This window comes from Streptomyces sp. NPDC056883 (genome assembly GCF_042788835.1).
GTDB lineage: Bacteria > Actinomycetota > Actinomycetes > Streptomycetales > Streptomycetaceae > Streptomyces > Streptomyces stoeckheimensis.
Genome location: NZ_JBHUBS010000006.1, coordinates 245,449 through 455,442 on the forward strand (window position 1 = coordinate 245,449; position 209,994 = coordinate 455,442).

General features: G+C 72.3%; 184 protein-coding genes, 1 tRNA gene, 1 pseudogene and 2 riboswitches. Of the genes and pseudogenes, 86 read left to right on the forward strand and 100 right to left on the reverse strand.

Annotated elements, in window-relative coordinates; genetic code table 11:
• Positions 1 to 200 precede the first annotated feature (200 nt).
• Together ACFRU2_RS18010 and ACFRU2_RS18015 are read left to right on the forward strand one after the other, a co-directional pair.
• Entirely contained in the window at positions 201 to 1,277 is a 1,077-nt protein-coding gene (locus ACFRU2_RS18010) for a hypothetical protein (RefSeq protein WP_382972978.1), read from the forward strand.
• A gap of 38 nt (positions 1,278 to 1,315) precedes the next feature.
• Positions 1,316 to 2,458: a hypothetical protein gene (locus tag ACFRU2_RS18015; protein ID WP_382972979.1), complete on the forward strand. Its 1,143-nt coding sequence runs from the start codon at positions 1,316 to 1,318 to the stop codon at positions 2,456 to 2,458.
• A 102-nt stretch (positions 2,459 to 2,560) separates the two neighbouring features.
• Here the strand turns inward: ACFRU2_RS18015 and ACFRU2_RS18020 are convergent, their stop codons facing one another.
• The 3 genes from ACFRU2_RS18020 to ACFRU2_RS18030 all read right to left on the reverse strand — a co-directional run bounded on the left by ACFRU2_RS18020 (position 2,561) and on the right by ACFRU2_RS18030 (position 5,433).
• On the reverse strand, positions 2,561 to 3,760 hold the full coding sequence (locus ACFRU2_RS18020) for an MBL fold metallo-hydrolase (RefSeq protein WP_382972981.1): 1,200 nt from the start codon (positions 3,758 to 3,760) through the stop codon (positions 2,561 to 2,563).
• A 136-nt stretch (positions 3,761 to 3,896) separates the two neighbouring features.
• The gene (locus tag ACFRU2_RS18025; RefSeq protein WP_382972983.1) at positions 3,897 to 4,772 is read right to left on the reverse strand and encodes an SGNH/GDSL hydrolase family protein; all 876 of its coding nucleotides are present in this window, start codon (positions 4,770 to 4,772) and stop codon (positions 3,897 to 3,899) included.
• Between the two features lie 115 nt (positions 4,773 to 4,887).
• Positions 4,888 to 5,433, reverse strand: coding sequence for a TetR/AcrR family transcriptional regulator (locus ACFRU2_RS18030; protein WP_382972985.1), 546 nt, complete (start codon positions 5,431 to 5,433; stop codon positions 4,888 to 4,890).
• 222 nt (positions 5,434 to 5,655) lie between these two features.
• Between ACFRU2_RS18030 and ACFRU2_RS18035 the strand changes: the two genes are divergently transcribed.
• From ACFRU2_RS18035 to lysA, 3 genes are all read left to right on the forward strand, one after another.
• Complete coding sequence (locus ACFRU2_RS18035; protein WP_382972986.1) at positions 5,656 to 7,392, forward strand: amidase; 1,737 nt, start codon at positions 5,656 to 5,658, stop codon at positions 7,390 to 7,392.
• A gap of 299 nt (positions 7,393 to 7,691) precedes the next feature.
• Positions 7,692 to 8,078 carry an SAV_915 family protein gene (locus tag ACFRU2_RS18040; RefSeq protein ID WP_382972988.1) on the forward strand — a complete coding sequence of 129 codons (387 nt, stop codon included), beginning with the start codon at positions 7,692 to 7,694 and terminating at the stop codon, positions 8,076 to 8,078.
• A gap of 13 nt (positions 8,079 to 8,091) precedes the next feature.
• Positions 8,092 to 9,426 (forward strand): diaminopimelate decarboxylase, encoded by a 1,335-nt coding sequence (lysA, locus tag ACFRU2_RS18045; RefSeq protein WP_382972990.1) that lies wholly within the window; start codon positions 8,092 to 8,094, stop codon positions 9,424 to 9,426.
• A 5-nt stretch (positions 9,427 to 9,431) separates the two neighbouring features.
• Here the strand turns inward: lysA and ACFRU2_RS18050 are convergent, their stop codons facing one another.
• The 3 genes from ACFRU2_RS18050 to ACFRU2_RS18060 form a co-directional block, all read right to left on the reverse strand.
• Positions 9,432 to 11,369: an APC family permease gene (locus ACFRU2_RS18050; RefSeq protein ID WP_382972992.1), complete on the reverse strand. Its 1,938-nt coding sequence runs from the start codon at positions 11,367 to 11,369 to the stop codon at positions 9,432 to 9,434.
• A gap of 110 nt (positions 11,370 to 11,479) precedes the next feature.
• On the reverse strand, positions 11,480 to 11,707 hold the full coding sequence (locus ACFRU2_RS18055; protein ID WP_382972994.1) for a hypothetical protein: 228 nt from the start codon (positions 11,705 to 11,707) through the stop codon (positions 11,480 to 11,482).
• Positions 11,680 to 12,693 (reverse strand): L,D-transpeptidase, encoded by a 1,014-nt coding sequence (locus tag ACFRU2_RS18060; protein WP_382972996.1) that lies wholly within the window; start codon positions 12,691 to 12,693, stop codon positions 11,680 to 11,682. The genes ACFRU2_RS18055 and ACFRU2_RS18060 overlap by 28 nt, the downstream gene beginning before the upstream one ends.
• Before the next feature lie 440 nt (positions 12,694 to 13,133).
• Between ACFRU2_RS18060 and ACFRU2_RS18065 the strand changes: the two genes are divergently transcribed.
• On the forward strand, positions 13,134 to 13,667 hold the full coding sequence (locus tag ACFRU2_RS18065) for a polymorphic toxin type 44 domain-containing protein (protein ID WP_382973303.1): 534 nt from the start codon (positions 13,134 to 13,136) through the stop codon (positions 13,665 to 13,667).
• Here ACFRU2_RS18065 and ACFRU2_RS18070 read toward each other — a convergent pair.
• Positions 13,604 to 14,752 carry a winged helix DNA-binding domain-containing protein gene (locus ACFRU2_RS18070; protein WP_382972998.1) on the reverse strand — a complete coding sequence of 383 codons (1,149 nt, stop codon included), beginning with the start codon at positions 14,750 to 14,752 and terminating at the stop codon, positions 13,604 to 13,606. The two genes, ACFRU2_RS18065 and ACFRU2_RS18070, sit on opposite strands and share 64 nt — an antisense overlap.
• 66 nt (positions 14,753 to 14,818) lie before the next feature.
• Positions 14,819 to 15,811, reverse strand: a complete 993-nt coding sequence (locus ACFRU2_RS18075; protein ID WP_382973000.1) for a peptidoglycan DD-metalloendopeptidase family protein — start codon at positions 15,809 to 15,811, stop codon at positions 14,819 to 14,821.
• A gap of 4 nt (positions 15,812 to 15,815) precedes the next feature.
• A riboswitch (cyclic di-AMP (ydaO/yuaA leader) is annotated at positions 15,816 to 16,010 on the reverse strand.
• 323 nt (positions 16,011 to 16,333) lie between these two features.
• Between ACFRU2_RS18075 and ACFRU2_RS18080 the strand changes: the two genes are divergently transcribed.
• Complete coding sequence (locus tag ACFRU2_RS18080; protein WP_382973002.1) at positions 16,334 to 17,155, forward strand: tyrosine-protein phosphatase; 822 nt, start codon at positions 16,334 to 16,336, stop codon at positions 17,153 to 17,155.
• A 39-nt stretch (positions 17,156 to 17,194) separates the two neighbouring features.
• On the opposite strand, the gene ACFRU2_RS18085 is transcribed toward ACFRU2_RS18080, so the two are convergent.
• The 15 genes from ACFRU2_RS18085 to ACFRU2_RS18155 all read right to left on the reverse strand — a co-directional run bounded on the left by ACFRU2_RS18085 (position 17,195) and on the right by ACFRU2_RS18155 (position 34,428).
• Complete coding sequence (locus ACFRU2_RS18085) at positions 17,195 to 18,577, reverse strand: aspartate aminotransferase family protein (protein WP_382973004.1); 1,383 nt, start codon at positions 18,575 to 18,577, stop codon at positions 17,195 to 17,197.
• The gene (hpnH, locus tag ACFRU2_RS18090; protein ID WP_382973006.1) at positions 18,574 to 19,608 is read right to left on the reverse strand and encodes an adenosyl-hopene transferase HpnH; all 1,035 of its coding nucleotides are present in this window, start codon (positions 19,606 to 19,608) and stop codon (positions 18,574 to 18,576) included. The genes ACFRU2_RS18085 and hpnH overlap by 4 nt, the downstream gene beginning before the upstream one ends.
• A 5-nt stretch (positions 19,609 to 19,613) precedes the next feature.
• Positions 19,614 to 20,297: a 1-hydroxy-2-methyl-2-butenyl 4-diphosphate reductase gene (locus ACFRU2_RS18095; RefSeq protein ID WP_382973009.1), complete on the reverse strand. Its 684-nt coding sequence runs from the start codon at positions 20,295 to 20,297 to the stop codon at positions 19,614 to 19,616.
• Positions 20,297 to 22,291: a squalene--hopene cyclase gene (gene shc, locus ACFRU2_RS18100; protein WP_382973010.1), complete on the reverse strand. Its 1,995-nt coding sequence runs from the start codon at positions 22,289 to 22,291 to the stop codon at positions 20,297 to 20,299. The genes ACFRU2_RS18095 and shc overlap by 1 nt, the downstream gene beginning before the upstream one ends.
• Before the next feature lie 125 nt (positions 22,292 to 22,416).
• Positions 22,417 to 23,511 (reverse strand): polyprenyl synthetase family protein, encoded by a 1,095-nt coding sequence (locus ACFRU2_RS18105; RefSeq protein WP_382973012.1) that lies wholly within the window; start codon positions 23,509 to 23,511, stop codon positions 22,417 to 22,419.
• A 59-nt stretch (positions 23,512 to 23,570) separates the two neighbouring features.
• Positions 23,571 to 24,944: a hydroxysqualene dehydroxylase HpnE gene (gene hpnE / locus ACFRU2_RS18110; protein WP_382973014.1), complete on the reverse strand. Its 1,374-nt coding sequence runs from the start codon at positions 24,942 to 24,944 to the stop codon at positions 23,571 to 23,573.
• Between the two features lie 91 nt (positions 24,945 to 25,035).
• Positions 25,036 to 26,034: a presqualene diphosphate synthase HpnD gene (gene hpnD / locus ACFRU2_RS18115; RefSeq protein ID WP_382973016.1), complete on the reverse strand. Its 999-nt coding sequence runs from the start codon at positions 26,032 to 26,034 to the stop codon at positions 25,036 to 25,038.
• On the reverse strand, positions 26,031 to 26,942 hold the full coding sequence (gene hpnC / locus ACFRU2_RS18120) for a squalene synthase HpnC (protein WP_382973305.1): 912 nt from the start codon (positions 26,940 to 26,942) through the stop codon (positions 26,031 to 26,033). Before hpnC ends, hpnD begins: the two co-directional genes overlap by 4 nt.
• Before the next feature lie 419 nt (positions 26,943 to 27,361).
• Complete coding sequence (locus tag ACFRU2_RS18125) at positions 27,362 to 28,138, reverse strand: ABC transporter ATP-binding protein (RefSeq protein ID WP_250740860.1); 777 nt, start codon at positions 28,136 to 28,138, stop codon at positions 27,362 to 27,364.
• Positions 28,131 to 29,060 (reverse strand): ABC transporter permease, encoded by a 930-nt coding sequence (locus ACFRU2_RS18130; protein WP_382973018.1) that lies wholly within the window; start codon positions 29,058 to 29,060, stop codon positions 28,131 to 28,133. The genes ACFRU2_RS18125 and ACFRU2_RS18130 overlap by 8 nt, the downstream gene beginning before the upstream one ends.
• Before the next feature lie 96 nt (positions 29,061 to 29,156).
• Positions 29,157 to 30,038 carry a glycosyltransferase gene (locus tag ACFRU2_RS18135; protein WP_382973307.1) on the reverse strand — a complete coding sequence of 294 codons (882 nt, stop codon included), beginning with the start codon at positions 30,036 to 30,038 and terminating at the stop codon, positions 29,157 to 29,159.
• Positions 30,039 to 30,073: 35 nt separating this feature from the next.
• Positions 30,074 to 30,853 (reverse strand): CDP-alcohol phosphatidyltransferase family protein, encoded by a 780-nt coding sequence (locus ACFRU2_RS18140; protein WP_250740857.1) that lies wholly within the window; start codon positions 30,851 to 30,853, stop codon positions 30,074 to 30,076.
• Positions 30,831 to 31,892 carry an iron-containing alcohol dehydrogenase family protein gene (locus ACFRU2_RS18145; protein ID WP_274550433.1) on the reverse strand — a complete coding sequence of 354 codons (1,062 nt, stop codon included), beginning with the start codon at positions 31,890 to 31,892 and terminating at the stop codon, positions 30,831 to 30,833. Before ACFRU2_RS18145 ends, ACFRU2_RS18140 begins: the two co-directional genes overlap by 23 nt.
• Positions 31,880 to 32,632, reverse strand: a complete 753-nt coding sequence (locus tag ACFRU2_RS18150; protein WP_382973020.1) for a sugar phosphate nucleotidyltransferase — start codon at positions 32,630 to 32,632, stop codon at positions 31,880 to 31,882. Before ACFRU2_RS18150 ends, ACFRU2_RS18145 begins: the two co-directional genes overlap by 13 nt.
• Complete coding sequence (locus ACFRU2_RS18155) at positions 32,629 to 34,428, reverse strand: DUF5941 domain-containing protein (protein WP_382973309.1); 1,800 nt, start codon at positions 34,426 to 34,428, stop codon at positions 32,629 to 32,631. The genes ACFRU2_RS18150 and ACFRU2_RS18155 overlap by 4 nt, the downstream gene beginning before the upstream one ends.
• Before the next feature lie 444 nt (positions 34,429 to 34,872).
• Here ACFRU2_RS18155 and ACFRU2_RS18160 point away from each other — a divergent pair, with 444 nt between their 5' ends.
• Positions 34,873 to 36,201, forward strand: coding sequence for a methyltransferase domain-containing protein (locus tag ACFRU2_RS18160; protein ID WP_382973022.1), 1,329 nt, complete (start codon positions 34,873 to 34,875; stop codon positions 36,199 to 36,201).
• A 161-nt stretch (positions 36,202 to 36,362) separates the two neighbouring features.
• Positions 36,363 to 36,962: an isopentenyl-diphosphate Delta-isomerase gene (gene idi / locus ACFRU2_RS18165; RefSeq protein ID WP_250740854.1), complete on the forward strand. Its 600-nt coding sequence runs from the start codon at positions 36,363 to 36,365 to the stop codon at positions 36,960 to 36,962.
• 5 nt (positions 36,963 to 36,967) lie between these two features.
• On the opposite strand, the gene ACFRU2_RS18170 is transcribed toward idi, so the two are convergent.
• Together ACFRU2_RS18170 and ACFRU2_RS18175 are read right to left on the reverse strand one after the other, a co-directional pair.
• Positions 36,968 to 37,522 (reverse strand): ATP-binding protein, encoded by a 555-nt coding sequence (locus tag ACFRU2_RS18170; protein ID WP_382973024.1) that lies wholly within the window; start codon positions 37,520 to 37,522, stop codon positions 36,968 to 36,970.
• Positions 37,523 to 37,616: 94 nt separating this feature from the next.
• The gene (locus tag ACFRU2_RS18175) at positions 37,617 to 38,309 is read right to left on the reverse strand and encodes an HdeD family acid-resistance protein (RefSeq protein WP_382973026.1); all 693 of its coding nucleotides are present in this window, start codon (positions 38,307 to 38,309) and stop codon (positions 37,617 to 37,619) included.
• Positions 38,310 to 38,434: 125 nt separating this feature from the next.
• Here ACFRU2_RS18175 and ACFRU2_RS18180 point away from each other — a divergent pair, with 125 nt between their 5' ends.
• A complete protein-coding gene (locus ACFRU2_RS18180; protein WP_382973028.1) occupies positions 38,435 to 39,184 on the forward strand; it encodes an enoyl-CoA hydratase/isomerase family protein in 750 nt (249 codons plus the stop codon).
• Here ACFRU2_RS18180 and ACFRU2_RS18185 read toward each other — a convergent pair.
• A complete protein-coding gene (locus tag ACFRU2_RS18185) occupies positions 39,159 to 39,797 on the reverse strand; it encodes a DJ-1/PfpI family protein (RefSeq protein ID WP_382973030.1) in 639 nt (212 codons plus the stop codon). The two genes, ACFRU2_RS18180 and ACFRU2_RS18185, sit on opposite strands and share 26 nt — an antisense overlap.
• 112 nt (positions 39,798 to 39,909) lie before the next feature.
• Positions 39,910 to 40,890: a GlxA family transcriptional regulator gene (locus ACFRU2_RS18190; RefSeq protein WP_382973032.1), complete on the reverse strand. Its 981-nt coding sequence runs from the start codon at positions 40,888 to 40,890 to the stop codon at positions 39,910 to 39,912.
• A 251-nt stretch (positions 40,891 to 41,141) separates the two neighbouring features.
• On the opposite strand from ACFRU2_RS18190, the gene ACFRU2_RS18195 reads away from it, so the two are divergent.
• The 3 genes from ACFRU2_RS18195 to ACFRU2_RS18205 all read left to right on the forward strand — a co-directional run bounded on the left by ACFRU2_RS18195 (position 41,142) and on the right by ACFRU2_RS18205 (position 44,560).
• Positions 41,142 to 42,359 carry an SLC13 family permease gene (locus ACFRU2_RS18195; RefSeq protein ID WP_382973034.1) on the forward strand — a complete coding sequence of 406 codons (1,218 nt, stop codon included), beginning with the start codon at positions 41,142 to 41,144 and terminating at the stop codon, positions 42,357 to 42,359.
• A 74-nt stretch (positions 42,360 to 42,433) separates the two neighbouring features.
• On the forward strand, positions 42,434 to 44,071 hold the full coding sequence (locus ACFRU2_RS18200; protein WP_382973036.1) for an ABC-F family ATP-binding cassette domain-containing protein: 1,638 nt from the start codon (positions 42,434 to 42,436) through the stop codon (positions 44,069 to 44,071).
• Between the two features lie 255 nt (positions 44,072 to 44,326).
• Complete coding sequence (locus tag ACFRU2_RS18205; RefSeq protein ID WP_382973038.1) at positions 44,327 to 44,560, forward strand: hypothetical protein; 234 nt, start codon at positions 44,327 to 44,329, stop codon at positions 44,558 to 44,560.
• Positions 44,561 to 44,647: 87 nt separating this feature from the next.
• On the opposite strand, the gene ACFRU2_RS18210 is transcribed toward ACFRU2_RS18205, so the two are convergent.
• The 6 genes from ACFRU2_RS18210 to ACFRU2_RS18235 form a co-directional block, all read right to left on the reverse strand.
• Positions 44,648 to 45,436 carry an SDR family NAD(P)-dependent oxidoreductase gene (locus ACFRU2_RS18210; protein WP_382973040.1) on the reverse strand — a complete coding sequence of 263 codons (789 nt, stop codon included), beginning with the start codon at positions 45,434 to 45,436 and terminating at the stop codon, positions 44,648 to 44,650.
• 65 nt (positions 45,437 to 45,501) lie between these two features.
• Entirely contained in the window at positions 45,502 to 46,683 is a 1,182-nt protein-coding gene (locus ACFRU2_RS18215) for an MAB_1171c family putative transporter (protein ID WP_382973042.1), read from the reverse strand.
• On the reverse strand, positions 46,673 to 47,218 hold the full coding sequence (locus tag ACFRU2_RS18220) for a hypothetical protein (RefSeq protein WP_382973044.1): 546 nt from the start codon (positions 47,216 to 47,218) through the stop codon (positions 46,673 to 46,675). The genes ACFRU2_RS18215 and ACFRU2_RS18220 overlap by 11 nt, the downstream gene beginning before the upstream one ends.
• Before the next feature lie 241 nt (positions 47,219 to 47,459).
• On the reverse strand, positions 47,460 to 49,961 hold the full coding sequence (locus ACFRU2_RS18225; protein ID WP_382973046.1) for a Tex family protein: 2,502 nt from the start codon (positions 49,959 to 49,961) through the stop codon (positions 47,460 to 47,462).
• Positions 49,962 to 50,077: 116 nt separating this feature from the next.
• A complete protein-coding gene (locus tag ACFRU2_RS18230) occupies positions 50,078 to 50,941 on the reverse strand; it encodes a hypothetical protein (protein WP_382973048.1) in 864 nt (287 codons plus the stop codon).
• 133 nt (positions 50,942 to 51,074) lie between these two features.
• Positions 51,075 to 51,653 (reverse strand): cysteine hydrolase family protein, encoded by a 579-nt coding sequence (locus tag ACFRU2_RS18235; protein WP_382973050.1) that lies wholly within the window; start codon positions 51,651 to 51,653, stop codon positions 51,075 to 51,077.
• Between the two features lie 297 nt (positions 51,654 to 51,950).
• On the opposite strand from ACFRU2_RS18235, the gene ACFRU2_RS18240 reads away from it, so the two are divergent.
• The gene (locus tag ACFRU2_RS18240) at positions 51,951 to 53,480 is read left to right on the forward strand and encodes a M1 family metallopeptidase (RefSeq protein WP_382973052.1); all 1,530 of its coding nucleotides are present in this window, start codon (positions 51,951 to 51,953) and stop codon (positions 53,478 to 53,480) included.
• Positions 53,481 to 53,514: 34 nt separating this feature from the next.
• On the opposite strand, the gene ACFRU2_RS18245 is transcribed toward ACFRU2_RS18240, so the two are convergent.
• A complete protein-coding gene (locus ACFRU2_RS18245; protein WP_382973054.1) occupies positions 53,515 to 54,375 on the reverse strand; it encodes an oxygenase MpaB family protein in 861 nt (286 codons plus the stop codon).
• A 215-nt stretch (positions 54,376 to 54,590) separates the two neighbouring features.
• Between ACFRU2_RS18245 and sph the strand changes: the two genes are divergently transcribed.
• A complete protein-coding gene (gene sph / locus ACFRU2_RS18250) occupies positions 54,591 to 55,580 on the forward strand; it encodes a sphingomyelin phosphodiesterase (protein ID WP_382973055.1) in 990 nt (329 codons plus the stop codon).
• Positions 55,581 to 55,667: 87 nt separating this feature from the next.
• Here sph and ACFRU2_RS18255 read toward each other — a convergent pair whose 3' ends face one another.
• The 4 genes from ACFRU2_RS18255 to ACFRU2_RS18270 form a co-directional block, all read right to left on the reverse strand.
• Positions 55,668 to 57,326, reverse strand: coding sequence for a bifunctional aspartate transaminase/aspartate 4-decarboxylase (locus tag ACFRU2_RS18255; RefSeq protein WP_382973057.1), 1,659 nt, complete (start codon positions 57,324 to 57,326; stop codon positions 55,668 to 55,670).
• Positions 57,327 to 57,389: 63 nt separating this feature from the next.
• On the reverse strand, positions 57,390 to 59,093 hold the full coding sequence (gene aspT, locus ACFRU2_RS18260) for an aspartate-alanine antiporter (protein ID WP_382973059.1): 1,704 nt from the start codon (positions 59,091 to 59,093) through the stop codon (positions 57,390 to 57,392).
• Positions 59,094 to 59,117: 24 nt separating this feature from the next.
• Entirely contained in the window at positions 59,118 to 60,797 is a 1,680-nt protein-coding gene (gene aspT, locus ACFRU2_RS18265; RefSeq protein ID WP_382973061.1) for an aspartate-alanine antiporter, read from the reverse strand.
• 120 nt (positions 60,798 to 60,917) lie between these two features.
• Positions 60,918 to 62,777, reverse strand: coding sequence for an AMP-dependent synthetase/ligase (locus ACFRU2_RS18270; RefSeq protein WP_382973063.1), 1,860 nt, complete (start codon positions 62,775 to 62,777; stop codon positions 60,918 to 60,920).
• Positions 62,778 to 62,874: 97 nt separating this feature from the next.
• On the opposite strand from ACFRU2_RS18270, the gene ACFRU2_RS18275 reads away from it, so the two are divergent.
• Entirely contained in the window at positions 62,875 to 63,651 is a 777-nt protein-coding gene (locus tag ACFRU2_RS18275) for a MerR family transcriptional regulator (protein WP_382973064.1), read from the forward strand.
• Positions 63,614 to 64,303, forward strand: coding sequence for a 1,4-alpha-glucan branching protein (locus ACFRU2_RS18280; RefSeq protein WP_382973066.1), 690 nt, complete (start codon positions 63,614 to 63,616; stop codon positions 64,301 to 64,303). The genes ACFRU2_RS18275 and ACFRU2_RS18280 overlap by 38 nt, the downstream gene beginning before the upstream one ends.
• Before the next feature lie 14 nt (positions 64,304 to 64,317).
• Here the strand turns inward: ACFRU2_RS18280 and ACFRU2_RS18285 are convergent, their stop codons facing one another.
• The 6 genes from ACFRU2_RS18285 to ACFRU2_RS18310 all read right to left on the reverse strand — a co-directional run bounded on the left by ACFRU2_RS18285 (position 64,318) and on the right by ACFRU2_RS18310 (position 71,743).
• Entirely contained in the window at positions 64,318 to 66,504 is a 2,187-nt protein-coding gene (locus tag ACFRU2_RS18285) for a 3-hydroxyacyl-CoA dehydrogenase NAD-binding domain-containing protein (RefSeq protein ID WP_382973068.1), read from the reverse strand.
• 52 nt (positions 66,505 to 66,556) lie between these two features.
• Positions 66,557 to 67,771, reverse strand: coding sequence for an acetyl-CoA C-acetyltransferase (locus ACFRU2_RS18290; protein WP_250740830.1), 1,215 nt, complete (start codon positions 67,769 to 67,771; stop codon positions 66,557 to 66,559).
• Positions 67,772 to 67,854: 83 nt separating this feature from the next.
• Complete coding sequence (locus ACFRU2_RS18295) at positions 67,855 to 68,997, reverse strand: acyl-CoA dehydrogenase family protein (protein ID WP_382973070.1); 1,143 nt, start codon at positions 68,995 to 68,997, stop codon at positions 67,855 to 67,857.
• A 12-nt stretch (positions 68,998 to 69,009) separates the two neighbouring features.
• Positions 69,010 to 70,035: an LLM class F420-dependent oxidoreductase gene (locus ACFRU2_RS18300; protein ID WP_382973072.1), complete on the reverse strand. Its 1,026-nt coding sequence runs from the start codon at positions 70,033 to 70,035 to the stop codon at positions 69,010 to 69,012.
• Positions 70,035 to 71,201 (reverse strand): CaiB/BaiF CoA transferase family protein, encoded by a 1,167-nt coding sequence (locus ACFRU2_RS18305; RefSeq protein ID WP_382973074.1) that lies wholly within the window; start codon positions 71,199 to 71,201, stop codon positions 70,035 to 70,037. Before ACFRU2_RS18305 ends, ACFRU2_RS18300 begins: the two co-directional genes overlap by 1 nt.
• A 104-nt stretch (positions 71,202 to 71,305) precedes the next feature.
• Positions 71,306 to 71,743, reverse strand: coding sequence for an MmcQ/YjbR family DNA-binding protein (locus tag ACFRU2_RS18310; protein ID WP_382973076.1), 438 nt, complete (start codon positions 71,741 to 71,743; stop codon positions 71,306 to 71,308).
• A 205-nt stretch (positions 71,744 to 71,948) separates the two neighbouring features.
• Between ACFRU2_RS18310 and ACFRU2_RS18315 the strand changes: the two genes are divergently transcribed.
• The 3 genes from ACFRU2_RS18315 to ACFRU2_RS18325 all read left to right on the forward strand — a co-directional run bounded on the left by ACFRU2_RS18315 (position 71,949) and on the right by ACFRU2_RS18325 (position 76,835).
• On the forward strand, positions 71,949 to 73,586 hold the full coding sequence (locus ACFRU2_RS18315; RefSeq protein WP_382973078.1) for a PKD domain-containing protein: 1,638 nt from the start codon (positions 71,949 to 71,951) through the stop codon (positions 73,584 to 73,586).
• Between the two features lie 273 nt (positions 73,587 to 73,859).
• Positions 73,860 to 75,485, forward strand: a complete 1,626-nt coding sequence (locus ACFRU2_RS18320; RefSeq protein ID WP_382973080.1) for a hypothetical protein — start codon at positions 73,860 to 73,862, stop codon at positions 75,483 to 75,485.
• 144 nt (positions 75,486 to 75,629) lie between these two features.
• On the forward strand, positions 75,630 to 76,835 hold the full coding sequence (locus ACFRU2_RS18325; RefSeq protein WP_382973082.1) for a saccharopine dehydrogenase family protein: 1,206 nt from the start codon (positions 75,630 to 75,632) through the stop codon (positions 76,833 to 76,835).
• Between the two features lie 10 nt (positions 76,836 to 76,845).
• On the opposite strand, the gene ACFRU2_RS18330 is transcribed toward ACFRU2_RS18325, so the two are convergent.
• Positions 76,846 to 77,526 carry an endonuclease V gene (locus ACFRU2_RS18330; RefSeq protein ID WP_382973084.1) on the reverse strand — a complete coding sequence of 227 codons (681 nt, stop codon included), beginning with the start codon at positions 77,524 to 77,526 and terminating at the stop codon, positions 76,846 to 76,848.
• Positions 77,527 to 77,552: 26 nt separating this feature from the next.
• Here ACFRU2_RS18330 and ACFRU2_RS18335 point away from each other — a divergent pair, with 26 nt between their 5' ends.
• The 3 genes from ACFRU2_RS18335 (at position 77,553) to ACFRU2_RS18345 (ending at position 80,387) form a co-directional block, all read left to right on the forward strand.
• Positions 77,553 to 77,852 carry a YciI family protein gene (locus ACFRU2_RS18335; RefSeq protein WP_382973086.1) on the forward strand — a complete coding sequence of 100 codons (300 nt, stop codon included), beginning with the start codon at positions 77,553 to 77,555 and terminating at the stop codon, positions 77,850 to 77,852.
• A gap of 282 nt (positions 77,853 to 78,134) precedes the next feature.
• The gene (locus ACFRU2_RS18340; RefSeq protein WP_250740819.1) at positions 78,135 to 78,551 is read left to right on the forward strand and encodes an SsgA family sporulation/cell division regulator; all 417 of its coding nucleotides are present in this window, start codon (positions 78,135 to 78,137) and stop codon (positions 78,549 to 78,551) included.
• Between the two features lie 195 nt (positions 78,552 to 78,746).
• Complete coding sequence (locus ACFRU2_RS18345; RefSeq protein ID WP_382973088.1) at positions 78,747 to 80,387, forward strand: ABC-F family ATP-binding cassette domain-containing protein; 1,641 nt, start codon at positions 78,747 to 78,749, stop codon at positions 80,385 to 80,387.
• Between the two features lie 38 nt (positions 80,388 to 80,425).
• Here ACFRU2_RS18345 and ACFRU2_RS18350 read toward each other — a convergent pair whose 3' ends face one another.
• Positions 80,426 to 80,893 (reverse strand): ATP-binding protein, encoded by a 468-nt coding sequence (locus ACFRU2_RS18350; RefSeq protein WP_382973090.1) that lies wholly within the window; start codon positions 80,891 to 80,893, stop codon positions 80,426 to 80,428.
• 213 nt (positions 80,894 to 81,106) lie between these two features.
• On the opposite strand from ACFRU2_RS18350, the gene ACFRU2_RS18355 reads away from it, so the two are divergent.
• The 6 genes from ACFRU2_RS18355 (at position 81,107) to ACFRU2_RS18380 (ending at position 85,708) form a co-directional block, all read left to right on the forward strand.
• Entirely contained in the window at positions 81,107 to 81,958 is an 852-nt protein-coding gene (locus ACFRU2_RS18355; protein WP_382973092.1) for a helix-turn-helix domain-containing protein, read from the forward strand.
• 67 nt (positions 81,959 to 82,025) lie between these two features.
• Positions 82,026 to 82,265, forward strand: a complete 240-nt coding sequence (locus tag ACFRU2_RS18360) for a hypothetical protein (RefSeq protein ID WP_382973094.1) — start codon at positions 82,026 to 82,028, stop codon at positions 82,263 to 82,265.
• A 166-nt stretch (positions 82,266 to 82,431) separates the two neighbouring features.
• Positions 82,432 to 83,403: an acyl-ACP desaturase gene (locus tag ACFRU2_RS18365; RefSeq protein ID WP_382973096.1), complete on the forward strand. Its 972-nt coding sequence runs from the start codon at positions 82,432 to 82,434 to the stop codon at positions 83,401 to 83,403.
• Positions 83,404 to 83,524: 121 nt separating this feature from the next.
• Entirely contained in the window at positions 83,525 to 83,836 is a 312-nt protein-coding gene (locus ACFRU2_RS18370; RefSeq protein WP_382973098.1) for a hypothetical protein, read from the forward strand.
• Complete coding sequence (locus ACFRU2_RS18375) at positions 83,829 to 84,989, forward strand: putative T7SS-secreted protein (RefSeq protein WP_382973100.1); 1,161 nt, start codon at positions 83,829 to 83,831, stop codon at positions 84,987 to 84,989. Before ACFRU2_RS18370 ends, ACFRU2_RS18375 begins: the two co-directional genes overlap by 8 nt.
• Positions 84,986 to 85,708, forward strand: coding sequence for a hypothetical protein (locus ACFRU2_RS18380; RefSeq protein ID WP_382973102.1), 723 nt, complete (start codon positions 84,986 to 84,988; stop codon positions 85,706 to 85,708). The genes ACFRU2_RS18375 and ACFRU2_RS18380 overlap by 4 nt, the downstream gene beginning before the upstream one ends.
• A 44-nt stretch (positions 85,709 to 85,752) precedes the next feature.
• Here ACFRU2_RS18380 and ACFRU2_RS18385 read toward each other — a convergent pair whose 3' ends face one another.
• Positions 85,753 to 86,007, reverse strand: a complete 255-nt coding sequence (locus tag ACFRU2_RS18385; RefSeq protein WP_382973104.1) for a WhiB family transcriptional regulator — start codon at positions 86,005 to 86,007, stop codon at positions 85,753 to 85,755.
• A 100-nt stretch (positions 86,008 to 86,107) separates the two neighbouring features.
• Here ACFRU2_RS18385 and ACFRU2_RS18390 point away from each other — a divergent pair, with 100 nt between their 5' ends.
• Complete coding sequence (locus ACFRU2_RS18390) at positions 86,108 to 86,842, forward strand: TetR/AcrR family transcriptional regulator (RefSeq protein WP_382973106.1); 735 nt, start codon at positions 86,108 to 86,110, stop codon at positions 86,840 to 86,842.
• Here the strand turns inward: ACFRU2_RS18390 and ACFRU2_RS18395 are convergent.
• Both ACFRU2_RS18395 and ACFRU2_RS18400 read right to left on the reverse strand, forming a co-directional pair.
• A complete protein-coding gene (locus ACFRU2_RS18395) occupies positions 86,805 to 88,316 on the reverse strand; it encodes a DHA2 family efflux MFS transporter permease subunit (protein ID WP_382973108.1) in 1,512 nt (503 codons plus the stop codon). The genes ACFRU2_RS18390 and ACFRU2_RS18395 overlap by 38 nt on opposite strands.
• Positions 88,313 to 89,206, reverse strand: a complete 894-nt coding sequence (locus tag ACFRU2_RS18400) for an alpha/beta fold hydrolase (RefSeq protein WP_382973110.1) — start codon at positions 89,204 to 89,206, stop codon at positions 88,313 to 88,315. Before ACFRU2_RS18400 ends, ACFRU2_RS18395 begins: the two co-directional genes overlap by 4 nt.
• Before the next feature lie 348 nt (positions 89,207 to 89,554).
• Here ACFRU2_RS18400 and ACFRU2_RS18405 point away from each other — a divergent pair, with 348 nt between their 5' ends.
• Positions 89,555 to 91,024 carry a S41 family peptidase gene (locus ACFRU2_RS18405; RefSeq protein ID WP_382973112.1) on the forward strand — a complete coding sequence of 490 codons (1,470 nt, stop codon included), beginning with the start codon at positions 89,555 to 89,557 and terminating at the stop codon, positions 91,022 to 91,024.
• 19 nt (positions 91,025 to 91,043) lie between these two features.
• Here the strand turns inward: ACFRU2_RS18405 and ligD are convergent, their stop codons facing one another.
• On the reverse strand, positions 91,044 to 92,063 hold the full coding sequence (gene ligD / locus ACFRU2_RS18410) for a non-homologous end-joining DNA ligase (protein ID WP_382973114.1): 1,020 nt from the start codon (positions 92,061 to 92,063) through the stop codon (positions 91,044 to 91,046).
• A gap of 75 nt (positions 92,064 to 92,138) precedes the next feature.
• Here ligD and ACFRU2_RS18415 point away from each other — a divergent pair, with 75 nt between their 5' ends.
• A complete protein-coding gene (locus tag ACFRU2_RS18415) occupies positions 92,139 to 93,209 on the forward strand; it encodes an ATP-dependent DNA ligase (protein ID WP_382973116.1) in 1,071 nt (356 codons plus the stop codon).
• Positions 93,210 to 93,349: 140 nt separating this feature from the next.
• Positions 93,350 to 93,553: a hypothetical protein gene (locus ACFRU2_RS18420; RefSeq protein ID WP_382973118.1), complete on the forward strand. Its 204-nt coding sequence runs from the start codon at positions 93,350 to 93,352 to the stop codon at positions 93,551 to 93,553.
• Positions 93,554 to 93,732: 179 nt separating this feature from the next.
• On the opposite strand, the gene ACFRU2_RS18425 is transcribed toward ACFRU2_RS18420, so the two are convergent.
• Positions 93,733 to 95,127 (reverse strand): NAD(P)/FAD-dependent oxidoreductase, encoded by a 1,395-nt coding sequence (locus tag ACFRU2_RS18425; protein WP_382973120.1) that lies wholly within the window; start codon positions 95,125 to 95,127, stop codon positions 93,733 to 93,735.
• 200 nt (positions 95,128 to 95,327) lie between these two features.
• Between ACFRU2_RS18425 and ACFRU2_RS18430 the strand changes: the two genes are divergently transcribed.
• Positions 95,328 to 95,873, forward strand: a complete 546-nt coding sequence (locus ACFRU2_RS18430) for an NUDIX domain-containing protein (RefSeq protein ID WP_382973122.1) — start codon at positions 95,328 to 95,330, stop codon at positions 95,871 to 95,873.
• A gap of 7 nt (positions 95,874 to 95,880) precedes the next feature.
• Here the strand turns inward: ACFRU2_RS18430 and ACFRU2_RS18435 are convergent, their stop codons facing one another.
• The 4 genes from ACFRU2_RS18435 to ACFRU2_RS18450 form a co-directional block, all read right to left on the reverse strand.
• The gene (locus ACFRU2_RS18435; RefSeq protein ID WP_382973124.1) at positions 95,881 to 96,543 is read right to left on the reverse strand and encodes a GPP34 family phosphoprotein; all 663 of its coding nucleotides are present in this window, start codon (positions 96,541 to 96,543) and stop codon (positions 95,881 to 95,883) included.
• A gap of 84 nt (positions 96,544 to 96,627) precedes the next feature.
• A complete protein-coding gene (locus tag ACFRU2_RS18440) occupies positions 96,628 to 98,724 on the reverse strand; it encodes an MDR family MFS transporter (RefSeq protein WP_382973126.1) in 2,097 nt (698 codons plus the stop codon).
• 93 nt (positions 98,725 to 98,817) lie between these two features.
• Complete coding sequence (locus tag ACFRU2_RS18445) at positions 98,818 to 100,167, reverse strand: 6-phospho-beta-glucosidase (RefSeq protein WP_382973128.1); 1,350 nt, start codon at positions 100,165 to 100,167, stop codon at positions 98,818 to 98,820.
• 64 nt (positions 100,168 to 100,231) lie between these two features.
• A complete protein-coding gene (locus ACFRU2_RS18450; RefSeq protein ID WP_382973130.1) occupies positions 100,232 to 101,221 on the reverse strand; it encodes a helix-turn-helix domain-containing protein in 990 nt (329 codons plus the stop codon).
• A 224-nt stretch (positions 101,222 to 101,445) separates the two neighbouring features.
• Between ACFRU2_RS18450 and ACFRU2_RS18455 the strand changes: the two genes are divergently transcribed.
• The 3 genes from ACFRU2_RS18455 (at position 101,446) to ACFRU2_RS18465 (ending at position 103,911) form a co-directional block, all read left to right on the forward strand.
• A complete protein-coding gene (locus ACFRU2_RS18455; protein ID WP_274550379.1) occupies positions 101,446 to 102,114 on the forward strand; it encodes a helix-turn-helix transcriptional regulator in 669 nt (222 codons plus the stop codon).
• Between the two features lie 64 nt (positions 102,115 to 102,178).
• Complete coding sequence (locus ACFRU2_RS18460) at positions 102,179 to 102,736, forward strand: toxin-antitoxin system, toxin component (RefSeq protein ID WP_382973132.1); 558 nt, start codon at positions 102,179 to 102,181, stop codon at positions 102,734 to 102,736.
• Positions 102,733 to 103,911 (forward strand): MAB_1171c family putative transporter, encoded by a 1,179-nt coding sequence (locus tag ACFRU2_RS18465; protein WP_382973134.1) that lies wholly within the window; start codon positions 102,733 to 102,735, stop codon positions 103,909 to 103,911. Before ACFRU2_RS18460 ends, ACFRU2_RS18465 begins: the two co-directional genes overlap by 4 nt.
• Positions 103,912 to 103,934: 23 nt before the next feature.
• Here ACFRU2_RS18465 and ACFRU2_RS18470 read toward each other — a convergent pair whose 3' ends face one another.
• Both ACFRU2_RS18470 and ACFRU2_RS18475 read right to left on the reverse strand, forming a co-directional pair.
• Complete coding sequence (locus ACFRU2_RS18470; protein WP_382973136.1) at positions 103,935 to 104,711, reverse strand: hypothetical protein; 777 nt, start codon at positions 104,709 to 104,711, stop codon at positions 103,935 to 103,937.
• Between the two features lie 49 nt (positions 104,712 to 104,760).
• Complete coding sequence (locus ACFRU2_RS18475; RefSeq protein ID WP_382973138.1) at positions 104,761 to 105,351, reverse strand: hypothetical protein; 591 nt, start codon at positions 105,349 to 105,351, stop codon at positions 104,761 to 104,763.
• Positions 105,352 to 105,734: 383 nt separating this feature from the next.
• Here ACFRU2_RS18475 and ACFRU2_RS18480 point away from each other — a divergent pair, with 383 nt between their 5' ends.
• A complete protein-coding gene (locus ACFRU2_RS18480) occupies positions 105,735 to 107,135 on the forward strand; it encodes a M20/M25/M40 family metallo-hydrolase (RefSeq protein WP_382973140.1) in 1,401 nt (466 codons plus the stop codon).
• A 32-nt stretch (positions 107,136 to 107,167) separates the two neighbouring features.
• Entirely contained in the window at positions 107,168 to 108,697 is a 1,530-nt protein-coding gene (locus ACFRU2_RS18485; protein WP_382973311.1) for a YfcC family protein, read from the forward strand.
• A gap of 120 nt (positions 108,698 to 108,817) precedes the next feature.
• On the opposite strand, the gene metG is transcribed toward ACFRU2_RS18485, so the two are convergent.
• Positions 108,818 to 110,533, reverse strand: a complete 1,716-nt coding sequence (gene metG, locus ACFRU2_RS18490; protein ID WP_382973142.1) for a methionine--tRNA ligase — start codon at positions 110,531 to 110,533, stop codon at positions 108,818 to 108,820.
• A gap of 258 nt (positions 110,534 to 110,791) precedes the next feature.
• Entirely contained in the window at positions 110,792 to 113,086 is a 2,295-nt protein-coding gene (locus tag ACFRU2_RS18495; RefSeq protein WP_382973144.1) for a hypothetical protein, read from the reverse strand.
• 313 nt (positions 113,087 to 113,399) lie between these two features.
• Here ACFRU2_RS18495 and ACFRU2_RS18500 point away from each other — a divergent pair, with 313 nt between their 5' ends.
• Positions 113,400 to 113,927 carry an RNA polymerase sigma factor gene (locus ACFRU2_RS18500; RefSeq protein ID WP_382973146.1) on the forward strand — a complete coding sequence of 176 codons (528 nt, stop codon included), beginning with the start codon at positions 113,400 to 113,402 and terminating at the stop codon, positions 113,925 to 113,927.
• A gap of 821 nt (positions 113,928 to 114,748) precedes the next feature.
• Positions 114,749 to 115,495: pseudogene (locus ACFRU2_RS18505) on the forward strand (IclR family transcriptional regulator C-terminal domain-containing protein); the annotation flags it as partial.
• Positions 115,496 to 115,928: 433 nt separating this feature from the next.
• Here the strand turns inward: ACFRU2_RS18505 and ACFRU2_RS18510 are convergent.
• Positions 115,929 to 117,683 carry a protein kinase gene (locus ACFRU2_RS18510; RefSeq protein ID WP_382973148.1) on the reverse strand — a complete coding sequence of 585 codons (1,755 nt, stop codon included), beginning with the start codon at positions 117,681 to 117,683 and terminating at the stop codon, positions 115,929 to 115,931.
• 199 nt (positions 117,684 to 117,882) lie between these two features.
• Here ACFRU2_RS18510 and ACFRU2_RS18515 point away from each other — a divergent pair, with 199 nt between their 5' ends.
• The 3 genes from ACFRU2_RS18515 to ACFRU2_RS18525 all read left to right on the forward strand — a co-directional run bounded on the left by ACFRU2_RS18515 (position 117,883) and on the right by ACFRU2_RS18525 (position 123,072).
• Positions 117,883 to 121,101, forward strand: coding sequence for an NACHT domain-containing protein (locus ACFRU2_RS18515; protein ID WP_382973150.1), 3,219 nt, complete (start codon positions 117,883 to 117,885; stop codon positions 121,099 to 121,101).
• Between the two features lie 61 nt (positions 121,102 to 121,162).
• Entirely contained in the window at positions 121,163 to 121,747 is a 585-nt protein-coding gene (locus ACFRU2_RS18520; RefSeq protein ID WP_382973152.1) for a TetR/AcrR family transcriptional regulator, read from the forward strand.
• Positions 121,748 to 121,896: 149 nt separating this feature from the next.
• Entirely contained in the window at positions 121,897 to 123,072 is a 1,176-nt protein-coding gene (locus tag ACFRU2_RS18525) for an agmatine/peptidylarginine deiminase (RefSeq protein ID WP_382973153.1), read from the forward strand.
• A gap of 43 nt (positions 123,073 to 123,115) precedes the next feature.
• Here the strand turns inward: ACFRU2_RS18525 and ACFRU2_RS18530 are convergent, their stop codons facing one another.
• Positions 123,116 to 123,721 carry a GNAT family N-acetyltransferase gene (locus tag ACFRU2_RS18530; RefSeq protein ID WP_382973155.1) on the reverse strand — a complete coding sequence of 202 codons (606 nt, stop codon included), beginning with the start codon at positions 123,719 to 123,721 and terminating at the stop codon, positions 123,116 to 123,118.
• A 10-nt stretch (positions 123,722 to 123,731) separates the two neighbouring features.
• On the reverse strand, positions 123,732 to 124,304 hold the full coding sequence (locus ACFRU2_RS18535) for a TetR/AcrR family transcriptional regulator (RefSeq protein WP_382973157.1): 573 nt from the start codon (positions 124,302 to 124,304) through the stop codon (positions 123,732 to 123,734).
• Between the two features lie 240 nt (positions 124,305 to 124,544).
• Here ACFRU2_RS18535 and ACFRU2_RS18540 point away from each other — a divergent pair, with 240 nt between their 5' ends.
• The 4 genes from ACFRU2_RS18540 (at position 124,545) to ACFRU2_RS18555 (ending at position 128,693) form a co-directional block, all read left to right on the forward strand.
• Positions 124,545 to 125,558 carry an agmatine/peptidylarginine deiminase gene (locus ACFRU2_RS18540; RefSeq protein ID WP_382973159.1) on the forward strand — a complete coding sequence of 338 codons (1,014 nt, stop codon included), beginning with the start codon at positions 124,545 to 124,547 and terminating at the stop codon, positions 125,556 to 125,558.
• 114 nt (positions 125,559 to 125,672) lie between these two features.
• Positions 125,673 to 127,328, forward strand: coding sequence for an ABC transporter substrate-binding protein (locus tag ACFRU2_RS18545; protein ID WP_382973161.1), 1,656 nt, complete (start codon positions 125,673 to 125,675; stop codon positions 127,326 to 127,328).
• The gene (locus tag ACFRU2_RS18550) at positions 127,325 to 127,459 is read left to right on the forward strand and encodes a hypothetical protein (RefSeq protein ID WP_382973163.1); all 135 of its coding nucleotides are present in this window, start codon (positions 127,325 to 127,327) and stop codon (positions 127,457 to 127,459) included. Before ACFRU2_RS18545 ends, ACFRU2_RS18550 begins: the two co-directional genes overlap by 4 nt.
• 91 nt (positions 127,460 to 127,550) lie before the next feature.
• Positions 127,551 to 128,693: an agmatine/peptidylarginine deiminase gene (locus tag ACFRU2_RS18555; RefSeq protein ID WP_382973165.1), complete on the forward strand. Its 1,143-nt coding sequence runs from the start codon at positions 127,551 to 127,553 to the stop codon at positions 128,691 to 128,693.
• Positions 128,694 to 128,744: 51 nt separating this feature from the next.
• Here the strand turns inward: ACFRU2_RS18555 and ACFRU2_RS18560 are convergent, their stop codons facing one another.
• Both ACFRU2_RS18560 and ACFRU2_RS18565 read right to left on the reverse strand, forming a co-directional pair.
• A complete protein-coding gene (locus ACFRU2_RS18560; protein WP_382973167.1) occupies positions 128,745 to 129,155 on the reverse strand; it encodes a DUF4440 domain-containing protein in 411 nt (136 codons plus the stop codon).
• Positions 129,156 to 129,278: 123 nt separating this feature from the next.
• Positions 129,279 to 129,366: transfer RNA gene (locus ACFRU2_RS18565), tRNA-Leu, on the reverse strand.
• 349 nt (positions 129,367 to 129,715) lie between these two features.
• Here ACFRU2_RS18565 and ACFRU2_RS18570 point away from each other — a divergent pair.
• Complete coding sequence (locus tag ACFRU2_RS18570) at positions 129,716 to 130,942, forward strand: low temperature requirement protein A (protein WP_382973169.1); 1,227 nt, start codon at positions 129,716 to 129,718, stop codon at positions 130,940 to 130,942.
• Here ACFRU2_RS18570 and ACFRU2_RS18575 read toward each other — a convergent pair.
• Positions 130,929 to 131,870 carry a beta-ketoacyl-ACP synthase III gene (locus tag ACFRU2_RS18575; protein WP_274550340.1) on the reverse strand — a complete coding sequence of 314 codons (942 nt, stop codon included), beginning with the start codon at positions 131,868 to 131,870 and terminating at the stop codon, positions 130,929 to 130,931. The two genes, ACFRU2_RS18570 and ACFRU2_RS18575, sit on opposite strands and share 14 nt — an antisense overlap.
• 215 nt (positions 131,871 to 132,085) lie before the next feature.
• Between ACFRU2_RS18575 and fdhD the strand changes: the two genes are divergently transcribed.
• Positions 132,086 to 132,919 carry a formate dehydrogenase accessory sulfurtransferase FdhD gene (gene fdhD, locus ACFRU2_RS18580; RefSeq protein WP_382973171.1) on the forward strand — a complete coding sequence of 278 codons (834 nt, stop codon included), beginning with the start codon at positions 132,086 to 132,088 and terminating at the stop codon, positions 132,917 to 132,919.
• A 99-nt stretch (positions 132,920 to 133,018) separates the two neighbouring features.
• Here fdhD and ACFRU2_RS18585 read toward each other — a convergent pair whose 3' ends face one another.
• From ACFRU2_RS18585 to ACFRU2_RS18595, 3 genes are all read right to left on the reverse strand, one after another.
• Complete coding sequence (locus ACFRU2_RS18585) at positions 133,019 to 133,288, reverse strand: hypothetical protein (RefSeq protein ID WP_382973173.1); 270 nt, start codon at positions 133,286 to 133,288, stop codon at positions 133,019 to 133,021.
• Positions 133,289 to 133,406: 118 nt separating this feature from the next.
• Entirely contained in the window at positions 133,407 to 133,838 is a 432-nt protein-coding gene (locus tag ACFRU2_RS18590; RefSeq protein ID WP_382973175.1) for a (2Fe-2S) ferredoxin domain-containing protein, read from the reverse strand.
• A 9-nt stretch (positions 133,839 to 133,847) separates the two neighbouring features.
• On the reverse strand, positions 133,848 to 134,918 hold the full coding sequence (locus ACFRU2_RS18595; protein ID WP_382973177.1) for a bile acid:sodium symporter family protein: 1,071 nt from the start codon (positions 134,916 to 134,918) through the stop codon (positions 133,848 to 133,850).
• A 154-nt stretch (positions 134,919 to 135,072) separates the two neighbouring features.
• On the opposite strand from ACFRU2_RS18595, the gene ACFRU2_RS18600 reads away from it, so the two are divergent.
• Entirely contained in the window at positions 135,073 to 135,924 is an 852-nt protein-coding gene (locus ACFRU2_RS18600) for a LysR substrate-binding domain-containing protein (RefSeq protein WP_382973178.1), read from the forward strand.
• A 17-nt stretch (positions 135,925 to 135,941) separates the two neighbouring features.
• On the opposite strand, the gene ACFRU2_RS18605 is transcribed toward ACFRU2_RS18600, so the two are convergent.
• A complete protein-coding gene (locus ACFRU2_RS18605) occupies positions 135,942 to 136,457 on the reverse strand; it encodes a DinB family protein (RefSeq protein WP_382973180.1) in 516 nt (171 codons plus the stop codon).
• Between the two features lie 226 nt (positions 136,458 to 136,683).
• Between ACFRU2_RS18605 and ACFRU2_RS18610 the strand changes: the two genes are divergently transcribed.
• From ACFRU2_RS18610 to ACFRU2_RS18640, 7 genes are all read left to right on the forward strand, one after another.
• Entirely contained in the window at positions 136,684 to 137,343 is a 660-nt protein-coding gene (locus ACFRU2_RS18610) for an NADPH-dependent F420 reductase (RefSeq protein ID WP_382973182.1), read from the forward strand.
• A 98-nt stretch (positions 137,344 to 137,441) separates the two neighbouring features.
• Positions 137,442 to 139,265 carry an AMP-dependent synthetase/ligase gene (locus ACFRU2_RS18615; RefSeq protein ID WP_382973184.1) on the forward strand — a complete coding sequence of 608 codons (1,824 nt, stop codon included), beginning with the start codon at positions 137,442 to 137,444 and terminating at the stop codon, positions 139,263 to 139,265.
• Between the two features lie 168 nt (positions 139,266 to 139,433).
• Positions 139,434 to 140,696 carry an ABC transporter substrate-binding protein gene (locus ACFRU2_RS18620; RefSeq protein WP_382973185.1) on the forward strand — a complete coding sequence of 421 codons (1,263 nt, stop codon included), beginning with the start codon at positions 139,434 to 139,436 and terminating at the stop codon, positions 140,694 to 140,696.
• Positions 140,697 to 140,712: 16 nt separating this feature from the next.
• A complete protein-coding gene (locus ACFRU2_RS18625) occupies positions 140,713 to 143,655 on the forward strand; it encodes an ATP-binding cassette domain-containing protein (RefSeq protein WP_382973187.1) in 2,943 nt (980 codons plus the stop codon).
• Complete coding sequence (locus ACFRU2_RS18630) at positions 143,652 to 144,431, forward strand: ABC transporter ATP-binding protein (protein WP_382973189.1); 780 nt, start codon at positions 143,652 to 143,654, stop codon at positions 144,429 to 144,431. Before ACFRU2_RS18625 ends, ACFRU2_RS18630 begins: the two co-directional genes overlap by 4 nt.
• Positions 144,432 to 144,590: 159 nt before the next feature.
• Positions 144,591 to 145,439, forward strand: a complete 849-nt coding sequence (locus ACFRU2_RS18635) for an aldo/keto reductase (protein WP_382973191.1) — start codon at positions 144,591 to 144,593, stop codon at positions 145,437 to 145,439.
• A gap of 7 nt (positions 145,440 to 145,446) precedes the next feature.
• A complete protein-coding gene (locus ACFRU2_RS18640; protein ID WP_382973193.1) occupies positions 145,447 to 145,887 on the forward strand; it encodes an RICIN domain-containing protein in 441 nt (146 codons plus the stop codon).
• A gap of 68 nt (positions 145,888 to 145,955) precedes the next feature.
• On the opposite strand, the gene ACFRU2_RS18645 is transcribed toward ACFRU2_RS18640, so the two are convergent.
• Together ACFRU2_RS18645 and ACFRU2_RS18650 are read right to left on the reverse strand one after the other, a co-directional pair.
• Complete coding sequence (locus ACFRU2_RS18645; RefSeq protein WP_382973314.1) at positions 145,956 to 146,696, reverse strand: class I SAM-dependent methyltransferase; 741 nt, start codon at positions 146,694 to 146,696, stop codon at positions 145,956 to 145,958.
• 41 nt (positions 146,697 to 146,737) lie between these two features.
• A complete protein-coding gene (locus tag ACFRU2_RS18650) occupies positions 146,738 to 147,043 on the reverse strand; it encodes a 4a-hydroxytetrahydrobiopterin dehydratase (protein ID WP_382973195.1) in 306 nt (101 codons plus the stop codon).
• Between the two features lie 215 nt (positions 147,044 to 147,258).
• Here ACFRU2_RS18650 and ACFRU2_RS18655 point away from each other — a divergent pair, with 215 nt between their 5' ends.
• On the forward strand, positions 147,259 to 149,064 hold the full coding sequence (locus ACFRU2_RS18655) for an FAD-dependent oxidoreductase (protein WP_382973197.1): 1,806 nt from the start codon (positions 147,259 to 147,261) through the stop codon (positions 149,062 to 149,064).
• A 37-nt stretch (positions 149,065 to 149,101) separates the two neighbouring features.
• Positions 149,102 to 149,923 (forward strand): helix-turn-helix domain-containing protein, encoded by an 822-nt coding sequence (locus ACFRU2_RS18660; RefSeq protein ID WP_382973199.1) that lies wholly within the window; start codon positions 149,102 to 149,104, stop codon positions 149,921 to 149,923.
• Between the two features lie 2 nt (positions 149,924 to 149,925).
• On the opposite strand, the gene ACFRU2_RS18665 is transcribed toward ACFRU2_RS18660, so the two are convergent.
• Positions 149,926 to 150,348 carry a hypothetical protein gene (locus ACFRU2_RS18665; RefSeq protein WP_382973201.1) on the reverse strand — a complete coding sequence of 141 codons (423 nt, stop codon included), beginning with the start codon at positions 150,346 to 150,348 and terminating at the stop codon, positions 149,926 to 149,928.
• Between the two features lie 292 nt (positions 150,349 to 150,640).
• On the opposite strand from ACFRU2_RS18665, the gene ACFRU2_RS18670 reads away from it, so the two are divergent.
• The 4 genes from ACFRU2_RS18670 to ACFRU2_RS18685 all read left to right on the forward strand — a co-directional run bounded on the left by ACFRU2_RS18670 (position 150,641) and on the right by ACFRU2_RS18685 (position 155,050).
• Positions 150,641 to 151,681, forward strand: coding sequence for a hypothetical protein (locus tag ACFRU2_RS18670; RefSeq protein ID WP_382973203.1), 1,041 nt, complete (start codon positions 150,641 to 150,643; stop codon positions 151,679 to 151,681).
• On the forward strand, positions 151,678 to 152,241 hold the full coding sequence (locus ACFRU2_RS18675) for a toxin-antitoxin system, toxin component (protein WP_382973205.1): 564 nt from the start codon (positions 151,678 to 151,680) through the stop codon (positions 152,239 to 152,241). The genes ACFRU2_RS18670 and ACFRU2_RS18675 overlap by 4 nt, the downstream gene beginning before the upstream one ends.
• Before the next feature lie 104 nt (positions 152,242 to 152,345).
• Positions 152,346 to 153,815, forward strand: a complete 1,470-nt coding sequence (locus ACFRU2_RS18680; protein WP_382973207.1) for an NAD(P)/FAD-dependent oxidoreductase — start codon at positions 152,346 to 152,348, stop codon at positions 153,813 to 153,815.
• Positions 153,812 to 155,050, forward strand: coding sequence for an MAB_1171c family putative transporter (locus ACFRU2_RS18685; RefSeq protein WP_382973209.1), 1,239 nt, complete (start codon positions 153,812 to 153,814; stop codon positions 155,048 to 155,050). The genes ACFRU2_RS18680 and ACFRU2_RS18685 overlap by 4 nt, the downstream gene beginning before the upstream one ends.
• 53 nt (positions 155,051 to 155,103) lie before the next feature.
• On the opposite strand, the gene ACFRU2_RS18690 is transcribed toward ACFRU2_RS18685, so the two are convergent.
• Together ACFRU2_RS18690 and ACFRU2_RS18695 are read right to left on the reverse strand one after the other, a co-directional pair.
• Positions 155,104 to 156,618 carry a peptide MFS transporter gene (locus ACFRU2_RS18690; protein WP_382973210.1) on the reverse strand — a complete coding sequence of 505 codons (1,515 nt, stop codon included), beginning with the start codon at positions 156,616 to 156,618 and terminating at the stop codon, positions 155,104 to 155,106.
• Positions 156,619 to 156,754: 136 nt separating this feature from the next.
• Positions 156,755 to 157,645 (reverse strand): bifunctional 5,10-methylenetetrahydrofolate dehydrogenase/5,10-methenyltetrahydrofolate cyclohydrolase, encoded by an 891-nt coding sequence (locus ACFRU2_RS18695; protein ID WP_250740668.1) that lies wholly within the window; start codon positions 157,643 to 157,645, stop codon positions 156,755 to 156,757.
• 28 nt (positions 157,646 to 157,673) lie between these two features.
• A riboswitch (ZMP/ZTP riboswitch) is annotated at positions 157,674 to 157,774 on the reverse strand.
• 90 nt (positions 157,775 to 157,864) lie between these two features.
• On the opposite strand from ACFRU2_RS18695, the gene ACFRU2_RS18700 reads away from it, so the two are divergent.
• Together ACFRU2_RS18700 and ACFRU2_RS18705 are read left to right on the forward strand one after the other, a co-directional pair.
• Complete coding sequence (locus ACFRU2_RS18700) at positions 157,865 to 158,626, forward strand: class I SAM-dependent methyltransferase (protein ID WP_382973212.1); 762 nt, start codon at positions 157,865 to 157,867, stop codon at positions 158,624 to 158,626.
• Between the two features lie 213 nt (positions 158,627 to 158,839).
• Positions 158,840 to 160,414 (forward strand): RNA polymerase sigma factor, encoded by a 1,575-nt coding sequence (locus ACFRU2_RS18705; RefSeq protein WP_382973214.1) that lies wholly within the window; start codon positions 158,840 to 158,842, stop codon positions 160,412 to 160,414.
• A 4-nt stretch (positions 160,415 to 160,418) separates the two neighbouring features.
• Here the strand turns inward: ACFRU2_RS18705 and ACFRU2_RS18710 are convergent, their stop codons facing one another.
• The 5 genes from ACFRU2_RS18710 to ACFRU2_RS18730 all read right to left on the reverse strand — a co-directional run bounded on the left by ACFRU2_RS18710 (position 160,419) and on the right by ACFRU2_RS18730 (position 166,613).
• Positions 160,419 to 162,230, reverse strand: coding sequence for a hypothetical protein (locus tag ACFRU2_RS18710; protein WP_382973216.1), 1,812 nt, complete (start codon positions 162,228 to 162,230; stop codon positions 160,419 to 160,421).
• Positions 162,227 to 163,288, reverse strand: coding sequence for an ATP-binding protein (locus ACFRU2_RS18715; protein WP_382973218.1), 1,062 nt, complete (start codon positions 163,286 to 163,288; stop codon positions 162,227 to 162,229). Before ACFRU2_RS18715 ends, ACFRU2_RS18710 begins: the two co-directional genes overlap by 4 nt.
• Before the next feature lie 142 nt (positions 163,289 to 163,430).
• The gene (locus tag ACFRU2_RS18720) at positions 163,431 to 163,880 is read right to left on the reverse strand and encodes an SRPBCC family protein (RefSeq protein ID WP_382973220.1); all 450 of its coding nucleotides are present in this window, start codon (positions 163,878 to 163,880) and stop codon (positions 163,431 to 163,433) included.
• Between the two features lie 108 nt (positions 163,881 to 163,988).
• Positions 163,989 to 166,079, reverse strand: coding sequence for a phage holin family protein (locus ACFRU2_RS18725; RefSeq protein WP_382973222.1), 2,091 nt, complete (start codon positions 166,077 to 166,079; stop codon positions 163,989 to 163,991).
• 129 nt (positions 166,080 to 166,208) lie between these two features.
• Positions 166,209 to 166,613: a hypothetical protein gene (locus tag ACFRU2_RS18730; RefSeq protein WP_382973224.1), complete on the reverse strand. Its 405-nt coding sequence runs from the start codon at positions 166,611 to 166,613 to the stop codon at positions 166,209 to 166,211.
• Between the two features lie 159 nt (positions 166,614 to 166,772).
• Between ACFRU2_RS18730 and ACFRU2_RS18735 the strand changes: the two genes are divergently transcribed.
• Positions 166,773 to 167,558 (forward strand): MBL fold metallo-hydrolase, encoded by a 786-nt coding sequence (locus ACFRU2_RS18735; protein ID WP_382973226.1) that lies wholly within the window; start codon positions 166,773 to 166,775, stop codon positions 167,556 to 167,558.
• 5 nt (positions 167,559 to 167,563) lie between these two features.
• The gene (locus ACFRU2_RS18740; RefSeq protein ID WP_382973316.1) at positions 167,564 to 168,181 is read left to right on the forward strand and encodes a DedA family protein; all 618 of its coding nucleotides are present in this window, start codon (positions 167,564 to 167,566) and stop codon (positions 168,179 to 168,181) included.
• Positions 168,182 to 168,401: 220 nt separating this feature from the next.
• Here the strand turns inward: ACFRU2_RS18740 and ACFRU2_RS18745 are convergent, their stop codons facing one another.
• The 3 genes from ACFRU2_RS18745 to ACFRU2_RS18755 form a co-directional block, all read right to left on the reverse strand.
• Positions 168,402 to 169,496 carry an MBL fold metallo-hydrolase gene (locus ACFRU2_RS18745; RefSeq protein WP_382973228.1) on the reverse strand — a complete coding sequence of 365 codons (1,095 nt, stop codon included), beginning with the start codon at positions 169,494 to 169,496 and terminating at the stop codon, positions 168,402 to 168,404.
• A 79-nt stretch (positions 169,497 to 169,575) separates the two neighbouring features.
• The gene (locus tag ACFRU2_RS18750; RefSeq protein ID WP_382973318.1) at positions 169,576 to 170,859 is read right to left on the reverse strand and encodes an aminotransferase class I/II-fold pyridoxal phosphate-dependent enzyme; all 1,284 of its coding nucleotides are present in this window, start codon (positions 170,857 to 170,859) and stop codon (positions 169,576 to 169,578) included.
• Positions 170,860 to 170,979: 120 nt separating this feature from the next.
• Positions 170,980 to 171,552, reverse strand: coding sequence for a TIGR03086 family metal-binding protein (locus ACFRU2_RS18755; protein ID WP_382973230.1), 573 nt, complete (start codon positions 171,550 to 171,552; stop codon positions 170,980 to 170,982).
• Between the two features lie 192 nt (positions 171,553 to 171,744).
• On the opposite strand from ACFRU2_RS18755, the gene ACFRU2_RS18760 reads away from it, so the two are divergent.
• The gene (locus ACFRU2_RS18760) at positions 171,745 to 172,590 is read left to right on the forward strand and encodes a class I SAM-dependent methyltransferase (protein ID WP_382973231.1); all 846 of its coding nucleotides are present in this window, start codon (positions 171,745 to 171,747) and stop codon (positions 172,588 to 172,590) included.
• Positions 172,591 to 172,608: 18 nt separating this feature from the next.
• On the opposite strand, the gene ACFRU2_RS18765 is transcribed toward ACFRU2_RS18760, so the two are convergent.
• Together ACFRU2_RS18765 and ACFRU2_RS18770 are read right to left on the reverse strand one after the other, a co-directional pair.
• On the reverse strand, positions 172,609 to 173,406 hold the full coding sequence (locus tag ACFRU2_RS18765; protein WP_382973233.1) for an SGNH/GDSL hydrolase family protein: 798 nt from the start codon (positions 173,404 to 173,406) through the stop codon (positions 172,609 to 172,611).
• Positions 173,393 to 173,962, reverse strand: coding sequence for a PadR family transcriptional regulator (locus ACFRU2_RS18770; RefSeq protein WP_382973235.1), 570 nt, complete (start codon positions 173,960 to 173,962; stop codon positions 173,393 to 173,395). The genes ACFRU2_RS18765 and ACFRU2_RS18770 overlap by 14 nt, the downstream gene beginning before the upstream one ends.
• A 118-nt stretch (positions 173,963 to 174,080) precedes the next feature.
• Between ACFRU2_RS18770 and ACFRU2_RS18775 the strand changes: the two genes are divergently transcribed.
• The 3 genes from ACFRU2_RS18775 to ACFRU2_RS18785 all read left to right on the forward strand — a co-directional run bounded on the left by ACFRU2_RS18775 (position 174,081) and on the right by ACFRU2_RS18785 (position 176,003).
• Positions 174,081 to 174,527: a nuclear transport factor 2 family protein gene (locus tag ACFRU2_RS18775; protein ID WP_382973237.1), complete on the forward strand. Its 447-nt coding sequence runs from the start codon at positions 174,081 to 174,083 to the stop codon at positions 174,525 to 174,527.
• A gap of 76 nt (positions 174,528 to 174,603) precedes the next feature.
• Complete coding sequence (locus tag ACFRU2_RS18780; RefSeq protein ID WP_382973239.1) at positions 174,604 to 175,401, forward strand: thymidylate synthase; 798 nt, start codon at positions 174,604 to 174,606, stop codon at positions 175,399 to 175,401.
• Positions 175,402 to 175,493: 92 nt separating this feature from the next.
• Positions 175,494 to 176,003, forward strand: a complete 510-nt coding sequence (locus ACFRU2_RS18785) for a dihydrofolate reductase (RefSeq protein ID WP_382973320.1) — start codon at positions 175,494 to 175,496, stop codon at positions 176,001 to 176,003.
• A gap of 14 nt (positions 176,004 to 176,017) precedes the next feature.
• On the opposite strand, the gene ACFRU2_RS18790 is transcribed toward ACFRU2_RS18785, so the two are convergent.
• From ACFRU2_RS18790 to ACFRU2_RS18815, 6 genes are all read right to left on the reverse strand, one after another.
• On the reverse strand, positions 176,018 to 178,594 hold the full coding sequence (locus tag ACFRU2_RS18790) for an ABC transporter permease (RefSeq protein ID WP_382973241.1): 2,577 nt from the start codon (positions 178,592 to 178,594) through the stop codon (positions 176,018 to 176,020).
• The gene (locus tag ACFRU2_RS18795; protein ID WP_382973243.1) at positions 178,591 to 179,400 is read right to left on the reverse strand and encodes an ABC transporter ATP-binding protein; all 810 of its coding nucleotides are present in this window, start codon (positions 179,398 to 179,400) and stop codon (positions 178,591 to 178,593) included. The genes ACFRU2_RS18790 and ACFRU2_RS18795 overlap by 4 nt, the downstream gene beginning before the upstream one ends.
• Positions 179,397 to 179,687 carry an SHOCT domain-containing protein gene (locus ACFRU2_RS18800; RefSeq protein WP_382973245.1) on the reverse strand — a complete coding sequence of 97 codons (291 nt, stop codon included), beginning with the start codon at positions 179,685 to 179,687 and terminating at the stop codon, positions 179,397 to 179,399. The genes ACFRU2_RS18795 and ACFRU2_RS18800 overlap by 4 nt, the downstream gene beginning before the upstream one ends.
• Before the next feature lie 156 nt (positions 179,688 to 179,843).
• Positions 179,844 to 180,518 (reverse strand): response regulator, encoded by a 675-nt coding sequence (locus tag ACFRU2_RS18805; RefSeq protein WP_382973247.1) that lies wholly within the window; start codon positions 180,516 to 180,518, stop codon positions 179,844 to 179,846.
• On the reverse strand, positions 180,515 to 181,723 hold the full coding sequence (locus tag ACFRU2_RS18810) for a sensor histidine kinase (protein ID WP_382973249.1): 1,209 nt from the start codon (positions 181,721 to 181,723) through the stop codon (positions 180,515 to 180,517). Before ACFRU2_RS18810 ends, ACFRU2_RS18805 begins: the two co-directional genes overlap by 4 nt.
• Positions 181,724 to 181,848: 125 nt before the next feature.
• Entirely contained in the window at positions 181,849 to 183,819 is a 1,971-nt protein-coding gene (locus ACFRU2_RS18815; protein ID WP_382973322.1) for a DUF5107 domain-containing protein, read from the reverse strand.
• 112 nt (positions 183,820 to 183,931) lie between these two features.
• Between ACFRU2_RS18815 and ACFRU2_RS18820 the strand changes: the two genes are divergently transcribed.
• On the forward strand, positions 183,932 to 184,483 hold the full coding sequence (locus ACFRU2_RS18820) for a DinB family protein (RefSeq protein ID WP_382973251.1): 552 nt from the start codon (positions 183,932 to 183,934) through the stop codon (positions 184,481 to 184,483).
• A 47-nt stretch (positions 184,484 to 184,530) separates the two neighbouring features.
• Here ACFRU2_RS18820 and ACFRU2_RS18825 read toward each other — a convergent pair whose 3' ends face one another.
• Positions 184,531 to 185,430 carry an arginase family protein gene (locus ACFRU2_RS18825; protein WP_254381023.1) on the reverse strand — a complete coding sequence of 300 codons (900 nt, stop codon included), beginning with the start codon at positions 185,428 to 185,430 and terminating at the stop codon, positions 184,531 to 184,533.
• A gap of 4 nt (positions 185,431 to 185,434) precedes the next feature.
• Entirely contained in the window at positions 185,435 to 186,058 is a 624-nt protein-coding gene (locus tag ACFRU2_RS18830; RefSeq protein ID WP_382973254.1) for a GNAT family N-acetyltransferase, read from the reverse strand.
• A 34-nt stretch (positions 186,059 to 186,092) separates the two neighbouring features.
• On the opposite strand from ACFRU2_RS18830, the gene ACFRU2_RS18835 reads away from it, so the two are divergent.
• Positions 186,093 to 186,866: a hypothetical protein gene (locus ACFRU2_RS18835; RefSeq protein ID WP_382973256.1), complete on the forward strand. Its 774-nt coding sequence runs from the start codon at positions 186,093 to 186,095 to the stop codon at positions 186,864 to 186,866.
• Positions 186,867 to 186,923: 57 nt separating this feature from the next.
• Here the strand turns inward: ACFRU2_RS18835 and ACFRU2_RS18840 are convergent, their stop codons facing one another.
• The 7 genes from ACFRU2_RS18840 to ACFRU2_RS18870 all read right to left on the reverse strand — a co-directional run bounded on the left by ACFRU2_RS18840 (position 186,924) and on the right by ACFRU2_RS18870 (position 194,207).
• The gene (locus ACFRU2_RS18840) at positions 186,924 to 187,157 is read right to left on the reverse strand and encodes a DUF1049 domain-containing protein (RefSeq protein WP_382973259.1); all 234 of its coding nucleotides are present in this window, start codon (positions 187,155 to 187,157) and stop codon (positions 186,924 to 186,926) included.
• A gap of 33 nt (positions 187,158 to 187,190) precedes the next feature.
• Positions 187,191 to 189,200 (reverse strand): prolyl oligopeptidase family serine peptidase, encoded by a 2,010-nt coding sequence (locus ACFRU2_RS18845; protein WP_382973261.1) that lies wholly within the window; start codon positions 189,198 to 189,200, stop codon positions 187,191 to 187,193.
• Positions 189,197 to 190,567: a M20/M25/M40 family metallo-hydrolase gene (locus tag ACFRU2_RS18850; protein ID WP_382973325.1), complete on the reverse strand. Its 1,371-nt coding sequence runs from the start codon at positions 190,565 to 190,567 to the stop codon at positions 189,197 to 189,199. The genes ACFRU2_RS18845 and ACFRU2_RS18850 overlap by 4 nt, the downstream gene beginning before the upstream one ends.
• A 1-nt stretch (position 190,568) precedes the next feature.
• Positions 190,569 to 191,402: a M55 family metallopeptidase gene (locus tag ACFRU2_RS18855; RefSeq protein ID WP_382973263.1), complete on the reverse strand. Its 834-nt coding sequence runs from the start codon at positions 191,400 to 191,402 to the stop codon at positions 190,569 to 190,571.
• A 105-nt stretch (positions 191,403 to 191,507) separates the two neighbouring features.
• The gene (locus ACFRU2_RS18860) at positions 191,508 to 192,782 is read right to left on the reverse strand and encodes a DUF6236 family protein (RefSeq protein ID WP_382973265.1); all 1,275 of its coding nucleotides are present in this window, start codon (positions 192,780 to 192,782) and stop codon (positions 191,508 to 191,510) included.
• A gap of 76 nt (positions 192,783 to 192,858) precedes the next feature.
• Positions 192,859 to 193,302: an SRPBCC family protein gene (locus ACFRU2_RS18865; protein ID WP_382973267.1), complete on the reverse strand. Its 444-nt coding sequence runs from the start codon at positions 193,300 to 193,302 to the stop codon at positions 192,859 to 192,861.
• 74 nt (positions 193,303 to 193,376) lie between these two features.
• Positions 193,377 to 194,207, reverse strand: a complete 831-nt coding sequence (locus ACFRU2_RS18870) for a hypothetical protein (protein WP_382973269.1) — start codon at positions 194,205 to 194,207, stop codon at positions 193,377 to 193,379.
• 109 nt (positions 194,208 to 194,316) lie between these two features.
• Here ACFRU2_RS18870 and ACFRU2_RS18875 point away from each other — a divergent pair, with 109 nt between their 5' ends.
• From ACFRU2_RS18875 to ACFRU2_RS18885, 3 genes are all read left to right on the forward strand, one after another.
• Positions 194,317 to 195,405 (forward strand): Rv2578c family radical SAM protein, encoded by a 1,089-nt coding sequence (locus ACFRU2_RS18875; protein WP_382973271.1) that lies wholly within the window; start codon positions 194,317 to 194,319, stop codon positions 195,403 to 195,405.
• Between the two features lie 159 nt (positions 195,406 to 195,564).
• The gene (locus ACFRU2_RS18880) at positions 195,565 to 197,148 is read left to right on the forward strand and encodes an alpha/beta hydrolase (RefSeq protein WP_382973327.1); all 1,584 of its coding nucleotides are present in this window, start codon (positions 195,565 to 195,567) and stop codon (positions 197,146 to 197,148) included.
• An 84-nt stretch (positions 197,149 to 197,232) separates the two neighbouring features.
• Complete coding sequence (locus ACFRU2_RS18885) at positions 197,233 to 197,742, forward strand: RidA family protein (RefSeq protein WP_382973274.1); 510 nt, start codon at positions 197,233 to 197,235, stop codon at positions 197,740 to 197,742.
• Here the strand turns inward: ACFRU2_RS18885 and ACFRU2_RS18890 are convergent.
• Complete coding sequence (locus ACFRU2_RS18890) at positions 197,735 to 198,304, reverse strand: adenylosuccinate lyase (RefSeq protein ID WP_351438992.1); 570 nt, start codon at positions 198,302 to 198,304, stop codon at positions 197,735 to 197,737. The two genes, ACFRU2_RS18885 and ACFRU2_RS18890, sit on opposite strands and share 8 nt — an antisense overlap.
• Before the next feature lie 429 nt (positions 198,305 to 198,733).
• On the opposite strand from ACFRU2_RS18890, the gene ACFRU2_RS18895 reads away from it, so the two are divergent.
• The 9 genes from ACFRU2_RS18895 (at position 198,734) to pssA (ending at position 209,810) form a co-directional block, all read left to right on the forward strand.
• Entirely contained in the window at positions 198,734 to 200,554 is a 1,821-nt protein-coding gene (locus ACFRU2_RS18895; protein WP_382973276.1) for a 3-hydroxyacyl-CoA dehydrogenase family protein, read from the forward strand.
• Between the two features lie 178 nt (positions 200,555 to 200,732).
• Positions 200,733 to 201,563, forward strand: a complete 831-nt coding sequence (locus tag ACFRU2_RS18900) for a TetR family transcriptional regulator (protein ID WP_382973278.1) — start codon at positions 200,733 to 200,735, stop codon at positions 201,561 to 201,563.
• Between the two features lie 389 nt (positions 201,564 to 201,952).
• Positions 201,953 to 203,290, forward strand: coding sequence for a crotonyl-CoA carboxylase/reductase (ccrA, locus tag ACFRU2_RS18905; protein ID WP_382973280.1), 1,338 nt, complete (start codon positions 201,953 to 201,955; stop codon positions 203,288 to 203,290).
• A 32-nt stretch (positions 203,291 to 203,322) separates the two neighbouring features.
• Positions 203,323 to 205,419: a protein meaA gene (locus ACFRU2_RS18910; protein ID WP_382973282.1), complete on the forward strand. Its 2,097-nt coding sequence runs from the start codon at positions 203,323 to 203,325 to the stop codon at positions 205,417 to 205,419.
• A complete protein-coding gene (locus ACFRU2_RS18915) occupies positions 205,416 to 206,390 on the forward strand; it encodes an HpcH/HpaI aldolase/citrate lyase family protein (RefSeq protein WP_382973284.1) in 975 nt (324 codons plus the stop codon). The genes ACFRU2_RS18910 and ACFRU2_RS18915 overlap by 4 nt, the downstream gene beginning before the upstream one ends.
• A 5-nt stretch (positions 206,391 to 206,395) precedes the next feature.
• Positions 206,396 to 206,908 carry a MaoC family dehydratase gene (locus ACFRU2_RS18920; protein ID WP_053681718.1) on the forward strand — a complete coding sequence of 171 codons (513 nt, stop codon included), beginning with the start codon at positions 206,396 to 206,398 and terminating at the stop codon, positions 206,906 to 206,908.
• A 4-nt stretch (positions 206,909 to 206,912) separates the two neighbouring features.
• On the forward strand, positions 206,913 to 208,118 hold the full coding sequence (locus ACFRU2_RS18925) for an acyl-CoA dehydrogenase family protein (protein ID WP_382973287.1): 1,206 nt from the start codon (positions 206,913 to 206,915) through the stop codon (positions 208,116 to 208,118).
• Between the two features lie 185 nt (positions 208,119 to 208,303).
• On the forward strand, positions 208,304 to 208,960 hold the full coding sequence (locus tag ACFRU2_RS18930) for a phosphatidylserine decarboxylase (protein WP_250740415.1): 657 nt from the start codon (positions 208,304 to 208,306) through the stop codon (positions 208,958 to 208,960).
• Positions 208,961 to 209,027: 67 nt separating this feature from the next.
• Positions 209,028 to 209,810, forward strand: coding sequence for a CDP-diacylglycerol--serine O-phosphatidyltransferase (gene pssA, locus ACFRU2_RS18935; protein WP_266912559.1), 783 nt, complete (start codon positions 209,028 to 209,030; stop codon positions 209,808 to 209,810).
• Positions 209,811 to 209,994: the final 184 nt, after the last annotated feature.

The following is a 209,994-nucleotide window of genomic DNA, read 5'->3' on the forward strand; positions in this document are numbered from 1 at the left end:
GATGCAGCCTCAAAGGACTGCTAGAGTCCGCATGCGCCGCTCACGCCAGAGCGGCGAAATGGCCGGTCCGTACCCCTGGTCTGCCCCTGAGCGGCGTACATCCGCGAGGCAGACAGCCGTGGTGATGCCGTGACAGCTCCGCACCGACGACGCCCGTGCGCACCGGCCCCGCCCATCGCCTATCCCATGGGGAGATCCACATGACCGCAGGACTTCCGCGCCGCCGCTTCGCCGCGGGCAGGGCGCTGCTCCTGGGCGCCGTACTGGCCCTGGCCGTACCGGGGTCCGCCTACGCCAACACCGTGGGCGTGACCGTGAAGACCCCCGGGGCCACCAGCGGCCCCTCCGCCTCCAGCTCCGAGATATCCACCCACGCCGACTGTTCGAGCGGCCTGATCTCCGGCGGCGGGATCAACCAGGCCCTCGGCACCGGGGCGGTGAACGGCAACCACGTCAACGGCACTTCGCCCAGCTCCAACGGCAGCGCCGAGTACCTCGGCTCCACCGGGGTCGTCGGAACCGACGTGACGCACTGGCTCGGCATCGGCGGAAGCGGGGGCCAGGTGAACTCCGGCTTCTCCAGCACCCCGTACGCGATGTGCTTCACCAGCAACCTGATCAACCACACCCAGGTCGTCATGAACAAGGTGAGCGCGCCCACCACGGGCTCGACGGTGGGCCTCGTCACGGCGACCTGCCCGGCCAACACCCGCCTGCTCGGCGGCGGGGCCCGTACGACCCCCGGCAACACCGGCTCCTTCAAGCCGATCGCGAGCTTCCCCACCTTCAACAACTCCGCCCACGGCTACGGCGCGAAGGCCGCGGCCGACGGGGAGACCAACCCGGACTCGTGGTCCGCCGTCGGGTGGGACAACAACAACAACGCCGCCAACCAGACCTTCGCCTACGCGATCTGCAGCGGGAACGGCATCAACGTCAGCGGGGTCACCGTGAAGGTCCGCTTCAGCGAGGTGAGCGGACCGACCGCCGGCAGCACGGGCCTGAAGGCCACGGTCACCTGCGGCGGCGGGGACGGGAAGCTGGTCAGCGGGGGCGCCGCCATGAGCGGGGGCAACGTCACCACCACCAACTTCACCGGACCGGCCTCGGGCGGCGACCACCTCAACGGCAGCTACCCCAGCGACTCGAGCGCCAACCCCGTGAGCGACGGGGCCACCACTGCGGCGTCCTGGACGGCCTTCACCCACACCGGTGGCGCGTCCTCACCGAACAGCAAGACCGACGTCTGGGCGCTCTGCGCCGACGACGGCGTCTGAGCAACCGGCGCCACCACCACCAGAAAGACGGAGAACCGATGAACGAGAAGTCCCTGCGCCGTTCCCTCCTGGCGAAGGCGCTGGTCCCCGGCGCCCTGATCGCCCTGGCGGTCCCGGAGATCGCCTACGCCGACGTCGCGGGCGTCACCGTGACGGTCCCCGAAGCCACCATGGGCCCCGAGACCACCTTCACCGGTGTCTCGTCCCGCGCCGACTGCGCCGACGGACTCGTCTCCGGCGGCGGGGTCAACCAGACGATCGGCACCGAGAGCACCCGCAACGGCAACCACGTGCTGGGCATGGCTCCCAGCCCCGACGGCCTCACCGAGTACACCGAAGCGCCCGGGGTGGTCGGCACCGACGTCAGGCACTGGCTCGCGTTCGGCGGCAGCGGGGGCAACGCCAGTCCCGCCTTCTCCACCACTGCGTACGCGGTCTGTCTCTCCACCCCGCGGATCAGGCACACCCAGGTCGTCATGAACCAGAAGGCGGGGCCCACCGCCCCGCAATCGTCCGAGGTGGTCGTGGCGACCTGTCCCGCCGGCACGATGCTGCTCGGCGGCGGTGTGCGCAACACTCCCGCCGGCGTCGGCAGCCTCAAGCCGATCGGCAGCTTCCCCACCTTCAACGACGCCGCGCACGACTTCGGCCGCAAGCCTGCTGCCGAGGGTGAGGTCAACCCCGACTCCTGGACCGCGGTCGGGGGGATCGGCGGCGGACACGGCAACAACGGCAACACGACCTTCGCCTACGCGATCTGCACCGGGGACCGCGTCAACGTCAGCGGCATGACCACGAAGGTCCACTTCCGCGAGGTGACCGGCCCGACGGGACCCGGTACCGGCCAGACGGCGACCGTCGGCTGCGCCGACGGCGACGGACAGGACCGGCGCGGGCGTGGCCGTCACGGAGAACAGGACGGCAAGAGCCTCCTGATCAGCGGCGGTGCCGCCGCCAGCGGAGGCGATGTGACCACGAAGGGCTTCACCAAGGCCGGCTCGGGCGGCACCCACCTCAACGGAAGCTTCCCCAGCGACTCCGACGGCAACCCGGTCGGCAACGGATCCACCACGGCCGCGTCCTGGACGGCCAACATCCACGCCGGGGGATCGCCCTCCCCGGACACCTACACGGACGTCTGGGCGCTCTGCCTGACCATGAACCGCGGCCACCAGCAGTAACTCCCCCGGCCCCGACGGCGCCCCTCACAACACCGCGGAGCGGCACCTCCCGACCAGGGAGGTCCCGCCCCGCTCACGTTCCGGGCCCACGGGCCTACGGGCCTAGGACCCCACCGCCTCCGGCTCCTCGTGCGTCACGGCTGCCGGCCTCCCGGTCACGGCGGGCCGGACCGCCGGGACCGGCGGGGGCGAGCCCGCGGCCACGAAGGGCCGCCACCACGGCGCGCTCGGCGCGTCGGCCGCACCCGGTTCGAACGGCTGCCCCGGCACCGGCAGGGCGATCGCCGCGCCGGCCCTTTCGGCGGCGGTCACCGTGCCCTCGCCCGGCTCGTCCCACGGGTGCGGGGCCAGGTTGAAGGTGCCCCAGTGGATCGGCAGCATCGTGCCGCGCACGGCGCCGCCCTGGAGGTCGAGGTGGGCGCGGATGCCCTCCTCGGGCGTCATGTGGATGTCGGTCCAGAACTCCGAGTACGCACCGATCTGGATCATCGTCGCGTCGAAGGGCCCGTGCTCCGCGCCGATCTCCTTGAAACCGGGGAAGTAGCCGGTGTCCCCGCTGTGGTAGATCCGGTGCTCGTCGCCCTTGACCACCCAGGAGGCCCACAGGGTGAACTGCTGGTTGCGCAGGCCGCGGCCGCAGAAGTGCTGGGCCGGGGTGGCGGTGAGCGAGAGTCCGGCGACCTTGGTGGTCTCGTTCCAGTCGAGCTCGCGCAGCCGGTCGGCCGGGACTCCCCAGCGCTCCAGGTGCGCGCCGACGCCCAGCGGGACGGCGAAGACCGTGTCCGTGCCGGCCAGGGCCTTGATCGTCGGCAGGTCGAGGTGGTCGTAGTGGTCGTGCGAGATCACCACCACGTCCACCTCGCCCAGCGAGGCCAGCGGTACGGGTACCGGGTGCAGGCGCTTGGGCCCGGCGAAGGGGAAGGGGGAGCACCGCTCGCCCCAGACCGGGTCGAAGAGGACCCGGCGCCCGTCGATCTCGGCGAGCACGCTGGAGTGCCCCATCCAGGTCAGTCGCAGGCCGCTGACCGGGGGCTTCGACAGCTCCGCGAGGGTCGTCGGGTAGACCGGGATGGGGGCGCCGGGGCTACGCCGGAGCCGCTGCTCCTTGTGGAAGTAGATCTTGGCGAACTCCGCCATCGACCCGGAGGGTCTGGTCCGGGTTCCGGCCGGGTTCTGGAACACTCCGTCGGCGAAGTTCGGCGAACGCCGGATCCGCTCCAGCCGGGCACCGGACGGGTCCGCGCCGAAGGCTTCGGGCCGCAGCGCGCGCAGCCGTGGACGCAAGGGTCGGGAGCCGGTCAAGGCGCCTCCAGTGTGGGGGGTGCGGGCAGGGCGTTCTGATGGTTACCACCATCCCAACGCGTGATACCCCCCAAGGATTCCGCTACGCGCCTGCGAACGCGCCCCGACCTCGCTCCCGCCCGCCCCCGCACCACCTCTACAGCGGCAGCAGGTCCGGCCGCTTCGCCTCCACGTGGTCCCCGGAGGACTCGCCGCGCAGCCGGCGGCCGATCCACGGTACGAGGTGCTCGCGCGCCCAGTGGATGTTGTCGCGGGTGGTGTCCACCGACCCGCGCGGCCGCATCGGCGGCCAGGGCTGGTCGGGATCGGCCGGCGTGTCGAGGCCGAGCACCTGGGCGGCGCGCAGGGCGACCCTGGTGTGCCCTTCGGGCGAGAGGTGGAGCCGGTCGTCGTCCCAGGCCCGCCGGTCCTGTACGGATTTCAGCGACCAGAGGTCGAGCACGGGGCACTCGTACCGGTCGGCGATCGACCGGACGTGCGCGCTGAACGTCGCGATCTTGCCCCGCATGTGCTTGAGGACGGGCACGTCGCGCGTGTCGAAGCCGGTGGTGATCACGACGAGGCCGACGGATCCGGTGAGGTCGCGCACGGCCGCCTCGTACCGTGCGGCCACGTCGTCCGGGTCGCTGCCGGGCCGGATGATGTCGTTGCCGCCCGCGCAGAAGGTCACCAGGTCCGGCGCGAGCTCCTTGGCCCGGGGAACCTGCTCGGCCACGATCTGGTCGAGCAGCCGGCCCCGTACGGCCAGGTTCGCGTAGCGGAACCCTCCGGAACTCCCGGAACCCCCCGGACCGGCGGACTCGCCGGAGTCACCCGCGTGCTCGTGCTGCTCCTCCCGCCGGTCGGCCAGGAGGACGGCCAGCCGGTCCGCCCAGCCGAGGAAGGTGTCCCCCGGTCCCGGGTCCCCCACGCCCTCGGTGAAGCTGTCCCCGAGCGCCGCGTACGAGCCAATGGTCTTGGTCTTGGATGTCGTCGTCGCTGCCACGGGAGCCCATACTTCACCGCGGATCATGACCTACGCGACCGTAGCCAGGGCCTCACGGACCGTGATCTTCACCACCCCGCGGTCGGGGAATACCGCGGACGGACCACGCAGACGGGACCGGGACCCCTCGCAGCGACCCGCCTCACCTGCGCAGTTCGCGTTCGAGGGCGGCCAGGGCGAACGCGTGTGCGGAGGTGTGCTGCCAGCGGGAGCGTCCGAACATCACGTCCTCGGAGATCCCGCTCAGCATGGCCACCGCCCGGATGGTGAACTCGGTGAGGTCGACGTCGGCGAAGTGCCCCAGGTCCCGGCCCTCGCGAAGGATGGCCTCCAGGCGCTCGTCCCAGCCGTCCAGCAGTGTGGTGAGGGTGTGGCGGCCCGCTTCGTCGTGGCGCTGGGCCAGTACCTGCGTCCACAGCGCGTAGCGCTCGTCGCCCTGGTGGCTGGGCAGGTAGAAGCGGACGAACAGGTCCAGCTTCTCGGCAGGGGAAGCGGCCTGGTCGGTGGCCTGCCGGAGCCGGGTCCAGAGGTCGGCTTGGCTCCACGCGAGGACTTCGAGCAGGAGCCGGTCCTTCTTGCCGAAGTGGTAGAGGATGTGCCCGGTGCTCATGCCGGCCCGCTCGGCGATGTCCGACATCCGCAGGGCCGCCGTCCCCTTCTCGGCGATGACGCTGATGGCGGCCCTCATCGCCCGTCCCCGCGCCTCGTCCCCACTGGGCTGACGCTTCCTGTCTGACGTCGGCATGAATCCACGCACCTCGGCTCGGGAATCTAGATTCCTAGTCTAAGAATCTAGATTTCTAGTCTAGACTGAAAATCTAGTCAGGCTGATCGGGTGTGACAGCCGTTCGTGCGCGCACCCCGACGGCAGGCGGCCCGCCTGTACGGCCCACCACCCGGGAGACACCTCATGACGCGCGGATTCGATGTCGTGGAGACCTGTATCGCCGACCTGCGCGCGGCGCTGGAGAAGGGCGAGACCACCTCGGTCGCACTGCTCGACGCCTACCTCGCGCGGATCGACGCCTACGACCGGCCCGGCACGGCCACGGCTCTCAACGCCATGGTCGTGATGAACCCGGACGCCCGGGCGGATGCGGAGGCTTCGGACGCACGCCGTGCGCGGGGCGAAACGCTCGGCCCGCTGGACGGCATCCCGTACACCGCGAAGGACAGCTACCTCGCCGAGGGACTGACCGCAGCTTCCGGATCCCCCGCCTTCGAGCACCTCGTCGCGCAGCGCGACGCCTTCGCGATCGAGCAGCTGCGCGCGGGCGGCGCCGTCCTCATCGGCCTGACCAACATGCCGCCGATGGCGAACGGCGGCATGCAGCGCGGTGTGTACGGGCGCGCCGAAAGCCCGTACAGCGCCGACTGGCTCACCAGCGCCTACGGCTCCGGCTCCTCCAACGGCTCCGGCACCGCGACGGCGGCGTCCTTCGGCGCGTTCGGCCTCGGCGAGGAGACCTGGTCCTCGGGCCGCGCCCCCGCTTCGAACAACGCCCTGTGCGCCTACACGCCCAGCCGCGGCGTGATCTCGGTCCGCGGCAACTGGCCGCTCGTACCGACCATGGACGTCGTCGTCCCGCACACCCGCACCATGGCCGACCTGCTCGAACTCCTCGACGTCATCGTGGCCGACGACCGGCACACGCGCGGCGACCTGTGGCGCGCACAGCCGTGGGTGGCGCTGCCCCCGGCGTCGCAGGTACGCCCCGCCTCCTACCCGGCCCTCGCTCCCGCCGACGCCGAGGCCGCCTCCGGCGCACTCACCGGCAAGCGCGTCGGCGTGCCCCGCATGTACATCAACGCCGACCCCGACGCCGGAACCAACCCCGACGGCGGCATCGGCGGCCAGACCGGGCAGCGCATCGAGACGCGCCCCTCGGTCATCGCCCTGTGGGAGGCCGCACGCCGCGATCTGGAGGCCGCCGGCGCCGAGGTGGTCGAGGTCGACTTCCCCGTCGTGACCAACTACGAGTCCGACCGCCCCGGTGCGCCCTCGCTGTTCACCCGCGGACTGGTCGGCCGCGACTACCTCACCTTCGAGATCGAAGACCTGTCCGCCTGGGCGTGGGACGACTTCCTGCGCGCCAACGGCGACCCGGAGCTCCCCAGCCTGGCCGAGGTCGACAGCTCCCGCATCTGGCCCAAGTCCCAGGGCGAACTGCCCGACCGCTACGACGGCTTCGACGACACGATCGGCGACTACCCGCGCTTCGTGCGCGAGCGCCCGTACGCCTCCCTCGCCGACATGCCGCACCTGGAGCAGGGGCTGCGCGGCCTTGAGGAGACGCGCCGGGTCGACCTGGAGCTGTGGATGGACGGACTGGGCCTGGATGCCGTGGTGTTCCCCGCGGTCGCCGACGTCGGCCCTGCCGACATGGACGTGTCCGAGGCGTCCGCCGACCTCGGCTGGCGCAACGGCGTCTGGGTCGCGAACGGCAACCTGGTTCCCCGTCACCTCGGCATCCCGACCGTGACCGTGCCGATGGGCGCCATGGCGGACACCGGCATGCCCGTCGGACTGACGTTCGCGGGCCGCGCCTACGACGACAACGCCCTGCTGACCCTCGCAGCGGCCTTCGAGCAGACCGGCACCCGGCGCACGCTGCCGCCCCGTACGCCGCGCCTGTCGGCGGAGTGATCTGACGGAGCCCTCCGTCCGGATCGCCCGAGCCGGTCGCGGAGGCGTGCAGCCCGTGGACCCGTGGTGGGGCCCTTCCCTTCAGAGGGAAGGGCCCCGCTTTGCGAGCCCGACGAGTCTGACGGCGCCCGGCCGCCCGCCGTCAGTGATCCGTATGGACTCGGCCGGTCGCCGTCAAGATCCCGTCAGGGGGTGACCACAGGTGCCGGGACGCGGGGATAGCTTCGATGCCGTGCCCCGGACCGCCTCCCCGCATCCGGGGCCTCACCTGCCACTCGTGGTTCCCCTGGGAGGGCCCCATGTGTTTGTTCCAGTACGAAGACGACCCGGAGCCTGAAGAACGGGTCCCGGCCGTGCTGCCGACCTTGTACGTACCGGCCCGGCCCGGTACCGAGCCGGTGGTGGTGCGCCTGTTCCGCACCCCGCTGGGGGCGCGTACCGCCGTCGGCTTCACCACTGCGGAGCGGCTGGCCGCCACCCTCGGCGCCGGGCAGTCCTGGATCCGGCTCTCCGAGGCCGCGCTCCGCTCGCTGGCCGAACCGCTCGGAGCCGCGCTGCTGACCGTCGACCCGACCCTCACCGCACCCGCGGTCGCTGCGGCAAGGGCGACCGACCCGGTCACAGCCCCTGCCCCTCCCCCTGCCCCCGTTCCGCAGGCGGGCGAGCCCACCATCCGGACAGCCTGAAGTGGGTCACGCCATGACCGTCACCACGCTCCGGGAAGCCAGGGACGGCGCCGATGACCTGTCCATATGGCCCGCCTCCACCACTCCGCTCCCGCACGGAGGCCTGGCCGTCGGCGGGGTGGCACTGACCGAGATCGCCGAGCGGTTCGACACCCCGGCCTACGTACTGGACGAGGGCGAGGTCCGGCAACGCTGCCGCGCCTACCGGGACGTCTTCCCGGGCGCCGAAGTCCTCTACGCGGCCAAGGCGTTCCTCTCCCGCGCGATGGTGCGCTGGGTCCGGGAGGAGGGCCTCGGCCTGGACGTCTGCTCCGCCGGAGAGCTGGAACTCGCCGTCACCGCGGGATTCCCGCCCGAGCGCATCGTGCTGCACGGCAATGCCAAGTCGCCCCGCGATCTGGAGGCGGCGCTACGGCTCGGCGTGGGGCGGATCGTCATCGACAGCGCGTCCGAGATCGCCCGGATCGCGGCCGGCGTGGGCCCCGGGGGGCATCAGAGGGTCATGGTGCGGGTGGTGCCGGGCGTCGCGGCCGGGGGCCACGACAAGATCCGCACCGGCACCGACGGCCAGAAGTTCGGCCTGTCCCTCACCGACGGGGACGCCCAGCACGCCGTCGCCAAGATCCTGGGCCAGCCCCAACTCGAACTGACCGGCCTGCACTGCCACATCGGCTCCCAGATCACCACCGTCGACGCCTACCTGGTGGCGGTGCGCCGCATGGTGCAGCTGATGGCCGACATCCGCGCGTCCCACGGCGTCGTCCTGCCCGAGCTGGACATGGGCGGCGGCCACGGCATCGCCTACCGGCCGGGCGAGCCCGCCCTCGACCTCGCCGCGCTGGCGCGCATGCTGCGTACCGAGCTCGCTGTCGGCTGCGCCACCGCAGGGATGAGCGTCCCCCGGCTCGTCATCGAGCCCGGCCGGGCCATCGCCGGGCCGGCCGGGGTCGCCTTGTACCGGGTGCTCGCCGTCAAGCACACCGGCGCGAAGCTCTTCGTCGCCGTGGACGGCGGCATGAGCGACAACCCGCGGCCCGCCCTCTACGGGGTGCGGTACGCGCCCCGGCTGGTGGGGCGCCGCTCCGCGGCCGGATCCCGTACCGTCACGGTCGTCGGCCGCCACTGCGAGGCGGGCGACATCCTCGCCGCCGATGCCGAACTGCCGGGCGACATCCACCCCGGCGACCTGCTCGCCGTCCCGGTGGCGGGCGCGTACCAGCTCTCCATGGCCTCCGGGTACAACATGGTCGGCCGCCCCCCGGTCATCGCGGTCCACGAGGGCACGGCCCGACTGCTGGTCCGGCGCGAGACGCTGGACGACTTCCGAAGCCGTGACGTCTCTACGTGAACGGGTCAGCCGGCGTGGACGTGCGGGCGGCGGGTCCGGTCGGGTTCGGCCTCGCGGATGACCTCCCGGGTGACGGGGGCGACTTCGCCCTGGCCGAAGAGGAAGAAGCGCAGGAAGTTGGCCATCGGGTTGCCCTCGGTCCACTCGAAGTAGATGTGCGGACGCTGGCCCGTCTCGTCCCGTACGTGGAGGAGGAAGGCGGCCAGGGCGTTGGGGATGCTGGAGCTCTCCAAGGTCAGGACCCGGTACCGGTCGTGGAGCACCTCTCCGCGCACCCGCATGCCGGATTCGAACTCGGAGGCGTCCAGGACGGTGACTTCGACGAACATCACGTCGTCGCCGGACGGGATGTCGTTGTCCGCGCGGATCTGCTCGACCTTCTCGCGGTACTCGGCCTTGTCGCGGTTGTCGGGCTCGTTGGCGATGAACCGGATCGTGCGGTTGGACGTATCGCGGATGAACCGCTGCGCCATGTCGTCCAATTCGACGTGGGTCACGCGCAGCTCGAAGACCCGGGCCAGGCGGGACAGCAGCGAGAGCGCCATGATGCCGCCGATGAAGCAGGCACCGATCTTCACGCCGTCGGGCCGCTCGACGACGTTCACGGCGGTGGTGTAGATGAAGACCGCCGAGATGACGCCGAAGCCGATGGTCCAGCCCCGCTCTCCCGCCCGGCGGGCGGCGATGGTCACGGCGACGGCGGCCGAAGTGATCAGGACGAGCACACCGGTGGCGTACGCACCGCCCTGGGCGTCCACGTCGGCATCGAAGATCCAGGTCACCAGGAACGCGACGAGGGTGAAGACGATGACCATCGGGCGCAGGGCCCGGGCCCACTGCGGTGCCATGCCGTAGCGGGGCAGGTAGCGCGGCATCAGGTTGAGCAGGCCGGCCATCGCGGAGGAGCCCGCGAACCACAGGATCAGGATCGTGGAGATGTCGTAGACCGTGCCGAAGGCCGATCCCAGGTGCTCGTGCGCGAGGTAGGCCAGCGCCCGTCCGTTGGCCTCGCCGCCCGGCTTGAACTCGTCGGCCGGGATCAGCAGGGTGGTGATGAAGCTGGAGCAGATCAGGAAGACGCTCATGATGATGGCCGCGGTCGTCAGCAGCTTCTTGGCCCCGCGGATCCGGCCGGCCGGCTCGGCCTCCGTGTCCTCGGGATCGCCCTTGACGTGCGGCATGACCGCCACACCGGTCTCGAATCCGGACAGGCCGAGCGCGAGCTTCGGGAACACGATGAGCGCGATGGCGATCATCATGAACGGGTTGCCGTGCTCGGTGGTCAGCGCGGTCGTCCAGTCGGTGACGACGTGCGGCTCGGTGACGACGTTCCACAGGCCGACGGCCACCACGACGACGTTCAGGCCCAGATAGGTGACCACCAGGACCACCGCCACGCCGATGGCCTCACTGAACCCCTTGAGGAACACGGCTCCCAGCAGCGCGATCATGATCAGGGTGATCAGCACTTCGTGGCCGTGGAGCGTGCTGGTGAGGTGCGGGTTCTCCACCAGGTGCGCGGTGGCGTCGGCCGCCGAGAGCGTGATGGTGATGAGGAAGTCGGTCGCCGCGAACCCGAGCAGGGTCAGGACGAACAGCTTGCCCTTCCAGAACGTCAGCAGTCGCTCCAGCATGGCGATGGAGCCCTCGCCGTGCGGGCTCTCCTCGGCCACCCGCCGGTACACGGGCAGCGCGCCGAAGAGGGTCAGGATCACCAGCACGATCGTCGCCAGCGGGGACAGCAGACCGGCCGCGAGCGCCGCGATGCCGGGTTGGTAGCCGAGGGTGGAGAAGTAGTCGAGACCCGTCAGGCACATGACCCGCCACCACGGCCGGCCGTGCGGCTGGGCCGCCGCTTCCTTGGCGGCGGGCGAACTGTCCTGTGCGGTCAAGCCTTCCAGCATCCACGCCCGCAGGCGTGACGTGCGGGCAGGGGTGGCCATCGTGAGGGGCTCCTGTCGTACGGCAACAATCAGCCATCGACGCCGACGGCTGAGCAAGCGTACGCAGCCTGATCACTTATGCCCGGAGTTGAGCCAATCCTGACGCGTCCTTAACGCGCCCCCTTCCGATGGAGCAGCGGACGCACTCCCGCGGCGACCGCCCGTTCGGCCTGCGACGCGTCGAGGCGGCAGCGCAGTCGGCAGATCGCGGCGCCGACGGTGGTGGCGCCCTCGCCGGGCGCGGAGGCGCGCCCGGCGCCGGAGTCGGTCTCGGCCTGACGTGAGGAGAGCGGGTCCTGTGGGCGGTGGGTCAGGAGGCCTTGCTCAGCTTCTTCCATTCGTCGTAGCCGATGCTCCAGTCGGCGTATCCGTTGCCGGGGCCGTCTGCGTTCTTGATGGCTTCCCGGCCCTTGATCGTGAGCAGGTCGCCGAGGATGGTGTTGTCGAAGACCCACTTCGCATCGGCCGGGGTCATGCCGATGCATCCGGCGCTGTGGTTGGTGTTGCCGACGTACTTCTGCGCCTCCGGAACCCCCTCGTGGAGGTAGGCGCCGGTGTCGGACACCCGCATGCCCCAGTTGACCACCACGTCGTAGTCCACCGGCCCGCCCACGGACGCGGAGGTCATGTGCACCTTGGGTTCCCGGGTCTTGAGGGCGTACGTGCCCAGCCGGGACTGGCGCCCCTTGACGGGCTGCCCGCCGGACATCGGAATGGACTTCACCACCTTGCCGTCACGCTCCACGATGAGCCGGTGGGTGTCGAGGTCGGCGGTCAGCTGCTGGTCTCGGCCGATCTTGAACGTGCGGTCCAGGTCCCTGTCGAAGTGCGCGCCGCCGGGGTCGACCGTGGTGAGCGTGCCCTTGACCGTGACGTCCGTACCGGGCTTCCAGGGGTCCCTGGGACGCCAGTCCAGGCGGTCGCGGCCCGAAGGCGTGGTCACCCAGCCCCAGGAACCCTCGGTCGGGGTGGACGCGGTGACCGTCAACGCCTTCTCCACCGCGGCCTTGTCCTTGACCGGCTTCTCGAACTCCAGGGACACCGGCTGACCGGTGCCCACCGTCTTCCCCGCCCCCGGAATCAGGTCGAAGTCCAGTACGGCTCCGGTGGTCACCTTCGGCGGAACAGCCTCCTTCGACGCCTCGGCGTGCACACCCGCCACGTCGGCGGACACCTTCGCGTCGTCCGCCCGACCCGCGTCCCCGCCGGAGCCGCAGGCCGTGAGGAGCAACAGCCCGGTGACGACGGCGAACAGCGGGGCCGCGGGGCGGCCACGACCGCGGGCGGAAGCTGCCGGGGTCGTCTGGGGGCGAACACGCATCATGGTGGACGGCTCTTCTCTGGAAGGGGCTGGTACAGGTACAGCTGTGAGGACGGCTGCCTGCGGACAGCCGGTTCTTATCTGCTGATGACCGTTGTGTGACAAACCGCAGGCCCGCCCCGTCGCGGACTCACGGCGCGGGCAGGCGGGTCACGTCGACGACGGGGGTGCGCACCTTTATGGGGGCGGGCTGCCGAACGTCTCTGTGTCGGCGAACGGCCAGGTCGCCGGCGGACGTGGACCTTTGAGGGCTGGGAGACGGCCTCCGGGCTGCTCCCGGGGCGTCTCGGCACCGAGAAAGCGTCCTTGCCCGGCGTGAGTACAGGTCCGCCCAGACGGAAGCGAAGGCGGCGACTGCCAAACTCCTGACGGATGCTCACGCCGGCTTCACCGAGCTGAAGAAGAAGGTCGAATGGGCGCGGGGTCCTGGACCGCGCACGTCGCTGCGGCGGTGCGGGCCGTGGACGAGTTCGACGAGGCCGTCAAGCAGGCCCTCGAAGCCGTGGTCATGGACGGGAACATCCTCGACGGCACCATCGGCGGCTTCAGTTCAAGGATGCCGAGAGCCGGATCTTCGAAGAGACGAAGCGGAACGCGAAGTCTTCTACGACATCTATTCCAATGTCCACTACGGCTACGTCGGCCGTGCGGCCGGCTTTGATGCGGACACCCTGATCAAGGGCGCCTCCCTCGGGGAATCACTCATCACCGGGGACGATGACCAGGGTGACCAGATCACGATGCGCATCGGCATCGAGCCGTACGACAAGTACGGCGACACCATGACCGAAGATCAGCTCCGCCAGGGAATCAACGACGCGATGGACAAGACGGAGCAAGCACGCAGGTCCCCAACGGCTACCGCGGGGTCGACGGCGGGACCGGGACCCCCCTCCGGTCCCGGCCCCGCGGTTCAGGCGAGCAGCCGGGTCTCGGCGCTCGGGAGTTTGGTCCACCAGTGGGCGTACCGCCGGTAGACCTCCGGTTCGCGGTCGGCCAGGAATGCCGTCAGCGCCCGGGCCTCGCCGGCGAGGTCTTCCCAGACCTCCTCCGGCAGGGGGTGGAAGGCGGTCGCCTCGATGCCGGTGGCGGCCGGGCGCCACACCCCGGCGACGCGGCCGTCGACCAGCAGGGTCGCCAGGGTGTCGCCGTTCATCCGTGCGACGAGCTTGCGGTACTCCGGCGGGACGACGCGGCTCCGGTCGGCGTAGGCCAGCAGCACGCTGTCCCACATGGCCATCAGCCGGGGCGGCGCGGGCGTGTCCTCCTCCGGGCGCGGTGCGCCCGGGACGTCGAACAGCTCCTCGCCGTCCGGACCCGTCAGCCGGTCGAGCCTTCCGGAGAGCTCCAGAGCGCGCAGCGCCTGGCGGATCCTGGCCCGCTGGACCAGGGAGAACTGCGCCACGTCCGCCACCGACGCCGGCCCGAACCCCTCCAGATAGCGCAGGACCAGCGCCCGCAAGGACTCCTCGGACGCCTCCGGGTCCGCCGGTACCGTGCGCGGCCGGCTCGGGGGCGCGACGTACGACGGACGTTCCCCGAACGACCACGGCGCGGCGGTGGGTGCGTGCAGCAGCGGCGCGTACTGGCGCAGCCCCCACCACGCTCCGGGCTGCGGCGCCGCCCCCAGCCGCTGTCCGAGCCAGGCCTCGCACTCGGCCGTCGTACGGGGCCGGTCGGCGAAGTCCAGCAGCTGCGGGACGAGCGCGTCGGCGTCCTCGGGCGTGAGCCCCGAGTCCGTGAAACGGGTCCCGAGCCGGGCGGCCCGTACGGACGGCTGGACGGCCTCCCGGAAGGGCGGGTAGTCCTCCGCGTGCACGGCGTGCAGGGTCAGCCGCATCAGCGTCGACTTGACGACCTCGCGCCCCGTGAAGGCGGCGTCGAGGTCGGCCGGGTCGAAACCGGCGAGTCGGTTCCACAGCGCGAGGTAGGGCGAGGCGGCGTGCTGCGCCTGCAGGGCGACCACCCGGCGGACCGCGTCACCGACGCCCATCGCCTCGCGCCGCAGCAGCAACTGCCGTGCGAGGGTGGAGCGGTTGAGCTCCCTTGCGCTGACCTTCATGCCACGACCGTCCCGTCCCCTGTCGGAACGGGCAGCCTAACCGGCACCTCCGACAACGCCCCGGATTCAGATGCTGACGCCCTTCGACCGGAGGTAGGCCAGCGGGTCGATGTCCGAGCCGTACGAGGGCCCGGTGCGGATCTCGAAGTGCAGGTGCGGGCCGGTCGAGTTGCCCGTGGAGCCGGAGAGGCCGATGCTCTGGCCGCCGGTGACGCTCTGGCCGGACGAGACGGACAGCTGGGAGAGGTGCGCGTACTGGCTGTACTTGCCGTCGGCGTGCCGGATGACGACCTCGTTGCCGTACGACCCGCTCCACCCGGCGGAGACCACGGTGCCGGCGCCGACCGCCTTGACGGTGGTGCCGCTGCTCGCGATGAAGTCGACCCCGGTGTGGTAGCCGCTGGACCACATGGAGCCGGCGGTCTTGTACGCGGTGGAGAAGCCGCCGCCGACCGGGGCGACGAAGCCGGTCGCGGTGGAGCCGGTCGAGGTGGAGCCGGTCTGCCGCTTGGCGGGCGCCTTGGGGGCGGGCGCCGCGGGCGCGGCGGCCTCATCGGAGGAATCCGATGAATCGCTGGAAATGGTGGAAGGAGCGGAGGAAGCGGAGGAAGCGGACTTCTTGGCCGGCTTCGGCGTTTCGGCCGCCGCGGCCGGAGCCGAGCCCTTCGCGCCGAGCGTGAGCCTGAGGCCCGGGTGGATCAGCGAGGGGTCCGTGCCGACGGCCTCGAGGTTGTCCGCGTAGAGCTGCTCCCAGCCACCGGTGAGGTGCTGACGCTCGGCGATCTTGGAGAGGTAGTCGCCCGGCACCACGGTGTAGACGGTCGGGGCGGCCTGCGCGGCGGCCGGCGCGGCCTGGAGCGCTGCCGGCACCTGCGCGGCCACCACCTGCGGGGCCTGGACCGGAGCGGCGGCGGGCGCCGCGGCCGGGACACCCGCGGCGTGGGCGCCGGTGGCGCCGAGCAGCGGAAGCGCGAGGGCCGCGCCACCGGTGCCCGCGGCGGCGAACCCGCGGGATATCGAGCGGGACTTGGGACGGCGGTGCTTACCCGTTCCGGACATGTCGAATTCCTCTCCGACGCCTGCGAGGTGAGCTGTCGGGTTCGGACTGGAGATGTCCGGCCGCCTCGTGCCGGTGAACAGCACATGTACGGCTTCACCCCGAGCTGTCCCGTTGTAAAGATCTCGACCGGAGATCCGGAACAGCGGCTTACCTGGTTCCCCCGCTCCTGCCACGCGCGTGAATAGTCGGGTGCGGTTTCCGGTCGGCGGCAGGATTAGGCGGTCCGTCCGGATCGATCGCGAACGTAATCGAGTACGACCGCACGGAACAAGTCATGAATTCACCAACAGAATCTTGAAGATGACGGGCCGCCGGAATTCCGGTCACCCTCCGTCCATTCCGCACCTTCAACAACCGCCCCCGCAAGGCAATTCGCCATTCGTGATCAGGCACTCACCGTCACCGTATGATCTGGCTCACGGGGGCGCGTCCGATCTCGCCTCTCGCTATGGCAAGTTGCCCGCAAGTAGCGTAATTCGGACACCGTCAACGACGACGAGACGACGACACGGAGGAGCCCGGTGACCCAGCCGATACCCCAGAGCCCCCACACCGATCCGGCGCCGCAGGAGCCGGCGCTGACCGGAGTGCGCAACTTCCGCGACGTGGGCGGGTTGCCGACCACGGACGGTCGACAGGTCAAGTCGGGACGACTGTTTCGAAGCGGACATCTGGCGCATGCCACCGAAAGCGACGCAGAGTTCCTCGGGTCGCTCGGACTGCACACCGTCTTCGACTTCCGCAACGGCGCCGATCACGCGCTGGAGGGTCCGGACGTGGAGCTGCCGGGGGTCCGCAACGTCAACATCCCGCTGTCGGATCCGGCCGACGGCAGCGAGTTCTGGAAGATGGTCCGGGGCGGGGAACTGGCGCAGCTCCGCGAGCTCCTGGGCGAGGGTAAGGCCGCCGCGCGGATGTCCCGTTCGTACCGGACGATGATCCGGACCCGTACCGCCGAGCACAGCCGGGTGGTGCACGCGCTCGCCGAGGACAGCGTCCCGGCCCTCATGCACTGCGCCGCCGGGAAGGACCGGGCCGGCCTGTCGATCGCCGTCACCCTGCTCGCGCTGGGCGTCGAGCGGGAGGCGATCGTCGCGGACTACCTGGAGTCGAACGCCCCGCACAACCGTTACCGGGTCCGCCGGGGCAGCGATGCGCCCGAGGCCCGCGCCCCCGAGGTGATGGAGCTGCTCGCCCCGCTCTTCGACGCCCGCGCCCCGTATCTGACCACGGCCTTCGACGCCATCGACGAGGAGTGGGGCGGCGTGGAGCGTTACCTCGCCGAGGGCCTCGGGCTCGCGCCCGAGACCCTCGGCAGGCTCCGCGACCGGCTGCTGGACTGACGCCCCACGAGGTGGGCCGCCGCCCGCCGGGCCGCCGGTTCAGCGGTTGGCGACGGCCTGCCTCACCAGCGTCCGGCCGAAGTCCCACATCAGCGCGCCGCCGCCGTGGGCCTCGTCCATGACCGCGCGGAAGGCGCCGACGAACCGGTCGACGTCCGCCTCGTCCACGATCAGCGGCGGGATCAGCTTGATCACTTCCAGGTGGTCGCCGGAGACCTGCGTGAGGATCCGGTGCTTCTGCAGCAGCGGCACCACGACCATCTGCGCGAACAGCCCCTTGCGCGCCGCCTGCAGCATGCTCCAGCGGCTCCGCAGGCCCAGCGAGGACGGCCGGCCGAACTCGATGCCGATCATCAGCCCGCGTCCCCGTACCTCGTGGAGCAGTTCGTACGTGTCCACGAGCGCGGCGAGCCGGCCGCGCAGCAGGTCGCCCATCGCGCGGGCGCGGGCCACCACCTGCTCGTCCTCCATGACGGACAGGACGGCGAGCCCGGCCGCCATCGCCTGCGCGTTGGAGCCGAAGCTGGCGGAGTGGACGAGCACCCGGTCCATGGAGGAGTAGACCTTCTTGAAGATCCAGTCCTTGCCCAGGGTCGCGCCGACGGGCACGTAGCCGCCGGAGAGGGCCTTGGCCACGCAGACCAGGTCCGGCTCGACCCCGGCCTCGTGCTGGTAGGCGTAGAAGTCGCCGGTCCGTCCGAGGCCGGTCTGCACCTCGTCCGCGATCAGCAGCGCCCCCCGCCGGTGCAGCGCCTCCTGCGCGGCGAGCAGGAATCCGGGCGGGGCGGCGAGCACCCCCTTGCCCTGGATCGGCTCCACGACGAGGGCCGCCACGTCCCCCTTCTTCAGCTCCCGCTCCAGCGCGGCCAGGTCCCCGAGCGCGATCCCGGTGTCCGGCAGCAGCGGCGCGAAGCCGTCGCGGAAGCCGGCCTCGCCGTTGACCGAGAGCGAGCCCGTCGTGAGCCCGTGGAAGGCGTGGTCGCAGTAGAGGATCCTGGGCCGCCCGGTGGCGTACCGGGCGAACTTCAGGGCGGTCTCCACCGCCTCCGTGCCGCTGTTGCCGAAGAAGACCCGGTCCAGGTGCGGACTGTGGGAGAGCAGCTTCTCGGCGAGCAGTCCGGGCAGCGGCTGGCAGTCGAAGCGGGTGAGGTCGGCGAGCTGGGCGTCCAGCACGTCGTGCAGGGCCTGCCTGACCACCGGGTGGTGGCGGCCCAGGCCCATCACCCCGAAGCCGGCCAGCATGTCCAGGTAGTCGTTGCCCTCGGCATCCCAGAAGTGGGCTCCCTCGGCCCGCACGTAGACCTTGTCGAAGCCGATGGTGTGCAGCATCCGCGGCAGCTGGTGGTTGAGGTGGCGGGCGTGCAGTTCGTACCGCTCGCCACCCCGCTCGGCCAGCAGGGCGCCGAGATCGAAGCCGGTCATGCCGACGCGTCCCGGTTCCCGCCCCCCACGGTCTCGCGGACCGCCCGCAGCGACTCCTTGAGCGAACCCATGGTGGCCAGGACGGCCGTGGGCTCGTACCCGCAGTGCGCCATGCAGTTCGCGCAGCGCGGGTCCTTCCCGCGGCCGTACTTGCTCCAGTCGGTCTCCTCGATCAGTTCCCGGTACGTGGGCACGTACCCGTCGCTCATCAGATAGCAGGGGCGCTGCCATCCGAAGAGCGAGTAATTCGGAATGGCCCAGGCGGTGCAGGGGAAATCGGCTTTGCCTTCCAGGAAGTCCAGGAAGAGCGGGGAGTGGTTGAGCCGCCAGCGCCGCCGGTTGCCTCCGGCGAAAGCCTTCTTGAAGAGCTCGCGGGTCTGTTCGACGCCGAGGAAGTGCTCCTGGTCGGGGGCCTTTTCGTAGGCGTAGGCCGGCGAGATCATCATCTCGTCCACCCGGAGATCGTCATTGAGGTAGTTGAGGACCTCGATGATGGTCTGCGGGGTGTCGGTGTTGAAGAACGTGGAGTTGGTCGTCACCCGGAATCCGCGGCGCTTCGCCTCCTTGATGGCCGCGACCGCCTCGTCGAAGACCCCTTCCTTCGCCACCGACTCGTCGTGGCGCTCGCGCAGTCCGTCGATGTGGACCGCGAAGGCGAAGTACGGGGAGGGCGTGAACTTCTCGATCTTCTTGCGGAGCAGCATGGCGTTGGTGCAGAGGAATACGTACTTCCGCTTGGCCACCAACTGGCGCACGATCTCGTCGATCTGCGGGTGCATCAAGGGCTCGCCGCCCGCGATGGACACCATGGGCGCGCCCGATTCCAGCACGGCGCCCACCGCCTGGGCCACGGGCATGCGCTGCTTGAGCACCCCGGCCGGGTGCTGGATCTTCCCGCACCCCTCGCAGGCCAGGTTGCAGGCGTAGAGCGGTTCCAGCTCGACGATCAGCGGGAACTTCTCACGCTTGCGGAGCTTCTGTTCGAGCAGGTACGTCCCGACCCTGATGGTCTGTCGCAGTGGCATGGCCATCTGGCTCACCTCCTGGGGAGCAGCAAAGAACGGTGCCATTCATAAAACGCGGGCAGTACGGCACGCAGTACGCGAAAGGCCGATATTCCCCCGCGAACGGTGCCGATGCGGACGAGCTCATGCTCCGGAGCGTCCACGATCACCCGGACGGCCGCAACCGGACGGTCCGCGCCCCCCGGGGCGCTGCCGTCCCGGGTCGCGGCCCAGAGGGTGGCGGCCGATTCCATGTCGACCCCGATGGCGCCGCCGGCGCGCAGCTGGGCGCGCTCCTGGCCCCGGACGACGTGGTCGGATCCGGTCAGTGCACCGAGGTGTACGGTCCGGCCGGGAACGGCCCGGGCCAGCGCCTCGGCGAGCAGGGCGGTACCCGCGCAGGCGACCGTGCCGCGCGGGTCCCGGGTCTCCTCGGCGACGATCAGATCGCCGGGGCTCATGCCGGGCAGCAGCCCGGCGCAGAATCCGGTGGCGAGCACGGCGGCGCCGTGCAGCTCCGGCTCGGCCAGCTTCCGGCCGACGGCGCGTTCGGCCGCGCGCGGGCCCATGCCGGTGCGCAGGACCTCGTACCGCTCGGGCGCGCCCCGCTCGCGGCCGCTGCGGTACGAGGTGCTGCGCAGGGCGGTCCGCTCGATGCGCAGGGCGCAGGCGATCAGCAGCGGCGGCGGGGCGGCCGCGGCGGGGCCGCCGGTCATCAGGCCTCCCCGGGCAGCGGGGCGGTGTGCGGGAGGGCGGCCGGATCCACGTACCGCCCGCCGGGGCCGAACGGTTCTCCGTAGAGATAGCGGCCGAGGGCGGTGAGCGGGAAGACCTGGCGGTACAGGTGGTAGTTGATGGAGAAGTCCCAGGGGAATCCGGTACCGGTGAAGTACGGCTCGTCCCAGGTGCCGTCGGGGCGCTGGGTGGAGACGAGGTGGCCGATCCCCCGCTGCACGGACGGCGCGTCGCGCTCCCCCGCCGACAGCAGGGCCATCAGCGCCCACGCCGTCTGCGAGGGGGTCGAGGCACCCTTCCCCGCCCAGGACGGGTCCTGGTAGGAGCGCTGGTCCTCGCCCCATCCCCCGTCCTCGTTCTGTACGGATTCCAGCCAGTCCACGGCCCGCCGGATCGCGGGGTGCGAGGGGGCGAAGCCCGCGGCGGTCAGCGCCGGTACCACCGACCCGGTGCCGTAGACGTAGTTGGTGCCCCAACGGCCGAACCAGCCGCCGTTCGGGTCCTGTTCGGCGAGGAGCCAGGCGATGCCGCGCCGGGTGCGCGCATCGCCCGCCCGGCCCTCGACGGCGAGCATTTCGACGACGTGGGCGGTGACGTCGGCCGAGGGCGGGTCGATGACCTCGCCGAAGTCGCAGAAGGGCAGCTTGTTGGGGTAGGGGCTGGTGTTGTCGGCGTCGAAGGCGCCCCAGGCGCCGTTCTTCGACTGCATGCCGAGGTTCCAGGACACGCCCCGGGCGATGGCACCTTCCACCCGTGCCGGGTCGGGGTGCTTGACGCGGCGCAGGGCGAGGACGACCTCGGCGGTGTCGTCGATGTCGGGGTAGTTGTCGTTGTGGAACTCGAACGCCCAGCCGCCCGGGGCCAGTCCGGGCCGGCGCACGGCCCAGTCCCCGCTGCGGACGACCTCCTCGCCGAGCATCCAGTCGGCGGCCTTGACCAGGGCGGGGTGGTCGGGGCGCAGGCCCGCGTCGGCCAGCGCGATGGCCGCCAGGCAGGTGTCCCACACCGGGGACTGGCAGGCTTCGATCATGCGGGCGCCGTCCGCCCGCCACACCGTGAACCGGTCGAGGGACTCCAGTCCGGCCCGCATCACCGGATGCCCGAGGTCGTATCCGAGCAGGTGCAGGGCGATGACGGAGTACACGGCGGGCGGCTGGATGCCGCCCCAGCAGCCGTCGTTCTCCTGCCGTTCCACGATCCAGCGGCCGGCGCTCGCCATGGCCGCCGCGCGCAGCCGGCGCGGGGCGAACCGGCGGTAGACGTGCAGGGCCTTGTCCATCCGCTGGAACGCGCCGTCCCAACTGGCCATCGACGCCAGCTTCCTGTCCGGGTACGGGGTCCGCGCGTCGGTGTGCAGCTCGTCCAGGGCGAAGGGGGCCGGGCGGACCGGCCGCAGGGCGGAGACCACGGTGAGGGGCACGATCGTCTGCCGGGCCCAGCAGCCGAAGTCATAGATGTTCAGCGGCACCCAGGGCGGCAGGAAGAGCAGTTCGGGCGGGAGTTCGGGCAGGTGGTCCCAGCTCCACCAGCCGAACAGCGCCAGCCAGATGCGGGTGAAGACGCGGGCTCCCGCGACTCCGCCGTGGGCCCGGATCCACGCCGAGGCGCGGGCCATGTGCGGGGCGCCCGGGTCGTCTCCGGCGAGGCGCAGGGCCACGTAGGCCTCGATGGTGGCGGACAGGTCGGAGGGGCCGCCGTGGAACGTGGCCCAGGTCCCGTCGTCCTGTTGCTCGCCGCGGATGAACAGGGCCGCGGCCCGGGTGGTGGCTTCGTCCCTGATGCCGAGGAACTGGCGCAGCAGCAGGTCCTCGGCGTCCATGGTGACGTTGGTCTCCAGGTCGCCCTTCCACCAGCCGGCCTCGTCCTGCCGCTCGAGCAGATCGCGGACGGCCCGCTCGATGGTCTCGCGGACGGTCCCGGTGTCGTCCGGGTCGGCGCCGCAGGCATGGGCGCCGCCGTCGGTCGTCGCAGTCATGGCTTCCCCTTTGCGTGCAGTGTCCTCTGCTGTCCTCCGCTGTACTGGGGGGCGCCGTCGGCCGGTACCGAGGTCAGGCAGTACCGGCCGGCGACTGGCGATTCATATGCGCGTACGGGTGGCGATCACCTCTTGCGCACGACGACGAAGTCGGCGAGCGCCACGAGCTGCTCGCGCACGCGCTGGTCCATGTCCACGTCGTCGAGGGCCTTGATGGCGATCTCGTACTGGCGGCGCGCCTCGTCGGCGGTCCACCGGCGGCCGCCGGCGGCCTCGATGAGCGCGGCGCGGGCCGCGAACTCCTCCTCCGAGAAGTTCTCGAAGTCGTTGCTCTTGGCGTCGGCGGCGAGCAGCTCGGTGAGTTCCTCGCTGGCCGGTCCGCCGGCGGCGAGGGCGGCGACGACGGGCAGCGACTTCTTGCGCTGGCGCAGGTCGCTCCAGGTCTGCTTGCCGGTGGACTCCGGGTCGCCCCAGATGCCGAGGAGGTCGTCGACGGCCTGGAAGGCCAGGCCGAGGTGGTAGCCGTACTCCTCCAGCTTGTCGGCCGTACGGTCGTCCGCGCCGCCGAGCACGGCGCCGATGGAGACCGCGCAGGCGAGCAGGGCACCGGTCTTGTTGCCCTCCATCTCCAGGCACTCTTCGACGGTGACGCTCTCGCGGTGCTCGTAGGAGATGTCCTGGGCCTGGCCGTCGATGAGCTTGCGGCTCGCGGTGGTCAGGCGGCGTGCCGCGCGGCCGGCCTCGACCGTGCCGAGCTCCAGCAGCACCTCGTTGGCCAGGGCGAACAGGGCGTCGCCGACCAGGATCGCGAGGGCGGGTCCGTGGACCTTCCACACCGTGTCGCGGTGGCGGCGCTGCTCGTCGCCGTCCATCAGGTCGTCGTGCAGCAGCGAGAAGTTGTGGACGAGTTCGACCGCGACGGCGCCGGGGATGCCGACCTCGGCGGCGGCGCCGGCGGCCTCCGCCGAGAGCAGGGCGAGGGCGGGGCGGACGGCTTTGCCGCCGTCGCCGTCCGCCGGGTTGCCGTAGGCGTCGATCCAGCCGAAGTGGTAGGCGGCGACGGTGTCCATGGGCGCGGCGAGCCGGTCCACGGCGGCGCGGAGCACGGGCGTCGAGAGCGTACGGCCTCGTTCGAGGAGCGCGAGCGTGTCCGCCTTCTCCCCGCCGGCCGGGCCCGCACTGGCGTCCGTGTTCTCGACGGCCGGATTCCCCGGGTTCACTGGCTCTCCTCTGGTTCCTGTACGTACTGCGGTGCGTGGTGCTGCGGTGCCGGTGGTGGTCATACCGCCTCCTGCAAGGGGTGTTCGCGGTGGCGGCCCAGCGGGACGAGCGCGGCGTGGGCCGCGGTCAGTCCGCTGCGGACGGCGCTCTCCATGGTCGCGGGCCAACCCGTCGCGGTCCACGCACCGGCGAGGTAAAGCCCCGGCGTGTCGGTCCGCGTGCCGGGACGCAGCCGTCCGACACCGGGGGTGGGTGCGAAGGTCGCGGTGCGCTCCCTGGTGACGAAGAAGTCGCGCACCTTGGCTCCGCGCGCGGCGGGCAGCAGCCGTTCCAGCTCGGGCAGGTACTTCGCGCGCAGGACCGAGACGGGCTCGTCGATGTCCTCGTGGGCGACGGACTGGGACAGGGCCAGGTACTGGCCGCCGTCGGGGAGTCCGGAGGAGTCGGTGCGGTCGAAGACCCACTGGACCGGGGAGCCGAGCGCCGCGAAGAAGGGCTGCTTGAGGACCTTGCGGTCGTACACGACGTGCACGTTGAGGATCGGCGCGGTGCCGATGTCGAGCAGCTTGTCGGGGTCGGCGAGCGCCCCGGCGGGCAGCAGTCCGTGCGCCTCGCGCTGCGGGACGGCGAGGACGACGGTGCCGGCGTCGAACGAGCCGCCCTCGGTGGTCACCCGCCAACCGTCTTCCGGGGTACGGGAGATGTCCGTGACCCGGGTGCGGAGCTCGGTGCGCACCCCGGCGGCGTCCAGGGCCTTGCGCGCGAGGGTGTCGTGCAGGTCGCCGAGCGGTACCCGGGCCCAGCCGATGTCGGCCGCGCCGTTCTCGGAGAGCAGGCCGGTCTTGAAGACCATGGCGGCCAGGCCCAGCGAGGACTGCCCGGCGGTGGCGTTGAGGGTGGCGATGCCGACGAGGTCCCACAGCGCCTCGATGGTGCGCGGGGACTGGCCGTACCGGCCGAGCCAGGTCGCGAAGTCCAGGCCGTCGAGCGCCGGGTCGGCGGGGTCGAGGCGGCGCAGCGCGAGGGCGGCGCGCCCGACGGAGGCCCGCTCGGCGAGCGAGAGGTGCGGGTAGCGGGCGAGGGAGGCGGCCAGGTGCAGCGGTACGGGCAGGGCGCTGCGGCGCAGCCGTCCGAGCCGGGGGCCGCCGGGGTGGGCGACGTCCAGGACGGGTACGTCGAGCCGGTCCTGCAGGGGCGCCAGGTCCGCGCCGTCGATGCGGTCGAGGAACCACCGGTAGGCGGTGCAGCAGCGCAGGTAGACGTGCTGGCCGTTGTCCACGGTCAGTTCCCCGCGCTTGAAGGAGAACGCCAGGCCGCCGAGGCGGGGCCGGCCCTCCAGCAGGGTCACCTGCAGGCCCGCGTCGGCGAGTTCCAGCGCGGTGGTGACGCCGGCGAGGCCGCCGCCGACGACCACGGCGTGCTGCGCGCTCATGCGTCCTCCTCCGTCGCTCCCACAGACGCCGCCGGGCGCAGCGGGGTTGCTCCCGTCCGCCCCGCCGGCACGGCTCGCCGGCCCGCCGTCATCAGAGCCGCCTCCTGGTGCTCTGGCGCGCGATGGTCCGCGCGTCCAGGCCGGAGAGGCCGCGGACGGCCACGTACGCCTTCTCGTGCGGCGGCAGCGAGACGCGGCCGCGGAGCACGGCCTCCGGCTCGCGCTCGATGCGGTCGAGCAGGCGCCGGTAGATGCCGGCCATGGCCGCGACGCAGGCGCCGCTGCGCCGGTCGAGCAGCGGCAGCAGCCGGTAGCCCTCCACGAACAGGGCGCGGGCGCGCCGGACTTCGTGGTGGACGAGGCCGGCGAAGTCGGCGCCGCTGGGCATCCGTTCGCTGCGGAAGCCGTCGGAGCAGCCGAACTTGGCGAGGTCCTCGGCGGGGAGGTAGGTGCGCCCGTTGCCCGCGTCCTCGCGAACGTCCCGCAGGATGTTGGTGAGTTGCAGGGCGAGGCCGAGGGTGTCGGCGTACTCGCCGGCCCGAGCCGCGTCGTGCGCGCCGGCCCCGTTGGCGGAGGCGGTGCCGAACACGCCGAGCGAGAGACGGCCGATGGCTCCGGCCACGCAGCGGCAGTAGACCTTGAGGTCGTCCCAGGTCTCGTACGTCTCGCCGCGGACGTCCATGAGGACTCCGTCGATGAGCTCGTCGAGCCCTTCGAGCGGGATCGGGAAGCGGCGCGAGGCGTGCGCGAGGGCGACCGCGACCGGGTCGGTGTCGTCCTCGTCGATCTCCTCGGCGCGGATCCGGCCGAGCAGGGTGCGGGTCTCCTCCAGCCGGGTCAGCTTGACCTCGTGCGGCAGCGTGCCGTCGCCGATGTCGTCGACCCGCCGGGAGAAGGCGTACAGCGCGGACATGGCCTGCCGCTTGTCTGCGGGCAGCAGGCGGATGCCGTAGGCGAAGTTGCGCGCCTGCGAGCCGGTGACGGCCTCGCAGTAGCTGTAGGCAGCCGAAACGGGTGCGGACATCGCTGTCGGCACGGACGGCGCGCCCGGTGCGGACGCGTGTGTGGGGCCCTCCACGGTCGGGCTCACCCCTTTCTCGGCGCTGTGCGCAGGACGGCGGCCACCTCGCGGAGCAGGACGCTCTTGGTGGCCTTGGGCGGGCCGGGAAGGACGTCGAACCCGGCGGCGGTGACGGCTCGCAGGGCGGCGCGTCCTCCTCCCACGAAGCCCGCGAGCAGCAGCCGGAGCCTTCCGTGGACGCTGCCCACGAGCGGCGTGCCTTCGTCGAGGAGCTCCCGCGCCCGTTCGGTTTCGAAGGCGACGAGGGCGCGTACGGACGCACCCGCGGTCGGGGCCTTCAGGTCGGTCTCGGTCACGTGGAAGCGGCGCATGTCCTCGCCCGGGAGGTAGATCCGGTCCCGGGCGAGGTCCTCGGCGACGTCCTGGAGGTGTTCGGCGATCTGCAGCGCGGTGCAGACGGCGTCGGAGCGGCGGATCCGCTCGGGGGTGCTGGTGCCGGTGAGGTCCAGCACGAGCCGGCCCACCGGGTTGGCGGAGAGCTCGCAGTAGCCGACGAGGTCGCCGTACGTCGCGTAGCGCGCGACCCGCTGGTCCTGGCGGTTGGCCTCGATCAGCGCGAGGAACGATGCGGGGGTGAGCCCGTGGGCGCGCACGACGGGCTGCAGGGCCAGCATCAAGGGGTGGCGCGGGGGCCCGTCGGTGCCGCCGAAGACGCGGCCCAGGTCGGCTTCGAGGGCGTCGAGCATGGCGGGCCGGTCGTCCGAGGCGGCGGGGTCGAGGCCCAGCAGCACGGCGTCGTGGCCGCCCGGGGCGAGGTCGCCGTCACCGATGTCGTCGACCAGGCGGGCGTACCCGTACACCGCCATCAGGCCCTCGCGCCAGGCGCGGGGCAGGAAGGCGGGGGCGACGGGGAAGTTCTCGGAACGCGCCTTGCCGAGGGTGGCGGCGCCGGGGAGGGAGCCGGAGGGGTCGGGCAGCTCGTGCGGCCGGGGGCTGGTGCCGTGCCCCGGGGTCACCGCCCGCCGCCCGCGGCGGGGACGGCCGTCGTGCCTGGGGGCCGGAGAATTCCCGTAGCCATTGCCGTCACATCTCCCGTTCTACACTGCCAAACCAAAACATCCTATTTCGGACACGCCGCCGCGTTTTCCCCGGGGCGTTCCGGGCTATTCGCCTATGGGGGGAATCGCCCCCTCTTGCCCGCGATTGGGCCTGGCCCAGCTTACGCTGTACAACGCCGCCGGAGCTCGACGGGTATTCGCTCCACCGCCGATGTCGCCCGCACGCCACCCGCGGGAAATGCGGCCCGCCCCGTGCGCCCGGCGCCCGGACGGCATGCGACGGCCCCCGCCGCCGGACGCGGTGGGGGCCGTCGGTGGCGGCCGTCGATGGAGGGCCGTCAGCCGGTCGCCTTCTCGTATGCCGAGACGACTTCCTCGGTGGGACCGTCCATCAGGAGTTCGCCCCGCTCCAGCCACAGCACCCGGTCACAGGTATCGCGGATGGAGTTGTTGTTGTGGCTCACCAGGAATACGGTTCCGGCCTTCTTGCGCAGTTCGCGGATGCGCGCCTCGGAACGCACCTGGAACTTCCGGTCACCGGTGGCCAGCGCCTCGTCGATCATCAGGACGTCGTGGTCCTTCGCCGCGGCGATGGAGAAGCGCAGGCGCGCCGCCATGCCCGAGGAGTAAGTGCGCATCGGAAGGGAGATGAAGTCGCCCTTCTCGTTGATCCCCGAGAAGTCGACGATGTCCTGGTAGCGCTCCCTGATCTGCTCGCGGGACATGCCCATCGCGAGACCGCCGAGGACCACGTTGCGTTCGCCGGTGAGGTCGTTCATCAGCGCCGCGTTGACACCCAGCAGCGAGGGCTGGCCGTCGGTGTAGACCTTGCCGGACTCGCAGGGCAGCAGACCCGCGATGGCGCGCAGCAGGGTGGACTTGCCGGAGCCGTTGGAGCCGATGACGCCGATGGCCTCGCCCCGGTACGCCGTGAAGGTGACCCCGCGCACGGCGTGGACCCGGCGGACACCCGGTGCGTCGCCGCCCCGGCGGACTATCTTGCTGAGCGCCGCCGTGGCGCTGCCCTTGCCGGAGCTGCCGGTGTTGACCCGGTAGACGATGTGCACGTCGTCGGCGATGACGGTGGGGACGTGCCCCTGGTTGTTCTCAGCCACGGCCGTAACGCTCCTCAGCCTTCCAGAAGTACACGAATCCGCCGGCGCCGATCAGGACGGCCCAGCCGACCGCGAAGGCCCAGACGTGGGGCGGCAGGTTCTCCCGGCCGTACCCGTCGATGAGCGCGAAGCGGATCAGGTCCATGTAGATGGCGGCCGGATTCCACTGCAGCGCGTCCGCGATCCACGCGGGCTTGTCCTTGAGCATCTCGTTGATCGAGAACATGACGCCGGAGGCGTACATCCACGTACGCGTCACGAACGGCATGAGCTGCGCCAGGTCGGGGGTCTTGGACCCCATCCGGGCGAAGATCAGGGCGAGGCCGGTGTTGAAGGCGAACTGGAGGACCAGCGCCGGGAGCACCAGCAGCCAGGACAGGCTCGGGTAGTTGCCGAACCCGATCGTGACCACGAACACGACGATCATCGAGAACATCAGCTGCTGGAGCTGCTGCAGCGAGAACGAGATCGGCAGCGAGGCGCGCGGGAAGTGCAGGGCGCGGACCAGCCCGATGTTGGACGGGATGGCTCTGACACCCGCCATCAGCGAGCTCTGCGTGAAGGTGAAGACGAAGACGCCGATCACCAGGAAGGGGATGTAGTCGTTCTTGTTGATGCCCCGACCGGCGTCGAGGATCAGCCCGAAGATCAGGTAGTAGACCAGCGCGTTCAGCAGCGGGGTCGCCACCTGCCAGATCTGACCGAGCTTGGCCTGGCTGTACTGGGCCATCAGCTTGGCCCGGGAGAACGCGATGATGAAGTGGCGTCGGTCCCAGAGCTGGCGCACGTACGCGGGCAGGCCCGGCCGGGCTCCGCTGACGGACAGGCCGTACTTCCTGGCGAGCTCCGAGGGGCTCAGCCCGGCGTCATCGGACGGCCGCTTGCTCGTGGCAAGGGCTCCGTCCTGGGTTGTGTCACTCACAAGATGAAACTTTCCGTCTTCATGATGCGGCAGAAGGTGGCATCGGGCCTGAGTCGATCGGTTCGTGATCGCGCCATGGTCTCAGACCCGGACGTGTCAGATGACAGGCGGTCGGCCCAGCCGGGTCAGCCGCCAGACCGTACGCCATTTCATGGGGCGCCGTGGACCACAGGAGGTGGTCCAGCCCTCCTTGAACCCGCCGAACCAGGCCTTGAGCGCCGGCCCCGAGGGCTTGCGCAGGAGCGTCAGCAGGAGCCAGACGCCCACGTAGACCGGGACCAGCGGGGCGGGCAGGTTGCGGCGGGCGAGCCACACCCGGTTGCGAGCCACCATACGGTGGTAGACCGCGTGCCGGGAGGGGGCCGTGGCGGGGTGCAGGAGCACCATGTCCGCCCGGTAGTCGATCAGCCACCCGGCGTCGAGCGCCCGCCAGGCCAGATCGGTCTCCTCGTGCGCGTAGAAGAACTGCCCGGGGAGGTCTCCGACCTGCTCGAACACCTTCGTGCGGACGGCGTTGGCGCCGCCCAGGAAGGTGGTGACGCGCGAGGAGCGCATCGGGTCGGAGGCCCGCAGCCGGGGGACGTGCCGCCGCTGGGTCTCGCCGGTTTCCGGATCGGCGATCCGGAAGCTGACGATGCCCAGCTCGGGGTCCTCGGCGAAGGCCTGCCGGCACAGTTCGGCGGTGTCGGTGCGCTCCAGCAGTCCGTCGTCGTCCAGGAAGAGCAGGACGTCCACGGCGAAGCCGTCCGAGCCGTCCGAGCCGTGGCCGCCCGCGGTGCGGAAGGCCTCGATGCCGACGTTGCGGCCGCCGGGAATGCCCAGGTTCTCGGGCAGCTCGACGGTGCGCACGCCGGCCGCCGGGTCGGCGAGGCCGGTGAGGCGGACGCCCTGGCCCACGACGACCACCTCGACCGGGGCCCCGTCCTGCCGGGCCACCGAGTCGATGAGCGCCTTGAGCTCGTCCGGGCGGTTGCCCATGGTGATGATGACGGCGCCCAGCCGCAGCGGGGCCGTCACTTGAGCCTGCTGGAGGCCAGGACCGACACCAGGTGCAGCACCGTCTGGAGCATGGCGATGCCGGCGAGCACCGCGACGCCGAGGCGGGAGAAGTACAGGTCGCCGCGCATCTGGTCCAGGACGGCCAGCACCAGGATGAGCAGCGAGGCCTCGATGCCGAGGACCAGGCGGTGGAACTTGAGCGCGGCGGCGGCCCGGCGGGCGAGCGCCATGCCGGAGGAGCGCGGCGTGGCCGCGGCGTCCTGGACCACGGGCTTGCCGGCCTGGTGACGGGCGACGCCGACGAGGTCGGTCTCGGCCTTGATCAGGATCGCTCCGAGCGCCGCGAGGGTGCCCAGGAAGGCCCACAGCCAGTCGATGCGCCCGGTGCCCCACAGGTCGGAGGCGCGCAGGCCGAAGCCGACGAGCACCGCCGCGTCGCACAGGTAGGCGCCGACCCGGTCCAGGTAGACCCCGGACAGCGAGAACTGCTTCTTCCAGCGGGCGACCTCGCCGTCGACGCAGTCGAGCAGCAGGTACATCTGGACCGCGACCACGCCGAGGACGGCGCCCCAGACGCCCGGCACCAGCAGGGCCGGGGCCGCGAGCACGCCGGCGAGGGTCATCACGTAGGTCAGCTGGTTCGGCGTGACCTTGGTGGTGACCAGGAGGCGGGTGATGCGCAGGGAGATCTCGCGCATGTAGAGGCGCCCGCCCCAGTGCTCGCCGCTGACCCGGTCCTTGACGCCCGCCGGGTGAACGACGGGCCGGAGTTCAGCTACGGATGGTCTTGGCATAGTCGGCGTAAGCGTCCCTGATCTCGGCTGCGGACAGGTTGAGGTGTTCCAGGATGGTGAAGCGTCCCGGACGGGTCTGGGGGGCGTACTCGACGGCCGCGACGAACTCGTCCACGCTGAACCCGATCTCCTCGGGCAGCACGGGCAGGCCGTGACCGCGCAGCACCCGGACGAAGAGCTCGGACTTCTCCGTGTCCCCCCGCAGGTGCATCGCGAAGGCGGCGCCGATGCCGACCTGCTCGCCGTGGAGCGCGGAGCGTCCCGGGTAGAGCAGGTCGAAGGCGTGGCTGATCTCGTGGCAGGCGCCGGACGAGGGGCGGGTGTCCCCGCTGATCGCCATGGCGATGCCGGAGAGGACCAGCGCCTCGGACAGCACGGTGAGGAACTCGTCGTCGCCGACCCCGCCGGGGTGGCGCAGTACGGACTCGCCCGCGGTACGGGCCATGGCGGCGGCCAGGCCGTCGACGGGCTCGCCGTTGAGGCGGTGCGAGAGCTCCCAGTCGGCGATGGCCGAGATGTTGGAGATCGCGTCACCGATGCCCGCGCGGACGAACCGCGCCGGGGCCTCACGGATCACGTCCAGGTCGACGACCATCGCGATCGGCATGGGGACCCCGTAGGAGCCCCGGCCGTTGTCGTTGTCCAGGATGGACACCGGCGAGCAGATGCCGTCGTGAGAGAGGTTGGTGGCGACGGCCACCATGGCCAGCCCGACCCGCGCCGCGGCGTACTTCGCCACGTCGATGATCTTGCCGCCGCCCAGGCCCACGACGGCGTCGTAGCGGCGTCCCTTTATTTCGTCGGCCAGCTTGACCGCGGAGTCGATGGTCCCGTCGACGACGGAGTACCAGTCGGCGTGCGGCAGCACGGGCTCCAGCTTGGCGCGCAGCACCGCGCCGGAGCCGCCGCTGATGGCGATCGCGAGCTTGCCGGACGCGGAGACGCGCTGGTCGGCCAGGAGGCCGGCCAGGTCGTCCATCGCGCCGCGGCTGATGTCGACGACGACGGGCGAGGGGATGAGCCTCGTCAGTACTGGCATGCGATCGTCCGGCCCTTGGCGAGGTCGTCGTGGTTGTCGATCTCGACCCACTTGACGTCACCGATGGGGGCCACGTCGATGGTGAAGCCGTCGTTGACGAGCTGCTGGTAGCCGTCCTCGTAGTAGAGGTCGGGGTCGCGCTCGAAGGTGGTCTTCAGGGCCTCGGCCAGCGCCTCGGCGGCCTCCGGCTCGATGAGGGTGACGCCGATGTACTCGCCGGTCGCGGTGGCCGGGTCCATCAGCTTCGTGATCCGCTGGACGCCGTTCTCGCCGCCGGTGATGACCTTCATCTCCTCGTCGGCCAGGTTCTTGACCGTGTCGAGGGCGAGGATGATCTTCTGACCGTTGCCGCGGGCGGCGAGCAGGGTCTTCTCGACGGAGACCGGGTGCACGGTGTCGCCGTTGGCGAGGATCACGCCCTGCTTGAGGACGTCACGGGCGCACCACAGGGAGTAGGCGTTGTTCCACTCCTCGGCCTTGTCGTTGTCGATCAGCGTGATCTTGACGCCGTACTTGGCCTCGAGGGCCTCGCGGCGCTCGTACACGGCTTCCTTGCGGTAGCCGACGACGATGGCGACCTCGGTCAGGCCGACCTCGGCGAAGTTGCCGAGCGTCAGGTCGAGGACCGTGATGCTCTCCTCGGCGCCTTCGGGTCCGACGGGCACGAGGGCCTTGGGCAGGGTGTCGGTGTAGGGACGCAGGCGGCGTCCGGCTCCGGCAGCGAGGACGAGGCCGATCATGCTGGTTCTCCTTCGTCATGTACGGCGGGTGCCCCGGAGGAAACCCAGAAGCGGATGCTCTCCACGAGCACCACGAGTGCCACGAACACGGCGAGGGCCGTGAGCGCGACGGGGAAGTCCACGGCGCGCGACGCCAGGACGGAGGCCAGGACCGTGATCAACAGAACCCGGCCTTCGTGCCCGCCGATCGTCCGCACCAGCCAGTGCGGGGGCGCGCCGGTGCCACCGCGGATGCGGTAGACCGTGTCGTAGTGATGGTAGGCGACCGCCGCGACCAGTCCGAATGCCGCCGGAAGGGCCCCGGGGACGTCGGCCTTGGCCGCGAGGATCAGGACGGTGGTGTACTCGGCGGCCCGGAAGACGGGCGGCAGCAGCCAGTCCAGCGGGGCCTTGAGCGGCTGCGCGACGGCGGCTCCGGCGGTCAGCACGTACAGCCCGGCGAAGAAGATCGGCACGGAGCTGCCGAAGGACCACTCGTGTGCGGCGAAGAGCAGCATGGCCGCGGAGCCCACCCCGCTCACCATGAACGCGGGCGCGGTGTAGTGCGGCAGCCTGCGCAGGCCGCCGGCGATCAGCTCGCCCAGCGGGCCGGTGTCGGTCAGGTCCCCGAGGGCCCGGGCGGCGCGGTCGGTCCGCTTCGCCTTGCGGGTCAGCGAGCGCAGGACCCGGCCGGCGGTGGTGTAGAGCGCGCCGAAGGCGCAGCCGACGAGCAGGGCGTAGAAGACGATCCGCGGAGTGGTGAAGGCGATGAGGACCGCGATCATGGCCCAGCGCTCGCCGATCGGCAGGATGATCATGCGCCGGACCCAGACGGTCCAGCCGACGCTGTCCAGCTTGTCGGAGAGCGCCGCGGTGGGGCTCGTATTCGCCGTGGCGTCGTGGTTGGCCTCGTTGAAGGCGAAGTCCACGACGTGCCGGCAGGTCATCAGGATCATGGCGCCGAGGGCCAGGGCCCAGACGTCGTCGCCGTTGCGGGCCGCGCCGAGCGCGAGGCCCGCGTAGAAGGAGTACTCCTTCGCACGGTCGAAGGTGGCGTCGAGCCAGGCGCCCATCGTCGAGTACTGGAGCGAGTAGCGGGCGAGCTGCCCGTCCGTGCAGTCCAGGACGAAGGAGACGAGCAGCAGCACGCCGGAGGCCACGTAGCCCCAGCGGTCGCCGGTGGCGGCGCAGCCGGCCGCGATCAGCGCGGTGATCAGCGAGGCGGTGGTGACCTGGTTGGGGGTCAGTCCGCGGCGCGCGCACCAGCGGGCGATGTAGCGCGAGTACGGGCTGATGAAGAAGGTGGTGAAGAACCCGTCGCGGGACTTCACGGCGGTGCGCAGCCGGACGGCCTCGTCGTCGACGGCCGCGACGGCGGCGGTGGCCGCCCGGCGCTCGTCGGTGGTGGCGGGCACGGCGGCTACGAGGGTGCCCAGCTCGGGGCGGTGCACGGGGGCGCCGGCGGCCTCGACGGCGGCGGCGAGCCGGTCGGGGTACGGGCCGTCGCCCACGGGGGCGTACACGTCGTTCGCGGCGGCCTGGTCCAGGGCCGCGCGGGCACCGGGCAGGACGGCGAGGGCGCCGGTGACGGCGCAGGCGTCGAAGCGCGGGTCGGTCAGGGCGAGCCGCAGTGCGTGCACGTGCCCGACGAACTCACCGTCCACGACGGCCACCCGCTGGTCGGCGGGGACGAGCGCCAGGGCGGCGGCGGCCTCCGACGGGGTGGCCGCGGAGTGGACCTCGAAGCCGAGGGAGCGCAGCTCGCCGGCGAGCGCTGATCCGGGCACCGGCAGGCCGGTAAGGATGACGGTCGGCAGACGAACTCACTCCTTGCACGCACACGGGTTAACGGGCACCGGGTGGCCCGGCGGCACGTCGGCAGAGGCTATCGGATGAACGGAAGCGGGGGTTCACCGCCTGTTTACGCTCCGATAAGCCGAAAATCCCGGGCCTGTCGGCCCTGTGACGATCATCATTGACGATCGGAAGCAGCGATAACAAACCGCCCTCGGCACCGCGGCTGTTAAGCTGGCCGCAGACGCGTACGAGTTTCGCAAAAGCGTCCAGACCGCCCGAATGTCACATACAACGTGACGCACGAGACGTGCCGAAGAAAGAAAGAGGTGGGGTTGATGACCGTCGCAGGCGTCGCCGCCCAGCGCAGCGCACTCCGGTACATCCCCCTCTCCTTCCGGGCGTCCGGTCGGGTCTGATCACACCGATCACCCCCGTCGGCCGGAGCCCCCTTTCAAGGGTTCACGTTGACCGACCACACCGATAACACCGCTGACACCAGCAACTCCCACACCACCGATTTCAGCACCCAGGGCGACCTGTTCTTCAAGGCGTTCATCGAGCTGCACCGCGGCCTGCCCCGGCAGTCCCCCGGTTCCGAGGCCACCACCCGCCACCTGCTGTCCCTGTGCGGACCGCTGCCCGAGCGGCCGCGCGCCCTGGACCTGGGCTGCGGTCCCGGCCCCAGTGCCCTGCTGCTCGCCGCCGAGGCGGGCGGCCTCGGGGCCGACGTCACCGCCGTCGACCTCCAGGACGGCTTCCTCGACGAGCTCCGCGCCGCCGCCGCGGCCCGCGGGCTCACCGACCGCGTCCGCGCCGTCAAGGCGGACATCGGCGATCTCACGCATCCGGACGGTTCCTTCGATCTCGTCTGGGCCGAGGGCTCCGCCTACAACATCGGGTTCGCCACCGCGCTCGCCCGGTGGAAGCGACTGCTCGCCCCCGGCGGCACCCTGGTGCTGAGCGAGTGCGAATGGACCGTCGACGAACCGTCCGCCGGGGTCCGCGCCTTCTGGGACCCGCACTACGCGCTGCGCTCCACCGCCCGCAACCTGGCCGCGATCCAGGCCGCCGGCTACCGGGTGCTCGGAATCCACCGGCAGCCCGACTCCGACTGGGCCGCCTACTACGGGCCCCTCGGCGAGCGGGTCGCCGCGGCCGCGGAACCCTCGGGTCCCGAAGCCGCGGCCGCGCTGGGCTTCGTACGCGAGGAGATCGACGTACGGGAGCGGTACGGGCACGAGTACGGGTACACCGCCTACGTCCTGCGGCCGGTGACGGCCGGGGACGGCGGCGACTGGCCCGTCCGCCCCGAGGCGGACGGGGACGCGGCCGCCGTGCACGCGGTGAACTCCACCGCCTTCGAGACCCCGGCCGAGGCCGACCTCGTGGACGCGCTGCGCGCCGACGGCTCCTGGCTGCCCGGCCTCTCCTACGTGGCCGAAGGCCCGGACGGGTCGGTCGCGGCGCACGCCCTGCTGACCCGGTGCACGGTCGACGGGGTGGCCGCGCTCACTCTCGCCCCGGTGGCCGCGGCTCCCGCGCTCCAGCGCTCGGGCGCCGGCAGCGCGGTCGTACGGGCCCTGCTCGCGGCGGCCGCGGAGCGCGGGGAGAACCTCGTCCTGGTCCTCGGACACCCCGAGTACTACGCGCGGTTCGGGTTCGTGCCGGCTTCGCGCTTCGGGATCGAGGCCCCCTTCGAGGTGCCCGACGAGGCCATGATGGCGCTGGTGCTCGACGATTCGGTGCCGGTACCCACGGGCACGATCAAGTACCCGGCCCCCTTCGGAGTTTGATGCCGGGTCCGGCCCGCGGCCGGATGAACTGACCGATCCGCACGTTCCGCCCCTCGCCGCATATCACGCGGCGGGGGGCGGACATGCGCGGATCACCGAAGTGGGGGGAATCCCCATTTGTACGGCAGACTGAAAGCCGAAGTCCGAAGCGAAGGATGGGTATGCCGACCACACCAGCCACCGCCGCGAACAGCGCGACCACCGGCACCGGCGCTCAAGAACCGATCATGCTCGAACTGGTCGACGAGTCCGGCAACACCATCGGTACGGCGGAAAAGCTCTCCGCCCACCAGGCGCCCGGTCAGCTGCACCGGGCGTTCTCGGTGTTCCTCTTCGACGAGCAGGGCCGGATGCTGCTCCAGCAGCGCGCCCTCGGGAAGTACCACTCCCCCGGTGTCTGGTCGAACACGTGCTGCGGCCACCCCTACCCCGGGGAGTCGCCGTTCGCGGCTGCGGCCCGGCGGACCCACGAGGAGCTGGGGCTGTCGCCCTCGCTGCTCGCGGAGGCGGGGACGGTCCGCTACAACCATCCGGACCCGGCGTCGGGGCTGGTGGAGCAGGAGTACAACCACCTGTTCGTGGGACTCGCGCAGCGGTCGGTGCGGCCGGATCCGGAGGAGATCGCGGACACCGCCTTCGTGACCGCGGAGGAACTCGCGAAGCGGCACGCCGAGGTGCCGTTCTCGGCCTGGTTCATGACCGTGCTGGACGCGGCCCGGCCCGCGATCCGCGAGCTGACCGGCGACGCGGCGGGCTGGTAGCCGCCTCAGACCGCCGAGGTCGGCGCGGCCGCGGGTGTGGCGAGGGCCGTGGTGAGCGGCAGCGCCGCCCAGATCACCTTGCCGCCCGTGGAGGTGTGCTCCACGTCGCAGACCCCGCCGGCCTCCAGCGTGATCTCCCGGACCAGGAGGAGGCCGCGGCCGCCGGTCTGGCCGAAATCGGCCTCCAGCGCCTTGGGGCGGTACGGGTGGTTGTCCTCGACGGCCACCCGTACCCACTCCCGGCCGATGGCGACCTCCACCGCGACCTCGGGCGAGAGCAGGGCCGCGTGCCGGACCGAGTTCGTCACCAGCTCGGAGACGATCAGCAGCAGGGAGTAGACCAGGTCCCGGTCGGCCGGCACCTCCTGCCGGCCGAGCAGGTCACGGACCGCACGGCGGGCCTGCGGAACGGATTCTTCAACTGCGGGTGCCGTGAATCGCCACACTCCTTCGTACGCGAGGGGGGCGGCCGCGACCTCCGGCTCCTCCCCCTTGACTGGCGGGACGCTCCCGCTCACATCCATCTCCCGGCCCCCGTCTTCACGCTCGATCGTCTGCACACGTCAAGAGTGGGGACCGGACCGCTCCGCGCCGGACCACTGACCAGAAGTCAGCATCAATCGGACACTTTCTGACCGCTGGCGTATGACAGAGTCAGTTGTTCGACCGTTCCTGATCTTCTGGGGGCCGCTTCTCGGCCGCCTCGACCGCCTCGGGCGCCGCCACTCCCGCCCCCGCGGGCGTCACCGGAACCTCGTCGTCCCTGACCAAGCCCAGGATGCGGCGGGCTCCCATGCCCACGGCGATCAGACTCAGACCGTCGAACAGCAGCGCGAGGGAGAAGAACGCTCCGATCACGTACAGGCTGCTGCCGGGCCAGCTGGCGAGGATCAGGAGGCCCAGCAGGATGCCGAAGGCGCCCTGGACCAGGGTCAGCCCCAGGTGTGCGCCGCGCACCACGACGGCCCCGGCCAGCCGGAACACCCCGCCGGTGAGGAACAGCAGAGCGGCGAACATCGTGAGCGCCTCCGCGCTCGCCTCCGGGCGGCGCAGGATCACGAAGCCCGCCGCGATGTTGATCGCGGCGACGATGACGGCGAGCCAGAAGTAGTTGCTCTTGCGGGACTGGATCGCCTGGAACAGGCCCACCACGCCACCGAACAGCAGCAGCCAGCCGAAGAGGAACATCGTGGTCAGGGTGGCGACGCCGGTGTAGACGAGGCCCACCAGCCCGGCCACCACCAGGAGCGCCCCGAGCAGGGCCATCCACGCGAAACTGCGGCTGACCTTCTTCTTGTCGGCCTTCATGTCCTGTGGACCCGTACGGTCCGCACGGTCTGCGGCCATGGACGCGCCACCTTTCAGCTGCCCCCGACGGACCCTCGGACCCCGCGACTGCCTGCCGGTCCACCGAGCTGCCGGTGACCGGTCTCTTGATCATAGGTTTGACCGTCCGGGATAGCATCCGGCGCATGGACGCCGCCCTGCTCTCCTCCGTCGCCGACGGGGTCGCCACCGTCGTGATCTCGCACCCCGCCAAGCGCAACGCCATGACCGCCGCGATGTGGCGCGGGCTGCCGGAGCTGCTGGCCGGGCTCGCGGCGGATCCCGCCGTACGGGTGCTGGTCCTGACGGGGGCCGGCGAGACCTTCTGCGCGGGAGCCGACATCTCCTCGCTGACCGGGGACGAGGACCCGCAGGCCCTGGCCGTGGCGGCGGAGGAGGCGCTCGCCGCCTTCCCCAAGCCCACGCTGGCCGCGATCCGCGGGTTCTGCGTGGGCGGCGGCAGTCAGCTGGCCGCCGCCTGCGATCTGCGCTTCGCCGAGGAGGGGTCTTCCTTCGGGGTGACGCCGGCGCGACTGGGCATCGTGTACCCGGCCTCCTCCACCCGGCGCCTCGCGTCCCTGGTGGGCCCCTCGGCCGCCAAGTACCTCCTCTTCTCCGCCGAGTTGGTCGACGCGGAGCGGGCGCTGCGCACCGGACTGCTGGACGAGCTGCTGCCGGTGGGTCACCTGGCCAAGCGGGTCGCGGAGTTCACCCGGATCCTGGCCACGCGCTCGCGGCTCACGCAGACTTCGGCCAAGGAGTTCGTGGACGGCCGCACGGACCGGGACGGGTACTGGGCGGCGCAGGCCGCCGGAAGCGGCGACACCGCCGAGGGTGTCGCCGCGTTCCTGGAGCGGCGCGCGCCCGCCTTCACCTGGACTCCGCCGAAGGCTTGAACGCACGCAGCCGCGCGACGATGTCGGCGGGTGCCTTCTCGGGGGAACCCGCGTCGTAGGGCGGCTGCGGGTCGTACTCGGTCATCAGCTGGACCGTCTGCGCGTACTCGTCCCCCGCGATGCGGCCGAGGAGCGTGAGCCCCATGTCGATGCCCGAGGACACCCCGGCGGCCGTCACGTACTTCCCGTCGAAGACCACGCGCTCCCCGGTGGGCTCCGCCCCGAAGCGGGTCAGCTGGTCGACGTACAGCCAGTGACTGGTGGCCCGCCGCCCTTCGAGCAGGCCCGCGGCGGCGAGCAGGATCGAGCCGGTGCAGACGGAGGTGGTCCAGGTCGTGGTGGCGTCGACGGCCCGCAGCCAGTCGAGGACCACGGGATTCTTCATCTCCACGTCGGGGGCCGGCCCGCCGGGCACGATGACGATGTCCGGCCGGGTCACCTCACCGAGCCCCCTGTCGGCGACGAGTGCGAGCGATCCGTTGTCGGTCCGTACGGGACCGGGCCGCTCGGAGACGAAGACGGTCTCGGCACCGTCGAGCCGGCCGAGGGTGTCGAAGGGCCCGATGGCGTCGAGGGCGGTGAACCGGTCGTAGAGCAGTACGGCGATCTGCATGGCTCCTCCGGAGCGGTGGTCGGGCTCGGTTTCTGGGTCCGGCCCGGTTTCTGGGTCGGGCTCGGCTTCTGGGGCGGGCTCGGCTTCTGGGGCGGGGTCGGCTTCTGCGAGGTCAGGCGTCGAGGGCCGGGTGGGGCGGGGTGCCGAAGCGGCGGCGGTATTCGGCCGGGGGCTGGCCCAGGGTCCTCACGAAGGCGCGGCGCAGGGCCTCCGGATTGCCGTAGCCGCAGGCCCGGGAGATCTGGGCGACGCCCTCGCCGCCCTCCTCCAGCAGCCGCCGCGCGTGCTCGACCCGTACCCGCTCCACGTACCGCCCCGGTGTCACCCCCGTCTCCGCTCGGAAGGACCGCGCGAAGTGCCGGGGCGACAGCGCGGCCCGCGCGGCGAGGGCCTCCACGCTCAGGTCCTCTCCCGGGTGCTCCGTGATCCAGTGCTGCACCTCCCGCAGCGGATCCCGCGACGCCGTCTGCGCCGCGAGCTGCGCGCTGAACTGCGCCTGGTTGCCGGGCCGCCGCAGGAAGACCACCAGGTGCCGCGCGACGGACAGCGCCAGTTCCCGCCCATGGTCCTCCTCCACCAGCGCCAGCGCGAGGTCGATGCCCGCCGTGACGCCGGCCGAGGTGGACACCGGCCCGTCGCGGACGTAGATCGGGTCGGGTTCCACCGTGACGGCCGGGTAGTCCCGGGCCATCTGCTCGCACACGTACCAGTGGGTCGTCGCGCGCCGTCCGTCCAGCAGCCCGGCCTCCGCGAGCAGCAGGCCGCCGGTGCACACCGACACCAGCCGCTGCGCGGAGGCGCCGTACGCGCGGAGCCAGTCCGTGATCTCGGGCGCGAAGTCCCCCGTGTACCGGCCTCCCGGCACCAGCAGGGTGGTCCCGGCGCCCGGACGCTCGCTCTCCAGCTCCCCGTCCGGGACCAGCCGCAGTCCGCTGCTCGTGCGGACCGGGGCCCCGCCCGGCGAGACGGTGCGCAGCGCGTACCGCGCCGGTCCGGGGTGGTGGTCGGCGCCGGAGAAGACCTCCATCGGCCCCGTGACATCCAGGCTCTGCACGCCGTCGTAGAGGACGACGAGCACGTTTCGCGACGACATGGCCCCATCGTGTGACACCCCGCGCGATGGCCGCAATGACGCGCACCCCACCTATCCGGCCATACGGGTCCGGGTGCGATCCTGTCCCGGCCCCACCGCGGGCCCCCACATGCCCCGCCCCACGCCCCGCCCCTGGCACGGCGGCCTGCCACCGCGGCCCCGTACGCTCTCCTCTTCTCCTCCCCCTCGCTCCGGAGCCCGTCCTGTACCCCGTCGCCGCCGCATGCCTGTCCGCCGCCCTCCTCCTCGGAGTGCTGGCCTTCGCCGTCCTGCGCCCGCGCGGGCTGCCGGAGGCCGCGGCCGCCGTGCCCGCCGCCGGTCTGCTCGTCGTACTGGGCGTCGTACCGCCGGCCGACGCGTGGGCGCAGACCCGTGAGCTGCTGCCGGTGGTCGGGTTCCTCGCGGTGATCCTGGCGCTGGCCCGGCTCTGCGCCGACGAGGGGCTGTTCAAGGCCGCCGGCGCCGCGGTGGCCCGGCGGGCGGCCGGGCGGGGGCCGGTGGCGCTGCTCGGCGGGGTGTTCGCCGTCGCCTCGGTCGTCACCGCCGCGCTGAGCCTGGACGCGACCGTGGTGCTGCTGACCCCGGTGGTGCTCGCGACCGCCTCCCGGCTGGGGGCCCGGCCCCGCCCGCACGTCTACGCGACCGCGCACCTGGCGAACTCCGCCTCGCTCCTCCTGCCGGTCTCCAACCTCACCAATCTGCTCGCCTTCGCCGCGAGCGGGCTCTCCTTCACCCGGTTCGCCGCGCTCATGACCCTGCCCTGGCTGGCGGCGATCGGCGTGGAGTACGCGGTGTTCCGGCGCTTCTTCCGCAGCGACCTGGCGGCGCCCCCGGAGCACGTGCCCGAGGCCGTGGAGCAGGCTCCGCTGCCCCGGTTCGCGGCCGGGGTGCTCGCGCTGACCCTGGCCGGCTTCGCGCTCGCCTCCTTCGCGGGGGCCAGCCCCGCCTGGGCGGCGCTGGCGGGCACGCTCGCCCTGGCCGTACGGGCACTGCGGCGCCGGGAGACCACCCCGGCGGCGATCCTGGGCTCCACGGCTCCTGCCTTCTGCCTGTTCGTGCTGGCCCTGGGGGTGGTGGTGCGGGCGGTCGTGGACCACGGGCTCGGGGACGGGCTGGAGTGGGTGACCCCGGCCGGGGATTCGCTGCCGGCGCTGCTCGCGGTGGCGGCGGTGGCCGCCGTACTGGCCAACCTGATCAACAACCTGCCCGCGGTACTGGCCCTGCTCCCGGTGGCCTCGGCCGGCGGCGCGGGGCCGGTGCTGGCCGTGCTGATCGGGGTGAACATCGGGCCGAACCTGACCTACGCGGGGTCCCTGGCCACGCTGCTGTGGCGGCGGATCCTGCACACGGACGGGTACGACGGCGTCCGGCTCGGTGACTTCACCCGGCTCGGCGTGCTGACCACCGTGCCCGCCCTCGCAGCCTCGGTGACGGCCCTGTGGGCCGGCCTCCGGCTCATCGGTGCATGACCCGCCGGCCCGGCCGCCGCTCCGTCCCGGCCCCGGGACCGGGGCGCGCGGGGCGCGGATAGGATCGGGGCATCATGACTGCAACCCTCGTCGCCAAGAAGCTCACCGCCGCGCACGGTGAGCGCACGCTCTTCGCCGATCTCGACCTCGTCGTCGCTCCCGGCGACGTCATCGGCCTCGTCGGCGTCAACGGCGCCGGGAAGTCCACCCTGCTGCGGATGCTCGCCGGGCTGGACGCCCCCGAGACCGGTGAGCTGCGCCTCTCGCCGCCCAGCGCCGCCGTCGGGCACCTCCCGCAGGAGCCGGAGCGGCGCCCCGGCGAGTCGATCCGCGAGTTCCTCGCCCGCCGTACGGGTGTGGCAGCGGCGCAGGCCGAGCTCGACGCGGCGACGCAGGGTCTCGTGGACGGCACCCCCGGCGCGGACGACGCGTACGCGGACGCCCTCGACCGGTGGCTGAACCTCGGCGGGGCCGACCTCGACGAGCGGGCCGTGCAGGTGGCCGACGACCTGGGGCTGTCCGTCGGCCTCGACCTGCCGATGACCGCGCTGTCCGGCGGCCAGGCCGCCCGCGCCGGCCTCGCCTCGCTGCTGCTGTCCCGCTACGACGTCTTCCTGCTCGACGAGCCCACCAACGACCTGGACCTCGACGGTCTGGAGCGCCTGGAGCAGTTCGTGAAGGGACTGCGCGCCGGCACCGTCGTCATCAGCCACGACCGCGAGTTCCTCACGCGCACCGTCACCAAGGTCCTCGAACTGGACCTGGCGCAGCAGCAGATCAACCTCTACGGCGGCGGCTACGACGCCTACCTGGCGGAGCGCGAGCGGGCCCGCACCCATGCCCGCGAGGAGTACGACGAGTACTCCGACAAGCGCTCGGCCCTGGAGGACCGGGCCGCGATGCAGCGCGGCTGGAGCGACAAGGGCGTCAAGAACGCCAAGCGCAAGTCCACCGACAACGACAAGTCCGCCAGGAAGGCCGCCGCCGACGCGAGCGAGAAGCAGGCCTCCAAGGCCCGCCAGACGCAGCGCGCGATCGAACGGCTCGAAGTGGTCGACGAGCCGCGCAAGGAGTGGGAGCTGCGCATGGAGATCGCGGCGGCCCCGCGCTCCGGCTCGGTGGTGGCCACCCTGCGCGAAGCGGTCGTCCAGCGGGGGGACTTCGCCTTCGGGCCGGCGAGCCTGCAGATCGACTGGGCGGACCGGGTCGCCATCACCGGCGCCAACGGAGCAGGCAAGTCGACCCTGTTGGCCGTCCTCCTGGGCCGCCTCGCCCCTGACTCCGGCTCCGCCACCCTCGGTTCGGGCGTCCGGGTCGGCGAAGTCGACCAGGCCCGCGGCCTGTTCCTCGGCGACGAGTCGCTCATCGACGCCTTCTGCGCCGCCGTGCCCGATACCGAGCCCGCCGAAGTCCGCACCCTGCTGGCCAAGTTCGGCCTGAAGGCGGCGCACGTGACCCGCCCGGCGGCCACCCTCTCCCCCGGCGAGCGCACCCGGGCGGCCCTGGCGCTGCTCCAGGGGCGCGGGGTGAACCTGCTGGTGCTGGACGAGCCGACGAACCACCTCGACCTGCCGGCGATCGAGCAGCTGGAGTCCGCTCTCGAGTCCTACGAGGGCACCCTGCTGCTGGTCACCCACGACCGCCGGATGCTCGACGCGGTCCAGGTGACCCGCCGCATGCACGTCGCGGACGGCAAGGTCACCGAGCTCTAGGGCAGGCCCTGGAATTCGGTGCCGCCCGAGATGCCGACCGGCGCAAGTGTGACTAGCCTTTGTGAGTGAGAGCCGCAATCGCGGAGCGCGCCCCCATGGCCGGACGTACAACGTCGCCAGGGCGGGCGGACCTGCACTTCCGCATCTTTCGGCGGCCCTGTATCCGATTCCGCGTCGCGCGTGCTCGTGCGGCCCGCGGTTCCATCCCCCTGTGCCTCGGAGCGCCGAGCGGGGTGGAAGGAAAGGGAAATTCTCATGTTTGCACTGAGGGCGAAGCGCCTCTTCGTGGTCTCCGCTGCCGGTCTGCTGATGGCCGGCGGGGCCGCACTCGGTACGGCGGGCACCGCCTCGGCGGCGACCCCGGCCCAGCACGTCACCTACAGCACCGGCGGCTGGGACCACGACGACGACAACGGCTGGCACCACGGCGGCTGGTGGGACGACGATGACGACTACGGCTACGGAGGCTACAACCACGGCGACTGCTGACCCCGCTCCCACCCGGACGTGCGCGACCCCGGTCCCGGGGCCGCGCACGGGGCTGCTCCGCCGCCCGCGTCAGCTCCCGTCCGGCCGTCAGTTCCCGTCCGGCCGGTCCGCCGGGGCCCGCCGCTTGCGGGCCATCTTCCGGGCCACGAAGGCCCGCGGAAGGTGGCGGACCGCCACGGCGTACGCCCGGTAGTGCCGGCCCGTGATGCTCACCGGGCGGCGCAGCGCCAGGTCCTTCAGGGCCTTGGCCACCACGTCGCGCGGCTCCAGCCAGACCGCGTCGCGCAGGGCGGTGACGTCCATCCCGGCGCGCTCCTGGAACTCGGTGCGGGTGAATCCCGGGACCACCGCCAGCACGCGGACCCCGTACGGCTCCATGTCCACGCGCAGCGACTCGCTGAAGGCCGTGATCCAGGCCTTCGCGGCGCCGTAGGTCCCGGTCGGCAGCAGGCCGGCCACCGAGGAGACGTTGAGCACCGCGCCGCGGCGGCGCTCGCGCAGGCCCGGGAGCAGCGCGTGGGTGAGCCGGAGCGGCACCTTGACCAGCAGGTCGAGCATCCGCTCCTCGTCCTCGACCGGGTTGTACGGGAACGGCGCGGGGAGTCCGAAGCCGGCGTTGTTGACCAGGATGTCCACGGGCCGGGCCCGGTCGGCGAGCCGCTCGGTGACGGCTCCGAGACCGTCCGCGTCGAGCAGGTCGGCGGGGAGCACCTCGCAGACGGAGCCGAATTCCCGGGCGAGGTCCGCGGCGACGCCTTCGAGGCGGCCCTTGTCGCGGGCGACGAGGACGAGGTCGCAGCCCTTGGCGGCGAAGCCGCGGGCGAAGGCCGCGCCCAGTCCGGCGCTGGCCCCTGTGATCAGTACGGTGGTGGTCAAGAGACGTTCACTTCCTGGCTGTCGGGCGTGGTGCGTGCGCGTGTGTCTCGCGTGTCCCGTGTGTCTCACGCGGTGAAACCGGCCGTGGCCGGCGAGGCGTAGGCCTGGGCCACGTCCACCAGGAAGCGGGCCTCGCCGTCCAGGTCCCCGCCCTCGGCCGAGGTCTGGAGGGCTGCGGGCAGCTCCAAGGCGTTCTCGTCGGACCGCTGTTGCGGGATCCCGGCCAGCTTCGCCTGCCGCGCTTCCTTCAGTACGCAGGCCAGCGCGGCCGCACTGGCCCGCTGTTCGGGCACTCCGCTGCCGGCCACGTGGCTGCGCGCGAGCTCGGGCACGCCGGGGGCGACGTACTCCCCCAGGATCAGGATGGCGTCGCGGGTCTCGATGACCTTGCGGTAGACGAGCAGGTTGCGCGGGACCGGAGGCCACAGCAGTTCCAGCACCCGGCCGGTGCGCGGCTCGTTGAGGGCCACGTGCGGGACGGCGTGGACCAGATCGCGCCAGAGCGGCCACAGCCGCCAGGCGGTGGCGGTGTCGGCGGCCGTGCGGCGGAAGGTGAACAGCGTCGGGACGAGGATCGCGGCGGCGCGGAGCAGTCCGTGCACGTTCATCAGCAGCGGGTTGGCGGGCACCGCCCAGGTGAAGCCGAACAGCGCCTTGAGCAGGTACACGAACCAGAACACCCCGGCGAGCGCGGTGCCGAGGCCGAAGAGCAGCAGTCCGGCGGCGAGGCCCCGGCTCTCGGCACGGCGGCTGTAGCGCCAGCAGACGGACACGCAGACGGTGTTGGCGATCAGGTGCGCGGAGATCAGCACCAGCCAGTACGCGAGGGAGGGCACCGGGTCGCCGACGGGCGGGATGGTGTGCGTGCCGTGGTCGGGCGCGGCCGCGTCCAGGACGACGAGGACGGTCAGCCACAGGACCGTGCCGACGCCGGAGGCGATCTGGAGCCGGCGGCCCCGGGTGGCGGCGGCCACGAAGTACAGCACCGCGCCGGCCGAGAGGACCCCGATGAGGTTGCGCACGAGTCCGATGGTGTGCGCGTAGGCGGGGTCGCGGCCCATGGCGTAGGCGACGACGTCGGGGAGGTTCAGGGTCATCGCGGCCGCGGCGGTGGCGACGGCGAGCCACAGGCCCCGCTGGTGCGGGGCGCGCAGGGCGCCGGGCGCGCGGAGCAGGACGGCGATCCAGAGGCACACGACGCCGGGAACGGCGAGCGCGTCGCCGAAGGCGATCAGATCAGAAGCCACGGTGGACGGGCCCCCGTCCGCGCCGCTCGTAGCCCATCGCCGACTCCAGCCGGGCGAGCGTGTCGCGGCCCGCGGCGCCGTGGCCCAGGTGCGGGCCGCGGGTCCCGGTGCGGATGCGGATCATGCTGGCGAGCATCTCCGCCTCCCGCTCCTGGCGGGTGGTGTAGTTGGTGCGCCCGAGCACGGTGGGGACGGGTCCGTCCGCCCCGCCGGCGCCCGGGGAGTCCTCGGCGGGGGCTTCCAGCGAGTGGTGCCCGAAGAGGATGTGGCCGATCTCGTGGAGCACGATGTGCTCGCGGTGCAGCAGGGTGGTCTGGGCCTCGTAGAAGACGTAGTCCACGTCGGCGGTGCCGACCCACAGTCCGCACACGCCGGACTCCGCCGCCTCCTTGGGCAGCGGGTGGAGCCGGATGGGACGGCCCCGCTGTTCGGCTATCCGCTCGCACAGTCCGTCGAGCGAGAAGGGGTGTTGCAGGTCAAGACGGCTGAGAATCGCCTCGCACCGTTTGCGCAGACTGGGTTGAGGGTGGCGCATGTGTTCCCTCTTCGGACCCTTTCTCGGGCAACGATGATAGGTGTGTGTGGGCAGGGGCATGACGTCCTTTGCCTTCAAGGCGACCTCGGGAGTGCGGTCCTGAGGGGAAAAAGCGGAAGCCCGCTCGCCGAAAGACGAACGGGCGTTCCGTCATCCCTACAGATCATCCGGATGAGTTGGCAAGGTATGTCCCCATGTCGGGTGCTTTTTCAGCCAATCCGGCACGCACTGCCACGAGTGGCTAGCGCTTGCGGCCACCCCGCTCGTCGGGGCCGCTGAGCCCCGCACGGCGCAGGGCGTCGGCCATCGCGCTGTTGGCGGGGGCCGGAGCGCCGCCGCCCTGACGCTGGCCGCCGCCTCCTTGGCCGCCCTGACCGCCCTGACCGCCTTGGCGGCGGCCCTTGCCGCCGTCGCGGGAGCCGCCCTGGCCGCCCTGGCCGCCCTGGCCACGCTCGCCGCCGCCCTGACCGCCCGGGCCGCGCTGCTGCGGGGGCCGGCCGCCGCCGCGCCGCTCGCCCCGCTCCTCGCGCTGCCTCGGCGCACCGCCGTCGGCTCCGCCGCCGCGCTCGGCCTCGTCCTCCAGCCGCAGCGTGAGCGAGATCCGCTTGCGCGGGATGTCCACGTCCATGACCTTGACCCGGACGATGTCGCCCGGCTTCACCACGTCGCGCGGGTCCTTGACGAAGGTCTTCGACAGCGCCGAGACGTGCGCCAGCCCGTCCTGGTGGACGCCGATGTCGATGAAGGCGCCGAAGGCGGCCACGTTGGTGACCACGCCCTCCAGGATCATCCCGGGGGCCAGGTCGCCGATCTTCTCGACGCCCTCCTTGAAGGTCGCCGTCTTGAACGCCGGCCGCGGGTCCCGGCCCGGCTTCTCCAGCTCGCGCAGGATGTCCGTGACCGTCGGCAGGCCGAAGGCCTCGGTGACGAACTGCTCCGGCCGCAGCGAGCGCAGCACACCGGTGTTGCCGATCAGGGCCGCCACCTCGCTGCCCGCCGTCTTGCCCATCGTACGGACCACCGGGTAGGCCTCGGGGTGCACGCTGGAGGAGTCCAGCGGGTCGTCCCCGTCGCGGATCCGCAGGAAGCCCGCGCACTGCTCGTACGCCTTCGGGCCCAGCCGGGCCACGTCCTTGAGCCCCTTGCGGTTGCGGAACGGGCCGTTGGCGTCGCGGTGCGCCACGATGTTCTCGGCGAGTCCGCCGCTGATCCCCGACACGCGCGAAAGCAGCGGAGCGGACGCGGTGTTGACGTCGACGCCGACACCGTTCACACAGTCCTCGACCACGGCGTCGAGCGAACGCGAGAGCTTCACCTCGGACAGGTCGTGCTGGTACTGGCCGACGCCGATCGACTTCGGGTCGATCTTCACCAGCTCGGCGAGCGGGTCCTGCAGGCGCCGGGCGATGGAGACCGCGCCGCGCAACGACACGTCCATGTCGGGGAGTTCCTGCGAGGCGAAGGCGGAAGCCGAGTACACGGAGGCGCCGGCCTCCGAGACCATCACCTTGGTGAGGTTCAGCTCGGGGTGGCGGGCGATGAGGTCCGCGGCGAGCTTGTCGGTCTCCCGGGAGGCGGTGCCGTTGCCGATGGCGACGAGCTCGACCGCGTGCTCCTTGGCCAGGCGGGCCAGCTTGGCGAGGGCGTCGTCCCACTTGTTGGCGGGCACGTGCGGGTAGATCACCTCGGTGGCGACCACCTTGCCGGTGGCGTCCACCACGGCCACCTTCACACCGGTGCGGAAGCCCGGGTCCAGCCCGAGGGTGGCGCGGGTGCCGGCGGGTGCGGCGAGCAGCAGGTCGCGCAGGTTGGACGCGAAGACCCGTACCGCCTCGTCCTCGGCGGCGGCGCGCAGCCGGGAGCGCAGGTCGATCCCGAGGTGCACCTGGATCTTCGTGCGCCAGGCCCAGCGGACGGTGTCGGCGAGCCACTTGTCGCCGGGGCGGCCGCGGTCGTTGATGCCGAAGCGGCGGGCGACCATCCCCTCGTACGTGGAGGGTCCGGGAGTCTCGCTCGGCTCCTCCGGCTCCAGGGTGAGGTCGAGGACGTCCTCCTTCTCCCCGCGGAGCATGGCGAGCACGCGGTGCGAGGGGAGGGCGGTGAACGGCTCGGTGAAGTCGAAGTAGTCGGCGAACTTGGCGCCCGCCTCCTCCTTGCCCTCGCGGACCTTCGCGGCGAGCCGGCCGCGGCCCCACATGCGCTCGCGCAGTTCGCCGATGAGGTCGGCGTCCTCGCCGAACTTCTCGGTGAGGATGGCGCGGGCGCCTTCCAGGGCGGCGGCCGCGTCGGCCACGCCCTTGTCGGCGTCCACGAACGCGGCGGCCGCCACGGCCGGTTCCGCAGACGGGTCGGCCAGCAGCCCCTCGGCGAGCGGCGCGAGGCCGGCCTCGCGGGCGATCTGCGCCTTGGTGCGGCGCTTGGTCTTGAAGGGGAGGTAGATGTCCTCCAGCCGGGCCTTGGTGTCGGCCGCGTTGATCCGGGCCTCCAGCTCGGCGTCGAGCTTGCCCTGCTCCCGTACGGAGTCGAGGATCGCCGCGCGCCGGTCCTCCAGCTCGCGCAGGTAGCGCAGCCGTTCCTCCAGGGTGCGCAGCTGGGCGTCGTCGAGCATCTCGGTCGCTTCCTTGCGGTAGCGCGCGATGAACGGCACGGTCGAGCCGCCGTCGAGCAGCTCGACGGCGGACTTGACCTGCCGCTCCCGTACGCCGAGCTCCTCGGCGATCCTGCCTTCGATGGACATGGTCACTGTGCGGTCCCGCCTGCCTTCGTACGTGTTCGTGCTGCTGGTCCGTGCTGCGTCGGAAGGCTGCCAATTGTGGCAGGTGGCGGCGGCGGACGTCGGGAGCCGGGCCCGGTCCGGTCTCAGGCCTTGCCCATGAGGTCCGCGGGGAAGGCTCCGGCGACGAAGGCCTGCACGGTGAGACCACCGCCGATCTCCGCGAGCCGGGCGACTCCGGCCGCGCCGAGGTGCTCGTACGGAGCCTCGTCCAGGCGGTCGGTCTCCGTCTCCAGCGCTTCGCGCAGCGCCGCGCCCTCGGGCGTGAGCTCGCCCTCGGAGTCGAGCAGTCCGCGCTCGCGCAGCCGGCCCGCGGCGGCGTCCAGGTCGGCCTGCTCCCAGCCTCGGATGTGCTTGAGGTACTTCGGGGTCATGCCGTGGCCGCTGGCCGTGTGGCTGACCAGGGCCTCGACCGGGTCCAGGCCGACGGTGAGCAGGGCGACCAGGTGTCCGTCGCCGCGGTGCTCGCGCAGCAGGGTGGTGGCGTGCCACAGCTTGAGGTGCGGTTCCTCGGGTACGGGGAGGTCCGCGTGGGCCGAGTAGAGCGTACGGGCGTGCCGGGTGCAGGCTTCGGCCGCGCGCATCGCCAGCCCGGCGGCCTCGGCGACCTCGGGGGACGCGATCGTCTCGTCGCCGAGGAGCCGGCGCAGTGTGGTGTCCACGGCCCGCAGCCGGGCGGCGAGGACCTGCGCGGGGGTGGCGCTCTCCCAGACGGCGGGCAGGTGCCGGGCGACGAGGTCGTGGCGGTAGTTGTAGAAGGTGGCCGTCACCGTGCCCGCGCCGACCGCGCCCATGGCCGCGGAGCGGGAGGCGAGGTTGACGGCGTTGCGGTCGGTGATCCCGAGGGCGGCGAACTCCTTGGCGAGGTCGGGCGAGAAGTAGACGGTCGAATGCAGCGGGTTGATCGCCCCGTGCCAACAGCTGCGGGCGGCGCGCTCCGGAAGAGTCATGCGGGCAGGCTAACGACTGCTTGGTATGGAGAGAAGTGCGGTACCCGAGCGTCCGCTTCCGGCACGCTCCCCCGCCCGGCCGGCCCCCCGGGCCCCGGCCGGACGGCGCGCCCTAGGGCGTGCCGGGGCGGGGTCACTTCAGTTCGGCTCCCGTGGCTACGACCACGCCGTAGAGCTCGGTGATCGTGGCGAGGGCCGCCTGGTGGATCTGTTGCGCCGTCAGGGCACCCGCCGGGCTGTGCAGCGCGCGCGTCGCCGAGGCGTCGGCGACGACCGTGGGAGCGTAGCCGTGCAGGAAGGCGCCCTCGGTGGTGAACAGGGTGCACATGTTGGTCATGAACCCGGCGATGATCAGGTTCTTCCGGCCGGTGGCTTCGATGATCTCGTGGAGGTCGGTCCCGTGGAAGCCGTTCGGGACGGACTTGGTGACGACGGCCTCGCCCTCCCGGGGGGCCACGGAGGCGTGGAGGGTGCCCGGCTCGGTGTCGATGCCGTAGCCGCCGTCGCGGATGTGGACGACGGGGGTGCCGAGCTCGCGGGCCCGGGCGAGGAGCCGGGAGGCGGAGGCCAGCGCCGGTTCCCAGCCGTCGAGTTCCATGACGCCGCCGGTGTAGGTGTTCTGGTAGTCGACCAGGACCAGGACCGCGTCCTCGAAGGTCGCGGGGGTCTCGTCGAAGCCGTTGAGCTGACGCAGGGTCGTGGTGGTGGTCACAGGGGTGCCGTTCTCATGAGGTGGGGTGGGGTGGCGGCCCGACGCGGGGCCACGACGTCAACGCTAGGAGGCCGCGCACGCACGGGCAATGACGGCCGAGCCGCAGATCCGGACATCGATCCGCGCAGGCCGGGGGCGGTGCGCGGGCCGTCGCCGCCGCCTGGACGGACCTGTTCCGCACGGGCGTTTTTCAGACGCATGGCGATCGTGTGACAGGAGGGGCCATGGACATGACGTGGGGTCCCGGGCGTGAATACGGTCGAACGGAAGCCACTCCCCTACCACTTGGAGTTCAAGGTGCACCGCAAAGTCATCGCCCCGAGCGTGCTCGCCGCCTCCCTTCTGCTGGTGATCCCGGCGTCGGCGGCGAGTTCCGTTCCGGGCGCACCGGGTATCGGCGATCCCTACTACCCGGCCAGTGGCAACGGGGGGTACGAGGTCTCCCATTACGACCTGCGCCTCCAGTACCAGCCGAAGACCGACCTGCTCGAGGGCACCGCCACCCTGCTCACCACCGCCAAGCAGGACCTGTCCCGCTTCAACCTCGACTTCGGTCTGGACGTCAGCGAGATCCGGGTCAACGGGGTCAAGGCGAAGTTCGCCAAGTCGGGCGTCTCGGAGCTCGAGGTCACCCCGGCCTCCCCGCTCCAGCGGGGCAAGCAGTCGAGCGTGGTCGTCAAGTACGCGGGCAAGCCCTCGGAGTTCAAGGTCGACGGCTGGTCGGCCTGGCAGCGCACCCCGGACGGCGGCGTCGCCGCGCAGGAACCCGATTCGGCCGCCTGGTGGTTCCCGAGCAACGACCACCCGCTCGACAAGGCCACCTTCGACGTATCGGTGAACGTGCCCGACGGCACCCAGGCCATCAGCAACGGCGTGCTGCAGTCGCAGAGTTCCCGCCTGGGCTGGACCCGGTACAACTGGCGTTCGAACAAGCCGCAGGCCACGTACCTCGCCACCCTGGCCGTCGGCAAGTTCGACATCACCACCGACAAGACGGCGAGCGGTCTGCCCATCCTGAACGCCTACAGCCAGGACCTCGGAGACAACGCGGGCGCGGCGCGCGCCAGCATCGAGCGGACCGGCGAGGTCGCGGAGTGGCTGGAGGGGGTCTTCGGGCCGTACCCCTTCAACGCGCTCGGCGGGTACGTGCCGAACGTGCCCAGCGGGTTCGCGCTGGAGACGCAGACCCGGCCGTTCTACAGCCCCCGGCAGTTCGCCAACGGTGCGAACGTGTCCGTGGTCGTGCACGAGCTGGCCCACCAGTGGTACGGGGACAGCGTGTCCGTCGACGGCTGGAAGGACATCTGGGTCAACGAGGGCTTCGCCCGCTACAGCCAGTGGCTGTGGTCGGAGAAGGAGGGCGAGGGCACCGCGCAGGAGCTCGCCGACTGGGCGTACGGGCTGCGGCCGGCCGAGGACCCGTTCTGGCAGGTCAAGCCGGGTGACCCGGGTCCGGAGAACCAGTTCCACGGAGCCGTCTACGACCGCGGCGCGATCGCCCTCCAGGCGCTGCGCAACACGATCGGCGACGAGAAGTTCTTCCGCATCCTGAAGGGGTGGCCGACCGAGCGCGCCTACGGCAACGCCAAGGTCGGCGACTTCGTCCGCTACGCGGAGAAGGTCTCCAACCAGCCGCTCGCGCAGCTCTTCGAGACCTGGCTGTACACCCCGGGCAAGCCGGACGCCTCCGCGCTGAACACGGTGAAGAAGCTGCCGGCCGCGACCCCGGGCACCAAGACCCTCCGCGCCCCGGCCGCCAAGCCGGCGGCGGAGCCGAAGTCCTGGAAGAAGATCGCCGCGACGAACGAGGTGCACGACCACCACTGATCCGCACCCGTACGGAGCTGCGCGCCGTCGCCCCTCAGCGGGCGGCGGCGCGCGCCCGCGCCCGGGCCGCGCGGGCGATCGGGAGGTAGCGCAGGCGCTCCGGCAGGAGGGGGACCAGGAGGCGCACGGCCGTGCTGAAGCGGCGCAGGCGGCGTTCCTGGGCCGGGGTCCACTCCAGCCCGATGGCGGCGCGCGCCTCGGGCGGCATGTAGCCGGCGGTGACGAAGGCCCGGAAGTGCAGGAAGGCGGCCCGCAGGACGGGCCAGGTCAGGCGCAGCAGGAGCCGGACCGGCGGCGGGCCTCCGGTGGGGCGGGGCAGGGGCGCGTCGGTGGCGAGGAGTTCGCGGGCGACCTTGGTGGGCTCGATCTCCTCGGCCAGCATCCGGTGGTAGTACGGCCAGTACTCCTCGATGCTCTGCGGCATGTCCCGGTCGTGCAGCCCGAGGATGCGGCCGACCTGGAGCCACTCGCGGTAGAGCTGCCGTTCCTGGGCCGGGGTGAAGGGGCGCAGCAGGTAGCGCCCGGCGTGGAGGTAGACCGGGAAGCCGGTGGCGTGCACCCAGGCGTAGCAGGCGGGGTCGAGGGAGTGGTAGCGGCGCCCCCGGGTGTCGGTGCCCTGGATCTCCTGGTGCAGGCGGCGCACCCGGCGCCCCTCGGCCGCGGCGTCGGCTCCGCCGTACACCCACAGCTGGACGGAGCGCAGCGAGCGCTCGCCGCGGCCCCAGGGGTCGGTGCGGAAGACGGAGTGCTCGTCGACGCCGGCGCCGATGGCGGGGTGGGCGACCTGCATGGTGAAGGCGGCGGGCAGCATGAGCAGCGCGCGGACGTCTCCGGCGATGGTCCAGAGCACTCCCCCGGGCGGCGGGGGCTCGGGGTCGCTTCGCTTCGTGCCCATCCGTGTGCCCCCAGGGTGTCGACCAGCCGTTCTCCCAGTATGCAGGGGGTGCGGAGGCTTCCTCGCGGTGCTCGGGCCGGCCGGGGCCGGGCTGCGGAAACACCGAAGAAGTAGCGCTGCGTCCAGAAACCCGTGTCACAGGTGTTACCGCGAAGTAACCCTGGCTGCTTGGATGGCGGAGCCGATCTTCCCCCACAGGAACGAGGGAGACCTCCATGCCCCAGATCCAGCCCCGCAGGGCCCGTGCCGCCGCCGCGGCCGTCGCCGCCATCGCCGTCGGATCGCTCGTCGCCACCGCGGCTCCGGCCGCCACCGCCGCGGAGAGCGCCGCCACGCCGCGGCTCAGCGTCCTGTCGTACAACGCGTTCCTGATGAGCAAGAACCTGTACCCCAACTGGGGCCAGGACCACCGGGCGGCGGAGATCCCCAAGGCCTCCTGGTACCAGGGCCACGACGTCGTCGTGGTCCAGGAGGCCTTCGACAACGGCGCCTCCGACGCGCTGAAGGCCAACTCGGCCGCGCAGTACCCGTACCAGACCCCCGTCGTGGGCCGCAGCAAGAGCGGCTGGGACGCCACGGGCGGTGCCTACTCCTCCACCACCCCGGAAGACGGCGGCGTCACGATCCTCAGCAAGTGGCCGATCGTGCGCAAGGAGCAGGTGGTCTACAAGGACGCCTGCGGCGCCGACTGGTGGTCCAACAAGGGCTTCGCCTACGTCGTGCTGAACGTGAACGGCACCAAGGTCCACGTGGTCGGCACGCACGCCCAGTCCACCGACCCCGGCTGCGGCGCGGGCGAGGCGGCGGAGATGCGCGCCCGCCAGTTCCGGAACATCGACGCGTTCCTGGACGGCAAGAACATTCCTGCGAGCGAGCAGGTCATCGTGGCGGGCGACATGAACGTCGACTCGCGCACCCCGGAGCTCGCCACCATGCTGGCCAACGCCGACCTGGCGGACTCCGACACCCGCACGGGGCACACGTACTCCTTCGACACCGCGCTGAACTCGATAGCGAAGTACCGCTACCCGACCGACCCGCGCGAGGACCTGGACTACGTGCTCTACCGCAAGGGCAACGCCCGCCCGGCGAACTGGGAGAACAACGTCGTCCTGGAGCAGTCGGCGCCCTGGACGGTCTCCAGCTGGGGCACCTCCTACACCTACACCAACCTCTCCGACCACTACCCGCTGATCGGCCGGTGACCCACCGCTGATCCGCCACACCGAAAGGGGGTGCCCGCCGCGATCCGGCGGGCACCCCCTTTCCTGCTTTCCTGTGGCCTCCGGCCGTCAGCCGTTGGCCTTCGAACGCTCCCACTCGCTCGCGTAGTCGTTGAAGATCGCCCGCAGGTGGTGGCCGATCTTCAGGTAGTCCAGGTCGTCGAGGTTGGCCAGCGAGACGCGCACCGACCACTGGGGGCCGTCGAAGCCGCCGCCGTTGAGGAGGACCACCGAGGTCTGCTCGGCGAGCCGGAACAGCGGGTCGACGGGCTCGTAGTTCTTCTCCAGGAAGTCCGCGAAGTCCTTGCCGTGGACCCGTTCCGCCTCGGCCAGCAGGTCGAGCTCGATGTAGTACCCGGCCCGCTTGTCGTCCTCGGAGATCTTCATCTGGGCGCCCTCCAGCAGCAGGTCGAGCCTGCGGTGGACGATCTGCCGGATGCGCTCCTTGTACGCCTGGCCCTCGCCCAGCATGTCGAAGAGCGAGAAGAGCACCATCATCGTCTGCTGCGGCAGCGAGAGGCCGGCCGTGTGGTTGAGGGCCACCGACCGGGAGTCCGCGACGAGCCGGTCGATGAAGCGGATCTTCTCCGGCTCCAGGCTGAGGGTGCCGTACCGCTTGGCCAGCCGGTCCTTCTGGTCCTGCGGGAAGCCCGCGACCATCTCGTCGATGACGTTGTCGTCGTGCAGCCCGATGACGCCGAGCCGCCAGCCGGTGCACCCGTAGTGCTTGGAGTACGAGTACACGAGCAGGGTGTTGCGGGGCAGGTCGGCGGCGATCGAGCGGAAGCCGGGCACGAAGGTGCCGTACACGTCGTCCGTGACGATCAGCAGGTTCGGGTTGCTGGTGGCGACGATGTCCTTGATCTGGTTCGCCACCCGCTCGCTCAGCGCGAGCGAGGGCGGGTTGGACGGGTTGACCAGGCAGACGAGCTTCACGGAGGGGTCGGCCAGCTTGGCGACCTCCTCCTCCGGGTAGCGCCACTGGCGGACGCCGGTCTCGGCGAAGAGGCTCGCGGAGATGTTGACCACCTCGAACTCGAAGGTGTCGAGCTCGGGGATCTCGATGTACGGGGTGAACACCGGGGTCATCAGGGCGATCTTGTCGCCCTTCTTCAGGACCCCGTTCTTCATCAGCGAGTCGAAGATGTAGCACATGGCGGCGGTGCCGCCCTCGGTCGCGAACAGCGACAGGTTGTTGCCCTCCGGCGGCTTCTTGCCGAACATCTCGTCGGCGACGTAGCCGCGCACGATGTGCTCCGCGTGGGTCAGCATCCGGTCCGGGACCGGATAGTTGTCGCCCGTGATGGAGTCGGTCAGCTCGTGCACGAAGGCGTCCTTGTCGAACGGCCAGCGCGACAGGGCGTACTGGACGCACGCGGACAGCATCTCCACGCCCGGCAGGTCCGGGTGGCGCCGGGTCCAGGAATCGAACCGCTCCCCGATGCCCTTCTTCTCCGGCATCCCGCCGAGGTTGTCCGCGGTCCACACCCGGCGGGACTCGTCCAGCGCGAAGTAGCCCAGTGCGTAGAAGGCCTCGCGCGGCCCGGTGGCGATCCAGTTCGGGTTGCCGCGGCCCGCGTTGAGCATGGCGCGGGCGGTGGTGTCCTTCTGGCCCGGCTTGTCGGCCTGGGCGGCCGTGGCGAGCTGGATGAACTTGTCCTTCAGCTCGAACGGGCTGAGCTGCGCGAAGGACTGGATCTCCTCGCGGCTGAAAGTGGTCTCCGGCACGGTGGTTCGTTCCTTTGCGTCGGGGGCGTTCGGTCGGCCTCGCGGCCGGGGTGAAGGGGGCTTTCAGTGGTTGAGGAGGACGATCACCGCGCCCCAGATCGTCAGCAGTACGTTGCTGACCGCGTAGGGGATCGTGTAACCGAGCGTCGGCACCTGGGATTTGGACTCTTCGTTGACGGCTCCGATCGCCGCCGTGGTGGTCTGGCCGCCGGCCAGTACGCCCATCAGGATCGGGAAGCGGATCTTCTGGATGTGATGGCCGACGAGGAAGCCCACCAGCAGCGGGATCAGCGTGATGACCGCACCCCAGATCAGCAGCCCCCACCCGGCGGAGGCGAGCCCGCTGGTGAAGCTGGGTCCGGCGTTGAGGCCGACGACCGCGACGAAGAGGCACAGGCCGAGGGTGTCCATGAACCACTGGGCCCCGGGCGGGACGTTGCCGTAGGTCGGGTACCTGCCGCGGATCCAGCCGAAGACCAGGCCCATGATCAGCGCGCCGCCCGAGGTGGACAGCGAGATCGGGACCCCGCCGGCGGTGAGGGCCGGGATGCCGAGGCAGCCGCCGAGGAAGATGCCGAGGCCCACCCAGATCATGTCGGTGGCGAAGCTGGTCGGGACCGGCTTGCCGATGGCCCGCCCGGCCGGGTCCACCAGGCGCTTGGGGCCGGTGAGGATCAGGGTGTCGCCGCGCTCCAGCTGGGTGGAGAGCCGGTAGGGGAACTCCGCACCGGACCGGAAGAGCTTGTCGATGTAGACGCCGACCATGAAGGGCTCGGCCCGCAGCTCCGCGATGGTCTTGCCCAGCTGCTCCTTCTCCGAGGCGACCACGTGCAGCGTCTCGGTCTGGTAGCCGAGGAGTTCGACGTCGTCGGTCTCGGGGCCGATGTGCGTGCGGGCGTCGAACTCGACGAGGGCTCCGCGCAGGGCGCTGACGGCGACGACGTCGCCCTCGGCCAGAACGGTCTGCTGGGTGTGGTCGATGATCGCGCCGTCCCGGCGGATCCGGGTGAGGTAGATCCGGTGGCCCAGTGACTTCTGCTGGTTCTCGAAGTCGTCGATGGTCCGGCCCACGAGGTCGGGCCGCTGGATCGTGTAGGCCCGCAGGACGACCTCGTAGTAGCCCTCGTGCAGGTCGGGGTCGTCGCTGGGCGCGTCGAGCTCCTTGGCGAGCTGGGCGCTCTCGGCGGCCAGGTTCCGGCGGTAGAGCCGGGGCAGCACGTTGGCCAGGAGCATCGCGCAGAGGATGGTGCCGAGCGGGTAGGTGACGGCGTAGCCGACCGCGACGAGGTTCTGCTGCTCGGTGATCTCGGAGGGGCTGAGTCCGGGAAGGTTGCCGATCGCGTCCTGGGCGACGCCGATGACGGCGGACTGGGTGAGTGCGCCGCCGAGCAGGCCCGCGCTGAGCCCGGGGCCGTAGCCGAGCATCACGGCGAAGCCCCAGGAGACGAGCAGGCCGGTGACGCAGACGATCACCGCGTTGAGGACCTGCGGCAGGCCGTCCTTCTTCAGGCCCCGGAAGAACTGCGGGCCGACCTTGTAGCCGAGGGCGAAGAGGAACATCGTGAAGAAGAGGTTCTTCACGGTCCCGTCGATGGTGATCTTGAACTGGGCGCCGAAGACCAGGCCCACGATGAGGCAGCCCGTGACGGCGCCCAGCCCGATGGCCTTCCACCGCAGCTTCCCGACGAGGAAGCCGAAGGCGACGGTGATGAAGACCAGGAGTTCGGGATGGGGCTTGAAGATGTTCCGTACGAGGAAGTCGATCATGCTGGTACCCGTCCTGGTGGGGGGTCAGGCGCCGAGGATCCCGACGAGGATCGGTCCGGTGAGTGGGAGCAGGAAGTTGGACAGGGCGTAGGTGATCGTGTAGCCGAGCATCGGCACCGAGCTCTGCGCCACCTGCGTGACCGAGGTGATGGCCGGTGTGGAGCACTGCTGTCCGGCGATGGCGCCGATCAGGATCGGCTTCTCGATCTTCAGGAGCTTGCGCCCGACGACCAGCGAGATCGTGGCCGGTACGAGGACCATGGCGATCCCGGCGAACGGCAGCAGGGCCCCGTACTCCTTGAGCAGCGGCCAGGCCTGCGGGCCCGAGGTCAGACCGGTGCAGGCGATGAAGACCGCGAGCCCCATGTCCTTGATGGTGGTGGCGGCTTGCGGCGGGAAGGCGCCGAAGGTCTGCCGGCGGGAGCGGAACCAGCCGAAGAGCAGACCCGAGATCAGGCAGCCGCCGCCGGTTCCGAGGGAGAGCGGGACCCCTCCGAAGCGGACCACGATCTGCCCGATGAGGGAGCCGAGCGCGATGCCGAGACCGAGGTAGATGAAGTCGGTGGCGTCGTTCTTGGCCACCGTGCCGATCTTCTCCACGATCTTGTTCAGGCCCGAGCGGGCCCCCACGAGGGTGACGACGTCACCGCGCTCGACGACGGTGTCCGGGTTGGCGGGCAGGTGCTGCTCGCCGCGGAGCACGTCGGTCACGTACACGCCGCTGCGCCCGAACTCCGCGTGCGTGGCGCGGAGCTCGCCCAGGGACTTGCCGGCGGCCGACTTGTCGGTCATCGCGACCTGCCGGGTGGCCAGCGGGGTGTCGACCCCCGGGATGCCCGGGGTCTCCGGGCCGATGGCCCGGCCGGCCGCGATGGCCTCGGAGCGCCGGCCGACGACGAGGACGAGGTCGGAGAGGGTGAGTTCGAGATCCGGGGCGGGGGTCAGGTCCTTGGAGCCGCGCCGGACGGCCTCCACGGTGACCCCGCCGCCGAAGGCCGCTTCCAGGTTCCCGACGGTGCGGCCGTCGGCGAGGGTGACCAGGTGGGTGCGCCCGACCAGGCCGGGCAGCGCCTCGCGCTCGTCGCTCTCCAGGCCGCCGCCGGAGCCGCGCAGCTTCTCCCACAGTGCGCGCGAGGCGTCCGCGAGGTTGATGCGGAGCAGCATCGGCATGATCTGGCTGGTGTAGATGACGATGGTGACCAGGCCGAAGAGGTAGCAGACCGTGTACGCGGTGGCCACGTGGCCCTGGTACGTGGAGATCTGGTCCGCGGTCAGGTCGGGCAGTTTGCCGATCGCCTCGGTGGCGGTGCCGACCACGGCGGATTCGGTGGCCGCGCCGGCGAGGATGCCGGAGGCGGTGCCGACGTCGAGGTCGAAGGCCTTGGCCAGCAGGTAGGCGAGGCCGAGCACGCTGACGAGCTCGATGAAGCAGAGCGCGAAGAAGCGCAGGCTCTTGCGGTTGAGGTTGGCGAAGAACTGCGGTCCGGCCATGTAACCGAGGGCGAAGATGAAGAGCGCGAAGAAGATCGTCTTCACGTCGGCGTCGATCTCGATCTTGGCCCAAGCGCCGAGCAGCAGCGACACGATCAGCGTGCCGCAGATGCCGCCGAGGGTGATCGGGCCGACGCGGACCTTGCCGAGGAGGTAACCGGCCGCGAGGCAGAGGAACAGGGCGAGTTCGGGGTGGTCTTGCAGCACACCCATGGGCGATCAGCCGCCCTTGCCGGGCGGCGTGGCGGATTCAGGGCATATGCACATTCCCCCACCCTTGCCCGGTGAGTGATCTTCCGCCCACCGGGCAGGGCCATTCGTGTGACGGGCCTTCTACGAAGCCTCGTACGGCTCCGCGTACAGCCCCTCGATCAGCTCCGCGTACTTCTCACGGATCACCCGGCGGCGCAGTTTCAGGGACGGGGTCAGCTCCCCCGACTCCGGACCCCACTCCCCGGTCAGCACCCGGTAGCGCTTGATCTGCTCGGTGCGGTTGAGCCGGGCGTTGGCGGCTTCGACGGCCCGGGCGATCTCCTCCCGTACGGCCGGGTGCGCGGCCAGCTCCGCGGGCGTGGCGGCCGCCGCGCTGTCGATGCCATGGGCCTGCGCCCAGGCCGGGCCGAGCTCGGGGTCCAGGACGAGGAGGGCGACGAGGTAGGAGCGGCCGTCGCCGTGCACCAGGGCCTGCCCGATCAGCGGGTGTTCCTTGACGGTGTTCTCCACCAGGGCGGGCGAGACGTTCTTCCCGTTCGAGGTGATGATCAGTTCCTTCTTGCGGTCGGTCAGCCAGAGGAACCCCGCCTCGTCGAGCCGCCCGATGTCCCCCGTCGGGAACCAGCCCTCCGCGTCGGAGGCGCTCTCCACCGAACCGTCCGGGAGGAGGTACCCGCCGAAGACCGTCTCCCCGCGCGTGAAGATCTCCCCGTCCTCGGCGATCCGCAGCTCCAGCCCCTGGATCGGGCGGCCCACGGAGCCCAGCCGGAAGCCGTCCGGGCTGTTGACCGTGCACACGCCGGAGGTCTCGGTCAGCCCCCACGCGTCCATGATGGTGATCCCCCAGCCCGCCCAGAAGCGGACCACGTCGATCGGCATCGGCGCGGTGGCGCTGGCCGTCCAGACCAGGCGGTCCAGCCCGGCCAGCGTCAGCAGCGGGTCCAGCACCCGTTCCTTGGCCGCGGCGTACGAGGCTTCGAGCCCGGCCGGGACCTCCTCGCCGCGCTCCCGGTGGCCGGCCCGCTCCCGTGCCAGGTCGTTGGCGGCTTCGATGGCGTTGCGCTGCTCCTCGGGCAGCCGCCCGAGCACGGCCCGTACGGAGGCGGCCAGCTTCTCCCACACCCGGGGCACCCCGAAGAACTGCACCGGGTGCAGCTCGCGCACCGCGACCGATACGGCGGCCGGGTCGGGGCACAGCCGGACGTGGGCGGCCCGCAGGAGCGGGAGGTAGATGCCGAGGATCCGCTCGGCGATGTGTGCGAAGGGCAGGTAGCAGAGGTGCTCGGCGTGCTCGGGCAGCTCGATGTGCCCGTCGAGGCGGACGGACTGGAGCACGATGTTGCGGTGGGTCAGGCGCACCCCCTTGGGGTCGCCGGTGGTGCCCGAGGTGTAGACGACGGTCAGCGGGTCCTCGGAGCGGGACTCCCGCCAGGCCTTCTCGAAGGCCTCGGACCGGTGCAGGTGGACCCCGCCGGCGTACACCGACGCGTAGGTCGAGTGCGGGCCGGCCTCGGCGGGCTCGGCCACGACGAGCCGTTCCAGCGGGGTGCCGGGATCGCTCAGCAGCGGCTCCCACCGGGCCAGCTCCCGGGCGCCCTCGACCACGGCGAGCCGGGCCCGGCTGTGGCGGGCTATGTGGGCGATCTGCTCGGGCGCGGAGGTCCCGTACACGGTGACGGGGACGGCGCCGAGGTGGACCAGGGCGAGGTCGGTGAGCCAGTGCTCGGGGCGGTTGCCCATCATCAGCAGGACGTGCTCGCCGCGTTCGACGCCCAGGGAGGCGTAGCCGGCGGCGAGGACGGCCACCTTGCGGCGGACGTCCGACCAGCTGAGGGTGGTCCAGGCCGTGCCGTCAGTGCCCTCGGCGCCCTCGCGCCACGAGAGGGCGGGCAGGTCGCCGTGCTCGGCGGCGTTGCGCGCCAGCAGGGCGGGCAGGGTGAGCTCTTCGGGAGGTGCAGGCAGGCGCAGTTTCGTGGGCATGGGCAGCTCCTTGCCGTTTCACATCGTTGGTGCGACAGCAATACTGTTGAACACGAACCGTGTCGACGCGCTGATCAGAGAGCAAGGCGGAAAGCCCATGACCACCCAGGCACCGGAGCCGGCGTCGCTGACCGTCGACGAACTGGCGGCCAGGGCGGGTGTGACCGTCCGCACCGTACGGTTCTACAGCACCCGCGGGCTTTTGCCCCCTCCCGTGATCGGACCCCGTCGGGTGGGCCGGTACGGCCCGGAGCACCTGTCCCGCCTCGCGCTCATCGAGGAGTTGCAGCACCAGGGCATGACCCTCTCCGCCATCGAGCGCTATCTCGACGCCCTGCCCGACGACCTGAGCGCGCACGACCTGGCCATCCACCGCGCGCTGGTGGCGACCTGGGCCCCGGACGCGGCGCTGGACTCCTCCCGCGCGGAGCTGGAGAAGCGGGCGGGGCGCACGCTGACGGAGACCGACATCCGGCGGCTGACGGCCATGAACGTGCTGACGCCGACCCCGGAGGGCTTCCGGGTGGACGTGGGGCTGCTGCGGCTCGGGGTGGCGCTGCTCGACGTACCGATCGCCCACGAGACGATCCTAGCCGCGCGCGAGGTGCTGCTCGGGCACGCGCGGACGGCGGCGCACCAGCTGACCGCGCTGTTCCGGGACGAGGTGTGGGGGCCGTTCACGGAGGGCGAGAGCGATCCGGAGCGGGTGGAGTCGATGAAGGCGCTCTCCGCGCACATGCAGCCGATGGTGGTGCAGGCCCTGGTGACCGCGTTCCAGCGCTCGTTGAAGGAGGAACTGCGGGCTGCCTTCGTCTCGGAGCCGGTAGGTTCAGGCCATGGCGATGATCTACAAGACCACCATGAAGCCCGGTAAGACGGAGCTTCTGACTGCCTGGCTTCCGACCCGGCCGTGGTACGCGTCCACGGGACGCGCCCCCGAGCTCGACCGCTCGGGCGGGTTCCGCCTCGACGACCCGGAGGGGGAGGTCGGCATCGAGTTCATGGTGCTCACCGACCGCTCGGGCGGCCGGGAAACCTCGTACCTCGTGCCGCTGACCTACCGCGGCGCCCCGCTCGACGGCGCCGGAACCGCTCTGGTCGGCACGTCCGAGCACGGGGTGCTCGGCACCCGCTGGATCTACGACGGCGCCCACGACCCGGTGCTCGTGGGCCAGTTGCTCGCCCTGATCCAGGGCCGTGCCGTCGCACAGGACCAGTGCGACAGCGGGGTGAGCGACCCCTCGGTCACCGCGTGGTACGGAGGACCCGGGCTCCCGGCCACCCTCCAGGCATGGCCGGAAGCCACCGACACCGCGCAGGGCACGGACGTGCGCCTGCCGGGCGGCGCCGGATCCGGCGCGACGCCCGCCCTGACGCTCGCCCTGACGCGCGTCCTGCATCCCGGGGACGACGCGCGGGCGGAGCCCCTGGGGGCGGCCGGCCGGCTCACCGCCGGCTGGACCACCCCCGACGGTGCGGCCCACCGGGGCCTCTTCGCGGAGCTCCGCGCGCACGTCACCCCCTGACCGGCTCAGGCGAGTCAGTCGGTGTACGTCTCTCCCCGCTCGGCCTTCTCCACCAGGGAGGCGGGCGGGGCGAAGCGCTCGCCGTACTTCTCGGCCAGCTCGCGGGCGCGGGCGACGAACCCGGCCGGTCCGCCCTCGTAGCCGTTGATGTACTGGATCACCCCGCCGGTCCAGGCCGGGAAGCCGATGCCCATGATGGAGCCGATGTTGGCGTCGGCGTACGAGGTCAGCACCCCCTCGTCGAAGCAGCGGACGGTGTCCAGCGCCTCGGAGAAGAGCATCCGCTCCTTCATGTCCTCGAAGGGGACCTGGACGTATCCCTCGTCACCGGGCTCCTTGGTGAAGTGCTCGCGCAGCCCCGGCCAGATCCCGGCGCGCTTGCCCGCCTCGTCGTACGCGTAGAAGCCGCCGCCCCCGCTGCGCCCGGGGCGCCCGAACTCGTCGACCATCCGGTCGATGACGGTGTCGGCGGGGTGCTCGGCCCACGCCCGGCCCTCGGCCTCGAAGGCCTTGCGGGTCTCGTTGCGGATCTTGCGGGGCAGGGTGAGGGTCAGCTCGTCCATCAGGGAGAGCACCTTGGCCGGGTACCCGGCCTGGGCCGCGGCCTGCTCGATGGACGCGGGCTCGATGCCCTCGCCGACCATGGCGACGCCCTCGTTGATGAACTGGCCGATGACCCGCGAGGTGAAGAACCCGCGCGAGTCGTTGACCACGATCGGGGTCTTGTTGATCTGCCGTACGAGGTCGAAGGCGCGGGCGATGGCCTCGTCGCCGGTGCGCTCGCCCTTGATGATCTCGACCAGCGGCATCTTGTCCACGGGCGAGAAGAAGTGCAGGCCGATGAAGTCGGCCGGCCGCGAAACCCCTTCCGCGAGGCCCGTGATGGGCAGCGTGGAGGTGTTGGAGCAGAGCAGCGCGTCGGGGGTCAGGAACTCCTGGATCTCCTGGAACACCTTGTGCTTGAGGGCGGTGTCCTCGAAGACGGCCTCGATGACGGCGTCGCAGCCCGCCACGTCGGCCGGCTCGGCGGTCGGGGTGATCCGGGCGAGCAGCTCGGCGCGCTTGGCCTCGGTGGTACGGCCCCGGGACAGGGCCTTGTCGAGCAGCTTCTCGGAGTACGCCTTGCCCTTGGCGGCGGCCTCGGGGGTGACGTCCTTCAGCACCACCTCGATGCCCGCGCGGGCGCAGGAGTAGGCGATGCCGGCGCCCATCATGCCGGCGCCGAGCACGGCCACCTTGGCGACCTTGCGGGGCGCCACGCCCTGCGGGCGGCTGCGGCCGGCGTTGACGGCTCCGAGGTCGAAGAAGAACGCCTGGATCATGTTCTTGGCGGTCTGCCCGGTGACCAGCTCGGTGAAGTAGCGGGCCTCGATGGTCAGCGCGGTCTCGAAGTCCACCTGGGCACCTTCGACGGCGCAGGCCAGGATGTTGCGCGGAGCCGGGTACGGGGCTCCGTTGAGCTGCTTCTTCAAGTTGGCCGGGAAGGCCGGGAGGTTGGCGGCGAACTTCGGGTTCGACGGCGTGCCGCCGGGGATCCGGTAGCCCGGGACGTCCCACGGCTGCTTCGACTCCGGGTTCGCGTCGATGAAGGCGTGCGCCTTGGCGAGCATCTCCTCCGGCGTGGCGGCCAGTTCGTGGACCAGACCGTTGTCCAGGGCGCGCTGGGGGTTGTACTGGGTCCCCTGCAACAGCACCTTGAGGAGCGCGTCGGCGATGCCCATCAGGCGCACGGTGCGGGTGACGCCGCCGCCGGCCGGGAGCAGGCCGAGGGTGACCTCGGGCAGGCCGATCTTGGAGCCGGGCGCGTCGAGGGCCACCCGGTGGTGGGAGGCCAGACAGATCTCGTAACCGCCGCCGAGCGCCGTGCCGTTGATGGCGGCGACGACGGGCTTGCCGAGGGTCTCGATGCGGCGCAGCGAGGCCTTGATGGCGGTGCCGGTGTCGAAGGCCAGCTGTGCGTCCTCGGGACGGAGCCGGATCATGTCCTTGAGGTCGCCGCCCGCGAAGAAGGTCTTCTTGGCGGAGGTGAAGATGATGCCGCGGATGGAGTCCTTCTCGGCCTCGGCGCGGTCTGCGATCGCGGCGATGGAGTCCTTGAAGGCCTGGTTCATCGTGTTGGCGGACTGGTTGGGGTCGTCGAGGACCAGGGTGACGACGCCGGTCTCGTCCTGTTCCCAGCGGATCGTGGTGGACTCGCTCATGTTCGCAACTTCCGTGTCAGGGGTGGGATCAGGGATCGGGGATCAGGACGAGTCAGAGGCGTTCGACGATGGTGGCGACGCCCATGCCGCCGCCGACGCAGAGGGTGACGAGGCCGTAGCGCTTGTCCTGGCGCTCCAGTTCGTCGACGACGGTGCCGAGGATCATCGCGCCGGTGGCGCCGAGCGGGTGGCCGAGCGCGATGGCGCCGCCGTTGACGTTGACCTTGTCCAGGGAGACGCCCATGTCCTTGACGAAGCGCAGCACGACGCCGGCGAAGGCCTCGTTGATCTCGATCAGGTCGATGTCGTCGATGGTCAGGCCGGCCTTGGCGAGGGCCTTGCGGGTGGCCGGGGCGGGGCCGGTGAGCATGATGGTGGGCTCGGAGCCGGAGACGGCGGCCGAGACGATCCGCGCACGCGGGGTGAGCCCGTTGCGCTCGCCCGCCTCGCGGGAGCCGATCGCGACGAGGGAGGCGCCGTCGACGATGCCGGAGGAGTTGCCCGCGTGGTGGACGTGGTCGATCTTCTCGACCCAGTGGTACTTCTGCAGGGCGACGGCGTCGAAGCCGCCCAGTTCGCCGATGTCAGCGAAGGAGGGCTTCAGCCGGGCGAGGGTGTCGGCGGTGGTGCCGGGGCGGACGAACTCGTCGTGGTCCAGGACGACCAGGCCGTTGCGGTCGGTGACCGGGACGACCGACTTGGCGAAGCGGCCGTCCTTGATGGCGGCGGCGGCCCGCTCCTGGGACAGGGAGGCGTACTCGTCCACGTCGCGCCGGGAGAATCCCTCGATGGTGGCGATCAGGTCGGCGCCGATGCCCTGCGGGACGAAGTCGGTGTCCCAGCCCGTCATCGGGTCGTTGAACCAGGCTCCGCCGTCCGAGGCCATCGGGACGCGGGACATCGACTCCACGCCGCCCGCGAGGACCAGGTCCTCCCAGCCGGAACGGACCTTGGCGGCCGCCATGTTGACGGCTTCGAGGCCCGAGGCGCAGAAGCGGTTCTCCTGGACGCCGGCGACGGTGTCCGGCAGCCCGGCGGCGATCGCCGCGATGCGGGCGATGTCGGAGCCCTGGTCGCCGACCGGGCTGACGACGCCGAGCACGATGTCGTCGATGGTGCCGGGGTCCAGGCCGGGGTTGCGCTCGCGCAGGGCGTGGATGAGGCCGACGACCAGGTCGATCGGCTTGGTTCCGTGCAGGGAGCCATTGGCCTTGCCTCGGCCGCGCGGCGTGCGGATCGCGTCGTATACGTACGCTTCGGTGCTCACTGGTCAAGCCTTTCGGGGGTGCGGAGGCGTGGGGAGGGTCAAGGGAGGCGGGGGCGGAGGAGGTCGGAGGAGGTCGGGGGAGGTCAGGCCAGCAGCGACCGGCCGATGATCTCCTTCATGATCTCGGTCGTGCCGCCGTAGATGGTCTGGATGCGGCCGTCGGTGAAGGCCCGCGCGACCCGGTACTCGGTCATGTATCCGTATCCGCCGTGCAGTTGCAGACAGCGGTCGGCGACCCGCTTCTGGAGTTCGGTGGCCCACCACTTCGCCATCGAGGCGTGGACGTGGTCCAGTTCCCCGTTGGAGTGGTCGGTGATGCAGCGGTCGAGGAAGGTGCGGGTGACCGCGCACTCGGTGGCCATCTCCGCGATCTCGAAGCGGATGTGCTGGAGCTTGGAGAGCGGCCGCCCGAAGGCCTCTCGCTCCTTCACGTACTGCGTGGTGATCTCCAGCAGGTACTCGGCGGCGGCGATGCCGGCCATCGCGATGCCCATCCGCTCCTGCGCGAGGTTGGTCATCAAGTGGACGAAGGCGCCGTTGAGTTCGCCGAGCAGGTTCTCCTTGGGGACGCGCACGTCGTTGAAGAACAGCTCGGCGGTGTCCTGCGCCTTCTGGCCGATCTTGTCGAGGTTGCGGCCGCGCTCGAAGCCCTCCGTGCCCCGCTCGACGACCAGCAGCGACATGCCGTGCGCCCCGCCCTCGGGGGTGGTCTTCGCGACCACGATCACCAGGTCGGCGAGGATGCCGTTGGAGATGAAGGTCTTGGAGCCGTTGAGCACCCAGTGGTCGCCGGCGTCCTCGGCGGTGGTCCGGATGCCCTGGAGGTCGGAGCCCGCGCCCGGCTCGGTCATCGCGATGGCGGTGATGATCTCGCCGGAGCAGAAGCCGGGCAGCCAGCGGCGCTTCTGCTCCTCGGTGGCCAGCGAGGTCAGGTACGGACCGATGATGTCGTTGTGCAGGCCGATGGCGAGCCCGGCGGCGCCCGCCCGGGTGAACTCCTCGGCGATCACCGCCGCGTAGCGGAAGTCGGTGTTCCCGCCGCCCCCGTACTCCTCGGGGACGGCCAGGCCGAGCAGCCCCTGCCGGCCGGCGGCCCGCCAGGCCTCGCGGCTGACGATCCCGTCCTTCTCCCACTGTTCGTAGTGCGGCAGCACCTCCTTGGTGAGGAAGGTGCGGACGGTCTCGCGGAACGCCTCGTGGTCGGCGTCGAAGATCTGGCGTTTCATTTCGGGGGCCTCCTAGAGCCAGTTCTTGACGGTCTCGACGAGCCGGGCCGGTTCGGGCCCGACGGGCGTGACGTTGAGCATGGTCACCCCGGCGTCCCGGAAGGCCTCGACGCGCTCGCGCACGTACCCCTCGGGCCCGCACAGCGTGGTGAGCTCGCACAGTTCGTCCGGTACGGCGGCCGCGGCATCGCGCTTGTGACCGGAGAGGTAGAGCTCCTGGATCTTCCGGGCCTCCTCCTCGTACCCGTAGGCGACGGCCAGGTCGTTGTAGAAGTTCTTGCCGACCGCGCCCATCCCGCCGACGTACAGGGCGATCTGCGGGCGGGCGAGGTCCCGCAGCGCCGCCGCGTCCTCGCCGATCGCGAGCAGTCCGCCCGCCACCGTCCGCAGCGGGCCCAGTTCCGGCGCGCGCAGGGCCGCGCCCTCGGCGAGCGCGCTCCCCCACACGGCGCCGGCCTTCTCCGGCACGAAGAGCGTGGGCAGCCAGCCGTCGGCGATCTCGGCCGTCATCCGCACGTTGGCGGGCCCGAGCGAGGCCACGTAGACGGGGATGTCCGCGCGGACCGGCCGGGTCAGCATCTTCAGCGGCTTGCCGTGCCGCCCGCCCTTCTCCGCGGGCAGCGGCATGTCGGTGATGCCGTGGTGGTCGATGGTCTCGCGGCGCCAGATGCGGCGGCACAGCTCGACCGTCTCGCGGGTCCGGCCGATCGGCTTGTCGTACGGCTTCCCGTGCCAGCCCTCGACCACCTGCGGGCCGGACGCCCCGAGGCCGAGCATCGCCCGGCCGCCGGACATCGCGTCCAGGCCCGCCGCGGTCTGGGCGATGAGGGCGGGAGTGCGCGAGTAGACGTTGAGGATGGCCGAGCCGATCTTCATCCGCTCGGTGCGGGCGGCCAGGTACCCCATGATCGTCGGGGCGTCGAAGCCCCAGGCCTCGGCCACCCACACGGCGTCGAGCCCGGCCGACTCCAGCTCCGCCGCGGCGTCGGCGGCGCGGCGCGGGTCCGCGGAGTAGTCGAGCATCATCGAGAGTTCCATCAGGCGCCGGACTCCTTCCCCAGCAGCCCCGGGACGCCCCAGTCGGCCGCCACGGACTCCGTGTGCGCGCCCGGCAGCGCGGGGCCGCCGACGACGGCGGCCGGGGTCGCGGAGAAGCGGGGCGCGGGGGCGGGCTGGGTGATCCCGGCGGCCTCGACGAAGGTGCCGCGGGCGGCCAGGTGCGGGTGGTGCGGGGCCTCGCGCAGCGAGAGCACGGGTGCCACGCAGGCGTCGGTGCCCGCGAAGACGGCCGTCCACTCCTCGCGGGTACGGGACTTGAAGCGCGCGGCGACGGCCTCGCGGAGCTCGCCCCAGCGGGCCAGGTCCTTGCGGGCGGGCGCCTGGTCCTTGATGCCGAGGAGCTCCACGAAGGTGTCGTAGAACTGCTGCTCCAGCGCGCCGACGGCCATGTAGCCGCCGTCGGAGGTCTCGTAGCTGCCGTAGAAGGGGCAGCCGCCGTCGAGGAGGTTGGCCCCGCGCCGGTCCTGCCAGCCGCCGGCCGCCATCATCCCGTGGATCATGGCGGTGAGGTGCGCGGTCCCGTCGACGATGGCCGCGTCGACGACCTGGCCGGTGCCGCCGGGGGTGCGGGCGTGCTGGAGGGCGGCGAGGACGCCGATGACGAGGTAGAGCGAGCCGCCCGCGTAGTCGCCGACCAGGTTGGCGGGGACGGCCGGGGGTTCGCCCGGGTTGCCGATCATGCCGAGGGCGCCGGTGACGGCGATGTACGCGATGTCGTGCCCGGCGGTGTGGGCGAGCGGGCCGTCCTGGCCCCAGCCGGTCATCCGGCCGTAGACGAGCCGGGGATTGCGGGCGTGGCAGTCGGCCGGGCCCACGCCGAGCCGTTCGGCGACCCCGGGGCGGAAGCCCTCGATGAGCACGTCGGCGCGCTCGACCAGGTCCAGTACGCGGGCCGGGCCGTCGGCGGACTTCAGGTCGACGAGGACGGAACGCTTGTTGCGGTTGGTGATGTCGTAGGCCGGGTTCACGGCCAGCCCGCCACCGCCGGGCCGGTCGACCCGCACCACGTCGGCCCCCAGGTCGGCGAGGACCATGGCGGCGAACGGGCCCGGCCCGATGCCCGCCAGCTCGACGACGCGCACGCCCGCGAGCGGACCCCGGCCGCTCCCCGGCACGTCTCCCGCCGCGTTCCCTGTCACTGCCATCGAGCCCCCAGCATCCGGTGGCACCACTGCCGCCACTGTGTGACACAACTGATGTAACACCAGTGATGCTAGGAACCTGTTCCACGGAGCACAAGAGCAAGCGCTTAGCCGGTTGGTGTGTTTCCCGCCCCGCTTCCCGCCCTCCCGGGTCCGGCGGTCCGCGCGTCGAGCTCCTTGAGGTCCCGCTTGAGCGCGACGGTCCGGTAGCTCTCCTCCACCCACTCGCACAGCACCTCGGCGGAGGGCGCCCCCTTCTCCCCCAGCGGCACGGAGACCCAGCCGGCCTTCCCCAGCCCGTATCCGGTCGGCTCCGCGCCGGGAGCGGTCATGGCGTGACCGTGCAGCGCCTCGTCCTTGAGCTTCACGGAGATCCCGGGCGACGGCCCGTCGGTGTTCCCGAGGAAGACGAAGATCTTCTTGTTGACCTTCACCACGCAGTCCTCTGGACCCCACGGGAACTCCTCGCGCGCCTGGGGCAGCCCCAGGGCGAACTCCCGTACCGCTTCCCACTTGCGCACCCCAGCCTTCACACGGACCTCCACTCACCGCGGGCCTCACCCGCTCGCACGGACCCTCGCTTCCCCACGCTAGACCGGCCGACGGCGAGGAGGCCGGAGGAATCGGACCGCAGGCCCCAATCAGTGCAAACGCAAACAGATAAACCCAGGTGATCCACCGGCCCGGGGTTCTGTAGGCTGAGCAGGCTTTCAGCCCTGTTCCAGGGCTCACAGACATTTGGGGGGCTCGGTGTCTCATCGCCGACTCGTAGCATCCGCGACCATTCTCGCGGCGGGCATTTCTCTCATACCGGGGCTCGCGAACGCCGCCGACTCCGAGCCGGGCAAGGTGCAGGGGGTATCGAAGCCCGATCTGGACTCGGCCATCGAGGCCAAGACCACCAAGTTCGACAGCCCGGCCGACCGCTCGGTCAAGGTCCCGGTCGCCGGCAAGAGCAAGGCGGCCGGCAAGCTGGCGGCCTCCGAGGGCAACCCGGACCTCGCGGTGGCCCTGCACGGCACCACGTTCAACGCGCACTCGCTCGGACTGAGCATGGGCGTCACGAGCGCGGACGTCGACGTCGAGCTCACCATCGACTGGGGCGACGGCACCTCCGGCACGGCGAGCGCCCACGGCACCGAATCGGCGCAGGTGGAGCACGTATACCGCGAGGTCGGCACGTACACGGTCAAGGTCAAGGTGACCGACGCCGTCAACGGCGTCTCCGCCGAGAACTCCCTCGACATCACCACCGAGGGCTCGGACTTCACCCCGTACACCCCGACCCGCCTGCTGGACACCCGTGTCGCCAAGGACCCGGTCCTCGGTTACAAGTCCGCGCGCGTCAAGGTCGCGGGCTTCGGCACCATCCCGGCCGGTGTGACCGCGGTGGCCCTCAACGTCACCGTCACCAACACCTTCAGCCCCGGCCACATCACCGCCTTCGCCTCGGGCACCGAGCGTCCGACCACGTCGAACCTCAACTTCGAGCCCGGCCAGACGGTCCCCAACCAGGTCATCGTGCCGGTCGGTGCCGACGGCTACGTCGAGCTCTACAACGGCACCTGGCTGGGAGTCGACCTGATCGCCGACATCACCGGCTACTTCACCCAGTCCGCCTCCAGCGGCTACACCGCGCTCTCCCCGGAGCGCCACGTCGACACCCGGGAGGGTCTCGGCACCCGCAAGGGCCAGATCCCCGGCTACGGGACCATCACCACCAAGATCGCAGGCAACCGCGGCGTCCCCGCCGGGGCCAAGGCCGTGGCGCTCAACGTGACGGTCACCAACCCGCGGAGCGACGGCCACCTGACCGTCTTCCCCGCCGGGAAGGCCGCGCCGAACGCGTCCAACCTGAACTTCACCACGGGCCAGACCATCGCCAACTCGGTGATCGTCCCGGTCGGCACCGACGGAAAGATCAGCCTCCGCAACGGCGGCTGGAACCCGGCCGACGTGATCGTCGACGTCGTCGGCTACTACAGCCCCGACAGCGTCAGCGCGTACCTTCCCTTCGACCCGGAGCGCGTGAAGGACACCCGCGAGAACAAGAAGCCGCTGCCCGGCCGCTACTACAGCGCGCTCGGACTCGGCGACGGCTACCCGAACACCACGGGCTTCGTCCTGAACACCACGGTGACGAACACCAAGGGCGCCGGCTTCCTCGCGGTCGCTCCGGACCCGAACACCATCGCGGACTACGAGAACGGGCGGAACGTCGAGGTGCCGATCCCGACCTCCTCGAACCTGAACTTCACCGCGAACAAGACCGTCCCGAACCTGGTTCAGGCGGGCCGCGGCAACACCGGCGTCATCGACTTCTTCAACTGGAGCGACGCCAACATCGACCTCATCGTCGACATCTTCGGCATCTACATGGACAACTGATCCCCCGGTGGGCACCGGAGCCGGCCCGACGAGGTCGCCCTCCGCGCCCACCCCGGATCACGGTGCCCCGGGAGCACGGCCGTCCAGGCCGTGCTCCCGGGGCACCCCCGCCGTACACCAGGCCAGGGAGGGCCCGTACGTGCGGCCACCCGCGGGCCAAGGAGGCCCGGCGGGCTCTCCGGCCCTGCTCAGGGGCCGGCAGACACACGACATTGGGGGGGCTCGGTGTCTCATCGCCGACTCGTAGCATCCGCGACCATCCTCGCGGCAGGCATGTCTCTCATCCCGGGTCTGGCCCACGCGGCCGACCCCGCGCCCGCGCCGGCCAAGGGCCACGGGCTCGCAGCTCCCGACGTGGAGCAGGACCTGGCCGAAGCACGGGGCTCCAAGTCCTTCGCCAGCCCCGCCGACCGCACCGAGCCGGCGGCCCGCAAGGCCAAGGCCGCCGGATCCGCGCAGGTGCCGGCCGCCGATCCGGACTACAAGGTCGGGCTGAAGGCCGTGACCACCAGTGCTCACGGGATCGCCCTGACGTCCGAGATCACGGCCGAGAGCAACCGGTCCCTCGACGTCGTCATCGACTGGGGCGACCACGGCCAGGAGGGCTACAACACCCCCGGCTCCGACGCGAGGACGACACAGCACACCTACGGCGAGGTGGGCACGTACGTCATCACCGTCAACGTCGCGGACGCCGTCACCGGCACCTCCGTCAAGAACACGGTCACGGTCACGACGGACGGGTCCGAGTTCACCCCGTACAACCCGACCCGCCTGCTGGACACCCGTGACGGCACGGGCGCGCCCAAGGCCGGCAAGGTGGCCCCGTACGCCTCCACCCGTGTGAAGGTCGGCGGCTACGGCAAGATCCCCGCCGGGGTGACCGCGGTGGCCCTCAACGTCACCGTCACCAACACGAACAGCGGCGGCCACGTCACCGCCTTCGCTGCGGGCACCACCCGCCCGACGACCTCGAACCTCAACTACGAGCCCGGCCAGACGGTCCCCAACCTGGTCATCGTCCCGGTGGGCGCCGACGGCTACGTCGAGCTCTACAACGGCGGCTGGGAGTCGGTCGACCTGATCGCCGACGTCACCGGCTACTTCACCCGGTCCGCCGCCAGTGGCTACACGGCGATCGGTCCCGCGCGCCACGTGGACACCCGCGCGGGTCTCGGTGTCCGCAAGGGCCAGATCGCCGGCTACGGCACCTTCAGCGCCACGATCGCGGGCGCCGGCTGGGTCCCCTACGGGGCCACCGCGGTCGCGCTCAACGTGACGGTGACCAACCCGAAGGACGCCGGCCACCTGACCGTCTACCCGAGCGGCAAGGCCGCGCCCACCTCTTCCAACCTGAACTTCAGCGGCGGCCAGACCGTCGCCAACTCGGTGATCGTCCCCATCGGCGCCGACGGCAAGATCAAGATCCGCAACGGCAGCTGGAAGGGCACCGACGTCATCATCGACGTCGTCGGCTACTACAGCCCCGCCAGCCAGGCCGCGTACGTGCCGTTCCAGCCGTTCCGCCGGATCGACACCCGCGACCCCAACTCCTGGAAGTACGGCCCGCTGCAGGGCCGCTGGTACATCTACATGAAGCTCAGCACGGCGTACCCGAGCGTCAAGGCCTTCGTCATGAACACCACGGTGACCAACCCCAAGGACACCGGCTTCCTCGCGGTCGCGCCGGACCCGAACTCGAAGGAGGCGTACGACGGGGGCTGGGCGAACCCGCCCGGCTCCCCCAGCTCCTCGACGCTGAACTTCACGCCGGGCAAGACCGTCCCGAACCTGGTCCAGGCGAGCACCGGCAACTACGGCATCGTCGACGTCTTCAACGAGAGCGACCGCAACATCGACGTCGTCGTCGACGTCTTCGGCCTCTACGACGACTTCTGATCCCCGCCGAGCAGTGAACGCGGCCGACACCGGCCGTACGACAGCGCCCCGGTACCGGCCCCCCGGCCGTACCGGGGCGCTGTTCGGCGTACGGCGGCCACGCGCTAGCCTCAGCCACCACCGACGCCGTCTGGGAGGCTCCCGATGAACGCAGCTGTCCGGCACGAACCGCGCACCGCGGAACGGGAGTACGACCTCGTGCTCTTCGGCGCGACCGGGTTCGTGGGGGCGCTGACCGCCGAGTACCTCGCGGCGCACGCCCCCGCGGACTGCCGCTGGGCCCTCGCGGGGCGCGACCTCGCGAAGCTGGAGCGGCTGCGCGAGCGGCTGACCGCCCTCGACCCGCGCTGCGCGGACCTGCCGCTGCTGCGCGCCGACGCCCAGGACGCCGCGGCGACGCGCGAACTGGCCGCCTCCACACGGGTGCTGGCCACGACCGTGGGGTCGTACGTCTTGTACGGCGCCCCGCTGGTGGCCGCCTGCGCCGCCGAGGGCACCGACTACCTGGACCTGACCGGCGAGCCGGAGTTCGTGGACCGGATGTTCGTCGAGCACGACGCGCGGGCCCGCGAGAGCGGCGCCCGGATCGTGCACGCCTGCGGCTTCGACTCCGTCCCGGCCGACCTCGGGGCGTACTTCACCGTCGGACAGCTGCCGGCCGGGGTCCCGCTGACCGTGGACGCCTTCGTGCGCTCCAACGCCCTGTTCTCGGGCGGCACCTTCACCACCGTGCTCACCGCGCTGGGCCGCGGACCGCAGAACCTGGCCGCCGCCCGCGCACGCCGGATGCACGAGCCCCGGCTGCTGGGCCGGCGGGTGCGCGTGCCCGTGGGCGCACCGCGCTTCAGCCGGGAGACCGGCACCTGGGCCCTGCCGCTGCCCGTCCTGGACGTCCAGGTCGTGGCCCGGTCGGCAGCCGCGCTGGAGCGGTACGGCCCGGACTTCCGCTACCGGCACTACGCCTCCGTACGCCACCTGCCCGTCGCCGTGGGCGGTACGGCGGCGGTCGGAGGGGTGGCCGCCCTCGCGCAGATCCCGCCGGTGCGGCAGTGGCTGGCGAACCGCTGGGAGCCCGGCCAGGGCCCGGACGCGGAGCGGCGGGCGCGCAGCTGGTTCAGCGTGCGGTTCGTGGGCGAGGGCGGCGGCCGCCGGGTGTTCACCGAGGTCTCGGGCGGCGACCCGGGGTACGGGGAGACCGCGAAGATGTTCGCGGAGTCCGCTCTCTGCCTCGCCTACGACGCCCTGCCCGAGCTGTCCGGCCAGCTGACCACCGCCGTGGCGATGGGCGACGCCCTGCTGGACCGGCTCCAGAAGGCGGGCATCCGCTTCCGGGTGGCGGCCTCCGACTGAACGCCGCGCCCTACGCGGTGGCTTCGCGCAGGGCCCGCCGGCACAGGGAGTCGGCGTGCCGGGTGGTCTCCGGGATCCGGAAGCGGGGGCTCAGCGCCAGGGCGTGCGCGCAGGCGTTGTCCAGGGAGACCCGGTGGCCCACCGAGACATACACGGGCTTGATCCCGTCCTGCGTGCGCAGCGCCCGCCCGACGACCTCGCCGTCGGGTGCGCGGAGCGGGGAGAGGTCCCCGCGCCGGTCGCCCGGTTCCTCGTACGTGAAGGTGAACGGGTTCTTCGCGACGCCGATGGCGGGCAGCCCGGTGACCACGCCGAGGTGGCAGGCGAGCCCGAAGCGGCGCGGGTGGGCCAGCCCGTAGCCGTCGCAGACGACCAGATCGGGCGTGACGCTCAGCGCCTCCAGCGCGGCGAGCACGGTCGGCAGCTCGCGGAAGGCGAGCAGTCCGGGTACGTAGGGGAAGCTGACGCGGCCGACGGAGGTGGCCTCCTCGACGACCCGCAGGGTGGCGGCGTCGAGGACGACGGCCGCGGCGGCCACCAGGTCGCGCTCGTCGTCGTAGGCCACGTCCACCCCCGCGATGAGCCCTTCGCCGGGCGGGGGCCCGGTCTCGGTCAGGACGACCCGGCCGCGCAGTTCGTCCTGTATCGCCTTGGCCCCGGCCTCGTCGGCGGGCATCTTCGCACTCGTCATAGTGGTGCGAGAGTAGCCTGGCGATCATGTTCGTCATGGAGCTCACCTACACCGCGCCCGTCGAAGCCGTCGAAGAAGAGATGGACGCGCACATCGCCTGGCTGGACGGCTACTACGCCGCCGGGATCTTCCTCGCCTCGGGCCGCAAGGTCCCGCGCGACGGGGGCGTGATCCTGGCCGGCGGGGTGTCCCGTGCGGAGATCGAGAAGATCGCGGCCGGGGATCCCTTCGCGGTGGCGGGCGTCTGCTCGTACCGCATCACCGAGTTCCTCGCGACGAAGACCTCGGCGGACCTGGCGACGGTGCGGGAGAGCCCGGTGGTGTAGCGGGTGACGGCTCCGGACGGTCCGCAGCGGGCGGTCCGGAGCCTGCCTTGGGCCTGTGGAGTGAGCGGAAACCAGCCGTACTGCGGCCGCTCCGGGGCCTGCGGGCAGACCCCGGAGGCCCGTGCCACCGTCACCCTGTGCGATCACACGGGCACGTTCAGGCCATTCGGTGACACAGCTCACTCCAGGTCGCGTGCACGGATTCGCCGGTTCACGCGTCTATCCCGTTGCCGGGCCCCCATCCCGCGGTCCGGCACGAGATCCGCCGCAAGGGAGCGAGCCTTGATCACTGTCATCGAGCAGGCCGTGCAGGCCCGACTGGTCGCCACCGCACCGAAGGTCGACACCGTACCCGTCACGCTCTGCTACGACCGGTCGGATCCCTTCGCCGTCCGGATGGCCTTCCCCGCGCCCGCGACCCTGGAGGGCGTCGAGGTCTCGTGGACGTTCTCGCGCGAGCTGCTGGAGTACGGGCTGGACCGCCCGTCCGGCTGCGGGGACGTGCGCGTGCGCCCGTACGACGCCGACCGGACCACCGTGGAGTTCCACGCCCCCGAGGGGGTCGCGATCGTGCTGATGGTGACGGCCGAGCTGCACCGCTTCCTGGAGCGGGCCTCGACGATCGTGCCGCCCGGCCTGGAGCACCTGTACCTCGACATGGACCAGAGCCTCGCCGAGCTGATGCGCGACTCCTGCTGACCCCTGGCGCGGATTCGCTTTAATTCGTTTGCCCGCGGCTCCGGCCGCGCCGTAGCTTCGTAGACGCCCCATCGCCGTCGAAACGGAGCAGGACATTGTTCCTCTGAGGTCCGAGACACCGACCACCGCCCACACCCGCGGTCCCCTGTGTCTCCCCCGCGTTGCACTCACCACTCACGCAACCTGGAGGCCTCCATGAGTCCTGCTCCCACGTTCATCACCTGCTCCGACCTGTCCTTCGACTGGCCCGACGGAACCCCCGTCTTCGACGGGTTCCAGCTGGCCGTCGGCCCCGGCCGTACCGGCCTGATCGGGCGCAACGGCTGCGGCAAGTCCACGCTGCTCAAGCTCATCGCCGGGGAACTGAGCCCGAGCGACGGCCAGTTGACCGTCGCCGGTACCGTCGGCCAGCTTCCGCAGACCGTCACCTTCGACACCTCCCTACGGGTGGACGAGGCGCTCGGCGTCCGCACCACCCGGGCCGCCCTGCACGCCATCGAGGCGGGCGAGGCGACCGAGGCCAACTTCGCGGCCGTCGGCGACGACTGGGACGTGGAGGAGCGGGCCCTCGCCACGCTCGACCAGCTCGGGCTCGGCCGGATCGGACTGGACCGCACCACCGGCGAACTGTCGGGCGGGGAGTGCGTGCTGCTCCGGCTGGCCGCCCTGCTGCTGAGCCGTCCGGACGTCCTGCTGCTGGACGAGCCCACCAACAACCTCGACCTGCGGGCCCGGCGCCGGCTGTACGCGGCCGTCGAATCCTGGTCCGGGGTGCTCCTCCTGGTCAGCCACGACCGGGAACTGCTGGACCGGGTCGACCAGATCGCCGACCTGCGCGATGGCGAACTCCATTGGTACGGCGGAAACTTCACGGACTACGAGGAGATGCTCGCGGCCGAGCAGGAGGCGGCCGAGCGGATGGTCCGGGTCGCGGAGGGCGACGTACAGCGGCAGAAGCGCGAACTGGCGCAGGCGCACGCCAAACTGGCCCGGCGCAAGCGGTACGGCCAGAAGATGTACGACACCAAGCGCGAACCGAAGATCGTCATGGGTGCCCGCAAGCGTGCGGCGCAGGAATCGGCGGGCAAGCACCGCATCATGCACACCGAGAAGCTGGCGGAGGCGGAGGAACGCCTCGACCAGGCGGAGCTGGCGGTGCGCGACGACGCCGAGATCCGGATCAAACTGCCCGCCACCCAGGTCCCGCCGGGCCGCCGCGTGCTCACCCTGAGCGCACTGCACCCGGTCCACGGCGCCCCGGTCGCGGGCGAGTGGGAGCTGCGCGGTCCGGAGCGGATCGCACTGGTGGGGGCCAACGGCTCGGGCAAGACCACGCTGCTGCGCACGATCGCGGGGGAACTGGCCCCGCTGTCGGGCGAGTCGGTGACCCATGTCCCGGCCCGGTTCCTGCCGCAGCGGCTCGACGTCCTGGACGACGAGCGCTCGGTCGTGGAGAACGTGGCGCGGTTCGCCCCGCACGCGACGAACAACCTGATCCGGGCGCGGCTCGCGCACTTCCTGTTCCGGGGTGCGCGGGCGGACCGGCCGGCCGGCACCCTGTCGGGCGGCGAGCGGTTCCGGGCGACGCTGGCGGCGCTGCTGCTCGCGGAGCCTGCCCCGCAGCTGCTCATGCTGGACGAGCCGACGAACAACCTGGACCTGGCGAGCGTACGGCAGTTGACCGATGCCCTGGATTCCTACGAAGGGGCGCTCGTGGTCGCGAGCCATGACGTGCCGTTCCTGGAGTCGATCGGCATCACGCGGTGGCTGCTGCTCGACGACGGGCTGCGGCCGACGACGGCCGAGGAGGTCCACCGGTCGCTGTGGCAGGGGTGACCTGCGCCGACGGGGACCTGCACCTGCGGGTACCTGCGCTAACGCGGCAAGGGCAGTAAGGCCCAGGACTTGGTGCCGCCCATCGGGGTGAGCACCGGGGTGAGTCCCCAGTCCCCGCCGCAGGCCTCGACCACCGCCGACAGCAGCCACATCCCGCGGCTGCGCCGGTGCCGGCACTCCTCGCTCGCCTCGGGCGAGGAGTGCGCGGGGTGCTGGTCGAAGACGACGATCCGCAGTGCGTCGAACTGCCAGCGGACCTTGAGCACCATCTCTTTGTCGGGCGTGAACCGGTGGGCGCAGGCCACGAGTTCGGAGGCGGCCAAGGCCGCGTTGTCGGACAGGTCGGGCAGTCCGTGACGGTCGAGCAGGGAACGCAGGGCGCCCCGGGCGCTGCCCGCGCAGCGGGCCCCGCCCGGCAGGCCTATGGAGTAGCTCAGTTTCTCCGCCCCCGGAGGGGCCTGCCGGAACTCGTGGACCGACCGCAGGCCACGGAGAGTGCCCGTCATCGTGCTGCTCCAAGGTTCTGAGGTGCTGAATGCGCTGGTGGCCGTGTGGTCATACAAGAGCTGGAGGTCGCCCCGTGTGAGACTTGCGCTACCGACCGTAGCGCAACGTGGTGCACAGTGCTACTACTTGTACGACCACTTGATGTTTTCTCATGGCATTTCCGGACTCGTGCGCATGCTCCCGCCTGCCCTCGACCGGAGGAGAGGGGACCTGTGCCACCGAGGAGTACACCGACCGCACGCCAGCAGCGCCTGGGCTCCGAGCTGCGCAAACTCCGCGAGCAGTCGGGCATGACGGTGCAGCAGGCCGCGGCGCTCATGGGGGTGGACCGCACCAGGATCCCCAACATCGAATCCGGCAGGATCGCCATCGGCGCCGAGCGTGTCCGCACCCTCGCCTTCAACTACGACTGCCCCGACACGGGGCTGGTCGACCTGCTCGCCTCCATGGCCCAGGAGCGCGAGAAGGGGTGGTGGGAGCAGCACCGGGGGATGCTGCCGCCCGCGCTCCTGGACATCTGCGAACTGGAGCACCACTCCGTCGAGTTGCACACCGCCGTCACCACGCACATACCCGGGCTGCTGCAGACCGAGGCGCACGCGCGGGCCGTTTTCGACACCGCCGACCCGCCGCTGCCCGAGCCCGACCTGAGGGCGCGGCTCGCCCTGCGGATGCACCGCCAGCAGGTGTTCGCCCGCGAGGCACCGCCGTTGTACGAGGCGGTGGTGCACGAGGCCGCGCTGCGGATGCAGTTCGGCGGCCCGAAGGTGGCCCGGGCGCAGCTCGACCACATACTGGAGCAGTCGGAGCGGGCGTGTACGACCGTGCGCGTGATTCCGTTCACCGCCGGCGGGTTCCCCGGCGCCGGCCAGTCCTTCACGTACGCGGCCGCCACGATCAGCGAGCTGGACACCGTGCAGCTCGACAGTTCGCACGGCTCGATGTTGCTGGATTCGCAGATGAAGCTGCTCCGCTACCGGGGCCTGCTGGAGCGGCTCCGCTCCCTGGCGCTGCCGCCCGGCGCGTCCCGCGATTTCATCCGCGCCATCGCACAGACCCTCTGACCGGGCCGACCGGCCGACCGGCTGACTGACCACCTGACCGGATCCGACGAGGAGACGAGAGAACGACATGGGCACGACGAGCACGACCCCGACCACCCCGGCGACCCCGTCGGCGACGGCCGGCATCGCGTGGGACGAGGCATTCTGCAGCGAGGGGGCGAACTGTTTCCGCTTCGGCCGGGACGCCGAGGGGAAGGCGTACATCGGAACCACCGACTCCGCCGCCTACGTCACCGACTCGATCGATGCGCTCCGTGCGCTGATCTCAGCCGTCAAGGCGGGAGCAGCGGACCACCTCCTGGCGTGACTTTAGTCCCTTCAGGCCACTTCACACCCCTCCCAAAGTGCATAGATAACGGGATGTAACCAGACAGAGGTCCCCCTGGGGCTTGGCTGGTCTTGATGTCGCGCTTAACCTACGACTCCGTAGGCTACGGAACCGTAGGTAAGTCTCTTTGCACCCAGGAGTACCCGTGACGATCACCTCTCCCCACCTCGGCAGCTCGGAGGCGTGGACGGACGCCAAGCTGCTGTTCGCGCTGGAAGAGGTGGTCGAGAAGGAACTCAACCGCCACCTGAAGGTCACCAAGGACTGGATGCCCCACGAGTACGTCCCGTGGAGCGACGGCCGCAACTTCCCCGGCTTCTTCGAGGACGGCGAAGCCTGGGACCCGCAGCAGTCCAAGGTCACCGAGATCGGCAAGATCGCGCTCGTCGTGAACCTGCTGACCGAGGACAACCTCCCCAGCTACCACCACGAGATCGCCTCGCTTTTCGGACGCAACGGCGCCTGGGGCACCTGGGTGCACCGCTGGACCGCCGAGGAGGGCCGTCACGGCATCGTCATGCGCGACTACCTGCTGGCCTCGCGCGCCGTGGACCCGGACAAGCTCGAAGCATTCCGGATGCAGCACATGTCGGAGGGGTTCGAGTCCGACAACCGCCACTCGATGCTCCACTCCGTGGCGTACGTGGCCTTCCAGGAGCTCGCGACCCGCATCTCGCACCGCAACACCGGCCACCAGTCCGGTGACCCGGTCTGCGACCGCATGCTGGCCCGCATCGCGCAGGACGAGAACCTGCACATGATCTTCTACCGCAACCTGCTGGGCGCGGCCTTCGAGATCGCCCCGGACCTCACGATGCAGGCCGTACGGGACGTCGTGGTCGACTTCCGGATGCCCGGACACGGGATGCCCGGCTTCGAGCGGATGGCCGCGCAGATGGCGATCGGCGGGGTCTACAACCTGCGGATCCACCACGACGACGTGCTGAGCCCCGTGATCCGCTTCCTGAAGATCATGGAAATCGACGGCCTCGGCCCCGACGGGCAGAAGGCCCAGGAGGAGCTGGGTCTCTTCATGGAGGGCCTGGACTCCGAGGCCCGCAAGTTCGACGAGCGGCTGGCCGCCCGCGCGGCGCGCATCGCGGCCCGCAAGGCCTGATCGCACCATCTGATCGCACCGTCCGATCGCACCGCGCCCGCCGACCTGACCGGTTTCCGCTCGCTCGGGCGGGTGACGAGGATTGCCCTGGCAGAGCCCCGCTCTGCCAGGGTTTCGCGTCATGACCGCCATGACGCCGCTCCAGGTCGAGATCGACCAGCTGGCCCGCCTCACCAACGCCCTGGACACCTCGCTGGCCGCGCTGCGCGAGGCCCGGCGGGAGCTGGACCACGTACGGGCCGACCAGCTGGGCACGGCGGACCTCGACGCGGCGTGCGACGGCTTCCAGGAGAGATGGGGCCACGGCACCAAGGAGCTCGCCGGCCGGATCAAGGCCGTACGCGAAGGCGTGCGCCGCAGCGCCGCCGAGTACGCGGAGCTCGACGAGGCCATCCGCGCGGCCTTCCGGCAGGCGGCGTCCGCCCGTGACTGACTCTCCTGCGACCGGCTCCCCCGCAGCCGATTTCTCCGCGCTCGGCTTCGACCCGGCCCCGGGGAGCCCGGACGCGGTACGGGCCCTGGCGAAGAAGCTCCGCTCCTCGGCGGACTGCCTCGCGGAGACCTCCCGCGTCGTCGACGCCCTGGTCTCCCACAGCTCGGCCTGGCAGGGCGAGGCCGCCACCGCCTTCCGCGCCTCGCTGTCGCGGGAGCTCCCCCGGCACCTCCACGCGGCCCACACCTCCCTGGCGGAGGCGGCGCGCGGGCTGACCGGCTGGCACGACACCCTGGCCGCGCACCGCACCCTGGCCTCCCGCTACGCCTCCCTGGCCGCTGCGGCCACCACCGAGGAGGCCCTCACCGACGCCCGCCTCCTGGCCAGTGAACTGGCCTCGGAGCATTCGGCGGCGGCCCGCAGGGTGGCGCACACGCTGACCGCGACGGCGGAGCGGCTGGCGCCGAAGGAGCCCGGGATGCTGGAGTCGGTCTGGAACAAGATCGTCGAGGATCCGGCCGACGCCCTCTCGAACGCCGCGGCCATTCTGGGAGCCGCCGGTGCGGGCATCGCCCTCTTCTTCCCGCCGGCCGGGATGGCGGTCATGCTGGTCGCGGGCGGGCTCTCGCTGGCCGCGCTGACCGCGCACCTCGCGGACCCCGGCTTCCGCAAGCCGCTGACCGAGGGTTTCACCCGGGGCAAGTTCGACGCCGCGTTCTGGAAGAACGGCGTGACCCTGCTCGGCGACGGCCTCGGCGCCGTTCCGGGCGTGGCCGCGGTCGCCTCGGGTGCGAGGGCCGGTACGGTCGCGGCCCGCGCGGCCATGGCGGTCCCGGAGGCCGGCGCCCTGGCGGGCGTGTCCCCGGGCGCGGGTGCCTTCGCCCGTACGACGTGGAACACGGCGGACGAGCTGCGGAAGGTGGAGAGCCCCCTCGCGGCATGGGCGCTGCGGTCGTCGACGCCCGAGGTCAGGGAGCGGGTGGGGGTGGCCGTGGCCACCACCGGAGCCGCCACGGCCGCCGCCGACTACACCGGTGACGACGCCGCCGTGGACCGCGGCTCCACGGCGGTGGACGGCACCCGTCTCGTCGTGGAGGACGGTCCGTCCACGGTCGCGAAGTCGGCCCGCCTCTGGACGCTGGTGCAGCCGTGACGCACCACGCCGTCCCGCCCGTCTGGTTCCGGCTGCCTCCCGGGTTCCACGACATCGGACCCGAGGACCGGGGCGCCCTGGAGGAGGTCGCCGGGGTCCTGGAGGGTCTGGCCGGCCTCGGCGACGGCACGGATCCGGCTGCCGGTGCGGCCGCCGGTGTGACTGCCGGAGCGCCTGCCGGAACCGGTGCGGGGTCGCAGCTCGCCCTGCTGATGGACCGCCTCGACGAGCTCGCCGGTCACCCCGGCCTGCACCTGGTCCACACCGCGATCGGCCTCCACCCCGAGGGGCCCGAGGCCGTCTCCACCTCGCTGTTCTCCCTCTCCGTCCGGCCCGCCGAAGAGCCCGGGTCCGGAACCGGCGCCGCGGCGGGTGTGGCGCGTACGGCACTGGCCCTCGCCCGGTCGGCACCCGGGAGCGGCTCGACGCGCAGGTTCGTCGAGCTGGCATCGGGCCTGCCGTGCGCCCTGGTCTGCGGGGTCGTCCCCGCCTCCGGCACCGACCGGGGGCTGTTCCAGGCCAGGGCCGTCACGGCGCACCCGGAGGGACGGCACCTGTTCCTGCTCGACCTCACCAGCGCGGCCACCGAGCACGCCGGTGCGTACACCGCCATCCTGGAGGCGGTCGCGCACACGATCTCCTTCGCCGATCCCGGGCCCCGGAAGCCCGGGCCGCAGGGCGGCGCCGGGACCTCGCGGATCCTGGAACTGCTGGGGTGACGCCGCCGCCCGTCGGGGGCCGCGCGGCCGGGCCGTCTCGCGGGTCAGGGCCGGCGGCGCAGGGCCTGGCGCTCGGATTCGGACAGGCCGCCCCAGACGCCGAAGCGTTCGTCGTTGGTCAGGGCGTAGTCCAGGCAGGCCTTGCGGCCCTCGCAGGCCCCGCACAGCCGCTTCGCGTCGCGCAGCGAGGAGCCGGGTTCCGGGAAGAAGAAGCCCGGGCCCGTCTGGGCGCAGAGGGCGAGCTCGTACCAGGCCGGGGCGGCAGTGGCGGTATCGGTAGCGGTGGTGTTCATCGACATGCCGCAGAGCCTGTCCGCTCGTGATGGACGTCCGATCAACGCCTGATCAACAGCGCAGAGTGAACGACCGTGCGTGCGATGACTTCGGTACCATGGCGGTATGGCAGACGGACGCGTGGAGCGCGGGAACCAGACCCGGCGGACCGTCCTGGAACGGACGATGAGCACCGCCTCGATGGACGGCCTGGAAGGGCTGTCCCTGGGGAAGATCGCCACGGAACTGGGACTGAGCAAGAGCGGCGTGTTCGCCCTCTTCGGGTCCAAGGAGGAGCTGCAGCTCGCCACCGTGCAGGCGGCCCGTGACGTCTTCGTCGAGGAGGTCGTGCGTCCCGTACGGGACGAGCCCGCCGGGATCGCCAAGGTGTGGCGGCTGTGCGCGAGCTGGATCGACTACTCCGGCCGCCGGGTCTTCCCGGGCGGCTGCTTCTTCTACTCCGCCGCCGCCGAGTTCGATTCGCGCCCCGGGCCCGTCCACGACGAGATCGCCAAGACCCGCGCCGCCTGGACGCGGTACGTCGAGCGGCTGCTCGACGAGGCCCGGCTGGCGGGCGGGTTCCGCGATGCGGCCGCGGCCGACGCCGATGCCGTGGAACAGATCGCCTTCGAGATCACGGCGATGATGGAGCTGGCCAACGCGCACTCCGTGCTGCACGAGGACACCACGGCCTACGACCGTGCCGCGCGGGGCATCCTCGCCCGGCTGCGCGCGGCGACGGCCGCCCCGGAGGAACTCCCGGAGCGACCGCCCGTACTCGCGTTCCCGGTCGCCGGTTTCTCCGCCGGCGACGCACCGGCCGTCAGTCTCCCGGCCGCGTCGGCTTCGTCGGACCGCTGAGCCGCATCGAGGCTCCCACGACCGCCGCGGCGAGCGCGGAGAGCGCGATCAGCAAGAAGATCCCGTGCCAGTCCTCGCCGGGGCCGCCCCCGGTCAGCAGGGCCGCCGCACCGGCGACTCCGAGCGCCCCGCCGAGCTGGCGGGCCGTCATCAGCAGGCCGGTACCGGCCGCGAAGCGCTGCGGCGGGAGTCCGGCCGAGGCCGTGGTCGAGAGCGCGGTCAGCACGGAGCCGATGCCGAGACCTCCGAGGAGTGCGGCGGGCAGGAAGATCTGGGCGTACGAGGTGGACTCCCCGGCCCACCCCCACATCAGCAGGGCGTTGGCGGCGAAGAGCAGCGATCCGACGGTGACGGCGGCCCAGTGGAGGCGGTGGGGGACCCGGCGGCCCACGAAGAGCGAGCCGGCCATGGCGAGGACGGCGCCCGGTGTGACGCCGACGCCGGCTTGCAGGGCCGAGTAGTCCCAGCGCTCGACGAGGTAGGACGGGCCCATCAGCAGCCACGCGTACATGGCGACGCCGAAGAGCAGGGCCCCGATGTTGGCGCGGGCGAACAGCGGGTCGCGCCACAGGTCCCGGTCGACGGCCGGGGCGGGATGACTGCGCGAGCGGCGCAGTGCGAGGGTGCCCGCCAGGGTCCCGCCGATGACCAGGACGAGCACCGTGGGGTCGGTCCAGCCCCACTCCGTGCCCTGGGAGAGCCCGGCCACCACTCCCCCGATGCCGAGGGCGAGGGCCGTCGTCCCGACGGGGTCGGGGAGCAGGCGTCCGGTGCGCGGCTCCTTGGGGAGGACGCGGGCCGCGGCCCAGCCGACGGCGAGGCCGAGCGGGACGTTGATGAGGAAGATCGCGCGCCAGTCCCACCACTCGACGAGCAGTCCGCCGATCGTCGGGCCGACGGCGGCGGCCAGTCCGCCCGCGGCGGACCAGGCTCCGAGGGCAGCGGCCCGGCGGGCGGGTGGCGTGTGGGCGAGTACGAGGCCCAGCGCGGCGGGGATCATCCCGGCGGCGGCCGTTCCCTGGAGGGCACGGGCCAGGATGAGCAGGTCGGCGGTGGGGGCCGCGCTGGCGGCGAGGGAGGTCAGGGTGAAGGCGAGGGTCGAGCCGAGGAACAGGGCCCGGCGGCCCAGGGTGTCCGCGAGCCGGCCGGCCGCGGCGAGCAGGGCGGCGAACAGGACGGCGTAGGCACTGACGACCCAGGTCAGGCGGGCCAGCGACACCTCGGGGAAGGCCCGGCGCAGGTCGGGGAAGGCGATGTTGACGACGGTGGCGTCGAGGAAGGCGAGGAAGGTTACGGCGCTGGCCAGCAGGAGCACCTGCCCACTGCCGGGGCCGGAGGCGGATGCGGGGGCGGGGGCAGGGGCAGGGGCGGAAGTGGAGCCGGGCGCGGCGACGGACGCTTGCGCGGAGCCCGAGGTGGCGACGGGCGCGGCGACGGGCACGGGCGTGCCGGGTTCTGGACGGGTGGAGGTCATCGGGTGGCTCCTGCGGTCTCGGCGGCCGGGCTCGGCGCAGGGGTCTGCGACGGGGATGCGTTCAGGAACTCGACGGCGGCCGCGATGACTTCCGGGTCGAGGAGGATGCGGCGGTGGCCGAGTCCGCTCGTCTCGATCAGGCGGGCCCGCTCCCCGTAGGCCGCCGCGATGGCGCGGGACTGGGCGGGGGCCGCGGTGTCGTCGTCCGCGTCGTGCACGAGCAGGATCTCCGAGGGGATCTCCTCGGGGTGGTGGCACGCGTCGAAGCGGGGCCAGATGTCGGGCTCGCCCGGGAAGAGCCGGCGCTGGACGTGACGCCTCATGGCGTCCTCGACGGCCTGGTTCACGCCCAGCAGCGCGCGGAACCGCCCGGCGAGGAAGTCGAAGTCGGCGATGGATCCGATCCCGACGATCCGGTCCGCCCGGATCCCGTCCCGCAGCGCGAAGAAGGTGGACACCACCCCGAAGGAGTGGGCCAGGACGGCCGAGAACTCCCCGTACTGCGCCCGCAGTCGGCGGATGATCTCGCGCTGCCGGAGGATGGTGGTGGCCCGGCCGCCGGACGCGCCGTGACCGGGTGCGTCGAAGGAAACCACGGTCCGGCCCTCGGCCAGCAGCGCCTCGACGAACCCGGCGAAGCGCGAGGCGCGCGAGGTCCAGCCGTGCACGATGAGGACCGGCCGGTCGCCGTCGCCCCAGCGGTACGTGGTCACGGGTATCCCGTCCACGACGAGCCGCCCGGTCACGGCCCGGGCCATGACCTCGGCCTCGCCCGGCTTCACCTTCGGCCGGCCGAGCGGCCGCACGAACAGCGCGAAGGCCACCCGCCCGACCGGGCCCGGGGCGACCCGGGCGGTGATGTTGAGGGTGGTGCTCAGGAGTGAAGCCATGGGGTGCATGCCCGGTTCTCCGGATCTCCTCAGAGTGGCCAGACGGGGCTGGCGGGTCAGGGTGGTGAAGAGATATTAGCACGATCGTTCGTGTTATTATGGATGGATCACGCGAACCCTCTTCCTGTGCGATTGCCCTCGCCAACGACGGTAGTCGACGCCGATCCACCGATCGGGCGAACTCCCGTCGCCATCAAGGACTTTGATGACCCCAGCTCCCCGGGCGGCCGACCGCGTTCGGGGGGTAGCCCCACCCCGGTTCGGGTGGGCCGCCGGATGTCCCCGGCCCCCGGCCTCCGCGGATCCTGTGACGAGCCAAGGGACTTCGGCAGCGAACGGGGACGCACGATGACAGCCACAGGCGCAGGCACAGGCACACACACAGGCGGAGGCGCCCGCACGGGCACGCGCACGGGCACTCACCGGCGCGCGGCCGCGGCGGCGCTGCTCCTCGCCCTCACGGTCGCCACCGCCGGCCCGGCCGCGACCGCGGCCGCCGCGGGCCGCTCACCCGCCGGGCCGGTCGGGCCGGTCGGGATCTGGCGGCTCGACGGCTACGGCACCGTGCTCCGCGTGGAGTCCGGACGGCTCCAGGAATACCAGGTCACCGGGATCAGCTGCGTGCCCGGCCCGAGCGCGCTGCGGGTCCCCGACAGCGGGAGCTCCGCGGCCTTCCGCTACGCCACCGAGGACCACGAGGTCCTCACCGTGCGCCGCGGATCGGTGCACGTCGAAGGATCGGTCGGGGACCGGGCGACCCACCGCCTCGCCTCCTTGCCCGAGCGGTGCCGCGAGGCCCCGGAACCCGGCCCCGCCGCGGATCCGGTCGCCACCTTCGACGTGTTCTGGCAGACCTTCGCGGAGAACTACCCCTTCTTCGCCGCCAAGGGCGTCGACTGGAACGCGGTGCGCGCGAGCCACCGCCCCCGCGTGCACGCCGGCACCACCGAGGACGAACTCTTCGCCGTCTTCAAGGAGATGCTCGCCCCGCTGCACGACGCACACGTCCACCTCTCCGACGGCGACGACCGGTTCTTCGGCGAGGTGCGCCCGGGCACCGTGATGCCGACCCTCGAACTGGAGACCCGCGTCAAGGCGTACATCCAGGAGGTGGACCTCGGCGGACGAGCCCCGCAGGAGTTCGCCCAGGGACGCATCTCCTACGCCGACCTGCCCGACGGCCGCGGCTACCTGCGCCTCTCCGGCTTCGGCGGCTACACCGAAGCCGGTGACTTCGCCTCCGAGAGCGCCGAGCTCGACCGTGCCCTGGAGAGCGTCTTCACCGCCGAGCGCACCGCCCGCCTGCGCAGCCTGGTCATCGACCTGCGCATCAACGGCGGCGGCTCCGACGAACTCGGCCTGCGCCTGGCCGCCCGGCTCACGGACCGCCCGTACTTCGCCTACGCCAAGCGCGTGCGCAACGACCCCGACGACGCGACCCGGTTCACCCGCCCGCAGCCCCTGTACGTCCAGCCCGCGCGCGGACCCCGCTACACCGGACCGGTCGCCGTGCTCACCGGGGGCTCCACCCTGAGCGCGGGCGAGACCTTCACCCAGGCTCTCCTGGAGCGCCCCGGCCGTACGGTGCGCGTCGGCGAGCCCACCCAGGGGGTCTTCTCCGACGTCCTCGGCCGCACCCTCCCCAACGGCTGGGAACTCGGCCTGCCCAACGAGCAGTTCCTCACCCGCACCGGGAAGACCTTCGACGGTCCGGGCATCCCGGTCGACGTCACCACCCCGGTCTTCACGCAGGAGGAGTTCGACGCACACCGCGACTCCGCCTTCACCACCGCCCTGCGCCACCTTCCCCGGGCATAGGGGGTCCCGGCAACTCCCGTCAGTCCTCGTGCTTCGCGCGGCTCGGCTGGACGCGCTTGGGCTCGCCCGGCATCTTCGGGTAGTCCGGGGGGTACGGCATGTCGCCGAGGCCGTGGTCGCGTTCGTGGCGGTCGGCCAGCTCCAGTGCGGCGTCCAGGGTGAAGGCGTGCTCGTCCATGTCGGCGTGCAGGTCACCCAGTTCCGCGAAACGGGCCGGCATCGTCACGATGTCGAAATCGCGCGGCTCCGCCTCGTCCAGCTCGTCCCAGCGCAGCGGCGCGGAGACGGGGGCGTGCGGGCGCGGACGGATGGAGTACGCGGAGGCGATGGTGCGGTCGCGCGCCGTCTGGTTGTAGTCGACGAAGATCCGCTCGCCGCGCTCCTCCTTCCACCAGGCGGTGGTGACCTTCCCCGGCATCCGGCGCTCCAGGTCCCGGCCGATCGCGATGGCGCACCTGCGGACCTCCGTGAAGGTCCAGCGCGGTGCGATCGGCACGAACACGTGCAGGCCGCGGCCGCCCGAGGTCTTGGGCCAGCCGCGAAGGCCCAACTCCTCCAGGAGCGCGCGCAGTTCGTGGGCGACCGCGACCGCGTGGTGGTAGTCGGTGCCCGGCTGCGGGTCCAGGTCGATGCGCAGCTCGTCGGGACGGTCGGTGTCGTCCCGCCGGACCGGCCAGGGGTGGAAGGTGAGACAGCCCAGGTTGGCGGCCCACAGGACGGCGGCCGGCTCGGTCGGGCAGATCTCGTCGGCAGTGCGTCCGCTCGGGAAGGCGATGTGGGCGGTGGGGATCCAGTCGGGCAGGTTCTTCGGAGCCCGCTTCTGGAAGAAGGACTCGCCCTCCACCCCGTCCGGGAACCGCTCCAGGGTCGTGGGCCGGTTGCGCAGGGCGCGGGTGATGCCGTCCGCGACCGCGAGGTAGTAGGCGGCCACGTCCCCCTTGGTGAGGCCGCGCTCGGGAAAGTACACCTTGTCCGGGCTGGACAGCCGGACGGCCCGGCCGCCCGCCTCCAGCTCGATCGCTTTGCCCGCTGCACCCATGTGCGCCACGGTAGGCGGACCCGCGCGGACCCGCACACCGAGCGGGTCCGGGCGTACCGCCCCAGAATCGGAGACATGGATCTGCCGGTCATGCCACCCGTGAAGCCGATGCTCGCCAAATCGGTGTCCGCGATCCCCCCGGGGATGCAGTACGAGGCCAAGTGGGACGGCTTCCGCGCGATCGTCCACCGGGACGGGGACGAGATCGAGCTCGGCAGCCGCACCGGCAAGAGCCTGACCAGGTACTTTCCCGAACTGGTGGCGGCACTGAAGGCGAATCTGCCCGACCGCTGCGTCGTCGACGGCGAGATCGTCGTCATCCAGGGCGCGCGCCTCGATTTCGACCGGCTCAGCGAGCGGATCCATCCCGCCGCCTCCCGGGTGAAACTGCTCGCCGAGACGACCCCTGCCTCCTTCGTGGCCTTCGATCTGCTCGCGCTGGGCGACGAGGCCCTCCTCGACACCCCGCTCGCCGACCGCCGTGCCGCCCTGACCCGCATCCTCTCCACCGCCCGGCCCCCCGTACACCTCGCGCCCGCGACCACCGACCCCGCGCTCGCACGGGAGTGGTTCGAACGGTTCGAGGGCGCCGGACTCGACGGGATCGTCGCCAAACCCCTCGATCTCCCCTACCGGCCCGACGCCCGCCTCATGTTCAAGATCAAGCACGAGCGTACGGCCGACGTCGTCATCGCGGGTTTCCGTTTCCACAAGAGCGGTCCGATTGTCGGATCGCTGCTCCTGGGACTGCACGACGCCCACGGCACGCTCCAGCACGTGGGCGTCTGCGCCGCCTTCCCGATGAAGCGCCGCGCCGAGCTGATCGACGAGCTCGAACCGCTCCGGATGCCCGACCCCGCGGGCCACCCGTGGGCCGCATGGGCCGAGGAGTCCGCCCACGAGACCGCCCGCCTGCCGGGGGCACAGAGCCGCTGGACCGGAAAGAAGGACCTGTCCTGGGTACCGCTGCGCCCCGAGTGGGTCTGCGAGGTGGCCTACGACCACATGGAGGGCGACCGGTTCCGGCACACCGCGCAATTCCGCCGCATGCGGCCGGACCGGGAGCCGCGGAGCTGTACGTACGCCCAGCTGGAAGAGGTCGTCGGCTACGACCTCGCCGAGGTCCTGACCACGAAGACGACCTGAGGCCGCGCTCGCGGCGGCGAAGCAGGACGGCCGTCCGGTGCTCATCGACTTCGGCGCCGGCTGGGTGCCTGGACTGCCGTGTCCTGAGCGCCTGGTTCAAGCAGGCCGGACCCTCCGCACAGCTGGCCAAGTACCACGTGGTGAAGGTGGACGTCGGCGAGTTCGACCGCAAGCTGGACGTGGCCGAGCGCTACGTCGACCTGGGCGCGAGCGGCATACCCGCGCCGGCCGTCCTGGACCCCGCCTCCGGGGACGTCAAGGTGGCAACGAACCTGGGCGAGTTCTCCAGTGCCCGCAGCATGTCGGCCGCACAGGTCGAGGAGTTCCTGACCCGATGGCTGTAGCCCCCCGGCTCCGGGCCCGCCGCGCGCGGGCCGGCTGCGCGTTCTACGAGGACGGGACGGTCACCCTCGAACTTCCGGTCCGGCGGGTCGAGGACGCCGACAGCGCGAAGCCGTTCCTCACGTACGGGGCGTGCAGCGAGACCAGCGAGCTGAGGGATCCGCCGCCCGGCCGGCGGTCGTCAGCGCGTCGTCAGCTCCTCCCACTCCGCCCGGCTCGGGCCGGCGGTGTTCGGTGCGTAGTCGGGCCGGGCCGCGAGCCAGCGCGCCACCCGCGCCCGGATCTCCGGGTCGGCGTACGTCCGCTGCGGCGGATCGGCCAGGTGCCTGACCCTCGCGCGCGCCCGCATCACCTCCGGGTCCTCCAGCGCGCAGTCGAACAGCGCGGCCACCTCGCGGGCCGTCCCCGTGCGCCCGGCGCGGGTCGCGAACCGCTCCCCGATGGCCCCGTCCGCGACCACCTGGAAGTCGAACCACGGCTTGAGGGTGCGCACCGCCCACGCGTGGTACTCGGCGGCGAACCGCACCGATCCCGGGTCCTGGTGGGCCGTACGGGCCACCCTGCGCGCGGCCCACAAGGTGAGCGAAGTCCCCTGCCCGAGCGTCGGATTGGTATGGGTGACGGAGTCTCCGACCGGCACGAACCCGCTCACCACCGGCCCCCGCTCGTCGACCAGGGCGCTCCAGCGGTTGTCCAGGCCGCCCGTGGCCAGTACCTCGGACAGCGGCTCGGCGCCCAGTCCCAGCCAGGCCGCACCGGGCGGGAAGGCCCGCGCGGCGGCCTCGAACACGGCCGGATCGCGCAGAGCGGAACGCGTGGCGTCCCCGGTGTGCACGAACAGCGTCACGGCGAACAGCCGGTTGTCGGCCGGGAAGACCGCGCACCCGGCGAAGCTGCCGCCCGTCACCGCCCAGGGGCGCCGCGGCCCCTCCTCGCGGCCCTCGGGCAGCCGGTACCAGCGGCAGAAGTAGGCGAGGCCCGTGCGGTGCCGCTCCACGACGCCCGGCCGGCAGCCGATCGCCGTCAGCCACCGTTCGGAGCCGCCGCGCCGGCCGCCCGCGTCCACGACGAGGTCGCCCGCGTAGACCCCCGCCCCCGTGGTCACTCCCGTCACCCTGACCCCGGAAGGAGCAGCCCCCTCCGCGATCAGCCCGGTCACCGGCTCCCCGTACCGCGCGACCACCCCCGGTTCGGCCCGTACCGCCGTGGCGAGCGCGCTCTCCAGCACGATCCGCCGGGCCTGGAGCATCACCAGGTCCTCGTCGCCCGGCCGCGCGGGAGGGCGTACGTCGAACCAGTCCAGCTCGTGCCGTTCCCGGGCTCCGAGCCGGAGCATCTCGGCGTGGACGTCGGGCAGTTCCTCGCGCAGCACCCCCCGCGCGGCCCCGAGCAGCACGTGCGGCTGGTTCGCCTGGGGCACCGCCGACCGGTGCCAGCCGAAGAAGTCCCGGTCGAGCGCGGTGCCGGGGGCGCGCGGATCGCGTTCGAAGAGCTCGGCCGTGTGTCCGTGGCGCGCCGCGAGCAGCGCGGTGGCCAGCCCTCCTATGCCCCCGCCGACAACCAGCACGTGCGCCATGGAGCCCCCTTGGGCCGGTCGAACCGGCGAGCCGGCCGACCGGTGAGTCGACGAACCGATGCGCCGTACGACGATCGGACCGCGGGAAGCCTGCGCGGGCGGCGCCGGGCCGAAACCCCGCAGGGCCGCTCTGGACGTAAGGTCACAGCCTGGGCCGCACCGCACGCCGCCCCGGCAGACCGATCCGTCGAAGGACACCCATGAGTACAGAACCCGGCCGCGCCGTCCCGCGCGCCCACGCCGTCGTCGGAGTCGGCGTGATCGTGGTCGGCCGCGACGGCCGGGTGCTGCTCGGCCAGGCGCACGACGGGCGCTGGGAACTGCCCGGCGGCAAGGTCGACCCCGGGGAGGCCTTCGAGCAGGCCGCCGCCCGCGAACTGGCCGAGGAGACCTCGCTGCGGGCCGCACCCGAGGAGATCCGGATCGTGTCGATCATGCTCGCCGGCGACACCGGAACCGACACCGGCTCCGGCTCCGGAACCGACTCCGGCCCGACCCGGCTGACGGCGGCGGCCGTCACCTCGGCCGCCGAGGGCGTCGCCAAGGTCACCGAGCCCCACAAGATCGCCCGCTGGTCCTGGTTCGCCCCGGCGGAGATCCCGGCGGCCCTCTACGCCCCGTCCGCGGCGGCCCTGCGCGCGTGGCGGCCCGAGCTCACCCGGACCCTCCCGCACGTGCCTTCGTACGACTATCCGACGCTGACGCCGCACCAGGACACGCCACAGGGCCCGCGCAAGCCCGTCTAGGCCCTGTCTAGGCCGTGGCCGCGGTCACCGTGGCCACGGTGACCGCGGCCATCGCCAGCTGCATGTCACGGATCGCGGTGCGGATGCTCTCGGCCGCCCACTGCCCGTCGGCTATCGCCGCCGTACGTGCGGTGATCTCCTTGCGCGGGACTCCCGGGAAGGCCAGGGCGTGCAGGCGGGCGGCGTGGATCACCGTGACGAGGCTCGCGGTGCGCTCGTCCGGTTCCGCGCCCTTGGAGACCGCGTCGGCGAGCCGCTCGCGCAGTGCGCGCTCGACCGTGCCGTCCGCCTCCGGGTAGCGCCGCACCGGGAACATCCCGAGCGCCTTGCGCCGCTCCTCCACGACCACCCCGCGCGCGCTCAGCCGCTCCACGGCCGCGCCGACGGCCTTGGCCTGGTCCTTCGTCAGCCACTCGCCGATCCGGCGCTTGCTCCGGCCCTTCATCCAGACCCGCATCGCCTCGAACCGCCCGTCGAGCAGTTCCTCCCCCGTGGGCGGGGAGTCCACCAGCTCCAGGTGCTTGCCCGAGACCCGAACCCGGTCCGCCAGCACCAGTTCGAGCAGGAGGGCGCCCGCCACGGCCCAGCCCACCGACTGCCTCTGCTTGACCGAGCCCGACTCGTCGTCCAGCGACAGCAGCATGATTTCTTCAGCCAGCGTGATCTGCATCCCGGCACCCCCGCACCCGTAGAACCCTTGGAACCTCTTTCCCCACCAGACGTCCACGCCCGCCCGGGAGTTCCCCGGTGCGCCCTACGGCCGCCCCGCCATCGCGCGCGGGGCGAAGTTCCCGTCCCCGAGGTCCTCCGCGAGCAGGCGCTTGGCGATCGCGTCCGCCGCGGCCCGCAGCTCCGCGCTGCGCGGTCGGCCCCGGTCCTTCTCCAGCTGGTCGCCGAGCCACTTGGCCCACGCGGCCGAGATGACGCCCGCTTCCCGCTCCCCCGCCGGGGTCTGCGTGTAGAAGCCGTTCTGCCGCGTCATGTAGCCCTCGTCCACCATCCGCTCGAAGACCGGCAGCAGTACCTCCGGGGGCAGGTGCCGGCGCGAGGCGATGAGCCCCAGGCTCGCGTAGCCGACGGTGCGGGTCATCAGGTCCACCTGCATCACCGCCCACGCGCCCGCCATGTCCAGCCGGGTGTCCGAGGAGTTCACGATCCCGCGCGCCGTCTCCGGCCCCATGTTCCGCACCAGCTTGCCGACCGCCAGTTCCAGCAGCTTCGCCGAGTCTCCGGAGGCCGTGGCGGGCGAGCCGAAGCCGTCGCCCATGTCCGTGGAACCGGCCCGTGCGCTGTCGCGCAGCTTGACCTGCTTGAGGAACAGCGCGACGACGAATCCGACCACCGCCACCGGCACGGTCCACAGGAACACCGTGTGCAGGGTGTCCGCGTACGCGTTGATGATCGGCCCGGCCGCCGCCGGATCCAGGCCGTGCACGCCCTGCGGGCTCTGCGCCGCGACGCCCAGCTGCCGCGGGTCCTCGCCGGTGGCGCGCGCGGCCTCCGCCACGCCCTTCGCCAGCGCGGGCTTGAGGGTGTTGGCGTAGATCGTGCCGAAGACGGCGGTCCCGAAGGCGCTGCCGAGCGTACGGAAGAAGGTGACGCCCGAGGTCGCGGTGCCGAGGTCGGCGTAGTCCACCGTGTTCTGCACGGCGATGGTCAGCACCTGCATGCACAGGCCGATGCCGGTGCCGAGGACGAACATGTAGAGCGATTCCAGCCAGGCGTTGGACTCCGGTCCCATCCGCGACAGCAGGTAGAGGCCGACGCCCATCACGGCGCAGCCCACGATCGGGAAGATCCGGTAGTGCCCGGTCTTGCTCGTGACGTTGCCGCTGAAGACCGACGCGATCAGCAGGCCGATGACCAGCGGCAGCGTCCGTACGCCCGAGACGGTGGCCGAGTCCCCGTCCACGTACTGCAGGTACGTGGGCAGGAAGGTCATCGCGCCGAGCATCGCGAAGCCGACGACGAAGCTGAGGACGGAGCAGACCGAGAAGACGGGGTTGCGGAACAGCCGCATCGGCAGCATCGGCTGCGCGGCGCGCACCTCCACGAGGCAGAACAGCGCCAGTGCCACGGCACCGCCGGCGAAGAGCCCGACGATGAGCGGCGAGCTCCAGGCGTACTCGTTCCCGCCCAGGCTCGTGGCCAGGATCAGCGCGCTCGCGCCGATCGCGACCATGGCGATGCCCAGGTAGTCGATGACCGGCTTGCCGACGGCGCGCACGGAGGGGATCGTCTTCGCGGCGGCCACCACGACCAGGATCGCGATCGGCACGTTGACGTAGAACGCCCACCGCCAGGTCAGGTGGTCGGTGAAGAGTCCGCCGAGCAGGGGTCCGATGACCGTCGCGACGCCGAAGACGGCGCCGATCGCGCCCTGGTACTTTCCGCGTTCGCGCAGGGGGACCACGTCGGCGATGAGGGCCATCGCGGTGACCATGAGCCCGCCGGCGCCGATGCCCTGGATGCCGCGCCACACGATGAGCAGGGTCATGTTGCTCGCGAGGCCGCACAGGAACGACCCGGTGATGAAGACGATGGCGGAGACCTGGAAGACCAGTTTCCGGCCGAAGAGGTCGCCGAACTTGCCGACGAGCACGGTCGCGACCGTCTCGGTGAGCAGGTACGAGGTCACGACCCAGGACATGTGGTCCCCACCGCCGAGGTCCGCCACGATCGTGGGCAGCGCCGTGCCCACGATCGTCTGGTCCAGGGCCGCCAGCAGCACGCCGAGCATGATCGTGCCGAACACGATGTTGCGCGAGCGCCGGTCCAGGACGGGCGGTGCCGCGGCGGACGGGGCGGGGGCTGCACCTTCGGCTGGGGCTGCACCTTCGGCTGTGGTCACACCTCGCACTCTCACAGCGCCCCCGCCCGGCCGCATGCGGCGTTAGCCCATCCGGGGAAGGGCGCGAGGGCCGTCCATGCAGGTGAACGGGGGTCAGCGCAGGTAGCCCAGCCCCGGGTGCTCCGCCGCGTACCCGGTCACCAGCCGCCGGGCCACCCCGACCGAGTCCACCAGGGGATGCAGGGCGAAGGCCTTGACCGCGTCCGCGCGCGATCCGCTCGCCGCCGCGGCGAGGACCTCCCGCTCGGCGGCCTTGACCGAGGTCACGAGTCCCACCGCGTGCAGCGGCAGCGGATCGACGGCGACCGGGTGGGCCCCGTTGGCGTCGACCAGGCAGGGCACCTCGATGACGGCCTCGGCGTCGAGCACCGACAGGGTCCCGCGGTTGCGGACGTTCAGGATCAGGGTGGCGCGCTCGTCCCGGGCGATGGCGCGCATCAGGGCGAGGGCCACCTTCTCGTACCCGCCCGACTCCAGGTCGCTCTCCTCGCGCGCGCCGACGCCCGCGACCTCGCGGTTCTCGGACATGTACGTGGCTTCGCGCTCGGCCCTGGTCCGGTCCCAGGCGGCCAGTGCGGCTCCGGGCGCCGGATCCGGCTGCCCGGCCTCGGCGTAGAAGCCCCGCTGCTGGTCGCGCAGGAAGGCCCCGCGGGTCTGTTTGGCCTCCTGGTAGGCCCGTACGGTGTCACGGTTGAAGTAGTAGTAGTGCAGGTACTCGTTCGGGATCGCGCCGAGCGAGCGCAGCCATTCGGCCCCGAACAGCCGGCCCTCCTCGAAGGATTCCAGCGCCCGCGCGTCGGCCAGCAGCCGCGGGAGTTCGTCCCGGCCGCCGATCCGCAGGCCGCGCACCCAGCCCAGGTGGTTGAGGCCGACGTAGTCGATCCAGGCGTCCTCGGGCCGGGCGCCGAGCAGCCGGGCGATCCGCCGCCCGAGACCGACGGGCGAATCGCAGATGCCGATGACCCGGTCCCCGAGCTCCTCGGCCATGGCCTCGGTGACCACCCCGGCCGGGTTGGTGAAGTTGATGACCCACGCGTCGGGGGCGGTACGGGCCACCCTGCGCGCGATCTCGCGGGCCACCGGCACCGTCCGCAGGCCGTAGGCGATACCGCCCGCGCCCACCGTCTCCTGGCCCAGCACTCCCTCGGCCAGGGCGATCCGCTCGTCGGCGGCCCGCCCCTCCAGCCCTCCGACCCGAATGGCCGAAAACACGAAGTCGGCGCCGCGCAGGGCCTCGTCGAGATCGGTGGTGGCCGTGACGGCCGGGGCGTCCGCGATCCCGGCGGCCTGGTCCGCGAGCACCCGGGCCATGGCGCGGAGCCGGCCGGAGTCCTCGTCGTACAGGGTGACGTGCGACACCCTGCCCTCGGCGCGATCGCCGAGCAGGGCTCCGTAGACGAGCGGTACCCGGAATCCGCCTCCGCCGAGGATCGTCAGCCGCACGCCCTTACCGCCTTTCGCAGTGCACCAGTGCCAGGGTGTCGTGGCACCAGTCTCCCCCGCAGGATCAGTCCACCGGCGACGGCACGGCCCTCAGCCGCGGCGGCTGGTGCTGCTGCGCGCCCGGACCGCCCGGCAGCGGACCCGTCGCCAGGCCCTGCGGCGCGGAGAGGACCAGGGTCATCCGGGTCAGCCCCATGCCGTCGAGCATCGGGCCGGATTCCGCCACCATCCGGCAGCGCACCAGGCCCCAGCCCGGGTCCGGGTGGCGCACGCTGCGCACGGCGCCGTCCTGTTCGGCGGCCTCGGCCCCGTGGGTCGTCAGCCAGTGCGGCACTCCGTACCGGTAGGCGGCCTCCATGAACGGGTCACGGGCCACCTCCTGACGGATGCTGCGCAGCCCCTCGTCCTCGGGGGTGGCGGCCAGCGCGGTCGCGAACCGGGCCAGCAGCGGTACGCACCAGGCCGGTTCGTGGTCCTCCAGCACGGCGGCGGCGTCCGGGTGGAACAGCACGAAGCGCAGGAAGTTGTCGTCCGGGAGGGCGGTCGGATGCGGGCGCACCGACTGGAAGAGCCGGTCGAAGGCCGAGTTGGTCAGGGCCACGTCCCAGCGGTGGTCCACGAGGAAACTCGGGTAGGGCACGGCCTCCATGAGGGCCGCGTAGTCGATCAGGTAGTCGCGCTGGGCCGGATCGTCCGGCAGCCGGCTGTCCTCGGCCGCACGCCAGGTGGGGGGCGGGTCACGGTCGACCATGATGCGGAAGAGCCAGAAGCACTGACGCTCGCTCATTTCCAGGGCCTCGGCCAGGGCGAGCAGCTTGCGGTCCGTCCACTCCTTGACCAGGCCGCGCTCCCAGTTTCCGTAGGCGCGCACGCTGATGCGCAGACGCGCCGCCAGGTCTTCCTGACTCAGCCCGAGTTCCTCCCGGCGCTGGCGCAAAATCTCCTTGCGTCGCTCCGACCGCACGGCGCCGCGTGCGGACTCCTCGCCCGCGAGGCGCTCCCCACCGATGTGGGCGAGGCCATCGGACGGGCCCACCGCTGCGAGATGTGGCACCGAGAGCTCCCCCCTCTTCCTTACGGTCTGGATCTTCATTTCCGTGTGGCGATCCTGCTACCGACTTCATTCGAGTGTCAACTATTGTGGCAATTCCAGCCTCTGGGCAGCTCGTTCCCGCCACAGATGTGGCACGTTCTAGCCGTACGGACCGAGACCGGATAGATTCCAGAAGCCGACCACGTGCCCGTACCCCGACCTCGCGCGATCTAGGAGAACCACTGGTGACAGACGGCTTCCCGGCTCCCGTCGCGGTGGCCAACACGCTCCTGGCAGCCACCGTCACGCGGGTCGCCGAACTCGCGGGCAAGCTCGGCCGCGACCGGAACCAGGTCTTCGACCTGCGCCGCCTCTCCGAGGCCTCGGGCGTCCCGGCCGACGTGGTGCGGAGCCTGCTGGACGGCCGGCCCGCCGGCGAGCCCGATCTCCAGACCCGGTTCCTCCAGCGCCTCGACCTCCTGCGGCGCACCCGCGTCAAGCCCAACGGCCGCCGCTACACGCAGCAGGAGATCGCCGACGGCGCCGCCATGTCGCGCCAGCAGGCCGGGGCCCTGATCAACGGCGACCGGCGGCCGACCATGGAACACTGTGACGCGATCCAGCGCTTCTTCGGGGTGCACGCCGGATTCCTCACCGCCCATGACGCAGACGCGCTCACGGACGCCCTTCAGCGCACCGAGCAACAGCTGCTCCAGGACTTCGCGGGCCGCGCCAGAGAAACCGCACCCGCTCCGGCCGCTTCGGCGGGCGATCCGCTGGCAAGACTTCTCCAGAACCACGGCGTACGGGGCATCGCCTGGAGAGCCGCCCAACTGCCCAGCGACAAGCACCGGGACAAGGTGACCGAATGGCTGGACATGCTCCTCGAAAGCGTCAAACCGAACGAATCCTGACCCAGTCGAAAGTCTGGGTCTGATCCTTGAGTCCTGATCCGGATCCGCGCCGACGGGGAGAACGGTGAGCATAGGCAGAGAGCAGCGGCGGTTGTGCGGAGAGCTGGTGGCAGGCATCAGCCTCACCGCGCCCGTGGAACCCGTGGACCTCTACGCCGCCCTCTGCGAGGGCATGAGCAAGCACCGCGGCCGCCGGGTGGACTTCCGGATGGCCTCGTTCCCGCCGGGAACGGCCAGCGGCCTGTGGCTCGACATGGCGGACCGCGATCTGGTGGTCATCGAGGAACGCACCGCACCCGACCACCAACTGGTGATCCTCGGGCACGAGCTGTGGCACATGAAGGCCGGCCACTGCAGCCACCACGTCGACGGCGCCGCCGTCGCCGCCCGGCTGCTGACGGACGAGGCCGACATCGGCGAGACCGTGCGGCGCGTCGCCGCGCGCACCCGCGCCGACGTCCAGGAGGAGACCGAGGCGGAAACCTTCGGTCTGCTGCTGGGGAGCCGCTGCCGGACCTGGCTGGCCGGATCGGCCAGCCACCGGGCTCCGGCACAGCGGGACCAACTGGCCGGCCGCATCGAGGCCGCGCTCGGATACCGGGGGCACAGGAACGACCATTGAAAGGCCAGGACTACTACACGCCGGCAGCCGCGATGGCGATCGCACTCGCCTTCAAACTGCCGACGCTACGGAAAAACTGGCGCGATCCGCTCCTGCGGTCGGTCTGCGCCCTGCTCACCTTGGCCGGCGCCGTCTTCACCTTCGCCGCCCCGCCCACGATCGCGGCGGTCAACCGCTGGACCGGCATACCCAACTTCTCCGCCCCGTTCGTCTACTGCCTGATCACCGCCTTCAGCGCCGCCTGCCTCGTGCTCATCGTCAACTGGCGCGGCGGCCCCCCGGAGGAGACCCGGCGCGTCTCGCGCGCCTGGATCCTCGGCTATTCCGTGGTGATCGTGGCGCTGACGGTGCTGTTCGTCCTCGGTGACAGCCCGGTCGAGCGGCTGCGGGACTTCGACACCTACTACGCCAACACCCCCTTCACCCGGGAGATGATCGCCCTCTACCTGGTGGCCCACAACGTGGCCGCCATCGTGATGGTCGCGATGTGCTGGCGCTGGTCCCTGCAGGTGCGCGGCTGGCTCCGCGTCGGCCTCGTGATCATCGTCATCGGATACGTCTTCAACCTCTGCTACGACGCCACCAAGATGACCGCCGTCGTCGCCCGCTGGACCGGTCACGACCTGGACTGGCTGAGCACCTCGGTGGCACCTCCCGTCGCCTCCATCGGAGCCAACGTCAGCGCCATCGGCTTCGTCCTCCCGCTGGTGTTCCAGCGGCTGTCCGACGCCTGGCAGTACTGGTCCACGTACCGGCGGCTGGGCACGCTCTGGCGGGAGCTGCGCGTCTGCGGCCCCACGGGCGCCCCCAGCGTACGGATGGCCTGGTGGTCCGCCGTGGAGCTGCGGATGATCCAGCGCGAGTCGGACATCCACGACGGCTTCCTGCACCTCGGCCCGTACTTCGACCAGTCCCACCGGGACGACGCCCTCGCGCGGGCCCTCGCCGCCGGCGCCGACGAGGAGACCGCGCGGGCCGTCGCCGACGCGGCCATGGTCGCGGCCGCCGTGCGCGCCCGGGCGGCCGACCCCGAGGGGCGGGTCATCGGGGCCAGCGACGAGGGTGCCCCGCCGCCCGGCGACGGTCCCCGCGACCTGGTGCGGATCTCGCACGCGCTGCGCAACTCCCGCGTGGTGGCCGAATGCCGACGGCAGTCGTCCCTGTCGGGGAGCTGAGCACCGGCCTCCCAAGCCGGTGATCAGCTCCCGGCCGCCAGGGTCAGCGACGGGAACAGGTCCTGGAACGGCGCCGCCGAGTCGATCCCGTCCCGGCCGAAGGGCGCGTCGAAGCTCCACACCATGAACAGCAGGAACACGATCAGCGCGCTGAACAGCCCCGCCAGCAGCAGCTCCCGCCCCGAACGCCGGATCTGCAGGGTGAAGATCAGCCCGACGGTGACCAGCCCGCCCGCGACCAGCCCCAGCCAGACCACCCCCGGCAGGGTGGACTCGTCGCTCTGCGTCCGCTCGTGGCGGGCGTCGTCGGCGGCCGCGATGTGGTCCAGCAGCGGCTGGTAGGCCTGGGCCTGCAGCTCGTTGCCCGGACTCTGGTGGGTGACGTCGCTGCGCAGCTTGCCGAGCAGCTCGCCGCCCTCCGCGGAGACCGGGGTCCCTGAGGTCAGCCGCGGCCAGTCCACGCTGACGGTGTGGGACACGTACGCGTTGACCTCGCCGCGGATCCGGTCGCGCACGGCGGCCGGGTAGACGTCGGCCCGCTGGGTGACCTCGTACAGGGACTGGGCCTCGCGGCGCACGCTGTCCTCGGCGGCGCCGCGCGCCTCCCAGACGCCCGCGATGGCCAGGCCGAGCACGATCGCGTAGACCACGCCGACCATCATCACCATGTACTCGAGGACGTCGGGGGTTTCGCTGGTGTCCTCGTCGTCGGCGACCCGGCGGTGCCGGATCGCGGTGAAGGCGAGGACGAGGGCGCAGACGAGCGCCATGGCGATGGCCAGGACCAGCCATTCGGACACGAGGGTTCTCCGTAGGTCGAGATGAGCGGACTGAACGTGGGGGGCGTGGCTAGCCGCGGCTCCTGGAACGGGGCCGCAGCGCGACGGCCGCGAGCACCGCCGGGGTCGTGACGACGACCATGAGCATCAGGGTGGACATGCCGTCCGGGCCGCGCCGCGCCAAGGCCGCGGAGTGGTACGGGCGCACGTGGAAGCGCCCCGCCGCCCCGGCCCCCGCTGCGGCCCGGTGCGGGGCCACCGCTCCGCCCGGAGCGGCCTGCGCGGCCCCGGCCTCCTCCACCGCGGCCGCCCGCGGCTGCGCCGCCGAAGGCCTTGCCTGCGCCGTCGGCCCCGGACCCGGGCCGGGCTCCGCCGCCACGCCGGCCGGCGCGGGGGCGAGCGGCCCCAGCCCCGGGTGGCGCACCGTCGGCGCGGCCGGGCCGGGCAGCAGCACACGGGCGGTCGGCCGGACCGCCGGAGCCGGAGCCGACGGCGGCAGGAGCAGCGGCGGCACGGACGGCCTCGGCCGCGACCCGGCGGGAACACACAGGTCGACCCGGGCGCCGCGCCCGTGGCCGTCTCCGGCGACCGCCACGTGACCGTGCAGCGGGCAGAGCGCCGCCACCAGGCCGGCCCCGGCGAAGTACTGCCAAGCGGTCACCGCGCGTTCTCCCGATTCCGCAGCAGGGATGAGGACTACGCCTGAAGAAACGATCACGGCGGTGCTTCGATACGCGGCAGACAGGTCAAGATCGGCCCTCGGCAGCCCACTTCGGGCCACAGCGGGTCCGGCCGGCCCCCGGCGCGTCCCGGTCGCGCCCCTGTCCCGCGCCTTTCCCGCACCGGTCCCGCACCGGTCCCGCACCGGCAGGCGTGCCCCCGCTCACCACCCCGGCGCGCCCTCGCGCGCCCCCGCGCCCGCGGCCGGGCTTCACCCGTCCGGCCCACTCCGTCACGGCGCGGCCCGCTCCCCCCGCCGATGATCGGAGAACCCGATCCCGCAGCTCAGCGGGGTGGCCCCGGGGAGCACAGGGACGGTGGCAGGTGGACGCGGACGGCTCGCAGACCCTCGAAGCACAGGTCGACGCCCTGATGGACGGCTTGCAGGCCGACTTGGAACGGCTCGCGTCGATCCCCTCGGTCGCCTTCCCCGGATACCCGCCGGAACCCGTCGAAGAGGCGCACGACCTGCTCGTCTCCCTGCTGCGCGAGGCGGGCGTCCCCACCATCGAGCGGATCGACCTCCCGGACACCGCCCCGGTCGTCTACGGGGAGATCCCGCCCCCGCACCCGGACGCCCCGACCGTCCTGCTGTACGGGCACTACGACGTCCAGCCCGCCGGCAATCCGACCCTCTGGCTCTCCCCACCCTTCGAACCCACCCCCGTCCCCGGCGTCCCCGGCGCCCTGCGGGCGCGCGGCATCGCCGACGACAAGTCGAACGTGATCGCGCACCTGGGCATGCTCCGGGTCTACGGCGGCCGGCCGCCCGTCGGGATCAAGATCGTGATCGAGGGTCAGGAGGAGTACGGCAGCCCCTTCGACGACTATCCGCCCACCGATCCGGACCGGTTCGCCTGCGACGCGATGGTCATCGCCGACCTCGGCAACCTGCGGCCCGGCACCCCGACCCTGACCACCGGCCTGCGCGGAGCCTGCGAGGTCATGGTGGAGGTGCGCACCCTCGCGGAGGCGCGGCACAGCGGGGAGTTCGGCGGAGCCGCTCCCGACGCCCTGCTGGTCCTGCTCCGGGCGCTGGCCACCCTGCACGACGAGCACGGGAACGTGGCCGTGCCCGGGCTGCGCCGCGATCCCTGGGAGGGAGCGACGTACACCGAGGAGGAGTTCCGTCGGCTGGCCTCCGTGCGGGACGGGCTGCCGCTGATCGGCACCGGCTCGCTCGGCGAGCGGCTCTGGAGCGGGCCCGCCGTCACCGTCATCGGGCTGGACGCCCCGGACGTGGCGGGCGCCGCCTCCGCCGTGGTCCCGTACGCCCGGGCCAAGCTGAACCTGCGCTTCCATCCGCTCCAGGACGCGAAGGAGGCCCGGACCGCGCTCGTGAAGCACCTGCGCGCACAGCGCCCCTTCGGGATCCCGCTCGCCGTCACCCCGGGCGACACCGGCCCCGGCTTCGAGGCGCGGACGGGCGGGCCGGCGTACCGGGCGGCGCTGACCGCGCTGAAGGAGGCCTGGGGCACGGAGGCCTCGTACGTGGCCACGGGCGGCTCCATCCCGCTGGTGAACGGCCTCGCGAGGGCGGCTCCGGGCGCGGAGGTGCTGCTGTTCGGCGCGCAGGACAGCATGTGCAACCTGCACGCGCCGAACGAGCGGGTGCTGATGTCGGAGGTGCGCAACACGGTGGTGGCGATGGCCGCCTTCGTCCGGGAGTACGCGGCGGACTTCCGCGCGCCACAGGCCCCGCCGTCCCCCGGAGGCGCGCAGTGACCACGACGCCCCCGCCCCCGGCCCCGCCGCAGATCCCGACCGTGCAGACTCCGCCGGAGGAGCCGGCACCCGCGCGGAAGTTCTCCTTCCCCAGCGCGCTGACCATCCTGGCCATCGTCACGATCGCGATCTGGCTGCTGGCCTTCCTCGTCCCGGCCGGCCAGTACGACCGCAACGACAGCGGCGCGCCCGTCTCCGGCACCTACCACCGGGTCGAGGGCACCCAGAGCTTCACCGATCGCCTGAACGACCTGTTCCTCTCCCCCGTCAACGGGCTCTACGGCCTCCGGGACCCCAAGACCGGCGAGGTCGGGCCCACCTTCAGCGGTGATCTGTACGGCAGCGCGGGCGTGTTCCTCTTCGTGCTCGCGATCGGCGCCTTCATCACCGTCGTGTTCGCCACCGGAGCCCTCGACCGGGGCATCGCCCGCCTCGCCCACCGGCTGCGCGACCGCGGGGCGCTGCTGATCGCCGCCGTGATGGTGGTCTTCTCGATCCTGGGCACCGTGGAGGGCTTCGCCGAGGAGACCCTCGGGTTCTACGGTCTGCTGGTGCCGATGATGCTGGCCCTCGGCTACGACCGGCTGGTCGCGGTCGGCGCGAGCATCCTCGGCGCGGGCGTCGGCGTGATGTGCTCGACGGTGAACCCGTTCGCGACCGGTGTGGCCTCCTCGGCGGCCGACATCTCGCTCGGCGACGGGATCGGGCTGCGGTTCCTCATGTGGATCGTGCTGACCACCGTGACCGTGCTCTACGTGATCCGGTACGCGCGGCGGGTCCAGAAGGACCCCTCCAAGTCGATCTGCGGGTTCCTGCCCGGGGACCGGGAGCAGAAGGCCACCGGCGCCGAGTACCCCGAGGGCGCCGAACCGGAGCTGACCCGGCTGCACAAGGTCGTGCTGGTCCTGCTGGTCCTGGTCTTCGCCTTCATGATCTTCTCGGTGGTGCCCTGGTCGAGCGCCCTCACCGGCAAGGCGGACGCGGCCCCGTACGCCTGGGAACTGGACTGGTCCTTCGCCCAGTTGGCGGCGCTGTTCATCTGTGCGGCCGTGCTGATCGGACTGGTCGCCCGGATGGGCGAGGCCAAGCTCAGCTCCACGATCATCCAGGGAGCCGCCGACTTCATCTCGCCCGCCCTGGTCATCATGCTGGCGCGCGGGGTCACGGTCATCATGAACAACTCGAAGATCACCGACACCGTGCTGCACTCCATCGAGGGCGTGGTGAAGGGGACTTCGTCCGCGATCTTCGCGATCATCGTCTTCCTCGTGAACCTCCCGCTCGCCTTCCTGATCCCCTCCACCTCCGGGCACGCCACGCTCACCATGCCGATCCTGGCCCCGCTCGCCGACTTCGCGGGCGTCTCCCGCGCGCTGATGGTGACGGCCTGGCAGTCGGCGAGCGGCTGGATGAACCTCTGGGTCCCCACCACCGCCGTCACCATCGGCGGTGTCGCGCTGGCCAAGGTCGGCTACGACAAGTACCTGCGGTTCGTCTGGCCGTTGCTGGCCATCCTCTTCGTCATGATCTGCGGGTTCCTGGCCCTGGGGGCCGCGATCTGACGGCGGCGGCGTGCACACGTGAGGAACGCGCGCAGGGGCGCGACCCTGTGGGTACCTCCCAGCGGTAGCTGGGGGACGGGTCGCGCCCCTGCGTAAGTTGCTACTCGAAGGCCGGTCCGGCTAGGCCTCGGGGGTGCCGCCGAAGCGCTCGCGGTAGGACTCCAGGTCGTCCTCGGTGACCCGCGGGAAGAGCACCGCGGGAACCGTGAACGGGGTGCCCGCCGGCACCGCGTCGAGGGACGCGGCCTGCTCCGGGGAGACCCAGGTGGCCGTGTCGTCGGCGAGCTCGAACGCGGAGCGCATGGCGCGCGCCGAGGCCGGGATGAACGGCTCGGAGACCACCGAGTAGAGGTGGATGAGGTTCATCGCGGTGCGCAGGGTCAGCGCCGCGCCCTCCAGGTCGGTCTTGACCTCCGTCCAGGGGGCCTTCTCGTCGAGGTAGGCGTTTCCGGCGGACCACAGGGCGCGCAGCGCGGCCGCGGCCTTGCGGTACTGGAGCGCGTCCATGTGGCCCTCGTACTCGGCCAGCAGTTCGGCGATCTGCGCGCCCAGCTTGGCCTCGGCCTCGCCCGCGGGGCTGCCGGCCGGGACCTCGTCCCCGAACTTCTTGCGGGAGAAGGTCAGGACGCGGTTGACGAAGTTGCCGAGGGTGCCGCCGAGGTCCTTGTTCACCGTGGCGGCGAAGTGCTCCCACGTGAAGGAGGAGTCGTCGGACTCGGGCGCGTTGGCGATGAGGAAGTAGCGCCAGAAGTCGGCCGGGAGGATCTCCAGCGCCTGGTCGGTGAAGACGCCGCGCTTCTGCGAGGTGGAGAACTTGCCGCCGTAGTACGTCAGCCAGTTGAAGGCCTTGACGTAGTCGACCTTCTTCCAGGGCTCGCGGGTGCCGAGCTCGGTGGCGGGGAACATCACCGTGTGAAACGGGACGTTGTCCTTGGCCATGAACTGGGTGTAGCGGACGTCCTCGGCCTCGTACCACCAGGACTTGTAGTCGCGGTTCGCCGGGTCGGCGTCCGACCACTCCTTGGTGGAGGCGATGTACTCGATCGGGGCGTCGAACCAGACGTAGAACACCTTGCCGTCGGCAGCCAGCTCGGGCCACGTGTCGGCCGGGACCGGGACGCCCCAGTCGAGGTCGCGGGTGATGGCGCGGTCGTGCAGGCCCTCGGTCAGCCACTTGCGGGCGATGGAGGACGCCAGCTGCGGCCACTCCTCCTCGTGCTCCGCGACCCAGGCCTCGACCTCGTGCTGGAGCTTGGACTGGAGGAGGAAGAGGTGCTTGGTCTCGCGGACCTCGAGCTCGGTGGAGCCGGAGATGGCCGAGCGGGGCTCGATCAGGTCCGTGGGGTCCAGGACGCGGGTGCAGTTCTCGCACTGGTCGCCGCGGGCCTTGTCGTAGCCGCAGTGCGGGCAGGTGCCCTCTACGTAGCGGTCCGGCAGGAAGCGGCCGTCGACCGGCGAGTAGACCTGCCGGATCGCGCGCTCCTCGATGAAGCCGTTCTTCTCCAGCTGGCGCGCGAAGTGCTGGGTGATCTCGCGGTTCTCCGCCGAGGAGCTGCGGCCGAAGTAGTCGAAGGACAGCTCGAAGCCGTCGTAGACCGCCTTCTGGGCGTCGTGGGCCTGCGCGCAGAACTCGGCGACCGAGAGACCGGCCGCCTTCGCGGCGAGCTCGGCGGGGGTGCCGTGCTCGTCGGTGGCGCAGATGTAGAGGACGTCGTGGCCGCGCTGGCGGAGGTACCGGGAGTACACATCCGCCGGAAGCATCGACCCGACCATGTTGCCCAGGTGCTTGATCCCGTTGATGTAGGGAAGCGCGCTGGTGATCAGGTGTCGAGCCATCCTCGGATGCTCCATTTCATATATGCCGGTACGACGTGACGTGCGGTTCATCGTATCGAACCGCCGAAACGCCACGCGCCGCATTTCTTCGGGGTGGACTGGGGGGTACAGCGCAAAACTGACGGGTGCAACGCAAAAGCGAGGACTGTGACCTCTCCGTCACGGCCCTCGCGCTGCGGCCATGGTACAGCGGGCCGGGCAGCGGCCGAACCGCCGTCCGGTCACCGGCAGGACAGCGTGTGACACGGCGGCGGGCGGTCAGTCGCGGCCGCCCCGGGCGCCGTCGATCGCGGTGATCCGGACCCCGCTCGCGAGCCTGCCCGTCAGGGTGGCCGCGGGACCCTGCGGACCGGCGACGGGGACCGCCAGGGTCCGGCCGGCGACCTCCGCGCGGACGGCGCCGGCCGCCGTGATGCCGGCGACCTCGCGGCTGCCGGCCGCCAGCAGGTACCAGCGGCCGGCCGGCGACCTCCACCGGGTGCCCGCGAGCAGGTGCTGTCCGAACCGTCCGCACGCCGCGGTCCCGCGGGACCGCGCCACGTCCTGCGGAGCCCCGGCGGGCAGGCGCAGCTGGACCAGGACGTCACCCGGGCCGGCCCAGCCGGAGGCCCGGGTGCAGGTCCAGACGGCCCGGCCCGCACCGTCGGGGAGTTCGGAGCCGGCGAAGTCCCAGATGTTGACGGCCCGTACCCCGCCGGCGCGGTACTCCCGCAGCCGGCAGGCGACCGGCGCCCACGCCGCCCGCGCGGCCGGGCCGGTGGCCTCGCGCGGCTGGCGTGCCGCCACCGCGCCCGGACCGTCGGGCAGCGGCGTGTAGGTCAGGTGTACGGGGGTCAGCGCGCCCAGGTCGGCGAGGACGAAGGCGTGCTTCTCCACGATGCGGGCGGAGGAGGTCAGCTCCAGCACGGGCCACGCGGCGCAGGCTCCGCCGGCGGCGTCGGCGGCGTCGGCGCCGCCCGTACGGGGCACGGCGGTCTCCTCGGTGACCCCGTCGGCGGAGACGGCCAGGGGTTTGGTCCCCTCCTCCGTCCGGAGCAGGTCGCGGGTGCCGGCCCGGGCGATCCACGGCGCGAGCAGGTACCGGGCCCGGCCCCCGTCCGTGCTGTCGTTCCCGCTCCCGTTTCCGCTCCCGTTCCCCGGGGAGCGGCTCAGGGTCAGCGCGGCGGCGGTGGTCACGTTCGCCTCGTCGGTACGGGCGAAGGCGAGCTCCCGGCTGCGCGGACCGGTGGCGGCGTCTGCCGATTCGCCGTAGCGGACCACCCGGTCCCCGTCGAGCAGCAGCACGACCGCCCGCCCGGCGACGTCCCCCGCGTACAGCAGCTGCGGCGCGTGCAGCGGAGCGTCGGTGGCCGTCCCCGGCGCGGCCGTCACCGCCACCTCCCGGGGCCGGGCCGCCCAGGCCGCCAGGGCGCGGGCGAGCAGACCCCGGTCGGCGGTGCGGGCGCCGCGCGCGGGCCAGGCGGTGAAGTCGACGCGGGCGGTGTCCGCCCAGGCCTCGGCGGGCACACGGACCAGCCGGGCGGGGTCCAGCGCCCCGGCGGCGGCCGGGCCGGCGAGCGGCGACGCGTCGGGGCGGGGCGCCGACCCGTCGGCCGCGAGGATCCCGGCGGCCAGGGCCAGCGCGACCGCGGCGGTCCAGCCCGCCCGGGTCCGGCGCCGCCGGCGCAGCAGGTCGGTGGGGCGGGCACTGACCACGGCGGCATCGAACACGACGCCGCCCGGCCCGCGCAGGAGCGTTTCCCCACCGGTCTCCCCCGCACGGGATCCGGATCCCGCACCGGAGCCGGCGCCAAGGCCGAACCCGAGGCCAGGGCCAGGCCCGGCGCCGGCCGACGCCCCCGCCCCCGGTCCGGCCCACGTTCCTCGGCCCGTCCACGGAGCACCGTCGCGCACCGCGTGCGGTCCCGTCGCGGACGGCCCCGCTCCCGTCCACGACCCCGCGCCCGGCACCGGCGTGGTGGCGCCGCCCGGTACCCCGGGGTCCGCCCCCAGGGGTCCGGGGGCTCCGCCCGCCCACTCCCTCCAAGCGGCCAGCGCCTCCCGCACGGCGTCCGCCGGGTCGGCGACCCCCGCCGCACCGAGGAGCCGGGCCACCGCCTCCTCGGGCAGGCCGTCCATGCCGTGCAGGACGAACGCCGCCCGGACCGGCCCCGGCGCCGCACCCAGCACCCGGGCCGGCTCGTCGATCCCGCCCGCCGGGGGCCACAGCCGCAGCCCCCAGACGAAGGGCGGCACCGGCGGCCACCCGAGCCCGGCCGCGGCGAGCCGGGCCCGGCCGGACGGAGCGAGGCTCGCGCGCAGGACCCGTACGCGCACCTGGGCCAGGGGACCGCCCGGCCCGTCGGGACCGGCCGGGGCCGCCTGTGCGCTGCCGAGGCCGCCGCGCGGGAGGGCCCGCTGGACCGCCTTGTGCGCGAGGAGGACCCGGGTATGGCGGCCGAGCGTGACCGGGAGCGTCACGTAGGAGAGCCGTACCAGTTGGGGGTAGTGCTCGACGAGGACGGCCTCGGCCTGCTCCACGGCGGTGGAGCCGAATCGCTGTGTTGTGCCCACTCTCCGACAAACGAGTGAATCTTGGGATGGTCACACGCCGTGCTCTCCGGCGGGGCGCGAAACGGACGCACGAGATAACGGCATATGCGTTTGCGCTGGTTGGGCGCGCGTGCGATCGACATCGATCAGCGCGTGATCATCACCGAACGTAATTCTTCCAGCTTTCGTCTCTGCGCCCTCCGAGTGCGCCCGCGCTGATTTCCTTGCCCCGCACACGGGATGGGGTGGAGCGGTGAGCGATGGCAGCGGTCTTCCGGAGGAGTCCGGTGGCGGAGCCGTGGGTCTGCCGAGCCGGCGACGGCGGCCGGCGCCCATGAGCCAGTGGAATGCGACGGCGCGCCTGTCGTACTGGGCCTTCCACGCCGACCGGCGCCCGGCCTACATGCGGTTCGCGTACCTGCAACTGGGCTCGGACGCGGCGGCCGAGGAAGCGGTCGACGCCGCCTTCGACTCGATCATGGGCGAATGGCTGCGGATGCTGCACATGGACCGGCTCGACGCCTACGCGTGGACCGTCCTCAAACAACGGCTGATCGACCGCCAGTTCCGCCGCAGCCCCTGGCCGGAGCCCATGGACACCAGTGCCTTCGAGGCGGCGCTCAAGGAGGCCCACGCGGAAGCCGACCAGTACGAGGTGCTCACCGACACCATCCGCTTCTACTCCGCCGTCTCCCGGCTCGCCGAACGGCAGCGCGACGCCGTGCTGCTGCGGTACGGGCTCCAGTGCACCCCCGGCGAAGCCGCCACGATCATGGGTGTGGACGAGGCCACGGTCCGCTCGCAGCTCGGCCAGGCCCAGCGGCGGCTCGCCCGCCTGCTCGACACCTCGGCCGAGTCATGAACCGGGGCACGAGCCGCGGCACCCGTCGCGAGGACGGCGGACTCCCGCGCTCCCTGGAGCAGTTCCTGGCCCGGGCGAGCGTGCGCGACCGCTATCCGCACTACGACCTGGGCGCGGCGGAGGCCCGGCTGCTGCGCGGCGCCGACTCCACCGCCGCCGGGTCGAAGCCGCTCCCCGCTCCGGCCCCCAGACGCGGCGGAACCCATGCCCGGCGCCGCACGCCGGGCTGGAGCGACCCCCTGCGCGATCTGCCGCTGAACTCCGAGCGGGCCGGACGCGACCTCAAGGCCGCCTGTCTGGCCTCCGTGTGCGCCACGGGGGCCCGGGAGCGGCTCGACGCCTTCGAGAGCGGCGGCCACGCCGACCTGCCCGGAGCCGTGGTCTTCGGCTGTCTGCTGCACCTGGCCGGACTGCGCGAAGGGGCCCGGTTCTGGTGGCAGTTCGCCGCCGGGTCCGGACGCAGCCGGACCGCGCACGCCGCGTACTGCCTCTTCCTCGACCACTCCCGGCGCGGCGAGCACCACGACGCCCGGGTCTGGGCCCGGGAGCTGGGCCGGCGCCGCTTCCGGCCGAGCGGGCGCCGGGAGCTGCGCGAGGTACGGCTGTGCGCGCAGGCGGCCGTCCTGCGCTACGTCGACCAGCTCGACGACCCCGACCTGGGCCCGGTGCCGCTGCCCAGGCCCGGGGTGTCCCGGGCGCTGGACGCGTTCCGGCCGCCGGCCGCCCCGGCCGCCCCGGCGCGGCCGCCCCGGCCGGGGGCGGGCCGGCTGGGATCGGGCCCGCTGCGCCACCCCGCGCTGACGGCTGCGGCCCGCGGGACCGTGGTCCAGCCCGGCGGGGGCGAGGCCCTGGCGGCCGCCCGGCGCGCCCTGGCCGTCGTACGGGTCCTGCAGCGGCGGCCGCTCGGCGTCCGGGCCGGGCGGCTCGGGCGGGAGGCCGGCCTGGCCGAGGCGGAGCTCGGGCCGCTGCTGTCGATGCTCTGCGAGGAGGGGTACGCGTACCGCTCCGGCGTCGGGGTCTACGCCCCGGGGCCGGCCCTCGACCGGCTCGCGGCCCCGGGCGGCCGGGGGCTGGCGGGCCAGTTGCAGCGCACGCTGGCCCTGGCGCGGGACAGCGCGGGTGCGGCCGTGTACCTGAGCCGGTACGCGGAGGGGGAGGTCCGGATCACCCAGATGGCGGACGGACCCGGCGCCCCGCCGGTACGGGAGTGGGTGGACTTCCGGGACGCCGCGCACGCCAGTGCGGTGGGCAAGTGCCTGCTGAGCCAGCTCGACCACGACGGCCGCGCCGACCACGTGGCCCGGCACCGGCCCGCCCGGCTCACCGAGCGAACCATCACCGACAGCCGGGCCCTGTTCAGCGCGCTGGACGCGGTGGCCCCCGGGGCCCCCGTCTTCGACCTGCGCGAGTACGCCCCCGGCGTGGTGTGCGCGGCGGTCCCCCTGGCGCTCGGCGACGCGGCGGGCAGCCTCGCCCTGTCACTGCCCGGCGGGCACGCGCACCGGCTGGGCCGGGCCACCGAGGCGCTCCGGCTGAAGGCGGTTCCGGTGCTCCTGGCGCTGCTGCTGGCAGGGGCGATCCCGCCGGACGGCACGGAGGGGACGGGCGGCGCGGACTGCGCGGAGGCGGCGGAGGACACCGGGGCCGACGGTCCGGAGCGCCGGCCGGAGCCGGAACCGCAGCCGATGCCCGTGCCGGTCACGGCGGAGACCCTGCGCCATCTGCGCAGGCTCTTCCGTACCCCGCTCACGCGGGCCACCGGCGCGGCGGAGGGGCCGCACCTGGTCAGCGACACCGCCTCGGAGGCGGCGTACCTCTTCGACGCCCCGCAGGGCGGCGGAGCCCCGGGCCTGGCGCTCCCGCGCACCTACGCCCCGCTGGTCCCGGGCAGCCTGCGGACGGCAGACGGGCAGGACGGGCTGGTGGTGCTGCGCACCTGACCGGGGAGGGGCGGCGCGTTCAGGAGCGGGATCAGGGGGCGGGATCAGGGGGCGGGCGCGATCAAGGGGTGACGGAGCCGGGTGCGCCGGGGACGAAGGTGGCCACGGCGGTGTCGAAGTGCCGCTTGGCCGCAGCGAGTTCGTCCGCCGGGGCGGAGACCCAGATGTCGTACATCCGGCCGTTCTGGTCCCAGCAGAGGTCGTAGGTGTGCCGGGGGCCCTCGGCCGGATCGAAGCCGTTCCAGGTGAACTCCCACAGCGCCGCCGGAAGTTCGTGGTGGGTCGTGGAAACGACCGTGCCGCCTCGGTAACCGGGGTTGGTGTCCGGGCCCTTGACGTGGGCCTGCCGCATCACGCCGAGCGGACCGCCGGGCACCGGCATCTTCACCCGGATCCCGACGCGGAAGGCCCCGTCCGGGGAGACGTAGAAGACCCGCTGGTCGTCGGTGGCCCGCTGGTACCCCTCGGGCACGGCGATGGCGAAGCCCTGCGGGTCGGCGAAGGTCCGGTACCCGGAGGGCGGCCCGCCCGGGGTCACGCCCACCGGACTCGGGGTGGAGCCGGCCGTGCCCACCGTGGAACCTCCCCCACTCGGAGTCACGGGCGGGCTCGCGGAGCCGCCGGGCGCCGGCGGCGCGCTCGACGCCCCCCGGCCCTCCTCCGCCCCTCCGAACAGCGAGCGCAGCGGGTCGGCGCCCACCATCACCCCGCCCGCCACCAGGGCGACGACGGCCGCGACCGCTCCGAGGCCGAGGCCCCGCCGGGTGGCGACCCGCTGCCTGGCCGTCGGGCGCGGAGCCACGGCAGGGGCCGTCAGCCCCTCGGACTCCGGCGCGGGCGTGGATCCGGCGGCGGGTGCGGAGCCGCCCGCGGACACGGATGCGGGCGCCCCGCCGGCGGGTAGGGGCACGCGGTCGGCGGGAACAGTCCCACGGCTCGGGTCCGCGGTTCCGCTGACGGGTACGGTCACCCGCTCGGCCGGGCCGACCGGGCTGCCGCCCGCCAGGTACGCCGACAACAGCCGGTCCGCTTCGGCCGCCGCCATCCTCCGCTCCGGGTCGCGTTCCAGCAGCCCCCGGATGACCGGCAGGAGCGGCCCGGCCTGGGCGGGCGTCCGGATCTCCCCGGACACGACGGCGTGCAGGACGCCTCCCAGCGAATCGCGGCGGAAGGGGGACTCCCCGGTCAGCGCGGTGCACATGAGCGTGCCGAGCGACCACAGGTCGGCGGCCGGCCCTGCTTCGGCTCCCTGCATCCGCTCGGGAGCGGTGTACTCGGGCGAGCCGACGAAGGCGCCCGTCTCGCTGATGGTGGTGGCGCCGGAGAACCGGGCGATGCCGAAGTCGGTGAGCACCACCCGGCCGGTCCCCGCCTCCATGAGGACGTTGGCCGGCTTCACGTCCCGGTGGAGCACCCCCCGGCCGTGCGCCGCGGTCAGGGCGCCGAGCAGGGCGAGTGCGGTCCTCGCGGTCTCGACCGGGGTGAGGGTCTTCCCGGCGGAGACGAGGTCGGCGAGCGAACCGCCGTCCACCAGTTCCATGACGATGCAGGGACGGCCGTCGTGTTCGACGACGTCGTGGACCACGACGACATGGGGGTGGCGCACGTGCGCCACGGCCCGCGCCTCGCGCAGTGCCCCGGCGGCCACGCCGTCCCCGTCGCCCTCGCCCACGTGCAGTTCCTTGACGGCGACCGGACGCCCGAGCAGTTCGTCGGTGGCCCGCCACACGGTGCCCATCCCGCCCCGGCCCAGCCGGTCCTCCAGGCGGTACCGCCCGGCCACCACGACACTGCCGCGCGCCTCGTCCTGTGCCACCGCGATCCCCCCTCACCCGTTCCACGGGCCATGATGCCGTAGGGGGGGTGTCTTTCGGATCGGGCCGGGCTCGCGGTGGCCGGTGCCTGATCCGGCCCGATCCGAAAGGCACCCCCAGCCCGCTCCCCCGGCGGTCCGAGCCCGGCGCACTCTAGAATCGCGTCGGGCGGCACCGGCACAGCTCTACGGGGGGGCACACGTGGAACCCACAGCCATCGGGCTCAAGTTGGCGACGGCCGTGATCGGTCCGCTCGTCAGGAAGTTCTTCGTCGCCGACGCCCCCGGGGCGGGGCTGGTCGACAAGCCGGTCCGGCTCTCCGGGTACGTCTCGTTCAAGGGCGAGAAGCGCACCCTCACCGAGTCCGACGTGCACACCCTGGCCGCCACCCTCGTCCAGCAGGCCCTGAGCACGGGCGAACGCCGGATCCCGGCGGACGAGGAGAACGCCGTCACCGACGCCCTCGCCGCGACCCTGCACGCCCTCGGCGACCTCACGATCACGGACGTCGACGCCGTCCGCCTCGGCCCGGAGGCCTTCGCCCGCGCACTGCGCCGCGCGGCCGACCGCCCGGAGCGCCACCTCTCCGCCGACGCCACGCACTTCTACGAGGCCCTGCTCGGGGTCGCCTCCCTGCACATCCTGGAGTTCTTCACCCAGCGCAAGACCTTCACGGCCCGTGCCCTGGTCGGCCAGACCCGCGCGGTCCACGAACTGACCGTGAAGACGGACGAGTTGATCCGCCGCACCCCGCTCCCCGACGCGGCGGACGCCGCGTTCGAGGCCACGTACCTCCCCTACGTGGCGAAGAAGCACTCCAAGCTCACCATCTACGGCATCGACCTCGGCAACTCACCGACGCGCTGGCCGCTGGACGTGGCGTACCTGAGCCTGGAGGCGGCGCCGCTGGGGCGCTCGGAGATTTCCTGGGACGCCTACGAGACCGCGGAGGATTTCCTCGCGGTGCAGCGCGCGCGGGAACCCCAGCCCGCGGACCAGGCGCTGGCCCGCACCCCCCGCGTCCTCCTGCGGGGCGAGGCCGGTTCGGGCAAGACCACGCTCATCCAGTGGCTGGCGGTCACCGCCGCGCAGCAGGACCGCCCGGACCGGCCGGAATACCTCCGCGACCGGATCCCCTTCGTACTCCCGCTCCGCACCCTCACCCGCCACGGCGAACGGCTGCCGGCTCCCAAGGACTTCCTCGCCGCCATCGGCTGCCCCCTCGCCGGCTCCCAGCCCGCCGGATGGGAGCACCGGGTTCTCGCCGCGGGGCGGGGGCTGGTCCTCGTGGACGGCATCGACGAGGTACCGGAGGCGGAGCGGGAGCGGACCCGCCGCTGGTTGCGGGACCTCATCGACACGTACGACGTCACCGGCAACCGCTGGCTGGTCACCTCGCGCCCGTCGGCCGTCGGCCAGGACTGGCTCGCGGAGGAAAGGTTCGGCGAGCTGGCGCTGTCCTCCATGGGCCCCGCCGACACCGCCACCTTCATCAAGCGCTGGCACGCGGCCGCTCGCGACGGGTCCGAGTCCGCGGCCGAACTCGACGCGTACGAGGCTCAGCTCCTCACCGCGGTCCGGAGCAAGGCCGATCTCGGCAGGCTGGCCACCAACCCCCTGATGTGCGGCCTGATCTGCGCGCTCCACCGCGACCGGCGGGGCTATCTTCCGCACGGCCGCAAGGACTTGTACGAGGCCGCCCTGTCGATGCTGATCAGCCGCCGGGACCGGGAGCGGGACATGCGGGTCCCCGACCTCCGCGAGGAGCCCCAGCTCGAACTCCTCCAGCGCCTCGCGTACTGGCTGATCAAGAACGGCCGTACGGAGATGGACCGCTCCCAGGCCGAGGCCATCATCGGCCGGGCCCTGCCCGCCGTCCCGGAGGCGGCGGCGCTGGGCGACGCGCCGGCCGTCTTCGACCACTTCCTCCAGCGCAGCGGCCTGCTGCGCGAACCGACCCCGGGAACGGTGGACTTCATCCACCGCACCTTCCAGGACTTCCTGGGCGCGCGGGCGGCGGTGGAGGAGGGCGATTTCGGCCTGCTCGCGGGGCACGCCGCGGACGACCAGTGGGAGGACGTCGTCCGCATGGCGGTCGCCCTGGCCCGGCCCCGCGAGCGGGTGGCGCTCTTCGAGGACATGCTGAGCCTCGGCGACCGCACCGGGGAGGAACGCATCCGCTTCCGCGTCTACCTCCTCGCCGCGGCCTGCCTGGAGCACGCCACGACGCTGGAACCGGCCGTCCGCGCTGCGGTGGAGGAACGCACCGCCCGACTGATCCCTCCGAACAACGAGGACGAGGCCCGCGCACTGGCACAAGTGGGTCCCCTGATCCTGGACCTGCTCCCCGGCCCGGACGCCGTCGATTCGGCGGACGCGGCGCGCCTGGTGGTCATCGCCGCCTCCCACGTCGCGTCCGACGCCGCGATTGCGTTCCTGGCACGGTACGCCGCCGACCGGGAATCGCCCCTCGCGGTCCGCAGTCAGCTCGTGTGGGCCTGGTCGCGCTTCGACACCGTTCGGTACGCGGAGGAGATCATCGTGCGGCTGAACCCGGAGGGCCTGGACTTCACCGTCACGTCCGACGAGCAGGTGCACCTCCTGGATCGGCTGGGGGTACCCGTGGAATCCCTGGACGTCAGGAGCGACCCCTCGTGGGAGGCACTCGGCTCGTACCTCTCCCGGCACGCACTGACGAGCTTGGAGCTCCGCGAGCGCGACCTGCCGGACCTGTCGTTCCTGGACGGCCAGACCCGCCTCGAAACGTTCAACGCTCTCGGGTGCAGCCCGGTCTCCGATCTCTCCCCGCTCGCCCGGCTCCCCCTCCGGAACCTGTTCATCGACCTCATCACGGACGTGGACCTCCGTCCGCTGTGGCAGCTGCCCGACCTCGCCAGCCTCGCGGTCTCCGCCGTGGAGCTCGAGAGCTGGACGCCGGCCGATTTCCCTCCGCACGCTCCCCTCGTGCACCTCCAGATGTTCAGCCACTTCCCTCACGAGTTCTCGCTCAAGGGGATCAGCCGCTACCCCCTGCTCAGATCCCTCGGAATCTCCGGCTCGGCCACGGCCGAAGACTGGCAGGAGCTCTCCTCCCTTCGGGAACTCTCGCGGCTCAACCTGGACGCGGTGTCGTTCGACGTCCTCCCGTCCGGCACCGTCCTGGCGGAACTCACCCATCTCGACGTGAGCGGCATCGACGACGTACTCACCGCACAGAAGATCATCGACAGGCTGCCCGACGCCTGCCCCCGCCTCACCACGTGCGGGTTCTGGGGGGACGCGGCTCTGGCAGGCACCATCGACCTCTCCCCCCTGGTCGATGCGCACGCCTTGGAGGAATTCCGCATCAGCCCGTCCTCGGCCCAGCTGGCCGGTCTCGCCACGCTGCCCTCCCGGATCCTCGTCCACAGCGACTTCTGACCGGACATTCGGTCACCCTGTCCGCGCGATCGCCGGGAGCTGCCCGGTAAGGTGTCGGACCGTGGCTGATCGTCGAACGGCAATCATGGAAGGCGCCGCGCGGGTCATCGCCCGGCGCGGCGTCCGCGGCCTGCGCGTGGAAGAGCTCGCCGCCGAGGCGGGCGTGTCCACGGCCTTGATCTACTACCACTTCAAGGACCGCGCGGGGATCCTCCGCGCCACCCTGGAGTTCATCAACGACCGCGCCGGCCGGTACACCACGGAGCGGGACCCGGCAGATCCGCCGCTCGACGCTCTGGGCGAGCTGACGCAGACGCTCCTGCTGGAGTTCCAGGACGACCCGGCGGTACGGGAGAACAGCACGGCCTGGGGAGAGCTGCGCGCCAGCGCGGTGTTCGACCCCGACCTGCGGGAAGAGCTCGCCGGCGCCACCCGCGTGTGGATCCAGGAAGTGGGCGAGCTGCTCGGGCAGGCCCGCCCCATGGCCCCGGCCGCCGCCCTCACCGGTGCCGCCGAGCGGCTGACCGCCCTGGTGGAGGGGCTGAGCTCGCGCTGGCTCAGCGGCAGCCTGCCCCTCGCGCACGCCCGCGAGCTGATGGCTTCGTCCATCGCCGCAGAGCTGGACCGCCTCCCCCACGCCGCCTGAGCCGCAGGCTTCGTACGGCGCTCCCGCCATCGGCGGGGATCACGTCGGCGGGGATCACGCACGCCTCACGCCTTGACTGAATTTTCAGTCAGTGACAGAGTTTGGTCATGGCCGCTCTCGGCACCCCCACCTGCTCCGGAGGCTCACCCATGAACGACTCCCCCGACGACAGCCGCTCCCTCCTCGGCCGGTTCTTCGGCTCCAGCCCCTCCCGCAGGCGCATCCTCGGGGCCGCCGGACTCGGAGCGGCAGGGGTGGCGCTCGGCACCGCGGCCGCCGCGGCGCCGGGGTCGCTCCGGGCGCCGAGCTCGGCGGTGCAGCGCTGGCGGGTGGACCTCGACGACGTCCCCCACGCCCGCACCTGGATGTCCTGGCCTTCGCGCTCCTCCATCTGGGGCGGCCGCGCGCTGACCGGGGTCCAGGAGGACATCGCGCTGATCGCGAAGACGATCGCGCAGTACGAGCCCGTCATCATGTGCGCGCCGGACTCGTACACGGCCTCCACCGCCCGGTCCTGGTGCGGGCCGGGCGTGACCGTGACCACCGCCATCGGCACCGACGACCTCTGGATGCGCGATATCGCACCGGTCTTCCGCCGGGACGGCCGAGGCGGGCTCGACGCGATCGGCCTGAACTTCAACGGCTGGGGCAACAAGCAGGCCCACTCCTACGACCGGCACGTCGCGGAGAGCGTCGCGTACGAGGCCCACCTCCCCTTCAGCAAGACGGACTTCGTCGGCGAGGGCGGGTCGATCGAGACCGACGGCGACGGGACCGTGATGGCCACGGAGAGCAGCCTCGTCAACAAGAACCGCAACCGGGGCTGGAGCCGGGCCGAGGTCGAGGACGCCGTTCTGCACGCGTACGGCGCCGAGAAGATGATCTGGGTGCCGGGCATCAAGGGCAAGGACATCACCGACGACCACATCGACGTGACCTCGCGCTTCATCCGCCCCGGTGTCGTCATGGTCCAGGTGCCTCCGGCCGGCCGCGACGACGTCTGGGCGCGCGATGCCCGCGAGCAGTTCTCGATCCTCTCCGCGGCCACGGACGCCCGGGGCCGGCGGCTGACCGTCATCAAGGTCGACGGTCCCGACACCACGCGCTCGAAGAACCCCGATTTCGTCGACTCGTACATGAACTTCCACGTGGTCAACGGGGCCGTCATCACCGCCCAGTTCGGGGACTCCGCGAAGGACGCGGCGGCGAAGCGGGCCCTGGCGGCCGCCTTCCCCGGCCGGACCGTGGTGCAGCTCGACGTCGACCGGCTGATGGCCGGGGGCGGCGGCATCCACTGCTCCACGATGGCCGAACCGCGCCCGTAGGGCCCGAACGTGTCCCCCGGGGCTAGGGCATGTCCCCGTGAGGCTAGGGCGTGTCCCCCGGGGCAGGCGGGCGGAGGTCCAGCATGCAGAACACCTTGTCGTAGCGGCGTTCGCCGACGGCGACGAAACGGGGCAGCCGCCCGTACTCGGTGAAGCCCAAGGAGGCGTAGAGCCGCAGGGCCCCGGTGTTGTCGCCCCGCGCATCGAGCGTGAGGACCTCGATCCCGGCCCTGCGGGCGTCCTCGACGAGCGCGGCGGTCAGCGCCCGGCCGAGCCCGAGTCCGTGGGCCCCGGCGGCTACGGCGAGCTTCTCCAGGTCCGCGTGCGGCCGGTGGGTGGGGCGGGCGTAGCGCTGCCAGTACCCGAGCCCGACGAGGCGGTCTCCGAGGTAGGCCCCGCGCAGGGCCGCGTCCCCGGTCCGTACGGCGGCCACGACCCCGTCGAGGAGCTGTGCCACCTCGTCCCGCCCGGGCGGGTCGACCCATCCCAGCGCGGCGCCCCCGGCGACGAGCTCGGCCAGGATCCGGTGCGCCGCACCGGCGAACCGGGCCGCCCGTTCCGGGTCGGACACCAGCTCCAGGGCGTCGACGATCACCGCTCCGGCGGCCGCGCCGCCCGTCTCCCGATCCCGATCCCGATCCCGATCCATGATCGGCAGCCTAGACGGCCAGTTCCCCGTCGATCGCCTCGGCGAGGAGCCGGCGGGCGTGCTCCAGGGGCAGCGAGCCGCTCAGCCAGCGGACGCTGAGCCCTTCGAGGAGCGCGGTGAGGCGCTCGGCGGCGGCCGCGTGCTCGGGGGCCGTGCCGGCGGGGCGGGCCTGGGCGAGGAGGTAGGAGATCTCGTGGACCCAGCTGTGCGTGGCCTTGGCCACGTCCTCGCGCAGGTCGGCGTCGAATACGGCGCTGGCCCTCAGCTCACCCCAGGCGGTGCTGTTCTCCCGCACTTCCGGGGTTTCCTGGAGTTCGAGGAGCAGGGTCCGCTTGAGCTCGTCGCGAGGGCTCTCCGGCTCGTCCGGGCCGTCCTCGCGCTCGGCCGTGTAGCGCTCGGCACGGTCGCTGATGAACTCCAGCGTGCGGCGCAGGATCCCGGCGCGGTCCGTGAAGTGGTAGTAGATCAGCGAGGTGGACACGCCCGCTTCGGCGGCGAGCTCCCCCACCCGGAGCCCGCGCACGCCGCGTCGCGCGATCACTCGCGTGGCGGCTCTGAGTATTTCCGTTCGACGGTCTGACACGAAGGGTCACTCTACCCGTCGAGTCCGTCACCTGGGGCTTTTCCTGACCGTAACATCAGGGACCCGTTTCCGGCGGTAGTGCCGTGATCATGCCGGTACAGGGGCCCTTCCCCACCCCGCCCGAAACATGGTGTGACCGATTTCGCGTCAACCTGGGCAGAACTATTGACTGAATTTTCAGTTCGATGGAGGATGCGAGCACCCCCAAATGCTGACTGAATTTTCAAACAGGAGTGGATCATGGCGACTTTCCGCATGCCGGCCGAGTGGACGGACCACGAGGGCTGTCTGATGGCGTGGCCGACCCGGCAGGAGCTGTGGGGAGAGGTCTTCGACGAGGTCAAGGTCGAGTACGCCCAGGTCGCCGGGGCGATCGCCGAGTTCGAGCCGGTCACCATGGTCGCGCTGCCCGGCAGCGGTGACGAGGCCCGCTCGCTGTGCGGCGAGGGCGTCGAGGTGATCGAGCTTCCGATCGACGACTCCTGGTTCCGGGATTCCGGTCCGATCTTCGTACTCGGGGAGGACGGCCGCCGGGCGGGCGTGGACTTCCGCTTCAACGCCTGGGGCGGCAAGCACTTCCCTTACGACACCGACGACAAGATCGCCGCAGCGCTGCTGGCGCACCTGGACGTGGACCGCATCGACTCGCGGATGATCCTCGAAGGCGGTGCGATCACGGTCGACGGCGAGGGCACGCTGATCACCACCGAGCAGTGCCTGCTGCACCCGAACCGCAACCCGGACATGACCAAGGAGGAGATCGAGGCCGAGCTGATCGCCCGCCTCGGTGTCACCAAGGTGATCTGGCTGCCGTACGGCGGTCTGCTCGACACCGAGACCGACGGCCACGTGGACGGCGTCTGCGCCTTCGTCGCCCCCGCCACCGTCGTCGTCCAGCTCCCGAGCGACCCCGCGCACCCCGATTACGAGCGCATGCGCGTGAACCGCGCCGTCCTGGAGGGCTCCACCGACGCCGCCGGCCGCCCCTTCACGATCATCGACCTGCCGCAGAGCAACCTCGTCGAGGTCGACGGCCGGGAGACCGAGGTCGGCTACCTGAACTTCTACATCGCCAACGGCGGGGTCGTCGTCCCGGTGGCGGGCACCGCCGAGGACGAGGGCGCGCTCGCCGTCATCGCCTCCGCGCTGCCCGGCCGCAAGGTCGTCGGAGTCCGCTCGCGCGTGATCGCGTACGGCGGTGGCGGTGTGCACTGCATCACCCAGCAGGTCCCCGCCGCCGGCCGCACCGCCTGACCGGATCGACCCCTTCGCCGTGCCCGGGCCGGCGGCCCGCCCCCGAGCCTCCCCTCCTCGACCCGCGCGCCGCCTGCCCGTACCTCTCCGCCCCGCATGGAAGAGAGAGCACCGATGCCCAGATCCCTTCGCTCGTCGAAGGCCGCCACCCGCCGGTACGCGCTGCCCGTCGCCGCGCTGACCGTCCTCGGACTGGTCGCCGCCTGTTCCGGCCCGCCCGAGGGCGGCGGGAGCGGCAAGGACACGGCCTTCAAGCTGTCCGCCGGCACCCCTGCCGCCGCCGGCGAGATCGACGCCTTCACTTGGGCCGTGTACGCGGAACCGCCGACCCTGGACTACATCTCGGCCTTCGACTACCCGGCGAACACGATCCTGTCGAACGTCTGCGAGAGCCTGATGCGGTGGACCCCGCAGCTCACCACGGCTCCGGGACTGGCCGAGAAGGCCACCAACCCCAATGACCGGACATGGGTCTACGACCTGCGCCCGGGCGTGCGCTTCCACGACGGCGGCACGATGAGCGCCGACGACGTGGTCTACAGCCTGGGCCGCCAGATGGACCCGGCGAACGGGGCCGCCTGGAACAGCAACTTCTCCAACGTCGAGACCGTCACCAGGACCGGCCCGCTCCAGGTGACCGTCAAGCTGAAGCAGCCCGACTCCCAGTTCCCCCAGTACATGGCGACCGCCGCCGGCGTCGTGGCCTCCAAGGCCGGGGTGGAGAAGGCGGGCGAGGACTACGGCACCACCGGCAGCCTGGACTGCACCGGCCCCTTCAAGCTCGGCCCCTGGAAGAAGGGGCAGTCGATCGAGCTCCAGCGCTTCGACGGCTACTGGGGCACCAAGGCCAAGGCCTCGAAGGCCCTCTTCACCTTCCTCACCGACGCCACCGCCCGGACGAACGCCCTGCTGAGCGGCGAGGCCGACGGCGGCTACCTGATCCCCACCGAGAGCTACGACCGGCTGCGCGCGAGCGGCGTCGGCACCCTCTACTTCGGCGAGGGCCTCAGCACCGTCAACGTCAACGTCACGAGCATGAAGGGCGCGCTCGGCGACGTCCGCGTCCGCCGGGCCCTGTCCCTGGCCCTGGACCGCGGCGGCTTCGTCAAGGCCGGCCTGGGCGGCGCCGGCACCGTCACCAGCTCGCTCACCACCAGGGCGATCTGGGCCGGCGCCCCCGATGCCGTCCGCGCGTCCGCCTTCGACCACCTGCCCTCCCCCGGCCAGAACGTCGAGGCGGCCAAGCGGATGATCGAGGAGGCCGGCGCCACCGGCAAGACGCTGACCGTGGCCACCAGTCCGATCGGCCAGGACGTCTCGGTGCTGGCCACCGCGGTCCAGGACGCCGGCACCAGGATCGGTCTGAAGATCCAGCTGAAGACCATCGCCCCGAACGCCTTCACCGCCCTCTTCACCGACCCCGCCGCGCGCGAGGGCATCGACATGTTCCCGGAGACGTACTACGACTCCATCACCGACCCGATGGACCTGCTGAGCAACTTCCAGACCGGGGCCTACCAGAACTACGCCGGCTACAGCGACGAGTCCTACGACGCGCTGACCGACAAGGCCCGGTCCGAGTACGACCCGGCCAAGCGCTTCTCTGCGGCCGCCGAACTCCAGCGGAAGGCCTCCGACCAGGTCCTGTGGATCCCGGTCGCCGAATGGCCCACCGCGGTCTTCCTGAACAAGCGGATCACCGGCGCCCCCACCACCATCTCCTACCTCTACTCCCCGTGGGCCGCCGGCGTCGGGGCGGCCGCGCGATGAGTTCGAAGAAGACAGGCATCGGCCACCTGCTCGCCGACCCCCAGCACCCTTGCACGCGCCTGCTCCTGGAGTCCGTACCCCGCCCGGGGCGGGACCCGGGGAGCATCGCCGCCGCGCGCCGCGCCCTGTGAGGGGGACCGCGGGTGCGTCGGCGCCCGCGGCCCATCTGTTCACCCGTTCCACTCCATCGCGCATCCACGATTGACCGATCGGAGATCAGAGATGAACGAACACGTCGTAGGGAAGCTGGACAGAAGAGGGTTCCTGGCCGCGGCCGGCCTCACGGCCGCGGGAGCGGCACTGGCGTCGGTGGGCGGGCAGGCCTTCGCGGCCGGCCGGCCGGCGGCCGCGGCCGCCGGGGCCTACGCCGTCCCGTGCGAGACCGTCCGGCACACCCGGACCTGGATGGCCTGGCCCGACCGGACCTCCATCTGGGGCAACTTGCTCTCGGGGGTGCAGGCGAACATCGCGCTCATCGCGAAGACCATCGCGAAGTACGAGCCGGTCGTGATGCTCGCCAACCCGGCGAGCGTCTCCAAGGCGAAGAGCGCCTGCGGGACCTCGGTCACCGTCATCAGCTCGATCCCCGTCGACGACTGCTGGATCCGCGACACCGGCCCGGTGTTCCGCACCAACGGGGCGGGCGGCCTGGACGCGTTCGGCACCAACTTCAACGGCTGGGGCAACAAGCAGACCCACGCCAAGGACGCCCTGGTGGCGGGCCGGGTCGCCGCCTACGCCGGGGTGGCGTTCAGCACCGCCTCGTTCGTCGGCGAGGGCGGCTCGGTGGAGACGGACGGCGCCGGCACGCTCATGGCCACGCGCAGTTCCCTCATCAACTCCAACCGCAACCCCAACATGAGCCAGGCGCAGCTGGAGGCGGGCATGCGCGCCGCCTACGGCGCGTCCAAGGTGATCTGGTTCAAGGGCATCTCCGGCCAGGACATCACCGACGACCACGTCGACGCCACGTCCCGGTTCCTCGAAGCGGGCAGGGCCCTGGTCCAGATGCCGCTGGCGAGCGACAACGACATCTGGGCCAAGGACGCGCGCGAGCAGTACCAGATCCTGTCCACCTCCACCAGCGCCCAGGGCGGCCCGATCGCGGTCACCAAGCTCCAGGGCCCCGACTACGACCGGATCCGCTCCACGAACCCCGACTTCGTGGCCTCGTACGCCAACTACTACGTGTGCAACGGCGCGGTGATCTCCTCGCAGTTCGGTGACACCCGGGCCGACGCGGCGGCCAAGACCACCCTCCAGCAGCTCTTCCCGGGCCGGGTCGTCGTACAGCTCAACACCGACAGCCTCGGCGCGGGCGGCGGCGGCATCCACTGCGTGACCCAGCAGCAGCCGATCGCGTAACCGCTCCCTTACCCGTCCGGCCCCCCGCTGTCGGCGGGGGGCCGGTTCGTTCTACGGGGCGACGTCGTCCCAGGCCATCGCGCTCATCCGCCAGCCGTCGCGCGTCCGCACGTACTGGGTGGTCTTGTGCCCGGAGCCCTCGAACCAGGTTCCGTCGAGGTATCCGGACTTGCGGTACTCGCTGAACCGGTGCGCGATCGAACCGAAGACCTCGGTCCGCTCGGCGACCTCCCATTCGCGGAACTCCGTCAGCGTCCCGTCGGTGAGGATCTTCTCCCGCGGTTCGATGAAACCGTCGAGGTCGTAGATCACGGGGTCCCCCCCGATGTTCTTGATGATCATCCCCTGGGAGATGAACACCTCGCGGACGGCGCCCAGATCCGGCCGCCCGCCTCCGGCATTGGTGAACGCGCCGAGGAAGACGCCCATCAACCGGTCCAGCTCGGCCTTGACTTCGGACACGCATACCCTCCCGAGGGCGAAGATTCCCGGCCGATCTTCGCCTACCCCCCGGGACGAGGGCAATGGCCCGGTACGGGCACAGCCCGGAAACGCAAAAGACCCCAGCCGAAGCTGGGGTCCTGCTGGTGTCCGAGGGGGGACTTGAACCCCCACGCCCGATAAAGGGCACTAGCACCTCAAGCTAGCGCGTCTGCCATTCCGCCACCCGGACTAGGTGGTCGGCCCCGGTTTCCCGCGGCGACATGGACAACAATAGCAAAGGTTCGGCGGGGTTCCGACCAGGTATTTCGCTCGGGCCCGGTCCGACGCGCCGCGCTGACCTGCGGGCATGTCCGGGGCCGGGTACGCGGGCCGGGCGAGACGCGGAGTCTCGCCGGGCTGGGACTCCCGGTTCGCGCGTTCTCCCGCCACCAGGTCTTCCCGGAGCCGGATCTCCTCCGCCTCGGCGCCGGTCGCGTACGCACTCGACTCCTGCTCCCGGATGCTGATACCGGCTGGACACGGGCGGACCGAGGCGATCGGATGGGCGCCGCACGTTTGAGTCCAGGGGGGAATCACGTATGGAATCCGAGCATCGCGTCAGCACGCTGGAGCTCTTCTTCGACCTCGTCTTCGTCTTCACCATCACGCAGCTGACGGTGCTGCTCGCGGACGACCTCACCCTCCGCGGCGCCGGGCGGGTGCTGCTGATCTTCACGGTGCTGTTCTGGATGTACGGCGGGTACGCGTACCTGACCAACCAGGTACCGCCCGACCGGCCCGTGCGCCGCTTGCTGATCCTGCTCGCCATGGGGGCGTTCCTGGTGTGCGCCCTGGCCGTGCCCACGGCCTTCGGTGACGGCGGGGTCGCCTTCGGTCTCGGCTACCTGGTCGTCGTGATCATGCACAGCGCGCTGTACAGCCAGGCCCACGGGCGCGGGGTGCTGTGGTTCGCGCTGCCGAACGCGCTGTCCGCGCTGTCGGTGACGGCCGCCGGGCTGTTCGACGGGGCGACGGCCCTGGGCCTGTGGGCCCTGGCGCTGCTGTTCCAGTTCGTCACGCCCGCCATCTCGCGGCGGGCGACGGCCTCCGGAGCCGACGCCGTCGAGGGGAAGACCATCGAGGAGCAGCTCGGCGGGATCGGCGCCGCACACTTCGTGGAACGGCACGGGCTGCTGCTGATCATCGTGTTCGGCGAGTCGATCATCGCGGTCGGCATCGGCGTGGGCTCGCTGCCGCCGACCTTCGGGATCGTCGTCGGTGCGTTCCTGACGCTGGCCGTCGGGGCCACGCTGTGGTGGATGTACTTCGTGCGCGACGAGGGGCGTGCCGAGCACGTCTTCGCGGGCTGCCCGCCGGACCGGCGTTTCAAGCTGGCGCTGCGCGCGTACTACTACTGCTTCATCCCGATGCTGCTGGGCATCGCCGCCTTCTCGGCGGGCGTCAAGAAGAGCATCGGGCACCTGGGCGAGCAGCTTCCGGCCGGGCCCGCCCTCGCCCTCGCGGGCGGGGTCGCCTGCTATCTGGCCGGGGACGTCGCCTTCCGGCTGGTGCTGGGGATCCGGCCGGTGCGGTTCCGGGCGCTCGCGGTGGTGCCCGTACTGGCCACCGCCGCGGCGGGCATGCGGATCGGTGCGGTCTGGCAGCTGACCGCGCTGGTCCTGGTGCTCGTGGCCGCACTGGCGGCGGAGTCCCGCAGCGCGGGCCCCGGCGCGGATCCGACCGGGGCCGGGCCCGGGGCCGAGCCCGCGACGGGTGGCGCCGCGGGCTCCGGTACGGGTGTTGCCCCGGGTGTTACGGGCAGCTGATGACCTGGCCGGCGTAGGAGAGGTTGCCGCCGAAGCCGAAGAGGAGGACGGGCGCCCCGGAGGGGATCTCGCCGCGCTCGACCAGCTTGGACAGGGCCATCGGGATCGAGGCCGCCGAGGTGTTGCCGGAGTCGACGACATCGCGGGCGACGACGGCGTTGACGGCGCCGATCTTCGCGGCGAGCGGCTCGATGATCCGCAGGTTCGCCTGGTGGAGGACGACCGCGGCCAGGTCCTCCGGGGTGATCCCGGCCTTCTCGCAGACCTTGCGGGCGAGCGGGGGGAGCTGGCTGGTGGTCCAGCGGTAGACGGACTGGCCCTCCTGGGCGAAGACCGGCGGCGTGCCCTCGATGCGGACCGCGTTGCCCATCGAGGGCACCGAGCCCCACAGGACCGGGCCGATGCCGGGCTCCTCGCAGGCCTCGACTACGGCCGCGCCGGCGCCGTCGCCGGTCAGGACGCAGGTGGTGCGGTCGCTCCAGTCGGTGATCTCGGTCATCTTGTCCGCCCCGATGACCAGCGCCCGGGTGGCGGCGCCGGCCCGGATCGCGTGGTCGGCGGTGGCCAGGGCATGGGTGAAGCCCGAGCAGACGACGTTGATGTCCATCACGGCGGGGCTGGAGCCCATCCCGAGCTTGGCCGCGACGCGGGCGGCCATGTTCGGCGAACGGTCGATCGCGGTGGAGGTGGCGACGAGGACGAGGTCGATGTCGTCCGGGGTCAGACCGGCGCTCGCGAGCGCCTTGCCCGCGGCCTGGTAGGCCAGCTCGTCCACCGGTTCGTCGGGTCCGGCCATGTGCCGGGTCTTGATCCCGACGCGGGACCGGATCCACTCGTCGTTGGTGTCCACCATGGCGGCGAGGTCCTCGTTGGTGATCACCTTCGAGGGTTGGTAGTGCCCTAGCGCCACCACGCGTGAACCGGTCATGGGCGGGGTCCCCCCTTGTAAGGCAGTCAGGATGTACCAGCTTTGCCTGCTACCGATGGGTACAGGGGCGCGTGACCCGACAGGATTCAGTGCCCGGAATTTGGAGCTTCCCGAGGGTGCTCCAGCCGGGGAAGGCCCCCGAAGCGGATCCGGGAGAATGAATGCTCCAGGCGCAGGAGAAGCCCCTCGCCCCCAGAAACAGGTGGACTGATCACATGGGACGGGTCACCGAACGCCGTCGCGTCATCCGGGTCCGGAACGGCGTGGCGGGGGCCCGGGCGGACACCCTGGTGGCCGAAGAGCCCTTGGAGATACGGCTGAACGGCAAGCCGCTGGCCATCACGATGCGCACCCCGGGCGACGATTTCGCCCTGGCCGTCGGCTTCCTCGCCAGCGAGGGCGTGCTCGCCTCGGCGTCGGACGTCCGGGCCGTGACCTACTGCGAGGGCGCCGCCGAGGACGGAACGAACACCTACAACGTGGTGAACGTACAGCTCGCCGCCGGAGTTCCGGTGCCCGACATCACGCTGGAGCGCAACGTCTACACCACCTCCTCCTGCGGCCTGTGCGGGAAGGCCAGCCTGGACGCGGTGCGCACCGCGACCCGCTTCCCGGGGCTCGCGGACGATCCCGTACGGGTGAGCGCGCGGCTCCTCGGGGAGCTGCCGGACCGGCTGCGCGCGGAGCAGAAGGTCTTCGATCGCACCGGCGCCCTGCACGGAGCCGGGCTGTTCTCGGCGGAGGGCGAGCTGATCGACGTACGGGAGGACGTGGGCCGGCACAACGCGGTGGACAAGATCGTCGGGCGGGCGCTGCAAGCCGGTCGGCTGCCGCTGGCGGGCTCGGTCCTGCTGGTGTCGGGGCGGGCCTCCTTCGAGCTGGCGCAGAAGGCCGTGATGGCGGGCATCCCCGTGCTGGCGGCGGTCTCGGCTCCGTCCTCGCTCGCGGTGGACCTGGCCCTGGAGTCGGGGCTGACGCTGGTCGGGTTCCTGCGGGGCGGGGACATGAACATCTACGCGGGTGAGGAGCGGATCGACCTGACGGCGTGAGCCGCGGGGCGGCGGGGCGACGACGGGGCGGGGCGGCGCCGGCTGGGCGAGGACGGGGCGGCGGGGGCCGTCGCGCGGCCCCGCCCCCGCCCGCGCGGGCTACTTGCCGGCCAGGTGCCCCGCGCCGGTGTGCGGGGTGCCCGCCGGAGCCTCGATGGTCTGGCTGTACGGGTTGTCCTTGGACGCGGGCTCGATCTTCTTCGCCGCCACGTGCGGGGTACCGGCCGGTGCCTCGACCGTACGGCTGTGGGCGGAACCGTCCTTGGCGGTGCCGTTGCCGTTGTCCGCGGCGTTGGCGGCTCCGCCGAGGGCGAGCGTGGCGAGCAGGGCGGCGGCGGAGACGGCAGCGATGCGCTTGTTGAGCTTCATGAGGGGCTCCCAGGTGTTCGGGGTTGTTCGACTGACACCCAGAACCTAGAAGAAGCGGACATTTCCTCGCTCTAACGCTTTCCGCCCCCGCACCCCCTCCGTGCTTACGGCGCCCCGATCAGCGCTTGCGGCGGCCGCGGCGGGAAGCGGGCTCGGCCGGCTTCGGGTCCGGGGGGTCGATGCGGTGGAGGTCGAGGGTCGCGGGGAGCGGAGTGGCCCCGGGCCCGCCCGCTTCGGCCCAGGCGATGATCTCGTCGGTGGCGGTGTCGTCCAGGGCCCAGCCGAACCAGACCGCGCGGGCGCCCCGGCGGCGGGCCTCGGTGGTGGGCTGGACCACGATGACGTTGGCCTGCGCGCAGGGTCCGAGGCAGTCGGTCGTACGGACGGCCAGGCGCCCTTCGGAGGCCGCCGCGGCCTCGCGCAGCCGGTCCAGCTGTCCCGCGTGGTCGCTGCCGGGGTTCTTGCGGGGGTCACCGCAGCAGCAACCCCGGCAGACCACCAGGGTGCAGGGGCGCGGGGCGTGGGCGGAGAGCGGGCGTATCCAGGTCACTACCGCACGTTAGCGGGCCTGCGGGACCGGGTGTTGAGGGGTGTGCGAGACCTCCGCCACATGCCCGGCGGCGCGTTCGGGCTGCTCCGTGGCCTGCGGGGCCTGCGGGGCCTGCGGGTCCCGGGCGCGGCGGCGGGCCAGTACCGCGCAGACCATCAGCTGCATCTGGTGGAAGAGCATCAGCGGCAGCACGGCGAGGCTCGCCTGGGGTCCGAACAGCACGCTGGCCATGGGGAGTCCGGCGGCCAGGCTCTTCTTCGACCCCGCGAACTGGATGGCGATCCGGTCCTCGCGGGTGAACCCGAGGCGCTTGGCCCCGTACCAGGTGGCCGCCAGCATCACGGCGAGGATGACCGCCTCCACCGCCATCAGCCCGCCCAGGCGCGGGAGGCTGACCTGGCGCCAGATCCCCGCGACCATGCCCGCGCTGAAGGCGGTGTAGACGACGAGCAGGATCGAGCCGCGGTCGACGTAGCCGAGGACCTTCTTGTTGCGGACCAGGAAGCCGCCGACCCACGGGCGCAACGCCTGGCCGAGGAGGAAGGGCAGGAGCAGCTGGAGGACGATCTTCACCAGCGAGTCGAGGGAGAAGCCGCCCGCGCTGTTGCCGAGCAGGCCGGCGGCGAGCAGGGGGGTCAGGAAGATGCCGACGAGGCTGGAGAAGGAGCCCGCGCAGATCGCGGCGGGAACGTTGCCGCGGGCGATCGAGGTGAAGGCGATGGAGGACTGGATGGTGGAGGGGACCAGGCAGAGGAAGAGCAGGCCGCTGTAGAGGGGCGGCGTGAGCACGGTGGGGACCAGGGCGTGCGCGGCGAGGCCCAGGAGGGGGAAGAGGAGGAAGGTGGAGGCGAGCACGGTGAGGTGGAGCCGCCAGTGGCGCATGCCGTCGAGGGCCTCGCGGGTGGAGAGCCGGGCGCCGTAGAGGAAGAAGAGCAGGGCCACCGCCGCGGTGGAGGCGGCCTCGGCCACGGTGGCGGCCGCGCCGCGGGCGGGCAGCAGGGCGGCGAGGCCGACGGTGGCGAGCAGACCCATGATGAACGGGTCCACGGGGAGCCGGGCGGGGAGGTGCGGGCGGCGCATGGAGAGGCTCACTTGCTGAGGTCGGCGGGAGGGCGGGGCGGGGCGGGACTCGACGGATTCCTCTTCATTCTCGGTGGCGAGCGGTGATCGGGAAACCCGTACACCGCTCTCACTGTCATCACGGAACATGATGAGCGGGCGTAAGGTGGGCGGTGTGTACGACCCCGTTCAGCTGCGCACCTTCCTGACCGTCGCCCAGACCCTGAGCTTCACGCAGGCCGCCGCCCGGCTCGGCGTCCGCCAGTCCACGGTCAGCCAGCACGTGCGCCGGCTGGAGGAGGCCACGGGCCGGCCCCTCTTCCTGCGCGACACGCACAGCGTGGAACTCACCGAGGACGGCGAGGCGCTGCTCGGTTTCGCCCGCTCGATCCTGGAGGCGCACGAGCGCGCGGCGGCCTTCTTCGCGGGGACCCGGATCCGGGGCCGGCTGCGCTTCGGCGCCTCCGAGGACTTCGTACTGACCCGGCTGCCGGAGATCCTGGAGGCCTTCCGGCACGAGCACCCCGAGGTGGAGTTGGAGCTGTCCGTGGAGCTTTCGGGGACCCTGCACGAGCGGCTGGACGAGGGGCGGCTGGACCTCGTACTCGCCAAGCGGCGCGGGGACGGCGACGAGCGGGGCCGGCTGGTGTGGCGCGACCGGATGGTGTGGATCGGCGCGGAGGGGCTGCGGGTGGACCCGGACCGGCCCGTTCCGCTGATCGTGTTCCCGCCGCCGGGGATCACGCGGGCGCGGGCGCTGGACGTGTTGCAGGCGGACGGGCGGCCGTGGCGGATCGCCTGTACGAGCGGCAGCCTGAGCGGTCTGATCGCGGCGGCCCGGGCGGGGCTGGGCGTGATGGCCCACACCCGGGGACTGATCCCGCCGGGGCTGGTCCGGGTGGGCGGCCTGCCGGACCTCGGAACGGTGGAGTTCGCCCTGCTCCGGGGCCCCCGGAGCTCCGCCGCCGCGGAGGCCCTGGCCGCAGCGATCCTGTCGGGCGCGGACCGCCTCACGCGGGCGGCGTAGCCGCTGGGCGGGGCGATCTAGTAGTACCCCTTCACCCCGTCGAGCAGCTCCCGCACGATGTCCGCGTGTCCCGCATGCCGCCCGGTCTCCTCGACGAGGTGGATGAGCATCCAACGGAGGTTGGCGCCGCCGGCGCGGAAGTCGGGGTGGCGGCCGACGTCGTCCAGGGAGGCCGCGGCCACGATCTCGTTGCTGCGGTCACACTGGGCCTCGTACTGCTCGAGCAGCTGCTTCAGCGGAACGCCATCGGCCCGCCAGTCGGCGCCCTCGTCCGTCTCGTCGAAGGACGGGTTCTGTGTCTTGTCGCCGCCGAGGAACACCACCTCCAACCAGGTGTGCTCGACCCACCGCATGTGGCTGATCAGCCCGGCCATCGTCATCTCCGGCGAGGTCGGGATGACGGAACGGCGCGCGTCGGCCTCGCTCAGCCCATCGCACTTCCATCGCAGGATCTGCCGCTGGAGGTCCAGCCAACCGGTGAGCGCGGTGCGTTCATCGGCCTGCAAGGGGGGACGCTCAAGTGAAGGTGCCATGCCTGCACGGTACGGGGTCACAAGATCCGCCGGACAGGCGATGGAGTGGATCGCGGCCGAGGTCGTGCCTCAACTCCCCTGACCTGGGAACTCCGACGCCCGCCGGGCCGAATGTGCCGCCGCTCGGGGCGCCGGGCGTTTAGGGTCGCCGTACGCCAACCGGTCGCGGTGCGGCGGGAATTCGTACGCAACGAACAGAACGAACAGAACGAGCAGGGGGACGCACGTGAAGATTGCGGTACTGGGGACCGGTGAGGTCGGGCAGCGGCTGGCGGGCAAGCTGGTCTCGGTCGGGCACGAGGTCACGATGGGGTCGCGTACGGCGGACAACGCCGATGCCGCCCGGTGGGCTGCCGAGACGGGAGGTGGCCACGGGACCTTCGCCGATGCCGCAGCCTCCGCCGAGCTCGTGGTCAACGCGACCGGCGGGCTGGTCTCGCTCGCCGTGCTGGAGGCCGCCGGGGCCGGCAACCTCCGGGGCAAGACCGTCGTGGACGTCTCCAACGCGCTGGACTTCTCGGAGGGGTTCCCGCCCAGGGTGGTCACCCCGGACGGCCACAGCGTCGCCGAGCAGCTCCAGCAGGCCTTCCCCGAGGCGCGGATCGTCAAGACGCTGAACACCATGAACAACGCGGTGATGGTCGAGCCGAGCCGGGTGCCGGGCCACCACACCGTGTTCGTGAGCGGCGACGACGCCGACGCCAAGGCCGAGACCACCGCGCTGCTGCGCTCCTTCGGCTGGGCGCCCGAGCAGATCACCGATCTCGGCGACCTGTCGAGCGCCCGCGCCACCGAGGCCCTGATGGCGTTGTGGCTGCGCCTCTACGGGGTGCTCGGCCCGGTGGACTTCAACCTCTCCGTGGTCACGGCCCGGGACCTGTCCTGAACACACCGCTGAGGAGGTCTTGTGGAGGTCTTCCTTCCGTGATCACTGGCGGGTAGGCGTGGGATAGCGTCGCCGCGCCGTACGGAGAGGAGCGGGCCTTGCAGGAGATCACCGTCCCACCCGTCGTCACGGGCTCACCCGTCGGCGGCCTGGCCGATGCCGTCTTCCTGCACGCCCGCGAGGACCCCGGCCGCGTCGTTCTCGGCCGCAAGTCGGACGGGGTCTGGGGCGACGTGACCTCCGGCGAGCTGGCCTCCGAGGTGCTCGGGCTCGCCAAGGGGCTGCTGGCGCAGGGCATCCGCTTCGGGGACCGGGTCGCGATCATGTCCCGTACCCGGTACGAGTGGACGCTCTTCGACTTCGCCCTGTGGGCGATCGGCGCCCAGCCGGTCCCCGTCTACCCCTCGTCCTCCGCCGAGCAGGTGCACTGGATCCTCCACGACTCCGGGTGCACGGCCTGCGTGGTGGAGGACGAGGACCAGGCCATGACCGTCGGATCGGTGATCGAACGGCTGCCGCGGCTGCTCCGGCTGTGGCAGCTGGACGCGGGCGCCGTGGACGGCCTCGTCCGGGACGGGCTCCAGGTCTCCGAGGACGTCGTGCACCGGCACCGGAGCGCGGTGACGCCCGACGCGACGGCCACCGTCATCTACACCTCGGGGACCACCGGCCGCCCCAAGGGCTGTGTGCTGACGCACGCCAATTTCATGTTCGAGGCCGACACGATGGTGACCCGCTGGGAGTCCGTCTTCCAGGCCCGGCCCGGCGAGCAGCCGTCCACCCTGCTGTTCCTGCCGCTCGCCCACGTCTTCGGGCGGATGGTGGAGGTGGCGGCCGTCCGCGCCCGGGTGAAGCTCGGGCACCAGCCGGTGCTGGCGGCGGCCGAACTGCTCCCGGACCTGGCCGCGTTCCGGCCCACCTTCGTGCTCGGGGTGCCGTACGTCTTCGAGAAGGTCTTCGCCGCCGCCCGCCGCAAGGCCGAGACCGAGGGCCGGACGGGGCCCTTCGACCGGGCGGTGGACACGGCCGTACGGTACGCGGAGGCGCGCGAGCAGAAGGCGTTCGGCACCGGGCCCGGGCCCTCCGCGAAGCTGCGCATGGAGCACCAGCTCTTCGAGAAGCTGGTGTACGGGAAGGTCCGCGAGGCGCTGGGCGGCAGGGTGCGGTACGCCATGTCGGGCGGCTCCGCGATGTCGCGCCGGCTGGGGCTGTTCTTCGACGGCGCCGGGGTCACGGTCTTCGAGGGCTACGGGCTGACGGAGTCCTGCGCGGCGGCCACGGCGAACCCGCCCGGGGCCATCAAGTACGGCACCGTGGGGCGGCCGATCCCCGGCGGTACGGTGCACATCGCCGACGACGGGGAGATCTGGCTGCACGGAGCCCACGTCTTCTCCGGGTACCTCAACGACCCGCACGCCACGGAGGCCGTCCTGCGGGACGGCTGGCTGGCGACGGGGGACCTGGGGCGTCTCGACGCGGACGGGTACCTCACGATCACGGGGCGCAAGAAGGAGATCCTGGTGACCTCCAACGGCAAGAGCGTCGCGCCGGCCGCCCTGGAGGAGCGGGTCCGCTCGCATCCGCTCGTCTCCCAGTGCGTCCTGGTGGGCAACGACCGTCCGTACATCGCGGCCCTGCTCACCCTGGACATGGAGGGGGTCGCGCACTGGATGGCGATGCGCGGCCGCCCCCGGCTGTCGGCGGCGGAGCTGGTGCTCGACCCCGATCTGACGGCGGAGGTCCGCCGGTCGGTGGTGGCGGCCAACACCCTGGTCTCCCAGGCCGAGTCGATCCGCACCTTCCGCGTGCTGGCCGAGCAGTTCACCGAGGAACGGGGGCTGCTGACCCCCTCGCTGAAGCTGAAGCGGCGGGCCATAGAGAAGGTCTACGCCCAGGAGGTGGCGGCCCTCTACCCGTCCTGACGGGCGCGGAGCGCGATCGCTCCGAAGACCACGCCGACGGCCGCGCCAACGACCACGCCAACGACCCGAACCGTTACCTGACGGGTCGTCACTTTACTTGTCGTTGATATTGACGATGCGTCAGGTCGCGCACAGAATGCGGGGATTCCGACCGGAGGGGATCCACACATGTTGCGACCGATCCGCACCCTGGCCGCCGCTGCGGCGGCGCTCGCGCTCGTCTCCGCCTGCAACTCGGCCTCCAACAGCGCCTCCCCCGACAAGCCGGGAGCCGCCGGCACCTCCCGCGGGGTGAGCGCCGACTCGATCAAGGTCGGCGGCATCGTGTCGATGACCAGCGCCAGCGGTTACAGCAAGAAGGACACCGACCTCGGAGCCAAGGCCCGCTACGCGAGAGCCAACGCCGAGGGCGGGATCAACGGCCGCAAGATCGACTACATCGGCGCCGAGGACGACGGGCAGGACCCCGCCAAGAACCTGGCGGCGGCCCGCAAACTCGTCCAGCAGGACAAGGTCTTCGCGGTCTCCCCCATGAGCTCGGTCACCTTCACCGGAGCCGACTTCCTCGAGCAGGAGAAGGTGCCCACCTTCGGCTGGGGCACGCTGCCGTCCTTCTGCGGACCCAAGTACATCTACGGGTTCAACGGCTGCCTCGTCCCCACCCCCGGCGGCACCATCAACCAGACCTGGCCCGAGGGGATCGGCAAGGTCCTCGGCGGCGCCCAGGGCAAGTCCGTCGCGATCATCGCCAACGACAGCGACGCCGGGAAGTTCGGTGTGCGCACCTTCCAGCAGGGCTTCACCAGCGCCGGGTTCACCGTCTCCTACGCCAAGGCCTCGGTGCCCGGCACCGCGGTGCCGAGCGACTGGTCGGCGTACGTCAAGGAGATCCTCGAGAGCAACGGCGGCAAGGCCCCGGACGCGGTGGTCTCCGTCATGCAGACCCCCAACAACATCGGGCTGTTCACCTCGCTCAAGCGCAGCGGGTACAAGGGGCTGCTCTCCGACCCGACCGACTACGACCCGGGTCTGCTCGCCAAGGACGCCACCAAGATGGCCCTCGACGGCGTGCACGTCCTGCTGCAGTTCGAGCCGTTCGAGTCGACGAACCCGAAGATGGCCCAGTTCAAGGCCGACATCAAGGCCGCCAACGGCGGGCAGGACATCCCGCTCAACATGCACATGATGACGGGCTACATGTCGGCCGACCTCTTCGTGTCCATCGCGCAGAAGGCCGGCAAGAACCTGACGGTCGAGTCCTTCCAGGCCGCCGCGCAGGGCTTCTCCGACACCGGCACCCTCGTCGGCGACCGCGCGGAGCCCAAGGGACAGAAGGACAGCTTCGGCTGCGGGGCGCTCGTCCAGCTGAAGAACGGCGCGTACGAGGTCTCCGTACCGTTCAAGTGCTACGAGCCCATCCCCTTCAAGTAGGGGCCGGGGAAACCGAATGGGAGATCTGCTCGCCTTCGTACTGAGCGGTCTGGTGTCCGGCGCCCTGTACGCACTGCTCGCCACCGGGCTGGTGCTGTCGTACTCGGCGTCCGGGCTGTTCAACTTCGCGCACGGGGCCACCGCCTACCTGTGCGCGCTCACCTTCTACGAACTGCACTCCGGGCTCGGCTGGCCGGCCGTCCCGGCGGCGCTGCTGGTGGTCCTGGTCCTGGCGCCCGGGCTCGGGTGGGCGCTGGACCGGCTGATGTTCCGGCGGCTCGCGCAGGTCGGCGAGACGGCGCAGATCGTGGCCACCATCGGACTGCTGGTGGCCCTGCCGGCGGCCGGGCTGTGGGCGGTGGAGCTCCTGACCGCCGCGGGAGCGCCGCTCAAGCCCGCGGAGAACCAGTTCGGGCTGCCCGGGGTGGGGCCGAGCCCCGCCACGTCCTGGCAGCTCACCGCGGACGTAGGCATCGACTCCGACCAGCTGATCACCTGGGTGGCCACGGCCCTGGTGGCGGTGGCCCTGTGGGTGCTGATGCGGCACACCCGGCTGGGGCTGCGGCTGCGGGCCGCCGTCGACAACCGCTCGCTCACCGAGCTGCGCGGGATCGACGCCGACCGGCTGTCCTCGGTGGCGTGGATGATCGCCTCGGGGCTGGCCGGGCTGGCGGGGGTCCTCGCGACTCCGCTGCTGGGGCTGTCCGCGCACGATTTCACGCTGTTCCTGTTCGTGTCGGCCACGGCGGCCGTCATCGGACGGTTCGCCTCCGTCCCGCTCGCCTTCGCGGGCGGGCTGGGGCTCGGAGTCCTGCAGAACCTGGTCGTCGGCTACGCGTCCTTCGCCGACTCCATCACCGGCTTCAGGACGGCCGTGCCCTTCCTGATCCTGTTCGGCGGGCTGCTGGTGCTCACCCGGCGGGCCCGGGCGGCCGGGACCGCCGCCGTGGACGTGGCCTCGCCCGACCATCTGGCCGGGGCTCCGTGGGGGCGGCGGTGGGGGGTGTGGGCCGCGGGCGCGGTACTGCTGTGCACGGCCTTCTACACCGTGACCACCCCGTTCTGGAGCGGGCTCCTCGCCCAAGGGCTCGCGCTGGCCCTGGTGTTCATGTCCTTCACGGTGGTCACCGGGCTCGGGGCGATGGTGTCCCTGGCCCAGGGCACCTTCGTGACCGGGGCCGCGCTGGTGGCCGGACTGCTGATGAGCCGCGGGTGGCCGTTCATCGCGGCGCTGGCGGTCGGCACCTGCGTGGCCGCGCTGCTCGGGGCCCTGGTCGCCCTGCCCGCGCTACGGCTCGGGGGGCGCTCTCTCGCCCTGGCGACACTGGCCCTGGCCTTCCTGGCGGACCAGGTGCTCTTCCAGATGCGGTGGCTGCGCAACGGGGACTCCGGGTGGTCGATCCCGCGGCCCGTCATCGGACCGGTGGACCTCGCCGACGACCGGGCGCTGGGGGTGGCGCTGGTCCTGCTGGTCGCGGCGGTCGCCGCCGGGCTGAGCGCGCTGCGGAGCTCCCCCTCGGGCCGGGCGATGCTCGCCGTACGGTCCGCTCCCGCGGCCGCGATGGCCTCCGGGGTGTCCGTGCTGCGGACGAAGCTGCTGCTGTTCACGCTGTCGGCGGGGCTGGCCGGGTTCGGGGGCGTGATGTACGCCTCGTACAACACCCGGATCACCGCTACGGACTTCACCGCGATGACCGGGCTGGTGTGGCTGGCGGTGGTCGTCGCGGCGGGCGTCCGCAGGCCGCAGTACGCGGTGGTGGCGGGGCTGGTCTTCGCCGTCGCTCCGCGGGTGATGGCGGACTACGTGACGGAGTCGGCGCACCTGCCGGTGATCCTGTTCGGGCTGGCGGGGTTGGCCTTGGCCAACGATCCCGATGGGTACTGCGCGGCGATCCCGGTCCGCCGGGCCCGCCGCCGCGCGACCGCTCTGGTCGGAGCCTTGGCCGGAGCGGGCGCCTCGGCCGGGGCCGTGCCCGTGGCTCGGGTCGGTGGCGGCGTCGGGGTGGGCCCTGCGGGGCCTTCCCCCACCCCGCCCCTTCCCGAAACCGGGCTCCGCCCGGACCCCTCGGGGGCTCCGCCCCCTGACCCCCGCGCCTCAAACGCCGGCGAGGCTGTATCTGCCGGGGCCTGGGGCAGCGCCCCAGTTTCGGGAAGGGGCGGGGTGGGGGAAAGCCCCGCAGGGCAACCGACCGCAGCCAGGCCGGCTCCGGACCGGCCCGCCCGCGGGCAGGTCGCCCAGGCGCCACCGGCGGAGCCCCTCGCAGAGCCGCCCGCCCTCCAGCTGCGCAGCGTCACCGCCGGGTATGACGGGGGGCTCGTGCTGCACGGCGTCGACCTCACCGTGCGGCGCGGTGAGATCCTCGCCGTGCTCGGGCCCAACGGGGCCGGGAAGAGCACCGCCTGCCGGGTGGCGGCCGGGGCTCTGCCCGTCGTCGGCGGGACCGTCCACGTGGCCGGGCGGGACGCCACCCGTGACGGCGCCGTGGGCCGCTCCCGGGCGGGGGTGCTGCTCGCACCCGAGGGGCGGGGGATCTTCCCGGCGCTCAGCATCGAGGAGAACCTCGCCCTCTACCTGAGGGACCCGGGCGAACGCGACGCCGTCTACGACCGGTTCCCCCGGCTGCGCGAGCGACGCACGGTCCCCGCCGGGTCGTTGTCCGGTGGCGAGCAGCAGATGCTGGCGCTCGCCCCGCTGTTGCAGCGGCCGCCCGGGGTGCTGATCGCGGACGAGCCCTCCCTCGGGCTCGCCCCGCGCGTGGTGGACGAGGTGTACGGGCTGCTCATGGAGCTCCGCGCCGCCGGCACCGCGCTGCTGCTGGTGGAGGAGAAGGCGGCCGAGATCCTCGGGATCGCCGACACCGTCGCCTACCTCTCGCAGGGCCGCGTCTCCTGGTGCGGCCCCCGCTCCGAGGTGGAGGCGGACCGGCTGACCGAGGCCTACCTGGGGATGGCGACATGAGCGCGGAGACGGACACGTACGTCCTGGAGGCCCGCGGCGTCAGTGTCCGGTTCGGCGGGGTCAAGGCGCTGACGGGTGTGGACCTCGGGATCCGGGCCGGCGAGGTGTGCGGACTGATCGGGCCGAACGGGGCCGGGAAGACCACCCTGTTCGACGTGCTGTCCGGGATCCGGCGGCCCGACCAGGGCCGGATGCTGCTCGACGGGGTGGACGTCACCCGGCGCTCCCCCGTCTGGCGGGCCCGGCACGGGATGCGCCGGACCTTCCAGCGCCAGCAGTTGTTCGGGCAGCTCAGTGTGGCCGACAACGTCCTCGTGGCGCAGGAGTGGCGGGGTGGGGGCGGCGGCCTCGCCGCCGACCTGGTCGCCTCGCCCACCCGCCGCCGCCGCGAGCGGGAGCGGCGGGAGCGGGCCGCCCGGGTGCTGGCCGACTGCGGCATCGGCGCGCTCGGGGACGCGTACGCCGGCGGTCTGCCGGTGGGGCGGGCCCGGATGGTCGAGCTGGCCCGCGCGGTGGCCGATCCGCCCCGGGTGCTGCTCCTGGACGAGCCCGCGTCGGGCATGTCCGCGCCCGAACGCGAGCAGCTGGCGGCGGTCGTGCGCCGGCTCGCCGAGGAGGAGGGCTGCGCGGTGCTGCTGGTCGAGCACAACGTCGCCTTCGTGATGGACCTCTGCACCCGGGTGGTGGTCCTGGACCTGGGCACCGTCCTCGCCGAGGGCACGGCCGCCGAGGTACGGGCCAACGCGCTGGTCCGGGAGGCGTACCTGGGGGCGTAGCCCTCGCCGCCTCTGGATCCCGCCGTACGGATTCACCCGTACGGCGGGAATAGGCCACGCCGGGGGCCGGTTGTCGCCGGTCGTACGGGCCTGCGCGCCAGCGCCCGTACGACCGGCAGTCAGCACCCGCACCAGCGACGACCAGAGGGAACGACCGACGTGAACCAGGTCCCCGGCATCAAGCTCAACAACGGCACGCTCATGCCCCAGCTCGGCTACGGCGTCTGGCAGGTTCCGGACGCCGAGGCGGAGCAGGCCGTCCGGACCGCGCTGGAGGCGGGCTACCGCAGCATCGACACGGCCGCCATCTACGGCAACGAGGAGGGCACCGGCAAGGCCATCGCCTCCGCCGGAGTGCCGCGCGAGGAGCTCTTCGTCACCACCAAGCTGTGGAACGGGAAGTCCGAGACCTGGGGCCGGGACAACGTGCTGCGCGAGTTCGACGCCTCGCTCGCCAAGCTGGGCCTCGACGAGATCGACCTGTACCTGATCCACTGGCCGCGCCCGATGCGCGACGACTTCCTCGCCATCTGGAAGACCTTCGAGGAGATCGCGCAGAGCGGCCGCGCCAAGGCCGTCGGCGTGTCCAACTTCCGCCCCGCCGACCTGGAACGGCTCGGCACCGAGAGCTCCCTGGTCCCGGCCGTGAACCAGATCGAGCTGCACCCGCTGCTCCCCCAGACCGAGCTGCGCGCCCTGCACGCGCGCCTGGGCATCGCCACCGAGGCCTGGTCCCCGCTCGGCCAGGGCAAGGACCTGCTGACCCTGCCCGCCGTCACCGCGCTCGCCGCCAAGCACGGCCGCTCGGCCGCACAGGTGGTGCTGCGCTGGCACCTCCAGCTGGGCAACGTCGTGATCCCCAAGTCCGTGACCCCGGCGCGGATCCGGGAGAACCTCGACGTCTTCGGCTTCGAGCTGGACGCCGAGGACGTGGCCGCGCTGGACGCGCTCGGCGCGGGTGGGGCGGGGCGCCGGATCGGTCCCGACCCGGCCGAGTTCGACTACTGAGCCGCCGGTGAGCGAGCCGACGAGAGGGACGAAGGCGCCCGACGGCGTCTACCGGATCCGCAATGCCGCGAGCGGGCTGCTGCTCCAGGTGGAGAGCGGCAACCGGGTCTGGGTCGGGCCGGACGGCGAGCCTGCCGCGGCCCGGCAGTGGGAGATCACCCCGGTGCACAGCGGCGGCGGGATCTTCCACCTGGTCAGCGTCCACAACGGCAAGCGGCTCGACGTGGCGAACGCCTCGACCGAGAGCGGCACCCGGGTCCAGGTGTGGAAGGCGAACGCCTTCGGGGCGCAGGAGTGGGTCGTGGAGGAGCACCTCGACGACCCCGGCGTGGTCTCGCTGATCGCCGCCATCAGCGGTCTGCCGCTGGAGGCGGACGCTGAGGGCCGGGCCCGGCAGTGCGAGGACACCGACTCCCCGGCGCAGTGGTGGCGCCTGGAGCCCGCCTGAGGCCGGGGGCGGGGCCGGGGGCGGGGGCTGTGGCCCGTCGCCTCTGCCCCCGCACCCCGGCCCGCCCGTCAGGCCCGTACGAAGGCGTGCAGCCGGTACGTCGGCTCCGCGCGCGGGGTGTCCGGTCCGGGCAGGAGTTCCAGCCGGTCCGCGAGTTCGCGCGGGGTGATGCCGCGCGGGTGGATCCGGGAGGCGTACCGCCCGGCGAGCAGCGCTTCCGCGGCCCCGCGCGGGGTGCGGCCCTGGCCGTGACCGGTGAAGAGGGCCTCGCCCGCGGGGTGCAGGTCCACCGCGGCCGCGTGGCCGGTGACGGCCTGGACGGAGTCGGCGGGGGTCGCGGTGAGGTGCTCGGCGAGCACCTCGTCGATGTCGCTGCCCACGTCGTGGGCGGCGTCCTTGTCGACGGTGGTGACGAACATCCCGCCGGGCCGCAGCACCCGCCCGGCCTCGGCGATCACGGCGGCCACCAGGCCCGGTGAGCGCAGCAGGTGCAGCAGCCAGACCGCGCTGACCGCGTCGAGCGAGCCCGTGCGGAAGGGGAGCCGGGTCCCGGAGGCGAGGAGCACCGGGATCCCCCGGGAGCGCGCCATGGCGGCCATCCCGTACGAGGTGTCCGCGCCGAGGACCCGCAGCCCCGGGCGGGCGGCGGCGATGCGGGTGGTGACGATGCCCGTGCCGCAGCCGAGGTCGAGCAGGGTGACGGTGTCGGGCGGGAGCAGGCCGAGGACCGCCGCGGCGGCGGCCTGGGCGCGCGGGACCCCGCCGCGGGTGGCGTCGTAGGCCTCGGCCTCGGCGTCGTAGTCGAGCAGCGGCCTCGGCGTGGGCACGTGCATCGGCGGAGCTTCCGGCATCAGGCGGCGCCGTGGGCGGGGGCCAGGGACTCGACGCGCTCGGCGAGGGTGAAGTCGGCGTCGGTGACGGCGTCTCCGGCGTCGTGCGTGTTCACCGAGAGGCGGACGGTGTTGTAGCCGAGGGTGAGGTCGGAGTGGTGGTTCAACTCCTCCTGCACCGCGGCGATGTGGCCGACCAGTGCGCTCGCCGCGAAGTGGCTGCCCAGCCGGTAGGTGCGGATGATCCGGTCGTCCTCGAAGGCCCAGCCGGGGAGTTCCCGCAGCCGGTCCTCGATCTCCTTCTGCGAAAGCGGCTCTCTCGACATCCGCAGGCTCCTTCCCCGTACGTGACTGCCCGATTGACCTGACGTGGAGTCAAGGTTCCCACAGCTCAGGCTTGAGGGAAGGTTTCGCGCCATAGTGCGTGCGGGTACTTCCGTGCCTTCCGTGGCCGACGCGCCACCCCTATGCTCCTGCGCCGGACGTGACTGTTACCGCCGGTAATACCGCCGGGTGCCGACGACATCGAGGGAGCATCACCGTGACGCGCACAGGAAACTCCAGGCGCACGTTCATCGCGGGGGCCGCGGCCACCGCGGGCGGGTTATCGGCCGCCGGGAGCCTCGCGGCCCCGGCCGAGGCCGCCACCGGAACCACCGCGGCCACCCCGCGCGCCGCGGCGGCCGGCGCGCGCCGCGTGGCCGTCCTCGGCGGCGGGGTCGCCGGGCTCACCGCCGCGCACGAACTGGCCGAACGAGGCTACGCCGTCACCGTGTACGAGCGCCGGGCGCTCGGCGGCAAGGCCCGCAGCATGGACGTCCCCGGAAGCGCCCGGGGCGGGCGCCGCCCGCTCCCCGCCGAGCACGGCTTCCGCTTCATCCCGGGGATCTACCACAACCTGCCGGACACGATGCGGCGCATCCCCTTCCCCGGCAACGCCAACGGGGTCTGGGACAACCTGGTCGCCCCGCGCGAGATGATGTTCGCCCGGGCGGCCGGCCGCGAGGACCTGCGCGCCCCCATCCCCTGGCCCGACCACTCCCCCGCCGAACTGACCCCCGACGAGCTGCGCCGGGCCCTCACCGGCATCCTCCAGTCGCTGGTCCGCCTCCCGCTCCACGAGACGGCGTACTTCGTCGACCGCGCCCTGGTCTTCCTCACCAGCTGCGACGAGCGGCGCAACGAGCAGTGGGAGCGCACCCCGTGGTGGGAGTTCACCCGGGCCGCGCGGATGTCGAGCGAGTACCAGCGGATCCTCGCCATCGGCGTCACCCGCAACATCGTGGCCACCAAGGCCGAGGAGGCCTCGACCCGTACGGTCGGCACGCTCGGCGAGGCCTTCGTCTTCAACCTGCTGGGACGCGGCGCCGACGGCCCGCCGGACCGGATCCTGAACCTGCCCACCAACGAGGCGTGGATCGACCCGTGGGAGACCCATCTACGGTCGCTGGGCGTGGAGTTCGCGATCGGGTGGACGGTGCGCGAGGTCCGGTACGGGGACGGTCGCGTGAGCGGGGTCCTCGTCGAGGATCCAGCCGGCGCCGTCCGGACCGTCACCGCCGACCACTACGTCAGCGCGCTGCCCGTCGAGCACGCCCGCCGCACCTGGAGCCCGGCGCTGCGCGCGGCCGACCCGATGCTCGGGCGGTGCGACCTGCTGCAGACGGACTGGATGACCGGCATCCAGTTCTACCTCACCGAGCGCGCACCCCTCGTCCACGGCCACCTCAACTGCATCGACTCGCCTTGGTCGTTGACGGCGATCCAGCAGGCCGAGCACTGGCCTTCGCGGGACTTCCCCGCCGACTACGGGGACGGCGCGGCCGTGGACTGCCTGTCGGTGGACATCTCGGAATGGGACAAGCCGGGGATCCTCTACGGGAAGACGGCCAAGCAGTGCACCCGCGAGGAGGTCGCCCGCGAGGTGTGGGCGCAGCTGAAGGCCTCGCTCAACGACACCGGCAAGACCCTCCTGTCGGACGGAAAGCTGCACTCGTGGTTCCTGGACCCGGGGGTGGACGGGATCGGCACCCCCCATCCGACCAACCAGGACCAGTTGTTGATCCACCCGACCGGGACCTTCCACAACCGGCCGAGCGCGGGCACCCGGATCCCGAACTTCTTCCTCAGCGGGGACTACGTGTCCGTCGACATCGACCTGGCGACGATGGAGGGGGCCAACGCCTCGGCCCGGGCGGCCGTCAACTCCCTCCTGGACAGGGATGGTTCTTCTGCCCCCCGGTGCACGGTGCGGCGGCTGTACCGGGCCCCCGAGGTGGAGTCCGCCAAGCGGCACGACCTGTGGCGCTACCGCCTCGGTCTGCGGAACGTCTTCGACGTGGGGTGACCGGGCTGCGGCCCCCCGGCTGGGCTAACGTCGCCGTATGACGACTGCTGCGCCCTTGACGGTTGGCGCCCTGCTGCGCACCTGGCGGGAGCGGCGCGGACTCAGCCAGCTCGAGCTGGCGGGCCGCGCCGACTCCTCCTCCCGGCACATCAGCTTCGTGGAGACGGGCCGGTCCCGGCCGAGCGAGGAGATGGTGCTGCGGCTCGCGGACCACCTGGACGTTCCGATGCGGGACCGCAACGCCCTTCTGGTGGCGGCGGGTTACGCGCCCCGGTACGCGCACACCCCGCTGGACGCCCCCTCGATGGAGGTGCTGCGCGGGGGGCTGGAGCAGCTGCTGACCGGCTACGAGCCGTATCCGGCGCTGGTGGTGAACGCCACCTACGACGTGGTGGCCGCCAACCGGGGCATCCTGATGCTGATGGAGGGGCTGCCGGAGCACCTGCTGGCCGGCCCTCTCAACGCGATGCGGCTGACCCTGCATCCGGAGGGCCTCGCCCCCCGGATCCGCAACCTGCGCGAGTGGCGCGGACACCTGCTGGCCCAGATGGAGCGGCAGATCGCACTGGCCCGCTCGGCGCCGCTGCGCGCACTGTACGAGGAGGTGTCGGCCTATCCGCTGCCCGCGTCGGCGGACGGGCCCGGCGAGGACTGGCCGTACCAGGACGGCCCGGTGGAGGCCGTCGCCTACCTCGCGCTCCCCCTGCGGATCGAACACGACGGGCACCTGCTCTCCTTCGTGTCCTCCATCTCCACCTTCAACACCCCCATGGACGTGACGGTCGCCGAGCTGGCCATCGAGACCCTCCTGCCGGCCGACCCGGCGACGGTGAAGTATTTGAGGTCACTGGCGCCCTGAGGTCACCGGCGCCCCGAGCCCGCGCGCAGTGCGAGCTGCTGGAGGAGGGCGAAGGAGGCGACGGTGAGGGCCTGCGCCGGGATCCACACCGCCCCGGCGGTGGTGGGCTCGAACCAGACGACGAGGGCGACGAGGCTGAGCGCGGCCCAGGCGTAGTTGCCTTCGATGACGAGCCTGACGGGGAAGACCGGGGGCTGCCGGCGCGCTGCCAGCAGGCCGACGCCCGCCCCGTAGAGCACCAGGAACACTCCGAGCCCCAGCACCAGCCCCTGACCGAGGCCGAGCAGCCGGCCGAGGGGCGCGGAGAAGGCGGCGTAGGCGAGCCCGTTGCCGGTGGTGACGACGGAGTCGAGGGCGAGGAACCGGCGCAGCGCGGCCTGCGGGACGGCAGTGCGGGCTACGGCGGTGAACGGGGTTGCGGACATGGCGGATCAGCCTCCGTCGAGGGTCGATTGCGCTGGTGGAGTACGGACGACCCGGGCCCCGGAGCCGTGTGCGCGGCCCCGGAACCCGATGTCCCCACTGTGGCGCCGGGGCCCCCGCCGGGTCGATTACCTCCGACGTCATGGGCATCCTCCGCCAGGCGGAAGCCCCACCTTTTTTGAGATGGACGGAAAGAAAGGTGGGGGGTACTCCTGTTCGGCCGTGAACCGGGGGGATACGCTTCACGCAGAGCAACCACATCCACCCTTCTCTCTGCTGACGGAGAAACGCCTGGTGCGAGCCGCCGACCGGCCTGACCTCACCGCGGCCTGGGCCCGTGTCGTGGCGTCGGCGGAGCGACACGGCCAGGACCCGGCGCGGGTGCTCGCCGTGGAGCGGCTCAGCCACCTGTCCGGGGTCGCCCCGGACCACGTCCCCGCGGTGCTGGCGGGTACCGCCGCCGAGCTGCCGCTCTGCGACCGGGTGCACCAGCGCTTCCTGCGGCTGCGCGCCACCCGGCGCGACAAGCACGGCAGGGAGTGGTCGCTCGCCGCGATCGCCGAGGACTTCGACGCCCCCGGCGCCTCCCTCGGCCCGCTCAACGCGGGCACCGGACTGCCCCGGCTCGGCCATGCGGCCGGCGTCCAGCGGTTCTTCGGGGTCTACCCCGGATTCCTGCTCGCCGACAGCAAGAGCGCGGTGGAACGCGCCCTGGCCACCAGCGCGCCCGGGAGCCGGGCGGAGGGCGCCGCGGACGACCTCGAACGCCTCTCGTACCTCACCGGCATCACCCCGGAGGACATCCGGCTCACTCTCGACGGCACACCGCCCCGGCTCCCGCTCAAGGAACAGGTGCGCCGCCGCTTCGAGCACCTGCGCCGCACCCGCCCCCGGGAGGACGGGCAGGCCCACTCCCTCTCCGCCATAGCCGGCTCCTTCTACGCCTCGGGCCAGTCGCTGACCCGCCTCACCCAGGGCGAAGGGCTCCCCAACCTCGCGGCGGCCGCCGGAATCCAGCGTTTCTACGGGGTCGAGAGCGGCTTCCTGATGGCCGGGGACGCCGAGGCGCTGGCCGCCTGCCTCGCCGGGATCGAGCGCGAACTGGAATCCGCGCAACGGCCCGCCGAGAACCCGATGCTCGCCGTGATGCGGGCGCACGACGTGCGCAGCATCGTGACCCGGGCGGGCCGGCTCTCACCGGACGGCTGGAAGTCGCTGGCGGACCACCTGGACGATCTGCTCGCACGGGAAGGGCAGTTGGGCCGCCCGGCCGTCCCGCGTCCGCCGGGCGGCGCCGATGACATCGACCGCAGTTCCGAAGGGGGAGCACGATGAGGACCACACGGGCCATGCGGAAACTCGGCGACGACCTGCTGGCGGCGGCCCGCCTGACCCCTCCGGCCGGGGCGGCGGAGATCATCGGGAGCCTCTGCGCCGCCTACGGGCGCGTCCGCGGCGGGCGCCGCGTCGAGTTCCGCTTCGCCCCCTTCCCGCCCGACACCGCCAGCGGGCTGTGGCTCGGGATGGAGGACCGCGACCTCCTCGTCATCGAGGAGCGCACCCGGCCCGAGCACCAGCTCGTCATCGCCTCCCACGAGCTGTGGCACGTGGACGAGGGCACCTGCGGCCGCCACGGCCCCGGCATGGCGGTGGCCGCCAGGCTGACGGGCCCCCACGGCAGCCTCTCGGACCTGCTGAGCTCCGACCGCGGCCTGGGCTCGGTCGTCCGGCAGACGGCCGCCCGTGCCGACCAGGAGGATCCGGCGGAGATCCGCGCGGAGACCTTCGGACTGCACCTCGGCAAGATCCTCCAGGCATTCCTCCCGCCACCGCGGGAAGAGCAGGTCCCCGAAGCCGTCGAACGAATCAAGAGCTCGTTCGGCTGGGGACGTTGAGCGCGGTCCCGACGACCACACCCGGCGGCCGACCCCCGCCTCCCCGCCGACGTCCTTCCTCAGCCGATGCGCCTTCGCACGGCCCTGACAGAGAGCACCACACGATGACTCACTCCTCCCCGCCCTCCTCCCCGCCGCGGCACGCCGTCGTCATCGGCGGCAGCCTGGCCGGTCTGCTCGCCGCCGCCGTCCTCGCCGAGCACGCGACGGTCACGATCATCGAAGCGGACACCCTGCCGGACGGTCCCGAGCCCCGCCGCGGACTTCCCCAGGCCCGCCACACCCACCTGCTGTGGTCGGGCGGTGCACGCGCCATCGAGGAGATCCTTCCGGGCATCACCGACGACTGGACGGCTGCCGGCGCCTTCCGCCGCAGCCTCCCCACCGACCTGGTCTCCAAGACCGCCCAGGGCTGGCTGCCGCGCCACGAAGAGATGCAGTTCAACATCTCCTGCAGCCGTGACCTCCTCGACTCGGTGGTCCGCTCCCGCGTCATCGGGCTGCCCGGGGTCACCACCCTGCAGCAGAGCCGGGTCCGCGGCCTGGAGGGCACCGCGGCCCGGATCACCGGGGTCCGGGCGGACACGCCCGACGAGGAGAACCGCCTGATCGCCGCCGATCTCGTGGTCGACGCGAGCGGCCGCGGCTCACGGGCCCGCAGCTGGCTGGAGGCGCTCGGCGTGAGCGGCCTGAAGGAAGCCGGCGTGGACTCCGGGCTCGTCTACGCGACCCGCATCTTCGAAGCTCCCGAGGGAGCCCACGCCCTGGGCTTCCCGATCGTCAACGTCCAGTCCGACCCCCGGGTGCCCGTACCCGGCCAGACCGCGACGATCGTCCCCATCGAGAACGGGCGCTGGCAGGCCACCCTGTCCGGCACCCGCGGCGGCCAGCCCACCGCCGACCCGGAGTCCTTCATCCCGTTCGCCAAGGGGGTCCGCGACCCCATCGTCGGCGAACTCCTCGAGGGCAAGAAGCCGCTGACCGACGTCTCCGTCACCCAGGGCACCGCCAACCGCCGGATCTTCTTCGAGAGGGCCGACCTCCCCGACGGCTTCTTCGCCGTCGGCGACTCGGTCGCCACCTTCAACCCGCTCTACGGCCAGGGCATGACGGTCGCGGCCCAGGGACTTCTGGCCGTCCGTACGCTGCTGCGCGCGAAGGGCCTCTCCCACGCGGGCATCGGCCGCGAGGCGCAGCGGGCCATCGCCCCGCAGGTGGCGGTCGCCTGGGACCTCGCCACCTCGCAGGACATCCTGTACCCGGGTGCCACGGGCATCAAGCCGCGCCCCGGTGCCGGGCTGCTCAACGGGTACGTCGAGCGGCTGATGACCGGCGCCACCACCAAGGCCTCGCTCACCGCGGCCCTGCTCCAGGTCATCACCATGAACCGGGCGCCCACCTACTGGATCCGCCCCGGGGTGATCTGGGAGGTGCTGCGCACATCGACCCGGGGCGCGCTGAAGGCGGCTCCGCTGACCGCCGCCGAGCGGACGGTGGCGGGTCTGGACCAGGACGGGCCGGCCGGCACCGGCGGCCCCCTCGGACCCGTCGACCCCGCCGGCCAGGCGCGATGACCGAAAGCCTCGTCCTCTACGTTCCGGGCGCGGTGATCGCCGCGGCGCTGATCGTCAAGGCGCCCACGTTGAGGCGGGGCTGGGAGCAGCCCCTGATGCGGGCCGTGTGCACGCTCCTCGTCGGGGGGTCGCTCGCGGTCATCCTCTCGGCGCCGCCGACGATCGTGGCCGTCAACCGGCTGACCGGCATCGTCAACTTCTCGGCTCCCCTGGTCTACTGCCTGCTCACGGCCTTTTCGGGCGCCTGTGTCGTGGTGATCCTGCACTGGAGCGGGACCCCGGCAGCCGTCGTGCGCCGGGCCACCCGGCTGACGGTGGCCGCGTACGGCACGGTGGTCGTGGCGATCGTGACCCTGTTCGCCCTGGGCGAGGCTCCCGTCGAGCGGCTGCGCGACATGGACACGTACTACGCCCACACCCCGTACCTGCGCGAGATGATCATCTGCTATCTGACGGCGCACACCGTGGGCAGCACCGCACTCACGGTGCTGTGCCGCAAGTGGCTGCGCCGTCTGTCCCCCTCGGCGCTGCCGCTGCGCCCGCTCCGTACGGGACTTGCCCTGCTGATGCTGGGAGGCGCCTTCGACCTGGCCTTCCTCGCGGTGAAGTGGACGGCGATGACCGCGCGCTGGAGCGGCGGGGACCTGGACTTCCTGTCCACCACCGTGGCCCCGCCGCTGGCCGCGGCGGCGGCCCTGTTCGTGGGCGCCGGATTCCTGGTGCCGCTGGTCGGCGGTTCGGCTCCGTGGAAGGACTACTGCCGCTACCGGCGGCTGCGGCCGCTCTGGGCGGCGTTGCGCGGGTTCTCCCCGGGCGGGCTGCGGCCCGTGCCGCTGACCTGGTGGTCACCGGTCGGGATCCGGCTGGTCCACCGCGAATCGGTGATCGACGACGGGATCCTGGCGCTCGGGTGCTGGTTCGACCCCGCCGTGCGCGAGGAGGCGTACGGGGCCGCGCGCGCTCAGGGCCGGTCCGAGGAGGAGGCCGCCCTCGTATCGGACGCGGCCATGCTGGCGGCGGCCTGCCGCCTCCGTGCGGAGGCCGACCGGGCCGAGGCCCACCGGTCCGAGGCCGGTCAGGAGGCGGGCCGGGAGACCGCCCCCGCTACCGAGTCCCACCCCGGCTTCCCGGGCCACCCGTACCGCCTGGACTCCCGCCCGCTGACCGAGCTGGCCCACGTGTTCCAGACCTCCCCGATCGTGGCCAGGGCCCGCAACCGGGCCACCCGCTCCTGACCGCCGGCCACCGGCCACCGGCTCCGGACCGGGGCCCTCGTGCGCGGGCCCGGTCAGGCCGCGGCCGCCACCGCTTCGCGGGCCGCGGCCGCCTCGCCCGTCAGGACCTTGAGCCGCTTGGTGAAGAGGACCATCACCGCGCCGGCCGCGATGACCATGGCGCCCTGCCACAGGAAGTTCCAGCTCTGGCCGATGACCGCGTCGAGCCGGGGCAGCTGGGCGCCGATCGCGTCGCCGGTCGCGGCGGCGAGGAACCAGACGCCCATCATCTGGTTGGTGAAGGCCCGCGGGGCGAGCTTGGTGGTGACCGAGAGGCCCACCGGGCTCAGGCACATCTCGCCCATCACCTGGATCACGTACACGCCCACCAGCCACATCAGCGAGACCTTGACCCCGCTGGAGGCGATGGCCGCGGCGCCCGACATGACCACGAAGGATGCGCCGGTCAGCAGCAGGGCCAGGCCGAACTTGAACGGGGTGCTCATGTGCTTGCCCCGGCGCACCCAGAAGGCCGCGAAGACGGGGGCCAGGATGATCACGAACAGCGAGGGCAGCGACTGGGTCCAGCTCGCCGGGATGTGCCAGCCGAGCAGGGACAGGTCGGTCTTCTGGGCGGCGAACATGTTCAGCTCGTTGCCCATCTGGTCGTAGACCAGCCAGAACAGCGTGGCGGCCAGGAAGAGCCAGACGTACGCCCGCAGCCGGGTCTTCTCGACCCGGTCGATCTTGGGGCTGCGGTACATCGAGAGCAGCACGCCCGCCGGGACCACCACGGCGACGACCGTCAGCACGAAGGTGATGGTGTCGATGCTCAGCGCGTGCGAGGCGGCCAGCAGGGTGACCAGTACGGCGGTGAAGACCAGGCCGTACGCGGAGGACTTGCCCACCTTGGCCCGCTCGGCCGGGGTGAGCCGGACCACGGGCTCCGCGCGCAGCTGCTCCGACAGGCGCCGGCCGCCCAGGACGTACTGGACCAGGCCGAGGGCCATGCCGACGGCGGCGGCGCCGAAGCCGAGGTGCCAGTTGACCTCCTCGCCGAGGTAGCCGACGACGAGCGGGGCGATGACGGCGCCGAGGTTGATGCCCATGTAGAAGATCGAGTAGCCGGCGTCGCGCCGCTGGTCGTCGTCGGCGGCGTACAGCCGGCCGACCAGCGCGGAGATATTCGGCTTGAGCAGGCCGGTGCCGATGACGATGAGGACCAGGCCGGGCCAGACGAACACCGGGTTCGGGACGGCCATCAGGACGTGGCCGGCCATGATCACCACACCGCCCCACAGGACGGCCCGCCGGGCGCCGAGGAACCGGTCGGCGATCCAGCCGCCGGGCAGCGCCAGCAGCGAGATCATGGCCATGTAGACGCCTTCCACGGCCTCCGCGGTGCCCTCGTGGAGGCCCATGCCGCCGTGGCCGCGGGAGGCGGCGAGGAAGTGCACGAGGATGGCGACCATGCCGTAGAGGCTGAAACGCTCCCACAGCTCGGCGAGGACGAGGGTGGCGAGCCCGCGCGGGTGGCGCTTCCCGCCCACCGCCGCCGCGTCCGGTCCCGAGATCTTCTGCATATCCATCGAAGGCTTCACATATTCAGTGGAGCCCCGTCCCGGCGCGGCGGGATCGGTCTTTCGGCCCCTTACCGCGGGAAACGGAACGCCCCGGACCGAAGGGCCCGGGGCGTTCGTCGTACCGAGGGGAGCGGGGCGCGGGTCAGAGGTCCGCGAGCGCCAGGCCGGCCTGGGCGGCGGCGGCCTGGACGGTCTGCTCCAGCAGCACCGCGATGGTCATCGGGCCGACGCCGCCCGGGACCGGGGTGATCAGCGAGGCGCGGGCGGCGGCCGACTCGAAGTGGACGTCGCCGACGTTGCCCTCGTTGTAGCCGGCGTCCAGGACCACGGCGCCCGGCTTGATGTCCTCGCCGCGGATGAACTCGGCCTTGCCGACGGCGGCGACCAGCACGTCCGCCTGGCGGACGATGGAGGGCAGGTCCACGGTGCGGGAGTGGCAGTAGGTGACGGTGGCGTTCTGCTCCAGGAGCAGCATGCCGGCCGGCTTGCCCAGGATCGCGCTGCGGCCGACGACCACGGCGTGCTTGCCGGTCAGGTCCACGTCGTAGGCCTCCAGCAGCCGCATGATGCCGCCGGGGGTGCAGGAGACGAAGCCCGGCAGCCCGAAGCCCATGGCGGCGAAGGAGTGCATGGTGACCCCGTCGACGTCCTTGCCCGGGGCGATGGCCTCGAAGGCGGCGCGCTCGTCGATGTGGTGCGGGACGGGGTGCTGGAGCAGGATGCCGCTGATCTCCGGGTCCTCGGAGAGCGCGGTCAGGGTGGCGACGAGCTCCTCGGTGGTCGTCGCGGCCGGCAGCTCCACGTGGCGGGAGGTGATCCCGGCCTTGGCGCAACGGTTCTGCTTCATGCGGACGTAGGTGACGGACGCGGGGTCCTCGCCGACCAGCACGGTCGCCAGACAGGGGGCCGTTCCGGTGCGCTCGGTGATCTTCGCGGCGTACTCGGCGGTCTGCTCGGAGATGCGGCGGGCGAGGGCGGTGCCGTCCATCAGTGTGGCGGTCCGTGCCTGCTGGGCAGTCGTCTGGGTGGTCATCGGGGCTCCTGAGCGTCGCTGCGGGATCGCGGTTCGCCCAGGCGCGCGGCAGTCGGCGTACCGGATACGGGAGTACGCCGGGCCGCTCCCCGGTGGTGATCCACCCGAACGCCAGTCACGGCCCGCCGTAAGTGTAAGCGAACCCGCGCGGGGCCGGTGTGCGCCCCGGCCCCGCGCAATCCGGTGGATGACCGGGCCCGGACCTGGGACGATCGAGACATGACGCGCACTTTCGACCATCTCGTCGCCGAAGCGGAATCCGTCTCCGTGGACGGCTGGGACTTCTCCTGGCTCGACGGCCGCGCCACCGAACAGCGCCCCTCCTGGGGCTACCAGCGCCTCCTGGCGCGGCACCTGGCGCAGGTCGGCTCCGCCCTGGACATCCAGACCGGCGGCGGAGAAGTGCTCGCCGGAGCCGGGCCCCTGCCCCGGCTGACGGTGGCCACCGAATCGTGGCCGCCGAACATCGACAAGGCGACAAGACTGCTGCATCCGCTGGGCGCGGTGGTGGTCGCCGACTCCGACGAGCCGCCGCTGCCGTTCGGCGACGGGGCCTTCGACTTCGTCTCCAGCCGGCATCCGGTGACGATCTGGTGGGAGGAGATCGCGCGGGTGCTGAAGCCCGGTGGCACGTACCTCTCCCAGCAGGTCGGCCCGGCGAGCGTTTTCGAGCTCGTGGAGTACTTCCTGGGCCCGCAACCGGAGGAGGTCCGGCGGGGCCGGCACCCCGACGACGCGGTCGCCGCGGCCGAGAAGGCGGGACTGGAGGTGGTCGATCTGCGCTCCGAGCGGCTGCGGACGGAGTTCCACGACATCGGAGCCGTGATCTACTTTCTGAGGAAGGTGATCTGGATGGTGCCGGGCTTCACGGTCGGGCAGCATCGGGACCGGTTGCGCGAGCTGCACGAACAGATCGAGCGCGAAGGCCCGTTCGTCGCACACACCGCCCGATTTCTCATCGAGGCCCGCAAAACGGGCTGACAAATCGGGCGGACGCGACCACCCGCGACCGGCCCCCCGGTCACGGCGTGGCGCAGGTCACTCAATTCAGCGCGTAACGAATCTACTCGGGCATGCGATGAACCGACAGGTGTCCTCGTGCGGCCCGGAATACAGACCCCCCTCGGGTCTGTTTCCCGAGTTCGCGCGATGATGTCCCGCCACCCCTTATCTGTTCGCAACGAGAGGCTCCTTGTGTCGCTCAGCCCGTCCCGTACGTTCCCCACGGAGATCGCCGAATCCGAGGCCCTGGTCGCGCTTGTCGAGCGCGGCCGCGAGCAGGGTCACATCAACGGTGATGACGTGCGCCAGGCCTTCGAGGCCGGCCGCATCCCGGTGGACCAGTGGAAGCGGGTCCTGCGCAGCCTGAACCAGGTCCTGGACGAGGAGGGCGTCGCGCTGCACGTCAGTGCCGCCCCCGCCACGAAGGCTCCCGCCAAGAAGGCGCGCAAGGCGGCCGCCGCCCCCGCGCGCACCGTCGCCAAGAAGGCTGCCGCCCCGCCGCGCCTCATCGGTGCGCGCAAGACGGCCGCCCCCACCCCCGCCGCGGCGATATCCGACCCGTCGGCCTCCGGGACCGAGGAGGAGGTGGCGGCAGAGGCCGCCGCCGCGCCGAAGAAGCGGACGGTCAAGAAGACCGCCGTGAAGAAGACCGCCGTGAAGAAGACGGCTGCCACGAAGAAGACCGCCAAGGACGGCGACGAGGCCGAGGCCGCCGTCTCCGAGGGCGAGGACTGGGCAGCCGAGGACCTGGACGAGGGCGACGAGAAGGAGACGCCCAAGACGGGCGGCAGCGCCGGCTTCGTCCTGTCCGACGACGACGAGGACGACGCCCCGGCCCAGACCGTCATGGTCGCCGGCGCCACCGCCGACCCCGTCAAGGACTACCTCAAGCTCATCGGCAAGGTGCCGCTGCTCAACGCCGAGCAGGAGGTGGAGCTCGCCAAGCGCATCGAGGCCGGTCTCTTCTCCGAGTACAAGCTCGAAGAGGAGGAGGACCACAAGCCCGCGTTCAAGCGCGAGCTGGAGATCCTCGTCGAGGACGGCCGTCGGGCCAAGAACCACCTGCTGGAGGCCAACCTCCGCCTCGTGGTCTCCCTCGCCAAGCGCTACACCGGCCGCGGCATGCTCTTCCTGGACCTGATCCAGGAGGGCAACGTCGGTCTGATCCGCGCCGTGGAGAAGTTCGACTACACCAAGGGCTTCAAGTTCTCCACGTACGCGACCTGGTGGATCCGGCAGGCGATCACGCGTGCCATGGCCGACCAGTCGCGCACCATCCGCATCCCCGTCCACATGGTCGAGATCATCAACAAGCTGGCCCGTGTCCAGCGCCAGATGCTCCAGGACCTCGGCCGGGAGCCCACTCCGGAGGAGCTGGGCAAGGAACTCGACATGACCCCCGAGAAGGTCATCGAGGTCCAGAAGTACGGCCGCGAGCCGATCTCCCTGCACACCCCCCTGGGTGAGGAGGGCGACAGCGAGTTCGGTGACCTCATCGAGGACTCCGAGGCGGTCGTGCCGGCCGACGCGGTCTCCTTCACCTTCCTCCAGGAGCAGCTCCAGTCCATCCTGGGCACGCTCTCGGAGCGCGAGGCGGGCGTGGTCTCCATGCGCTACGGCCTCAACGACGGCCAGCCGAAGACCCTCGACGAGATCGGCCGCGTGTACGGGGTCACCCGTGAGCGCATCCGCCAGATCGAGTCGAAGACCATGTCGAAGCTCCGTCACCCGTCGCGCTCGCAGGTGCTGCGCGACTACCTCGACTAAACCTTCAGGTCAGTCGGAAGACCGGCCCCTTGGGTGTGAACGGCAGGGAGGCACCCTGCGGAACCAGGAAGGCGTGCTCGCGCCGGATCCGCAGGGTGTCGCACTCCCCGTCCGTGATCACCAGCAGGGGGGCTCCGGGCGGGAAGTCCTCCGCCCGGAGGAGCAGGTCGATGCCCGGTTGCAGGACCGTGCCGCCCCGGCCGCGCACCCGGACCCGCCCGGCGATTTCGGTCGGTTGCATATAGCCCGCGTCGAACGGCGCCGCGTCGCAGAACACGACGCGTGCCGCCGGTACGTCGCGGGCTTCCGCGTACGAGGCGATGGCGCCCAGCGCCTTGCCGAGCAGGGCCGCGTTCATGGAGCCCGAGGTGTCGAGCACCACCCCGAAGGTGCAGCGGGCGATCTCCTCGGGCGGGAAGTACCGGCCCGCGCGGGGGATGTCCGGGGTGGACGCCTGGCGGCGTGCCGGGCGCGCGTAGGACCGTACGGGCACGGGACGCGGCACGTACTCGTCGAACCAGCGGGCGAGGCGGGCGTCCCACGGCACCGGCGGGTGGGCCAGGGCCCGGATCTCCTGGATCAGCCCGGCGGGCAGCAGCCCGCGCTCCCCGTACTCGTGCAGGTCGAAGCCCTGGACCAGGCCGCGCCGGTAGAAGTCGTCCAGATCGGAGTACGGGCCGCTCCCCGGGTGGGGCAGCGGTTCGCCCAGGATGTCCCCGCGGCCCTTGCCGCGCAGGGTCGCGAGCCGGCGCATCCGGCGCAGGTCGGTCGTGATCCGGTCGTAGACCTCCTCGACGGAGAGGTCCTTGAGAGCCGGGTCGTGCAGCAGCCCCTCGGGCATCTCGCCGACGTCCATCTCGACGAGCCAGCCGTTGACCACGTAGTCGGCGGCCACGTTGTGCAGGTACGGGTCGCGGGCGCCGCGGCGCTCCCCGTGGCGCAGGGCGGCGTGCAGCATCTCGTGCGCCAGGATGAACCGCCATTCCCCGTCCGTGAAGCCGCGCAGCGGGTTGACGTAGATCTCCCCGGCGCTCGCGCTGACGGCGGCGATGTCGATGCCCTGGGCGCGGGCCAGCTCGGCGTCGGCGACGATCTTCAGGCCGCTCGCGAGGCCGCCGAGCAGCGGGTACGAGGAGACGAACCAGTTCAGTGCCCGGTCCCAGGGATGTTGGCGCACTCGCTCCCCCGTGACCCGGTCGCGGCGGCCGCCGGCCACGTCCATGGCGGCCGAGACGCTGCGGGTCAGGGCGTGCGCGAAGGCGGTCTCCCAGTCGGTGGGCGGCGCGCTCCCCCAGGTGCGCCAGGGCACCAGGACCTGATCGGGGTGGTCCCCGGCGGTGCCGCAGTGCTCGTACGCCGCCGGGATGCCGTCGCGGCGCCAGCGGGCGGCGAGGAGTTCCTCGTCGCCGCCGGGGTACTCGGCGGGGAGGTGGTCCGGGGCCCGGCCGACGGGGAAGGTCAGCAGGAAGCGGTTGACGACGGTGCAGCGGGCGGCGAGGTCGAAGCGGTCGGGCTGGGGCCGGTCCTCCTCCTTGGCGGCGGGGACGTGGCCGAAGCCGAGGTGGAGCAGGGCGTGGGCGATCGTCCAGGCCCACTCCTTCGGATCGACGCGCCGGGTGGGGTGGACGTGGATCGTGCCGTTGGAGGTCACCGCGGCCAGCCCGCCGGCCGGGGTGGACTCGCACTTGGCCTGGCGGCAGACGTCGGCTTCGACGGCGGCGAGGGCCGGGTTCCGCTTGACCAGGGCGAGGCCCTCGGCGAAGGCCTGCGTCGCGGGGTCGGGCTTGGTCTCCTTGCCGCGTCCGCCGCGGCTCATCGGCGGGCCTCGACCAGGCGGGGCATGTCGCGGGCGGCCTCGATCAGGAACCAGCCGGGCAGCACGGGCAGTCCGTCGGCGGCGTCGGCGATGACGGTCTGGGCGACCTCGACGGAGATCTCGGCGAGCTGCACGAGCAGGGACTTGGCGCGGTACGCGGTCTGCCGGACGGCGGGAGACACGTGCTCGCGCTGCGCGGGCAGCTCCTTGATCAGGCGGCCGCGGAAGGCCTCGGCGAGGTAGTACAGCAGGTCGCGGTCGGCGAGGCGGGTGGGCCAGGAGGCATCGCCCTTGATGATCGCCTCGATGCCGAAGCTGTGGCGGACGATCTTCGCGTAGCCGCAGAAGGAGACGGCATGCGCGGGGGTGAGGGTGCCGTGCGCGACGACCTTCAGGGTCTGCTCGTCCAGGCCGGGCCCGAAGGAGTGCAGGGCGTCGGAGAGCATGTGCCAGGAGCGCGGCGTGGAGAACGGCTCCTCCGTCTTGGGCGGCTGCGACCACAGGTGGTCGGGCCGGTCGGTGAGGTAGTCGGTGACCCACGGGTGGATGCCGTGCTCGCCGGCCCAGACCAGCCAGTCCGCGGCGGAGGCGTTCAGGTGGACGTGGGTGAGCCGGTTGACCAGCGCGGAGGCGATGGGCCGGGCCAGGGCGTTGTCGGTGGCCCGGTTGCCCGCGCCGATGACGATGGAGCCCGCGGGCAGCTCGTAGGAGCCGATCCGCCGGTCGAGGATGAGGGAGTAGAAGGCCTTCTGCACATCGGGGCCCGCGGCGTTGAGCTCGTCGAGGAACAGGCAGTACGGCTCCTCGCGGGCGATGGCCTCGGGCGGGCAGAACACCGAACGCCCGTCACGGATCTGCGGTACGCCGATCAGGTCCTCGGGGGCGAGCTGGGTACCGAGCAGGCTCACGCACTCCAGCCCCAGCGAGTCGGCGAACTTCCGCACGAGCGAGGACTTGCCGATGCCGGGTGCTCCCCAGAGGAACACGGGCCGCACGGTGGCGAGGCCGAGGAGCAGATCGGGCAGCTGGGCGGGGCTGACGGTGACGGCGGCCTGCACGGGCGGGGATGTCCTTAGGGGGTACGGGCTTACGGGCCTACGGGATGCGGGGCCCGGACCGGGTCCGGGTACGCGGTGCGCCCAGTGTGGGCGCACCGTGTGTCCCGCAGCATCCGGTTTTCCCGGGGCGTCCCTGTGGAGCTCAGGCCGCGGAGTGCTCCAGCAGGTGCTTGAGCTTCTCCTCGCTGCGGGGCATTTCCTTGCGCACCATGGGCTTGACCGCGAGCGGGACGAGCGCCCTGCCCATGCCGCGGCCCTCGAAGTCGACGGCGATGGTCACCCGCGAGCGGGTGCCTCCGTCGAGGGGTTCGATGCGCCCCCTCACGTCCGGGCGGACCGGTCCGTCGACGCCGTGGAAGTGCCAGCTCCTCGGCGGATCCATGTCCACGACCTCCATGGTCGTGGGGATCGCGCGGCGGCCGATCTGCCGGGTGACGAGGATCTTCGAACCGACGTGGACGGGAAGGTCACCCATCGGCACCGCCGAGACGGCGCTGTCCTGCCACTCCGGCAGGTGCGTGGGGTCCGTGATGTACGAGTAGACGTCCTCGGGACTGCGGTCTATGTCGATGCTCTTGCTGATCGCGGACATGGCGACCCCTTGGAGCCCCCCTGATGGACTCTGTTCCCAACGTACGCCCGGGGCCGACGGCCGCGCGAGGGCTTGGGGGCATCTTGCCCCCAAGGGACGTCTTGCCGCCTAGGACGCGGGCGCCGGGTCCGTGCCCGGGGCGACGGAGAGCTCCGGGGGGACCGGGACCTGGGGGCCGTCCGACTCGGTGAGCCAGCGGCGCAGGACCCGGTGGACCGCCTCCGCGCCCACCAGCTCGCCGTCCGGCCGGTGCACCGGCTCGGACAGCTCCACCGGCCACATCAGGAACGGATGGCCCTGCTCCCCGCCCAGGCCGCCGTGCGAGCCGATCTGCTCCTCGAAGGCGTGCACCGCGCCCGTCTCCGGGTCGTAGGCCGAGTTCACCATCACGTCGGCCACGTGCGGGAAGGTGTCGGTGCGCCGGACCGCCCGCGCCGCGCCCGGGCCGAAGGGGGCGAGCAGCGCCTCCGCCGCGCCCGGCTCGTCCAGCCGGGCTTCGGCCCCTCCGGCCGCCATGACGATCCCGTCGACGAGCAGGAATCCGACCCCGGGGTGGTTCGCCAGCGTGGACAGCAGTGCCGGGTGGGCGCGGTCGATGCGTTCCCTGGACGCCCGGCCGGGCAGGTCCGGGAAGGAGATCAGCCCGAGGTTGCCGGAGGCCAGGACCACCGGGTCCGGGCCCGTCCCGGGACGCACCTCGTCTTCCGTCTCCTCCACGGGCCGGTGCAGGGCGGCCCGTACGGCGGCCCGTGCCTCGGCCCCGCTGTGCGTACGGCCGGCCTTCCGGGACACCGGGAGCCCGCAGCCCGCGCGGACCAGGTCCTTCAGGGTGAGCCCGTACCGGGCCAGGAAGGTCTCCCCCGGGCTCTGGCCGTGGTCCGAGAGCAGCACGATCCGGTACTCCCGGGGCGCGTGCTCGGCGACCCGGGCGATGAGCGCGAGGCTGCGGTCGAGCCGGGCGAGCACCTGCTCGGTGTCCCGGGAGCGCGGGCCCGAGTGGTGGGCGACCTCGTCGTAGGCGACCAGGTCGGCGTAGACCGCGGCACGTCCGGCCAGCATGTCGCCGATCACCGCGGCGACCACCACGTCGCGCTCCACCACCGTCGCGAAGGCGCGGATCAGCGGGTACAGCCCGCCGCGCGCGACCCGTGGGCGCTCCCCGCGCAGGCGGCCGCGTACCGACTGGGTGATCTCGCGGGCCACCTCGGCGACGAAGGAGAGCGCCGTGCGGACCGCGTTGGCCGGGTCGGAGAAGTACGCGAAGTAGCCCGCGCGGGACCGGTTGTGCGGGCCCCGGCGGGCGGAGACGGACAGGACGAGCGCCAGTTGGCCGGCGCCGCCGCTGAAGAGGTTGCCGCGGCTGGCCCCGTCGAGGGTGAGCAGGCCGCCGTCCCCGGTGCGTTCGACGGCCCGCCGCTGGAGCTCGGCGGCGCTGGTGGGCCGGTTGCAGACCATCACCTCGCCGGTGTCCTTCTCGTACCAGCGGAAGGCCGGGACGTCGAAGTTGGAGCCGTGCAGGATGCCGAGCTGGCTCGCACCGGTCTGGCTCGACCAGTCGGTGTGCCAGGAGCCGATGCGGTGGCTGCGGTCGAGCCAGTCGGCCACCGTCGGCATCAGCCCGCTGCCGGCCGCGCGGCGCAGCACCTCGTACCCGACCCCGTCGAGCTGGAGGAACACCAGGGCGGGGGTGCGTTCGTCGGCCCCGGGCATGCCCTCGCGGTGCTGGCGGCGCCGGCGGCGGTCGGCGAGCCGGTAGAGCCGGCGGCGGTAGGCCTCGTCGTCCCGGACGGCGAGGGCGGTGGAGGTCGCGGAGGCGACGGCGGACATCACGGCGGCGACCACCACGGCCGTCTCGGGGTCCGCCTCGCCGCGGCCGGCCGGGATCAGGCTGAGGGCCAGGAGCAGCAGCGATCCGTTGAGGAAGAAGACGAGCAGGCCGAGCACCAGGGCCGGCACCAGCAGCAGGGCGCGGACGAGAACCGGCCACACCAGGGCGCTCAGCAGTCCGAACGCACCGGCGCCGATGGCGGCCGTCAGACCTATCTGCGTGATGCTGTCGCGGTCGCCGCCCGCGCCCGCCTGGAGCCTGAAGTCGGGGAGGATTCCGGCCAGGACGAGCATGGTGAGGGTGGACACCGCCCAGACGATGACCACCCGCACCAGGGCGCCGCCCGCACTCCGCCACCGGCCTCGCACCACGCCGAACCTGCCTCACCACCGTGGCCCGCACCGCGCCGACGAGCCCCCGTCCCACGATGTCCAGGCTCGCACAACGGCGCCCGCCCGGCCGGGTGACACGGGCGGCGGACGTGCGTACGGGGGGGCGGCCTAGGTGCCGTCGTATCCGGCGGTCGGCATGGAGAGCCGGCGGTGCACCTCGGCCTTCATCGCGGAGGTGTAGTGCGGTTCGTCGAGACCGGCGGTTTCCAGCCGTACGCCACGCCGTGCGCACTCCGCGGTGAACTCCCCCACGGAGTGCAGCGCGCGCGTCAGCACCCGGTGGTTGGCGGCGACGAACAGGTCGACGCGGCCGGCGTCGATGTCGTTCCACAGGCCGCAGTGGTCGGCGCGCAGCCCGTAGACGAACAGTTGGCGGGTCACGACGAACCCCCGGTCGGCCGCCCAGCGGGCGCACGCGGCGTGCTGGCTCCGGGTGTCGACGGCGAAGGGATCCGTGTCCAGATCCTCCAGCGGGGCCAGGCTGGCGATCGCGGCCACGCGCAGCTCATCCATGCCGCCCGACCCTACTCCGATCCGCCGCCGGGGAGGAGAGGGCGTGAAGGCCCGGTTCCACGGCTGCGGCACCCCGGTTCCGGGCGGTTGCGGCGGGCAGCCTTTAGGCTCGGACGGGACCCGGTGGCAAGCGGGACGAGGGGAGGGGATCAGGGGCCGATGGAGATCACTTGGTGGGGCCACGCCACGTGCACGGTCGAGGACTCCGGTGTCCGGCTGCTCACGGACCCGCTCTTCGCACGCCGTCTGGCGCACCTGCGCCGCCGCCGCGGGGCGGTGCCCCCGCCGGAGGCGGCGGTCGCCGACGCGGTGCTCGTCTCGCACCTGCACTCCGACCACCTGCACCTGCCCTCCCTGGCGCGCCTCGCGCGCGGGACCCGGCTGCTGGTGCCGCGCGGGGCGCCCGGCGCGGTGCCGGGGCTGGCGCGGATGGCCGGGGTGCGGGGGCTGACGGTCACGGAGCTGGCGCCGGGCGACACGGTGGCCCTGGGGGACGGCGTACGGGGCGGCGGCGTACGGGTCCGGGCGGTCAGCGCGTTGCACGACGGGCGGCGGCTGCCGTTCGGACCGCGGCTCGCTCCCGCGCTCGGGTACGTGATCGAGGGCTCCTCGCGGACCTATTTCGCCGGGGACACCGGCCTGTTCGACTCGATGGCCGACGAGGTCGGACCGGTGGACGTGGCCCTGCTGCCGGTCGGCGGCTGGGGGCCCAACCTGGGCCCCGGGCACCTGGACGCGGCGGGTGCGGCGCGGGCGCTGGCCCTGCTCGCGCCCGCGGCAGCGGTCCCGGTGCACTGGGGTACGTACTGGCCGATCGGGATGGACGCGGTGCGGCCGCACGAGTTCCACGCGCCGGGCGAGGAGTTCGCCCGGTGTGCGCGGAGGGAGGCGCCGAAGGTGACGGTCCGGCTGCCCGCGCACGGTGAACGGGTGCGGCTGCCGTGAGGGGGCTGTGGCAGCTCGCGGAGTCGGCCGCGCAGGTCCCGCCGGAGTCCACCCAGCAGGCGATCGGCCTTCCGACCCTCTTCGTCCTGGTGGCGCTGGGCGCGCTCCTACCGGTGATTCCGACGGGCGCGCTGGTCAGCTCGGCAGCGGTGGTGGCGTTCCACCAGGACTCCCTGCCCTTCGGGCTGTTGCTGGTCTTCGGGGTGTCCTCGCTGGCCGCGTTCGCGGGGGACATGGCGCTGTACTGGCTGGGCCGGCGCGGGGTGCGGTCGCGGAACGGATCGCGCTGGCTGGAGGCCCTGCGCCGGCGGGCGACCCCCGAACGCCTCGCCCAGGCGCAGCGCAAGCTCGACGAGAACGGCGTCCTGGTCCTCGTGGTCTCGCGCCTCCTCCCGGGCGGCCGCATCCCGGTGATGCTGGCCTGCCTCCTCGCGGAGCTCCCCCTGCGCCGCTTCGCCCGCGGCGACGCCCCCGCCTGCCTGGCCTGGGCGGCGACCTACGGCCTGATCGGCATCGTGGGCGGCTCCCTCTTCGCGGAACCCTGGAAGGGCGTGGCCCTGGCGGTGGCCCTCACGCTCCTCATCAGCGCAGCCCCGACGCTGTGGCGCCGCATCCGCCCCTGAGCCCGGCGGAGCCGGGGGCCCTGGGTGTGTACGCCGGTGGTCTGGGAAATCCAGCCCCTCCGGCGTTTGAGGAGCGGGGTCTGGGGCGGAGCCCCAGGGGGTCCGGGGCGCAGCCCCGGGGAACGGGCGAAGGGCGGGGAGGGGACTTTGCCCCGCGCAGCGGCAAGGGGTGCTGCGGGGGCCTTGCCCCGCGCAGCGCCACGCCCGCAGCCGGGCACGGCTACAGCGTCCGGGACGCCCCGACCGGGAGGTCCCAGAGGTGCTCGCGGGGCAGCCCGGTACGGGCCCACGCGGCCCGCACCCGCTGCAACGGCTCCATCACCGGCTCCGACGACAGCACGAAGGTCCCCCAGTGCATGGGAGCCATCCTCCGCGCCCCCAGGTCCAGACAGGCCTGCACGGCCTCCTCCGGGTCCGCGTGGACGTCCCGCAGCCACCACCGCGGGGCGTACGCCCCGATCGGGAGCAGCGCGAGGTCGATGCCGGGGTGCCGCCGCCCGATCTCGCCGAACCAGTGCCCGTAGCCGGTGTCACCCGCGAAGTACACCTTCTTCACCGCCCCGGTCGCCCCGGCGGCGCTGAGCATCCAGCCACCCCACAACGTCCGGCACGCGTCCAGCAGCGACCGCTTCGACCAGTGGTGCGCCGGCACGAACTCGAACCGTACGCCGCCCAGTTCGGCCGACTCCCACCAGTCGAGTTCGGTGACCCGGGTGAACCCCCGCCGCCGGCACCAGCGCGCGAGCCCCGCCGGGACGAAGAGCGGCGTCGCGCGCGGGAGCCGTTTGAGGGTGGGGGCGTCGAGGTGGTCGTAGTGGTTGTGGCTGATCACCACGGCGTCGACCGGCGGCAGTTCCTCCCAGCGCACTCCGACGGGGGTCATCCGGGCCGGGGTGCCGAGGATCCGCCGGGACCAGACGGGATCGGTCAGCACGGTCAGCCCGCCGATCCGCAGGACCCAGCTGGCGTGCCCGGCCCAGGTGGCGGACACCGCCCCCGCGGCCACGGCGGGCAGCGGGGCGGGCGCGTACGGCAGGTCCGGGATGCCGCGCAGCCCCTCGGGGCCGGGCCGGAAGGCGCCCTCGCGGGCGAGCCGGGCGAACGCGCGCAGTCCCGGCAGCGGGGTGGTCAGCCGGTCCGCGAACGAGCGCGGCCACAGCCGGTGTTCGCCCGGCGGCCGCGGCCGCGCGTGCCGGACGCCGACACCAGCACCGGCACCGGCACCGGCACCGCCACCGCCCCGGTTCGCCGCCGGAAGGGCGTCCGGGCCCGCCTCGGCCGGGGAAGCCGAGGGGGCCTCCGTCTGATCCCTCATCGAGAAGTCTCCGTTCACCGGCGGCAGTCGGGGGTTCCAGGGCGGGGGGCAGGGCGGCGGGGGGCAGGGCGGCGGGAGCTCAGTCGGACAGCCCGGCCAGGACCGACCGGAGCCGGGCCAGGGAGTCCCGTACGTGGGGCAGGGCGAGGGGGTCGGTCGCGGTGAGCGCCGCGAGCCGCTCCTCCGGGGTGGCGCCGAGCAGCGGTCCCGTCGACAGCCGGACCCGCGGGGCGACGGGCTCGTCCGCGAACCGCTGCCCGCCGGGCGTGGGCGCGCCGAGCCGTCCGCCCAGCCAGTCCTCCAGTTCCATCGCGTCGCCGACCCCCTGGCGGGCGAGCCCCGAGCGCAGCGGCGTCAGATCGGCGTAGAGGTGGCGGCCGACCTGCGGGGGCCGGGCCAGCGCCCCGGCGTCGAGCAGTTCCCGGTGCGCGGCCCGGGCCACCGCGCCGTGCAGGGCGGCGGCCGCGGAGGCACGGCCCGCGACGGCGGCGGGCTCGTCGAGGGCGTGCGCGGCCGCCCCGGCGACGGGCCCCGCGACGAACCCGCCGGTGGCGGTGAGCACGTCCAGGGTCCGGGCCCGCAGCCAGGCGCCGCGCGGGGTGCCGGGGAACCGCATGACGGCGGCGGGCCAGCCCGCGGGCAGCAGGGCGCCGGAGAGGTCCATGAGCACCGCGGTGTCGTCCGGCAGCATCTCGGCGGGGCTGAGCACGACGAGCCTGTCGTGGGAGCCCGGTTGGCCGCCGGTGCCGTCCGCGCCGTCCGGCCCGCCGGGACGTCCGCGGGCCGGCCGGTGGACGGTGTCGCGCCAGGTCTCGTCGCTGACGACGAACAGCCCGGCGGACGCGGCGGCCTCGCAGGCCTCGAGGAGCAGCTCGGGGGGCGGTACGGTCGCGGTCGGGTCGTCGGCGACGGACAGCAGCAGCACCCGCGGGTCGCCGCCCTCGGCGCGCACCCGGCGCACGGTCTCCAGCAGGGCGTACGGGTCGGGTACGCCGCCGCACTCGGCCGGGGTCGGGACGTGGTAGGCCCGCCGTCCCAGCAGCCGGACCTGTGGCGTCCACCAGGCGGGACAGGGCCGGGGCAGCATGACGTCGCCCCCGTACGCGCCGAGCAGCGCCAGCAGCAGGGCGGGCGCGCCGGGTCCCGCGGCCACGTGGTCGGGGTCGGTGGGGAGCCCGCGCCGCCCCCAGTGCCGGGCCGCGGCGGCCCGTACGGGCACTCCCCCGCCGGGCGGCTCGGGGGCCGAGCGCCAGGAGGCCGCCGCGAGGACGGCCGTGAGCTCGGGCAGCACGGGCAGGCCGGGCTGGGGTGCGGGCGGACCGTAGCGGACCTGGCCCCGGCCCTCGGCCGTCGTGCGCTGGATCCCCGACACCGCGCGCCACCTCTCCCTGCCGTCCCCGCGCTCCCGACCCTGCCTTTATACGGTTATTCGTCCGGGATCGCCCGTTGTGGAGGCCGTGGAGGCCGGGCACTGCGCATCGCCTCAGCCGCGCCTCCCCACCAGGGCGAGCAGCCGGGTCTGGGCGTTCGCCCCGGCCGGCACCTCCGGCGGGGCGTCGTACATGCCGCTCGCGGCGAGCCCGTCGGCGTAGGGCATGACCTCCTTGATGGAGAACTCGACGAGGCCGTCCGGCAGCCGGTCGTCGGCGCCGATGCCCCGCGCGAGGTCCCAGGTGTGGATCACGCAGTCGGCCGTCAGCTCCGAGCAGTACGCCGACCCGAGCGCGGGCCCGTACGAGAGCCGGACGGTGCGCTCCAGGGCCCCCGGGACCTCGAAGGCGGTGTGCGCGGCGGCCGAGGCCTCGTCCCAGGCGGCGGCCGGATCGGTGCCGAGGACGTCGCCGTTGAAGGTGCTCCCGATGTCCTCGACGGTGCGGCCGTCGGTGACCAGGGGCGGTATCCAGAGCTGTTCGGCGGTGACGTGGTTGACCAGGTCGCGCACGCTCCATTCGCTACAGGGCGTCGGCGCGTCCCACTGCGCGTCCGAGACCGCGTGGACGTACTGGCCGAAGAGCCGCAGCGCCTCGGCGTGCCGCTCGAGCAACGGGTCCGGCATGGATCTCACCGTCCTTCGTTCCCCCGGATTCACTGTCCTCGCACCCGCCCCCACCTGCCACCCGTTCACCCAACACCCTTGACGCGCAAGGGTGGTGTCCACATGTCAATACACATATCTCATATGGCGAACTGATCCCTTACGGTGAAACCAACGCCTCGACAGCACTTCGACGACGAAGGAGCCCAGTTCATGAACGCCACGGACGCCACGGACGCCACGAAGACCGCGCACGAGACCGCGGTCTACACCCACGGACACCACGAGTCGGTCCTGCGCTCGCACCGCTGGCGCACCGCCGAGAACTCCGCCGCCTACCTGATCGGCGCACTGCGCCCGGGGATGGCCGTCCTGGACGTGGGCTGCGGCCCGGGCACGATCACGGCGGACCTGGCGGAGCTGGTGGGGCCGCAGGGCCGGGTCACGGCGGTGGACGCGGCGCGGGACGTGGTCGACCAGGCCGCCGCGTACGCGAAGGAACGGGGCCTGACCGGGATCGAGTTCGCCACGGCCGACGTCCACGCGCTGGACTTCCCCGACGACTCCTTCGACGTGGTCCACGCCCACCAGGTGCTGCAGCACGTGGGCGATCCGGTCCAGGCGCTGCGCGAGATGCGCCGGGTGTGCCGGCCGGGCGGGATCGTCGCGGCGCGGGACGCGGACTACGCGGCGATGACCTGGTACCCCGCGACTCCGGGGCTGGAGGAGTGGCTGGACCTGTACCGGCGGGTGGCGCGCGCCAACGGCGGCGAGCCGGACGCCGGACGCCGCCTGCGCGCGTGGGCGCGGGCGGCCGGCTTCACGGACGTGACCTGCACGGCGACCTCGTGGTGCTACGCGACCGAGGAGGAGGCCGCGTGGTGGTCCTCGCTGTGGGCGGACCGTACGACGGCCTCGGCCTACGCCGGGATCGCGACCGGAGGCGGACACGCGACGCAGGCGCAGCTGTCGGCCGCCGCCGATGCCTGGCACACCTGGGGCGCGGAACCGGACGCCTGGTTCTCGGTGCTGAACGGCGAGATCATCTGCCGCGCCTGACCCCGGCGGGCGCGCCCGTCAGGCCGCCAGGCGTACGGGGAGCAGCTCGGGCCGCTTGGCCGTGCGGCCGTCTCCGGAGGAGCGTCCGCGCAGCCGCCGCCCGATCCAGGGCCCGGCGAAGCCCACGGCCCACCGCAGCTCCCCGGCGACGCCCCGCAGGCCCGCCGGAGCGAGGGGCGGCGGGCCGGGCAGCGGGCGGGTCCAGCCGTCGTCGCTGCCGGGGAGCCCCAGGGCGTGTGCGACACCGGCGGCGATCATCGCGTGGCCGGACGGCGCTGCGTGCAGCCGGTCCGCGCTCCACATCCGCGGGTCGGTGGAGGCCTCGTGGCGGGCGAAGTCCGCGACGGCCACCCCGTGCCGCTCCGCCGCCCGCCGTATCCGCTCGTTCAGCGCGGTGACGCGCGGGGCCGCCCCCTTGGCGAGCGGGACGAGCTTGGCGATGTCGGGGAAGGTGACGGTGGCGACGCGGGCGCCCTGCGCGGTGAGCGCGGCGAACATCGCCTCCAGGTGCCCGGCGACCTCGTCGGCGTCGAACCGAGGCCGCAGCACGTCGTTGACCCCGGCGACCACGGTGGCCAGGTCGGGGCGGAGCGCGAGGGCCGGTCCGAGCTGCCCCTCGCGGACCCCTGCCGCCAGGCGGCCCCGGACGGCCAGGTTGGCGTAGAGCACGTCGGGCTCGTGGACGGCGATCGTCTCGGCGAGCCGGTCGGCGCACCCGCGCAGCCCGGTGCGGTCGTCCCCGTCGCCCACGCCCTCGCTCTGGCTGTCGCCGAGAGCCACGTACCGGGTCGGCCGTCGCTGTTCACTGCTCTCCACGGGATGCCCGCCTCTCGCTCAGAATGATCGTGGTGCGCTCGTACCAGGCCCGGTTGGCCCGCTCGAACTCCAGGCCGCGCAGGCAGGTGAGGTAGGGCCCGATCCGTGCGCCGTGGCGCAGGAACTCCTCCTCCGTGCGCTCGCCGCGCATCGAGCCCAGCAGCTTCTCGAACAGCTCCGCCTTGGCCGTCGCGAAGGCGGTCCGCTCCGCGAGCTGCGCGATGAGCGCCTCCGTGTCGACGTGCTCGGCCGCCTGGACCTTCACGAGCAGGTCGTCGCGGATGACGCAGGGCTTGGTCTCGGCGGCGGTGAAGCGCTCCAGCTCGGCCAGTCCGGCGTCGGTGACCTGGAAGAGCCGCTTGTTCGGCCGGGTGTCCTGGACCACCTCGCGGCCCGCGATGAAGCCTTCCCGCTCCAGCCTGGCCAGCTCGGTGTAGAGCTGCTGGGGCAGGGCGTGCCAGAAGTTGGCCACGCCCGTGCCGAACGCCTTGGCCAGCTGGTAGCCGCTCAGCTCCTCGTCGAGCAGCGCCGCCAGTACGGCGTGGCGCAAAGCCATCGGTCGGTCTCCTCGGGATCGTGCGCGGCAGCGTCTTCTCAGGGACGCCGGGCCATGATAGTCAAGAAACTGACTAATCACATCCGTGACTATCGTCGGTGACTACCAAGGAGTCCTCATGAGCAGCGCCACCAGCACGGCCGACCGTTTCCGCGCCGCCGTCGCCGGCCATGACCTCGCCGCGCTGGACGCGCTGTTCACCGACGACGTCCGGCTCAACAGCCCGGTGAAGTCGAAGCCGTTCGAGGGCAAGCCGGCGGTACTGGCCCTGTTCCGCGTGCTCCTGCGCACGTTCGAGGGCTTCCACTACGTCGGCCACTTCGACGGCAGCGTCCAGTCCGCCGGCGTCCCGTTCGGGGCGGAGGGAGCGGAGGGGCCGGCGACCGTGCTGCCGTTCCGGACCACCGTGGGCGAGCGGCAGGTGCACGGCATCGACATGCTGCACCTCACGCCCGAGGGCCTGATCGACGAGATCACCGTGATGCTCCGCCCCCAGACGGCCGTCGTGGCGGTCGGCGAGGCGGTCCTGGCCGGCCTGCTCACCGACGGCGTGGTGACCGGCTGACCGGGCCGGCCGGGCGGGCCGACCGGGCGACCCGGCTGACCGGACCCCGGGCGGCAGCCCAGTAGACTCGGTGCCCGTGGCGGATACCCAGTACGAAGACCTGTTGAAGCTGGTGCTCACCTCCGGGACGGCCAAGGCCGACCGGACGGGCACCGGCACCCGGAGTGTCTTCGGGCACCAACTGCGTTACGACCTCTCGCAGGGGTTCCCCCTGGTCACCACCAAGAAGGTGCACCTCAAGTCGATCGTGTACGAGCTGCTGTGGTTCCTGCGCGGCGAGTCCAACGTCGGCTGGCTGCGGGAGCACGGCGTGACGATCTGGGACGAGTGGGCCGACGAGAACGGCGACCTCGGCCCGGTCTACGGCGCCCAGTGGCGCTCCTGGCCCTCCCCGGACGGCCGGCACATCGACCAGATCACCGAGGTCCTGGACACGCTGCGCCGCGACCCGGACTCCCGCCGGATGATCGTCTCCGCCTGGAACGTCTCCGAGCTGTCCAAGATGGCGCTCGCACCGTGCCACGCCTTCTTCCAGTTCTACGTGGCCGACGGAAAGCTCTCCTGCCAGCTGTACCAGCGCAGCGCGGACCTGTTCCTGGGCGTGCCGTTCAACATCGCCAGCTACGCCCTGCTCACCCACATGGTGGCCCAGCAGGCCGGACTGGAGCCGGGCGACTTCATCTGGACCGGCGGCGACTGCCACATCTACGACAACCACGTCGAGCAGGTCACCGAGCAGATCTCGCGGACCCCGTTCGAGTTCCCCGAGCTGAAGCTGCACCGGGCCGACTCGCTCTTCGACTACGCCTACGGCGACGTGAAGGTGGCCGGCTACGAGCACCACCCGGCCATCAAGGCTCCGGTCGCGGTATGAACCTCGACACCACCGCCGGCACGGACACCGGTACGGACGCCGCCGCAGAGGTCGCTGCGAACCTCGCCACGGACCTCGCCGCGGACACCGGCATGAGCGTCGGACTGATCTGGGCGCAGAATTCCGACGGCGTGATCGGCGCGGACAACGGGATTCCCTGGCGGCTGCCCGAGGACATGGCCCACTTCAAGGCCACCACCCTCGGGCATCCGGTGGTGATGGGCCGCAAGACCTGGGATTCGCTGCCGGCGCGGTTCCGGCCGCTGTCGGGACGGCGCAACATCGTCGTGACGCGTGATCCGGCATGGGCCGCGGAGGGCGCGGAGCGTGCCGGGTCCATCGACGAGGCCCTGGAGCTGGCCGCCGCGGCGCAGCCCGACGCGGCGGCCCCCGCCGCCGCGTGCTGGGTGATCGGCGGCGGAGAGGTCTACCGTGCCGCGCTGGCCCACGCCGTCATGCTCTCGGTGACCGAGGTCGACACGCAGGTGGTCGGCGACACCCACGCCCCGGAGCTGGACCCGGCGTGGACCGTCGCCGAGGACGGCGACTGGCAGTCCTCGGTGACCGGCCTGCGCTACCGCATCCGCACTTACGCCCGCTAGGACCTGGCTCTCTACTAGTCGGTGGCGACCGCGCGCAGGATGTCCAGGCGCGCCGCGCGCCGCGCCGGGCGCCAGCCCGCGAGGACGCCCGCCGCCACGCCGACCAGGGCCACCAGGGTGAGCTGCAGCGGCGGGACGGCGAACGCGAACGCGCTGTCGCTCGCCCCGTCCGAGGCCTTCACCAGGACCCATCCGAGGACGCCGCCCAGCGCCAGACCGCCGGCCGTGCCGAACGCGGCGACCAGGACCGCCTCCCAGCGGACCATGGCCCGCAGCTGCCCCCGGGTCTGGCCGACGGCCCGGAGCAGCCCCAGTTCGCGGGTGCACTCGTGGACGGCGAGGGTCAGCGTGTTGGCGATGCCCAGCAGGGCGATCAGCACGGCGAGGGCGAGCAGCGCGTAGACGAGCGTGAGCATCATGTCGATGCCGGCCGCCGAAGACCGCGCGTACGCGTCGCGCGTCTGCACCTCGGGGCCGCCGTACAGCGCGGCCGTCCTCTCGACCGCCGCCGTGCCGGCCGCGGCCGACACCCCGTCCTTGAAGGTGACGCTGACCAGCTGGTCCGTGTCCTGCGCCCGGTGCGGCGCCCAGGCCGCCCGCGTGATGACGTAGTCGCCGGCCAGCTCGGAACGCTCGTACACCGCGCGGATCGTGAAGGGCTGCTTCCGTCCGTCGGTGAAGGCGAGTTCGGCCGTGCTGCCGGGCCGCCATCCGTGCCGCGCGGCCTCCTTCGCGGACACCGCGATGCCGTCCGTTCCCAGCGCGTCGAGCCCTCCCGACACCGCGCCCAGGTCGAGGCCGGCCGCGAGCGCGACGGGGTCGGTGACGGTCAGTGCCCGCCCCGAGCCGTCGACCTCCGCGACCCCCTTGCCCAGGCCCACCGCGCCCGCCACCTCGGGGAGCGCCGCGACGGCCGGTGCCAGTTTCGGGCTGAGTCCGCTGCCGCCCGCGCCGAAGGACGGGGCGCTGATGGCCACGTCACCGGCGAAGGAACGCGACACGGTCCGGTCCATGGTCGCCTTCAGGGACGCCCCGAAGACGGTGAACAGGGAGACGACGGCGACGCCGATCATCAGTGCGGTCGCCGTGGACGCCGTCCGCCGGGGACTGCGCCGCGCGTTGCGCGCCGCGAGGGCGCCGGTCACCCCGCGCAGCCGCTCCAGCGGCCGGGCCAGCATCCGGACGGCGGACGAGGACGCCACCGGACCCAGTACGACGAACGAGGCCGTCGCCAGCACCGCACCCGCCCCGGACAGCCACAGCGACGGTACGGCGAACACCCCGGTCAGGAGCAGGCCGAGGGCGGCCGCGCCCAGCGCCGCCCCGGTGACCGTACGGGACCGGGAGGCCTCCGAGTGGTCGACGGCGCTGTCGAGCAGCGCGGCCAGCGGCGCCGTACGTCCGGCCCGTACGGCGGGCAGCACGGCCGAGCCGAGGCAGACGAGGACCCCTGCGGCGAGGGGAAGTGCCATCGACAGACCGCTGATCACCAAGTCCCCTTCGGGGAAGGGGAATCCGATGGCCGGGAAGAGGGCCTGGAGCCCTGCGGCGAAGCCCACGCCGACGAGCAGCCCGGCAGCCGAGGCGACGAACGCGACGACGGCGGCCTCGGCCAGCGTACCGCCGACGACCTGGCGCCGGGAGGCGCCGAGGGCCCGGAGCAGGGCGTTCTCGCGGGTGCGCTGGGCGACGACGATCGCGAAGGTGTTGTGGATGCTGAAGGTGGCGACGAGCAGGGCGATGCCTGAGAAGACGAGCAGCATGGCGGTGAAGAGATCCAGGAACCGACCGGAGATCGCGTCGGTGTTCTCCTGCGCCGACTCCTGTCCGGTGATCGCCTCGACGCCCTGCGGCAGCACCGCGGCGAGCGCCTCCACCAGCTCGCTCTGACTGGTGCCCGGACCGGCTCGCACCTGGATGGACGCCGCCTGACCGGGCGCCGGCATCAGGTACTTCTCCGCGTCCGCCTGGGTCATCCCCGTGTACGTGACCTGCGCCATGCCGTCCGCGCCGCCGAAGGTGGCGAGGCCGACGACCGTCACGGGAACCGGGTCGGGCGTCCGCAGCACCGTCGTGTCGCCGAGCTTCAGTCCGCCCTTGTCCGCGGTGGCCCGGTTGACGACGACCTCACCGGTCCGCTCCGGCGCCCGGCCCTCCGCGAGCCGGTACGGGTTGAGTTCCGGGTCCGCGATCCAGTTGCCGGCGAGCGTGGGCGGCCCCTGGCCACCGATCGGTTCGCCGTCGGAGCCGACGAGCTGCCCCGCGCCCTGGACGGCGGGGGCGGCGGCGGCCACGCCCGGGGTGCGCCGGATCTCCTCCACGAGTGCGGTGGGTACGGGCTGCCGGGTGCCCTGGGCCTCGCCCGCGACGGTCACCACACGGGAACTGCGGACCACCGCGTCGGTGCCGCTCGTCGCGCCGGCGAACATGCTGTCGAAGCTCGCGCGGAGGGTGTCGCCCATGACGAGCGTCGCGGCGAGGAAGGCGACGCCGAGCAGCACGGCCGTGAAGGTCCCGGCGAACCGCCGCTTGTGCGCGCGCAGCGAGGCCGTACTGATCCGCAGCACGGTGCGGGCACCATTCGTGCTCATGACGCCTCCCCCGGGGCGGCCACCGTCGCCGGGCGGGGGTCGAAGGACTTCAGCCGGTCCAGGACGCGGTCCGCGGTGGGACCCGCCATCCGGTCGACCAGCCGCCCGTCGGCGAGGAAGACGACCTCGTCGGCGTGGGCGGCGGCCACCGGGTCGTGGGTGACCATGACGACCGTACGGTTCATGTCGCGCACCGCCCGGCCCAGCAGGCCGAGCACCTCCTCCCCCGAGCGGGAGTCGAGGTTGCCGGTGGGCTCGTCGGCGAAGACGACGTCGGGGCTGCCGGCGAGGGCGCGGGCCACGGCGACGCGCTGCTGCTGGCCGCCGGACAGCTCGGCGGGCCGGTGGTGCAGCCGGTCGCGCAGTCCGACGACGTCGATGAGGCCGTCGAGCCAGGCGGCGTCCGTGCGGGTGCCCGCGAGGTCCTGCGGGAGGGTGATGTTCTCGGCGACGGTGAGGGTGGGAATCAGGTTGAAGGCCTGGAAGACGAAGCCGACGCGCTCGCGGCGCAGCAGGGTGAGCCTGCGGTCGTCGAGTGCGCCGAGGTGCGTCCCGCCGATGGAGGCGGATCCGGAGGTGAGGGTGTCGAGGCCGGCGGCGCAGTGCATCAGGGTGGACTTGCCGGAACCGGACGGTCCCATGATCGCGGTGAAGCGGCCGGCCGGGAAGCCGACGCTCACCCCGTCCAGGGCCCGTACCTCGGTGTCGCCCCGGCCGTAGACCTTCACGGCATCGACGACCCGGGCGGCGACGCCGTCTTCGTCGCCGCCGTGGCCGCAGCCGTCGGGAAGGGGGACGGTCCTCATGCCGCACCGCCCTGGGAGATGCGGCCGAACTGCTCGTCCAGGACGGACAGCCGCCGCCAGTACTCGTCCTCGTCGATCTCGCCGGAGGCGAAGCGCCGGCCGAGGATCGCGATCGGGGAGCGCTCGCCGTACGCGGCGCCGCGGGCCTGCCACGGTGCCCGGCGGCCGCGCCACACGGTGCGGCGCAGCACGGTGACGGCGCCGACCACGACGACCGCCCAGATCAGCGGGAAGAACAGGATCCACGGGCCGGGCCCGTCGTACGCGAGGGTGGTGAGGGTGTTCATCTCGGTTCAGCTCCTCGGAAGTGTGGACGTGTGCGTCACACTTCGAGACTGGCTCCGGGAGGGGGTCCGGGTCGTCGTACGGCCGGCTGCACCGCGCGTACCACCTGGGGAGTACGAGGCCGGGCGGGAGGAGGGGGCGGGAGGAGAGGGTCGCGGTCAGCCGAGCCAGCCGGGCCGGACCAGCCCAGACTCGTAGGCCAGGACCACCAGTTGGGCGCGGTCACGGGCGCCGAGCTTCACCATCGTCCGGCTGACGTGGGTCTTCGCGGTGAGCGGGCTGACGACCAGGCGGCGGGCGATCTCCTCGTTGGACAGGCCGAGGCCCACCAGCGCCATCACCTCGCGCTCCCGCTCGGTGAGCCGGTCCAGGCCCAGGCCCGCATCGTCGGCGGCGGGCTGCTTGGAGCGGGCCGCGAACTCCTCGATCAGGCGGCGCGTGACGCCCGGGGAGAGCAGCGCGTCGCCGTCCACCACCGCCCGGACCGCCCGGAGCAGTTCCTCCGGTTCGGTGTCCTTGACCAGAAAGCCCGAGGCTCCGGACCGGAGCGCCTCGAAGACGTACTCGTCGAGCTCGAAGGTGGTGAGCATGACCACCCTGACGTCGGCCAGTGCCGCGTCCCCGGTGATCCGCCGGGTGGCGGCGAGCCCGTCGCACACCGGCATGCGGATGTCCATGAGGACGACGTCCGGGTGCAGCTCGCGCACCAGACGGACGGCCTCGTCGCCGTCGGCGGCCTCTCCCACCACCCCGATGTCCGGCTGCGCGTCGAGCAGGGCCCGGAACCCCGCCCGGACGAGGAGTTGGTCGTCGGCGAGCAGCACACGGATCACGGATCCTCCTGGGACGGAACGGCCTTCAACGGGAGCCGGGCGGTCACGCGGAAGCCGCCGTCGGGGCGCGGGCCGGCCTCGATGGTGCCGCCGAGGGCCGCGGCCCGCTCGCGCATGCCGACGAGGCCGTTGCCGCTGCCGCCCGCTGGACCGCCCGTGGCCGGCCCGTCGTCGTCCACCCGCAGTTCCAGGACGCGGGGCTGCCAGGAGAGGCGAACGCGGGCGGTGCGCGAACCGGAGTGCCGCACCACGTTGGTCAGTGCCTCCTGGAGGATGCGGAAGGCGGCGAGGTCCACCCCGGGCGCCAGCGCCCGCGCGTCCCCGCCCGTCGCGATGTCGACGCTCAGCCCGGCCGCGGCGGCCTGCTCGGCGAGCTCGGGGAGCCGGTCGAGACCGGGGGCGGGTGCGCGCGGTGCGTCGCCGGGAGTGCGCAGGGTGTCGAGGACCTGGCGGACCTCGCCCAAGGCCTCCTTGCTGGCCGCCTTGATGGTGGTCAGCGCCGAACGGGCCTGCTCGGGATCGGAGTCGAGCAGGGCCAGCCCCACGCCCGCCTGGACGTTGATCACCGAGATGCTGTGGGCGAGGACGTCGTGCAGCTCGCGGGCGATGCGCAGCCGCTCCTCGTTCACCCGGCGCTTCTCGGCCGCCGACCGCTCGGCACGGGCGAGGGCCCACTGCTCCCGGCGTATGCGGACGAGCTCGGAGACGGCGAGGATGGCGAGCACCCACGCGGTGATGCCCAGTTCCTGCGCCCAGGGCGCCGGACCGTCCCCGGCGGGTGGGAGCAGGCGGTAGAGCCAGTGGCCGATGGCCAGATGGCCGGCCCAGAGCAGCCCGACGGCCCCCCAGGCTGCTCTGCGGTGTCCGGCGACGACGGCGGCGAAGCAGGCCAGGGCCAGGCTGATGAACACCGGTCCGTACGGGAACCCGGCGCCGACGTACACCAGGGTGACGACGCTGACCCCGTAGGCCACGGCCACCGGGTACCGGTGCCGCCACACGAGCAGCAGCGGCCCGAGCAGCAGCAGGAGCCGCGCGAACCCGTCCAGCGCCACCCGCCCGCTCTGCTGGTGTGCGGCCCATCCCGAACCGACCTGCGCGAAGACGGCCACGAGCAGCGAGGAGCGCCAGGCCGGGCCCCGCCCGGTCCGCTCCACCCATCGCTGCCACGGAGGAACCCCCGGGCGCTCGCGCTGCTCTTCCATGCCACCCACGCTAGGCCGTGCCCGGCCTGGCACGCGTCACTCCGGCGTAGCGTTTCCCGCGTACTCCCCAGGTAGTACGCGGTGGTACGCCGCAGTACCCGACGGCCCCACCCCTTGGAGGCGTGCTAGTCCCCCGGCGGGCGCATCCGGAAGTTGTACGGGGCCGGCAGCGGGCGGTCGGTGAGGGTGGACCAGACGTCCGAGAGGATCTCCTCGCCCTCGCGGAGGTCGGGGAGTTCGAAGCCCTCCTCGAAGACCCGCCGGGCCGCGCCCACATGGCCTTCCGCCGCGAGCAGCCGGGCCGCCGACAGCCGGAAGCGGCCCTCCTCCCGCAGTGCGGGGCGCAGCCGGTCCCACACCGCGCGGGCCTCCGGCAGCAGCCCCGCCGCCAGCAGGGAAGCCAGCGCCTCCCGGCCCAGCGCCGATTCGGCGGCCAGCCAGCTCGCGCCGCCACGGCTCTCCTGTGCCAGGTCCTCGAAGGCCTCGGCGTACCAGCGGGCCGCCCGGGCCGGGTCGCCGGCGAGGTCGTCGGCGACCGCCAGGCAGCGCAGCAGCGGCCACCGCGAGGGGGCCAGCGCCAGCCCGCGCTCCCAGCTCCGTACCGCCTGGGCGATGTCCCCGGCGTGCCACTGGGCGACCCCGAGGTGGTACTCGGTCAGGGGGTCCGCCTGGGCCGTCTCCAGCATGTCCCGCCAGTGCGGGGCGACCAGGCTCGGGCCGGGCGGAGTCACCCGGCGCGGGGCGGGGAAGACCCCGCTGCGCCACAGCTCCAGCCAGGGGGCCTGCTCCTCGCCGATGGTGTCCTCGGCGAAGGGGGTGCCGGGCAGTTTGTGGCCCCCGCACAGCACCTCGAGGGCGCCCCAGCCGGAGCCGGCCGCCAGCCGCTCCCCCGGTTCGGTGTCGGCGCACCCGCGCCACGCCTCGTACGCCGCGTCCACGGCCGGACCGGGCAGCGCGGACTCCAGCGCCGTGCCCGCCGCGGCGCGGGCCGCCGCCCAGTCGTCCCCGTGCACGGCGACGGGGTCCGCGGACAGGGCCCCGTAGGCCTCCAGCCAGCTGAACTCCGCGCCCGCCTCCAGACGTACGTGCTCCAGCTGGGTCCGGGCGAGCCCGGCCTGGATCTCCGCGTACCCGCCCGTGCCGGGCTCGGTCAGCCACTCCTGCCAGCGCCGGCCGCCCTCGCCCGCGCCCCAGACGAAGAGCTTGCGGCCGCGCAGCCGGGCCGTGGAGGTCTGGACGAGTCCCCGGCCGTCGGAGTCGAGGGAGGCGATCCAGGGCCGGGTCCCGGCTTCGACCTCGTAGAAGAAGTCGGCGGGGTACCTGCTGCGCAGCGGGTACGTACGGTCCGCGCCCTCCCATCCGGGTACGGGGATGCGGCGCAGGGAGCGTTCGTACCCGAAGTGCCAGGCCTCGTCGGCCGGGGCCAGGACACGGGTGCCGGCGTCCTCGGGCACGGCGATGTTGGACCACCAGTAGACGGGGGCGGGCCGCTCGTGCGGGTTGCGCACGCGGACGCCGACGTAGAGAAACTCCGAGTCCTCGGGCAGCCACAGGTCCACTTGGAAGGGCAGGTCGCGCAGCCGCTCCCATTCCCAGAGCCGCACCATCACTCCCCCGTCGGGCGCCGGGACGAGTGCGGCGTGCAGCGGGGCGCAGGAGAGGGTGGTGTGGCCGGTGGCGCCGAGGTTCCACTCGATGCCGCCGGAGAACCAGGCGCCGTTCAGGGCGAAGTTCGCGGGCTGGAACACCGGGTTGCGGTAGAGCAGTTCGCGTCCGGTGGGGAGGTGGACGAGCGAATGGATCCGGCCGCCGAGGCCGGGCAGGACGGTGGCGCGCAGGTGCGCGTTCTCGATGACGATCGTCTCGACGTCCTGCTCGGTGCGCTGCCGGCCGTAGCCGTCCCGGATCCGGACGGGCAGCAGGGAGCGCAGCGGCTCGTACCCGATCTGGCGTGCCATGTCGCGCGGCAGGCCCTCGCGCGAGCGCTCGTCCAGCGTGTGCACGCCGTCGGACTCGCGGAGGGCGGGCAGCGGGTTCTCGGGGCCCAACGGGGCTGCGGGAAGGGTCAGTACGGAGCGGCGGACGGTGGTGACCATAGGGAAATGGAACACGCCACGGCCACCTGTGCACAGCTCTTCGACGGATAGCCACCGGTCAGGATTACGCAAAGCCTGACGGGGCCCGGGCCGGTGATCGACAATGAGGTCCATGAGCGTACGGAGCAGACGGGGACAGTTGTTCGGCGGGGACGCGACGGAGAGCCGGATCACCGCGCACGTGAACGCCGGCGAACGGGACATGCTCACGGGGATGTTGGCGGCGCAGCGCGCGACGCTGGAGCTCAAGTGTGCCGGCCTGGGCGCGGAGTTGGCCGATCGGTCGGTGGAGCCGTCCACGCTGTCGCTCCTCGGGCTGGTACGTCACCTCGCGGACGTGGAGCGCCGTTGGTTCCGGCGGGTGCTGGCCGCGCAGGACGCCCCGGCGCTGTTCTCGTCGGCGGACGATCCCGACGGCGACTTCGACGGGGCGGTGTCCGATCCCGCGGTGGTCGAACGGGCGTGGGAGGCGTGGCGGGCGGAGGTGGCCTTCGCCGAGCGGTTCACGGAGTCGGCGCCCGACCTGGAGGTGTCCGGCAAGGACGGGTGGCTGGGCGAGGTCCCGCTGCGCTGGGTCCTGGTCCACATGATCGAGGAGTACGCGCGCCACAACGGCCACGCGGACCTGCTGCGCGAGCGCATCGACGGCGCGATCGGGGTCTGACCCCGATCGCGACCGCCGGGCCGCCGGACCGCCGGGTAAGGCCGGGACTACGCGAACGCCCCCGCCACCAGGTCCGCGAGCAGCGCTCCGGCCCGCCCGTCCGGGTCCAGGTCCGGGTCGTAGATGGTGACGTTGAGTCCGACGCAGCGCGGGGAACTGATCAGCACCCCGAGCAGTTCGGCGAGTTCGTCGGGGATCAGGCCACCGGGGTCCGGGCTGTCGACGGCCGGCATCACGGACGGGTCCAGTACGTCGGCGTCCAGGTGGACCCAGAACCCGGCGGTGGCCGGGGGCTGCAGCCCCGTCAGCGCGGTACGGGCCACCGGCCCGGCGCCGCGGTCGCGGATCGCCCCGACCGTGGCGGCGAAGATCCCGGCGGCGCGCAGCTCGGGGAGGTCCGGGTCCCCGTCGCGCAGCCCGAAGAGCCGGACGTCCTCGTCGCGCACGTAGGGCCCGAGGCCCTCCAGGTCGGCGAGGTCCGCCTGGCCGCGGCCGGTGGCGAGCGCCAGTTCCTCGCCGCCGGCCGCTCCGACGGGCCCGTTGACGGCCTCGTTGCCGGGGTGGCGGAAGTCGGCGGAGCCGTCGATCGCGGCGATGCCGTACCGCCCGAGGCGCCGCATGGCCAGGGAGGCGCCGAGCTGGATGGAGCAGTCGCCGCCGAGCACGACGGGGAACTCCCCGGAGCGCAGGTGGTCCTCGATCCGGTCGGCGAGGGCGACGGTGTACGCGGCGAGGGGCCCGGCGTGGAAGACCCCGTCCCCCTCCTTCCAGTCGCCCCGGTCGTAGCGCGGCGGGACGACCACCCCGCCCTCGCGCGCGCCGAGGCGGGCCAGCAGGCCCTGTTCCCGCAGGGCCCCGGCCAGTTTGTACACGCCGGGAACGGCGCCCGGAGCCGGGGGGCGGAGCCCGAGGTTGGACGGTGCGTCGAGGAGCACGAGGGTTCGCATGCACTCATCCTGTGCGATGCGGGACCCCGGGACATGGCATTTCGGCCGTGATCGCCCAGCGTTCGTGCTCCCGCCAGGCGCCCTTGACGTGGAGGAAGTCCGGCGACAGCCCCTCCAGCCGGAAGCCGAGCCCTCGGACGAGGGCGATCGAGGCGGCGTTTCCCGGCTGGATGTTGGCCTCCAGCCGGTGCAGTGCGAGACCGTCCGCAGCGAAGGCGTGGCCGACCACCAGGGCGAGCCCCTCCCTCATCAGCCCCCGGCCCGCCGCGTGGGCGAAGGCCCCGTAACCGAGCGCGCCGCAGCGGAAGGCACCGAGGACGATGTTGTTGACGTTGACGAAGCCGGCGATCGCGCCCGACTCCCGCTCGCACACGAGGAATCCGGTCCTGCCCGCCGCAGCGGCCCCGGTCGCACCCCCGGCCGTACCCCCGGCCGCATCCCCGGCGCCGCCGGCGATCAGCGGGGCGGCGTACGCCTCGTAGGCCTCCACGGTCTCGGGCGGCGACAGCCACGGATGGTGGAGCTCCCGGCTCTCGCACACCCGGGCGGTGAACTCGGCGCCGTCAGTGGGCCGGTAGGGCCGCAGCCCGATCCGACCGCCCTCGGCGAGGTACGGAAAATACGGCATCGCCCCAGGCTAGACCCTGTGGCAGGATCCCGATGTGATCATCACCCCGAACACCGAAGAGCTCCTCCTCGCGGCCGCGTACAACAACGCCGCGTGGTGCGCCGCGGTCTGCCGCGACGGCGGCTTCACCGCCCAGGCCTGGAGCAGCCCCCGCCCGACCCCGCTCTACTACCCGGACGCCGTGACCCTCACCCGGGACACCGACACGGCCGCCCTGCTCGCCGGGATCGACACCGCCGCGCCGCACGCCTCGGTCAAGGACAGCTTCGCCGTGCTCGACCTGGCTCCGCTCGGCTTCGAGGTCCTCTTCGGCGCCGAGTGGATCCACCGCCCGGCGTCCGCTCCCGCAGCCGCCCCGGCCCCCGCCCTGGCATGGAGCCGGATCTCCGGCCCCGCGGAGCTGGAGGCGTGGGAGACGGCCTGGGACGGCGAGGAGAGCACCGGCCTGTTCCACCCGGGGCTGCTCACGGGGGACGCGCGGGATGCACCGGCTGCCGAGGGCGCCGAGGGTGCCGAGGCCACGGAGAAGACCGGGGAGATCGCCTTCCTCGCGGGGCGGGACGCCGAGGGCCGGATCCTCGCCGGGGCCGCCGCCAACCGCACCGGCGAGGTGGTCGGCATCTCCAACGTGTTCACCGCCGACGGCACCCCGGACGACGAGGCCTGGGCGGGCGCACTGACCCTGACGGCCTCGCTCTGGCCCGGCCTGGCTCTGGTCGGCTACGAGTCGGGGGACGACCTCGACACGGCGCTGCGCCACGGCTTCACGGCCATCGGCCCGCTGCGGGTCTGGGTCCACTCGGGCTGACCGCCCTCCCGTCCCCCGCCACGGACCGGCTACGGGGGCTGCGGGGCTGCGGGCCCGCTACTTGCGCCGCCGGGCGAAGTAGACCCCGCACAGTCCGCCCAGCACCGCCGCGATCAGCAGGGCGACGTAGAGCGGCATCGTCACCTGCGGGATCAGCAGCCGGATCTTGGTGGGGCGGGTGTTCTCGAAGATGAACACGAGGGTGAGCACCGCGAGCACCGCGATGCCCGCGCGCCCCGGGGTGATCTGCGCGCGGCCCTTGCCGCGGCCCTTGGACGTGTGGGAGCTCATGGTCCCATCGTCCGGCCGCGGCGTCCCGGGGGCTCAGTCGGACAGGGCCAAACGGGGGACGTCCGCCCGCTCGAACCCGAACACCTGCGCGTAGAGCGACAGCTCCGCCTCCAGCGCCCGGACCATCGTGTCCGCACGCCGGAAGCCGTGTCCCTCGCCCTCGAAGGCCACGTACGCGTGGGGCACCGAGCGCCCGCGCATCGCGGCCAGCAGCCGCTCCGCCTGCGCGGGCGGGCAGACCGGGTCGTCCAGGCCCTGGAGCAGGACGAACGGCGCGGTGATCCGGTCGGCGCGGGCCACCGGGGAGCGCTCGCGGCTGCGCAGGGCCAGGGTCTGCGGCGGTCCGGCGAGGCCGTCGATGTAGCGGGACTCCAGGTCGTGGGTCTCCGCGGCGAAGCCGGTCAGGTCCAGGACCGGGTAGATGATCGCCGCGCAGGCGTACAGGTCGGTGGACGCCAGCGAGGCCGCGGCCGTCCAGCCTCCCGCGCTGCCGCCCCGGATCGCGAGCCGGTCCGGATCGGCCGTGCCCTCGGCGGCGAGGGCCCGTGCCACGGCGGCGCAGTCCTCGACGTCGACGACGCCCCACTGTTCGCGCAGCCGTTCCCGGTAGGCGCGGCCGTAGCCCGTGGAGCCCCCGTAGTTGACCTCGACCACGCCGATCCCGCGCGAGGTGAAGTAGGCGATGTGCAGGTCGAGTACGGGCGGCACGTGGTCGGTGGGGCCGCCGTGCGCCCACACCACGTACGGGGGCAGTTCGTCGGCCCGGGCGCGCAGCACGGGGTGGTGCGGCGGGTAGACGTGGGCGTGGATCTCCCGGCCGCCCCGGCCGAAGAAGGTCCTGCTCTGCGGCTCCGGGTAGTACGCGGGGTCCGCCCGGCCGTCCGGCCCCGGGGAGCCGCGGCCGCCCACCACCCGGGCGTGCCCGGTGGCCGTGTCGAGCTCCACCACCTCATAGGCGCTGCGCGGGCTGGCCGCGACCCCGTAGACCCGGCTGCCGCTGACGGCGAGCGTGGGCTGCCAGGCCGTCCACGGCCCCGCCGCGTCGACCAGGTCCCCGCTCTCCGGGTCGAGCACGCCGAGCACCGAGGAGCCCCGGCCGTGCAGGACCGCGACGAGTCCGTCGGGGAGCGCCGCGATCCAGCGCAGCCCGGACTTCCACAGCGGGCCGCCGAACTCCTCTTCCCTCGGGCAGAGGTTGACGGCCTCGCCCGTTTCCCGGTCCACCCGGTACGGGTTCCACCAGCCGCCCCGGTCGCTCACCGCGAGGAGGCTTCCGCCGGTGGTCCACTCGACCTGGGCGACGGCCTCCTCGGGTCCGCCGAGCACGGTACGGGGCTCCGAGAGCCGGCCGTCCGGGGTGATCTCGGCGAGCCTGAGCTCGGTGCCGTCCCACGGCATCCGGGGGTGGTCCCAGACCAGCCAGGCCGCCTGCCGCCCGTCCGGGGAGAGCCGGGGCCCGGTGCTGAACCGGTACCGGTCGTCGGTCAACTCCCGTACGAGCGACCGGTCTTCCGCGGCCGACCCGTCCAGCGGTACGGCGGCCAGTACGCGGCGCACATCGGTCGGCGCGTCCCCGGTGAACTCCTCCAGCACGCACCAGACTTCGCCGCCCCGCAGCACCGGGTCGGCCCAGCGCAGCCCGCCGCCGACCGCCGAGACGGGGGTCAGGGGCCGCGGCGCGGGGCTGCCGGGCGCGTCGGGCTCGTACGCGTACAGCCGCTGGTCGGCGAAGTGGACGAAGACCACCAGCGGTCCGCCCAGGGGCCGTTCGGCGCCCGCCCAGGGCAGGCCGCCGTATTCGGTGACCCGGCTGCGCACGTTCCACGGCGCGGGCAGCGCGCAGACCGCGGGCCCGCCGTCCGCGGGCCGGCGGACCAGGGCGCGTCGGCCGCCTTCGGCCGGCCGGGGCACGGTCCACCACACCTCGGCGCCGATCGCGCCGACGTACTCCGGCCTCCCGTCGAGGGAGGCGGCGAGCGCGGCGCCGATCGGCGAGGGCCAGCTGCCGTAGGGGGCGGTGCCGTCGCCGCGCGGGGTCTTCACAGCGCGCGCAGGGCTCGGTCGAGGACGCGGACCCCGAAGTGCAGGGCGTCGACGGGCACCCGCTCGTCCACTCCGTGGAAGAGGGACCAGTAGTCGAAGCCGGGGGGCAGCTTGAGCGGGGAGAAGCCGTAGCCGGTGATGCCGAGCCGGGAGAACTGCTTGGCGTCGGTGCCGCCCGCCATGCAGAAGGGCACCACGTGCCCCTCGGGGTCGAAGGCCTCGACGGACTCGCGCAGGATCCCGTACGTCCGCCCGTCCACGGGTGCCTCGAGGGCCACTTCCCGGTGGTGGAACTCCCAGTGCACGTCGGGGCCGGTGAGTTCGTCGAGGGTGGCGATGAACTCGGCCTCGCCGCCGGGCAGCATCCTCCCGTCCACGTACGCGGTGGCGGTGCCCGGGATGACGTTGAGCTTGTAACCGGCGCTGAGCATCGTCGGGTTGGCGCTGTTGCGGACGGTCGCCTCGACGAGGGCACCGGCCGGGCCGAGCTTGCTCACGACCTCGTCCAGGTCGAAGCCGGGGGCACGCGGGTTCACCGACATCCCCTGAAGGGCGGCGAGTTCGGTGATGCAGGCGGTGACGGTGTCGGTGAGGCGGACCGGCCAGTCGTGCTCGCCGATGCGGGCGACCGCGGCGGCGAGCCGGCTGACCGCGTTGGCCCGGTTGGGCTTGGAGCCGTGTCCGGCGGTGCCGGTCGCGGTGAGCTTCAGCCATGCGGTGCCGCGTTCGCCGGCGGCGATCGGGTAGAGGGCCTGTCCGGGGGCGGCGTGCACGGTGAAGGCCCCGGATTCGCTGATGCCCTCGGTACAGCCTTCGAAGAGCTCGGGGTGGTGGTCGGCGAGGAAGCCCGCGCCGTCGATCGCGCTGTCCTCCTCGTCGGCGGTGTAGGCGATCACGATGTCCCGCCGGGGTCTACAGTCCTCTCCCCTTTGGGCGGCCCGCGCCCAGGCCCGTACGACGGCCAGCACCATCGCGTCCATGTTCTTCATGTCGACGGCGCCGCGACCCCAGACCACCCCGTCGCGGACCTCGCCCGAGAAGGGGTCCACGCTCCAGTCGGCGGCCTCGGCCGGGACCACGTCGAGGTGGCCGTGGACCAGGAGGGCAGGGGCGGTGGGGTCGGTGCCCGCGATCCGGGCCACCACGTTGGTGCGGCCCGGGGTGCGCTCCAGCAGGGCGGGCTCCAGGCCGATGGCCGCCAGCCGCTCGGCGACGTACTCGGCGGCCGGGCGTTCCCGGCAGTCGCCGCCGCCGCGGTTCGTGGTGTCGATGCGGATCAAGCCGGAGGTGAACTCGACGGCTTCGTCGAGCGCCACCCGGTCGACGGGCGTACCGGTGACATCGACACTGGCGCCCGGCTCGGACATGTCAGCCATACTGCTCCTCCACCGCTGCCGAGACGATCGTGGTGACCGCCTTGAAGGTCCGGATCCCCTCGTACATCGTCCCGCTGGTGTAGCCGACCCTACGCTCACCGGCCCGCTCGACCCCGGGCACGACGGTGGCGGCCATCGCCAGGTGCTCGGCGTCGAACTCGACCTCCACCGCGAACGGCCCGCCCCGTACCGGTTCGTAGCGGACGGCGAGGGCGGCGGCCTCCTTGGCGGCGGCCCGGATGTCGGCGGCCGTACGGGCCGGGGTGCGGCAGACGGCGGCGTAGCGCGAGACGTGGTCCTTGACGGCGACCGTCAGCGCGTCGGGGGCGTAGCCGGCGGCGTCGACGCAGGTCAGGTCGTCTCCGGTGACCAGGATGACCGGGACCCCGTACTCGGCGACCACGTGGGCGTTGAGCATTCCCTCGCTGGCGCGGGTCCCGTTGACCCAGACCCCGGTGATGGAGTTGGCGAGGTAGGTGTGGGCGAGCACGCCCTCGGTGCCGGCGCCCGTGTGGTAGCCGACGAAGGCGATGCCGTCGACGTCCCCGTGCTGGACGCCCTCGACCATGGAGAGGGATTTGTGGCGGCCGGTCAGCATCTCGACGCGGGCGTCGAGCTTCTCCAGCAGCAGGTTGCGCATGGTCCAGTGGGCCTCGTTGACGAGTACCCGCTCTGCCCCGGCGTCGTAGAACCCGAGGACGGCGGCGTTCACGTCGGAGGTGAACAGGGTCCGGCAGCGTTCCCACTGCGGGGTCCCGGGCAGCACGTCGGCGGGCCAGGTGACGCCGGTGGCGCCTTCCATGTCGGCGGAGATGAGGATCTTCATCGGGCCCCCGGGCGGTCGGTTGCGCTGGGGCTCCACCCTAGGCGGTCCGGGGAGGCGAGGCACGGGGCCACGCCCGGCGGGGGCCGCGCCGGGCGGGGGCCCGCCTCAGGCCCGGCGGGGCGGGCGCACGCGCCGCACCATCCGCCCGAGCAGTCGCTCGGGGTTCAGCTCGCCCCTGACGGACAGCAGGTACGCGACCGGGGAGGCGGCCAGTGCGGCCTTCTTCTGCTGGTGCGCGCCGCGGGCGACCCCGGCGACGCTGAAGGCCGCGCCGAGTCCGGTGGCGACCAGCGGGCTGCCGGTGAACTGGCCGACCGCCAGGCCGAGGACGGAAGGCAGCGCGAACTGGAGGTTGGCCACACCGGAGGCCGCGTCCACCTTCAGGGAGCGCATCGCCTCCTCCAACTCGGCCAGGGGGAGCCGGAACCGCCGGTCGACCTCGTCCTCCAGGTGGCGGCGGGCGGCCTGCGGCAGCCGGACGTCCGCAAGGTCCGCCTTGAGGGCCTCGGCCGTCTCCGTGACGGCTTGTCCGAAGCGGTCGAAGGCCGCCTCGTGCGTCGTGCGCAGCTCGATGATCTTCTCGATGCCGACGCGGCCCAGGTCGGCGGGGAGCACGATGCGTACGGCGAGCATCCCCACGGCGTCGGTGAGGTCTCCGCCCGCGGTGTCCGGCAGCCGGAGCCCGCTGTCGTAGTCACGGTCGAGCAGCACCCGGGCGATGCGCTCGGAATCCCAGCCCTGCGAGGCCGTGTGCGAGGCGGCGTGGTCGGTGGTCGGCGCGTAGCCGCCGAGGCGCGCCAGTTCCTCGGTGAGCGCGCACTTGTACACCCAGGCGAGCTCGGGAGACATGGCGAGGAAACCGGCGTCGGCCACCTCGCGGAAGCGCGCGGAGCGGGCGGTGAGGGCGAGCCCGCTGTCGACCAGGGCCTCGGCCAGCAGGGGGTCGACTTCGGCGTGGTAGACGCCTGCCAGGCCGTCCTCGTGCAGCCGGTTCGGGCTCGGGTCGCGGGACACGGTCGGCGCGTGGTGGATCCGGTTGCCGGCGAACTCGGGAAGGCCGTTCACGCTTCCGACGTGGAGTGGGCTCCCGAACTCCTCGGGGTCCGCGTGCGCGGCGTGCAGGGCGCGCAGGACGTCGGCGCCTCCGGTGAGCACCTCGATGAACTCGCCGGCCACGGCCCGCGCCGCCGCGGCCGGGTCCACGTCGTGGACGAAGCGCGGCAGTCCCTGGCGGAGCCTGGTGACCGTCGGCGAGTCCATGACGGGATACCCGCGCGGGACCACCCGGCCCAGGCTCGGCCAGTACAGCGCGGCGGCCTTCAGCCAGTTCTCGTCGCGGAAGTGGATGTACGGGTAGTACAGCCCGCCCTGGTGCAACATCGCCCCACCCCCCGGGTCGCTCAGTTCACCCGATCCGGTGAGGCCGGTTTCCCGGCCTCACCGGCAACATCCTTGCTCAGCCCTCGACTTCGGTGGCCAGGTTGGCCAGAACTGCGTCGTAGATACGGCCGAGACCCTTGGGTGCGAAGGTGCGCTCGAAGAAGCCGCCGATGCCGCCGGCGCCGTTCCACACGGTGGAGACGACGGCCTTGGACTTGCCCTCGCCCGCCGGGGTGACCGTCCAGGTGGTGACCATGGAGGAGTTGCGGTCCTTCTCCACGAGCTGGCCGTCGGTGGGCTCGGTGACCTCCAGCAGGCAGTCGCGGACCCGCTTGCTCGTGGCCTGGAGCTTCCAGTGGACGAGGGTGCCCTCGCCGTCGCCGCCCTCGCGCACCTCGTACTCGCTGAAGTGCTCGGGCAGCAGCTTGCCCCGGGTCCCGGTGTAGTCGGCCAGCGCGTCGAACACGGTCTCCGCGTCCGCCCCGATGATGCGTTCCGTGGTGGCCTCGACCTGCGCCATGGCTTTCCTCCAGCAGTTGTGTTCGCTCGTCACCGCGAAGCCAACCACCTCCGGGGCGGGCGCCCAAATCCGGGTCAGCAGTGGACGCGGAGCCAGACGAGGAGGGTGTCCCCGGGGAGCGCCTCCAGGTAGCGGTCGGCAGCGTTCCAGGCGACGGGCGCCTGCGGGAACGGCCGGGGGTGCGGGCAGTCGGGCGGCGGCTCGCAGCCCGCGTGGACGGGATCGTCCCCCGCCTCGCACCACCAGCCGTCGAGCGTCAGCACGTTCCGGACGAGGTGGGCGCCGGAGGTCCGGCGCGCCACGTACTCCTCACGGGTGCACAGGGCGGGTGCGCCGTAGGGCAGCGTGCCCAGGAGGCCGTCGGTCGAGTATCCGCGGCGGGCGGCCAACAGGTCCAGCACGGCGTCCTCGTGGGCGGCGAGCAGCGGTTGCCCGGCGAAGGCCGACCAGGCCTCCGCGTGGGCCCGGCGCCCGTCCCGGTAGGCGTCGAGGTCGGGCCAGGGCGTGCCCGACGGCTGGAGGAACGGCGTGAAGGGCGGGTGGCTCGGCGCCAGCCGGTGCCATGCGTCCCAGGCCGCGCCGGCGAGTTCGCCCGCGTCGGTGCGGATCGCCGCCAGGTCCAGGGCCTCGCGGGGGCCTCCGGCGCACCAGCCCGGCGTGGCCGGCCGCGCGGTGCCGTCGTACAGCGGGTCCTCGGCGACGAGCCGCGGATCGTCCGCGTGGCCCGGGAGGACCCGGAAGCCGTCACGGACGGTGCCGCCCGCGATGGCCCAGCTGTCCCAGTTGTCGAACCGCCAGTGCGCGCCGCGGCACTGCTCGAACGGGGCCATCGCCTCGCCGATCGCCTCCCGCAGCCCGTCCCGGGCCGTTCCCGGCAGGCACACCACCATGCGCATCGCACTCATGGCCGGAACCTCCCACGAGCGGCGCGGGGCGGGCAAGGCGATTTCGCTCCCGCACGATCATGGGAACGTTTGTTCTATTCTCTGGGCGAGCTACCGAGGGAGGCGCACCATGCGCTGGGACAATCTGAGCAACGAGGCCGACCGGACCAAGGGCGGGGCACCCGGGCGCGGCCCCACCGGCACCGACGGCCCCGCCGGCACCGCCGCGCTCTTCGGGGCGGACGCCGTCGTCACCCGCACCTTCGACACCCCCGAGTTCCGGGGGATCACGTTCCACGAGATCCGCGCCCGCTCCCTCCTCAACCGGGTCCCCGGCGCCTCCCGGATGCCGTTCGAGTGGACCGTGAACCCGTACCGCGGGTGCAGCCACGCCTGCGTGTACTGCTTCGCCCGCAAGACGCACAGCTACCTCGACCTCGACACGGGCCTCGGCTTCGACTCCCAGATCGTCGTCAAGACCAACGCCCACGAGCTCCTGCGCCGCGAGCTCGCCTCGCCCCGCTGGACCGGCGCGCACATCGCGATGGGCACCAACGTGGACTGCTACCAGCGCGCCGAAGGCCGGTACCGCCTGATGCCCGGGATCATCGAAGCGCTGCGGGAGCGGGCCAATCCCTTCTCGATCCTCACCAAGGGCACCTTGATCCTGCGCGACCTCCCCCTCATCCAGGAGGCCGCGGCCGTCGCCGACGTCGGGATCTCCGTGTCCGTCGGCTTCACCGACACCGTCCTGTGGCGCACGGTCGAGCCCGGCACCCCCTCCCCCGCCGCCCGGCTGCAGGCCGTCCGCACCCTCACCGACGCCGGCATCGAGTGCGGGGTGCTGATGGCCCCCGTGATCCCCTTCCTCGGCGACTCCCCGGAGCAGCTGCGCGCCACCGTCCGGGCCGTCGCCGAGTCGGGGGCGACCTCCGTGACACCCCTGGTACTCCATCTGCGCCCCGGGGCGCGCGAGTGGTTCACGGCCTGGCTGGGCGAGCACCACCCCCACCTGGTGGAGCGGTACGCGCGGATGTACGCGGGCGGCTCGTACGCGCCCACCTGGTACCAGCGGATGATCACCCGCCAAGTCCACGAGCTCGCCGCCGAATTCGGCATCGGCCCCGGCGGCCGCGGACCGGCCCGGCGGATCGTCGTACCGGAGCGGCCGGACGGGCCCGTGCCCGCGCCCGGGCCGACCCAGCTCAGCCTGCTCTGAGCACCCGTACGACCGTACGACCGACTGAAGGGTCATCACATCGGGCCAATCGGGGCCCCAATCCCCCCTTCCGAGCACAGGTTCCGGGACGATTCCGCCCAGAACCCTCGGCTGGGAGGCCCCATGCTGTACCCGACGCTGCACCCGACGCTGCGCCCGATGAAGGAGGGCAGGCCCGGTCCCGCTCTGAGGCGCGCCGCCGTCCTGTTGGCCGTGTCCACCCTCGCCGCCGCCCTGGCGAGCCCGGTCACGGCCGCGGCACCCGCAGCGGCGGCGACGGCCCCGGCCGTCGGGGCCCTGAAGTGGGCCAACTGCGCGACCTCCCGCTACCCGACGCTCCAGTGCGCCTCCCTCAAGGTTCCCCTCGACCACGACAGCCCGGCCGGCCGGCAGATCTCCCTCGCCCTGACCCGGGTCCCCCACACGGCCGCCCGCTCCCAGGGCCCGCTGCTGGTCAACCCCGGCGGGCCCGGCGGCAGCGGCCGCACCCTGGCCGGGTTCATCGCCTCCGCGCTGCCCAAGGACGTGGCCGCCCAGTACGACGTGATCGGCTTCGACCCCCGGGGCGTGGGCAAGAGCGAGCCCGCCCTGGACTGCGGAGCGGGCCACTTCACGCCCGTACGGCCCGACTCCGTACCGCTGGACGAGGAGACCGAGCGGGCCAACCTGGAGCGGGTGAAGTCCTTCGCCGAGTCCTGCCAGACCAAGCACGCGGACGTCCTCCCGTACATCGGCACCGTGTCGGCGGCCCGCGATCTCGAAGTGCTGCGCACCGCCCTGCGCGCGGACAAGCTGAGCTACTTCGGCTACTCCTACGGCACCTACCTGGGCGCGGTGTACGCCAAGCTCCACCCCGACCGCGTGCACCGCCTGGTGCTGGACTCCGTCGTCGACCCGGCCGGGGTCTGGTACGAGGACAACCTCGCCCAGGACCAGGCCTTCGACTCCCGCCACAAGGCCTTCCTGGCCTGGGTCGCCCGGTACGACGCCACGTACCACCTCGGCACCGACCCCGCCGAGGTCGAGGCCCGCTGGTACGAGATGCGGACCGCGCTGCGCACGGCCCCGGCGGGCGCCAAGGTGGGCCCGGCGGAGCTGGAGGACACCTTCATGCCGGGCGGCTACTTCAACGGCTACTGGCCCCACCTGGCGACGGCCTTCGCCGCGTACGCGGTGGAGGGCGACCCGAAGCCGCTGGTCTCCGCGTACGAGAAGTTCGGCGCGGTGGAGCCCTCGGCGGGCAACAGCTACAGCGTGTACACGGCCGTGCAGTGCCGGGACTCGGCCTGGCCCAGGAACTGGAACCAGTGGCGGGCCGACATGTGGCGCACGCACGCCAAGGCGCCCTTCATGACCTGGAACAACGCCTGGTACAACGCCCCGTGCGCGTTCTGGCCGACCGAGCCGCTCGAGGCGCCCGACGTCACCAACTCGGCGCTCCCGCAGGCGCTCCTCTTCCAGGCGACCGAGGACGCGGCGACCCCGTACGAGGGTGCGGTGAGCATGCGGCGCAAGCTCGCGGGCTCGGCGCTGGTGGTCGAGGAGGGCGGCGGCAACCACGGCATCGCCCTGAGCGGCAACAAGTGCCTCGACGAGAAGCTGGCCGCGTACCTGCTGACGGGCAAGGCCGCGGACGCCGTCTGCCCCGCCCAGGCGGCCCCCACCCCGATCCCGGCGACCCGCGCGGTCCCGCCGTCGGCCGGCGGCGCGGCGCTGCACGGACTGCTCGGTTTCCGGGGGTAGCCCGGGTTGGGCGGCCCGGACCCGCTACCCGGACCAGGCGGCCCGGGTAGTTGGTCCGGGCCTCCAGCGGGCAGGATCATGCCCATGGCTACTTCACAGGACAACCACCTCACCCGCATCGCCGCGCCGGAGGGGGTCGCCCCCGGCACCGGCTACAACCACGTCGTCTGGGGCACCGGGCGGTTCGTCGCCGTGTCCGGGCAGTGCGCCTTCGACGAGAAGGGCGAGGTGGTCGGGGAGGGCGACGCCACCGCCCAGGCCCGGCAGGTCTTCGAGAACGTGGGCCGGTGCCTCGCCGCGGCCGGGGCGACCTTCGACGACGTGGTGAAGGTGACGTACTTCGTGACCGACGTCGCCCACCTCCCCGCCGTGCGCGCGGCCCGTGACGAGGTGTTCGCCCCGGACCGCCTCCCCGCCTCCTCGGCGGTCCAGGTGTCGGCCCTGTTCCGGCCCGAACTGCTGATGGAGGTCGAGGCCTTCGCGATCGTCCCGGAGCCGGCCGCGCCCGAGTCGCGCCCCGAGACCGACACGGGGTTCCGCACCGGTTCCTCGGCCGGCTTCGGGACCGGTTTCAAGACCGGCTTCGCTAGCTGACGCCCAGCCCCCGCAGGGCCGCCGTCGCCGCCACGGCCAGCCGGGGGTGCGACTGGGCCCGGGTCAGGACCTCCCGGGCCCGCTGGTCGGCCAGCGCCCCCAGCCCCTCCACGCAGGCCAGGGCCACCCGCCAGTACGGGTCGTGCGGCGCGAGCAGCCGCGACAGGGTGCGGATCAGCGCCGGGGCGGACTCCGGGGCGCGCAGCGCCGCCAGCAGCCGGACCGGGTGCAGGGCGTAGGCCGTGCGCAGTTCGTTCGTGGCCAGCGCCGCCGCCGCGCGGGCGGTGCGCGGGTCCCCGAGGACGGCCAGCGCCTGGGCGGCGGCCTCGCAGCGCGGCGGGTCCCGGTGGTTGAGCAGCAGGACCAGTGATTCGAAGGCACGCCGGTCGCCGGCCAGCCCCAGCCGGTACGCGGCCAGTTCGCGGGCCCACAGGTGCTGCCCGGCGGAGGCCAGGGAGGCCGCCAGGCCGTCCGCGTCCGCCGCGAGCAGCGCCGCGTACTGCTCCTCGCCCCCGGGAGCCTGCCCGGCTTCGGCCCGCAGGCGCTCCAACACGTCGTTCACCCGGCCACCCTAGGGGGCCGCGACGGCCGCCGCGCCGGGTTCCCGACAGCCGGTTGATCGATGATCGATGATCGGTACATTTGGGCGGTACAGGTCACATCTCCGCGCTCTGGCGGACCAGTTACCAACGGGTTACTGTCCCTACAACACGTACGAGGGCGGCCTGGTGACGCAGCCACCTCGTACCAGTCGGTTCTGCACGACCACACCGTTCACGGCGTGACCCCGGGACAGGGCTCCGCCGTTTCCTCCCTCAGGGCTGCTTGCCTCAGGGAATCCCCGGATTCTCCGGAATCCCGGAATCCCCGGGACATCCCCCGCGCTTCTCCGCACGGCTCCTCCCGCACGGCTTCTCCCGTACGGCATCCGCGCGCGCCGTGCGCTCCGCGCGCCCCCTCAGTCGTCACCCTCTTCCACTGGAGTCCCGCGATGGACCTTCCGTCCACGTCCAGTCAGTCATCCCCCTCCCGCCCCGCCCTGCAGACGATCGCCGTCGTCGGCCTCGGCACGATGGGCTCCGGCATCGCCGAGGTCCTCGCCCGGGCCGGCCGCGAGGTCATCGGCATCGACGTGAGCGAGGCCGCCGCCCGCCGGGCCACCGCGGCCCTCGCGGCGGCCACGGCCCGCTCCGTCGCCAAGGAGCAGCTCACCGAGCAGGAGCGCGAGGCGGTGCTCGCCCGCTTCCGGACCTTCTCCGAGCTCGGCGCCGCCGCCGACGCCGACCTCGTCATCGAGGTGGTCCCCGAGTCCTACGAGCTCAAGCAGCGGATCTTCCGCGAGCTCGACGCGATCGTCCGGCCCACCGCGATCCTGGCCACCGGCACCAACGCCCTGTCGGTGACGCGGATGGCCGCCGAGTCCCAGCGCCCGGAGCGCGTGGTCGGCCTGCACTTCTTCAACCCGGTCACCGCGATGAAGCTGGTCGAGGTCGTCTCCAGCGTGCTGACGGCCCCGCCGGCCATCGATGCGGTCACCACGCTGGCCCGCGAGCTCGGCAAGGAGCCCGTCGCGGTCGGCGACCGCCCGGGCTTCGTCGCCGACGGCCTGCTGTTCGGCTACCTGAACCAGGCCGCCGCCATGTTCGAGGCGAAGTACGCCTCCCGCGAGGACATCGACGCGGCCATGAAGCTGGGCTGCGGCCTGCCGATGGGCCCGCTCGCGCTGCTCGACCTGATCGGCGTGGACACCGCCCGCACCGTCCTGGAGGCCATGTACACGGCCTCGGGCGACCGGCTGCACGCCCCGGCCCCGATCCTCGGCCACCTCGCCGAGGCGGGCCTGACCGGGCAGAAGTCCGGGCGCGGGTTCTACACGTACGAGGCCCCGGGCAGCCAGGTCGTCGTCCGTGACCTGCAGACCCCGCCGGACGGGGAGTTGGTCCGGGCGAGCCGCCCGGTGAACTCGGTGGGCGTGGCCGGTTCGGGCACGATGGCGAGCGGGATCGCGCAGGTCTTCGCGCAGGCCGGCTTCCCCGTGGTGCTGGCGGCCCGCAGCCAGGAGAAGGCGGACGCGGCGAAGGCCGCGATCGGCAAGTCGCTGGCCCGCGCGGTGGACCGGGGCCGGCTGACGGCGGAGGCCGCCGCCGCCACCGTGGGCCGGATCACGGCGGCGGGCTCGCTGGACGCCTTCGCCGACGTGGACCTGGCCGTGGAGGCCGTCGCCGAGGACCTGGAGGTGAAGCAGGAGCTGTTCCGGGCGCTGGACAAGGCGTGCAAGCCCGGTGCGGTGCTCGCCACCACGACCTCCTCGCTCCCGGTGATCGCGATCGCCCGCGCCACCTCGCGTCCCGAGGACGTGATCGGCATGCACTTCTTCAACCCGGCTCCGGCGATGAAGCTGGTCGAGGTGGTCCGGACCGTCCTGACCGCCGACGACGTGCACGCGACGGTCCGCGGGATCTGCGGTCAGGTGCGCAAGCACGCGGTGGACTGCGGGGACCGGGCCGGCTTCATCGTGAACGCGCTGCTGTTCCCGTACCTCAACAACGCGATCAAGATGGTCGAGCAGCACTACGCCGGCATCGACGACATCGACGCGGCGATGAAGCTGGGCGGCGGCTACCCGATGGGGCCCTTCGAGCTCCTCGACGTGGTCGGCCTGGACGTGTCGCTGGCCATCGAGAAGGTGCTGCACAAGGAGTTCCGCGACCCGGGCCTGGCCCCGTCCCCACTGCTGGAGCACCTCGTCGCCGCGGGCTGCCTGGGCCGGAAGACCGGTCGCGGATTCCGTGAGTACGCCCCCCGCCGGTAACCCGCGGCAGGGGCAAGAGCCGGATGCGTGGGGAGGGCTGCTCGGGTCCGCCGGACCCTCACGGCGGACGAACCCTCCCGAGGAGCACTGTGTGCCCAGTGCGAGTCCTCCCCCGCATCCCATCCCGTCCCACCCCCCTCGGGAGCGCTCTCCCGCACGAATGAAGTACTTTCGCTCTATGTCCCAGCCCGCCAAGACCTCACCCCGCGCCTCCGCGGTCTCCGACGCCCCGGAGACCCCGGCCGGCACCAAGGCGGCCGCGCAGCGGCTCAAGATGCGCCGCGAGCTCGCGGCGGCGGCCATGGAGCTCTTCGCGAACAAGGGGTACGAGGCCACGACGGTCGACGAGATCGCCTCGGTGGCCGGGGTCGCGCGCAGGACCTTCTTCCGGCACTTCCGGTCCAAGGAAGAGGCGATCTTCCCGGACCACGACGACACCCTGACCCGCGCCGAGGCCGTCCTCGACGTGGCCCCGGCGCACGAGCACCCGCTCGACACGGTGTGCCGCGGGATCAAGGAAGTCATGAAGATGTACGCCGCCTCGCCCGCGGTGTCGGTGGAGCGCTACCGGCTCACCCGCGAGGTGCCGGCGCTGCGGGAGCGGGAGATCGCCTCGGTCGCCCGCTACGAGCGGCTGTTCACCCGCTACCTGCTGGCCCATTTCGACGAGACCGACCACCACGACGGCAACGACGACCCGCTGCTGGCGGAGGTCGCCGCCTCGGCGGTGGTCACGGCCCACAACCACGTGCTGCGGCGCTGGCTGCGGGCGGGCGGACAGGGCGACGTGGAGGCGCAGCTCGACCACGCCTTCTCGATCGTGCGCAAGACCTTCGGTTCGGGGATCGGCGCGGGGCGCACGCTGAGCACGGCTCCGGCTCCGGAGCCCGCCGCCGCGCCGCCGGCCTCGGTGCGCACGCAGGGCGAGGTACTGGTCGCGGTGGCCCGTACGGACGCCCCGCTGGACGAGGTCATGCGGACCATCGAAGAGGCACTCAGAAACAAGTAGGCGACACACGTCACAGCGGCCGCTCCCGTTCCGGGGGCGGCCGCTTTCGTTTGTCCGAGTTGCCCCTACTCGCGGGTAACTCTGATCGATCATCGCTCATCGGTGCAGGTCAGTCGGCAAATGAGAGAAAGTTTTGGCACGCGGTGCCTTGCTGAGTGACACGGGGTGCCATACGTTGAATCTCGTCCGGATGTCCCCGCGGTCCAGCCCACTCGGTACGGAACGCGCCCCGGATGCCTGCGTCACCAGGCCTCCCGCACCGCCCCACCACAGGCAACGCGCAGCTCCACCCCAGCCGAATCGACGGCGCCCCACACACATCGCTTCGCCGCTCAACGCAACCCGTTTCCCTCAGCGCACCCTCATCAGCGCAACGCCGGAGGCCCCCCGTGAAGGACATCCTGGACGCGATCCAGTCGCAGGCCGCGACGGCCGCCGACTTCGCTGCCCTGCCGCTCCCCGACTCGTACCGCGCGATCACCGTGCACAAGGACGAGGCGGAGATGTTCGCCGGGCTCACCACCCGCGAGAAGGACCCCCGCAAGTCCCTGCACCTCGACGAGGTCCCGCTCCCCGAGCTGGGCCCGGGCGAGGCCCTGGTCGCCGTCATGGCCTCCTCGGTCAACTACAACTCGGTGTGGACCTCGATCTTCGAGCCGGTCTCCACCTTCAGCTTCCTGGAGCGCTACGGGCGCCTCTCGGAGCTCACCAAGCGCCACGACCTGCCGTACCACGTCATCGGCTCCGACCTCGCGGGCGTCGTCCTGCGCACCGGTCCCGGCGTGAACGCCTGGAAGCCGGGCGACGAGGTCGTCGCCCACTGCCTCTCGGTCGAGCTGGAGTCCTCCGACGGCCACAACGACACGATGCTCGACCCCGAGCAGCGCATCTGGGGCTTCGAGACCAACTTCGGCGGTCTGGCGGAGATCGCCCTGGTCAAGTCGAACCAGCTGATGCCCAAGCCGGACCACCTCAGCTGGGAGGAGGCCGCCTCCCCCGGCCTGGTCAACTCCACCGCCTACCGCCAGCTGGTCTCCCGCAACGGCGCCGGCATGAAGCAGGGCGACAACGTCCTGATCTGGGGCGCCAGCGGCGGCCTCGGCTCGTACGCCACCCAGTTCGCGCTGGCCGGCGGCGCCAACCCGATCTGCGTGGTCTCCTCCCCGGAGAAGGCCGACATCTGCCGGGCGATGGGCGCGACGGCGGTCATCGACCGCAACGCCGAGGGCTACAAGTTCTGGAAGGACGAGCACACCCAGGACCCGAAGGAGTGGAAGCGCTTCGGCAAGCGCATCCGCGAGCTCACCGGCGGCGAGGACATCGACATCGTCTTCGAGCACCCGGGCCGCGAGACCTTCGGCGCCTCGGTCTACGTCACCCGCAAGGGCGGCACCATCACCACCTGCGCCTCGACCTCGGGCTACATGCACGAGTACGACAACCGCTACCTGTGGATGTCCCTGAAGAAGATCATCGGCTCGCACTTCGCGAACTACCGCGAGGCCTGGGAGGCCAACCGCCTGATCTCGAAGGGCAAGATCCACCCCACCCTGTCGAAGGTCTACTCCCTGGAGGAGACCGGCCAGGCCGCCTACGACGTCCACCGCAACCTCCACCAGGGCAAGGTCGGCGTCCTCGCACTGGCCCCCCAGGAGGGCCTCGGCGTCCGTGACCACGAGCTGCGCGCCACGCACCTCGACGCCATCAACCGCTTCCGCAACGTCTGAGACAGCCTCAAAGGCCAAAGGGACAGCCTGAGATGACAGAGCGCCAGAAGGACCGTCCGTGGCTCATGCGGACGTACGCCGGCCACTCCACGGCCGAGGCGTCCAACGAGCTGTACCGCCGCAACCTCGCCAAGGGCCAGACCGGCCTGTCGGTCGCGTTCGACCTGCCGACGCAGACCGGCTACGACCCCGACCACATCCTCGCCCGCGGCGAGGTCGGCCGGGTCGGGGTCCCGGTCTCCCACCTGGGCGACATGCGGCGGCTGTTCCAGGACATCCCCCTGGAACAGATGAACACCTCGATGACGATCAACGCCACCGCCATGTGGCTGCTGGCGCTCTACCAGGTGGCCGCCGAGGAGCAGGGCGCGGACATCGCCCAGCTCCAGGGCACCACCCAGAACGACATCGTCAAGGAGTACCTCTCGCGCGGGACGCACGTCTTCCCGCCCGGGCCCTCGCTCCGCCTGACGACGGACATGATCGCGTACACGGTCAACCACATCCCGAAGTGGAACCCGATCAACATCTGCAGCTACCACCTGCAGGAGGCCGGGGCCACTCCGGTCCAGGAGATCTCGTACGCGATGTCCACGGCCATCGCGGTCCTGGACTCGGTGCGCGACTCGGGCCAGGTCCCGCCGGAGCGGTTCGGCGAGGTCGTCGCCCGGATCTCCTTCTTCGTGAACGCGGGCGTCCGCTTCATCGAGGAGATGTGCAAGATGCGCGCCTTCGGCCGCATCTGGGACAAGGTCACCCGCGAGCGCTACGGCATCGAGAACGACAAGCAGCGCCGCTTCCGCTACGGGGTCCAGGTCAACTCCCTGGGCCTGACCGAGGCGCAGCCGGAGAACAACGTCCAGCGCATCGTGCTGGAGATGCTCGCGGTCACCCTCTCCAAGGACGCCCGCGCCCGCGCCGTGCAGCTGCCGGCCTGGAACGAGGCGCTGGGCCTGCCCCGGCCCTGGGACCAGCAGTGGTCGCTGCGCATCCAGCAGGTCCTGGCCCACGAGAGCGACCTGCTGGAGTACGAGGACATCTTCGCCGGCTCGCACGTGATCGAAGCCAAGGTCGAGTCCCTGGTGGCCGAGTGCCTGGCCGAGATCGACCGGATCCAGGAGATGGGCGGCGCGATGGCGGCCGTCGAGTCCGGGTACCTCAAGGGCGAGCTCGTCTCCTCGCACGCCGCGCGGCGGGCCCGGATCGAGGACGGCCAGGACAAGATCGTCGGCGTCAACTGCTTCCAGCAGACCGAGGAGAACCCGCTCACCTCCGACCTGGACGGCGCCATCATGACGGTGGACGGGGCCCTGGAGGCGCAGACCGTCGAGCGCATCGGCCGCTGGAAGGCCGAGCGCCAGGAGTCCTCGGACCGGCAGGGCGGCGGCGACCCGTTCGTCTTCCCCACGGTCATGCAGGCCCTGGACCGGCTCAAGGAGGCCGCCTCCGGGGACGAGAACCTGATGGAGGCCACCCTGGAGTGCGCCCGCGCCGGTGTCACCACCGGCGAGTGGGCGAGCGCCCTGCGCGAGGTGTTCGGGGAGTTCCGGGCTCCGACCGGGGTCTCCTCGGCCCCGGTGGCCGTGACCGCCGAGGAGGGGACCCCCATGGCCCTCGTCCGCGCGAAGGTCTCCCGTACCGCCGACGAGCTGGGCTCCGGCCGGCTGCGCCTGCTGGTCGGCAAGCCCGGCCTGGACGGGCACTCCAACGGCGCCGAGCAGATCGCCGTACGGGCCCGCGACGCCGGCTTCGAGGTGGTCTACCAGGGCATCCGGCTGACCCCCGAGGAGATCTCCTCGGCGGCCCTGGCCGAGGACGTGCACTGCGTGGGACTGTCCATCCTGTCCGGCTCGCACAGCGCGCTCGTCCCGGACGTACTGGAACGCCTGCGCGCGGCGGGGGCGGGTGACATCCCCGTCGTGCTCGGCGGCATCATTCCGAATGCCGACGCCGTGGCGCTCAAGGAGGCCGGGGTGGCGGCGGTCTTCACCCCGAAGGACTTCGGCATCACGGAGATCATCGGCCGTATCGTCGACGAGATCCGCAAGGCCAACAAGCTCCACCCGCTCGGCGACGCCGAAGACACCTCAATCACAGACATCACCGCAAGCACGGAGGTCCCCGCATGACCACGCCCTCTTCCCCGGTCAACCGGCTGCGGCCGCGCCGCTCCTGCCTCGCGGTGCCGGGTTCCAACCCCCGGTTCCTGGAGAAGGCCCAGGGCCTGCCGGCCGACCAGGTCTTCCTGGACCTGGAGGACGCCTGCGCCCCGCTCGCCAAGGAAGGCGCCCGCCACACGATCGTGGACGCGCTGAACAACGGCGACTGGACCGGCAAGACCCGCGTGGTGCGCGTCAACGACTGGACCACGCACTGGACGTACCGCGATGTGATCACGGTCGTCGAGGGCGCCGGTCAGAACCTCGACTGCATCATGCTGCCGAAGGTCCAGGACGCCCAGCAGGTCGTGGCCCTCGACCTCCTGCTGACGCAGATCGAGAAGACGATGGGCTTCGAGGTCGGCAAGATCGGCATCGAGGCGCAGATCGAGAACGCCAAGGGCCTGGTGAACGTCGACGCGATCGCCGGCGCCTCGCCGCGGCTGGAGACCATCATCTTCGGGCCGGCCGACTTCATGGCCTCCATCAACATGAAGTCCCTGGTCGTGGGCATGCAGCCGCCCGGCTACGGCGCGGACGCCTACCACTACATCCTGATGCGGATCCTGATGGCGGCCCGCATGCACGACCTCCAGGCGATCGACGGCCCCTTCCTCCAGATCAAGAACGTCGACGGCTACCGCGAGGTCGCCGGGCGCGCGGCGGCCCTGGGCTTCGACGGCAAGTGGGTGCTGCACCCCGGCCAGGTCGACGCGGCCAACGAGGTCTTCTCCCCCTCCCAGGAGGACTACGACCACGCCGAGCTGATCCTCGACGCGTACGACTGGTGCACCTCCGAGGCGGGCGGCAAGAAGGGCTCCGCGATGCTCGGCGACGAGATGATCGACGAGGCCAGCCGCAAGATGGCCCTGGTCATCTCCGGCAAGGGCCGCGCCGCGGGCATGCAGCGCACCAGCAAGTTCGAGATCCCGGAGGCCTGAGCAGCATGCAGTTCGGACGCACCTACGAAGAGTTCGAGATCGGCGCGGTCTACAAGCACTGGCCCGGAAAGACGGTCACCGAGTACGACGACCACCTCTTCTGCCTGCTGACCATGAACCACCACCCGCTCCACATGGACAGCAACTACGCCGAGAACACGACCGACTTCGGCAAGAACGTCGTCGTGGGCAACTACATCTACTCGCTGCTCCTGGGCATGTCGGTGCCGGACGTCTCCGGCAAGGCCATCGCCAACCTGGAGATCGAGTCGCTGCGCCACGTGGCGCCGACCTTCCACGGCGACACGATCTACGGCGAGACCACGGTCCTCGACAAGACCCCGTCCAAGTCGAAGAACGACCGCGGCATCGTCTACGTGGAGACCAAGGGCTACAAGCAGGACGGCACCCTCGTCTGCGTCTTCCGGCGCAAGGTGATGGTCCCGACCGAGACGTACATCAAGGAGCGCGGCGGCGAGCAGCCCGGCCGCCCCACGCTGAAGGAACAGGGGAAGTAGAACCATGAGCCGACTTGCCCAGACCGCCGGCCTGACGGACGACCAGAGGGACATCCTCAAGACCGTCCGGGAGTTCGTCGACAAGGAGATCATCCCGGTCGCGACCGAGCTGGAGCACCGGGACGAGTACCCGCAGCAGATCGTCGACGGCCTCAAGGAACTCGGCCTCTTCGGCCTGATGATCCCGGAGGAGTACGGCGGCCTGGGTGAGTCCCTGCTCACCTACGCGCTGTGCGTCGAGGAGATCGCGCGCGGCTGGATGTCCGTCTCGGGCATCATCAACACGCACTTCATCGTGGCGTACATGCTCAAGCAGCACGGCACCCAGGAGCAGAAGGAGTACTTCCTTCCGCGGATGGCGCTGGGCGAGGTGCGCGGCGCGTTCTCGATGTCCGAGCCGGGCCTCGGCTCCGATGTGTCGGCCATCACCTCCAAGGCGGTGCAGGACGGCGACGAGTACGTCCTGAACGGCCAGAAGATGTGGCTGACGAACGGCGGCACGTCCACGCTCGTGGCCGTCCTCGTCCGCAGTGACGAAGGACACCCGGAGGGCACCGCGCCCCACAAGTCGATGACGACCTTCTTGATCGAGAAGGAGGCCGGCTTCGGCGAGGTGCGTCCCGGCCTGACCATCCCGGGCAAGATCGACAAGATGGGCTACAAGGGGGTCGACACCACCGAGCTCATCATGGACGGACTGCGCATTCCGGCCAATCGGGTGCTGGGCGGCCAGACCGGCCGAGGGTTTTACCAAATGATGGACGGGGTCGAGGTCGGCCGCGTCAACGTGGCGGCCCGTGGTTGCGGCGTCGCGCAGCGTGCGTTCGAGCTGGGTGTCTCGTATGCCCAGCAACGTCACACTTTCGGCAAGGCCATCGCCGAGCACCAGGCGATCCAGTTCAAGCTGGCCGAGATGGCTACCAAGGTCGAAGCCGCCCATGCGATGATGGTCAATGCAGCACGCAAAAAGGACTCCGGGGAACGAAACGACCTCGAAGCAGGGATGGCGAAGTACCTCGCCTCCGAGTACTGCAAGGAGGTGGTGGAGGACGCGTTCCGTATCCACGGTGGCTACGGCTTCTCGAAGGAGTACGAGATCGAGCGTCTCTACCGAGAGGCACCCATGCTGCTCATCGGCGAAGGTACCGCCGAGATCCAGAAAATGATCATCGGGCGACGCCTGCTCGAGGAGTACCGGCTCCAGGGCTGAAAGTCCCTTTTGGGGTAAATCATCCAGTGGTTTTCCGCAAAAGTGTCACTAGCAGTCACTGGCTCACGGCCATCGACTCGGCTTCTGGCTTGCCCAGTTGTTGCGCGCAACCGATAGCATTCCAGTAAAGCCGCCGTCCCGTCCCCCCGTTTGCGGCGCGGCATCACCCGCTACGAAGGTCATCCATGCCCCACAGCCAAACCTCTGCACCTCGCGTCGGCCTCCTCGGTGGACGCCTCGCGCGCGGAGCATCGCCGTGGCTTCTGCCGACCGTCGCCACCGCCGCCCTCAGCCTCACCCGGGCCCGCAAGTCCGGGCGCTGGGCGGCCGTGGCCGTGCCCACCACCGCGCTCGCGGCGGGCATGCTGTGGTTCTTCCGCGACCCCGAGCGCGAGATCACGCAGGGCCGGGTCATCTCGCCCGCCGACGGTGTGGTGCAGAGCATCATGCCGTGGAAGGACGGGCGCACCCGCGTCGCGATCTTCATGAGCCCCCTGAACGTCCACGTCAACCGCGCGCCCCTCGCGGGCACGGTGACGTCCGTGGAGCACATCCCCGGTGGATTCGTTCCGGCGTTCAACAAGGAGAGCGAGAACAACGAGCGCGTCGTCTGGCACTTCGACACCGAACTCGGCGACATCGAGATGGTGCAGATCGCCGGCGCCGTCGCCCGTCGCATCGTCCCGTACCTGCCGGCCGGCACCAAGGTGGAGCAGGGCGAACGCATCGGTCTGATCCGCTTCGGCTCCCGCGTCGACATCTACCTCCCCGAGGGCGTCGAGGTCGCGGTCGAGGTCGGACAGGCCACCACCGCGGGGGTGACCCGAATTGACCGTGACTGAACCTGAAACCCCGGCCGCGGGCTGGGTGCCCGAGGCTTCGTCCGAGGAGGAGTCCACCGAGGACGACATGCCGCTGTCACTGCGGCTGTCGATAGCGGACACCCTCACCCTCGGCAACGCGACGTGCGGATTCATGGCGGTGTACTTCACCACCACCGGGATCCTCATCCCGCACCTCACCGGCAGCGGAGAGTCGGGCATGGCCCGCAGCAGCGCGGCCACGGCCGTGATACTGATGCTGCTCGCCGCGGTCTTCGACCTCTTCGACGGCATCGTGGCCCGCAAGCTGCGCAGCTCGCCGATGGGCGCGGAGCTGGACAACCTGTCCGACCTGATCAGCTTCGGGCTGGCTCCGGCGTACTTCGTCCTCGTCTACGGCATGGTCGCCGACGACGCGGTGCAGAAGATGTCGGCGCTGGCGGCGATCGTCGTCCTGCTGGCCGTCGTCCTGCGCCTCGCGAGATTCAGCTGCGTGGCGATGAAGGACGGCATGTTCCAGGGCATGCCGAGCCCCTTCGGCGCGCTGACGGTCGTCTCGATCGTGCTGCTGGAGCTGCCGTTCATCCCGACCCTGCTGGCGATCGTCGGCGTGGCCTGGCTGATGGTGAGCCGGGTCGAGTACCCCAAGCCGCGGGGTGTCCTCGCGGTGGCGATGCTCAGCTGGATCGTCGCGGCGATGGGCCTGCTGGCCGCGTGGGCGTTCGACGCGCCGGGCGGCGGGCTGCTGCTCCAGACCGGCTGCGCGCTGCAGATCGCTCTGGCGGCGACCATCCCGCTGTTCGCGACGACCCGTCGCGCGAACACGTTCCGCCACAACCGCCGCGAGGCGAGGGCCACCCAGGCCCCGTAGCCTCCGGCCGCACGCACGCAAGGGCCCCCGACCGCCACCAGGCAGCCGGGGGCCCTTCCGCATCCCCGGGTCGGCCCTACACCGCTGCGCGGGGCCGGGTCCCCTACCCGCCCTTCGCCCGTTCCCCGGGGCGGGGGCAAGGAACCAACCCCCCCAACAAAAAAAAGGAGGAGAAGGCCCCCAC

What these genes read in the sequence shown, in the direction of transcription:
- ACFRU2_RS18300 (WP_382973072.1), bottom strand. Translation starts at nt 70,035, where the DNA reads ATGGAACTCTCGATGATGCTCGACTACTCCGCGGACCCGCGCCGCGCC.
- ACFRU2_RS18710 (WP_382973216.1), bottom strand. Translation starts at nt 162,230, where the DNA reads ATGAGCCGCGGCGGACGCGGCAAGGAGACCAAGCCCGACCCCGCGACG.
- ACFRU2_RS18925 (WP_382973287.1), top strand. Translation starts at nt 206,913, where the DNA reads ATGAGCCGACTTGCCCAGACCGCCGGCCTGACGGACGACCAGAGGGAC.
- ACFRU2_RS18180 (WP_382973028.1), top strand. Translation starts at nt 38,435, where the DNA reads ATGGACGCCGCCCTGCTCTCCTCCGTCGCCGACGGGGTCGCCACCGTC.
- ACFRU2_RS18335 (WP_382973086.1), top strand. Translation starts at nt 77,553, where the DNA reads ATGTTCGTCATGGAGCTCACCTACACCGCGCCCGTCGAAGCCGTCGAA.
- ACFRU2_RS18660 (WP_382973199.1), top strand. Translation starts at nt 149,102, where the DNA reads ATGACGACTGCTGCGCCCTTGACGGTTGGCGCCCTGCTGCGCACCTGG.
- ACFRU2_RS18735 (WP_382973226.1), top strand. Translation starts at nt 166,773, where the DNA reads ATGGAGATCACTTGGTGGGGCCACGCCACGTGCACGGTCGAGGACTCC.
- ACFRU2_RS18025 (WP_382972983.1), bottom strand. Translation starts at nt 4,772, where the DNA reads ATGATCCGCGGTGAAGTATGGGCTCCCGTGGCAGCGACGACGACATCC.
- ACFRU2_RS18550 (WP_382973163.1), top strand. Translation starts at nt 127,325, where the DNA reads ATGAGTTCGAAGAAGACAGGCATCGGCCACCTGCTCGCCGACCCCCAG.
- ACFRU2_RS18325 (WP_382973082.1), top strand. Translation starts at nt 75,630, where the DNA reads ATGAACGCAGCTGTCCGGCACGAACCGCGCACCGCGGAACGGGAGTAC.
- ACFRU2_RS18395 (WP_382973108.1), bottom strand. Translation starts at nt 88,316, where the DNA reads ATGACCTCCACCCGTCCAGAACCCGGCACGCCCGTGCCCGTCGCCGCG.
- ACFRU2_RS18910 (WP_382973282.1), top strand. Translation starts at nt 203,323, where the DNA reads ATGACAGAGCGCCAGAAGGACCGTCCGTGGCTCATGCGGACGTACGCC.
- ACFRU2_RS18810 (WP_382973249.1), bottom strand. Translation starts at nt 181,723, where the DNA reads ATGGAAGAGCAGCGCGAGCGCCCGGGGGTTCCTCCGTGGCAGCGATGG.
- ACFRU2_RS18865 (WP_382973267.1), bottom strand. Translation starts at nt 193,302, where the DNA reads ATGGCGCAGGTCGAGGCCACCACGGAACGCATCATCGGGGCGGACGCG.
- ACFRU2_RS18050 (WP_382972992.1), bottom strand. Translation starts at nt 11,369, where the DNA reads ATGGCCACCCCTGCCCGCACGTCACGCCTGCGGGCGTGGATGCTGGAA.
- ACFRU2_RS18205 (WP_382973038.1), top strand. Translation starts at nt 44,327, where the DNA reads ATGTTTGCACTGAGGGCGAAGCGCCTCTTCGTGGTCTCCGCTGCCGGT.
- ACFRU2_RS18820 (WP_382973251.1), top strand. Translation starts at nt 183,932, where the DNA reads ATGAGCGTACGGAGCAGACGGGGACAGTTGTTCGGCGGGGACGCGACG.
- ACFRU2_RS18220 (WP_382973044.1), bottom strand. Translation starts at nt 47,218, where the DNA reads ATGCGCCACCCTCAACCCAGTCTGCGCAAACGGTGCGAGGCGATTCTC.
- ACFRU2_RS18575 (WP_274550340.1), bottom strand. Translation starts at nt 131,870, where the DNA reads ATGACCGGTTCACGCGTGGTGGCGCTAGGGCACTACCAACCCTCGAAG.
- aspT (WP_382973061.1), bottom strand. Translation starts at nt 60,797, where the DNA reads ATGGGTGTGCTGCAAGACCACCCCGAACTCGCCCTGTTCCTCTGCCTC.
- ACFRU2_RS18830 (WP_382973254.1), bottom strand. Translation starts at nt 186,058, where the DNA reads ATGCCGTATTTTCCGTACCTCGCCGAGGGCGGTCGGATCGGGCTGCGG.
- ACFRU2_RS18745 (WP_382973228.1), bottom strand. Translation starts at nt 169,496, where the DNA reads ATGAGGGATCAGACGGAGGCCCCCTCGGCTTCCCCGGCCGAGGCGGGC.
- ACFRU2_RS18525 (WP_382973153.1), top strand. Translation starts at nt 121,897, where the DNA reads ATGAACGACTCCCCCGACGACAGCCGCTCCCTCCTCGGCCGGTTCTTC.
- idi (WP_250740854.1), top strand. Translation starts at nt 36,363, where the DNA reads ATGCCGACCACACCAGCCACCGCCGCGAACAGCGCGACCACCGGCACC.
- ACFRU2_RS18570 (WP_382973169.1), top strand. Translation starts at nt 129,716, where the DNA reads ATGGAATCCGAGCATCGCGTCAGCACGCTGGAGCTCTTCTTCGACCTC.
- ACFRU2_RS18320 (WP_382973080.1), top strand. Translation starts at nt 73,860, where the DNA reads ATGTCTCTCATCCCGGGTCTGGCCCACGCGGCCGACCCCGCGCCCGCG.
- ACFRU2_RS18425 (WP_382973120.1), bottom strand. Translation starts at nt 95,127, where the DNA reads ATGGCGCACGTGCTGGTTGTCGGCGGGGGCATAGGAGGGCTGGCCACC.
- ACFRU2_RS18880 (WP_382973327.1), top strand. Translation starts at nt 195,565, where the DNA reads ATGAAGGAGGGCAGGCCCGGTCCCGCTCTGAGGCGCGCCGCCGTCCTG.
- ACFRU2_RS18875 (WP_382973271.1), top strand. Translation starts at nt 194,317, where the DNA reads ATGCGCTGGGACAATCTGAGCAACGAGGCCGACCGGACCAAGGGCGGG.
- ACFRU2_RS18200 (WP_382973036.1), top strand. Translation starts at nt 42,434, where the DNA reads ATGACTGCAACCCTCGTCGCCAAGAAGCTCACCGCCGCGCACGGTGAG.
- ACFRU2_RS18345 (WP_382973088.1), top strand. Translation starts at nt 78,747, where the DNA reads ATGAGTCCTGCTCCCACGTTCATCACCTGCTCCGACCTGTCCTTCGAC.
- ACFRU2_RS18650 (WP_382973195.1), bottom strand. Translation starts at nt 147,043, where the DNA reads ATGTCGAGAGAGCCGCTTTCGCAGAAGGAGATCGAGGACCGGCTGCGG.
- ACFRU2_RS18675 (WP_382973205.1), top strand. Translation starts at nt 151,678, where the DNA reads ATGAGGACCACACGGGCCATGCGGAAACTCGGCGACGACCTGCTGGCG.
- ACFRU2_RS18500 (WP_382973146.1), top strand. Translation starts at nt 113,400, where the DNA reads ATGAGCCAGTGGAATGCGACGGCGCGCCTGTCGTACTGGGCCTTCCAC.
- ACFRU2_RS18605 (WP_382973180.1), bottom strand. Translation starts at nt 136,457, where the DNA reads ATGGCACCTTCACTTGAGCGTCCCCCCTTGCAGGCCGATGAACGCACC.
- hpnE (WP_382973014.1), bottom strand. Translation starts at nt 24,944, where the DNA reads ATGAGCGCGCAGCACGCCGTGGTCGTCGGCGGCGGCCTCGCCGGCGTC.
- ACFRU2_RS18330 (WP_382973084.1), bottom strand. Translation starts at nt 77,526, where the DNA reads ATGACGAGTGCGAAGATGCCCGCCGACGAGGCCGGGGCCAAGGCGATA.
- ACFRU2_RS18015 (WP_382972979.1), top strand. Translation starts at nt 1,316, where the DNA reads ATGAACGAGAAGTCCCTGCGCCGTTCCCTCCTGGCGAAGGCGCTGGTC.
- ACFRU2_RS18915 (WP_382973284.1), top strand. Translation starts at nt 205,416, where the DNA reads ATGACCACGCCCTCTTCCCCGGTCAACCGGCTGCGGCCGCGCCGCTCC.
- ACFRU2_RS18595 (WP_382973177.1), bottom strand. Translation starts at nt 134,918, where the DNA reads ATGCGCCGCCCGCACCTCCCCGCCCGGCTCCCCGTGGACCCGTTCATC.
- ACFRU2_RS18095 (WP_382973009.1), bottom strand. Translation starts at nt 20,297, where the DNA reads ATGACCGGCGGCCCCGCCGCGGCCGCCCCGCCGCCGCTGCTGATCGCC.
- sph (WP_382973055.1), top strand. Translation starts at nt 54,591, where the DNA reads ATGCCCCAGATCCAGCCCCGCAGGGCCCGTGCCGCCGCCGCGGCCGTC.
- aspT (WP_382973059.1), bottom strand. Translation starts at nt 59,093, where the DNA reads ATGATCGACTTCCTCGTACGGAACATCTTCAAGCCCCATCCCGAACTC.
- ACFRU2_RS18665 (WP_382973201.1), bottom strand. Translation starts at nt 150,348, where the DNA reads ATGTCCGCAACCCCGTTCACCGCCGTAGCCCGCACTGCCGTCCCGCAG.
- ACFRU2_RS18035 (WP_382972986.1), top strand. Translation starts at nt 5,656, where the DNA reads ATGACGCGCGGATTCGATGTCGTGGAGACCTGTATCGCCGACCTGCGC.
- ACFRU2_RS18245 (WP_382973054.1), bottom strand. Translation starts at nt 54,375, where the DNA reads ATGGGCACGAAGCGAAGCGACCCCGAGCCCCCGCCGCCCGGGGGAGTG.
- ACFRU2_RS18775 (WP_382973237.1), top strand. Translation starts at nt 174,081, where the DNA reads ATGAGCAGCGCCACCAGCACGGCCGACCGTTTCCGCGCCGCCGTCGCC.
- ACFRU2_RS18680 (WP_382973207.1), top strand. Translation starts at nt 152,346, where the DNA reads ATGACTCACTCCTCCCCGCCCTCCTCCCCGCCGCGGCACGCCGTCGTC.
- ACFRU2_RS18585 (WP_382973173.1), bottom strand. Translation starts at nt 133,288, where the DNA reads ATGAAGCTCAACAAGCGCATCGCTGCCGTCTCCGCCGCCGCCCTGCTC.
- ligD (WP_382973114.1), bottom strand. Translation starts at nt 92,063, where the DNA reads ATGGGTGCAGCGGGCAAAGCGATCGAGCTGGAGGCGGGCGGCCGGGCC.
- ACFRU2_RS18855 (WP_382973263.1), bottom strand. Translation starts at nt 191,402, where the DNA reads ATGAAGATCCTCATCTCCGCCGACATGGAAGGCGCCACCGGCGTCACC.
- ACFRU2_RS18900 (WP_382973278.1), top strand. Translation starts at nt 200,733, where the DNA reads ATGTCCCAGCCCGCCAAGACCTCACCCCGCGCCTCCGCGGTCTCCGAC.
- ACFRU2_RS18720 (WP_382973220.1), bottom strand. Translation starts at nt 163,880, where the DNA reads ATGTCCGCGATCAGCAAGAGCATCGACATAGACCGCAGTCCCGAGGAC.
- ACFRU2_RS18055 (WP_382972994.1), bottom strand. Translation starts at nt 11,707, where the DNA reads ATGGAAGAAGCTGAGCAAGGCCTCCTGACCCACCGCCCACAGGACCCG.
- ACFRU2_RS18755 (WP_382973230.1), bottom strand. Translation starts at nt 171,552, where the DNA reads ATGCCGGACCCGTTGCTCGAGCGGCACGCCGAGGCGCTGCGGCTCTTC.
- ACFRU2_RS18230 (WP_382973048.1), bottom strand. Translation starts at nt 50,941, where the DNA reads ATGACTCTTCCGGAGCGCGCCGCCCGCAGCTGTTGGCACGGGGCGATC.
- ACFRU2_RS18140 (WP_250740857.1), bottom strand. Translation starts at nt 30,853, where the DNA reads ATGCCAAGACCATCCGTAGCTGAACTCCGGCCCGTCGTTCACCCGGCG.
- ACFRU2_RS18800 (WP_382973245.1), bottom strand. Translation starts at nt 179,687, where the DNA reads ATGAACACCCTCACCACCCTCGCGTACGACGGGCCCGGCCCGTGGATC.
- ACFRU2_RS18350 (WP_382973090.1), bottom strand. Translation starts at nt 80,893, where the DNA reads ATGACGGGCACTCTCCGTGGCCTGCGGTCGGTCCACGAGTTCCGGCAG.
- ACFRU2_RS18690 (WP_382973210.1), bottom strand. Translation starts at nt 156,618, where the DNA reads ATGGATATGCAGAAGATCTCGGGACCGGACGCGGCGGCGGTGGGCGGG.
- ACFRU2_RS18625 (WP_382973187.1), top strand. Translation starts at nt 140,713, where the DNA reads ATGGGAGATCTGCTCGCCTTCGTACTGAGCGGTCTGGTGTCCGGCGCC.
- fdhD (WP_382973171.1), top strand. Translation starts at nt 132,086, where the DNA reads ATGGGACGGGTCACCGAACGCCGTCGCGTCATCCGGGTCCGGAACGGC.
- ACFRU2_RS18730 (WP_382973224.1), bottom strand. Translation starts at nt 166,613, where the DNA reads ATGGATGAGCTGCGCGTGGCCGCGATCGCCAGCCTGGCCCCGCTGGAG.
- ACFRU2_RS18085 (WP_382973004.1), bottom strand. Translation starts at nt 18,577, where the DNA reads ATGACCGGCTTCGATCTCGGCGCCCTGCTGGCCGAGCGGGGTGGCGAG.
- ACFRU2_RS18790 (WP_382973241.1), bottom strand. Translation starts at nt 178,594, where the DNA reads ATGAGCACGAATGGTGCCCGCACCGTGCTGCGGATCAGTACGGCCTCG.
- ACFRU2_RS18760 (WP_382973231.1), top strand. Translation starts at nt 171,745, where the DNA reads ATGAACGCCACGGACGCCACGGACGCCACGAAGACCGCGCACGAGACC.
- ACFRU2_RS18145 (WP_274550433.1), bottom strand. Translation starts at nt 31,892, where the DNA reads ATGCCAGTACTGACGAGGCTCATCCCCTCGCCCGTCGTCGTCGACATC.
- ACFRU2_RS18770 (WP_382973235.1), bottom strand. Translation starts at nt 173,962, where the DNA reads ATGGCTTTGCGCCACGCCGTACTGGCGGCGCTGCTCGACGAGGAGCTG.
- ACFRU2_RS18305 (WP_382973074.1), bottom strand. Translation starts at nt 71,201, where the DNA reads ATGGCAGTGACAGGGAACGCGGCGGGAGACGTGCCGGGGAGCGGCCGG.
- lysA (WP_382972990.1), top strand. Translation starts at nt 8,092, where the DNA reads ATGACCGTCACCACGCTCCGGGAAGCCAGGGACGGCGCCGATGACCTG.
- ACFRU2_RS18030 (WP_382972985.1), bottom strand. Translation starts at nt 5,433, where the DNA reads ATGAGGGCCGCCATCAGCGTCATCGCCGAGAAGGGGACGGCGGCCCTG.
- ACFRU2_RS18390 (WP_382973106.1), top strand. Translation starts at nt 86,108, where the DNA reads ATGGCAGACGGACGCGTGGAGCGCGGGAACCAGACCCGGCGGACCGTC.
- ACFRU2_RS18010 (WP_382972978.1), top strand. Translation starts at nt 201, where the DNA reads ATGACCGCAGGACTTCCGCGCCGCCGCTTCGCCGCGGGCAGGGCGCTG.
- ACFRU2_RS18885 (WP_382973274.1), top strand. Translation starts at nt 197,233, where the DNA reads ATGGCTACTTCACAGGACAACCACCTCACCCGCATCGCCGCGCCGGAG.
- ACFRU2_RS18150 (WP_382973020.1), bottom strand. Translation starts at nt 32,632, where the DNA reads ATGATCGGCCTCGTCCTCGCTGCCGGAGCCGGACGCCGCCTGCGTCCC.
- ACFRU2_RS18895 (WP_382973276.1), top strand. Translation starts at nt 198,734, where the DNA reads ATGGACCTTCCGTCCACGTCCAGTCAGTCATCCCCCTCCCGCCCCGCC.
- ACFRU2_RS18295 (WP_382973070.1), bottom strand. Translation starts at nt 68,997, where the DNA reads ATGAAACGCCAGATCTTCGACGCCGACCACGAGGCGTTCCGCGAGACC.
- ACFRU2_RS18270 (WP_382973063.1), bottom strand. Translation starts at nt 62,777, where the DNA reads ATGCCCACGAAACTGCGCCTGCCTGCACCTCCCGAAGAGCTCACCCTG.
- ACFRU2_RS18385 (WP_382973104.1), bottom strand. Translation starts at nt 86,007, where the DNA reads ATGTCGATGAACACCACCGCTACCGATACCGCCACTGCCGCCCCGGCC.
- ACFRU2_RS18695 (WP_250740668.1), bottom strand. Translation starts at nt 157,645, where the DNA reads ATGACCACCCAGACGACTGCCCAGCAGGCACGGACCGCCACACTGATG.
- ACFRU2_RS18555 (WP_382973165.1), top strand. Translation starts at nt 127,551, where the DNA reads ATGAACGAACACGTCGTAGGGAAGCTGGACAGAAGAGGGTTCCTGGCC.
- ACFRU2_RS18620 (WP_382973185.1), top strand. Translation starts at nt 139,434, where the DNA reads ATGTTGCGACCGATCCGCACCCTGGCCGCCGCTGCGGCGGCGCTCGCG.
- ACFRU2_RS18070 (WP_382972998.1), bottom strand. Translation starts at nt 14,752, where the DNA reads ATGAAGGTCAGCGCAAGGGAGCTCAACCGCTCCACCCTCGCACGGCAG.
- ACFRU2_RS18175 (WP_382973026.1), bottom strand. Translation starts at nt 38,309, where the DNA reads ATGGCCGCAGACCGTGCGGACCGTACGGGTCCACAGGACATGAAGGCC.
- ACFRU2_RS18400 (WP_382973110.1), bottom strand. Translation starts at nt 89,206, where the DNA reads ATGGCTTCACTCCTGAGCACCACCCTCAACATCACCGCCCGGGTCGCC.
- ACFRU2_RS18190 (WP_382973032.1), bottom strand. Translation starts at nt 40,890, where the DNA reads ATGTCGTCGCGAAACGTGCTCGTCGTCCTCTACGACGGCGTGCAGAGC.
- ACFRU2_RS18360 (WP_382973094.1), top strand. Translation starts at nt 82,026, where the DNA reads ATGGGCACGACGAGCACGACCCCGACCACCCCGGCGACCCCGTCGGCG.
- ACFRU2_RS18545 (WP_382973161.1), top strand. Translation starts at nt 125,673, where the DNA reads ATGCCCAGATCCCTTCGCTCGTCGAAGGCCGCCACCCGCCGGTACGCG.
- ACFRU2_RS18860 (WP_382973265.1), bottom strand. Translation starts at nt 192,782, where the DNA reads ATGTTGCACCAGGGCGGGCTGTACTACCCGTACATCCACTTCCGCGAC.
- ACFRU2_RS18185 (WP_382973030.1), bottom strand. Translation starts at nt 39,797, where the DNA reads ATGCAGATCGCCGTACTGCTCTACGACCGGTTCACCGCCCTCGACGCC.
- ACFRU2_RS18275 (WP_382973064.1), top strand. Translation starts at nt 62,875, where the DNA reads ATGACCACCCAGGCACCGGAGCCGGCGTCGCTGACCGTCGACGAACTG.
- metG (WP_382973142.1), bottom strand. Translation starts at nt 110,533, where the DNA reads ATGGCTCGACACCTGATCACCAGCGCGCTTCCCTACATCAACGGGATC.
- ACFRU2_RS18840 (WP_382973259.1), bottom strand. Translation starts at nt 187,157, where the DNA reads ATGAGCTCCCACACGTCCAAGGGCCGCGGCAAGGGCCGCGCGCAGATC.
- ACFRU2_RS18435 (WP_382973124.1), bottom strand. Translation starts at nt 96,543, where the DNA reads ATGCAGATCACGCTGGCTGAAGAAATCATGCTGCTGTCGCTGGACGAC.
- hpnH (WP_382973006.1), bottom strand. Translation starts at nt 19,608, where the DNA reads ATGGCCATGCCACTGCGACAGACCATCAGGGTCGGGACGTACCTGCTC.
- ACFRU2_RS18685 (WP_382973209.1), top strand. Translation starts at nt 153,812, where the DNA reads ATGACCGAAAGCCTCGTCCTCTACGTTCCGGGCGCGGTGATCGCCGCG.
- ACFRU2_RS18870 (WP_382973269.1), bottom strand. Translation starts at nt 194,207, where the DNA reads ATGAGTGCGATGCGCATGGTGGTGTGCCTGCCGGGAACGGCCCGGGAC.
- ACFRU2_RS18930 (WP_250740415.1), top strand. Translation starts at nt 208,304, where the DNA reads ATGCCCCACAGCCAAACCTCTGCACCTCGCGTCGGCCTCCTCGGTGGA.
- ACFRU2_RS18405 (WP_382973112.1), top strand. Translation starts at nt 89,555, where the DNA reads ATGACAGCCACAGGCGCAGGCACAGGCACACACACAGGCGGAGGCGCC.
- ACFRU2_RS18415 (WP_382973116.1), top strand. Translation starts at nt 92,139, where the DNA reads ATGGATCTGCCGGTCATGCCACCCGTGAAGCCGATGCTCGCCAAATCG.
- ACFRU2_RS18530 (WP_382973155.1), bottom strand. Translation starts at nt 123,721, where the DNA reads ATGGATCGGGATCGGGATCGGGATCGGGAGACGGGCGGCGCGGCCGCC.
- ACFRU2_RS18280 (WP_382973066.1), top strand. Translation starts at nt 63,614, where the DNA reads ATGGCGATGATCTACAAGACCACCATGAAGCCCGGTAAGACGGAGCTT.
- ACFRU2_RS18040 (WP_382972988.1), top strand. Translation starts at nt 7,692, where the DNA reads ATGTGTTTGTTCCAGTACGAAGACGACCCGGAGCCTGAAGAACGGGTC.
- ACFRU2_RS18850 (WP_382973325.1), bottom strand. Translation starts at nt 190,567, where the DNA reads ATGTCCGAGCCGGGCGCCAGTGTCGATGTCACCGGTACGCCCGTCGAC.
- ACFRU2_RS18135 (WP_382973307.1), bottom strand. Translation starts at nt 30,038, where the DNA reads ATGGGCAACCGCCCGGACGAGCTCAAGGCGCTCATCGACTCGGTGGCC.
- ACFRU2_RS18370 (WP_382973098.1), top strand. Translation starts at nt 83,525, where the DNA reads ATGACCGCCATGACGCCGCTCCAGGTCGAGATCGACCAGCTGGCCCGC.
- ACFRU2_RS18920 (WP_053681718.1), top strand. Translation starts at nt 206,396, where the DNA reads ATGCAGTTCGGACGCACCTACGAAGAGTTCGAGATCGGCGCGGTCTAC.
- ACFRU2_RS18540 (WP_382973159.1), top strand. Translation starts at nt 124,545, where the DNA reads ATGGCGACTTTCCGCATGCCGGCCGAGTGGACGGACCACGAGGGCTGT.
- ACFRU2_RS18430 (WP_382973122.1), top strand. Translation starts at nt 95,328, where the DNA reads ATGAGTACAGAACCCGGCCGCGCCGTCCCGCGCGCCCACGCCGTCGTC.
- ACFRU2_RS18700 (WP_382973212.1), top strand. Translation starts at nt 157,865, where the DNA reads ATGACGCGCACTTTCGACCATCTCGTCGCCGAAGCGGAATCCGTCTCC.
- pssA (WP_266912559.1), top strand. Translation starts at nt 209,028, where the DNA reads ATGCCGCTGTCACTGCGGCTGTCGATAGCGGACACCCTCACCCTCGGC.
- ACFRU2_RS18075 (WP_382973000.1), bottom strand. Translation starts at nt 15,811, where the DNA reads ATGTCCGGAACGGGTAAGCACCGCCGTCCCAAGTCCCGCTCGATATCC.
- ACFRU2_RS18825 (WP_254381023.1), bottom strand. Translation starts at nt 185,430, where the DNA reads ATGCGAACCCTCGTGCTCCTCGACGCACCGTCCAACCTCGGGCTCCGC.
- ACFRU2_RS18060 (WP_382972996.1), bottom strand. Translation starts at nt 12,693, where the DNA reads ATGATGCGTGTTCGCCCCCAGACGACCCCGGCAGCTTCCGCCCGCGGT.
- ACFRU2_RS18630 (WP_382973189.1), top strand. Translation starts at nt 143,652, where the DNA reads ATGAGCGCGGAGACGGACACGTACGTCCTGGAGGCCCGCGGCGTCAGT.
- ACFRU2_RS18815 (WP_382973322.1), bottom strand. Translation starts at nt 183,819, where the DNA reads ATGGTCACCACCGTCCGCCGCTCCGTACTGACCCTTCCCGCAGCCCCG.
- ACFRU2_RS18785 (WP_382973320.1), top strand. Translation starts at nt 175,494, where the DNA reads ATGAGCGTCGGACTGATCTGGGCGCAGAATTCCGACGGCGTGATCGGC.
- shc (WP_382973010.1), bottom strand. Translation starts at nt 22,291, where the DNA reads ATGACTGCGACGACCGACGGCGGCGCCCATGCCTGCGGCGCCGACCCG.
- ACFRU2_RS18285 (WP_382973068.1), bottom strand. Translation starts at nt 66,504, where the DNA reads ATGAGCGAGTCCACCACGATCCGCTGGGAACAGGACGAGACCGGCGTC.
- ACFRU2_RS18795 (WP_382973243.1), bottom strand. Translation starts at nt 179,400, where the DNA reads ATGAGGACCGTCCCCCTTCCCGACGGCTGCGGCCACGGCGGCGACGAA.